The organism is Corynebacterium sp. LaCa_205 (assembly GCF_057458085.1).
In genome coordinates, this window is record NZ_CP190931.1 from 958,399 (window position 1) to 1,189,084 (window position 230,686).

General features: G+C 57.4%; 203 protein-coding genes, 5 tRNA genes, 3 rRNA genes and 4 pseudogenes (2 of these 215 running past the window's edge). 145 read left to right on the forward strand and 70 right to left on the reverse strand.

The window, feature by feature from the left end:
* From ACP8J1_RS04720 to ACP8J1_RS04750, 7 genes are all read left to right on the forward strand, one after another.
* Positions 1-2,565 carry the 3' portion of a DEAD/DEAH box helicase gene (locus ACP8J1_RS04720; RefSeq protein WP_023021793.1) on the forward strand. 471 nt of this gene lie to the left of the window's left edge, so only the last 2,565 of its 3,036 coding nucleotides appear in the window; its start codon lies beyond the left edge, outside the window; the stop codon is at positions 2,563-2,565.
* Between the two features lie 3 nt (positions 2,566-2,568).
* Positions 2,569-3,390 (forward strand): SWIM zinc finger family protein, encoded by an 822-nt coding sequence (locus tag ACP8J1_RS04725; RefSeq protein ID WP_023021792.1) that lies wholly within the window; start codon positions 2,569-2,571, stop codon positions 3,388-3,390.
* Positions 3,390-4,508 carry a metallophosphoesterase family protein gene (locus ACP8J1_RS04730; protein WP_023027841.1) on the forward strand — a complete coding sequence of 373 codons (1,119 nt, stop codon included), beginning with the start codon at positions 3,390-3,392 and terminating at the stop codon, positions 4,506-4,508. Before ACP8J1_RS04725 ends, ACP8J1_RS04730 begins: the two co-directional genes overlap by 1 nt.
* Positions 4,508-7,093: an AAA family ATPase gene (locus ACP8J1_RS04735; protein WP_023021790.1), complete on the forward strand. Its 2,586-nt coding sequence runs from the start codon at positions 4,508-4,510 to the stop codon at positions 7,091-7,093. Before ACP8J1_RS04730 ends, ACP8J1_RS04735 begins: the two co-directional genes overlap by 1 nt.
* Before the next feature lie 4 nt (positions 7,094-7,097).
* The gene (locus ACP8J1_RS04740; RefSeq protein WP_023021789.1) at positions 7,098-7,604 is read left to right on the forward strand and encodes a MarR family winged helix-turn-helix transcriptional regulator; all 507 of its coding nucleotides are present in this window, start codon (positions 7,098-7,100) and stop codon (positions 7,602-7,604) included.
* A gap of 5 nt (positions 7,605-7,609) precedes the next feature.
* On the forward strand, positions 7,610-7,909 hold the full coding sequence (locus tag ACP8J1_RS04745; RefSeq protein ID WP_023021788.1) for a hypothetical protein: 300 nt from the start codon (positions 7,610-7,612) through the stop codon (positions 7,907-7,909).
* 108 nt (positions 7,910-8,017) lie between these two features.
* Positions 8,018-8,221, forward strand: a complete 204-nt coding sequence (locus ACP8J1_RS04750; protein ID WP_023021787.1) for a hypothetical protein — start codon at positions 8,018-8,020, stop codon at positions 8,219-8,221.
* Positions 8,222-8,280: 59 nt separating this feature from the next.
* On the opposite strand, the gene ACP8J1_RS04755 is transcribed toward ACP8J1_RS04750, so the two are convergent.
* From ACP8J1_RS04755 to ACP8J1_RS04765, 3 genes and pseudogenes are all read right to left on the reverse strand, one after another.
* On the reverse strand, positions 8,281-9,447 hold the full coding sequence (locus tag ACP8J1_RS04755) for an ABC transporter permease (RefSeq protein WP_023021786.1): 1,167 nt from the start codon (positions 9,445-9,447) through the stop codon (positions 8,281-8,283).
* 3 nt (positions 9,448-9,450) lie between these two features.
* A pseudogene (locus tag ACP8J1_RS04760) lies at positions 9,451-10,349 on the reverse strand (ABC transporter ATP-binding protein).
* Between the two features lies 1 nt (position 10,350).
* Positions 10,351-10,857: a hypothetical protein gene (locus ACP8J1_RS04765; protein ID WP_232212588.1), complete on the reverse strand. Its 507-nt coding sequence runs from the start codon at positions 10,855-10,857 to the stop codon at positions 10,351-10,353.
* 97 nt (positions 10,858-10,954) lie between these two features.
* Between ACP8J1_RS04765 and ACP8J1_RS04770 the strand changes: the two genes are divergently transcribed.
* Entirely contained in the window at positions 10,955-11,752 is a 798-nt protein-coding gene (locus ACP8J1_RS04770; protein WP_023021782.1) for a MerR family transcriptional regulator, read from the forward strand.
* Positions 11,753-11,816: 64 nt separating this feature from the next.
* Here ACP8J1_RS04770 and ACP8J1_RS04775 read toward each other — a convergent pair.
* The 5 genes from ACP8J1_RS04775 to ACP8J1_RS04795 all read right to left on the reverse strand — a co-directional run bounded on the left by ACP8J1_RS04775 (position 11,817) and on the right by ACP8J1_RS04795 (position 16,555).
* Positions 11,817-11,890, reverse strand: a tRNA-Arg gene (locus ACP8J1_RS04775).
* 53 nt (positions 11,891-11,943) lie between these two features.
* Positions 11,944-13,530: an alpha/beta fold hydrolase gene (locus ACP8J1_RS04780; RefSeq protein WP_023021781.1), complete on the reverse strand. Its 1,587-nt coding sequence runs from the start codon at positions 13,528-13,530 to the stop codon at positions 11,944-11,946.
* A 117-nt stretch (positions 13,531-13,647) separates the two neighbouring features.
* Positions 13,648-14,268 (reverse strand): LutC/YkgG family protein, encoded by a 621-nt coding sequence (locus ACP8J1_RS04785; RefSeq protein ID WP_023021780.1) that lies wholly within the window; start codon positions 14,266-14,268, stop codon positions 13,648-13,650.
* A complete protein-coding gene (locus ACP8J1_RS04790) occupies positions 14,265-15,770 on the reverse strand; it encodes a lactate utilization protein B (protein WP_034656446.1) in 1,506 nt (501 codons plus the stop codon). The genes ACP8J1_RS04785 and ACP8J1_RS04790 overlap by 4 nt, the downstream gene beginning before the upstream one ends.
* A complete protein-coding gene (locus tag ACP8J1_RS04795) occupies positions 15,770-16,555 on the reverse strand; it encodes a (Fe-S)-binding protein (protein WP_023021778.1) in 786 nt (261 codons plus the stop codon). Before ACP8J1_RS04795 ends, ACP8J1_RS04790 begins: the two co-directional genes overlap by 1 nt.
* A 210-nt stretch (positions 16,556-16,765) precedes the next feature.
* Here ACP8J1_RS04795 and argS point away from each other — a divergent pair, with 210 nt between their 5' ends.
* The 4 genes from argS to thrB all read left to right on the forward strand — a co-directional run bounded on the left by argS (position 16,766) and on the right by thrB (position 22,226).
* Positions 16,766-18,418: an arginine--tRNA ligase gene (gene argS / locus ACP8J1_RS04800; protein ID WP_023021777.1), complete on the forward strand. Its 1,653-nt coding sequence runs from the start codon at positions 16,766-16,768 to the stop codon at positions 18,416-18,418.
* Positions 18,419-19,756, forward strand: coding sequence for a diaminopimelate decarboxylase (gene lysA, locus ACP8J1_RS04805; protein WP_023021776.1), 1,338 nt, complete (start codon positions 18,419-18,421; stop codon positions 19,754-19,756). It begins immediately after the preceding gene.
* 172 nt (positions 19,757-19,928) lie between these two features.
* Positions 19,929-21,272, forward strand: coding sequence for a homoserine dehydrogenase (locus ACP8J1_RS04810; RefSeq protein WP_023021774.1), 1,344 nt, complete (start codon positions 19,929-19,931; stop codon positions 21,270-21,272).
* A 24-nt stretch (positions 21,273-21,296) separates the two neighbouring features.
* The gene (gene thrB / locus ACP8J1_RS04815; protein ID WP_023021773.1) at positions 21,297-22,226 is read left to right on the forward strand and encodes a homoserine kinase; all 930 of its coding nucleotides are present in this window, start codon (positions 21,297-21,299) and stop codon (positions 22,224-22,226) included.
* On the opposite strand, the gene ACP8J1_RS04820 is transcribed toward thrB, so the two are convergent.
* From ACP8J1_RS04820 to ACP8J1_RS04845, 6 genes and pseudogenes are all read right to left on the reverse strand, one after another.
* Entirely contained in the window at positions 22,213-22,872 is a 660-nt protein-coding gene (locus ACP8J1_RS04820) for a helix-turn-helix transcriptional regulator (protein WP_023021772.1), read from the reverse strand. The genes thrB and ACP8J1_RS04820 overlap by 14 nt on opposite strands.
* Positions 22,873-22,910: 38 nt before the next feature.
* Positions 22,911-23,366 (reverse strand): TOBE domain-containing protein, encoded by a 456-nt coding sequence (locus ACP8J1_RS04825; protein ID WP_369707473.1) that lies wholly within the window; start codon positions 23,364-23,366, stop codon positions 22,911-22,913.
* A gap of 129 nt (positions 23,367-23,495) precedes the next feature.
* A pseudogene (locus tag ACP8J1_RS04830) lies at positions 23,496-23,912 on the reverse strand (ATP-binding cassette domain-containing protein); the annotation flags it as partial.
* Between the two features lie 75 nt (positions 23,913-23,987).
* Positions 23,988-24,743: pseudogene (locus tag ACP8J1_RS04835) on the reverse strand (ABC transporter permease); the annotation flags it as partial.
* A gap of 3 nt (positions 24,744-24,746) precedes the next feature.
* On the reverse strand, positions 24,747-25,511 hold the full coding sequence (modA, locus tag ACP8J1_RS04840; protein WP_023021770.1) for a molybdate ABC transporter substrate-binding protein: 765 nt from the start codon (positions 25,509-25,511) through the stop codon (positions 24,747-24,749).
* Between the two features lie 75 nt (positions 25,512-25,586).
* Positions 25,587-25,847, reverse strand: coding sequence for a DUF2249 domain-containing protein (locus tag ACP8J1_RS04845; RefSeq protein WP_023021769.1), 261 nt, complete (start codon positions 25,845-25,847; stop codon positions 25,587-25,589).
* Between the two features lie 66 nt (positions 25,848-25,913).
* On the opposite strand from ACP8J1_RS04845, the gene ACP8J1_RS04850 reads away from it, so the two are divergent.
* From ACP8J1_RS04850 to ACP8J1_RS04860, 3 genes are read left to right on the forward strand one after another with little or no spacing between them, the layout of a single operon-like run.
* Complete coding sequence (locus tag ACP8J1_RS04850) at positions 25,914-26,993, forward strand: hypothetical protein (protein ID WP_486697229.1); 1,080 nt, start codon at positions 25,914-25,916, stop codon at positions 26,991-26,993.
* The gene (locus ACP8J1_RS04855; RefSeq protein WP_023021767.1) at positions 26,980-28,158 is read left to right on the forward strand and encodes a hypothetical protein; all 1,179 of its coding nucleotides are present in this window, start codon (positions 26,980-26,982) and stop codon (positions 28,156-28,158) included. Before ACP8J1_RS04850 ends, ACP8J1_RS04855 begins: the two co-directional genes overlap by 14 nt.
* Positions 28,159-29,526: a multicopper oxidase domain-containing protein gene (locus tag ACP8J1_RS04860; RefSeq protein ID WP_023021766.1), complete on the forward strand. Its 1,368-nt coding sequence runs from the start codon at positions 28,159-28,161 to the stop codon at positions 29,524-29,526.
* A 214-nt stretch (positions 29,527-29,740) separates the two neighbouring features.
* Here ACP8J1_RS04860 and mobA read toward each other — a convergent pair whose 3' ends face one another.
* From mobA to ACP8J1_RS04885, 5 genes are all read right to left on the reverse strand, one after another.
* The gene (mobA, locus tag ACP8J1_RS04865; RefSeq protein ID WP_023021765.1) at positions 29,741-30,337 is read right to left on the reverse strand and encodes a molybdenum cofactor guanylyltransferase; all 597 of its coding nucleotides are present in this window, start codon (positions 30,335-30,337) and stop codon (positions 29,741-29,743) included.
* Positions 30,337-30,816 (reverse strand): cyclic pyranopterin monophosphate synthase MoaC, encoded by a 480-nt coding sequence (moaC, locus tag ACP8J1_RS04870; protein WP_023021764.1) that lies wholly within the window; start codon positions 30,814-30,816, stop codon positions 30,337-30,339. The genes mobA and moaC overlap by 1 nt, the downstream gene beginning before the upstream one ends.
* Before the next feature lie 9 nt (positions 30,817-30,825).
* Positions 30,826-32,025, reverse strand: coding sequence for a molybdopterin molybdotransferase MoeA (locus tag ACP8J1_RS04875; protein ID WP_023021763.1), 1,200 nt, complete (start codon positions 32,023-32,025; stop codon positions 30,826-30,828).
* A 10-nt stretch (positions 32,026-32,035) separates the two neighbouring features.
* On the reverse strand, positions 32,036-33,148 hold the full coding sequence (moaA, locus tag ACP8J1_RS04880; protein WP_034656447.1) for a GTP 3',8-cyclase MoaA: 1,113 nt from the start codon (positions 33,146-33,148) through the stop codon (positions 32,036-32,038).
* Positions 33,149-33,214: 66 nt separating this feature from the next.
* Positions 33,215-34,996 (reverse strand): long-chain fatty-acid--CoA ligase, encoded by a 1,782-nt coding sequence (locus tag ACP8J1_RS04885; RefSeq protein ID WP_023021761.1) that lies wholly within the window; start codon positions 34,994-34,996, stop codon positions 33,215-33,217.
* Positions 34,997-35,347: 351 nt separating this feature from the next.
* On the opposite strand from ACP8J1_RS04885, the gene rho reads away from it, so the two are divergent.
* The 20 genes from rho (at position 35,348) to ACP8J1_RS04985 (ending at position 52,355) form a co-directional block, all read left to right on the forward strand.
* On the forward strand, positions 35,348-37,195 hold the full coding sequence (gene rho / locus ACP8J1_RS04890) for a transcription termination factor Rho (RefSeq protein ID WP_023021760.1): 1,848 nt from the start codon (positions 35,348-35,350) through the stop codon (positions 37,193-37,195).
* Positions 37,188-38,264, forward strand: coding sequence for a peptide chain release factor 1 (gene prfA / locus ACP8J1_RS04895; protein ID WP_023021759.1), 1,077 nt, complete (start codon positions 37,188-37,190; stop codon positions 38,262-38,264). Before rho ends, prfA begins: the two co-directional genes overlap by 8 nt.
* Positions 38,265-38,270: 6 nt before the next feature.
* Positions 38,271-39,107: a peptide chain release factor N(5)-glutamine methyltransferase gene (gene prmC, locus ACP8J1_RS04900; RefSeq protein WP_023021758.1), complete on the forward strand. Its 837-nt coding sequence runs from the start codon at positions 38,271-38,273 to the stop codon at positions 39,105-39,107.
* Between the two features lie 31 nt (positions 39,108-39,138).
* A complete protein-coding gene (locus tag ACP8J1_RS04905) occupies positions 39,139-39,807 on the forward strand; it encodes an L-threonylcarbamoyladenylate synthase (RefSeq protein WP_023027842.1) in 669 nt (222 codons plus the stop codon).
* A gap of 12 nt (positions 39,808-39,819) precedes the next feature.
* Positions 39,820-40,995: a glycosyltransferase family 4 protein gene (locus tag ACP8J1_RS04910; RefSeq protein ID WP_023021756.1), complete on the forward strand. Its 1,176-nt coding sequence runs from the start codon at positions 39,820-39,822 to the stop codon at positions 40,993-40,995.
* Between the two features lie 16 nt (positions 40,996-41,011).
* Positions 41,012-41,437, forward strand: coding sequence for a Cg1360 family ATP-synthase-associated protein (locus ACP8J1_RS04915; protein WP_023021755.1), 426 nt, complete (start codon positions 41,012-41,014; stop codon positions 41,435-41,437).
* Positions 41,438-41,892: 455 nt separating this feature from the next.
* On the forward strand, positions 41,893-42,693 hold the full coding sequence (gene atpB, locus ACP8J1_RS04920) for a F0F1 ATP synthase subunit A (protein WP_023021754.1): 801 nt from the start codon (positions 41,893-41,895) through the stop codon (positions 42,691-42,693).
* 102 nt (positions 42,694-42,795) lie between these two features.
* On the forward strand, positions 42,796-43,035 hold the full coding sequence (locus ACP8J1_RS04925) for an ATP synthase F0 subunit C (protein WP_023021753.1): 240 nt from the start codon (positions 42,796-42,798) through the stop codon (positions 43,033-43,035).
* 42 nt (positions 43,036-43,077) lie between these two features.
* On the forward strand, positions 43,078-43,647 hold the full coding sequence (locus tag ACP8J1_RS04930) for a F0F1 ATP synthase subunit B (protein WP_023021752.1): 570 nt from the start codon (positions 43,078-43,080) through the stop codon (positions 43,645-43,647).
* A gap of 6 nt (positions 43,648-43,653) precedes the next feature.
* Positions 43,654-44,469, forward strand: a complete 816-nt coding sequence (locus ACP8J1_RS04935) for a F0F1 ATP synthase subunit delta (RefSeq protein ID WP_023021751.1) — start codon at positions 43,654-43,656, stop codon at positions 44,467-44,469.
* Between the two features lie 60 nt (positions 44,470-44,529).
* Positions 44,530-46,170 (forward strand): F0F1 ATP synthase subunit alpha, encoded by a 1,641-nt coding sequence (atpA, locus tag ACP8J1_RS04940; protein WP_023021750.1) that lies wholly within the window; start codon positions 44,530-44,532, stop codon positions 46,168-46,170.
* 50 nt (positions 46,171-46,220) lie between these two features.
* The gene (locus ACP8J1_RS04945; RefSeq protein ID WP_023021749.1) at positions 46,221-47,210 is read left to right on the forward strand and encodes a F0F1 ATP synthase subunit gamma; all 990 of its coding nucleotides are present in this window, start codon (positions 46,221-46,223) and stop codon (positions 47,208-47,210) included.
* Between the two features lie 3 nt (positions 47,211-47,213).
* Positions 47,214-48,659, forward strand: a complete 1,446-nt coding sequence (gene atpD, locus ACP8J1_RS04950) for a F0F1 ATP synthase subunit beta (protein ID WP_023021748.1) — start codon at positions 47,214-47,216, stop codon at positions 48,657-48,659.
* 10 nt (positions 48,660-48,669) lie between these two features.
* Positions 48,670-49,038, forward strand: coding sequence for a F0F1 ATP synthase subunit epsilon (locus ACP8J1_RS04955; RefSeq protein WP_023021747.1), 369 nt, complete (start codon positions 48,670-48,672; stop codon positions 49,036-49,038).
* 181 nt (positions 49,039-49,219) lie between these two features.
* On the forward strand, positions 49,220-49,696 hold the full coding sequence (locus ACP8J1_RS04960) for a DUF2550 domain-containing protein (protein ID WP_023021746.1): 477 nt from the start codon (positions 49,220-49,222) through the stop codon (positions 49,694-49,696).
* Positions 49,697-49,719: 23 nt separating this feature from the next.
* Positions 49,720-50,412 carry an endonuclease NucS gene (gene nucS / locus ACP8J1_RS04965; protein ID WP_023021745.1) on the forward strand — a complete coding sequence of 231 codons (693 nt, stop codon included), beginning with the start codon at positions 49,720-49,722 and terminating at the stop codon, positions 50,410-50,412.
* Positions 50,412-50,696, forward strand: coding sequence for a hypothetical protein (locus ACP8J1_RS04970; RefSeq protein ID WP_080971253.1), 285 nt, complete (start codon positions 50,412-50,414; stop codon positions 50,694-50,696). The genes nucS and ACP8J1_RS04970 overlap by 1 nt, the downstream gene beginning before the upstream one ends.
* A 10-nt stretch (positions 50,697-50,706) precedes the next feature.
* Positions 50,707-51,015 (forward strand): thiamine-binding protein, encoded by a 309-nt coding sequence (locus tag ACP8J1_RS04975; RefSeq protein WP_034656448.1) that lies wholly within the window; start codon positions 50,707-50,709, stop codon positions 51,013-51,015.
* A complete protein-coding gene (locus tag ACP8J1_RS04980) occupies positions 51,016-51,942 on the forward strand; it encodes a tetratricopeptide repeat protein (protein ID WP_023021743.1) in 927 nt (308 codons plus the stop codon).
* Between the two features lie 20 nt (positions 51,943-51,962).
* Entirely contained in the window at positions 51,963-52,355 is a 393-nt protein-coding gene (locus tag ACP8J1_RS04985) for an arsenate reductase/protein-tyrosine-phosphatase family protein (RefSeq protein WP_023021742.1), read from the forward strand.
* A 5-nt stretch (positions 52,356-52,360) separates the two neighbouring features.
* Here the strand turns inward: ACP8J1_RS04985 and glgB are convergent, their stop codons facing one another.
* Both glgB and ACP8J1_RS04995 read right to left on the reverse strand, forming a co-directional pair.
* Positions 52,361-54,478 carry a 1,4-alpha-glucan branching protein GlgB gene (gene glgB, locus ACP8J1_RS04990; RefSeq protein WP_486697245.1) on the reverse strand — a complete coding sequence of 706 codons (2,118 nt, stop codon included), beginning with the start codon at positions 54,476-54,478 and terminating at the stop codon, positions 52,361-52,363.
* Between the two features lie 44 nt (positions 54,479-54,522).
* Positions 54,523-56,532: a maltotransferase domain-containing protein gene (locus ACP8J1_RS04995; RefSeq protein WP_034656479.1), complete on the reverse strand. Its 2,010-nt coding sequence runs from the start codon at positions 56,530-56,532 to the stop codon at positions 54,523-54,525.
* 58 nt (positions 56,533-56,590) lie between these two features.
* Here ACP8J1_RS04995 and ACP8J1_RS05000 point away from each other — a divergent pair, with 58 nt between their 5' ends.
* Genes ACP8J1_RS05000 through ACP8J1_RS05025 form a run of 6 tightly spaced genes read left to right on the forward strand, consistent with a single transcriptional unit; the run spans position 56,591 to position 62,238 of the window.
* Complete coding sequence (locus ACP8J1_RS05000) at positions 56,591-57,412, forward strand: ABC transporter ATP-binding protein (protein WP_023021739.1); 822 nt, start codon at positions 56,591-56,593, stop codon at positions 57,410-57,412.
* Positions 57,409-58,236 carry an NUDIX hydrolase gene (locus ACP8J1_RS05005; protein WP_023021738.1) on the forward strand — a complete coding sequence of 276 codons (828 nt, stop codon included), beginning with the start codon at positions 57,409-57,411 and terminating at the stop codon, positions 58,234-58,236. Before ACP8J1_RS05000 ends, ACP8J1_RS05005 begins: the two co-directional genes overlap by 4 nt.
* Positions 58,233-59,366, forward strand: a complete 1,134-nt coding sequence (locus ACP8J1_RS05010) for a THUMP-like domain-containing protein (RefSeq protein ID WP_023021737.1) — start codon at positions 58,233-58,235, stop codon at positions 59,364-59,366. Before ACP8J1_RS05005 ends, ACP8J1_RS05010 begins: the two co-directional genes overlap by 4 nt.
* A gap of 24 nt (positions 59,367-59,390) precedes the next feature.
* Positions 59,391-60,173, forward strand: a complete 783-nt coding sequence (locus tag ACP8J1_RS05015) for an electron transfer flavoprotein subunit beta/FixA family protein (RefSeq protein WP_023021736.1) — start codon at positions 59,391-59,393, stop codon at positions 60,171-60,173.
* An 8-nt stretch (positions 60,174-60,181) separates the two neighbouring features.
* On the forward strand, positions 60,182-61,123 hold the full coding sequence (locus tag ACP8J1_RS05020; protein ID WP_023021735.1) for an electron transfer flavoprotein subunit alpha/FixB family protein: 942 nt from the start codon (positions 60,182-60,184) through the stop codon (positions 61,121-61,123).
* Complete coding sequence (locus ACP8J1_RS05025) at positions 61,123-62,238, forward strand: cysteine desulfurase family protein (RefSeq protein WP_023021734.1); 1,116 nt, start codon at positions 61,123-61,125, stop codon at positions 62,236-62,238. Before ACP8J1_RS05020 ends, ACP8J1_RS05025 begins: the two co-directional genes overlap by 1 nt.
* Here the strand turns inward: ACP8J1_RS05025 and ACP8J1_RS05030 are convergent.
* Positions 62,235-63,182: an HNH endonuclease signature motif containing protein gene (locus ACP8J1_RS05030; protein ID WP_232212589.1), complete on the reverse strand. Its 948-nt coding sequence runs from the start codon at positions 63,180-63,182 to the stop codon at positions 62,235-62,237. The two genes, ACP8J1_RS05025 and ACP8J1_RS05030, sit on opposite strands and share 4 nt — an antisense overlap.
* Positions 63,183-63,613: 431 nt before the next feature.
* On the opposite strand from ACP8J1_RS05030, the gene ACP8J1_RS05035 reads away from it, so the two are divergent.
* Positions 63,614-64,774, forward strand: coding sequence for a glycoside hydrolase family 25 protein (locus ACP8J1_RS05035; RefSeq protein WP_023021732.1), 1,161 nt, complete (start codon positions 63,614-63,616; stop codon positions 64,772-64,774).
* Here the strand turns inward: ACP8J1_RS05035 and ACP8J1_RS05040 are convergent.
* Complete coding sequence (locus ACP8J1_RS05040; protein ID WP_023021731.1) at positions 64,755-65,591, reverse strand: spermidine synthase; 837 nt, start codon at positions 65,589-65,591, stop codon at positions 64,755-64,757. The genes ACP8J1_RS05035 and ACP8J1_RS05040 overlap by 20 nt on opposite strands.
* 94 nt (positions 65,592-65,685) lie before the next feature.
* Here ACP8J1_RS05040 and mnmA point away from each other — a divergent pair, with 94 nt between their 5' ends.
* Positions 65,686-66,771, forward strand: coding sequence for a tRNA 2-thiouridine(34) synthase MnmA (gene mnmA, locus ACP8J1_RS05045; RefSeq protein ID WP_023021730.1), 1,086 nt, complete (start codon positions 65,686-65,688; stop codon positions 66,769-66,771).
* A gap of 24 nt (positions 66,772-66,795) precedes the next feature.
* Positions 66,796-67,689, forward strand: a complete 894-nt coding sequence (locus ACP8J1_RS05050) for a uroporphyrinogen decarboxylase/cobalamine-independent methonine synthase family protein (RefSeq protein ID WP_369707470.1) — start codon at positions 66,796-66,798, stop codon at positions 67,687-67,689.
* Here ACP8J1_RS05050 and ACP8J1_RS05055 read toward each other — a convergent pair.
* On the reverse strand, positions 67,686-68,807 hold the full coding sequence (locus ACP8J1_RS05055; RefSeq protein WP_023021728.1) for an ATP-binding protein: 1,122 nt from the start codon (positions 68,805-68,807) through the stop codon (positions 67,686-67,688). The two genes, ACP8J1_RS05050 and ACP8J1_RS05055, sit on opposite strands and share 4 nt — an antisense overlap.
* 78 nt (positions 68,808-68,885) lie before the next feature.
* On the reverse strand, positions 68,886-69,557 hold the full coding sequence (locus tag ACP8J1_RS05060) for a 3'-5' exonuclease (RefSeq protein ID WP_023021727.1): 672 nt from the start codon (positions 69,555-69,557) through the stop codon (positions 68,886-68,888).
* A 45-nt stretch (positions 69,558-69,602) separates the two neighbouring features.
* Here ACP8J1_RS05060 and ligA point away from each other — a divergent pair, with 45 nt between their 5' ends.
* Positions 69,603-71,672 carry an NAD-dependent DNA ligase LigA gene (gene ligA, locus ACP8J1_RS05065; protein WP_084538702.1) on the forward strand — a complete coding sequence of 690 codons (2,070 nt, stop codon included), beginning with the start codon at positions 69,603-69,605 and terminating at the stop codon, positions 71,670-71,672.
* 10 nt (positions 71,673-71,682) lie between these two features.
* On the opposite strand, the gene ACP8J1_RS05070 is transcribed toward ligA, so the two are convergent.
* Complete coding sequence (locus tag ACP8J1_RS05070; RefSeq protein ID WP_023021725.1) at positions 71,683-72,342, reverse strand: ACT domain-containing protein; 660 nt, start codon at positions 72,340-72,342, stop codon at positions 71,683-71,685.
* Positions 72,343-72,546: 204 nt separating this feature from the next.
* On the opposite strand from ACP8J1_RS05070, the gene gatC reads away from it, so the two are divergent.
* The 3 genes from gatC to ACP8J1_RS05085 all read left to right on the forward strand — a co-directional run bounded on the left by gatC (position 72,547) and on the right by ACP8J1_RS05085 (position 74,912).
* Positions 72,547-72,843 (forward strand): Asp-tRNA(Asn)/Glu-tRNA(Gln) amidotransferase subunit GatC, encoded by a 297-nt coding sequence (gene gatC / locus ACP8J1_RS05075; protein WP_034656449.1) that lies wholly within the window; start codon positions 72,547-72,549, stop codon positions 72,841-72,843.
* Positions 72,844-74,331 (forward strand): Asp-tRNA(Asn)/Glu-tRNA(Gln) amidotransferase subunit GatA, encoded by a 1,488-nt coding sequence (gene gatA / locus ACP8J1_RS05080; RefSeq protein WP_023021723.1) that lies wholly within the window; start codon positions 72,844-72,846, stop codon positions 74,329-74,331.
* Between the two features lie 86 nt (positions 74,332-74,417).
* Positions 74,418-74,912: an META domain-containing protein gene (locus ACP8J1_RS05085; RefSeq protein ID WP_023021722.1), complete on the forward strand. Its 495-nt coding sequence runs from the start codon at positions 74,418-74,420 to the stop codon at positions 74,910-74,912.
* 78 nt (positions 74,913-74,990) lie between these two features.
* On the opposite strand, the gene ACP8J1_RS05090 is transcribed toward ACP8J1_RS05085, so the two are convergent.
* Positions 74,991-75,314, reverse strand: a complete 324-nt coding sequence (locus ACP8J1_RS05090) for a hypothetical protein (RefSeq protein WP_023021721.1) — start codon at positions 75,312-75,314, stop codon at positions 74,991-74,993.
* 47 nt (positions 75,315-75,361) lie between these two features.
* Between ACP8J1_RS05090 and ACP8J1_RS05095 the strand changes: the two genes are divergently transcribed.
* The 3 genes from ACP8J1_RS05095 to ACP8J1_RS05105 all read left to right on the forward strand — a co-directional run bounded on the left by ACP8J1_RS05095 (position 75,362) and on the right by ACP8J1_RS05105 (position 78,857).
* The gene (locus tag ACP8J1_RS05095; RefSeq protein WP_034656450.1) at positions 75,362-76,738 is read left to right on the forward strand and encodes a DHA2 family efflux MFS transporter permease subunit; all 1,377 of its coding nucleotides are present in this window, start codon (positions 75,362-75,364) and stop codon (positions 76,736-76,738) included.
* 24 nt (positions 76,739-76,762) lie between these two features.
* Positions 76,763-77,794 carry an ATP-dependent 6-phosphofructokinase gene (locus ACP8J1_RS05100; RefSeq protein WP_023021719.1) on the forward strand — a complete coding sequence of 344 codons (1,032 nt, stop codon included), beginning with the start codon at positions 76,763-76,765 and terminating at the stop codon, positions 77,792-77,794.
* 79 nt (positions 77,795-77,873) lie between these two features.
* Entirely contained in the window at positions 77,874-78,857 is a 984-nt protein-coding gene (locus ACP8J1_RS05105; RefSeq protein WP_023021718.1) for a bile acid:sodium symporter family protein, read from the forward strand.
* Here the strand turns inward: ACP8J1_RS05105 and ACP8J1_RS05110 are convergent.
* Positions 78,854-79,639, reverse strand: a complete 786-nt coding sequence (locus ACP8J1_RS05110; protein WP_034656452.1) for a DUF4261 domain-containing protein — start codon at positions 79,637-79,639, stop codon at positions 78,854-78,856. The two genes, ACP8J1_RS05105 and ACP8J1_RS05110, sit on opposite strands and share 4 nt — an antisense overlap.
* 57 nt (positions 79,640-79,696) lie before the next feature.
* Between ACP8J1_RS05110 and gatB the strand changes: the two genes are divergently transcribed.
* From gatB to ACP8J1_RS05130, 4 genes are all read left to right on the forward strand, one after another.
* Complete coding sequence (gene gatB / locus ACP8J1_RS05115; protein WP_034656480.1) at positions 79,697-81,202, forward strand: Asp-tRNA(Asn)/Glu-tRNA(Gln) amidotransferase subunit GatB; 1,506 nt, start codon at positions 79,697-79,699, stop codon at positions 81,200-81,202.
* Between the two features lie 138 nt (positions 81,203-81,340).
* Positions 81,341-82,393 (forward strand): NAD(P)-dependent alcohol dehydrogenase, encoded by a 1,053-nt coding sequence (locus ACP8J1_RS05120; protein ID WP_023021715.1) that lies wholly within the window; start codon positions 81,341-81,343, stop codon positions 82,391-82,393.
* 203 nt (positions 82,394-82,596) lie between these two features.
* Positions 82,597-84,024 carry a YkvI family membrane protein gene (locus ACP8J1_RS05125; protein WP_023021714.1) on the forward strand — a complete coding sequence of 476 codons (1,428 nt, stop codon included), beginning with the start codon at positions 82,597-82,599 and terminating at the stop codon, positions 84,022-84,024.
* 7 nt (positions 84,025-84,031) lie between these two features.
* Entirely contained in the window at positions 84,032-85,111 is a 1,080-nt protein-coding gene (locus ACP8J1_RS05130) for an aldo/keto reductase (RefSeq protein ID WP_034656453.1), read from the forward strand.
* A gap of 21 nt (positions 85,112-85,132) precedes the next feature.
* Here the strand turns inward: ACP8J1_RS05130 and ACP8J1_RS05135 are convergent, their stop codons facing one another.
* Positions 85,133-85,825, reverse strand: a complete 693-nt coding sequence (locus ACP8J1_RS05135; protein WP_034656454.1) for a LysE/ArgO family amino acid transporter — start codon at positions 85,823-85,825, stop codon at positions 85,133-85,135.
* Positions 85,826-85,895: 70 nt separating this feature from the next.
* On the opposite strand from ACP8J1_RS05135, the gene ACP8J1_RS05140 reads away from it, so the two are divergent.
* The 4 genes from ACP8J1_RS05140 to ACP8J1_RS05155 all read left to right on the forward strand — a co-directional run bounded on the left by ACP8J1_RS05140 (position 85,896) and on the right by ACP8J1_RS05155 (position 88,682).
* Entirely contained in the window at positions 85,896-86,768 is an 873-nt protein-coding gene (locus ACP8J1_RS05140; protein WP_023021711.1) for a LysR family transcriptional regulator ArgP, read from the forward strand.
* Between the two features lie 69 nt (positions 86,769-86,837).
* Positions 86,838-87,785, forward strand: coding sequence for a DoxX family membrane protein (locus tag ACP8J1_RS05145; RefSeq protein ID WP_023021710.1), 948 nt, complete (start codon positions 86,838-86,840; stop codon positions 87,783-87,785).
* Between the two features lie 125 nt (positions 87,786-87,910).
* The gene (locus ACP8J1_RS05150) at positions 87,911-88,375 is read left to right on the forward strand and encodes a hypothetical protein (RefSeq protein WP_023021709.1); all 465 of its coding nucleotides are present in this window, start codon (positions 87,911-87,913) and stop codon (positions 88,373-88,375) included.
* Positions 88,368-88,682, forward strand: a complete 315-nt coding sequence (locus ACP8J1_RS05155) for a transcriptional regulator (protein WP_023021708.1) — start codon at positions 88,368-88,370, stop codon at positions 88,680-88,682. Before ACP8J1_RS05150 ends, ACP8J1_RS05155 begins: the two co-directional genes overlap by 8 nt.
* Here ACP8J1_RS05155 and ACP8J1_RS05160 read toward each other — a convergent pair.
* The 3 genes from ACP8J1_RS05160 to ACP8J1_RS05170 form a co-directional block, all read right to left on the reverse strand.
* Complete coding sequence (locus ACP8J1_RS05160) at positions 88,657-89,931, reverse strand: glycosyltransferase family 87 protein (protein WP_023021707.1); 1,275 nt, start codon at positions 89,929-89,931, stop codon at positions 88,657-88,659. The two genes, ACP8J1_RS05155 and ACP8J1_RS05160, sit on opposite strands and share 26 nt — an antisense overlap.
* Positions 89,932-90,008: 77 nt before the next feature.
* Positions 90,009-91,862: a dihydroxy-acid dehydratase gene (gene ilvD, locus ACP8J1_RS05165; RefSeq protein ID WP_023021706.1), complete on the reverse strand. Its 1,854-nt coding sequence runs from the start codon at positions 91,860-91,862 to the stop codon at positions 90,009-90,011.
* A gap of 54 nt (positions 91,863-91,916) precedes the next feature.
* A complete protein-coding gene (locus ACP8J1_RS05170) occupies positions 91,917-92,459 on the reverse strand; it encodes a PH domain-containing protein (protein WP_023021705.1) in 543 nt (180 codons plus the stop codon).
* Positions 92,460-92,765: 306 nt separating this feature from the next.
* On the opposite strand from ACP8J1_RS05170, the gene ACP8J1_RS05175 reads away from it, so the two are divergent.
* The 9 genes from ACP8J1_RS05175 (at position 92,766) to ACP8J1_RS05215 (ending at position 103,398) form a co-directional block, all read left to right on the forward strand.
* Complete coding sequence (locus tag ACP8J1_RS05175) at positions 92,766-94,616, forward strand: acetolactate synthase large subunit (RefSeq protein WP_023021704.1); 1,851 nt, start codon at positions 92,766-92,768, stop codon at positions 94,614-94,616.
* 2 nt (positions 94,617-94,618) lie between these two features.
* Positions 94,619-95,137 (forward strand): acetolactate synthase small subunit, encoded by a 519-nt coding sequence (gene ilvN, locus ACP8J1_RS05180; protein WP_023021703.1) that lies wholly within the window; start codon positions 94,619-94,621, stop codon positions 95,135-95,137.
* Positions 95,138-95,237: 100 nt separating this feature from the next.
* The gene (gene ilvC / locus ACP8J1_RS05185; protein WP_023021702.1) at positions 95,238-96,251 is read left to right on the forward strand and encodes a ketol-acid reductoisomerase; all 1,014 of its coding nucleotides are present in this window, start codon (positions 95,238-95,240) and stop codon (positions 96,249-96,251) included.
* 112 nt (positions 96,252-96,363) lie between these two features.
* Positions 96,364-98,154, forward strand: coding sequence for a GmrSD restriction endonuclease domain-containing protein (locus ACP8J1_RS05190; RefSeq protein WP_023021701.1), 1,791 nt, complete (start codon positions 96,364-96,366; stop codon positions 98,152-98,154).
* 94 nt (positions 98,155-98,248) lie between these two features.
* Positions 98,249-99,049, forward strand: a complete 801-nt coding sequence (locus ACP8J1_RS05195; RefSeq protein ID WP_232212590.1) for a hypothetical protein — start codon at positions 98,249-98,251, stop codon at positions 99,047-99,049.
* 63 nt (positions 99,050-99,112) lie between these two features.
* Entirely contained in the window at positions 99,113-100,699 is a 1,587-nt protein-coding gene (serA, locus tag ACP8J1_RS05200; RefSeq protein ID WP_023021699.1) for a phosphoglycerate dehydrogenase, read from the forward strand.
* 120 nt (positions 100,700-100,819) lie between these two features.
* The gene (locus tag ACP8J1_RS05205) at positions 100,820-101,839 is read left to right on the forward strand and encodes a 3-isopropylmalate dehydrogenase (protein ID WP_023021698.1); all 1,020 of its coding nucleotides are present in this window, start codon (positions 100,820-100,822) and stop codon (positions 101,837-101,839) included.
* 181 nt (positions 101,840-102,020) lie between these two features.
* Positions 102,021-102,830 carry a fumarylacetoacetate hydrolase family protein gene (locus tag ACP8J1_RS05210; RefSeq protein ID WP_023021697.1) on the forward strand — a complete coding sequence of 270 codons (810 nt, stop codon included), beginning with the start codon at positions 102,021-102,023 and terminating at the stop codon, positions 102,828-102,830.
* A gap of 46 nt (positions 102,831-102,876) precedes the next feature.
* Complete coding sequence (locus tag ACP8J1_RS05215; protein WP_051138344.1) at positions 102,877-103,398, forward strand: class I SAM-dependent methyltransferase; 522 nt, start codon at positions 102,877-102,879, stop codon at positions 103,396-103,398.
* On the opposite strand, the gene ACP8J1_RS05220 is transcribed toward ACP8J1_RS05215, so the two are convergent.
* A complete protein-coding gene (locus ACP8J1_RS05220; protein ID WP_023021695.1) occupies positions 103,395-104,498 on the reverse strand; it encodes an isochorismate synthase in 1,104 nt (367 codons plus the stop codon). The genes ACP8J1_RS05215 and ACP8J1_RS05220 overlap by 4 nt on opposite strands.
* A 100-nt stretch (positions 104,499-104,598) precedes the next feature.
* Here ACP8J1_RS05220 and ACP8J1_RS05225 point away from each other — a divergent pair, with 100 nt between their 5' ends.
* Positions 104,599-105,738 (forward strand): CE1 family esterase, encoded by a 1,140-nt coding sequence (locus ACP8J1_RS05225; protein ID WP_232212591.1) that lies wholly within the window; start codon positions 104,599-104,601, stop codon positions 105,736-105,738.
* A gap of 84 nt (positions 105,739-105,822) precedes the next feature.
* Here the strand turns inward: ACP8J1_RS05225 and ACP8J1_RS05230 are convergent, their stop codons facing one another.
* From ACP8J1_RS05230 to ACP8J1_RS05260, 7 genes are read right to left on the reverse strand one after another with little or no spacing between them, the layout of a single operon-like run.
* Positions 105,823-107,304: a choice-of-anchor M domain-containing protein gene (locus ACP8J1_RS05230; RefSeq protein ID WP_302517416.1), complete on the reverse strand. Its 1,482-nt coding sequence runs from the start codon at positions 107,302-107,304 to the stop codon at positions 105,823-105,825.
* The gene (locus ACP8J1_RS05235; protein ID WP_023021692.1) at positions 107,301-108,209 is read right to left on the reverse strand and encodes an anchored repeat-type ABC transporter permease subunit; all 909 of its coding nucleotides are present in this window, start codon (positions 108,207-108,209) and stop codon (positions 107,301-107,303) included. The genes ACP8J1_RS05230 and ACP8J1_RS05235 overlap by 4 nt, the downstream gene beginning before the upstream one ends.
* Positions 108,206-108,934: an anchored repeat-type ABC transporter ATP-binding subunit gene (locus ACP8J1_RS05240; protein WP_023021691.1), complete on the reverse strand. Its 729-nt coding sequence runs from the start codon at positions 108,932-108,934 to the stop codon at positions 108,206-108,208. The genes ACP8J1_RS05235 and ACP8J1_RS05240 overlap by 4 nt, the downstream gene beginning before the upstream one ends.
* A complete protein-coding gene (locus ACP8J1_RS05245) occupies positions 108,927-109,805 on the reverse strand; it encodes a choice-of-anchor M domain-containing protein (RefSeq protein ID WP_023021690.1) in 879 nt (292 codons plus the stop codon). The genes ACP8J1_RS05240 and ACP8J1_RS05245 overlap by 8 nt, the downstream gene beginning before the upstream one ends.
* On the reverse strand, positions 109,798-111,309 hold the full coding sequence (locus tag ACP8J1_RS05250; RefSeq protein ID WP_023021689.1) for an anchored repeat ABC transporter, substrate-binding protein: 1,512 nt from the start codon (positions 111,307-111,309) through the stop codon (positions 109,798-109,800). Before ACP8J1_RS05250 ends, ACP8J1_RS05245 begins: the two co-directional genes overlap by 8 nt.
* Complete coding sequence (locus ACP8J1_RS05255; RefSeq protein ID WP_023021688.1) at positions 111,309-112,910, reverse strand: choice-of-anchor M domain-containing protein; 1,602 nt, start codon at positions 112,908-112,910, stop codon at positions 111,309-111,311. The genes ACP8J1_RS05250 and ACP8J1_RS05255 overlap by 1 nt, the downstream gene beginning before the upstream one ends.
* Positions 112,911-112,946: 36 nt before the next feature.
* Positions 112,947-115,388 (reverse strand): choice-of-anchor M domain-containing protein, encoded by a 2,442-nt coding sequence (locus tag ACP8J1_RS05260; RefSeq protein WP_023021687.1) that lies wholly within the window; start codon positions 115,386-115,388, stop codon positions 112,947-112,949.
* Between the two features lie 232 nt (positions 115,389-115,620).
* Between ACP8J1_RS05260 and gltX the strand changes: the two genes are divergently transcribed.
* The 4 genes from gltX (at position 115,621) to ACP8J1_RS05280 (ending at position 118,308) form a co-directional block, all read left to right on the forward strand.
* Positions 115,621-117,114, forward strand: a complete 1,494-nt coding sequence (gltX, locus tag ACP8J1_RS05265) for a glutamate--tRNA ligase (RefSeq protein WP_023021686.1) — start codon at positions 115,621-115,623, stop codon at positions 117,112-117,114.
* A gap of 245 nt (positions 117,115-117,359) precedes the next feature.
* Positions 117,360-117,431: transfer RNA gene (locus ACP8J1_RS05270), tRNA-Gln, on the forward strand.
* Positions 117,432-117,470: 39 nt separating this feature from the next.
* Positions 117,471-117,543 (forward strand) — tRNA-Glu (locus ACP8J1_RS05275).
* A 689-nt stretch (positions 117,544-118,232) separates the two neighbouring features.
* Positions 118,233-118,308: transfer RNA gene (locus tag ACP8J1_RS05280), tRNA-Glu, on the forward strand.
* A 293-nt stretch (positions 118,309-118,601) separates the two neighbouring features.
* Here the strand turns inward: ACP8J1_RS05280 and ACP8J1_RS05285 are convergent.
* From ACP8J1_RS05285 to ACP8J1_RS05300, 4 genes are all read right to left on the reverse strand, one after another.
* Positions 118,602-120,809 (reverse strand): YhgE/Pip domain-containing protein, encoded by a 2,208-nt coding sequence (locus ACP8J1_RS05285; protein WP_023021685.1) that lies wholly within the window; start codon positions 120,807-120,809, stop codon positions 118,602-118,604.
* 3 nt (positions 120,810-120,812) lie between these two features.
* Positions 120,813-123,464 carry a YhgE/Pip domain-containing protein gene (locus ACP8J1_RS05290; RefSeq protein ID WP_486697272.1) on the reverse strand — a complete coding sequence of 884 codons (2,652 nt, stop codon included), beginning with the start codon at positions 123,462-123,464 and terminating at the stop codon, positions 120,813-120,815.
* A gap of 216 nt (positions 123,465-123,680) precedes the next feature.
* Positions 123,681-123,974, reverse strand: coding sequence for a hypothetical protein (locus tag ACP8J1_RS05295; RefSeq protein ID WP_023021683.1), 294 nt, complete (start codon positions 123,972-123,974; stop codon positions 123,681-123,683).
* A gap of 190 nt (positions 123,975-124,164) precedes the next feature.
* On the reverse strand, positions 124,165-124,848 hold the full coding sequence (locus ACP8J1_RS05300) for an IclR family transcriptional regulator (RefSeq protein WP_034656457.1): 684 nt from the start codon (positions 124,846-124,848) through the stop codon (positions 124,165-124,167).
* 52 nt (positions 124,849-124,900) lie between these two features.
* Between ACP8J1_RS05300 and leuC the strand changes: the two genes are divergently transcribed.
* The 3 genes from leuC to ACP8J1_RS05315 all read left to right on the forward strand — a co-directional run bounded on the left by leuC (position 124,901) and on the right by ACP8J1_RS05315 (position 128,014).
* Complete coding sequence (leuC, locus tag ACP8J1_RS05305) at positions 124,901-126,322, forward strand: 3-isopropylmalate dehydratase large subunit (protein ID WP_023021681.1); 1,422 nt, start codon at positions 124,901-124,903, stop codon at positions 126,320-126,322.
* A 21-nt stretch (positions 126,323-126,343) separates the two neighbouring features.
* A complete protein-coding gene (gene leuD / locus ACP8J1_RS05310; RefSeq protein ID WP_023021680.1) occupies positions 126,344-126,934 on the forward strand; it encodes a 3-isopropylmalate dehydratase small subunit in 591 nt (196 codons plus the stop codon).
* Between the two features lie 201 nt (positions 126,935-127,135).
* Positions 127,136-128,014, forward strand: coding sequence for a hypothetical protein (locus ACP8J1_RS05315; protein ID WP_023021679.1), 879 nt, complete (start codon positions 127,136-127,138; stop codon positions 128,012-128,014).
* Positions 128,015-128,118: 104 nt separating this feature from the next.
* On the opposite strand, the gene ACP8J1_RS05320 is transcribed toward ACP8J1_RS05315, so the two are convergent.
* Positions 128,119-129,117: an NUDIX hydrolase gene (locus ACP8J1_RS05320; protein WP_023021678.1), complete on the reverse strand. Its 999-nt coding sequence runs from the start codon at positions 129,115-129,117 to the stop codon at positions 128,119-128,121.
* A gap of 162 nt (positions 129,118-129,279) precedes the next feature.
* Here ACP8J1_RS05320 and ACP8J1_RS05325 point away from each other — a divergent pair, with 162 nt between their 5' ends.
* Together ACP8J1_RS05325 and ACP8J1_RS05330 are read left to right on the forward strand one after the other, a co-directional pair.
* Positions 129,280-130,278 (forward strand): NAD(P)H-dependent glycerol-3-phosphate dehydrogenase, encoded by a 999-nt coding sequence (locus tag ACP8J1_RS05325; RefSeq protein ID WP_023021677.1) that lies wholly within the window; start codon positions 129,280-129,282, stop codon positions 130,276-130,278.
* 22 nt (positions 130,279-130,300) lie between these two features.
* Positions 130,301-131,362: a D-alanine--D-alanine ligase family protein gene (locus ACP8J1_RS05330; RefSeq protein ID WP_023021676.1), complete on the forward strand. Its 1,062-nt coding sequence runs from the start codon at positions 130,301-130,303 to the stop codon at positions 131,360-131,362.
* Between the two features lie 14 nt (positions 131,363-131,376).
* Here the strand turns inward: ACP8J1_RS05330 and ACP8J1_RS05335 are convergent, their stop codons facing one another.
* Positions 131,377-132,276: a DUF3515 domain-containing protein gene (locus ACP8J1_RS05335; protein WP_023021675.1), complete on the reverse strand. Its 900-nt coding sequence runs from the start codon at positions 132,274-132,276 to the stop codon at positions 131,377-131,379.
* On the opposite strand from ACP8J1_RS05335, the gene ACP8J1_RS05340 reads away from it, so the two are divergent.
* Genes ACP8J1_RS05340 through ACP8J1_RS05375 form a run of 8 tightly spaced genes read left to right on the forward strand, consistent with a single transcriptional unit; the run spans position 132,224 to position 139,448 of the window.
* Positions 132,224-133,261 (forward strand): thiamine-phosphate kinase, encoded by a 1,038-nt coding sequence (locus ACP8J1_RS05340; protein ID WP_084279120.1) that lies wholly within the window; start codon positions 132,224-132,226, stop codon positions 133,259-133,261. The two genes, ACP8J1_RS05335 and ACP8J1_RS05340, sit on opposite strands and share 53 nt — an antisense overlap.
* A 2-nt stretch (positions 133,262-133,263) precedes the next feature.
* Complete coding sequence (locus ACP8J1_RS05345; protein ID WP_023021673.1) at positions 133,264-133,902, forward strand: uracil-DNA glycosylase; 639 nt, start codon at positions 133,264-133,266, stop codon at positions 133,900-133,902.
* A 10-nt stretch (positions 133,903-133,912) separates the two neighbouring features.
* Complete coding sequence (locus tag ACP8J1_RS05350; protein ID WP_023021672.1) at positions 133,913-135,256, forward strand: DAK2 domain-containing protein; 1,344 nt, start codon at positions 133,913-133,915, stop codon at positions 135,254-135,256.
* 2 nt (positions 135,257-135,258) lie between these two features.
* Positions 135,259-137,391 carry an ATP-dependent DNA helicase RecG gene (locus tag ACP8J1_RS05355; protein ID WP_023021671.1) on the forward strand — a complete coding sequence of 711 codons (2,133 nt, stop codon included), beginning with the start codon at positions 135,259-135,261 and terminating at the stop codon, positions 137,389-137,391.
* Between the two features lie 19 nt (positions 137,392-137,410).
* Entirely contained in the window at positions 137,411-137,623 is a 213-nt protein-coding gene (locus ACP8J1_RS05360; RefSeq protein WP_023021670.1) for a hypothetical protein, read from the forward strand.
* Complete coding sequence (rsmD, locus tag ACP8J1_RS05365; RefSeq protein WP_023021669.1) at positions 137,624-138,205, forward strand: 16S rRNA (guanine(966)-N(2))-methyltransferase RsmD; 582 nt, start codon at positions 137,624-137,626, stop codon at positions 138,203-138,205. It begins immediately after the preceding gene.
* A 29-nt stretch (positions 138,206-138,234) separates the two neighbouring features.
* Positions 138,235-138,708 carry a pantetheine-phosphate adenylyltransferase gene (coaD, locus tag ACP8J1_RS05370; RefSeq protein WP_023021668.1) on the forward strand — a complete coding sequence of 158 codons (474 nt, stop codon included), beginning with the start codon at positions 138,235-138,237 and terminating at the stop codon, positions 138,706-138,708.
* Positions 138,705-139,448, forward strand: coding sequence for a sulfite exporter TauE/SafE family protein (locus ACP8J1_RS05375; protein WP_023021667.1), 744 nt, complete (start codon positions 138,705-138,707; stop codon positions 139,446-139,448). The genes coaD and ACP8J1_RS05375 overlap by 4 nt, the downstream gene beginning before the upstream one ends.
* An 84-nt stretch (positions 139,449-139,532) precedes the next feature.
* On the opposite strand, the gene ACP8J1_RS05380 is transcribed toward ACP8J1_RS05375, so the two are convergent.
* From ACP8J1_RS05380 to ACP8J1_RS05395, 4 genes are read right to left on the reverse strand one after another with little or no spacing between them, the layout of a single operon-like run.
* The gene (locus tag ACP8J1_RS05380; protein WP_023021666.1) at positions 139,533-140,297 is read right to left on the reverse strand and encodes an amino acid ABC transporter ATP-binding protein; all 765 of its coding nucleotides are present in this window, start codon (positions 140,295-140,297) and stop codon (positions 139,533-139,535) included.
* On the reverse strand, positions 140,297-141,250 hold the full coding sequence (locus ACP8J1_RS05385) for an amino acid ABC transporter permease (protein WP_302517410.1): 954 nt from the start codon (positions 141,248-141,250) through the stop codon (positions 140,297-140,299). Before ACP8J1_RS05385 ends, ACP8J1_RS05380 begins: the two co-directional genes overlap by 1 nt.
* Positions 141,243-142,130, reverse strand: a complete 888-nt coding sequence (locus tag ACP8J1_RS05390) for an ABC transporter substrate-binding protein (protein WP_023021664.1) — start codon at positions 142,128-142,130, stop codon at positions 141,243-141,245. Before ACP8J1_RS05390 ends, ACP8J1_RS05385 begins: the two co-directional genes overlap by 8 nt.
* The gene (locus tag ACP8J1_RS05395) at positions 142,130-142,966 is read right to left on the reverse strand and encodes a DUF368 domain-containing protein (RefSeq protein WP_034656484.1); all 837 of its coding nucleotides are present in this window, start codon (positions 142,964-142,966) and stop codon (positions 142,130-142,132) included. The genes ACP8J1_RS05390 and ACP8J1_RS05395 overlap by 1 nt, the downstream gene beginning before the upstream one ends.
* Before the next feature lie 443 nt (positions 142,967-143,409).
* On the opposite strand from ACP8J1_RS05395, the gene ACP8J1_RS05400 reads away from it, so the two are divergent.
* Entirely contained in the window at positions 143,410-145,593 is a 2,184-nt protein-coding gene (locus ACP8J1_RS05400; protein WP_023021662.1) for a metallophosphoesterase, read from the forward strand.
* A 106-nt stretch (positions 145,594-145,699) separates the two neighbouring features.
* On the opposite strand, the gene ACP8J1_RS05405 is transcribed toward ACP8J1_RS05400, so the two are convergent.
* Together ACP8J1_RS05405 and ACP8J1_RS05410 are read right to left on the reverse strand one after the other, a co-directional pair.
* Positions 145,700-145,882 (reverse strand): hypothetical protein, encoded by a 183-nt coding sequence (locus tag ACP8J1_RS05405; protein WP_023021661.1) that lies wholly within the window; start codon positions 145,880-145,882, stop codon positions 145,700-145,702.
* A gap of 758 nt (positions 145,883-146,640) precedes the next feature.
* Positions 146,641-146,714: transfer RNA gene (locus ACP8J1_RS05410), tRNA-Leu, on the reverse strand.
* A gap of 149 nt (positions 146,715-146,863) precedes the next feature.
* Here ACP8J1_RS05410 and polA point away from each other — a divergent pair.
* The 3 genes from polA (at position 146,864) to ACP8J1_RS05425 (ending at position 150,904) form a co-directional block, all read left to right on the forward strand.
* Positions 146,864-149,512: a DNA polymerase I gene (gene polA, locus ACP8J1_RS05415; protein ID WP_034656458.1), complete on the forward strand. Its 2,649-nt coding sequence runs from the start codon at positions 146,864-146,866 to the stop codon at positions 149,510-149,512.
* Positions 149,496-150,455: a DNA glycosylase AlkZ-like family protein gene (locus ACP8J1_RS05420; RefSeq protein ID WP_023021658.1), complete on the forward strand. Its 960-nt coding sequence runs from the start codon at positions 149,496-149,498 to the stop codon at positions 150,453-150,455. The genes polA and ACP8J1_RS05420 overlap by 17 nt, the downstream gene beginning before the upstream one ends.
* A 92-nt stretch (positions 150,456-150,547) precedes the next feature.
* Complete coding sequence (locus ACP8J1_RS05425; protein ID WP_023021657.1) at positions 150,548-150,904, forward strand: hypothetical protein; 357 nt, start codon at positions 150,548-150,550, stop codon at positions 150,902-150,904.
* On the opposite strand, the gene ACP8J1_RS05430 is transcribed toward ACP8J1_RS05425, so the two are convergent.
* Positions 150,868-151,338, reverse strand: coding sequence for an RDD family protein (locus ACP8J1_RS05430; RefSeq protein ID WP_034656459.1), 471 nt, complete (start codon positions 151,336-151,338; stop codon positions 150,868-150,870). The two genes, ACP8J1_RS05425 and ACP8J1_RS05430, sit on opposite strands and share 37 nt — an antisense overlap.
* Positions 151,339-151,347: 9 nt before the next feature.
* The gene (locus ACP8J1_RS05435; protein WP_023021655.1) at positions 151,348-152,079 is read right to left on the reverse strand and encodes a class I SAM-dependent methyltransferase; all 732 of its coding nucleotides are present in this window, start codon (positions 152,077-152,079) and stop codon (positions 151,348-151,350) included.
* Between the two features lie 250 nt (positions 152,080-152,329).
* On the opposite strand from ACP8J1_RS05435, the gene rpsA reads away from it, so the two are divergent.
* From rpsA to ACP8J1_RS05470, 7 genes are all read left to right on the forward strand, one after another.
* On the forward strand, positions 152,330-153,790 hold the full coding sequence (gene rpsA / locus ACP8J1_RS05440) for a 30S ribosomal protein S1 (RefSeq protein ID WP_023021654.1): 1,461 nt from the start codon (positions 152,330-152,332) through the stop codon (positions 153,788-153,790).
* Between the two features lie 298 nt (positions 153,791-154,088).
* Positions 154,089-156,137, forward strand: coding sequence for a glucose PTS transporter subunit IIA (locus ACP8J1_RS05445; RefSeq protein WP_023021653.1), 2,049 nt, complete (start codon positions 154,089-154,091; stop codon positions 156,135-156,137).
* Between the two features lie 81 nt (positions 156,138-156,218).
* A complete protein-coding gene (gene coaE / locus ACP8J1_RS05450; protein WP_023021652.1) occupies positions 156,219-156,827 on the forward strand; it encodes a dephospho-CoA kinase in 609 nt (202 codons plus the stop codon).
* A gap of 67 nt (positions 156,828-156,894) precedes the next feature.
* A complete protein-coding gene (locus ACP8J1_RS05455; protein ID WP_051138343.1) occupies positions 156,895-157,257 on the forward strand; it encodes a DUF4259 domain-containing protein in 363 nt (120 codons plus the stop codon).
* Positions 157,258-157,297: 40 nt separating this feature from the next.
* On the forward strand, positions 157,298-159,391 hold the full coding sequence (gene uvrB, locus ACP8J1_RS05460) for an excinuclease ABC subunit UvrB (protein WP_023021650.1): 2,094 nt from the start codon (positions 157,298-157,300) through the stop codon (positions 159,389-159,391).
* Between the two features lie 131 nt (positions 159,392-159,522).
* Positions 159,523-159,975 (forward strand): universal stress protein, encoded by a 453-nt coding sequence (locus ACP8J1_RS05465; RefSeq protein ID WP_023021649.1) that lies wholly within the window; start codon positions 159,523-159,525, stop codon positions 159,973-159,975.
* A gap of 83 nt (positions 159,976-160,058) precedes the next feature.
* Complete coding sequence (locus tag ACP8J1_RS05470; RefSeq protein WP_005323273.1) at positions 160,059-160,499, forward strand: universal stress protein; 441 nt, start codon at positions 160,059-160,061, stop codon at positions 160,497-160,499.
* 67 nt (positions 160,500-160,566) lie between these two features.
* Here ACP8J1_RS05470 and ACP8J1_RS05475 read toward each other — a convergent pair whose 3' ends face one another.
* From ACP8J1_RS05475 to ACP8J1_RS05490, 4 genes are all read right to left on the reverse strand, one after another.
* The gene (locus ACP8J1_RS05475; protein WP_023021648.1) at positions 160,567-161,583 is read right to left on the reverse strand and encodes an App1 family protein phosphatidate phosphatase; all 1,017 of its coding nucleotides are present in this window, start codon (positions 161,581-161,583) and stop codon (positions 160,567-160,569) included.
* 20 nt (positions 161,584-161,603) lie between these two features.
* Positions 161,604-163,829: a HelD family protein gene (locus ACP8J1_RS05480; protein ID WP_486697285.1), complete on the reverse strand. Its 2,226-nt coding sequence runs from the start codon at positions 163,827-163,829 to the stop codon at positions 161,604-161,606.
* A gap of 157 nt (positions 163,830-163,986) precedes the next feature.
* Positions 163,987-165,003 (reverse strand): DoxX family protein, encoded by a 1,017-nt coding sequence (locus ACP8J1_RS05485; RefSeq protein ID WP_023021646.1) that lies wholly within the window; start codon positions 165,001-165,003, stop codon positions 163,987-163,989.
* A gap of 77 nt (positions 165,004-165,080) precedes the next feature.
* Positions 165,081-165,683, reverse strand: coding sequence for an MBL fold metallo-hydrolase (locus ACP8J1_RS05490; RefSeq protein WP_023021645.1), 603 nt, complete (start codon positions 165,681-165,683; stop codon positions 165,081-165,083).
* Between the two features lie 65 nt (positions 165,684-165,748).
* On the opposite strand from ACP8J1_RS05490, the gene uvrA reads away from it, so the two are divergent.
* The 20 genes and pseudogenes from uvrA to ACP8J1_RS05590 all read left to right on the forward strand — a co-directional run bounded on the left by uvrA (position 165,749) and on the right by ACP8J1_RS05590 (position 187,775).
* Entirely contained in the window at positions 165,749-168,589 is a 2,841-nt protein-coding gene (gene uvrA, locus ACP8J1_RS05495) for an excinuclease ABC subunit UvrA (protein ID WP_023021644.1), read from the forward strand.
* An 8-nt stretch (positions 168,590-168,597) separates the two neighbouring features.
* Complete coding sequence (locus tag ACP8J1_RS05500) at positions 168,598-169,446, forward strand: hypothetical protein (protein WP_023021643.1); 849 nt, start codon at positions 168,598-168,600, stop codon at positions 169,444-169,446.
* 270 nt (positions 169,447-169,716) lie between these two features.
* On the forward strand, positions 169,717-170,238 hold the full coding sequence (infC, locus tag ACP8J1_RS05505; protein ID WP_080970442.1) for a translation initiation factor IF-3: 522 nt from the start codon (positions 169,717-169,719) through the stop codon (positions 170,236-170,238).
* A 36-nt stretch (positions 170,239-170,274) separates the two neighbouring features.
* Positions 170,275-170,469 (forward strand): 50S ribosomal protein L35, encoded by a 195-nt coding sequence (gene rpmI / locus ACP8J1_RS05510; protein ID WP_023021641.1) that lies wholly within the window; start codon positions 170,275-170,277, stop codon positions 170,467-170,469.
* 55 nt (positions 170,470-170,524) lie between these two features.
* Positions 170,525-170,908 carry a 50S ribosomal protein L20 gene (rplT, locus tag ACP8J1_RS05515; RefSeq protein WP_005323264.1) on the forward strand — a complete coding sequence of 128 codons (384 nt, stop codon included), beginning with the start codon at positions 170,525-170,527 and terminating at the stop codon, positions 170,906-170,908.
* 155 nt (positions 170,909-171,063) lie between these two features.
* Complete coding sequence (locus ACP8J1_RS05520; protein ID WP_023027848.1) at positions 171,064-171,516, forward strand: TM2 domain-containing protein; 453 nt, start codon at positions 171,064-171,066, stop codon at positions 171,514-171,516.
* A gap of 107 nt (positions 171,517-171,623) precedes the next feature.
* Complete coding sequence (locus tag ACP8J1_RS05525) at positions 171,624-172,427, forward strand: TrmH family RNA methyltransferase (protein ID WP_034656460.1); 804 nt, start codon at positions 171,624-171,626, stop codon at positions 172,425-172,427.
* A gap of 101 nt (positions 172,428-172,528) precedes the next feature.
* Entirely contained in the window at positions 172,529-173,575 is a 1,047-nt protein-coding gene (gene pheS / locus ACP8J1_RS05530) for a phenylalanine--tRNA ligase subunit alpha (protein WP_023021638.1), read from the forward strand.
* A gap of 23 nt (positions 173,576-173,598) precedes the next feature.
* Positions 173,599-176,112, forward strand: coding sequence for a phenylalanine--tRNA ligase subunit beta (gene pheT, locus ACP8J1_RS05535; RefSeq protein WP_023021637.1), 2,514 nt, complete (start codon positions 173,599-173,601; stop codon positions 176,110-176,112).
* A 150-nt stretch (positions 176,113-176,262) separates the two neighbouring features.
* Positions 176,263-177,306 carry an N-acetyl-gamma-glutamyl-phosphate reductase gene (argC, locus tag ACP8J1_RS05540; RefSeq protein ID WP_023021636.1) on the forward strand — a complete coding sequence of 348 codons (1,044 nt, stop codon included), beginning with the start codon at positions 176,263-176,265 and terminating at the stop codon, positions 177,304-177,306.
* A gap of 16 nt (positions 177,307-177,322) precedes the next feature.
* Complete coding sequence (gene argJ / locus ACP8J1_RS05545; RefSeq protein WP_023021635.1) at positions 177,323-178,492, forward strand: bifunctional glutamate N-acetyltransferase/amino-acid acetyltransferase ArgJ; 1,170 nt, start codon at positions 177,323-177,325, stop codon at positions 178,490-178,492.
* Positions 178,493-178,505: 13 nt separating this feature from the next.
* The gene (gene argB / locus ACP8J1_RS05550) at positions 178,506-179,441 is read left to right on the forward strand and encodes an acetylglutamate kinase (protein WP_302518603.1); all 936 of its coding nucleotides are present in this window, start codon (positions 178,506-178,508) and stop codon (positions 179,439-179,441) included.
* A complete protein-coding gene (locus ACP8J1_RS05555) occupies positions 179,438-180,616 on the forward strand; it encodes an acetylornithine transaminase (RefSeq protein WP_023021633.1) in 1,179 nt (392 codons plus the stop codon). The genes argB and ACP8J1_RS05555 overlap by 4 nt, the downstream gene beginning before the upstream one ends.
* Positions 180,613-181,533 (forward strand): ornithine carbamoyltransferase, encoded by a 921-nt coding sequence (gene argF, locus ACP8J1_RS05560; protein ID WP_023021632.1) that lies wholly within the window; start codon positions 180,613-180,615, stop codon positions 181,531-181,533. The genes ACP8J1_RS05555 and argF overlap by 4 nt, the downstream gene beginning before the upstream one ends.
* A gap of 3 nt (positions 181,534-181,536) precedes the next feature.
* Positions 181,537-182,019: an arginine repressor gene (locus ACP8J1_RS05565; protein ID WP_023021631.1), complete on the forward strand. Its 483-nt coding sequence runs from the start codon at positions 181,537-181,539 to the stop codon at positions 182,017-182,019.
* An 80-nt stretch (positions 182,020-182,099) separates the two neighbouring features.
* On the forward strand, positions 182,100-183,320 hold the full coding sequence (locus tag ACP8J1_RS05570; RefSeq protein WP_023021630.1) for an argininosuccinate synthase: 1,221 nt from the start codon (positions 182,100-182,102) through the stop codon (positions 183,318-183,320).
* Positions 183,321-183,326: 6 nt separating this feature from the next.
* On the forward strand, positions 183,327-184,757 hold the full coding sequence (gene argH / locus ACP8J1_RS05575) for an argininosuccinate lyase (RefSeq protein ID WP_023021629.1): 1,431 nt from the start codon (positions 183,327-183,329) through the stop codon (positions 184,755-184,757).
* Between the two features lie 219 nt (positions 184,758-184,976).
* The gene (locus ACP8J1_RS05580; protein ID WP_023021628.1) at positions 184,977-186,494 is read left to right on the forward strand and encodes an amino acid permease; all 1,518 of its coding nucleotides are present in this window, start codon (positions 184,977-184,979) and stop codon (positions 186,492-186,494) included.
* A 12-nt stretch (positions 186,495-186,506) separates the two neighbouring features.
* Positions 186,507-187,544, forward strand: a complete 1,038-nt coding sequence (locus ACP8J1_RS05585; protein WP_005323253.1) for an ornithine cyclodeaminase — start codon at positions 186,507-186,509, stop codon at positions 187,542-187,544.
* Between the two features lie 71 nt (positions 187,545-187,615).
* Positions 187,616-187,775, forward strand: a pseudogene (locus ACP8J1_RS05590) (Trm112 family protein).
* Positions 187,776-187,912: 137 nt separating this feature from the next.
* On the opposite strand, the gene ACP8J1_RS05595 reads toward ACP8J1_RS05590, so the two are convergent.
* Genes ACP8J1_RS05595 through thiC form a run of 6 tightly spaced genes read right to left on the reverse strand, consistent with a single transcriptional unit; the run spans position 187,913 to position 193,935 of the window.
* Positions 187,913-189,082 carry a ThiF family adenylyltransferase gene (locus ACP8J1_RS05595; protein ID WP_023021626.1) on the reverse strand — a complete coding sequence of 390 codons (1,170 nt, stop codon included), beginning with the start codon at positions 189,080-189,082 and terminating at the stop codon, positions 187,913-187,915.
* Positions 189,082-189,870 carry a thiazole synthase gene (locus ACP8J1_RS05600; RefSeq protein ID WP_023021625.1) on the reverse strand — a complete coding sequence of 263 codons (789 nt, stop codon included), beginning with the start codon at positions 189,868-189,870 and terminating at the stop codon, positions 189,082-189,084. Before ACP8J1_RS05600 ends, ACP8J1_RS05595 begins: the two co-directional genes overlap by 1 nt.
* A 10-nt stretch (positions 189,871-189,880) precedes the next feature.
* Entirely contained in the window at positions 189,881-190,084 is a 204-nt protein-coding gene (thiS, locus tag ACP8J1_RS05605) for a sulfur carrier protein ThiS (RefSeq protein WP_023021624.1), read from the reverse strand.
* A gap of 24 nt (positions 190,085-190,108) precedes the next feature.
* The gene (gene thiO / locus ACP8J1_RS05610; protein ID WP_486697298.1) at positions 190,109-191,317 is read right to left on the reverse strand and encodes a glycine oxidase ThiO; all 1,209 of its coding nucleotides are present in this window, start codon (positions 191,315-191,317) and stop codon (positions 190,109-190,111) included.
* A complete protein-coding gene (locus ACP8J1_RS05615; protein ID WP_034656487.1) occupies positions 191,310-191,975 on the reverse strand; it encodes a thiamine phosphate synthase in 666 nt (221 codons plus the stop codon). Before ACP8J1_RS05615 ends, thiO begins: the two co-directional genes overlap by 8 nt.
* A 28-nt stretch (positions 191,976-192,003) precedes the next feature.
* Positions 192,004-193,935 (reverse strand): phosphomethylpyrimidine synthase ThiC, encoded by a 1,932-nt coding sequence (thiC, locus tag ACP8J1_RS05620; RefSeq protein WP_023021621.1) that lies wholly within the window; start codon positions 193,933-193,935, stop codon positions 192,004-192,006.
* A gap of 264 nt (positions 193,936-194,199) precedes the next feature.
* Between thiC and ACP8J1_RS05625 the strand changes: the two genes are divergently transcribed.
* The 18 genes from ACP8J1_RS05625 (at position 194,200) to ACP8J1_RS05710 (ending at position 213,848) form a co-directional block, all read left to right on the forward strand.
* Positions 194,200-194,373: a Trm112 family protein gene (locus ACP8J1_RS05625; protein ID WP_034656461.1), complete on the forward strand. Its 174-nt coding sequence runs from the start codon at positions 194,200-194,202 to the stop codon at positions 194,371-194,373.
* 64 nt (positions 194,374-194,437) lie between these two features.
* On the forward strand, positions 194,438-195,724 hold the full coding sequence (gene tyrS / locus ACP8J1_RS05630; RefSeq protein WP_023021619.1) for a tyrosine--tRNA ligase: 1,287 nt from the start codon (positions 194,438-194,440) through the stop codon (positions 195,722-195,724).
* Positions 195,725-196,360: 636 nt separating this feature from the next.
* Positions 196,361-197,877, forward strand: a 16S ribosomal RNA gene (locus tag ACP8J1_RS05635).
* 468 nt (positions 197,878-198,345) lie between these two features.
* A 23S ribosomal RNA gene (locus tag ACP8J1_RS05640) occupies positions 198,346-201,413 on the forward strand.
* Positions 201,414-201,547: 134 nt separating this feature from the next.
* Positions 201,548-201,665 (forward strand): 5S ribosomal RNA (gene rrf / locus ACP8J1_RS05645).
* Together the 16S, 23S and 5S rRNA genes form the textbook arrangement of a ribosomal RNA operon.
* Positions 201,666-202,128: 463 nt before the next feature.
* Positions 202,129-202,938, forward strand: coding sequence for a tetratricopeptide repeat protein (locus ACP8J1_RS05650; RefSeq protein WP_023021618.1), 810 nt, complete (start codon positions 202,129-202,131; stop codon positions 202,936-202,938).
* Entirely contained in the window at positions 202,938-203,921 is a 984-nt protein-coding gene (locus ACP8J1_RS05655; RefSeq protein WP_023021617.1) for an HAD-IIA family hydrolase, read from the forward strand. Before ACP8J1_RS05650 ends, ACP8J1_RS05655 begins: the two co-directional genes overlap by 1 nt.
* A complete protein-coding gene (locus ACP8J1_RS05660) occupies positions 203,912-204,073 on the forward strand; it encodes a hypothetical protein (protein ID WP_023021616.1) in 162 nt (53 codons plus the stop codon). The genes ACP8J1_RS05655 and ACP8J1_RS05660 overlap by 10 nt, the downstream gene beginning before the upstream one ends.
* Positions 204,073-204,879, forward strand: coding sequence for a TlyA family RNA methyltransferase (locus ACP8J1_RS05665; RefSeq protein ID WP_023021615.1), 807 nt, complete (start codon positions 204,073-204,075; stop codon positions 204,877-204,879). The genes ACP8J1_RS05660 and ACP8J1_RS05665 overlap by 1 nt, the downstream gene beginning before the upstream one ends.
* On the forward strand, positions 204,876-205,760 hold the full coding sequence (locus tag ACP8J1_RS05670; protein ID WP_023021614.1) for an NAD kinase: 885 nt from the start codon (positions 204,876-204,878) through the stop codon (positions 205,758-205,760). The genes ACP8J1_RS05665 and ACP8J1_RS05670 overlap by 4 nt, the downstream gene beginning before the upstream one ends.
* Positions 205,760-207,421 carry a DNA repair protein RecN gene (gene recN / locus ACP8J1_RS05675; RefSeq protein ID WP_023021613.1) on the forward strand — a complete coding sequence of 554 codons (1,662 nt, stop codon included), beginning with the start codon at positions 205,760-205,762 and terminating at the stop codon, positions 207,419-207,421. The genes ACP8J1_RS05670 and recN overlap by 1 nt, the downstream gene beginning before the upstream one ends.
* A gap of 28 nt (positions 207,422-207,449) precedes the next feature.
* Positions 207,450-208,601, forward strand: a complete 1,152-nt coding sequence (gene steA / locus ACP8J1_RS05680; RefSeq protein WP_023021612.1) for a putative cytokinetic ring protein SteA — start codon at positions 207,450-207,452, stop codon at positions 208,599-208,601.
* Positions 208,602-208,604: 3 nt separating this feature from the next.
* Positions 208,605-209,507: a copper transporter gene (locus tag ACP8J1_RS05685; protein ID WP_023021611.1), complete on the forward strand. Its 903-nt coding sequence runs from the start codon at positions 208,605-208,607 to the stop codon at positions 209,505-209,507.
* A 3-nt stretch (positions 209,508-209,510) separates the two neighbouring features.
* Positions 209,511-210,149, forward strand: a complete 639-nt coding sequence (locus ACP8J1_RS05690; protein ID WP_023021610.1) for an NUDIX domain-containing protein — start codon at positions 209,511-209,513, stop codon at positions 210,147-210,149.
* Positions 210,146-211,036, forward strand: coding sequence for a site-specific tyrosine recombinase XerD (xerD, locus tag ACP8J1_RS05695; RefSeq protein ID WP_023021609.1), 891 nt, complete (start codon positions 210,146-210,148; stop codon positions 211,034-211,036). Before ACP8J1_RS05690 ends, xerD begins: the two co-directional genes overlap by 4 nt.
* A 12-nt stretch (positions 211,037-211,048) precedes the next feature.
* Positions 211,049-212,044 carry a hypothetical protein gene (locus tag ACP8J1_RS05700; protein WP_023021608.1) on the forward strand — a complete coding sequence of 332 codons (996 nt, stop codon included), beginning with the start codon at positions 211,049-211,051 and terminating at the stop codon, positions 212,042-212,044.
* Between the two features lie 127 nt (positions 212,045-212,171).
* Positions 212,172-213,044 (forward strand): ParA family protein, encoded by an 873-nt coding sequence (locus ACP8J1_RS05705; RefSeq protein WP_034655814.1) that lies wholly within the window; start codon positions 212,172-212,174, stop codon positions 213,042-213,044.
* 6 nt (positions 213,045-213,050) lie between these two features.
* Entirely contained in the window at positions 213,051-213,848 is a 798-nt protein-coding gene (locus ACP8J1_RS05710) for a segregation and condensation protein A (protein ID WP_023021606.1), read from the forward strand.
* On the opposite strand, the gene ACP8J1_RS05715 is transcribed toward ACP8J1_RS05710, so the two are convergent.
* Positions 213,845-214,411, reverse strand: coding sequence for a GNAT family N-acetyltransferase (locus ACP8J1_RS05715; protein WP_023021605.1), 567 nt, complete (start codon positions 214,409-214,411; stop codon positions 213,845-213,847). The genes ACP8J1_RS05710 and ACP8J1_RS05715 overlap by 4 nt on opposite strands.
* Positions 214,412-214,499: 88 nt before the next feature.
* On the opposite strand from ACP8J1_RS05715, the gene scpB reads away from it, so the two are divergent.
* The 5 genes from scpB to ACP8J1_RS05740 all read left to right on the forward strand — a co-directional run bounded on the left by scpB (position 214,500) and on the right by ACP8J1_RS05740 (position 219,831).
* The gene (gene scpB / locus ACP8J1_RS05720) at positions 214,500-215,054 is read left to right on the forward strand and encodes an SMC-Scp complex subunit ScpB (protein ID WP_023021604.1); all 555 of its coding nucleotides are present in this window, start codon (positions 214,500-214,502) and stop codon (positions 215,052-215,054) included.
* 55 nt (positions 215,055-215,109) lie between these two features.
* Positions 215,110-216,021 (forward strand): pseudouridine synthase, encoded by a 912-nt coding sequence (locus ACP8J1_RS05725; RefSeq protein ID WP_023021603.1) that lies wholly within the window; start codon positions 215,110-215,112, stop codon positions 216,019-216,021.
* Positions 216,021-216,716: a (d)CMP kinase gene (gene cmk / locus ACP8J1_RS05730; RefSeq protein WP_023021602.1), complete on the forward strand. Its 696-nt coding sequence runs from the start codon at positions 216,021-216,023 to the stop codon at positions 216,714-216,716. The genes ACP8J1_RS05725 and cmk overlap by 1 nt, the downstream gene beginning before the upstream one ends.
* Positions 216,709-218,289, forward strand: coding sequence for a ribosome biogenesis GTPase Der (gene der, locus ACP8J1_RS05735; RefSeq protein WP_023021601.1), 1,581 nt, complete (start codon positions 216,709-216,711; stop codon positions 218,287-218,289). The genes cmk and der overlap by 8 nt, the downstream gene beginning before the upstream one ends.
* Positions 218,290-218,445: 156 nt before the next feature.
* Positions 218,446-219,831 carry an anaerobic C4-dicarboxylate transporter gene (locus tag ACP8J1_RS05740; protein WP_023021600.1) on the forward strand — a complete coding sequence of 462 codons (1,386 nt, stop codon included), beginning with the start codon at positions 218,446-218,448 and terminating at the stop codon, positions 219,829-219,831.
* On the opposite strand, the gene ACP8J1_RS05745 is transcribed toward ACP8J1_RS05740, so the two are convergent.
* On the reverse strand, positions 219,828-220,634 hold the full coding sequence (locus tag ACP8J1_RS05745) for a class I SAM-dependent methyltransferase (protein WP_023021599.1): 807 nt from the start codon (positions 220,632-220,634) through the stop codon (positions 219,828-219,830). The two genes, ACP8J1_RS05740 and ACP8J1_RS05745, sit on opposite strands and share 4 nt — an antisense overlap.
* A gap of 37 nt (positions 220,635-220,671) precedes the next feature.
* Here ACP8J1_RS05745 and ACP8J1_RS05750 point away from each other — a divergent pair, with 37 nt between their 5' ends.
* Genes ACP8J1_RS05750 through ACP8J1_RS05760 form a run of 3 tightly spaced genes read left to right on the forward strand, consistent with a single transcriptional unit; the run spans position 220,672 to position 224,800 of the window.
* Complete coding sequence (locus tag ACP8J1_RS05750) at positions 220,672-222,102, forward strand: ABC transporter transmembrane domain-containing protein (protein WP_023021598.1); 1,431 nt, start codon at positions 220,672-220,674, stop codon at positions 222,100-222,102.
* On the forward strand, positions 222,102-223,844 hold the full coding sequence (locus ACP8J1_RS05755; protein WP_023021597.1) for an ABC transporter ATP-binding protein: 1,743 nt from the start codon (positions 222,102-222,104) through the stop codon (positions 223,842-223,844). Before ACP8J1_RS05750 ends, ACP8J1_RS05755 begins: the two co-directional genes overlap by 1 nt.
* Positions 223,841-224,800 carry a CE1 family esterase gene (locus ACP8J1_RS05760; RefSeq protein ID WP_023021596.1) on the forward strand — a complete coding sequence of 320 codons (960 nt, stop codon included), beginning with the start codon at positions 223,841-223,843 and terminating at the stop codon, positions 224,798-224,800. Before ACP8J1_RS05755 ends, ACP8J1_RS05760 begins: the two co-directional genes overlap by 4 nt.
* Here ACP8J1_RS05760 and ACP8J1_RS05765 read toward each other — a convergent pair.
* Positions 224,797-226,056 (reverse strand): site-specific DNA-methyltransferase, encoded by a 1,260-nt coding sequence (locus tag ACP8J1_RS05765; RefSeq protein ID WP_023021595.1) that lies wholly within the window; start codon positions 226,054-226,056, stop codon positions 224,797-224,799. The genes ACP8J1_RS05760 and ACP8J1_RS05765 overlap by 4 nt on opposite strands.
* Positions 226,057-226,413: 357 nt before the next feature.
* Here ACP8J1_RS05765 and ACP8J1_RS05770 point away from each other — a divergent pair, with 357 nt between their 5' ends.
* On the forward strand, positions 226,414-226,587 hold the full coding sequence (locus ACP8J1_RS05770) for an antitoxin (protein WP_023021594.1): 174 nt from the start codon (positions 226,414-226,416) through the stop codon (positions 226,585-226,587).
* Positions 226,588-226,792: 205 nt separating this feature from the next.
* Positions 226,793-228,175, forward strand: a complete 1,383-nt coding sequence (locus tag ACP8J1_RS05775; protein ID WP_005329528.1) for a hypothetical protein — start codon at positions 226,793-226,795, stop codon at positions 228,173-228,175.
* Positions 228,176-228,221: 46 nt separating this feature from the next.
* Here ACP8J1_RS05775 and ACP8J1_RS05780 read toward each other — a convergent pair whose 3' ends face one another.
* From ACP8J1_RS05780 to ACP8J1_RS05790, 3 genes are all read right to left on the reverse strand, one after another.
* Positions 228,222-228,830 (reverse strand): response regulator transcription factor, encoded by a 609-nt coding sequence (locus ACP8J1_RS05780; RefSeq protein WP_005329531.1) that lies wholly within the window; start codon positions 228,828-228,830, stop codon positions 228,222-228,224.
* Positions 228,823-229,812: a sensor histidine kinase gene (locus ACP8J1_RS05785; RefSeq protein ID WP_232212593.1), complete on the reverse strand. Its 990-nt coding sequence runs from the start codon at positions 229,810-229,812 to the stop codon at positions 228,823-228,825. The genes ACP8J1_RS05780 and ACP8J1_RS05785 overlap by 8 nt, the downstream gene beginning before the upstream one ends.
* Before the next feature lie 155 nt (positions 229,813-229,967).
* Positions 229,968-230,686 carry the 3' portion of a hypothetical protein gene (locus ACP8J1_RS05790; RefSeq protein ID WP_005329537.1) on the reverse strand. Its footprint extends 73 nt past the window's final position, so 719 of the gene's 792 nt are visible here — the last part of the coding sequence; the start codon falls outside the window, past its right edge — the gene reads right to left on this strand; the stop codon is at positions 229,968-229,970.

Here is a 230,686-nt window from a genome sequence, read left to right on the forward strand (position 1 = left end):
ATGGCAGCCGCGCCCGGCATCTTGCATGTTAATAACCGGGCACTGTCGGATGATATGGCCGATGAGCTCACGCACTGGATCGCGTTTCGAGAGCTGCGGCCCGTGGCGGAAGCACCGCGGCCGATGCCGTGGCACGAGTTCGCCCGCGCCCTGCTCGATACGCGGTCGATCCGGCGTGGGCGCGCACAACTTTTGCGCGGGCTCAATGAGTGGAAGAATTCCATCTACGAGGTGGAACTCCAATTGGTCTACATCGTGGAAGAACCGGCAGAAGATGACCCGGATGCGGCCAAGTGGCCGGTGCGCGTGCGGGTGCGCTCGGGCACGGATGCTCCGCGGCCGGTGTCAGCGCAGAGTCTGGATAGGGCGAGCGTCGAAAAGCTGAGGGAAGCCCACCGCAAGGCCGTGCGCATCGCTCCCACGCTGGGGGAGACCGCACAACTGCCGCAACCTGGCGATGGTGACTGGGATGTCTACTTAGAAACCCACCAGCTCACCCATTTTGTCACTCACGAGGTGGACAAGCTCAAGGCCAGTGGCGTGACTGTCATGCTGCCCAAGGCCTGGGCGCAGATGGAAACGAAGGCCAAGCTGGAAACCCACGAGGCCCGCGATCCGGCCGAGGCCGCCACTAAAAAGCACATTGGCATGAATAAGCTGGTGGACTATAACTGGCGCATGTCCGTGGGCGATGTGGAGTTGACCGAGGAAGAGATGGAGGACTTGGTCAATTCCAAGTCCGGACTTATCCAGTTACGCGGCAAGTGGGTCATGGCCGATAAGCAGGTTGTCTCCCAGGTCTCCGGATACATGGATGCGCTGCGGGAGAAGTCCCTGGCGCGCAAGAAGAAGGAACTTGAGCAGCTGGCCGCTACCGCGGAGATAGCCAAGCAGCTCGGCGAACCCGGTTGGGAAGCCTTAATGGCGGACGTGGAGCGGCGCCGCCAAGAGTTCAACGAGGGTGGCGAAGAACACGAGCAGGTTACCGTGGCTGAGCTGCGCGAGCTGGCGCTCGAGTCCATGACCCAAGAACCCATCGAGTTCACTGGCAGTACCTGGCATACGGCCCTGCTCGGCGGGGTGGACAAGGTCGCCCCAGAGCGCGTGGACATTCCCAAAACTGTCCATGCGGAGCTGCGCGAGTACCAGCGTCGCGGCGTCGACTGGCTGTATTGGATGTCTCGCAATGGCATAGGCGCCGTGCTTGCCGACGACATGGGGCTCGGCAAAACCCTCCAACTACTGTCCCTTCTCGCGGTGGAAAAGGAGCGCGGTGAGCAGACTGGCCCCACGCTCGTCGTGGCGCCAACCTCCGTGGTAGGAAACTGGGCGCGCGAGGCGCAGCGCTTCGTCCCGGATTTCAAGGTTATGGTGCAACATGGTCCAAGCCGCCCGCGGGGCGAAGACTTCGCTCAAGCCGCTACTGAGTGCGACCTGGTTATCACCACATATGGCACCGTGGGCCGCGATTTTAAGGACATGGGCGAGGTAGGCTGGCAGCGCGTTGTTCTAGATGAGGCCCAGGCCATCAAGAACTCCGCGACGCGATCATCCAAGGCCGTGCGCTCGCTGCCCTCGGAGCACCGCGTGGCGCTGACCGGTACCCCGGTGGAAAATCGCCTCTCGGAGATGCGCTCCATCCTGGACTTTTGTAATCCCGGAGTATTGGGCTCCGCCTCGTTCTTCCGCAATCACTTTGCTAAGGCCATCGAGCGCAATGATGACGAAGAGATGTCTGAACGCCTGCGCCAGCTCACCGCGCCGTTTATCCTTCGCCGTGTGAAGACGGATCCGAATATTATCGACGATCTGCCTGAAAAGTCCGAGCAAATCCTTACCGTGTCCATGACCACCGAGCAGGCCGCCCTGTATAAAGCACTGGTCAACCAGGTGAAAAAAGACCTGCAGGAAGCTACGGGAATGAATAAGCGTGGGCTGGTGTTGTCCTCGCTCACCCGTATCAAGCAGATTTGTAATCACCCCGCGCATTACCTGGGCGATAGCTCGCCGGTGACGCTCAAGGGCAAGCATCGCTCCGGCAAGGTTAAAGAACTCATGCGCATCGTGGACGAGGCCACTGAATCCGGCGAGCGCCTCTTGGTCTTTACCCAATACAAGGCCTTTGGCGATATCCTGCAGCCATACCTTAGCGATCAGCTCGGCCGGGAGATCCCCTTCCTCCACGGCGGGGTGAGCAAAAATAAGCGCGACCAGATGGTGGAAGACTTCCAGTCCGAGGATGGTCCGCCGGCGATGATCCTTTCGCTCAAGGCCGGCGGTACCGGCCTGAACCTGACGGCTGCTTCCATCGTCGTCCACATGGACCGCTGGTGGAACCCGGCGGTGGAAAACCAGGCGACGGACCGCGCCTTCCGCATTGGCCAGCGCCGCAATGTGCAGGTATATAAGATGATCACCGCGGGTACGCTGGAGGAATCTATCCAGGACATTTTGGATGGTAAGACGCAGCTGGCCGGCGCCGTCGTGGGCGAGGGCGAGGGTTGGCTCACCGAGCTGGACCCAGATCAGCTGGCCGCACTCATGAGCTACCGGGGGAGGGAGTAATCCATGGCTGTTAAAGGCGATGACAACGTTATCTATGCCAATTTTGGTACCCGCAAGCGGGTAAGCACCCCGGCTGAGGTCAATCACGTCGACCGCAGCGGGCGCATCCTGTCCACGACGGCCTCGCGTATCGCGGCCTTTACCTCCCACGGTGCGGATCGCGGCCGGATTACCCGCGGCCGCCAGTATGCCGAGGGCGGCCACGTCGTGGGACTGGAGGTGCGCAACGGCGCCATCCACGGCCGCGTGGCCGGCTCCCAGAATGAGCCCTTCGCGGTGCTCATCCAGTTGCCCTACCGCAATAATGACGATATTGCCCAGCTGGCCACCGAATTCGCCCGCACCCCCAACTCCATTGCCAATGCACGCAAAGGCCTGCTTGCCGACGCCGCCCTAGACACCCTTTTCGCCCCCGAGGCCGAAGACCTGCGCCTGACCTGTGACTGCCCGGACGGCGAGTACGTGTGCAAGCACATCGTGGCGGTGGGCGATAAGCTCGCCACCCGGGCGGATGCGGACCCGGCTGTCATTTTTAATATGCGTGGCTTGGACTTTGCCCGCCTGGAGCGCATGGTCCTCGAACAGGCTAAGACAGTCAGCCGCGAAAGCTTTACCCCAAGCGGGCTGTCCGAGGAAGAAAAGAATGAGATCTTCTGGAACGGCCGCGAGCTGCCGAAGCTGCCGCAGCCCAAGGTCGCCCCGGCCATCGATGACTCCGATCCGGACCTCTTGCGCAAGGCCATGCGTTCGGTTTCTCATACCAACCTGGATCTCTTGCGCGCGGTATCCGATATTGAAGACCTCTACTACCACCTCACGCACTAATGACTGCTACCACGTTTATCCATACCTCCGATTTTCAGCTGGGCATGACCCGCTGGTTCTTGAAGGGCGAGGCCCAGGGCCGATTTAATGATGACCGCGAGGCCGCGATCATGCGGCTGGGCGAGCTGGCCGAGGACACCGGGGCGGATTTCATCGTCGTAGCCGGCGATGTCTTTGAGCACAATTCCCTCTCCCGCGAAATCCTCGCCCGCGCCACGGAAATGTTTAAGCGCCTACCTGTACCGGTCTACGTCCTGCCCGGCAATCATGACCCGCTGGTGGCGGACTCGGTCTTTTATAAGACCAGCGCCGATAATGTTCACGTTATTGCGGACTCCCAGCCGATTGAGGTGGCCCCCGGCGTGGAGCTGGTTGGCGCGCCTTATCTGTCCAAGCGCGCGAACCACGACTTAGTCCGCCACGCTCTCGAGCCGCTGGAGCCGGCCGAGGGCATTCGCATCGCCGTTGGTCACGGGCAGGTGGATTCCCGCTCTGGCGAGGATGACGCCGATACCATCGATCTAGCCTTCGTTGAAGACTGCCTGGATCGCGGGGTGATTGATTACCTGGCGCTCGGCGATACCCACTCCACCGAAAGCCTCGGCACCACCGGCCGAGTGTGGTTCTCCGGCAGTCCAGAAACCACGGATTTTAAGGAAACGAGCACCGGCGGCGGCGAGTCGGATTCTGGCAATGCGCTGGTGGTGCGCGTGGGGGATGAGGTGGACGTCGAGAAGCGGCGCATCGGCCGCTGGACTTTTGAGGCCGTCGATGCCGCCGTGGATTCCGCCGAAGACGTGGACCTGTTCTTGGCACGCTTGGGCGAGTACCCGGACAAGGTGCGCACGGCCGTGAAATATAGCCTGCGCGGCACGCTCGGCATCGAGGCCCACGCCCGCCTGCAGCGCGGACTAGATGAGTACGAGGCCGTATTTGCCTCCCTGCGCCCGCGCGAGCGCACCATGGATCTCTACCTTGAGCCCAGCGATGAAGAACTAGCTAGCCTTGATATTTCCGGCTACGCGGCCGAGGCCCTGCAGGAGCTTCTGGATAACCGCGAGGATCCCGTCGCCCGCGACGCTGCCAACTTGCTATTCCGCCTGGAGGGACAGTCCTAATGCGCATTCACCGCCTAGAACTTAATAACGTCCGCGGCATTGAGCACCTGGTCCTGGATGAGTTGCCAGAAACCGGCGTCGTGGTCATCCATGGTGAGAACGAGGCCGGTAAGTCCACCATCGTGGAGGCGCTCGACGTGGTGCTTACCGAAAAGCACAACGGCCGGTCCAAACGCATTCGTGCCTTGCAACCGGTGGGCAAAGACGTGGCCCCGGAAATCACGGCTGAACTTAGCGTAGGCGACTACCGCTTTAGCATTGCCAAGCGCTGGCTTTCCAAGAAATCCTGCGAGCTACACATTTCTTCGCCGCGGCCGGCGCAATTTACCGGCAGTCAGGCCGATGATGAGTTGGAGCGTATTCTCTCGGAGCACTTGGACCGCTCGCTTGTCGACGCCCTCTTTATGCGCCAAGACGACACCGGCGAGGCCATCTCGGCCGTCGGCATTCCTAGCCTCACCCGCGCCTTGGAGCGCGAATCTGGCCTGGCCGAGGAAGAGGTCTCCGGCGATGATTCCGCGCTCCTTGCCCGCGTGGACAAGGAATATCAGCGCTACTTCACCGCGGCGAAGGGTAATCCGGCCGGCGAGTACAAGGAGTCCGCTGCAGCTCTAGCGCGCGCCGAAGAAGAATACGCAGAGGCCACCCGCGTGCTGCGGGAGCTGGACTCCGTGGTTGAGCGTTACGAGCAACTCCAGCGCGACCAATCCGCCGCCGAAGCCGAGCTTCCCGCCGCCCGAGCCGATCTCACTGAAAAGCAGAACCAGGCGGAGGAAGCCGCAACCGCGCAGGCCACACTGGATTCCCACAAAGCTACGCTCGAGCGCGCCATCGAGGATCTTGCCCGCGCCCAAGCAGCGGTTACCGAGCGCGCCGGGCTCGTCGCCACAGCCGATGAATCTGCCACGGCTGCCAAGGACGCCGAGAAGAAGCTCACCGGCGCGCAAGAAAAAGCTCAAGAAGAAGCTGCGGAAAAAGAGTCACTGGACAAGCGCCTGGCAGAGGCAAAAGAAGACTATGCCGCGGCCCGCAGCACTCTCAAACAGGCTCGCCGCCTGCAAGATAGGCAGAGATTTGAACAGTTAAGCGCCCGGTTGGAATCACTCGACGCCCTCGCCGCCGAGGTAGACCAAGCCCGCGCGGCCATTGCCCAGCGTGGACGCGAGATCACCGCGGCCGATATCAGCAGCCTGCATAAGGCGGACTCGGCGCTGTCTGTGGCCACGCGCCTGCACGAGGCTGCGGCCGCCAAGGTGCACTTTTCGGGTCCGGATGGTTCTAGGATCCGTGTTGATGGGGAGGACGTCGAGATAGGCGAGGACACCGCCATCGAGCTTGTCGACGCCCGAGTTATCACCATCGGAAAAATTACCGCTCGCTTCTCCGCTGGGGCCTACTCAGCCGAAGACACCCTGCGCGATGTGGAACAGGCTCGCATACGACTGCAGGACCTGCTCGATACCCTTGGCGTGGATTCTGTCGAAGCGGCCGAAAAGACCCATGAGGAGCACCGCGCGCTCAACGACACTCTGGATGCCGCCACCCGGGCTCTTGCCGTGGAACTGGGGCCGGATGATTTAGGTGACCTCCGCGCCCAGCATTCCGCTTTGTCCGAGAAGGTGGCGGACCTTGAAGATGCGGGTGAGGTCGATCTCGCTGCCGCCGAAGCCGCGGAAGAAGCAGCCAGCGAAAAAGTCAATGCGCTCGACCGCAAGCTTGTGCCGTATCGCGAAAGCCGTCTTGCCCACGAGGTAGTGCGCTTAAACGCCGAGCTGACCGCCGCCCGCGAGAATGCACAGCGCGTGACCAGGGAGCTCTCCTCCGCGCGAGAGCATGCCGCCGACGAGGCGCTCCATGCCGAGGTCACCCGTTTGGAGACCGTCGTGGCGGAGCTGCGCGGGCAGCTGGAGCAGATGGAAGCGGTTGATCTTGATACCGCCAATTCGCTGGTAGAAGGCGCGAAGTCCCACCTGGAATACCTCACTGGACGCATCCAGCGTTGTGAGGTGGACCTTGGCAGGCTGTCGAGCGAAATCAACTTCCACTCTGGTGCCGCCGAGCGCGCCCAGCAGGCCACCGCAGCGGTAGAGATGGCTCGCGCGGTGTACGAGAGCGTAGACAAGCGCGCGCAAGCAGCTCGCTATCTGCGCGAACTTTTACTCAAGCACCGCGATGCCGCCCGCCAGCGTTACGCCGCGCCCTTCGTGGACGCACTCTCACAGCTGGCTCGCACCGTTTATGGTGGCGATATCACCTTCGAACTCGATGAAGATCTCCGCGTGACCGCCCGTACCCAGGATAAAGAGACGGTGAACCTGGCCAGCTTGTCCGGCGGTGCTCGCGAGCAGTTGGCCATCCTCACCCGCTTTGCCATTGCGCAATTGGTAGGGGCGGAGTCGGTGCCGGTCATCGTGGACGATGCGCTGGGTTCTACCGACGCGCACCGCCTGCAACTCATGGCTACGCTCTTTTCCCACGTGGGACGGGATAACCAGGTATTGGTCTTTACCTGCATGCCGGAGCGCTATTCTCGCGTGCCGGGGCGCAGCGAGCGCGCCATTGCTTCCCTCAAAGGGGTAATCTAGTGCCATGCCTTCTCAAACTCGCTGGTTAGACGACGAGGAGCAGGAACTATGGCGCCTGCTCCTTGGCGCTGTGCGCAAGATTAATAGGGGAATGGATGAAACGCTCAAGGCCGGCGGCGAGGTATCTGCCTCCGAGTTTGCTGTCCTCGTTGCCTTGTCTGAGGCACCGGAGCAGCACCTGCGCCTGCACGAGTTGTGCACGCAGCTAGAGTGGGATCGCTCCCGCGCCTCCCACCAAGTAACCCGCATGGAAAAGCGCGGCCTGCTTTATAAAGAACCAGACGCGGTAGATGCCCGTGGGATCAATGTGTGCGTTACTCACGTGGGCATAGAACACTTGCGGCGCGCCGCCCCCGAACATGTGGAATCAGTCCGCCGCATGGTTTTTGACCACCTGCAGCCCGAGGACGTGCCTGCGCTGCGGCGCTTTTTTAACGGCGTTTTGCAGGCCAAAAACCTCCCAGGCTATGAGGGATACGTGCCAGATTCGCTACTACACGGAAGGGATTAAGCTCCATGATGGGACAAGAGCTCTTTGAGCACCCAAAGAAACAATATAAGACCTACGGAATCACCGCGTTGGAGGAGCTTAGTCCACGCATCGGTGACCCCGAAGCGCACCTGGATGATGCCGCCAGCGAGGAACAAGTCTCCGCTATGGAAGAGGCCCTAGAGGCCTACCCAGACTCCGTGTTGACCTATGACCAAGACACCGAGCTATGGATTGTCGGCGCGGAAGAGGACATCGAGCGCATGCTCGCGGACCGCGAGTCTTTCGTAGAGGCACTGCTCAATAACGAGGACCCCGGAATCTAAGGGCGAAATTTCGGCGTCAATCAAAAGTGCGAGGAATGCGGCCTTATAAGCACTTAACTGTTAAGATATCCGTAGTTAATCCTCGGTGGATCGAAAGGTTTTATCATTATGAACGAGCGTGAGGCTCAGGAACAGCGCGAAGCAGCAGCTCGCGATAAGGGCAAGGGCTGGGTTCCCGTATTCCTTCAGTGGATTCCTTCCATGCTGCTAGCCGTAGTGATGCTGGCAGCCATGTTCTTCGGTATGTACTACATCGAGCACGGCACCTTGGACATCACCCAGCCGATCACCAACGAGTTCATTACTCAGTAGCTTCGGCTCATAGAAGAATCCGGCTCCCCCTTGCACACGGCAGGGGAGCCGGATTATTTTTATTTGCCCACCGCCTGGCGCCAGGTCATCTTGCGTCCATTATTCAAAATGGCGCGGCGGTAGATGCGACCGACTAGCACGATAATCAGTGCGGTCACCACAGCCATGAGCACGTAGCTAGCCAGCAAGCCTAGCCAGCTGAGGTTTCCTCCGGCCACCTGCATCGGAGCGACCAGCATGGAAACCGGCGGCAACCAGGTCATGACCTGCATCCACGTGGCATCCAGATGCATCCAGCCGAACATTGGTACATACATGGTGGCAAAGACAAGGAATAAAATAGGTGCCTGCGTGGACTGGAGATCCTCGGTGCGCTGCACCATGGAGCCGGCTGCAGCGTAAAGGCTGCCAAAGAAAAGCAGGCCTAGAATCTCGCCCACAAGGAGGACGGCTACCAAGCCATAATCTAGCTCGAAATCACTAGCCAGGCCGGATGCAGTAAGCGAGATTGCGCCACCGCCCAGAATGAGGAGGGTAGCCAAGAAACCGATGATGGTATTGCCCAAAATCTTGCCGGCCAGGAAGTCTACTGGGCGCACGGAGGACAAGATAATTTCCACCACGCGGGAGGACTTTTCCTCCGTGACGCGGCCGCCAATCAGGCCAGCGAAAGTCATGATGGAAAAGACCACCGCCATTGCGCCAATGAGGACCGTGGCCACGCCGGCCATCTTTTGTTCAGTGCCATCCTCTTCTTCTAGGTTCACCTGATTTACAGCGGTAGAAGGGGTAGCCTTTTCTAGCTCTTGCGGGTCAATATTGAGCTTATCCAGCGCCGTTGCTTGTGCTTGAGAAGAAACGATTTGGTTGACGGTGGTCGTTACCGTGGCAGGCGTATCACCCTTGCTCAAAAGATCCCAGCCGTCGTTTTCTGCCGGAACGAGCGCGGCATCGGCCTCGTCATTTTCTACCAATTGCTGGGCTTCCGCGCGGTCTTTCGCCGCGGTGGCATCGATGCCGGAATCTTTGAAGGCAGTTGCTTCCATCCCCACGACGGCTACGGAATCAGGTTCATCATCGCCGCTGAAGAAGCTGATAGCAATCGGGGCGATAATGGCGCCGAGAATGAGCAGCAGCATTGTGCCCACTACCATCTTCGACTTCAGTGCGACTGCCATTTCGCGCTTGGCTACAACTCCGATGGTCTTCATTGCGGAATACTGCATGGCTTAGGCCTCCTCATTCTGGTTGCTGGTGACGACGTCCTGGAAAAGCTCGGTCAGGTCTGGGATCTTGCGGCCGAAGGAGTGGACTGGGCCAGCGGCTAGGGCAGCCTGCAGGATCGTCTGGTCATCAACGCTGGGATCTGCTTGGACTACCACGGCGTCGGGAGTTTCGGCCACCAGCTCCGTGCCCTCCGGGTACCAGCCGCGTGCTGGGGTAGCGACCTCAAAGCGCGGCGGGCCCTGGCTGCGCAGCTTATCGACGCCCCCTTCGGCCACCATGTGCCCCTTCGTCACAATGCCCACGCGGTCACATAAGCGCTGCACCAAGTCCAACTGGTGCGAAGAAAATATAACCGGTACGCCGCGGGCGGCGCGTTCACGCAGCATGTCAGACATCACGTTGACCGCTACCGGGTCGAGTCCAGAGAAAGGCTCATCCAAAATCAGCATGTCCGGATCGTGGATGAGGGAGGCGGCCAGCTGCACTCGCTGCTGGTTGCCTAGGGAGAGATCATCGAGCTTATCGTCCATGCGCTCACCGAGCCCAGCTGTTCTAGGAGTTCAGTGCCGGCCCGCTTAGCAGCCGACTTATCCATGCCATGCAGCGTGCCGAGGAAGACCAGCTGGCTCAGCAGGGGCTCTTTGCCGTAGAGTCCGCGCTCTTCTGGCATATAGCCAATGCGGCGGCGATTATCGTCATTAATTGGGGCGTTATCAAAGTAGACTTCGCCGGAGTCTTTAGACAGCACGCCAAGCGCGATACGCATGGTGGTGGACTTTCCGGCGCCGTTGGAGCCGACAAACCCGAAGATTTCGCCCTCGCCAACGCTAAAGGTCATATCCCGCAGGGCTTGCGTCTCCCCGAAGGATTTATTGAGGTGGTCAATGGTCAAGGTGGGCATATTAGTGCTCCGTGTTCTGGTTGAAGGTTAGTGCGTAGCCGACGGCGGGCAGGGTGGTAGAGATGAAGAAGCTAAAAAGCAGAAAATAGCCGGCCCCAAGTAAGTATTTGGTACCAATAGTGCCGGTAATCCCTCCTCCGAGGAACCAATTTCCCACGAGGAGCGTGGCGAAACCGCCGACAAATAGCAGGAAAGTAGACAGCTTGAAGGCCCTGCGGCGCCACTCATCCAGGACCTGGGCTTCATATTCATCGAGAAAAGACAGCGGCTTGCTGTCCTTGGAATCGATGGTTATGCGCAGAATGGTCCACGGGACGCACGAGAGGACCATTGCTACAGACATGGCCAAGAGAGACCAGTAGGAGGAAAACGCTAGTGCGCAGATGAGGGAAATCGCGGAAATGGCTACGCACAGATACATAGACGCGATTAATCCACGGGTGGGGCCTGGTCGGCGGAACCGCTCGGCACGGACCTTTGTAGAAACAGGGTTGTCGTTTGCTGTCATGCACCCAAGTGTTGCATAAACCCAACACTCTGGCAAGAGATTCTGCAGATTTTCTCTGGGTTGACCCTGACGTAGCGTAAGGCGCGACAATAAAATCATGGACGACATCGATGAAGTTCTTTATACCGTTGGCGAGGTAGCTGCGCTCTTCCGTATTACGGTGCGCACGCTGCATCACTGGGAGGCGCAAGGTTTGCTGTCACCCACGTGGCGCAGCTGGTCCAACTACCGGCTATATACCGAGGAGGACTGTGCCCGGGTGCAGAAGATTCTGATCTACCGCGCTACTGGTATGAAATTGACCGATATTAAACAGCTGCTAGATGGCGCTGCCTCCGATATAGAACATTTGCAGAGGCAGAGGGAAAGCTTGCTTGCCCAGCGCGACAACCTCACTGAAATGCTGGCAGCGATTGACACCTTGATGGAGGATGCAATGAATAAACGAAAGCTCACTGTGGAAGAAATTGGACAAATTGTAGGTGATGGAAATTTCGCCGCATATCAGCAAGAGGCGGAAGAGGCCTATGGATCGAGCGAGGACTGGGCAATGTATCAGCAACGCACTGCCGACTGGTCGAAGCAGAACTGGAGCGAAGCTCAGGCGGCAGTTGCTGAGGTGGAAAAGGAGCTGGCCCAGGCTGTAGCCAGTGGAGTGGCACCGGACTCGGAGGAGGCCCAGGGGCTCGTCGAAAAGCACCGCGCAGCACTCAGCGCCTTCTTTCCTGTAACGCCGGCAAAGCACTTCTTAATCTCCCGCGGCTACGTTGCCGATGAGCGCTTCCGTGCGCACTATGAGGCGCAGCAGGAAGGGCTGGCCCAGTGGTTGGCGGACGCGATTGAGCATGCGGCTAAGGCACAAGGGGTGGATACCGCCAATCCGGAGTGGAAATAGCTAGCGGGCCGGAAGATAAATAAACCGCTGGCCACCGGAAAGTACTGGTGGCCAGCGGTAACCGTGTCCCCGACAGGGATCGAACCTGCGACCTTCGGTACCGGAAACCGATGCTCTAATCCGCTGAGCTACGGAGACATCGCTGGGAAAATTCCCAACGATGTGATTTTAGCGCATGGGGTAGTGGGGGACTAAATCAACCCGGGGGCGTCGGTGGTAGTGACTTCACCGGTGCGCAAGTAGTGCACGCCGATGTCATCGACAACCTTATTCCCAGAGGCAAAGTGCGCATGGCCGGGGCCATGGACGGTGACCACACGGGACTGCATCGGCTTGGAGAGGCTCGTGTGGTATTGGTACGGCGTTTGTGGGTCGCCGGTTGCTTGAATCTGGAGGGGCTTGGTGGCGAGCTTGGAGCCGTCGAGAGGCGCCTGGCCCGTGACCGGCGCACGTCCACCACAGCCTGCGCCGGAGCCGTAGAGAGAGTTGACTTGGGTGAAGGGATCAAAGCTGACGAAGTTGGACCACAGGTAGCTCGGGTACAGCAGCGGATTTCCGGGCACGGTGTTTTCATTGCAAACGATGAGGTTTTGCATATTTATTGCTTGCGCGAAGGACTCCTGTTGTTTCTGCACGGCGTCCGGATCGGCCTGCTCCGCATCGATAGGTTCGCTACCGTTGAGGTGCTTGGCAAAGGCATCCCATCGTGAAGGGGTCGGTACAACAAGGAGGCGCGTCATGTTCAGTAACGGGGAGGCTGCCTGCACGGCGTTGGGGTTGTGAATCTTCTGGCTGAGGAACTCCGCCTGCACGCGCAATGGGCCGGTGGCAGTCATGATGTTCGCACCAGGCTGACCGGCAAACTCGAGTCCTGGAGGTAGGTCACCAATCTTGGCGTTCGGTGGCAATACGGTAGGGCGTACACCTGCCTCACGAGCTACCTTTTGAGACCACTTTTCATAGACCTGCAGCGGGGTGGTGCCGAGGTGGTACTTGGCATCATTTTTGGCAATGAACCCGAAGAGATCGTGCAGTGCCTTTTCATAGCCGCGTTGTTGCGAAGCAAAGATGCCATTCCACGCCAGCTTGGGGCTCATTCCGGAATCCAACAAGACCTTGCCGGTGTGCTCCGGATATTTGGTGGCATAAGCGGAACCGAGGTAGGTGCCATAAGAAGTACCAGCGATGTCAATCTTGTCCTCGCCCAAGGCGCGGCGAACCATCTCCCAATCTTCCAAGGTATTGGCGGTGGTTAAAGAATTGGTATAGCCCGGGGTGTTCTTCTCGCAAGCATCGCGAGTGAGTTTTCCTATCTGCAGGCTATCTCGGAGTGGGTCACTAGCAGCCGAAGCATCGCACTTGACTGGAGTGGAGCCAGGCAGGCCACGCGGTTGCACACCAATGGTGTCCCACTCATCGCGTACGGCCTGTGGCCATGGAACGGCGGTATTGCCGGCCCATCCATAGGCATCGCCACTTGGGCCACCAGGGTTGGTAAACAACGCGCCACGGCGGGCGCCTGGGTTGGCGGCGGGAACGCGCACGAAGCCGACGCTAATGGTGCCGGCCTCTGGGTTGTCGTAGTACGTAGGAACCTCGATGCGTCCGCATTCGGCGTTGTCGATGTCTACCTGTTCAGGGCAGTCTTCCCAGGAAATGGTGGGCTTGGCTGCCTGTGGTGCAGGTGCAGGCGCGGCCGTGGCAATCGGTGCAGTGATGCCCATGGTCAGTGCGGCAGCACCAAGCGTGGCCGCCAGCTTCGAAGAAAAAGAAAGCATAGGTTAGGTCTCCAGAATAAGAATTATTGGTAGACCTAGCCTATGCTTTTTTGATGCTTTTGGCATCATATTCACAGTAGGTGGGTGCCCTCACCGGCCGGGGCGAGGGCTATGCACCTACTTGACGATGAGGACGATGAGATCGCGCGGGCCGTGTACGCCCTCGACACGAGTGAGCTCGATATCAGAGGTGGCGGAAGGGCCGGAAATCCAGGTTGCAGGCTTCTCTGGATCCATGCGGGAAATGACCTCGGGGATGCCGTAGACGATCTCATCTTGGTGGACGATGCACAGGTGGCGATCCGGAACCAGGGTGAGCGCGCGACGACCGCAACGTTCATCAGACTCGAGCACGATGGTGCCGGTCTGGGCGGAGGTGACGTGGGAATAAGTGACCACTGCGTCGGTCTCATTGAGGGTGCGCGGATCGACACTCTTATCGTCCGGCTTCGCGTCGAAGCCTTCGAATAGGCTGGCATCCATGCCCTCGGCATAGCGGATGTCGTTGCACTTGCGGTCCTTGAGGATCTTGGCGATGGCCTGCTTGAGCTCGCCTTCCTCGGTGACGTGTACCTCGGCCTTGTAGTCCTCGAGTCGGTCAATGAGCATATCGCGCAGTTCGTCCGCGTTCAGGGTGCCTTCGCGCTGGTAGTCGCGCGGGGCATCAACGTGGTCGGGAAGACCAGCCTGCTTTTGGGCGGAGCGGATGCGGCTTAGGATTTCCTGCTTTGCGTTCACTTTTTGGACTCCTCACGGGCCTCGGCAAGAAGTTCCTTGCCTTCTTCGGATTCAAACCACTGGCGGAAGGACTTCTTCGGCGGAACCGCGGTATCGCGGCCCTCAGACCAACCGGACATAAACAGTGGCAGGGATTCGATGGTCTTGTTGGTGCCACCCAAAATGCGGCCCAAGGCGACCATGTGTGTTGCCTTGTTCCACAGCTTCGGGTTGCTCCACAGCAGCTGGATGGTCTTGAAGAGCTTCGGCTCGATTGGTGGGGTGGCGTGGGTGACCTTCTGGTGACGGTTTTCCAAAATGACGTCAGAAAGCGGAATCTTAACCGGGCAAACCTCGTCGCAGCGGCCACACAGCGAGCAAGCATAAGGCAGGCTGGCGGAAGGATCGTTGTGGTCCTTCATGCCGGTGAGCTGCGGCGTCAGGGAAATACCAATTGGGCCAGGGTAGACCGAGCCGTAGGCGTGGCCGCCGGCGCGCTCGTAGACTGGGCAAACATTCAAGCAAGCCGAGCAACGGATGCACTTGAGGGCCTGGTGGCCAATCGGGGAGGACAGGGCCGCGGTACGGCCGTTATCCAGCAGCACCAAGTGGAAGTTCTGTGGGCCATCGCCCTCAGTAACGCCGGACCACATGGAGGTGTACGGGTTCATACGCTCCGCGGTGGAAGAACGCGGCAGCAGCTGGAGGAAGACCTCCAGGTCCTGGAAGGTAGGAACCAGCTTTTCAATACCCATCACGGTAATGAGGGTTTCTGGCAGGGTCAGGCACATGCGGCCATTGCCCTCGGATTCCACGATGTTGATGGTGCCGCTTTCTGCCACGCCGAAGTTGGCGCCAGAGATAGCAACCTTGGCCTTCATGAATTGCTCACGCAGGAACTGGCGGGATGCCTCTGCCAGCTCGGCCGGCTCGGCCTGCAGGGAGTCATCGGTATTCGGCATCTTGTTGACGAAGATATCGCGAATCTCGGCGCGGTTGCGGTGGATAGCCGGAACCAGAATGTGGGATGGCTTATCTTCACCCAGCTGCACGATGAGCTCCGCGAGGTCGGTCTCGCGAGCGTTGATGCCGGCCGCCTCTAGGTGCTCGTTCATGCCGATTTCCTGCGTGGCCATGGACTTAACCTTGACCACATCGGTCTCGCCGGTGGCGCGAATCAGACCCTCGATGATCTGGTTAGCTTCCTTGGCATCGCGTGCCCAGTGGACAGTGCCACCGCGCGCCTTAACTGCCTCTTCGAACTGCTCGAGCAGTTCTGGCATGCGGGCGGCGACATCTTCCTTAATTGCGGAACCAGCGGCGCGCAGCTCCTGCCAATCATCCAGCTCTTCTACAGCGCCAGAGCGCTTCTCACGAATGGAGGTAGTGGCATGCTGCAGGTTGTGGCGCTGGGTGGCGTTGTTTAGGCCAACGTGTGCGAGGGGAACAAAGGCCTTGCTGCCGCGCAGGTTACCGTAACCTTCCGGCGCACGCGGTGGGGTGGTATCGAGGAAAGAGGTCATTAGAGCATCGTCTCCTTGGAGTAGGCGGCGGAGGTAGGAGTCCATGGGTGCTCCTTGGTGGAAGCCAAGATCTCAGCCATGTGAACGGCGCGGACACCGGAACGCTGGCGGCTCAGGGCACCACCGATGTTCATCAGGCAGGAGGAGTCACCGCCGGTGACGAATTCTGCTTCGGTCTCCTTAACGTGGCGGGTCTTATCCGTGACCATCGCGCGGGATACTTCCGCATTCTTGATTGCGAAGGTACCGCCGAAGCCACAGCATTCTTCCTTATTAGGAAGGGTGACCAAGTCGATGCCCTCTACTTCTTGGAGCAGCTGCAGCGGGCGGTCGCCCAGTTTCAGGAAGCGCAAGCCGTGGCAGGAGGGGTGGTAGGTCACGCGGTGCGGGAAGAATGCGCCCACATTGGTCACGCCGGCAACGTCGACCAAGAATTCGGGTAGATCCAGGGTCTTTTGGGTGGTCTTGCGGGCGCCGTCGACGTCGGCGGAGTTGCCGAAACGGTCGGCGATGCGCTCGTGCTGTTCACGAACGACGCCCACGCAGGAACCGGAGGCCGCAACTACGTAGTCAATAGAGGGATCTGCGAAGGCATCCGCATAAGAGCGGATCATGCCCAACGTTTCCTTTTGGTAGCCGGTATTGATGTGCATCTGGCCGCAGCAGGTCTGTTCTTCCGGGAAGACCACCTCGTGGCCCAAGCGGGAGAGAACCAGTGCCGTTGCCTTTTGTACGTCCGGGAAAAGGGCGTCACCAATGCAAGTGGAAAATAGCGCAATGCGCATACGGTGCTCCTCGTTGATTTTTGACATGGGGTAGCCACAACCTTACTCCCTTTAAGCAGTACGTGCGTAATGCGTCTCCTCGTTGACCAGCGATTATTTTGCAATATTAGTGTTGCAGAAAGTCTCTATCAGCCGTTTGTGCAGTAAAGGGGACTTTTAGGGCACGGCCCTTTTCACACTTGACTTTTCAGTCCACTAGAATCGTGCGACATGACACCAGCTGATTTGGCCACACTGATTAAAGAAACTGCCACCAAGGTCATGGAAAGCCATGACCTTGACTCCTCCGTCTTGCCCGAAACGGTAACCGTCGAACGCCCTCGCAATCCTGAACACGGCGATTATGCCACCAACGTGGCACTGCAGGTGGCCAAAAAGGCCGGAGCTAACCCGCGCGAGCTAGGAGGCTGGTTGGCAGAGTCCCTGGCGGAAAATGACGCCATTGCGGAGGCCGACATTGCCGGTCCTGGTTTCCTTAATATTCGCCTTGCTGCCGATGCCCAGGGGGAGATCGTCGCGCAGATTCTCCGCGCCGGCAAGGAGTATGGCTCTAATGATTCCTTTGCAGGCAAGAAGGTCAATCTAGAATTCGTCTCCGCTAACCCCACCGGTCCGATCCACCTCGGCGGTACTCGTTGGGCCGCAGTAGGAGATTCCTTGGGTCGCGTGCTGGAGGCATCCGGCGCGGAGGTTACCCGCGAGTATTACTTCAATGACCATGGCGGCCAGATTGACCGTTTCTCCCGCTCCCTCGTGGCGGCCGCGAAGGGTGAGCCAACTCCGGAGGATGGCTATGGCGGAGCCTATATCCAAGACATCGCTGCGGCCGTGGTAGAGAAGAATCCATCCGCCTTGGAGGGCAGCGATGAAGAAGTGCAGGAAGCCTTCCGTGCAGACGGTGTAGAGATGATGTTTGCGCAGATTAAGCAATCTCTGCATGAGTTTGGCGTGGACTTTGATGTCTACTTCCACGAGAACTCCCTCTTTGAGTCCGGTGCGGTCGACGCTGCGCTGGACAAGCTCAAGGCTGAAGGCAATATGTATGAGGCCGAGAATGCGTGGTGGCTCAAATCCACCGACTACGGCGATTCGAAGGACCGCGTGGTGGTTAAGTCCGATGGCAATGCGGCCTATATCGCAGGCGATATCGCATACGTGGCTGATAAGTTCGACCGCGGCCATGATCTGAATATCTACATGCTGGGTGCGGACCACCACGGCTATGTGCCGCGCTTGAAGGCGGCAGCTGCCGCCTTGGGCTACGATGCCGATGCTGTCGAGGTACTAATTGGCCAGCTAGTCAACCTTTTGCGCGATGGCAAGCCGGTGCGCATGTCCAAGCGTGCGGGCACAGTTATCACCATGGAGGACCTCGTGGCCGCCATCGGCGTGGACGCCTCCCGTTACTCCCTGGTGCGTTCCTCTGTGGACCAGAGCATCGATATCGACCTCGGTCTGTGGGAATCCCAGTCCTCCGATAACCCGGTCTATTACGTGCAGTACGGCCACGCCCGCCTGTGCTCTATCGGCCGCAAGGCAGCCGAGCTGGGCGTTGATGCCGAAGGTGCGGACCTTTCCCTGCTCACCCATGAACGCGAGGGAGATCTCATCCGTACGCTGGGTGAATTCCCGGCCGTAGTGGAAGAGGCAGCGCAGTTGCGCGAACCGCACCGCATTGCCCGCTACGCCGAGGACCTCGCTGCGGTATTCCACCGTTTCTATGACTCTTGCCAGGTCCTGCCCAAGGCCGGCGAGGAAAAGGCTCCTATCCATGGCGCCCGCCTGGCATTGGCGCAGGCAGCCCGCGTGGTCCTGGCTAATGCCTTGACCATGGTGGGCGTAAGCACCCCGGAGAAGATGTAAATGGCGGATTTTAATGAGTTGCCCGCCCATGTCTGGCCGCGCAATGCGCAGCGCGAGGAAGACGGCGTAGTTACCATCGCCGGCGTTCCGTTGCCGGACTTGGCGGAGGAATTCCACACCCCGCTCTACGTTTTCGATGAAGATGACTTCCGGTCCCGCTGCCAGGACATGGCGCGTGCCTTTGGCGGCCCGGAGCATGTGCACTATGCCTCCAAGGCATTCATTTCCAAGAAGATTGTCAATTGGGTCAATGAGGAAGGCCTGTGCTTGGATGCGGCCTCCCTCAACGAGCTCAAGATTGCACTGGCGGCAGAATTCCCGGCCGAGCGCATTACCACGCATGGCAATAATAAGGACGAAGAGTACCTGCGGCTGTGTGTAGATGCCGGCGTGGGTCACGTCGTCATCGATAATGAGCACGAACTCGAAGAACTCAATCGCATCGCTGGGGAAGCGGGCAAGGTGCAGCCGGTCATGATCCGCGTCAAGCCGGGCGTGGATGCGCATACGCATGAATTCATCGCGACAGCGCATGAGGATCAAAAGTTCGGCATTTCGCTAGCCACCGGTGCCGCCTTCGCCGCGGCCAAGCGATGTTTGGAGGCAGAGAACCTGCACTTGAGCGGCCTGCACTGCCATGTGGGCTCCCAGGTCTTTAATGCGGAGGGCTTTAAGCTTGCTGCCGAGCGCGTCATGGGCCTGTACCGTCAGATCTACACCGAACTGAACGTGACTCTGGCAGAGCTCGATTTGGGCGGTGGCTTCGGCATTCCCTATATGCCCTATGAGGAGGCACTGGATATCGAGCGCGTGGCCAGCGATATGCTCGGTGCGGTCAAGCACACCGCAGAGGAGTTGGGCATCGAGGCGCCCTTCCTCCTAGTCGAGCCTGGCCGTTCCTTGGTCGCCGGCTCTGCGGTGACCGTCTACCGAGTGGGTACCGTCAAGGATGTAGAAACCGGCAAGTCCGATCTGCCCCTGCGCCGCTATATCTCTGTCGATGGCGGAATGTCGGACAATATACGTCCGGCCCTTTACGGCTCGGCGTATGACGTACGCGTGGTCAACCGCTTTAGCGATGGGGAAGAGGTGCCCTCGCGCGTGGTGGGTTTCCACTGCGAATCCGGAGATATCCTACTTGAGGATGGCGAGCTACCCAATGATATCCAGCCGGGAGACTTGATCGCCTTTGCGGCTACCGGCGGCTACCAGTACATGATGTCCTCACGCTATAACGGTGCGGTGCGCCCAGCGGTCGTCGCCACGCGCGTGGGACATACCAAGCCAATGCTGCGGCGCGAGACCATCGAGGATCTTCTCTCCCTCGAAGTGGACTAGCTGGCACGCGAGCCCCGCCACAAAACCTATTTTAATTCAGGCCTTGTGGCGGGGCTTTTTCTATCTATGGGTCTATTTAGGGCGAAAGTAGACAGCTTGTTCTGTATAGTGTCCTGTATCCGCACTGAGCGGGAACGACACGTTAACCCCAACTTCAATATGGAGACGGACTATGGCTGCATCGACTAGCGAGCTTCAGGCACAAAAGCATTCCGGCAAGGGCGAGGGTGAGACCGTTGGTATCGCGCTGCTGGGCTTTGGCACCGTTGGTGCTGAGGTCTTCCGCTTGCTGGGAGAGAATGCTGATGCCTTTGCTCACCGCATTGGCGGCCCAGCCGAGATTCGCGGCATCGCCATCCAGAATAAGAATAAGCTGCGCCCAGGGGTACCCCAGGAGCTATTGACCGATGATGCCAAGGCACTTGTCGCCCGCGACGATATCGACCTTGTAGTCGAGGTTATCGGCGGCATTGATTTTCCGCGCGAGCTGGTCCTCGCCGCTCTCAATTCCGGCAAGTCCGTGGTTACTGCTAATAAGGCGTTGGTAGCCGCGCATGCGGATGAGCTGGCAGAAGCCGCCGACCGCGCCGGAGTGGACCTTTACTTTGAGGCTGCCGTGGCCGCCGCCATCCCAGTGGTAGGTATGCTGCGCCGCTCTCTGGCCGGTGATCAGGTAGAGCGCATCTCCGGCATCGTCAACGGCACCACAAACTTCATCTTGGATGCCATGGAGTCCACGGGTGCCTCTTATGATGAGGCACTGGCCGAGGCCACCCGCCTGGGCTATGCCGAGGCTGATCCCACCGCGGATGTTGAGGGCCACGACGCCGCTTCCAAGGCCGCTATTATGGCATCTTTGGGATTTCACACCCGCGTGAAGTTTGAAGACGTGCACTGCGAGGGCATTACCAAGGTCACGGCCGCGGATATCGCGGCGGCCAATGATGCCGGCTATTCCATCAAGCTGTTGGCCATCTGCGAACGCCTTCAGCGGGAGGACGGATCCGAAGCCGTCAACGCCCGCGTACACCCCACTTTGGTGCCCAAGGAGCACCCGTTGGCCTCTGTCAGCGAGTCCTATAATGCCATCTTCGTCGAAGCCGAGGCCGCAGGTTCCCTGATGTTCTACGGCAATGGCGCAGGTGGTAATCCTACTGCTTCTGCCGTGCTTGGCGACGTCGTCGGTGCAGCCCGCAATATCGTCCACGGCGGCCGCGCACCGGGTGAAAATACCTACGCCAATCTACCTATCGCCGACTTTGGTGAGGTGGAAACCCGCTATCACATCGATATGGAGGTCCAAGACCGCACCGGTGTGCTCGCGGCCATCTCTGCGGCCTTTGCAAATAATGGCGTATCCCTGCGCACGGTACGCCAAGAGGACGGCGAAGATACTGCTCGCCTCATCGTGGTCACCCATGCTGCCAAGGAAGCCACCCTGGACAAGATCGTGGCTGACTTGGATGAGCTAGATGAGGTCAAGGCCGTCCATTCCGTAATCCGCCTCGGCAGCTAGCCCGACGCAATAGACTGAATAGCTATGAGTATCGAAGTTGAAGTCGGCACCAAAGCAATCGTGACCGTTCCCGCTTCTACGGCGAATCTTGGCCCCGGTTACGACACCTTGGGCATGGCGCTAAGCCTTTATGACACCGTCGAGGTAGAGGTCACCACCTCTGGGCTGGAGGTAGAGATTTTTGGTGAGGGCGCAGAGGACCTGCCGCGCGATGGCTCCCACCTAGTGGTTAAGGCGATTCGCTCCGCGCTTTCGACAGCCGATGCTACCGTGCCGGGCCTGCGGGTGGTTTCGCATAATAATATTCCGCAGTCGCGGGGCTTAGGCTCTTCCGCCTCTGCCGCTGTGGCGGGCGTGGCCGCTGGCAATGCACTGGCGGGAAGCCCCCTCACCCAAGACCAGGTGGTGCAGCTTTCTTCCGCTTTTGAAGGGCACCCCGATAATGCGGCCGCCTCCGTGCTGGGTGATGCCGTGGTGTCGTGGACCAATGTCCCCGTCGATGGTCACTCCTTGCCGGACTATCGCGCTGCTTCCATCAAGGTGCATAAAGATATTCGTGCCACCGCGCTCGTGCCGGATTTCCACGCGTCTACCCAGGCGGTGCGTCGCGTATTGCCGTCGCACGTGACTCATTCGGATGCGGCGTTTAACGTCTCGCGCACCGCGGTGCAAGTGGCTGCATTGCAAAACTATCCGGACCTTTTATGGGAAGGCACCCGAGATCGCCTGCACCAGCCGTACCGAGCGGATGTGCTTCCTGTGACCGCGGAGTGGGTCAACCGTCTGCGCAACCGAGGATACGCAGCCTACCTCTCCGGCGCCGGTCCGACCGTAATGGTGCTGCACACCGAGGACATCGATGAGAGCATTCTTGCCGACGCCCGCGAGCAAAACCTCCGCGTCATCGACCTCGCCATCGCCGGCCCAGTCAGCGTGGAGCTTACGCAGGCTTAATTTCCAGCCTGCAGACGTTGTGCGGCTGGCGCGGCACCAGGTTAATGGTGGTGCCTTCATCGGTAGTTTCTTGCAGGAAGCCAGCGTGTACCGCGCAGAGGAATGGTGAAGGCTGGAGTCCCGAAGACACAAACGGGCAGGCACGGAGCTCCATGTCGGTAGAGTCCGGCTGCATGGCGGGGTCAAAGCCCATATCGCGCAGCGTGGAAAAGAGCGTATCGAGCGCGCGGTGGGGGCCCTCCGCGCCTGCGGCGCGTGCCCAGCGGCGCCCGATCTCGATGGCCTTGGCAGACGCGGCGTCGTCAAGCTCTTCCTTGCCCGCCAGCATGGTGGTCAGCACTTCTACCAGGGTGATGTATTCCTCTGCCACGGTCTTATTGTCTGGGACGCGGACTTGGAAAATCAGGGAAGGGCGTCCCCGGCCCTTACTCGGCGCGGATAGCACGTTTATAGCTCCGGCGTTGACCAGCTCATCGATGTGGCCACGGGCGGTGTTGACGTGCATGCCAAGCTCCTCGGCCACGGTGCCAGCTTTGGCGCCATTGGGGTGGCGTTGTAAGGCTGCGAGTACCTCGCGTTGCTTTGGCGAGAGATTGAGGGCCTCGGGGAAGAGTTCGGTGGTGGGCCGGGGTAGTGAGTCAGGCATGGTAGGAAATCCGCCTTGGGGTCTGCATAACAGAGATTTTATTTGGGGTGGACAAAAACGTTTGCTGTAGATATTGCCAAGGATACGGTGCTACCCACCGCAAAACCTAAAGCAGACTCGCGGTCTACCGGTACGGTGGCCTCGTAACCGCCCAGATCCACGCGCAGCTGAGCGGCTGCGAGGCTGGTGGCCTCGACCGCTAGGACTCGCACAGCCCACTGGTTGCAGGCTTCCGGCACGGCACCGATGGTGACCGCATGCGGATCGAATGTCACCGCCACCTCCTGCCCGGGCTGAACAGGCGCGTATTCCGTCGTTGCCAAAATAGTAATCTCCCCGCAGGCGACCTCCACAGTGGAGGCATCTGTGGCGGTCACCGTTCCTTCAATGCGGTTAAGCCCCGCGAGTGCCGCAACGAAGCCAGTCGGCGGGGCATCAAGGAGCCGCGCGGTAGCGCCGTGCGCTCGCACCTGTCCGGCTTCCATGACCAGCATGTCTTGCGCCAGGTTCGCAATGTCGAGCGCGTTATGGGTAACGAGCAGGGTGGTCCTATCCTCGCGGGCAGCGTGCAGAAAGTGGCGCCACCTCTCAGCCGATTTCACGTCGACTGCGGCAAGTGGCTCGTCCAATATGAGAACGGCTGGTCGTGCGGCTAGCGCGCGCACCAGGGCCACGTGGGCGGCCTGGCCGCCGGAGAGGGCTGTTACTGGGACGTCGGCAAGCTCGTGCAATCCTGCTGCCGCGAGAAGCTCATGCGCACGGGTCCTATCGCGGGTAACCATGGCGACCGCTTGCTGGGCCGTCGAGCGCGGCGGCAAGCCCGGCCGCTGGGTGAGTAAGACGATGCCGGTTCCGTCTGGAGAAACCTCACCGCCGCTCAGGCGCCCAGCAATGCGTCCCATAAAAGTGGTCTTGCCGGAGCCGTTCGGGCCCACCACGGCCGTAATGGCTCGCGGAGACAAAGCCGTGCGCACGCCATCGACCGTCACGGATACCGCCTGCGCATTCGTGGGCTGGGTGAGCTCGCGGAGCTTGTCCACGTCCAGTGAATGCAGCCGCCTTGCCTGCGGCTGGTAGCGCCGCCTGCGCAGGGCCGGCAAGCCCGCAACCGCCAGGCAGACCAAGGCCAGCCCGATAAGCAGGGCGGAGAGCACGTAGGCGCCGTCCGCGTCGACCTCGCGCTCTAAGTAGATGCCCAGCGGCATCGTGCGGGTAACCCCTGGCTGAGAGCCGGCAAAGGTCAGTGTCGTGCCAAATTCGCCCAATGAGCGCGCGAAGGCCAGTGCCGCGCCGGTAGCTACAGCCGGCGCGATAGAAGGAAGGGTGATCTTGCCGAGTATCTCCCAACGCCCGAGGCCCACGCTCCGCGCAGAAGCGAGGATTTCCTGGTCTAGTTGGCGCAGCGCCGAATCAACCGCTACCACCACAAAGGGCAGTGCCACGAAGGTTTGCGCCACCACGACTCCGGGGAAGGCGAAGGCGAGGTGGATGCCCAGGGCGTCGAGAAGCGGGGAGAGGTAGCCCTTGCGCCCTAAGGCTGCGGTGAGGGCCAAACCGCCGACCACCGGTGGCATAGCCAGAGGAAGGTAGACCAAAAGACGGATAATGGTGCTGCCGCGACCGAGCTGCTGGACCCATAATGCCAGGCCCAAGCCCATTACGAGCGCGAGCAGCATGGATTGGAAAGCCGCCGCCACGGAGATGAGCAGCATGTCTCGAATCTCTTCGCGGCCAAGGTAATCGCTGATGCGCGCCCACGGCACCCGCAGCCCGAGAGCTGCCACGGGAACAATGATGGTAGCTACCGCAATGAGACCAATGAGGCCGATAAGCAGCGGGGCCTTGGGGCGGACAGGCTGAGGGGCGGACATAGACTACTTCGCTGGGCTGAAGCCAAGGTGGTGCCAGGTGGAATCAAAGTCGCTGGCCAACAAATTGAGCACCGCCCGGGCCTGGTCGGGATGAGAGGCGTCCGTGGCAACGGCGCCCAGGATCTGATTAGAGAATTTCTCCGCCCCAGGAATATCAATCACCTCAACATCATTGCCGGCCGCGGCGGCATCGGTGGAGTAGACCCATCCAGCATCGGCTTCACCCGAGGCCACCTTTCCTAAAACATCCGCTACCTGGCGCTCCTGGGAGGAGGGGTGCACGTCCAAATGCTGGTCATCGATGATCTGGGAGGAAATATCGCCGCAGGGTACTTGCGGATCGCAGAGTACGAAGTGATGGGAGTGGGATAGATCTTGCACGGAATGGATTCCCGCCGGGTTTCCTTTAGGTACCACCATGACCATGACATTCGTGGCGAGCACCTCGGGGGCGGTCACGGTTCCATCCTGGACCGCCTTATCCATGGTCTTTTTGGAAGCCGTGAGGAGAAGATCGGCCGGAGCGCCCTCGCGCAGCTTGCTCACCAGATCGGAAGAGCCGCCATTTTCAAAGCTCAAATTCACCGGAGATTCGAGCTGGCCGGCGCGTTCGGTAAGTTCATCATTGATAACGCGGGTGGATGAGGCCGCCAGTACAGTGAGCGTGGTATCCGCCGTATCCTGTGACGACGTTACTGACGTGTGTGGAGCGCAGCCTGAAAGAGCGATTCCCAAGGCAACGAGGAGTGCGGTGACGCGTCTGTGCATCTGCGGAGAGCTCCTTTTCGGCTTCTTTGGCGGTGAGTATGACCTACCTAGAATAGCCCTCCACCGAACAAAGGTTTAGCTCACGCGGGTGAACTTGATGTGGAAGTCGTTTTCTTTCTCCTGGAGGTAGTCGAGCTCGAACTTCTCCTCGCGGGACTCGACTTCTTTGAGCAGCGGAATGGGGTTGTGCGGGGCGATGAGGATCATAGACTCTCCCACGTTAAGGGTGCCCAATGCGCCATGGATGGCACCGTGGCGGACGGCGTGCGGAATTTCTGAGGCGTTGAGGGTGGGGATGGAATGCGGCTTATTGGCGTCGGAAATGGGCAGCTGCATGGCAAGTAGTCCTTTCTGCTGGGGTGCGAGTTTCGCTCTGACCCCAATATTAGTACGATAAAACTCGTGCAAAATAATAGCGTGGCGCATCGCCTTATTTTTCTCGCCTGTGCAGGGGTATCCCTGCTGGTTGGGCTGGGTGCGGGCGCCTCCCTCCTGGGTTTGAACGCCACCCCGGGAGCATCCTTTGCTGCCGACCAAGGGCCGCTAATGGTCTTTGGTTTCGTAGGCGGAGCCATAGGCCTCGAACGCGCCGTCGCCGCGCGCACCACGTGGGCCTGGGCGGGGCCCGTGTGCCACGTCGCTGGCGTGCTCAGCATTCTCGCCGGCCTACCGCGTGGGGTCGCAGCCATGTTCTTTGCCGCCGGATTCCTTTGCCTTGGCTGCATCTATGCCACTATCTACCGCCGTCAGGCGAGCCTCGCGATTCTGGTGCAAGCAGCCGGCGTCATTGGGGGAGTAACTGCCGCAGCCCTCTGGGCCATTGGGCCGGGCTTTGCTACCGCGATGCCATTGTGCGCGCTTTATGCCGTGGCCACCATCATCGGCGAGCGCATGGAATTAGCGCGCATAACCATGGCCGGAACGCGCGCCGAAAATCAGCTCACCCTCTTAGTGCTGGGGCTGGCGGCAGTAAGCGTTATCTATATGCTTTCCCCGGCGGTGGGCTATCGCGCTATGGGGCTGGTGCTGATCGCTATCGCCGCGGCCACCGCGCGGGTGGATGTGGCCAAGAACTTGGTGCGCTCACAAGGATTGCCGCGCTATTCGGCGGCATGCATGCTGGCCGGTTACGCCTGGCTCGCGTTCGGCGGGTACTTGTGGCTGATCTATGGCGAGGCCACCGGCTTTGTCTATGATGCCTCGGTGCACACCATCTTCCTGGGCTTTGTCATGTCCATGATTTTCGCGCACGCGCCCATCATCTTCACCTCTGTTATTCGCCGCCGCCTGCCATACCACAAAGTGCTCTACGTACCTGTGGGGCTCTTGCATGGTGGCCTTGCGCTGCGAGTCCTTGCAGATTGTGCCCAGCACACCACAGCGCTCCAAAGCGGCGGGGTGGTTACCATTATTGCGGTAATAGGCTTTCTTGCCTGCGGCATTACCTTGACCAGCAAGGAGGCGCGACGTGCGCATTCATGACATTTCCCTGGCCGCACGCGGCCGTTGGCATACCCTTAGCGCTGCCATTATCGCCGGGTGGATCCTTGTCGGCCTCGGCCTGCTCATCGCTAGTTCCTTGGGCGCACCCGTGGTGTGGTGGGATATCATCCACCCCTTCACAATTGGCGCGCTGACCACAGCGATCATCGTCTTTTCCACCCACTTCACCGAGGCCTTGACTAGGACTGCGGGTGGGGACTACCGGGGCGTCGGCAGTCGCGTGGCACTAGTCCAGATCGGGCTTATCTTGTTGCTCATCGATAGGGCGGGGTATGACTGGGGCCCGCTTGCCGACGTCGCCTCAACCCTCATCATCGCCGCCCTCGCCTGGCATCTGTGGTTCGTCGCGCGGCGCCTACGCGGCTCATTGTCTGGTTCTTTTGCCGTGACCGTGCCCTTTTATATCGCCGCTAGCGTGTTCATGATTGTCTCCGTAGTACTCGTCATCCTCAGCGGCAACAGGGTAGGCGAGTACTCCCTCCTCATCGGCGCGCACTCGCGCGGTATGGTCTGGGGATTTGCCTGGCTGACCGTCATCGGCACGGTGGTCACGCTGCTTCCCACGTTGTCTGCCACTGCGATTTCCTCCACCGCCCGTGCAAGATGTACCCGTGCGCTCATCGTGCATTGCGTGGGGCTGGGATGTGCGATGGCACTATACGCGGTAGGCCTCACCCGAGCTGCAGGCGTGGCCCAGCTGCTCGTGGTCTTGGCAGTCCTGCTCATCATCCAGCCGGTACTCGCTACCGTCATGGGGCGCTCACCACGGCTGACCACCGCCACCGTTGCCGTCATCGCCGGCCTGCTGTGGATGCTGGCGTTGTGCGCCGGTGATGCCATCTCCGCAGCCGTCGGAGCCTACCCGCGCACCATCACCTTGGTTGTGCTTCCCGCCTTCCTCGGTGCTGGCCTTTTGCAGCTGGTGACCGGTGTCCTACACCACCTGCTGCCCATACTTACCGGGGCGCGCCCCAATACCGCGGACCGCACCGGTTACGCTCGTCTGCTGCTCATCAACCTGGGCGGACTACTTAGCTTGCTGGATGCTATTGCGGCCGGGCTTATCATGATGGGGATAGGTCTTGCCGCCAATATCTTCGCCGTTGGCCGAGCCCTTTACTTACAGAAAAGACTGGAGAACTAAATGCTGAGCGTTTCTTCCTCACAACCCGCGGACAAGCCCGCCTCCAAGGACTCATCTTGGGCTTCGTGGCTACTCATCGGTATCGCGTTAGCGGCAGTTATCGCACTCGCGGTGGTCAATTCCACCGGCAAGAGCTCTCAGTCCGCTACGCCTGTAGCCTCTGGTGAAACGCAGACCATTGACGTTGGTGTGGATGGCATGGCCTTTACGCCCTCGTCTATCGATATCGACCCTGGAACCCATCTGGTGGTCAACTTCACCAACTCGGGTGACCAAGTCCATGACCTGAAGATAGGTGATGCCGAGACCGGCCGCGTCGATCCCGGCGAGACCGTCCAACTTGATGCCGGAGTCATCGACTCCTCCGAGGAAGGCTATTGCACCATCGCCGGCCACAAGATGCAGGGCATGACTTTTAAGGTCAACGTCGGAGATGGCGCCGCTGCAGGGCATGACCACACGGTGGCTTCTGCAAGCAACCCCCACGTGGACGTGCCTACCGCCGCTGAACTCGGCACCCAGCGCGAAGGCTTTTCCGCCTTTGACGCCACCTTGCAGCCTGCCGCCGAAACGAAGACGCACAAAGAGACCTGGACGATGACCGAGAAGGTCGTAGAGGTCGCCCCCGGCATCAAGCAAATGCGTTGGCTCTTCAACGGCCAAGCCCCAGGCCCGACCCTGCGCGGAAAAGTGGGCGATAAATTCGAAATCACCATCAAAAACGAGGGCTCCATGGCCCACTCCATCGACTTCCACGCCGGCGAGGTCAACCCTGATGAGACCATGAAATCCATCCGACCGGGTGAGGAATTGACCTATAAATTCACCGCGCATCGCTCCGGCATTTGGATGTATCACTGCTCTACGATGCCCATGTCCCTCCACATCGCTAATGGCATGGCCGGCAACGTCATCATCGATCCGCCGAACCTGAAGCCCGTGGACGCGGAATACAACTTCATGGCGACCGACGTCTTCCTCGGTGAGGAAAACACTGGTGCCGATGCCCAGCGCGTAGCCGACGGCCGCTTCGACCTCATGGCCTTTAACTATTATCCCGGCCAGTACGACGCAGAACCCATCAAGGCCAAGGTGGGCGATACCGTTCGCCTGTGGCTGACTAATCTAGGCCCCGACCAGCCGCTGAGCTTCCACGTTGTGGGCGAACAATTCGATACCGCCTACAAAGAAGGCGCTTACCTCATCAAGAATGAGGACTCGACCGGCTCGCAAGCCCTGGACCTCCTCCCGGCGCAAGGCGGATTCGTCGAGATGACCTTCAACGAGCCCGGTACTTATTCCTTTGTCAATCACATCATGACTAACGCCGAGAAGGGGCAGCACGGCAAGTTCATCGTCACGGAGTAGGCCAGCCTCGCTCGATACACCCTTCGCGCTCACCATGAAACAAGTTTCATAAATCCGCGGCTTCACGGTGATCGCGAAGAGCGGGGTAGTTCTGCAGCTTCCCCTTCGCGCTCACCGGGACGGTGATTTCGTGCTACCCGCGGCTGCTAGTGAGCGCGAAGGGTGGTGGGAAGAAGACCCTTACCCTTGCCGCTCACCAGTGCGGTGCCGTGGCCTAGTTCAGCGAGCTGCGGTGAGCGCGAAGGGGGAGGGCAGGGTCCGGGAAGCGGAGCAGGGGGAGCTCGCGCAATTCCGCGTGTGTGTCGTAGTCGCGTTCGGCGCCGGTGCCAGGGACCTCGACAAAATTCACACCGCGGATGAGGCGGCGGACGGAGACGTTCCTAGCCGTAGGAAGGGATTCGAGCTGAGTGTGGAGCGCGGGGGCGTGCCAGAGGGAACACAGCGGCTGGAGGTAGCCGTCGGCGGCGCGGGTGAGTACGGCATCGGCTGTGGAGGAGGCGAGGGTCGAGCGCAGACGGGGAAGCAGTAGCGGCGAATCGGGGGCATCCACGGCGAAGAGGGCAAGTTCGGTGCAGTGGGATAACGCTTGTGCGCCGGCCGCGATGCCAGCGACGGGACCACCGTAGAGCGGGGACTCGCACACCTGGGGTAGGCCGAGATAATGCGGTGAGACGGCCACGGCCGGGGTGCCGTAGGGGAGCTGGGCGAGCAGGCGGTCTATAAAACGTGTTCCGTGGGCGGAAAGAGAGGCTTTATCTGTGCCACCCATGCGTCGGCCGTGGCCACCGGCGAGGATTATCGCGCCGAGCATTAGGCCTCCGGCAGGGTGCGGGACCAGTCTCCGGAGCGGCCGCCGGATTTCGCCACGATGCCGCAACGGCGGATATAGGCGGAGCGGTCCACGCCCTTGACCATGTCGATGATGGCGAGCGCGGAAACATTCACGGCCGTAAGCGCTTCCATCTCCACGCCAGTGCGGTCGGCGGTGCGGACGGTGGCGGAGATGAATACGTGGTCGTCGTCAAGCGTGAGCTCCACAGCGCAGCCGTGCACGCCGATGGTATGCGCTAGTGGAAGCAGTTCGGGGACCTTCTTGGCAGCGGAAATGCCGGCGATGCGGGCTACAGCTAGGACATCGCCCTTGGGCACCGTGCCGTCGCGCAAAGCGGTCATGACCTCGGGAGAGCAAGCGACTTCGCCCTCGGCCGTGGCGGAGCGCACGGTCGGTTGCTTCTCGGTGACATCGACCATGTAGGCGGCGCCGTCAGAGTCAAGGTGGGTAAATTTCATGGCTGCTCCTTAATACAGATAAACGGTGATGTCCTCGCCCACGGCGGGCGGTTCGGAGTAGATGAGACAAAAGCCATTGGTACCGGCGAGCGATACAACGCGATGGCTGCCGTGGGGCAGGTGCGAAGTAATGGCGGGCTCCGGCTGAAAGTCTACGGTCACGGGGACAATGGTCGGCCGGCCGCGGGAGGCAGGAAGAGGCGAGTCTACACGGGCGCGCAGGTTGACCCGCTCCCGTGGCGCAGGGTGCCCGGAAAGTGCGGCGATGAGGGGACGAGCATAAAGCTGGAAATCCACGAAGGCAGCCACGGGGTTGCCAGGCAAGCATAGTACCGGGGTGCCTTTCCAATTGGAGTAGCCCTGTGGGGCGCCCGGGCGCTGGTCGACGTGCCCGAACCACGCGGAATCCGTGCGCCCCAGCACAGTGTGGACCACATCGAAGGCGCCGGCTGACACGCCACCGGAGGTGATGATGAGGTCGTGGGAGGAGGCAAGCTCATCCAGTGCAGAGGCCAAGTCTGCGGGGGAATCGCCAACATGGAGGCGCGTGTGTGCGCCCGCGAGCGCGGCGAGCATGGGGCCGTTGGAATCCGGCAGCTGGCCGGGAGCGAGTTCTGTTGGGGAAGAGACGAGTTCTTCGCCAGAAGAAATGATCGCTATGCGCGGGCGGCGGTGGACCGAGACGGAATAAACGCCAGCGGAGGTGAGAGCGGCGATTACGGCGGCGTCGACAAGCGTGCCTGCTGTGGCCACTGGCGCGCCGGACTGGATATCCTCCCCGGCGGCGCGGATATGTGACTTGGTGGGAGCATCGGTGATGGTCACCTCGTCTGGAAGCGCTACGGGGCCGGCCGGGGTGGTGGTATTTTCCACGGGCACGACAAGCATTCCTGCGGTATCAGCTACCGGTGCGCCGGTCATGATGCGCACCGCGTGTCCCGCGGGGACCTCGGTAGGGGCGGCACCGGCTGGTACATCGCCGGCGACGGGGAGGGTCCATGGGCCGGGGGAGGGAAGATCCGCGGCGTGGACGAGGAAGCCATCCATCGCCGAGTTGGCGTGGGGCGGCACGGGAAAGCGCGCGGTGGCATCGGCGGCGAGGACGCGGCCGATGAGGGAGGCATCGACGGCGGCTGACTCGGCCGGCAGGGGGGATGCCAGGGTGAGGACGGCATCGAGGTGCGCGGAGATGCTGCGGGGCGTGGACATAAAAATAAGGTTAGCCGCCGATGGCAGACATCGGACGGTCCGGTTGCAGAAAGCCTTCGTCATCGATGCCATGGCCAGGCTTTTTGCTCCACATTTCCTCAGCCCAGGCCTCCATGATCTCCTCATCGCTGGCCCCAGAGCGCAATAGTTCCCGCAGCGGGGTTTCGGAATTGCCAAAGAGGCAGTTGCGCACGGCGCCGTCGGTAGTCAGCCGCGTACGATCGCAGTCGCCGCAGAAGGGGTGGGTGACCGAGGCAATGATGCCCAGTGTGCCGCGCGTTCCATCCGGAGCAGTGGCCTCCCACAGGGCGGCGGGGGCAGATCCCCGCGGTTCGTGGGCGGGCTCCATGGAGAAGTGGGTGCGCAGGCGGCCAAGGATATCTTCGGCCGTTACCATGTCCTCGCGGCGCCATTGCTCGCGGGGCCCAAGCGGCATCTGTTCGATGAAGCGCAGCTGAGCACCGTGGCGGACGGCATAGTCCGCTAGCGGGACGATGTCTTCTTCGTTGACCCCGGGCATGACCACGGCGTTGATTTTGATGGGGTGGAGGCCTGCGGCATCCGCAGCGGCGATGGCCTGGAGCACGTGATCAAGGCGGTCGCGGCGGGTGAGCGCGGCGTAGCGCTCGCGGTCGATGGTATCGAGCGAGATATTGATGCGATCGAGTCCGGCTGCGGCGAGGGCGCCGGCGCGCTTTTCTAGGCCAAGCCCGTTGGTGGTTAGCGCGGTGGACGGGGATCTCCCCTGGTCGGTGCGCAGCTCTTTAGTGGCGGCAATAATCTTTTCCAGCGACTTACGCAGCAAGGGTTCGCCGCCGGTAAAACGCACTTGGCGGATGCCCAGCTTGCCGACGCCAATTCGAATCAGTCGGATGGTTTCCTCATCGCTCAAGGTCTTCTCTGTGGGCATCCACTCTAAGCCTTCGGCCGGCATGCAATAGGTGCAGCGCAAGTTGCAGCGATCCGTGAGGGAGACGCGCAGGTCGCGGGCTTGGCGGCCATAGCGATCCAGCAGTGCGCGCGTGCCATCAGCAGCCGGGGCGGGCAGATCCGCTGGCGACTGCGCCCGGACCACGGTGGGCAGGGGCAGGGAAACTACGGGTCGCTGCGTGGAAGAGGTCATCGGTGCCAGTCTAAGAGAGGGGATGAGGTACACCAAGCTGCAACGGCTTAGAGAAGGATATTATTCCTAGTTTTCCCGGCTTAAATCGGTGGCTTCGGTGGCAGCGAGGCGCTGCGATTCGCCTGGACCCTTGAGCCGGATGATGTTGTACTCGCCTTCTGCCAGGTGGGTGCGCAAATCCTTCTTATCGAATTTGCCCACGGAAGTTTTATCGATGGACTTTACAAAGGTCCAGTACTCCGGCAGCATCCAACTCGGCAGCTCCTTGCGCATGCTGGCGCGCAGGCGCTCTGCGGTTTCGATGGTGGGAGAAGCACCTTCTGCCAAGACGGTAACGGCCAGTGGGCGCTCGACCCATTGCTTATCGGGATAGCCGATAACGGCGGCTTCGACGACGAGTGGGTCAGACATGATGAGGTTTTCGAGCTGGACGGAATAGATCCACTCGCCGCCGGAGCGGATGACGTCTCGGGCGCGGTCCTCTACGGTAAGGAAGCCGTCCTTGGTGACCGAGCCGACATCGCCAGTGCGCAGCCAGCCATCCGCGGTGAACTTGCCCTCTGCAGCCTCGACCTGCTTGCCGCGAAATTCGGAGGCGATTTCGCCCGGCTCAGCGGTAGGCGAGTGGTAGTAAGAACCGGTGACCAGGTTGCCGCGTACCTGCAGCTCGCCCGCGTTGCGGTCGGTTCGGGCCACAACTTGGCCGTCATTGACCACGCGGTATTCCAGCGAGGCGGGGATGCGACCTTGAGAAATGCGGTAGGCCCACCGGGTATCGCCCGAAGCGCCCTGAGGAGGGCGGGCGACGCTGCCGACGGTGGAGGTTTCTACCATGCCCCACACGTGAACAACGTCGACACCGTAGCGTTCCTCCCACATCTTGATAAGAGTTGGGGGAACAGGGGAGCCGCCGGCATAGATCTCCGTGAGGGTCATGCGCTCCGGCGGGTGGTGCATGTAGTGCACAAAGAGTTGGATCCAGATGGTGGGAACGCCGTGGGCCACGCGCGGAGAAGTAGCGGCAATGGCCTTGGCAAGGGTGGGGGCGGATACGTCGGCGTCGGGAAGCACGAGCGGGGTGCCCGTCATGAAGCAGGTAAAGGGAACGCCCCAGCTCAGCACGTGGCAGATGGGAATGCAGCACAGGAAGGTCTCGCCGTGGGTGATGCACAGCGAGTCCGAGGAGCGCAGCTGCATGGCCTCCAGATACAGCGAACGGTGCGAATACAGCACACCCTTGGGGGCACCCGTGGTGCCTGTGGAGTAGCACAGTGCTGCGGCCGTGCGCTCATCGAGCTCCGGCCAGTCATAGACGGTGGAGCGGCCATCAATTAAAGCTTCATAGGAATACACTTCGATCCCGCGAGGGAAGAGATGGGCAAACTGCTGCGCAGGCTGCGCGCCGGTAATGATGACGCTTTTCACGGAGTCGGTACCCACAAGCACCTTGCCTAATTGCTGCGCCAGCCGGGGATCGCACACGATGGCAGATATTTCCGCGTGATTAATAATATGGCGAATCTGGTCATTCATCAGCTGCTTATTGAGCGGCGCAAAAATCGCGCCCTTGCAAGCAGTGCCAAACATGACCTCGAGGTGTTCGGCGCAATTCCACATAAAACTGCCCACGCGCTCATCGCCGGTAATGCCCAAATCATCATGAATAGCGTGGGCGAAGGCGGCTGCGCGAGCGGCGATATCGCGGAAGGTAACTTCTTCGGCCGGATCAAATTCAGAGCCGGTGCCCTCACCGTGCCAGGTTGTCACCGTGGTGCTGCCGTGCACCGAGGCGCCGTATTCCAAAATGCGGGTCAGGGAGAGGGGGATATCCATCATCGTGGAAAGCATGCCTCTACTGTAGCGGTGTCATGGTGCGGGCGTTGCGGTCTATGCGTTATACTTGTTCGCGACTGGTAGGAAACCGGAATTTTTAGCTCCCCTTTCCTATGGATTCGGGCCCAGAGAAGTTTTGCCCGCAGTCGTTTCTTGATTTCTTCCGGTTCGTGCACCCGCTGTGCGAATTCTCCTTGAGAACATGGAAGAGGCCTCATACTTATTGCCCGGCAGGACGCGCATGCGCCTTGGCACGAGGGCGAGAAGTCCTAGAAAAATACAAATTGGCTTCCAGTGCAACGCCGTGAGCCTAGGCTACGGCGGCTCCCGCATCATCGGACCTGGTCAAGCAACGAAAGGATATCCGTGAGCGAAACGGACAACACCGCAGCACAGGATCTTGCATCCCTGAAGCTGCCGGAATTGCGCAAAATGGCCGCAGAGCGCGGCCTACGTGGTGTCTCTGCCCTGCGCAAGGGGGATCTCATCACCGCCATCAAGACTGGTCAAGTTCCGCCAAAGGCCAAGGCCAAGGTGGAAAAGGCCGCTCGGGTAGAAAAGGCGGAAAAGGCAGAGAAATCTGATAAACCAGAAAAGCCACGCGCGCAGGCGCAGGACGATGCGCCGCAGAAGGCGGAAAAGCAGGAAGAATCCGGCGAGAAGCAGGATAACCGCCAGCAGAACTCTGGCGACGAGCAGCGCTATGAGTCGCGTTCTCAGGCACGCCGCGCTCGCCGCAACCGCGCCCGCCGGCAAGAACGCCAGGAGCGGCAGGAACGTCAAGAGCGCGAGGAACGCAGCCACAACGAGGAGCAGGGCGGCAATAAAGACAACCGCGAGAATAACTCCCAGGATGGCTCCGATAATCAGGGCGATAAGAATGACCGCGGCGATAATAAGCAGCGCGGCAATCGCCACGATGACAACAATAATCACGAGCGCGGCAACCGTCGTGGGCGCCGCAATCGCCGCAACCGCCGTGGCCGCGGAAACAATAATGACAATAACGGCGGCAACGATTTGCAGGTCCGCGAGGGCGATGAGCTGCAGGCCGTCGGTGGCATTTTGGACGTGGTAGACAATAACGTCGCCTTCCTGCGCACCACCGGTTACCGCGCCGCGGCTTCCGACGTCTTTGTCAACAACGGCATTGTCCGCCGCCTGGGCCTGCGCTCCGGCGACGCCATTACCGGCCAGGTTAAGGTCTCCGGCCCGACGCATACGCATGGCAACGGTCGTAACCGCCGCAAGTACAACCAGCTGGTTCAGGTCGATACCGTCAATGGCATCGATCCGGAAAACGCAAAGCAGCGTCCACACTTTAATAAGCTGACCCCGCTGTATCCGAATAAGCGCCTGCGTTTGGAAACGGACCCGAAGATCCTCACCACCCGCGTGATTGACCTCATCATGCCCATTGGTAAGGGCCAGCGCGCGCTTATCGTCTCCCCGCCAAAGGCCGGTAAGACGACGATTTTGCAGAATATCGCCAATGCGATTTCTACCAATAACCCGGAGTGCTACCTCATGGTTGTCCTCGTAGATGAGCGCCCTGAGGAAGTTACGGATATGCAGCGTTCCGTCAACGGTGAGGTTATTGCTTCCACCTTTGATCGCCCGCCATCAGAGCACACCTCCGTAGCCGAGCTGGCTATCGAGCGTGCCAAGCGCCTTGTGGAGCAGGGCAAGGACGTCGTTGTTTTGCTCGACTCCATTACCCGCCTGGGCCGCGCCTACAATAATTCCTCCCCGGCATCCGGCCGCATCCTCTCTGGCGGTGTGGACTCCAACGCGCTCTACCCGCCAAAGCGCTTCCTCGGCGCCGCCCGCAATATCGAAGAGGGCGGCTCGCTGACAATCATCGCCACCGCCATGGTGGAGACCGGTTCTACCGGCGATACCGTCATCTTCGAGGAATTCAAGGGCACCGGCAATGCCGAGCTGAAATTGGACCGTGGCATTTCCGAGCGCCGTGTATTCCCGGCCGTGGACGTTAACCCGTCCGGCACCCGTAAGGATGAATTGCTGCTCGTACCAGAGGAGGCGCGCATCATGACCAAGCTGCGTCGCATCCTTTCTGCCCTGGATTCCCACCAGGCCATTGACCTGCTCATTAAGCAGCTAAAGAAGACCCGCTCCAATGGCGAGTTCTTGATGCAGGTGGCCTCCTCGGCCCCGATGGCTGCGGATAAGGATGAAGAAGATTATGTCTAATCAGGTTTCCCTCGTTGATGACATTGTGTCCGAATACCAGGGCATTGAGATGCAGATGGGCGATCCGGAGGTGGCCGGCGACCAGAAGCAATTCCGCAAGCTCTCCAAGCGCTATGCGGAACTGCGCCCCATCATCATGGTTAATGATGAATTAACCCAGGCCCGCGAGGATCTCGCGGACGCCAAGGAGATGGCCTACGAGGACCATGACTTCCAAGAAGAAGCGGACCGCCTCGAAAAGTCCGTGGAGAGCTTGGAAGAAAAGCTCGCTGATCTGCTCGCGCCGCGCGATGAGCAGGACTCCGAGGACATCATTATGGAAATCAAGGCCGGCGCGGGAGGCGAGGAGGCGGCCCTCTTCGCCGGTGACTTGGCCCGGATGTACGAGCGCTACGCGGATAAGACCGGCTTTAACTGGGAGGTCCTGGGCCTCAACGAGTCGGATCTGGGAGGTGTGAAGGATATGACCATTTCCTTCCGCTCCAAGTCTCCTTCGCGCGATGGTGCCTGGTCCGTCTTCAAGTTCGAGGGCGGTGTGCACCGCGTGCAACGTGTCCCGGTCACCGAGTCCCAGGGCCGTATTCAGACTTCTGCCGCCGGCGTGCTGGTCTACCCAGAGCCAGAAGAGGTGGAGTCCGTCAATATTGATGACAAGGATATTCGCGTTGACGTTTACCGTTCTTCGGGTAAGGGCGGCCAGGGCGTGAATACCACCGACTCCGCGGTGCGCATTACCCACCTGCCAACTGGGCTTATCGTTACCTGTCAGAAGGAACGTTCCCAGATTCAGAACAAGGCGCGTGCACTGCAGGTCTTGCAGGCCCGCTTGGACCAGATGGAGCGTGAAGCTCGCGAGGCTGAGGCCGGCGAGCAGCGCGCCTCCCAGGTGCGCACCATGGACCGTTCGGAGCGCATCCGCACCTATAACTGGCCGGAGAACCGCATCACGGATCACCGCATTGGCTACAAGGCTAATAACCTGGACTCTGTTTTGAACGGCGATATGCATGACCTTATTAAGGCCCTGCAGGACCAGGAGCGTGCCGAGCGCCTCGAGGCTGAGGGCTAAACGGGCGTGGATAACACGTATGGACAGGCGCTGCGCCGTGGGGTGCAGCGCCTTCGTGCTGCCGGGGTACCAAGCCCCGAGTGGGATGCGCGCATCATTGCCACGCACCTTATTCATTGCGGCCACATGGATATCCCGCTGGACCAAGCTCCTATGCCCGGTTTCGATATGGCCTATGATGCGCTGCTACGTCGCCGCGAGTCCCGCGAGCCCCTACAGTACGTGCTAGGCAGCGCCTGGTTCGGTCCGCTGGAGCTCAAGGTGGGCCCTGGCGTATTTATCCCGCGGCCGGAAACCGAGGTGTTGGCGGACTGGGCGGTGCGCAATGCGGACGGCCCGCGGCTGGTGGACTTGTGCACTGGCACAGGGGCGTTGGCACTATATCTGCACCACTACTTACCTGAGGCGCAGGTGCGGGCAGTTGAGCTTGCCGACGCCGCCTTGGCCTACACCACTGCCAATACCCGCGGCAGCGGGGTAGAGGTCATTCAGGCCGATGCTACGGATGCCACTACCTTGGCGGAGTGGAACGGGACCGTGGACCTTATCGTGACCAACCCGCCGTATGTACCGGAGACGCCGAACCTCGATCCGGAGGTCTACCATGATCCACACGACGCGGTCTTTGCCGGTGAGGATGGGATGGGCGTCATCACCGGCCTCATCCCGACGTTCGCCCGCCTTTTGCGCCCGGACGGCAAGGTGGCCATCGAGCACGATGACTCCACGAGCGAAGCCGTACAAGCCGCAATGGCCCGCCACGGCGGCTTTGAAAGAATTTCGGCGCTGCAGGACATGACGGGAACGCCCCGCTTTGTCACTGCGGTGCGCGCGGTAGACTAAGACACCACTTAGGGCAAGAAGGGGAAAGACTATGCAAGGAAAGATTTTTAACTGTGCCGATGAGGCCGAGCGCGAAGAGGGCCTGAACATTGCGGTCAAGGCTGCACAATCCGGTCGCCTCGTGGTCATGCCCACCGATACGCTGTATGGCCTTGGCTGCGATGCCTTTGATAATGATGCCGTAGCCAATCTCTTGGCTACCAAGCAGCGCGGTCCGGATATGCCGGTACCGGTTTTGGTTGGTTCCTGGGATACCGTTCGCGGTCTCGTGGCTTCCTATACCGATACTGCGCGTGATTTGGTCGAGGCCTTTTGGCCGGGTGGCCTGTCTATCGTTGTTCCTCAGGCGCCATCCTTGCCGTGGAACCTCGGTGATACCCGCGGCACGGTAATGCTGCGCATGCCGCTGCACCCCATTGCAATTGAGCTTTTGCGCGAGGTTGGTCCGATGGCTGTGTCTTCCGCCAATATTTCTGGCCACCAGCCACCAACCACCGCGCTTATGGCTAAACAACAGCTGGGTAAAGCCGTAACGGTTTACTTGGATGGGGGAGAGACGGCCGTCGGTAAGCCTTCCACCATCATCGATCTCTCCGGTGAGCGCCCGTATCTACTCCGTGAAGGCGCGCTCTCGGCCGAGGAAATCGGCAAGGTCATCGGCCTCGATGCCCAAACCCTGCGCACCCGCCCCCAGGCTTAAGGAGGTATTCGCGTGAGCGGCAGTGGTGTCCCGCTGCGCGAGTTGGCCCTTGTCATCCTCGTCGCAGCAGCATTTACGTATCTGACCACCGGTGTGGTGCGCTCCTTTTTAGTGCGCACCGGCCGGGTGGCGGAAATTCGCCTGCGCGACGCCCACACTCAGCCCACTCCCCGCATGGGTGGTGTGGCCATGTTTACTGGCTTCGCGGCGGCAATATTCCTCGCAGCCCAGCTTCCAGCCTTGACTCGCGGCTTTATGCCCGTCACTCCGGAAATGAATGCGGTGCTATGGGCGGCCTTGGCGCTGGTGCTCGTTGGCGTGGTCGATGACCTAGTAGAACTCAGCGCCGTCGTGAAGCTTTTTGGCCAGCTTTTCGCTGCCACGCTCATGAGTGGGTTGGGCCTTACCTGGACACTACTTTTCATTCCGTTTGGCGGCGGCACCACCGTTGTGCTGGACCAATTGCAAAGCACCCTGCTCACCGCATTCTTTACCGTCTTGCTTATCAATGCCATCAACTTTGTAGACGGGCTTGATGGCCTGGCAGCAGGCCTTGGAATGATTGCAGGAGGGGCAATTTTAGTTTTTTCCTTGACCGTCCTCCATGACCAGGGCGGCGCTGTATCGGCCTATCCGCCAGCCATTATTAGTGCCGCACTGGTGGGAATGTGCGCCGGCTTCTTACCCCATAACTTCGAACCATCCCGCATTTTTATGGGCGACTCCGGCTCCATGCTTATCGGCCTTTTGCTCGCTGCGGCCTCAACTTCTGCGTCCGGCAAGATCAACATGTCTCTGTATGGCACGGTGGATATTGTCGCGTTGATGTCACCCATTATCGTGGTCGCCGCAGCGGTATTTATTCCAGTCCTCGACCTTGTCTGGGCTGTTATTCGCCGCCTATCGCACGGCCGTTCACCGTTTTCTGCGGACAAGGCGCACATTCATCACCGCCTCCTCAAGCTTGGGCATACTCATAGGCGTACCGTGCTAGTGCTCTACTTGTGGGTTTCCGCAGTGGCATTTGGTGCGGTGTCCTTTTCCATCGTTCCCGCGCCGGAGGCCATTGGCGTGACTATTGTGGCCCTGCTTCTCGCGTTTGCAGCTACTCTCGTGCCCTTGCGGCAAGGAAAGATTGGCCCTGCTGCTCGAGAGACCGTCGTGGTGGCGGAAACCGAGCCCTCGTGAGGTAGGCTCGGTCTCCGTGAATGATCCTAAAGTAAACTCTGATTTTGATGATCCGCGTCTGCCCCTCAAACGCGCCGTGCAGCTAGGTGTCAAAGCGTTGCTTGTCATTATGTTGGTATCACTTGCCATTTGGGGGGGATTGAAAGGCCTTCCCGGAATTTGGGGCGTCTTAATTGGTGCAGCTCTAGGCGGAGGATTCGTATTGTGCACGGCTCTTTCAGTCCTATTTACAGCCAAGTCAACCCCCTCGACAACAATTGCAGTGGTGCTCGGTGGGTGGCTGCTTAAGCTAGTTTTGCTCTTGGGGGTTTTGGCAGTAATTAGGGAAATGGATTTCTATGACACGTGGGCCTTGTTTCTTAGCGTAGTTGCAGCTCTTGTTGTAACCCTCGGAACCGAAGTCTGGGGGATAGTTACTTCTAAAGTGACGTACGTGGCTTAATCGGCGTTCAAAGAATGCTGCCAAAAGCTTGGGGCAGCTCAGCATCATGGGGGATACCGAGCAGCTCTATTTCATCTGTTACTTGCGGTTATGAGAGATTTATACCCCCGACGAGGGGCGGGTGAGATGTGGTGTGATGAATTCCACGCTTATGAGTTTGGCCAGCAAATCGCAGGTTTATAGCTTAATTACTTACTTTGGAATTGAAGAGTAGCTTCTATGGGGCCCCCACGTGCAAAAACTCAGGATCCAGCTGATACGATTCACTTCGGGTTACCGTGGAAGTAGGCACGTGCTCTCTTCCGGTATTGGTAAATCCCTGTCTTGTTCATGCTGATGTGCGACGGAGTCCGTGAACAGGACAGAAAGTTTGAGACGTCCATCGCACCACAAAAGCTTTTACAAGCTGTGTGGCCCGAACACGGGAGAGAACGCTGAGCGTTACAACATTGGCTATGAAAGGGCACTTCCACACGCCCGATCTAGGTGAAGAATTCTTCCCGGGGCAAATTGATGCCGACCATCTTTTTTTCGGTGACTTCGCCGGCGGATGGTTCGCGCTTGATCGCCTGATGCTGATTCGAATCTTGATGACGCTAATTGTGGTGATCCTTTTCTGGGCCGCCTTTAAGAACCCTAAGTTGGTTCCTTCTGGCATTCAGAATGTGGGCGAGAATGCGGTCGACTTTGTCCGTATTCATATCGCTGAGGACATTTTGGGTAAGAAGGAGGGAAAGCGATTTCTGCCAATTATCGCTAGCATCTTCTTCGCGGTTCTATTCATGAACGTTGCGACCGTTATTCCGGGGCTTAATGTCTCGCCGAACGGACGTATTGGTATGCCAATTGTCTTGGCCGCGGTTTCGTACATTGTGATGATTTACGCGGGTGCCAAGAGGTATGGCCTTGGTAAGTTCATTCGCTCCTCGGTAGTGATTCCGAACTTGCCACCGCTATTGCATCTTTTGGTGGTACCGATTGAGTTTTTCTCTACGTTCATCTTGCGGCCGGTTACCCTTGCTATTCGTCTCATGGCGAACTTCCTTGCTGGACACATCATTCTGGTTCTTCTCTTCTCTGCTACGAACTTCTTCTTCTGGCAGCTGAATGGTTGGACCGCACTGTCTGGATTAACCATTATTCTGGGCTTGGCTATGAGCCTGTTCGAGATTCTGGTTATCTTCCTACAGGCGTACATCTTCGCTCTTTTGACGGCGGTGTACATTGAGCTGTCCTTGCACGCTGATTCGCACTAAGGACGAGGTCGACGAGCGCGACCGAGTAAACCACCTAATTTAAACCATCGACATTCAGTCTTGAGACAGACTGAAATTCTACGAAAGGGAACGACTTTCACCATGAACGAAATCATTCTGGCAGCGGATGCCGCTTCGAAGTTTGAAGGACTGGGCACCATTGGTTATGGCCTGGCGGCTATCGGTCCAGGCATCGGTATCGGTATCGTTGCCGGCAAGACCGTTGAAGCTATGGCCCGTCAGCCAGAAATGGCTGGTCAGCTGCGTACCACCATGTTCCTGGGTATCGCCTTTACTGAGGCCTTGGCACTTATCGGTCTCGTTGCCGGCTTCCTGTTCTAAGAGCTCGAGTTTTCACACCGAATCTTTTAAGACGGGAGACCAATGAATAACGTCGTTTACTTGCTTGCAGCAGAGGGCGGAGATAACCCAGGTTCGGGTAGTTTCTCTGTTCTTCTGCCCAAGAACTATGACATTTTCTGGTCTTTGCTGTGCTTCATCGTAATTCTGTTGCTGTTCTGGAAGTTTGTAATTCCTATGTACAGCAAGATGTTGGCAGAGCGTGAAGACCGGATCGAGGGCGGCTTGAAGCGTGCCAAGGCTCAGCAGGCCGAGGCCAAGGCTGCTCTGGAAAAGTACAATGCTCAGCTGGCTGATGCCCGTGCAGAGGCAGCCGAGATCCGCGAGCAGGCGCGCGAGCGCGGCAAGCAGATCGAGGCCGAGGCCAAGACCAACGCGGAAGAAGAGTCCCGCCGCATCGTCGCCAATGGCGAGAAGCAGCTGGAGGCTTCCCGTTCGCAGGTTGTTACTGAGCTGCGTTCCGAAATGGGCCAGAACTCCATCAACCTGGCGGAGAAGATTCTGGGCGGCGAGCTTTCCGACGCCTCTAAGAAGTCCTCCACCATTGATGGCTTCTTGTCCGAGCTCGACTCTGTGGCACCGGCCGGAAAGTAGGCAACTATGAAGGCAGCTAGCCGCGAAGCACTCGCAACCTCGCAATCTCGCTTGGATGAAATCCTTGCTGGCGAGAATAACGTCGCCACCGCCGCACAGGCGGGCTTGGACATCTTTGAGGTTGTCGATGTCTTGGATGATGACCGCGAACTGCGCGTTGCATTCACCGATATCGCCGCCCCGAGCGGGGCACGTAAGTCCCTAGCGGAGAACCTTTTTGGCTCCAAGATTTCTGGTGGTGCGCTGCGCATCATTCAGGAAGCTGCGGCCGTACAGTGGTCCACTCCGAAGGACTTTGTCAAGGGATTGGTTTCCTTGGGCCGCCGCGCACTGCTGCGTGGCGCTGAGGCGCAGGGCCAGCTGGGCCAGGTAGAAGACGAACTCTTCCGCCTTTCCCAGATCCTTGACCGCGAGGGCGAGCTCACCCAGCTGCTTTCCGACCGAACTGCTGATTCCGCCCGCAAGCGCGGATTGCTGGCAAACGTGCTCTATGGCAAGGTCACGATGTTTACTGAGGCACTGGTGCTTCAGGCCATCTCCCGCCCAGAGCAGAACCCGATCGATGATGTGGCCGCTTTGGCTGATTCTGCAGCAGACCTGCAGGACCGCACCATTGCGCGTGTTACCGCAGCGGGTGAACTAAACGAAGGCCAGCAAGCAGTACTCGCTGAGAAGCTGGGCAAAATTTATGGTCGTGCGATGTCCATTCACTCTGAGGTTGACACCAGCCTCCTCGGTGGCATGCGCATCCGCGTCGGCGATGAAGTCATTGACGGTTCTACGGCAGGCAAGATTGCTCGCCTGCGTGCCCAGATGGCGTAGCCGAAACGACAGAAACGATTTAAGTAAGTGCTGGAAGATACTACCGAGAGCAGGAAGAACATGGCGGAGCTGACGATCTCCTCCGACGAGATCCGTAGTGCGATTGCGAACTACACCTCGAGCTACTCCGCGGAGGCCTCCCGTGAGGAGGTCGGCGTGGTCATTTCGGCAGCTGACGGTATTGCGCAGGTTTCTGGCCTGCCGTCCGTTATGGCGAATGAGCTGCTCGAGTTCCCAGGCGGCGTGATTGGCGTCGCACAGAACCTTGACACTAACTCCATCGGTGTCGTGGTCCTGGGCAACTTCGAGTCCCTCAAGGAGGGCGACGAGGTTAAGAGGACCGGCGAGGTTCTCTCCATCCCAGTGGGCGAGGAATTCCTCGGCCGCGTAATTAACCCTTTGGGTCAGCCGATTGACGGCATGGGCCCAATCAACGCTGAAGAGGAACGCGTCCTCGAGCTGCAGGCACCGTCCGTGCTGCAGCGCCAGCCGGTTGAAGAGCCAATGCAGACCGGCATCAAGGCTATCGATGCAATGACCCCGATCGGCCGTGGCCAGCGTCAGCTGGTCATCGGTGACCGTAAGACCGGTAAGACCGCGGTGTGCATCGATACCATTTTGAACCAGAAGGCTAACTGGGAGTCCGGCGACAAGGATAAGCAGGTACGCTGCATCTACGTCGCAATTGGCCAGAAGGGCTCGACCATCGCTGGTGTGCGCCGCACCCTTGAGGAGCACGGCGCACTCGATTACACCACCATCGTGGCCGCACCGGCTTCCGATTCCGCCGGTTTCAAGTGGTTGGCACCGTTCTCCGGTGCAGCGCTGGGCCAGCACTGGATGTACCAGGGCAACCACGTCCTGGTTATCTACGATGATCTGACCAAGCAGGCTGAGGCCTACCGTGCCATTTCCTTGCTGCTGCGCCGTCCCCCGGGACGCGAGGCGTACCCGGGCGATGTGTTCTACCTGCACTCCCGCCTGCTGGAGCGTGCTGCCAAGCTTTCCGACGACATGGGTGCTGGCTCCATGACCGCACTGCCGATCATCGAGACCAAGGCAAACGACGTCGGCGCCTTCATTCCGACCAACGTCATTTCTATTACTGACGGCCAGGTCTTCCTGGAGTCCGACCTGTTCAACCAGGGTGTTCGTCCGGCTATTAACGTCGGTGTTTCCGTCTCCCGTGTCGGTGGCGCTGCACAGACCAAGGGCATGAAGAAGGTTGCCGGTAACCTGCGTCTGGACCTGGCCTCCTACCGTGATCTGCAGGCCTTCGCGGCATTCGCATCTGATCTGGATGCTGCCTCCAAGGCTCAGCTGGAGCGCGGTTCCCGTCTGGTTGAGCTGCTGAAGCAGTCCGAGTCCTCCCCGCAGCCGGTGGAGTACCAGATGGTATCCATCTACCTCGCCGAGGCTGGCATCTTCGACGTCGTTCCCGTTGAAGACGTCCGCCGCTTCGAGGACGAGGTACACGAATACCTCAACGCCAACACCCCAGAGGTCTTTGAGCAGATTTCCGGCGGCAAGCCGCTAACCGATGAGTCCAAGGACGCATTGGTTGCGGCAGCTAAGGATTTCCAGCCGACCTTCCGCACCTCCGAAGGCCATAACTTGGGCTCTGAGGCACCGGTAGAGCCTTTGGATGAAAGCGACGTAAAGAACACCGAGCTCAACGTCTCCCGCAAGACGGCTAAGTAGAGTTCAGAACTCATAACTAACCGTCTAGATTAAAGAAGGGAGGAGAAACGATGGCTAATCTTCGCGAACTACGTGACCGCATCCGGTCCGTTAATTCGACTAAGAAGATCACCAAGGCCCAGGAGCTTATTGCTACCTCGCGCATTACCAAGGCGCAGGCCAGGGTAGAAGCATCTCAGCCTTATGCGACTGAGATGACCAGCATCATGAATAAGCTGGCTTCCGCCTCTACGTTGGAGCATGACATGCTGCGTGAGCGCGAAGACGGAAACGTCGCAGCCATTCTCGTGGTCACTTCTGACCGCGGTATGTGTGGCGGCTACAACAACAACGTCTTCAAGAAGGCCGCACAGCTGCAAGCTCTCCTGGAAAGCAAGGGCTACGAGGTAGTTCGGTACGTTACCGGCAACAAGGGCATCGGCCACTACAAGTTCCGCGAGGACGAGGTAGTTGGCAGCTGGGGCGGTTTCTCTCAGGACCCAACCTGGGAGGCCACCCACGATGTGCGCCGTCACCTGATTGATGGCTTTATTGCTGGTTCCAACGGCACTACCAAGGGCCGCGACGGCCTGCATGCGCAGGGTGAGGGCGTAGGTGTACGTGGCTTTGACCAGGTACACGTTGTCTACACCGAGTTTGAGTCCATGTTGACCCAGACTGCGCGCGCACAGCAGCTGTTGCCAGTTGAGCCGGTTATTCAGGATGAGGAGTACCACCTCGGTGACTCCGCTCTGTCCGACGCCGAATCTGCGGAGGATGTTGCCGCCGGATTCGAATTCGAGCCGGACGCAGATACGCTGATGGAAGCTCTGCTTCCGCAGTACGTCTCGCGTATCCTGTTTGCTATGTTCTTGGAGGCTTCTGCCTCCGAGTCCGCTGCACGCCGTACAGCTATGAAGTCTGCTACTGACAACGCAACCGAGATGGTCGAAGACCTCTCCCGCGTGGCTAACCAGGCCCGTCAGGCACAGATTACCCAGGAAATTTCAGAGATCGTCGGTGGCGCTGGCGCGCTATCTGACAGCGCAGAAAGTGACTAGATTATGACTACAGCTCTGCAAGAGCAGAATGCACAGTCTTCGGCAGTCGCCGGTCGTGTCGTGCGCGTCATCGGTCCGGTTGTGGACGTGGAGTTCCCACGTGAGGCACTGCCGGCCCTGTACAACGCACTGCACGTCGACATCAAGCTCGAAGCTGTTGCAAAGACCGTCACCCTCGAGGTCGCTCAGCACCTCGGTGACAACCTTGTCCGTACCGTGTCTATGGCACCGACCGACGGCCTCGTCCGCGGTGCCGAGGTCATCGACTCCGGAAAGCCAATTTCCGTGCCGGTCGGCGACGTCGTCAAGGGCCACGTCTTCAACGCCCTCGGTGATTGCCTCGATGAGCCGGGTCTCGGCCGCGATGGCGAGCAGTGGGGAATCCACCGCGAGCCGCCAGCGTTCGACCAGCTCCAGGGTAAGACCGAGATTCTGGAGACCGGCATTAAGGTCATCGACCTGCTGACCCCGTACGTCAAGGGCGGCAAGATCGGCTTGTTCGGCGGTGCAGGTGTGGGTAAGACCGTTCTGATTCAGGAGATGATTACCCGTATCGCCCGCGAGTTCTCCGGTACCTCTGTCTTCGCCGGCGTCGGCGAGCGTACCCGTGAGGGCACCGACCTCTTCCTGGAAATGGAAGAAATGGGCGTGCTGCAAGATACCGCCCTTGTCTTCGGCCAGATGGATGAGCCGCCAGGAGTCCGTATGCGTGTGGCTCTGTCCGGCCTGACCATGGCGGAGTACTTCCGCGATGTGCAGAACCAGGACGTGCTGCTGTTCATTGACAACATCTTCCGCTTCACTCAGGCTGGCTCTGAGGTTTCGACCCTGCTGGGTCGTATGCCTTCCGCCGTGGGCTACCAGCCCACCTTGGCTGATGAGATGGGTGTTCTGCAGGAGCGCATTACCTCGACCAAGGGCCGTTCCATTACGTCCCTGCAGGCCGTTTACGTTCCTGCCGATGACTACACCGACCCGGCTCCGGCTACGACGTTCGCTCACTTGGACGCCACCACCGAGCTGGACCGTGCTATTGCTTCCAAGGGTATTTACCCTGCAGTGAACCCGCTGACTTCTACCTCTCGTATTCTCGAGCCAGGTATCGTCGGCGAGAAGCACTACGAGGTTGCACAGCGCGTCATCGGTATTCTGCAGAAGAACAAGGAACTCCAGGACATCATCGCCATCCTTGGTATGGACGAGCTGTCTGAGGAAGACAAGGTCACCGTTCAGCGTGCCCGTCGTATCGAGCGCTTCTTGGGCCAGAACTTCTTCGTTGCGCAGAAGTTCACCGGCCTGCCGGGCTCCTACGTACCGCTGTCCGAGACCATCGACGCCTTCGAGCGCATCTGCGATGGCGAGTTTGACCACTACCCAGAGCAGGCTTTCAACGGCTTGGGCGGCCTTGACGACGTCGAGGCTGCATACAAGAAGTTGAACGAGAAGTAGGGAGAGGCACATGGCTGACATCACCGCCGAATTGGTTTCCGTCGAGCGCCTGCTGTGGTCTGGACAGGCCTCCATGGTCACGGCTGAGACCACCGAGGGTGAGATCGGCGTGCTTCCCGGTCACGAGCCAATGATCGGTCAGTTGATCGATAATGGCGTGGTGACCATCCACCCAGTGGACGGCGAGCGCCGCGTCGCCGCCGTGCAGGGTGGTTTCCTCTCCGTTACCCAGGACAAGATCACCGTCCTCGCTGATTGGGCCATCTGGTCCAATGAGGTGGATGAGGAGAAGGCTCAGAAGGACTTTGCTTCTGAGCACGAGCTCGCCAAGTCCCGTGGCGAGGCCGCACAGCGTGCTGTCCGCCGCGCCAAGGCTTAGTACCTTGGATTGATAGGAGAGGGCAGCAATAGCCGCCCTTCCTGCTCTCTAAAGGCGCCCCGGTTTAAACCGGGGCGCCTTTTTGCGTTTTCTTTGCCTTTTCTTATTGGCGTATAGGTCCTGCCAAGCGCTACAATTCAAGAATCAGTTTCTCCACAAAGCGAGGATGGCGTGAAGGCCCATGAATTCAACGGTGGTTACAGTGCTTCTGTGGGCCCTTGGCGTGGCCCTATTGCTGGTTATTTTTCTGGCTGCGCTTCGCTTTTTTACCGTGCGTGCACGCGGCACTGCCGTCTTGCTACGCCGAGTACCCGCTAGAAATTCCCTTTCTTGGCGCCATGGTTCGCTGCGTTATGAAGGCGAATTTGTGGAGTATTTCAAGCTCCGCTCCGTTTCTCCGCGCTGCGATCTGCGTATCAACCGCCTCGACATCGAAGTAGTAAGCACCCGCTCGCTCGATGATGCCGAGGCTTCTTTTATGTCTGCCGCCACCGAGGTTGTTCGCTTTCGGGTCAAGGGCCGGGAATATGAGTTGGCATCTGATGCCCACGGCATTATGGCCTTCGGGGCGTGGGTAGAGGCCGCACCATCCAAACGTCAGCAGCGCTTCGACTTCCGGCAACTTCGCCAGCGCGCTACCCGTCAATCCAAGCGATAAGGTTACCCGCTAGGGTAGAGGGCATGCGTTTAGTAATCGCCCGATGCTCCGTAGATTACGTGGGCCGTTTGGATGCCCACCTTCCCATGGCAGACCGTCTACTCATCGTCAAGGCTGACGGCTCTGTATCCGTGCATGCTGATGACCGCGCGTATAAGCCGCTTAATTGGATGACCCCTCCGTGCACGTTAAAAGAATCCGCCATTGAGGACCTAGACGGTGACGATACCGGCGAGGTTTTGTGGCTGGTGGAAAATCCTAAAGGCGAGCAGTTGCGCATTACAATTGCTGAGATCCATGAGGAAATCTCCTATGACATGGGTGAAGACCCAGGCCTAGTCAAAGACGGCGTGGAGGCTCACTTGCAAGAGCTTTTGGCAGACCAGATCGATACCTTGGGCGATAGCTATACGCTGGTACGCCGCGAATACCCAACGGCGATAGGCCCGGTAGACATTATGGCGAAAGATGAAAACAACAAAAATGTTGCCATCGAGGTGAAGCGCCGTGGTGGGATTGATGGCGTGGAGCAGCTGACGAGGTATCTGGAGTTGCTTAACCGTGATGAGCTTCTGGCCCCAGTATCTGGTGTATTCGCGGCCCAGGAAATCAAACCGCAGGCCCGCACGCTAGCAGAGGACCGAGGCATTCGGTGCGTCGTACTGGACTATCAGGAACTCCGCGGACTTGAGTCGAACGAATTGCGATTGTTCTAATGCCACGGCGGAATAGACGCAAACCGCTCGAGCTTCGATCCTTGCCTAAAGATGGTTCGACTTTTCTCGGCTCGCAGACGGTCGAGGGGCCTAGCTGGACGCACGGTGAACCCTATGTTATGCGGCATATCGGTTCTGCGCGTGCCCAAAAGTACTATGTGTGCCCAGGGTGTAATCAAAATATTCCTCCCGGGGTGGCTCATATCGTGGCGTGGCCGCGCGACGTGGGCCGCCAGGGCGATGATCGTCGGCACTGGCACCGCCACTGCTGGGAGCGTAGGTAGACTAGCGGGCATGATTGTTGCATTCTCTGTAGCCCCTGCAGTAGTTAATAATGATTCCCAAGAAATGGCTGACGCCGTCGCTGAGGCCGTGCGCGTAGTCCGCGAATCCGGCCTTCCTAACGAGACCAATGCCATGTTCACCCTGCTTGAAGGCGAGTGGGACGAGGTCTTTGGAACTATTAAGAAGGCCACTGACGCGGTGCGTGCGGTATCCCCGCGCACATCTTTGGTGGTCAAGGCTGATATTCGCGAGGGCGTAACCAATCAACTGACTGACAAGGTAGATGCGGTTAACCGCCGCCTTGCAAAGGAGGACTAGATGACTTCAGCAAATAATGCTTATGTAGGAGGCGCGCTCGACCTCAGCCAAGTAAAGGCGCGGGCCGAGGCACGGCAGAAGGCACAGGAATCTCCGCAGACCACTGCTGGCGGGATCCAACCCTTCTTCACTGTGACGGAAGCTAACTTCGACCAGGACGTGGTGCGCCGTTCTACGGAAGTTCCGGTGATTGTTCTCATTGGCACCGCCCGTTCCACGCAGTCGGAGCAGCTAAAGACCGACCTACAGGGGTTGGCCGCGCAAGGAAACCGCAGCTTCCTAGTTGCCTACGTGGATGCAGATACTACCCCACAGGTTGCGCAGGCCTTTGGCGTGAAGAACCTCCCCACTGTGGTGGCCCTGGGCGCTGGGCGGCCGCTGACGAATCTCGAGGGTGCACAACCACTAGATGCGCTAAAACAATGGGTAGATGCCTTGGTGCAGAATGTTGGCCCACAGTTGAAGGGCCTACAGAGCGATGCGGGAGAGCCCCAGATCCAAGAGGAAGAAGAGGATCCGCGCCTCCAAGAAGCAGAGGGCTTCTTAAATGCTGGCGATTTTGATGGTGCTCTTAAGGTCTATAACTCCATCTTGGAGGCTGAGCCCGAAAACGTGCAGATTAAGCAGGCCCGCGATACAACCGTACTGCTCAAGCGCCTTGATCCTGCCAACCAGACCGAGGATCCGATTGCGGCTGCGGAAGGGGACAAGGGGGACGTCGATAAGCAGATGCGTGCTGCCGACGCCGAAGTGGTTGCCGGCGCCCCAGAAAAGGCCTTTGATCGCCTCATCGAGACGATGAAGGCAACGGCCGGTGATGAGAAAGCTCGCGTGCGCGAGCGCTTGCTGGAGCTCTTCGGGCTCTTTGAGGGCAATGACCCGCGCGTGATGGAAGCTCGCACCAAGCTGGCGAGTGCCCTGTACTAGCTTGGGTAGGATGGGAAAGCATGACTTCAGTGCTTTTCCTGTGCAATACAAATCGCGGCAAGTCGCAGATGGCTGCGGCGCTTGCCGCCAAGCATGCGCCTGAGTGGGATATTTACTCGGCTGGGGTGCAAACTACCCCGGAACATATCCAGCAGGGCATCAATCAAGAGGCCAAAGCTTCCCTCGCGAAGGTGGGGGCAGAAATGACTGGTACTCCTGCTCTAGTGGATCCCCACCTTGCTGCCGCTGTCGACCACGTCATCGTGGTAGGTGATGCGGAATATGACGGGCCAGCGCAGAGGTGGGCCATCGAGGATCCCTCGTTGCGTGGTCTGGAAGGTGAAGAGCGCATGGATGCGCTTCGCGATGATATCGAAGCGCGCGTGGTGGAGTTCCTACGCACGCAGCGATAGGCGTTTTATTGCTCCAGTACGTACCACTGCACCGAGTTGGCCGGTAGGTGAAGCGTGGCGGAATTATCCGCCACGTGAATATGCTGAGGAAGCGGGTTCCCAGCGCCCTCATAAACGGCATCATCGGTGTTAAGTACCATTTTCCAAGCACCATCACGTGGAACCCAGAGGCCGTAGTTGGGAATGGAAGAACCCGACAGGTTGCACACAGCGAGCAAGGCAGACCCGTCCGCGCCATAGCGGACGTAACCCAGCACGTTATTGCTCGAGTCATCGGCCTTGACCCATTGGAAGCCGTCTTGGCTAAAATCCTGGCTCCACAAAGCTGGGGTGTCGCGGTAAATGAGGTTGATATCGCGCACGAGGCGCTTAATGCCCCGGTGCCACTCATTGCCCCAACCATCGAGGTTGCCCCAATCCACGGAATGCTCCTCGGACCACTCGGTGGTTTGTCCAAATTCCTGGCCCATGAAGAGCAGATTCTTGCCAGGGTGGGAGAACATGTAGCCATACAAAGCGCGCAATCCGGCGGCCTTATTCCAGTCGTCGCCAGGCATGCGCTGCCACAGTGAACCCTTGCCGTGGACTACTTCGTCGTGGCTAAACGGCAACACGTAGCGCTCAGAATAGGCATACACCATGGAGAAGGTGAGCTCGCCATGGTGATAGGAGCGGTGGATGGGCTCGTGCTTGAAGTACTCCAGGGTGTCATTCATCCATCCCATATTCCACTTCAGGGAAAAGCCCAGCCCGTTCTCGGAAGTAGGAGCGGTAACGCCCGGCCAGGAGGTGGATTCCTCGGCGATGGTGAGTACGCCAGGATGGGTGCGGTTGAGGGTGGCGTTGGTTTCCTGCAGGAATTGGACGGCTTCTAAATTCTCGCGCCCGCCAAACTGATTGGGTAGCCATTCATCGCGGGAGTAGTCCAGGTAAAGCATGGAAGCGACGGCGTCTACGCGCAGGCCGTCAATGTGGAATTCTTCAGCCCAATACAGGGCGTTGGCTACGAGGAAATTGCGCACCTCATTGCGGCCAAAGTCAAAAACATAGGTACCCCAGTCGGCTTGCTCGCCGCGGCGGGGATCGGGGTGCTCATAAAGCGCTTGACCATCGAAGCGGCCTAAGGCCCAGTCATCTTTGGGGAAGTGGGCTGGCACCCAGTCCACGATGACCCCGATGCCGTTTTCGTGCAGTGCATTGACTAATGCGCGGAACTCATCCGGCGAGCCCCACCGCGCTGAAGGCGAGTAATAGCCAGAGACTTGGTAGCCCCAAGAGCCGCCGAAGGGGTGCTCGGCCACGGGCAAGAGCTCGACGTGGGTAAAACCATGCTCCTTGAGATAAGGGATGAGCTCCTCGCGAAGTCGGTTATAATTCGCCCCGACCTTCCACGAGCCAACGTGGACCTCATAGATGCTCATCGGGACATCGAGGTTGCCGGTGCGCTTGTCCATCCACGCGGAATCAGACCAGCCGAAGCTGGTGGAATCCACGATCGAGTCCGTTTCCGGCGGACAGGTGGTGCGCTTGGCCAATGGGTCGGCCTTGTCTTGGCGGCCTTCCTGGCTAAAGATGGCGAACTTATAGTGCTCGCCAGCACCGATGCCTGGGACAAAGACCTCCCATACGCCGGTAGAACCGAGCGAACGCATGGGGTACTGGGTAGGATTCCAGCCGCAGAAATCGCCCACGACGGCAACACCTTGGGCATAGGGGGCCCATACGGCAAAGGACACACCGCTTACGGGGCCCATCTCTGTGTCATAAGAGCGTAGGTTGGCGCCGAGGACATCCCAAAGGCGCTCGTGGCGACCTTCGCCGATAAGGTGCAGATCTAGAGAGCCGATGGTGGGCAGGAAATGATATCCGTCTGCCACGGTGCGGGTAGGGGCGCCGGGGTAGGAGATTTCGAGGCGGTAGTCGCAGTTCTCGCCTACTTCCGCTTCCCAGATATCGTCGCCCACCAAATTCATAGACAAGGATTGTGTGGGGGTATGAAGTTGTACCGCGGTGGCGCCAGGCTGGCGGGTACGGACGGTACCTTCATGCCAGCCGTAGAATCCGTGTGGGTCATGGTGGCGGCAGTCATTGAGACGAGCGAGGTCAGCGGCCGGGATGTTCATATAATCAGGGTACCTAGATTGGGTGCGTTCCGGTGGACAAATGTTTACGGGCGATAGTCGGTGACCTCGCGCCAGGTGAGCTGCTCCTGAAGGGCATGGTCGGCAGGGGGAAGGACGAAGACATGGGCGACGTCGCGAAGCGGCTCTAAGCGCACAAAATTGCGCTCGGACCAGTGATAGGCAGAGCCGGTAATCGTGTCTTGGACGGAATAGGACTCGCCGGGATGGCGGCCGATAGCGCGCATATCTACCGTAACGGTCGCTTCTTGCGCATTGCGCGGATCCAGGTTGACCACGACGAGAACCACATTGCCGGTGGCTGGATCGGCCTTGGAATAGGCAATGATGGCGTCATTGTCGGTGTCATGGAAGCGGAGGGTACGCAGTTGTTGCAATGCGGGGTTATCGCGGCGAATCTGATTGAGCAGCCGGATATAGGACTCTAAAGAGTCTCCTGACGCAACCGCAGCAGCAAAGTCGCGTGGCCGCAGTTCGTACTTCTCCGAGTCGAGGTATTCCTCGGACCCTGGGGCTACCGGGGTGTGCTCATAGAGCTCAAAACCGGAGTACACGCCCCATAGCGGAGACATGGTGGCAGCGAGGACAGCGCGTATGGCGAACATGGCGCGCCCCCCGGTTTGTAAAGATTCATGCAGGATATCCGGGGTATTGACAAAAAGATTAGGCCGGCAAATATCCGCCTGCTCTACGTGCATCTGGCCAAATTGGGTGAGCTCATGCTTCGTGGTCTGCCAAGTGAAGTAGGTATAGGACTGGGAAAACCCTGCTTTTGCTAGCCCGAAAAGGCGAGGGGCGCGGGTAAAGGCCTCTGCCAAGAAGATGACGTCTGGGTGGGTGGCGTGTACGCGGGTAATCAGCCAATCCCAGAAGTTGGCGGGCTTGGTGTGTGGGTTATCTACGCGGAAAGTGCTCACTCCGGCTTCGACCCAAATCATGAGCGTTTCATAGATTTCGTGATAGATGGCATCCTGCGCGTTATCGAAGTTGAGTGGATAGATATCCTGATACTTCTTCGGTGGGTTCTCAGCGTAGGCGATGGTGCCATCTGGAAGGACAGTGAAAAATTCTGGGTGGCTGGTGGCCCACGGGTGATCGGGCGATGCCTGCAGCGCGAAATCAAGCGCTACTTCCAGGCCAAGTTCCTGGGCGCGAGAGACCAGCTTCTTGAAGTCTTCTATTGTGCCCAATTCGGGGTGGGTGGTGGAGTGGTCCTGGATGGCCCACGGACTTCCCACATCACCGGGCTCAGCAACGACCGAGTTATTTTTTCCCTTCCGATGCACCTTGCCAATGGGATGAATGGGTGGAAAATACACCGTATCGAAGCCCATATCGGCCACGCGCTCTAGTGCTTGGGCAGTAGTGTCGAAGGTGCCGTGCACAGGATTTCCCTCTTTGTCCCAGTCACCCGTGGAACGGGGGAAGAGCTCATACCACGAGTTATAAAGCGCGGCCGGGCGCTCCACGTAGACCTCGTGAATGGCGCCTTCTACTAGGAGATCACGCAGGGGATGGGAGTGCAGGATGTCTGCGGCCTCGTCCGAGAGCGCCACCTGCACGCGCTTATCGACGTCCAAAGACTCATCCTCCAAGTCCCGTGCAGCAGCAAAGAGGGGCGCCACAATATCCGAGGGGGTTTGCAAGGCCGCCCGAGAAAATAGATCCGCACCATGCTGGAGGTCATTGGCCAACTCGGCAGCGGATTGCCCAGCCGCCATCTTTTTAGTAACCGCGTTCTTCCACGTAGCAATGGGATCGGACCAGGCATCGACGCGGAAGTACCAAGTGCCTTGGGTACCTGGGGTAAAGACGCCGTGCACTCGATCTTGGTCTTTGGGGTCTACCTGCATGGTGACAGAGGACGTAGCCGTGGACCGCGCCGCCCAGGCAGACAAAGTGGCTGAGACCGCGTCGTGGCCTTCGCGCCAGACCAGTGCGGTGACGGGAATTACCTCGCCCACAACGGCTTTAGAAGCTACAGAACCGGCGGAGATAAGCGGGCGGACATCGTCAATACCAAGGCGAGTAGTCATGCCCATAAGACTAATGCAGCTGTGTCAATTTCACCGGGCAAAGAATAAATCAGTCACAATGGAGGGCGTGAACGACGTAACTCCTACAGATCAAGATTGGCTCGTAGATTTTCGCGGCGTCGAGTTGCGCCGCGGCGGCAAGACCCTCGTTGGTCCTGTGGACTGGCAGGTGGAACTCGATGAGCGCTGGGTCATTATTGGCCCCAATGGCGCGGGTAAGACCTCGCTAGTGCGCATGGCCGCGGCCGAAGAATTCCCTTCAAAGGGCACCGCCTTTCTGATGGGGGAGCAGATCGGCAAAACTGATATGCGCGATCTGCGCGCGCTCATCGGCATCTCCTCCGCTGCAGTGCAATCGCGAATCCCCGAAAATGAGCGCGTGGACGATCTCGTCGTCTCCGCAGGCTATGCAGTGCTGGGCCGCTGGCGGGAGGAATATCAGGACATGGACTTCTCCCGCGCTGATGAGATTTTGGCCCAGGTAGGTGCAACCCACCTGAAAGAGCGCACCTGGGGAACATTATCAGAGGGCGAAAAGAAGCGCGTCGTCCTCGCCCGCGCACTCATGACTAACCCAGAGCTGCTCATCCTAGACGAGCCTTCCGCCGGAATGGACCTGGGAGGCCGCGAAGACCTGGTGGGATACCTCGGCGATCTAGCCATGGATCCAGATGCCCCAGCCATCATCATGATCACCCACCACGTGGAGGAGATCCCATACGGATTTACCCACGCCATGCTGCTGGATGAGGGTAAGGTAGTGGCAAAAGGTCTGATTAATTCAGTCCTCACCTCAGAAAACCTGACTCGCGCCTTCCACCAGCCCATTCAGGTGGACCGCATTGGACAGCGATACTTCGCCCGCCGAGCTTCTCTATGACCAACCCTTTTCATGACCGTATCGATGCCGTTGACGCCAGCGATACCACCGGCTTTAACGGTGGGCGCTTGGCGGCAACCGTCCTGCTCCTACGGGACGGCGTCGATGGTCTTGAAGTATGGGTACAAGAGCGCGTGCACACCATGCACAATTACCCGGGGCATTCGGTCTTTCCCGGCGGCGGCGTAGACCCACGCGACTTTCCACCGCGTTCCTGGGACTCGGGCGAGCTATGGGCCGGAAAATCCGTCATCTCCATGGCCCGACGGATGGGCGTAACAAAGTACAAAGCGCACGCCCTAGTATTCGCCGCTGCCCGAGAGCTCTTTGAGGAAGCCGGCACCCTCTTTGCCATCCGCGAAGACGGAATTGTCTCCAATGCACGGCGGTATCACAAGGAGCGAAAACTACTCGAGAGCCACACCATTTCCTTTACCGAATTCCTCAGCAATAACGGCATGCGTGTCGACGCCGATATGCTCCTTCCCTGGGCCCGGTGGGTAGGAAAGGGAAAAAGCCACTGGTTCGACACTTTCTTTTTCGTCGGGGTGCTGCCTTCTGGCCAAGAACCCGATGGGGATACCGACGAGGCGGACGATGCCGGATGGTTTTCTCCCCAGCTCATCTTGGACGGCTGGCGCGCCGGGCTGGTGCGCCTAGTCATTCCTACTTGGGCGCAGATGCAAAGGCTGAGCAGATACTCCTCGGTTCAAGAAGTCCTCGATGATGCGTCCTTTTCTGACCTGCGCCCTGTTATCGGGGATCCGCGCGAGGACCCTCGTTACCGCGAATTCTTTTCCACCACCCCTTTAGACCGCATATGAGTTATACCCCCGCAGAAGTCAGCTTCTTGATTGAGCACCACGAGGAAATTGCTCACCTCGATCTCGCCTTGACCAAGGCTTCTCGGCTTAAAGACACCGAAGTCTTGAAAGAGAAGTTCGGCGACTATGGACGCGCAGTCATGGAACTGGTGACCGCACGTAGTTCGGGCAAGCTTCCCAGTGATTGGCTGATGGACGCCGACTCAGCCCAACAAGCAACCCCCGTCGAGGTTGCGGCATACCGGGCGGAGTTTCTTGCAGAGCAGGGGGTGAGCAGCGTCCACGACATCACCTGCTCCATCGGTACGGAAGGTCTAGATTCTCCGCTCGACTACTTTGGCTCAGACTTGGACGAGTCGCGCGTGAGAATGGCGAGGCACAATCTTTCTTCGACCAAGATCTTTCGCGCTGATGCGCTCACCACTACAACGACTGCCGATGTCCTCCTTGCAGATCCCGCCCGTCGCGCCGGAGGTAGAAGAATCACCCGGCCGGAGGATCTCGTGCCACCGCTTCCAGAGGTCGTCGACAAGCATCGCGGCAAGGAATTGGCCATTAAGTGTGCACCCGGCCTTGATTTCAGCGAATGGAACGGCCTTGTTACCGTCGCAAGCGTCGACGGCGGAGTAAAAGAAGCCTGCCTTTATACCCCAGGCCTAGGAACCGGCCGAAGGGCAGTAATGATTCGTGGACACAAGCTAGACGTCCTCGATGATAAAGAAACAAACCTGCCCGAGGCCGGAGAGATTGGTAGCTACCTCATTGACCCGGACGGTGCCATTGTGCGCTCCGGCTTGGTGCGGCATTACGCGGCACGGGAAGGGTTGCACCAAATCGATGAGCGCATCGCGTACCTTACAGGGGAGAGGATTCCGGAGGGAACCTCGGGTTTTCCATTCATAGAAAAAGTACCCCTAAAGAGATTAAAATCCGTACTTAAATCCTATGACGCGGGGAGCTTGGAAATCCTCGTGCGCGGGGTAGAAGTGGACCCTGACCAGCTGCGGAAGAAGATGAAGCTCAAGGGGAAGAAGCCTTTTGCGGTAATCATTACGCGAATTGGCGCACAAGGAATCGCCTTGCTGTGCAAACCCCGAGTATCATCGTCCGAGGATAATTACGCAACATAAATATATCGGAAAGGTGAGTGCCCAATGCCAACTATCGTGGCTCTGGTCAAACACGTGCCGGATACGTGGTCTACCAAGTCTTTGGAAGATGACCACACCCTGGATCGCACCTCCGTGGATAACGTCATTGATGAGGTTAATGAGTATTCCGTGGAACAAGCCCTGCGCCTGCGCGACGACAACCCGGATGCGGGTTATAAGGTAGTAGCGCTGACCATGGGGCCGGCCCAGGCAGACGAAGCATTGCGCAAGGCACTGGCTATGGGTGCCGATGACGCGGTGCTTGTCTCCGATGATTCGCTGGCGGGAGCGGATGCGCTGTCGACCGCATGGACTCTCAACGCTGCGCTGAACAAGCTTGACGACGTCCAATTGATCACCGCTGGCACCGAGGCCTCCGATGCCTCGACCGGCCTACTTACTGGATTGCTCGCCGAATACCGCCAGCTGCCTGCCCTTACCGGGCTGCACAAGGTAGAGCTGGCGGGCGGCACGCTGCGTGGCACGCGAGATGATGCGCGTGGCACCTGGGAACTAGAAGCGCCGCTGCCTGCAATTGTTTCTGTGAACGATAAGAGCGACAAGCCGCGCTTCCCTAACTTCAAGGGATTGATGGCCGCTAAGAAGGCGGAAATCACTACTTTCTCCTTAGCTGATTTGGGAATTGAGGCAATTGCGCCCACTACCTCCGTTTCGGCCGCCGAAAAGCGCCCACCGCGCACCGCTGGCGAGGTTATTTCTGAGCCCAACCCGCAAGACGCAGCGAAGAAGATCGCTGACTTCCTAGCCGCAAAGAACTTGATTTAGGAGTCGATATGTCTCACGTTTACGTATTAGTTGAGCACGATGCGGAAAAAGTCCTTCCCGTTACCGGAGAACTGATTACGGCCGCGCGCGAATTGGGTACGGTGTCTGCAGTGGTCGTCGGCAAGCAGGCAGATAAGTTCGATGCTGACCTTGCCGCCCTTGGCGCCGCGCAGGTGGTCCAAGCAACGGCCGAAGACTATGACCAGCGCCTCCTGATTCCAGAAGTCGATGCCTTGCATGCTCTCGGCGCCGCGAACCCCGCACCTATCGTGCTGGCCGCAACTCCCGCCAATAACGAGATTGCCGGCCGCCTAGCTGCCCGCCTCGCTTCCGGCGCACTGGTCAATGTCAGCGGCATCGCCGCTGATGGTTCCGCCCAGATGACCATTTTTGGTGGCTCCTATGAGACTACCTCTACCGCTACCGGCCAGTGCCCGATCTATACGCTGCGCCCAGGCGCGGTAGAGGCCGCACCACAGCAGGTGGAAGCGCAACCAGCCCCGATGCCGTTGCCGGCCGCTACTGGCAAAGATGTCAAGGTAACTTCCTTTACCCCTGCCCGGAAATCTGCACGTCCGGAAATTACCGAAGCCAAGGTGGTCGTCGCTGGCGGCCGGGGCGTGGGTGATGAATTCGGTGATGTTGTCGAGCCGCTTGCCGACGCCCTCGGCGCCGCAGTCGGCGCTACCCGCGATGCGGTAGACGAAGGCTTCTATGACGCTGCCTATCAGATCGGCCAGACTGGCGTTACCGTTTCGCCTGAGCTCTACATCGGTTTGGGCATCTCCGGCGCTATCCAACACACCTCCGGCATGCAGACCTCTGGCACTATTGTGGTGGTCAACCAGGACCAGGATGAGCCATTTTTCCAGATCGCGGACCTTGGCGTTGTGGGCGACCTCCATGAAATCGCCCCAGCCTTGACCGAGGAACTGAAGGCACGTCAGTAATGCCGCATTATTTTGACTACGCTGCTACCCAGCCGATGCGCCAGAGCGCGATTGACGCGTGGGTAGCTGCGGCTGGCTCCCTGAACTCCGGCGCGCAGTATGGTTCCGGCCGCAAGGCTCGGTCTGTGCTCGATGATGCCCGCGAGAAGGTTGCTTCACTCCTCGGCTGCGAGCCAATCGAGGTGATTTTCACTTCTTCTGGCACAGAGGCAGACAATATCGCCATTCAGGGACTTTATGCGGCCGGTAAAACAAACCGCATAGTTTCCACCGATATTGAGCATCCCGCCGTGCGCGCTACCGTGGCTAAGCTGCACAATTCGGGTGCTGCCGTCGAGATTCTTCCTGTCGATCGCTCCGGACACATAGCAGACCTGTCGGCTCTAGACACGCTTGCCGACGTCGCTACCTGCATGTGGGCCAATAACGAAACCGGCGCCATTCAACCCATCGAAGATATTGCCGCCCGAGCCAGCGCAGTGGGTACACCGGTACACGTTGATGCCGTGCAAGCGGTAGGAAAGGTTCCCATCGACTTTTCCCACCTAGGGATCACCAGCCTTGCAGCTAGCGCCCACAAGTTCGGCGGTCCCCGCGGCATTGGCCTACTTCTAGCCAAGCGGAGTCCCTCACCCCAACCCATTGCCTATGGCGGTGGGCAGGAGCGCGGAATTCGTCCTGGAACTGTCGACGTCGCTGGTGCTTCCGGTCTAGCAGCGGCTTTGGAGGAATCCGTCGCGGAAATTTCTACTCAAGGTGAGCGGATTTCCGCGCTTCGCAATAAGCTCCGCGATGGAATTCTCGCCACCATTGACAATGCAGTCATCAATTCCACTGAACCGTGTTTGCCTTCTCACTTGCACTTCTCTTTCCCTGGTGCAGATGGCGATAGCCTCATCATGCTGCTAGATTCCCTGCAGATTGAGGCCTCAACCGGCAGCGCCTGTAGCGCAGGTGTAAACCGCATGTCTCACGTTCTGGAAGCGATGGGAGTAAGCGAGGCTGAAGGAATCGGTTCCTTGCGCTTTACGCTAGGCCGGCTTACTTCGGAAGAAGATGTCGATTACGTGTTGGCTCATCTTCCCGAGGTAATCTCCCGAGCCCGATCCGTCTAGCTTTCATTCCTTTCCTTCGCCGCTGCCCGTCGGGCGGCGATAGCTTGGCCCACCGTTAGCGCCCAGTTCTTGTTCTTGGGTGCTAGCGGTCCTTGGGGCTCGTCATATTCCCAGCGCCCATCATCAAACAGCCACACAATGTCCCCAGTGTGCGGATCCATGATATAAAAAGCACCGCCGTCAGTCTTGACGTTATGGTGGTGCTGGCATAGTGAAGCCAAATTGCTCCCTGCAGTTTTCCCTCCCCGAGCATGGTCAATGCGGTGGTCTTTCTGGCAGCTTTCCGCAGGGCGGTAGCACCCCGGCCAGCGGCACACCCCATCGCGGCCTTCCACATAGGCGCCTATGAGCGGGGGAGTAACGTAGCTTTCGCTTTCCATTTCTTTGGCTAAGTCCATGTCTCGCGTCTGAGCGGGGCGCAGGTTATCCGCGGTCTCTGGGCTTACCCATCCGAATCCCCGGATAAACGCGGGTGCAGACTCCTGATCATGGGCGCGATACATATGCAGAACTACCTTAATCCGAGACTCAATTTCACCCAGAATCAATTTGGCCAGTGCTTCTGCCTTGGAAAGGCCATGTTCCTCGGCGGCTTTGCTGATGTGTTCGTCGATAGCTATAAGGGTAGTTTCGTCAAATTCAACTGCTAGCCCGGCTTTGCCACCGAAGCTGGAGTAGGTGAAATAGGTGTTATTCTTCGTGGGAGCCTCTTTGTTTTCTTCGGTGGATGGGTTTTCAATAGCAATGAGGCCATTGAGTTTTCGCCGTAAATTCGTGTTGGAGGGTAGTACCTGTCCCGGCTTCGAGGGGGTCAAATAACGAGATAGTTCTTGGTCTATCCTCTCGAGGGTTTCCGCAGGGACATCACCGAGCTTGCTAAGTACGGCGTCGATAGTAATGAGGCGAGAGAAATCCAGGAAGTAGTAGGTTTCCTGCAGGGCCATTGTTAGAGGTAACTCAGCCAGCCGGTAGAGCGCCATGGTTATATCGCGCGTGCGCCGCTCACTCAATCCCGTACGGGTGGCAAGGGTATGGCAAGTAATGTCGAAATCGTCTTCTAAGTCTGGTTTGGCGTCTTTCCAGAAAAGGTAATCTTGCTTTCTGATTTCGGTAGCTTTAACTGCTAATGGATCTTTAGGATCATTGACTATGTAATAGGCTTCCAAAATTATTTCCCCCGAATATTAGAACTGCTGAACTAATCTTCAGGGTGTCTATCTTACGCTGTGGGTGCGCCCGCCACAAGAGGGGAGGCAAAAATATGTTCTAAATGGTGAAATTGCCTACGGTGACAGGAATAGAAGAAAAGAAAATTATCTCAAGTGGCGCGTGTTAAAGATGTTGATAGAGTGAAACCATTGTTAGACTCACGCGCATGACTTCAAAGAAGGCACTCCGAAAGAGTATTACTGCGGTAGTTACCGTGGCTGCACTAGCTATTAGTGGTACCGCTGTTGCCCAGGCGGTGAGCTTTGGCGCCCCTAAGGGCGTGGACGTTGCGGCACACCAGCACCCGGGCGGCACGCCCATCGATTGGTCTAAGGTACGTACTGACGGTCAGTCTTTTGCATTTGTAAAAGCAACTGAGGGTGGGGATTGGGTAAATCCGCACTACGTCGAAGATGTTCAGGCCGCCCACGCTGCCGGCCTTAAGACAGGCGCATATCACTACGCTCGTCCATCGACTGACGCCAAAACGCAAGCGGCGAACTTTGCCGCGCAGATTGCGCTGGCGCCAGATCAGACATTGCCTCCCGCACTCGATATCGAGGTGGATGAAGGTAAATCCGCGGCCCAGTTGGAGCAGTGGATCGAAGAATTTACCAGCGAGCTCAAGCGCCTTACCGGCCGCACTCCCATGATCTACACCTACAAGTACTTCTGGATGGGGCAGATGAATAACTCCCAGAAGTTCTCGGATATGCCGTTGTGGCTTGCGGCCTATCAGGATCAGGCGCCCGAGGCCGTGGGTGGCTGGAAGAAGCTATCCTTCTGGCAGCGTTCTGGCTCCGGCAAAGTGGCAGGAATTCCTACCGACGTTGATATGAACCTTTTTAATGGTTCCAAGCAGCAGCTGCAGTCCTTTAGCGATGGAAATTATGTGGATGTCGGCGGCGCGCTCGAACAGCTCGTGGTGGGCGATGGCGTTGACCTAAGCTCGGACAGCACGCCGCTTATCGGCGCTATCCTAGCCCTCGCAGCAGGACTGATTGCGATACCACAGCTTGTCGACGCCGCCGAAAAGTCCGGCCTTGACCCCCAAGCAGCGCAAGGTCTAGCAGGCTTCGTGAAGACCTTGCAGGACAAGGATGCCCTCCCAGTAGAAGATCTGGGTGATATGGCAAAGGGGAACTTCTCTGTCAGTGACCTAGCAATCCTGTTGGACAATGCCGGTCACGTGAACAACGTTAAGTCTGGCAATGTCTCCGAGTCCGAAGTTTCGGAGGCTAAGAACGCGGCCAAGAAGGCTGGCGCTGATGTTCCCGATTTCGATGCGGGCCAAGTAGCCACGCTACTTAATCGCGTGCTGCAGTAGCACCAGCGAAAAACGCGCGGGTCCACGCCTCGTCCTTGTAGTGGGCAGGCACCGCCCCGCCAAGGAGTGCCTTAGCCAGCTGAGCGGCTTCAATGGAGCCCTCGGCTGGCATTTCTGTATCCGAGGCTATAAGGATGATGTTTCCGTAGCGCCGGCCTTTAAGCATTGGTGGGTCCGCGATGACCGCGAGGTGGTCAAAAACCTTGCTTAGTCCGGCCAGTTCGCTTTTTGCTAGCTGCAGATCAGAATGGTCTCCGCAATTGGCAATATAGAGTCCACCTGGCTCTAGTGCCTGCTTTGCAGCCTGGAAGAACTCCACGGTGGTGAGGCTAGCCGGAGTCTTATCGCCAGCAAATACATCACGGATGATGATGTCGCGGCTGGCGGGCAGGAACCCCTCGGTTTCTTTGCGTGCTTCGCCGGCGCGGATCTTCACGGTAGGGGAACGGGGGACGTCGAAAAGCGTACGCACCAATTCCCCCAGTTTGGCGTCGAGTTCGACCACCGTGTGGCGGCTACCCGGGAGCTTGCTGGCAAAATAGCGTGGAAGGGAGCAGCCTGCGCCACCTAGGTGGGTGACACGCAGCTTATTCGCTGGCCGAGTATTGAGGTGTTCGACGGCCGCTGCAATCCAACGCATGTATTCGAACTCCAATTCTTCTGGCTCGCCCAGCACGATGTGGCTACTCGGCACGCCGTTAACGTTGAGGATATAGGCTCCATCGCGGAACTCATCCGCCACAACCTCGGCTGTTCCGGTCGAGATTTCGTAGGTGCCGATGATTCCTTGTTCGGTGGAGGCTCGCTTTCTTCCCATGTGACACAAGCTTAGGGAATGGATTCGATTTAAACCGCGTTGGGGCTAGGGAGTAGACTTTCGGGCCTGTAGTCAAGGTGAATTGGGGAGCGAGATGCGAGTATTGGTTGCCATGTCCGGCGGCGTGGACTCATCTGTTGCCGCCGCCCGGGCGGTAGAAGCTGGCCATGAGGTGATTGGCGTTCACCTCGCCCTGCACAAGGACGCGCAGCAAACCAGAGAGAAAGCGCGCGGTTGCTGCTCGCTGGAGGATTCAGCCGATGCTCGCCGCATCTGCGATAAGTTGGGCATCCCCTTCTATGTGTGGGATTTTTCGGAGGAATTTAGAGAAGAAGTCATCACGGACTTCGTGGATTCCTATGCTCGCGGCGAGACACCTAATCCTTGCTTGCGCTGCAACGAGAAGATTAAGTTCCGAGCACTGCTACAAAAGGGCATGGCGCTTGGCTTCGATGCTGTGGCGACGGGTCACTATGCCACCATTGACGAAAACGGCTACATGCGCCGTTCTTTGGATGAGAATAAGGATCAGTCTTATGTCCTGGGCGTCATCTCGGCCGAAGAGCTGGAGCACTGCTTTTTCCCGATTGGAGATACCCCGAAGCCGCAGATCCGTGAAGAGGCCGCGGCGCATGGCTTTTCCACCGCGAAGAAGCCGGATTCCTATGATATTTGCTTCATTCCCGACGGCAACACTCAGGCATTTTTGGGCGCTCGCATCGGGCTTCGCCCTGGCCTGATCGTGGATCAGGAGGGCACGGAGCTTAAAGAGCACGATGGTGCATGGAACTACACCATCGGTCAGCGAAAGGGCCTAGACATCAAGGCGCCGGCTGCCGACGGCCGTCCCCGCTACGTCACCGACATCGATGCTTCTACGGGCACGGTGACCGTCGGTGCCCGCGAGGACTTGGCCGTGACCTCAATTCAAGCTGACCGCCTGAAGTACCTTCACCCAGCCATGGATGGGGACTTCGAGTGCGAGGTTCAGGTGCGTGCGCATGGTTCCGTGGTGCCTTGTGTCGCGCACGTCGACCGCGATGCGGATGAGATGCGCCTTGAGCTTAAGGAACCGCTTTCCGGCGTGGCTCGTGGCCAGGCGGCGGTGCTGTATTTGCCGTCGCCAGACGAGCTTGGCGATATCGTTATCGGGTCCGGCACCATTTGCGGGACGGCCTAGATGGCCGGCTTTGCACTTGGCCCCATGCCCGGCACTTCCGTAGCGGAGGCGGCGGACATCATAATCAGTGAGACTGACCTTCCCGCTATCCCGCAGCTTCCTGATAGGGGACTCGGCTCCGATGCGGTTGGGCGTACGGCCAGCATGCTCGAAGCCATCAATATCGATCGTGGTCCGCGGTCGTGGCGCATGACTGCGCGTCCGCAGCTTTTGACGCGGCGGACCTGGGATCGCTTAGAACGCGACCTCGATGAGGTTCAGGGGGTCTGGGGCGAGACGGTTTCCCACATTAAGGTGCAAGCCTTGGGGCCCTGGTCTTTGGCGGCGAGCATCGAGCTCTCCGATGGCCACCGCGTGTTCACTGACTCTAGCGCTTTCGCAGAGCTTTCCGACGCCCTCTTACACGGCCTCCACACCCATGCCCACGATGTGGCAAGCCGTTTCCACGGCGAGGTGCACGTACAACTCGATGAACCGCTACTGGCAGATATCATTGCTGGCCGGATTCCCGGGACTACTGATTTTGACTCGATACCAGCGGTCCCAGAGGAAGTCGTCCTAGAAAGCCTTTTAGCGTTTGAGGCCGACTATGTGCATGCTGCGCCTATTTGGTCGGTGGCGCGCGCAGCGAAGACTTTTTTGGTTGATTCGCGCTTTCGCCAGCAGCTTTCCACCCCACAGCACTATGACGGATTGGGCGAGCACCTCAGTGCGGGCTACCGCATCGGCTTGGGCATTCTCGGCAAAGATGCGAGGGAGGAAGCAATCGCCCTAGCTTCCCACCTTGATCGCATAGGTATGCCGCGCGAGCTATTGGTCGACCACTTCGATGTTTTTCCCAGTGCGGCTTCGGCTAGTTCGCTTCGTTCTGTCACTGAGACCGCCGACATCCTCGTCCGGGACGCCGGCGATCTTTAATCGACACGCCCGCGGCTATCCGTGGCGGTGAAGTATTCGCCCATATAAGGGATGACGTAGCGCAGTTTGCCGTGTGCGGTGGGTTCGATCAGGTCGGCGTCGATAAGCCGCTGGCGAGTGGCGGACAAGGATCGTACAGTGCGGTCCATGTGTCCTGCTATGTCGGCGATGGTGGCCACGCCGTCTAGCTCCACTGCGGCCATTGCTTCCAAAAACTCCCGCTGTGCCGGTGGCAAGGTCAACGTCGCAGGCTGGTGTACCTGCGCGCCCATAATTGAAATCGCATCTGGAGCTATCGAGGCAATCGTCTCCTGAGAAATGCCACTTTCTTGGTTCTGGCGACTGCGCTCCCATGCCAGCGAGCCAACCAATTGCACGAGGTACGGGTAGCCGCGCGTAAGCGCTGCGGCGTCCCTAGTCGCCTCGGGGCTAAACTCTAACCCCGAGCCAGACGCTGTGTGCTCTAGAGCCTGCTGCGAATTGGCCGGAGACAGCGGTCCTAAGACGAACTTCTGGGCCCGGCGCAGAAACGTCACCCCGGGCAAATCCAATAGGTGGTTGACCCCTTGGGGAAGGCCGGCGGCTACCAAAGCGATATCAATTTCATCGCGCACCAGGTCTTGGTAGGCCACGGCGATGGTGGTGAGTTCATCGACATCGGCGTCTTGCACCTCGTCGATGGTAAGCAGGATTCCGGTGCCTTTTAGCTCTGTGGAAAGCTCACGCAGGCGAGTATTCAGCGTGGGGGTGAAGCGATCTTCCTTTTGATGGTCGAAGCCGATTGATCCCACGCCGCCGATGCCGATGCGGCTGACCTTCTTTTTGTCGCTCGGAGAGAGTTGTTCAAGCAGCCTGGGGATGGTGGTATTGACCAGTTCCTCGACCATGGTGGAGCGCCCTGAGGCGCGTAGCGTTACCCACCCTCGGGCCTCGGCGATGTCCTCCAACTCGTTGATGAGAACAGTCTTGCCGATGCCCCTTGCACCGCTGAGCACCATGGAGCGGGAAGCATTGCCTGCCGAGCCATCGAGCGCAGTTCGGAAGCTATCGAGCACGATACCGCGCCCGACCCAGAACAGGGGAGGAGCGCCGAATGTAGGGCGGAACGGATTTTCCATAACGCTAGTGTAACCCTTGTTATCGGAGATTTGGGAGACTTTTAGCCGTACTTGGAGATCTAGGAGATTTGGGAGACTTTATCCGATGAGGGGCCATGCAGTCGAGACATCCGAGGCATCGCGGCCCTTGCCCTCTAGGTATTTCTTAAATGCAGTCCGATCCTCGTACCACTTGACCGCCTGGAATTCCATGAGCTCGTTTTCATCCATCTGCGCCAAGTTGGGGTAGTGCTGGCGTACCTGTTTCCAAGCGACGCGGGCGGCTGCGAGGGCGTCGGCAGTAGCTTCGTGGGCGTTGCCCAACTCGACGCCGTAGTGCTCGCACACGGCGCCAAGGGTGCGCTTGCCCTTGCGCCACTTATCACTGACGCGGTCGATTACATAGGGGTCATAGACTGGGCCGGTGACCGTGAAATCGCCGGTGAGGCTCCGCAGCACGGTGAGATCAAAAGCAGCGTTGTAGACAATGAGCGTTAGACCATCCTCCCAGGCGGCCTTGATGGCCTCGACTGTATCCTTCAGAACCTCTTCGTGCGGTCGGCCCTCGGCGCGGGCCTTTTCGGTAGTGATGCCATGCACGTTGGTCGCTTCCTCCGGGATCTCGATTCCGGGATCGGCGAGGTGCTCCACCTTTTGTACATCGCGGCCATCAATGCGGACTAAGGCAGAGGTGACGATGCGGGCTTCTTTGGGATTGGCCGAGGTGGTCTCAAGGTCGAAGGCGAGCATGTGGGAGGCGTCGAAAGTCATGATCAATACCTTAGTAGCTAGCCCCGACACGAGGGATAGCTACACTTGAGCAGCGTGACTAATCCAGTTGATCTGCACCGTGAATGGAATGACCTTGCGCAGGAAGTGCGCCGCCACCGCAACCTGTACTACAACGGTGAGCCGGCTATTCCCGACGCCGACTTTGATGCCCTCTTCCAACGCCTTCTTGCACTCGAAGAAGAACATCCTGAGCTTGCCGTGCCTGATTCACCTACCCAGCAGGTGGGTGCTGCACCGAGCGCCGGTGAGGATATTGAACACCTTGAGCGCATGATGAGCTTGGACAATGTCTTTAGCGCTGGCGAGATGCAGGATTGGCTCGAAAGAACCCCAGCAAAGACTTATCTCACTGAGCTCAAGATTGATGGCTTGTCTATCGATTTGGTCTATCGCAATGGGCGCCTGACCACCGCCGCGACCCGTGGCGATGGCACGGTGGGCGAAGACATCACTGCTAATGCACGCGTGATTGAAGACATTCCGCATGAGCTCAAGGGGACAGATGAATACCCGGTCCCAGAGCTGATCGAGATTCGCGGCGAAGTCTATATGCGCCCCGAGGATTTTGAAGAAATCAATGAGGAGCGCGCGGCCGATGGCAAGGAAAAGTTTGCTAATCCGCGCAATGCCGCGGCAGGTGGACTGCGCATGAAGGATCCCGCCGAGGTGAAAAAGCGCCGCCTGAAAATGGTGTGTCACGGCCTAGGCGCGCGCGAGGGATTTTCACCCACCTCCCAACATGATGCCTATAAGGCAATTGCGGCTTGGGGGCTGCCCGTTTCCCCATATACCAAGCAGGTTTACTCGGCTGAGCAGGTCCAGGACGAGGTGGCACATTGGGCAGAACACCGCCACGATGCCATCTTTGAGATGGATGGACTCGTCGTCAAGGTAGATGATTTGGGCTCGCAGCGCGCACTGGGTGCGACTTCCCGCGCCCCGCGCTGGGCCATTGCCTATAAGTATCCACCGGAAGAGGTGACTACAAAGCTTAAGGGCATTGAGGTGGGTGTTGGGCGTACCGGGCGAGTGACCCCGTTTGCCATTATGGAGCCGGTCTTTGTCTCCGGTTCCACAGTGTCCATGGCTACCTTGCATAATCAGTCCGAGGTAAAGCGCAAGGGCGTGCTTATCGGGGATACCGTCATCATTCGCAAGGCGGGCGAGATTATCCCGGAGGTGCTCGGACCAGTGCGCGAGCAGCGCGATGGTAGCGAGTATGAGTGGGCATTCCCGGAGAACTGCCCGGCATGCGGCACGAAGTTGGCCCCACAAAAAGACGGCGACGCGGATTGGCGGTGCCCCAATACCCAATCGTGCCCAGCACAGCTTTCCGCGCGCTTGGAGTATTTGGCCTCGCGCAAGGCACTGGACATTGAGGCCCTGGGCGAGAAGGGGGCAATGGACTTAATTGAAAATGGCATTCTCGTCGACGAATCAGAGCTTTTCGAGCTCACCGAGGAAAAGCTCCTGGCCTCGGACGTCTACACGGCGAAGAAGGATACAAAGGACAAGCGCACCAAAAAAGAAGGAAATGTCAAGGTCAATACGGCCGGACAGAACTTGTTAAAGAATCTGGATGAGGTCAAAGGCCGTGACTTCTGGCGCGTCCTGGTCGCGCTGTCTATTCGCCACGTGGGGCCAATTGCCGCTCGGGCGCTGGCCTCCCGCTATGGATCCATGGAAAAGCTACGCGCAGCCAAAACGGAGGAGCTGGCAGAAGTCGATGGCGTGGGTATGACCATCGCACAATCTTTCCATGATTGGTTCGAAGTGGACTGGCACCGCACTATCGTGGACAAATGGGCTGCCGCAGGGGTGGCTATGGAGGTAGCGGTGGAAGACCACAAGGAGCAGACTCTAGAGGGTCTGACCATCGTGGTGACCGGCAGCTTGGAGAACTTCACCCGTGATTCCGCGAAAGAAGCTATTGTTTCTCGCGGGGGAAAGGCTACCGGTTCGGTCTCGAAGAAGACCTCCTATGTGGTGGCCGGTGAGAACGCGGGCTCCAAGGAGGACAAGGCCCGTGAGCTGGAAATCCCGATTCTCAATGAAGCGGAATTCCAGCAGCTACTAGAAACAGGTGAAGCCTAAATCGGTCCGGCTACTTGAGGAAGCTGCCCAAGATGGTGCCGATGTGACCTAGGTGCTCCACCTCGGAGGCTAGGTAGTCAGGGCCGCCGGTGCGGCCCATGGCTATAACTAGGCCGGTATCGCCGAGCGGGGCGGCGGCCAAGGCGGAATCGAGTAGCGACCAACTTTCCGGGATCCATTCATCACGATCAGGGCTGAGCACGCGGGCGCTTTCCACCTCAATATCGTGAGGTACGGTTCCATCATCTTCGGGGGCGGCATTGGAAGAAGCTACGCGGTGGATGGGCTCGTTATTGTCGATGACGATGCACCACGTGGAGGTTAGAGCCCTTGGGATCGCGGCTACTACCTCTTCCATAGCGGCAGTGACATTCGTGGCATGGGCAACTCGTGCAAGGAGCTCGATTTGCCCGCGGCGGTCTACGCGGCCGCTGAATGGGCGGATGGAGTCGACCTCCACGCCCTCGACGGAGGAGGCGGCGGTGATGAGGACATCGGCCATGGTGCCTTGCGGCAACTCAATGACAATGTCATCCATGACTGTTCCATCGGGAAAGTTTTCTACGATATCGACCGATTGGATATTGCCATCGACGAGTCCAAAGGCGTCGGCAAGCTGGCCCAAGCTGCCAGGAGCATCGGGGAGCAGTACGCGGATCAAAAAGGACATGGTCTTGCACGCTTTCGGTAGTTTGTAGTCCCAGACATGATACGTGCGTCACAGTGCGGGCTTCAAGCAACGCAAATTTGGGGTGACGCGGCAACCGTCGTGGTCGGTGCAGTACCATGGGTCGTTAGCAATTCACATAGTACATGCTGATGGTGAATATTTTTCACCCGCGTGTCAATTATGCAGAAAAAGGATGGAGTTCGCGTGTCTGAGATTTCGCGTGATGAGGTAGCCCACCTCGCCAAGCTTTCCCGCCTGGCCCTGAGTGAGGAAGAGCTAGCCCAGTTCGCAACGCAGATTGATGAAATTGTTGATTCGGTTTCCGCGGTGGGAAACGTTGATACCGAGGGCGTGGAGCCGATGAGCCACCCGCACTCCGTGGACGCCCCGATGCGCGAGGACGTTATTGTGCGCACCCTTACTGCAGAACAGGCCTTGGACCAAGCACCGGCCGTAGAAGAAGAGCGCTTCGTTGTGCCACAGATCCTGGGAGGAGAATAAATGTCTAACCTGACCGTTCCCGCGGAGGGCCTGACCTCCCTGACTGCTGCCGAGCTGGCGGAGAAGATTCACGCCCGTGAAATTACTTCCCGCGAGGTAACCCAGGCATTCCTAGACCGTATTGCGGCGACCAACGAGGAGCTTAACTCCTTCCTGCATGTGGGCGCGGAAGAAGCCCTCGCGGCTGCCGACGCCGTGGATAAGGCACTCGATGCCGGTGAAGAGCCTGCTTCTGGTCTGGCCGGCGTGCCGCTGGCGCTTAAGGACCTGCTGGTTACCACCGATGCGCCGACAACCGCTGCTTCCAAGATGCTGGAGGGCTACGTTTCTCCCTATGACGCTACCGTGACCAAGCGCCTGCGCGAGGCTGGAATCCCCATCCTGGGCAAGACCAACCTGGATGAGTTTGCTATGGGTTCTTCCAATGAGAACTCTGCTTTTGGCCCAGCGCATAACCCTTATGACACGGAGCGCACCCCAGGCGGCTCCGGCGGTGGCACCGCTGCCGCACTCGCCTCTGGTCAGGCGCCGCTTGGCATTGGTACCGATACCGGCGGTTCCATCCGCCAGCCAGCTGCGCTGACCAATACCGTAGGCGTAAAGCCGACCTACGGCACCGTGTCCCGCTACGGTCTTATCGCTGCTGCCTCGTCCCTCGACCAAGCGGGCCCGTGCGGCCGCACTGTCCTCGATACCGCGCTCCTGCACGAGGTCATCGCTGGCCACGATGCTTTCGATGCCACTTCTGTTGATAAGCCGGTAGCGCCGGTTGTCGCCGCTGCACGCGAGGGTGCTAAGGGTGACCTCTCTGGAGTCAAGGTCGGCCTGATTAAGCAATTTGAGCGCGATGGCTGGCAGGAAGGCGTGATGGAGAACTACCACGCCGCCGTTGAGCAGTTGCGCGAGCAGGGTGCGGAAATTGTCGAGGTAGATTGCCCGCACTTCGATGACGCACTGGCTGCGTACTACCTGATCATGCCGTGCGAGGTGTCCTCTAACCTGGCGCGTTTCGATGGCATGCGCTACGGCCTGCGCGCCGGCGATGACGGCTCCCACTCTGCCGAGCAGGTCATGTCCCAGTCTCGTGCAGAAGGCTTTGGCCCGGAGGTCAAGCGCCGCATCATGCTGGGCACTTATGCGCTGTCCGTGGGCTACTACGATGCCTACTATCTGCAGGCGCAGCGCGTGCGTACGCTCATTGCCCAGGACTTTGCTCGCGCCTTCGAGCAGGTTGACGTACTTGTTTCCCCGACCACCCCGACTACCGCGTTCAAGCTGGGGGAGAAGGCCGAGGATCCGATGGCCATGTACAACTTTGACCTGTGCACTCTGCCGCTGAACCTGGCTGGACTGTGCGGCATGTCTGTGCCATCCGGTCTGGCCAGCGATACCAATTTGCCCACCGGTCTGCAGATCATGGCGCCAGCCTTCGAAGATGACCGCCTCTACAAGGTCGGCGCTGCCTATGAAGCTGGCCGCAATAAATAAGCGACTTCCTGTGGGGTCCCTGGCGATTCCATAAAGGTTTATCTACCCCCGTTGAATTTATATTCGGCGGGGGTAAATTATTGGGTATGCATTTCAAGAAGACCGCAATTTTTTCGCTGTCCGCTGTTGCACTCATGGGCGTGGGCGTTGCCAATGCCGCGCAGGTGCCCTCCATTGATCCGGGGTTCAGCATGACCGCGCCGACCAACTCTGGGCTTATTGCCCCGCTGCCGAAGGGCGCGGAGAAGCTGGAGCCTCACATCGAGGGGCAGACCATCACTGGAACTCTCCACTCCATTAAGGAAGAAGGAAAGTTTAGCGTCGAATTTGCCAAGGACCACTCCTTGGTGATGAATGATGGCTGCAATACTTACACCACCACCTACAAGGTGGCTGCGGATGGCACCATCAGCGTCGGCGAGTTTAACTCCACCCGCGCGGCGTGCGATGAGCATACGCAGCAGCTTTCCGACGCCCTGCTCGGCCTCCTTGAGTCCAAGCCTTCCTTCTTTAACCTCCCTGGCGGCACCGTCGCCTTGGGCAGCGAGGAAGCTGCGGCCGAGTTTAGTGTTGCCAAGTAAAAACTCGCAGCACACTAAAACTAAAAATGCGCACCATGTCTTCGGGCATGGTGCGCATTTTGTGTGTGTGGGGGGGGATTACTTGGCGTCGGAAAGCGCATAGGCTGCGCCCGCCGAGGCCGTGGTCACGCTAAGGACGGCTGGCCAGGCGCCAATCTTCTTCGCCAACGGGTGGGAGGCGCCGAATGCGCCCACGTAGAGTGCACACAGGCCAGCAGTGGTAGCCGGAGTGGTTTTCTTTGCCCAAGAGCGGCCTGCCCACACGCCAGCGGCGGCGAGGATAACGCCGCCGAGCGGGCGGATTCCGGTCTCGCGGGCGGTCACCCACCCGCCGATAAGGCCGAGGGTGACAGTAGTGGCGGTAGATACGTCTTGGGGCTTTTTGATATCAATCATGGACATGCGGCCAGTCTAGGCCGATAATTCTGGCCCCGCTAGACTTTATGGCTATGACTGTGGAGACGCACTTGCCGCCTGAGCGCCAAGCATGGCGCGCCATGTTTGCACTGTCCCTGGGATTCTTTGTGTCTCTTCTGGACCAATCCATGGTGGCGGTCGCGCTGCCGAACCTGCAACGTGATCTAGACGCGGGTGTAAACCAGGCCATGTGGGTATCCGCGTCCTATTTATTGGCTGCAGTGGTGCCGTTGCTCTTCGCCGGCCGTCTGGGCGACGTTTTGGGCCAACGCCGGATGTTTTGTCTGGGCGTGGCTATCTTCGGGGTCGGTGCGATGGTTTGTGCCATAGCTCCCCAAGTAGAAGTACTCATTGCCGCGCGTGCCGTGCAAGGCGTAGGGGCATCTCTCCAGATGCCGCAAAGTATGTCCGTCATCAACCGAATCTTCGCACGCGAGCGCCGTGGACGTGCGTTGGGCGTGTGGGGTGTAATCGGCTCGATTGCAGCACTTGTCGGTCCACTCGCCGGAGGCTTCTTAGTGGGAAACTTCGGTTGGCAGGCCGCCTTTTGGGTACACATTCCTTTCGTGGTGCTGGCCATCGTGCTGGCGCTGTTGTGGGTGCCCGAGTTGCCTACTACCGCGCAGTCCATCGATGCGCCATCGGCCGTTGTTTCTCTGATCGCGTTGGCGGCGATTGTCTTTGGCATCCAACAGGGACCAGTACTGGGGTGGGGCTGGACCATTTGGCTTATTCTGCTCGCCGGAGCAATCGCTAGCGCAGGTTTTATTCGGTTGCAGGCTACCGCCGATGCCCGCGGGGCGAGCCCGCTGGTGCCGCTGACGCTCTTTCGCGACCGCAATTACCTTGCCGGCTCGGTGGGCATTATTGCCATGGGGTTTATGGCGGCTGCAGTGATGCTACCCATCATGTTGTGGCTGCAGACCATGCAGGGCATTCCGGCAGGCGAGGCTGGCATTATCGTGGCGCCAATGGCTCTGGTTTCTCTACTGATATCTCCGCTCGCGGGAATTATGGCGGATTATGTGAATCCTCGAATTCTTGGAGTGGTGGGATTTTCCCTCCTTATTCTTTCTCTGCTTGCGGCATGGTGGGTGATGCATGTAGACGCCTTGCCGTGGGTGCTCGGGCTGCCCATTGCAGGCCTTGGCGTGGGGCAGTCCTTCATCTGGGGTTCCAACGCAGCTACCACCTTGCGCGATATTTCGCCGGAGCTCATGGGTGCTGCATCCGGTGTGTATAACACCTCCCGCCAAGTGGGATCCGTAGTGGGCGTCGCCTTAGTGTCTGCCGTTATGCAAACAGGTGACCCAGCAGTGGCACTTATTAATTCGCTCCTTGTCATCGTAGTTGCGCTGGTGGTGGGCTTGGTTTCTGCTCTCTGCTTTCGGGACACTCTGCAGGGCTAAAAATAGCGCGCTAGATTGGTAGGTATGCGTCTAGGTGTTTTAACGTCCGGTGGCGATTGCCCCGGCCTCAATGCTGTAATTCGTGCGGTTGTGCGTACCGCATCCAATGAATTTGGAGATACCGTCGTAGGTTATGAAGACGGTTGGGTGGGCTTGATGGAGGACCGCCGTCGCGATCTCTATGATGATGCAGAAATCGACCGCATTTTGTTGCGCGGCGGCACCATCCTAGGCACTGGCCGTCTGCATCCGGATAAGTTTAAGGCGGGCCTTGATCAGATTAAATCCAATATGGCCGACGCCGAAGTGGATGCCCTCATTGCCATCGGAGGCGAGGGCACCCTCAAGGGGGCAAAGTGGCTATCCGATAATGGGGTGCCGGTAGTAGGTGTTCCAAAGACCATTGACAACGACGTCAATGCCACCGACTACACCTTTGGTTTTGATACCGCAGTATCTGTAGCTACCGATGCTATTGACCGCTTACATACCACCGCGGAATCTCATAACCGTATTCTGATTGTGGAGGTAATGGGCCGCCATGTGGGGTGGATTGCCTTGCACGCGGGCATGGCTGGTGGCGCGCATTACACGGTGGTGCCCGAGGAGCCCTTCGATATCGCAGAAATCACCAAGGCGATGGAGCGCCGCTTCCAAATGGGTGAAAAATACGGCATTATTTGCGTTGCAGAAGGCGCCCTCCCTAAGGAGGGGACGATGGACTTCGAAGCCGGCGGCGTGGATCAATTCGGACACCAGACTTTCAACGGTATTGGCCAGGTTATTGGCGATGAGATCAAGGCGCGCACTGGATATGACGTGCGAACGACGGTGCTGGGACACATCCAGCGCGGCGGTACACCGACTGCCTATGACCGCGTTCTGGCAACTCGATACGGCGTGCACGCAGCCCGTGCTACCCATGAAGGCAAGTCAGGTATGTGTGTAGCTCTCCATGGCGAGGATATTGATCTAGTTCCGTTGGAGGAGGCCGTGGGAACCCTTAAGACAGTGCCGGAATCGCGTTACCGCAATGCACAAGCGCTCTTTGGGTAGAGACCACGCACATTTCGAATATTAGGATAGCGCTCCCACTGGGTGGGAGCGTATTCTTTTGTCTATGAGTATCGATAGCATGACAGATAATCGGATGGCGGCGGCTACTGTGCCCTCCGCAGCTCAAGACCGCCAAGCATTTATCGCAGCGCTAGGCTTTCCGGTGCTCGTGATTATCGGCGGCGTGATTGGATACTTTGCACCGAATACCGCGGCATCCTTTGCCCCGCAGGTCACCCCGCTGCTGGGCATTGTCATGTTTGGCATGGGCCTTACCCTCAAGCCGGTGGACTTTGCCTTGGTGGCCCGCCGGCCGCTTCCCGTGCTCATCGGAGTAGTTGCGCAGTTTGTCATCATGCCGATGGTGGCATTGGCGGTGGTAGCAATCATGGACCTCCCAGAAGCGGTAGCGGCCGGGGGCATTCTTGTAGGCTGCGCTCCCGGTGGAACGAGCTCTAATGTGGTGTCCTATTTAGCGCGTGGCGATGTAGCCCTGTCGGTGACCATGACCTCGATTTCCACCCTATTGGCACCGGTGTTTACCCCGTTGCTGACCTTGTGGCTGGCAGGGGAGTATATGCCGGTTTCCGCTTCGTCTATGGCATGGTCCATTGTGAAGGTGGTGCTCATTCCTGTCGTCGCCGGCATCCTCATAGGCATGCTGGCGCCGCGGGTGGTGGCAAGGATTAACTCGGCATTGCCTTGGATTTCGGTTGCGGCGATTTCCGCCATCGTGTGCATCGTGGTGGGCGGAGCGCACGACACCATCGCCAGCGCCGGTGCGCTGGTCTTTGCCGCTGTGATTATCCACAACGGGTGTGGCTACGGTCTGGGCTACCTAGCCGGATTGATAACCAAGCAGCCAGTCGCTGCTCGGCGCACGATGGCCGTCGAGGTGGGCATGCAAAACTCCGGCTTGGCCACCTCCTTGGCATCGACGTATATGAACCCATTGGCTGCTCTGCCAGGAGCCGTCTTTTCCGTGTGGCACAACCTTTCCGGTGCGGTGCTGGCTGCCATCTGCCGCTATGTGGATTCCCGTAGGAAGGAGAGTACTAGCTAGAAACCAATCGTGACCGCTGGAAGAGACTCGTCTACAAACCAGGGTTCTTCCTGTGCGGTCAGGGGCGGCTGACCTTCTTCGAAGCTTAAGGTGTCGCCGTCCTTGACGGTGGCGCCTTGGAGAACGTGGTCTGCGATATTAGCCAGCTTGTAATAGAGATCGGTGGGATCCATCGATTCGGTGGCCGCCTGGACTTCGGGGTGACCTGCTTGGACTAGCCCCACGGTATAACCCAGAATCTTGTTTCCCTTTTGGGTGAGCCATACTGGCGCAATGTGCATCGGGGCAAGGTTGTCCCGAACGGCCTCGAGGAACGTATTCGGAGCGATAGATACGTTGCCTCTGGGGTTGTGGACGATGAGGCATTCTGGGTGTTCGGCTACCACAGCGGTGGCTTTAGAGAGCAGCTCTAGGTGCTCGCGGCGAGCCTCACGAAACTGCTTGGCACGGTTGCCTTCTGCATCCCGGGGAAGTACGGAGACGAGGATTTGTGCGGTGGCAGAATCGAGACCGCGTGCGTCCGCGCTCAAAATGGGGTGGAGACCATAACTATCGCGGGTGGGAGGGGTATCGATGGCTTGGTAGTGCAATAAGAATGAATCATCGAGCTCGGCCATGAGGCTACCGGGATTCTTGCCCGGAGTGATGTCTCCCAAGCGATCGGCAAAAGTGGTGGTCAAACGCTCGCTTACCTCCTCGGGCGTGGGGGCAGTGCGAAAGACTGCGATGTTGATCAAAGGGGCATCGATAAGCTGAGCATCAACGCTATGTGGTGTAGTCATAATATTCAGCTTAGGGGCGTGAGCGCGCGGGTGCATGGACGTATTAAGATGGCACGCATGACTGCTGCGATGTATGACCTGATGGACTTTGATGAGGTCCTAGAAAAGTTCGAGCCGGTAATGGGCATGGAAGTCCACGTAGAGCTGGATACGGAAACCAAGATGTTTTCTACCTCTCCTACGAACTTCAACGCAGCGCCTAACTCCAACGTTGACCCGGTTTCACTGGGTCTGCCCGGTGCGCTGCCGGTAGTAAATTCCAAGGGCGTGGAGGGCGCCATCAAGATTGGCTTGGCGCTTAATTGCTCCATTGCCGAGTCCTCTCGCTTTGCCCGCAAGAATTATTTTTACCCGGACCAGCCAAAGAACTACCAGATTTCCCAGTATGACGAGCCGATTGCCTACGACGGCTACCTGGACGTAGTTCTGGAGGACGGCACCGAGTGGCGGGTGGAAATTGAGCGCGCGCACATGGAGGAAGACACCGGCAAGCTGACCCACTTGGGCGGCGTGGACGGCCGTATTCACGGTGCTACGGCTTCCTTGGTGGATTGCAACCGCGCGGGCATTCCTCTCATTGAAATTGTCACCAAGCCGATCGTCGGTGCCGGCGAGCGTGCACCGGAGGTGGCTAAGGCCTATGTTTCCGCTCTGCGTGAGCTTGTGGCAGCCCTAGGCGTTTCCGATGCCCGTATGGATCAGGGCTCGATGCGTGTGGACTCCAACCTGTCTCTGCGCCCAGTGGGGCAGGAAGAATTCGGCACCCGTACCGAGACCAAGAACATCAACTCCCTGCGTTCTGTGGAACAGGCGGTTCGCTTCGAGATGCAGCGCCAGGCACAGGTACTTGAAGATGGCGGCACCATCGATCAGGAAACCCGCCACTACCAAGAGACCGACGGCACTACCTCCAAGGGGCGTCCGAAGGAGACCGCGGAGGATTACCGTTACTTCAATGACCCGGATCTTCCACCGGTCATCGCCCCACGCGAGTGGGTAGAAGAACTGCGCCAGACCCTTCCGGAGCTGCCTTGGGTTCGCCGTGCGCGCATTCAGGAAGAGTGGGGCATCAAGGATGAAGAGATGCGCGACTTGGTCAACGCCGGCGCACTCGACCTCATCGTGGATACCGTTGAGGCCGGCGCGAAGCCGGACGAGGCGCGCTCTTGGTGGGTTTCCTATCTGGCCGGCAAGGCCAACGAGGAGGAAACCGACCTTGCAGGTTTGTCCATTACCCCGCAGCAGGTGGCGCGCGTTATCGCGCTCGTCAATGAAGGGAAGCTGACTACCAAGCTGGCGCGTAAGGCGGTAGATGGCGTGTTGGCGGGCGAAGGCGACGTCGATGAGGTCGTCGAAAAGCGCGGCTTGGAGGTCGTGCGCGACGATGGAGCCATTGAAAAGGCCGTGGATGATGCGCTGGCAGCTAACCCGGACATCGTGGAGAAGTACCGTGCCGGCAATAAGAAGGTAACCGGTGCCATTGTGGGTGCGGTCATGAAGGCCACCCAGGGTAAGGCCGATCCTGGTCAGGTCAATAAGCTCATCGCAGAGAAGCTGAACTAAGCACCACATTAAGCCAGCCGCGCTCGCACTTCCTCGAACATGACGCGTGGCTGGCTTTTTTGTGCCCTCATTTCCTGTCAAAATTGGTGATTATTTTCGTTAGGCGAGGTCAGTAGGGGTGGGCGTAGGGTTGTGGGCATGTCAATTAAGAGCAAAGTATTGCAAAAGGAAAGCCCTGAAGCTCCCTTTAAGGTCGTAGAAATCGAGCGCCGCGATCCGCGCGAGGATGACGTAGTTATTGATATCAAAGCTGCGGGCATTTGCCACTCCGATATCCACACCATTCAAAACGAGTGGGGCGAAGCCCACTTCCCACTGACGGTGGGCCATGAAATCGCCGGTGTTGTAGAAGCCGTGGGCGATAAGGTCACTAAGTTCAAGGTCGGCGACCGCGTTGGCGTGGGATGCTTAGTAAATTCCTGTGGCGAGTGCGAGCAATGCCGCAATGGACAGGAGCAGAACTGCCTTAACGGCAATGTAGGAACCTATAACTCCGAGGACGTGGACGGCACCATTACCCAAGGTGGCTACGCTCAGAAGGTAGTCGTCAACGAAGGATTCGTAAGCACCATCCCAGAGGGCATCGATTTTGACGAAGCGGCCCCGCTGCTGTGCGCGGGAATTACCACCTATTCGCCGCTGGCACGCTGGCAGGTCAAGGAAGGTGACAAGGTCGCTGTAGTGGGCCTAGGCGGATTGGGCCACATGGGTGTCCAAATCGCGGCGGCCAAGGGAGCAGAAGTGACCGTGATTTCCCGCTCCTTGCGCAAGGAGAAGGAGGCCTACGAGCTTGGTGCGAAGCACATTCTGGCCACCGGTGAGGACGAGGACTTCTTTGCCAACCACCGCGGCGAATTCGATGTCATCCTGTCCACCATTTCTGCACAGTACTCCCTCGATGACTACCTGCAGCTGCTCAAGCCGCGCGGCATCATGTCCGTGGTCGGCCTTCCGCCAGAGGAACTGGGAATCCATATGGGCAGCCTCGTCGGCGGCGGTAAGGTGCTTACGGGCAATAATATCGGCGGTATCGCCGAGACCCAGGAGATGCTGGACTTTTGTGCCGAGCACGGCATTGGTGCCGTCATTGAGAAGATCGGCGTCAACGATGTCGATGCTGCCTATGAGCGCGTGGTTGCCGGCGATGTGAAATTCCGCTTTGTGATTGATACCGCAACCTTCGAAGACTAAGGCGTTTGGTTGATTTCACTGAATCTCCATATGTGATTTAGCACAACATCGGTATGCGTCAGTAGGTGTTTGGCGGGTCACTTACGTACCATTCTTTAAGGAACGCATATCGGTGTTGCGTAGCCCACGTGCTGGGGAGCGGGGGACAAAGGGGCCGCGCGCACCAGTATGCGAGAGATATTCGCTACAAAAGTTAGGCAACTGTGTCTTCTAAAAACATTATCGCCATTGCAATGTCCTTCGTGGGCTTGTTGGTCGGCGCAGGCTTTGCCACGGGACAAGAGGTGGTGCAGTACTTCACTGCCTTTGGTACCTGGGGTATTCCTGGCATCATTATCGCCGCACTCATCATGACCCTCGCAGGCACAGTGTTCTTGCAGTTGGGAAGCTATTTCCACGCCTCGGAACACAATACTGTTTTCCGCAATGTTACCCACCCGATCGTCTCCAAATTGCTGGATGTGGCGGTCATCATCACCCTCTTTGCCATTGGCTTTGTGATGTTGGCTGGTGCTGGCTCTAATATGCAGCAGCAATTTGGCTGGAAGACGTGGATCGGTTCCACGCTCATGCTGGTCTTGGTCCTGATCGTTGGCATGCTCGACGTGGATAAGGTGTCCAAGGTTATTGGTGCGGTAACACCGACCATCATCATTGCGGTCATTGGCGTAGCCATCTACACCGGCCTTAACATGCCGGACGATATCGGTGCTGCCATGGACGCCTCCAGCCAAATCGATACTCCGATTGGCAACTGGCTGATTTCCGCACTGAACTACAACGGCCTTGCTCTGATGCTAGCCGTATCTATGTCCCTGGTTATCGGCGGCGATAATATTAGCCCGCGCGAGGCCGGCTGGGGCGGCGTTGTGGGCGGCGTTATCTACTCCGTCATGATGGGGCTTGCCGGTTTCTCCCTGTTGATGAACTCGGATAAGGCACAAGGCTCAGATATTCCGATGTTGTCTCTGGTCGATGACGTCAATCCCACATTGGGCGCTGTCATGGCGGTCATCATTTACTTGATGATCTTTAATACCGCCATCGGCATGTTCTACGCGCTGGGTAAGCGCCTGTCTGCCGGCCATGAGAAGCGCTACCCGGTCATCTTCGTCATCGGCTGCTTGGCTGGTTTCGCTGTTTCCTTTGCCGGTTTTAAGACCTTGATGAACTACATCTACCCAATCATTGGCTACATGGGAATCCTCATGGTCGCCATCTTGGTTTTTGCGTGGTTCCGTAGCCAGTCCCAGATCCAGGACGAGGCAGTGCGTCGCGAGCGCGTACGTGCCCTCATGCACCTGAAGCTGCACCCGGACAAGGAATATGACGCCGAGCGCTACGATGATGAAATTGGCCAGCACATCGAGGACTCCAATATGGATAACGAGGCCCTTTATGATGAGCTGGTGGAGGAAGTCACCGAGAAACTCGACAGCGACGATGACGTGGACTTTGACAAGGAAAAGTACGAAGAAAAGCGCCACGATTACTCTTACTACACCGAGCGTGATGCGGTAGAAACCGACCGTACCCCGGAAGAAATTGAAAAGTGGGTCGAAGAAACCGGTGCATCCGGCGATCCCGAGGAAGATGAGCAGCAGCCGAAGGCTGACAAACCGAAGAATTAAGCGGACAATGGGTGTCATGAGTATCTATGCACCCGCATCTGACCGTTATGATTCGATGGAGTACCGCCGAGTAGGTAACTCTGGTCTGAAGTTGCCGGCCATTTCCCTTGGTCTATGGCAGAACTTTGGATACGATCGTCCCCTGGCCACGCAGCGCGAGATTTTGCGCGCGGCGTATGACCGGGGGATTACTCATTTCGATTTGGCTAATAACTATGGCCCGGAACCTGGCGCCGCCGAAGCCAACTTCGGCCGCATCTTCGCTCGCGATTTCCGTCCCTTCCGTGATGAAATGATCATCTCTTCCAAGGCCGGCTGGGTGATGAATGATTCCCCCTACGGCTTTGGTGGCTCCCGCAAGTACCTGGTGAGCTCCTTGGACGCGTCTCTCGAGCGCATGGGCTTGGATTACGTGGATATCTTCTATCACCACCGCCCGGATCCAGATACCCCGCTGGAAGAAACCCTTTATGCACTGCGTGATATCGTAGCTTCCGGCAAGGCCCTCTACGTGGGCATTTCCTCTTACGGGCCGGAGCTTACCGCGGAGGCCGTGCAATTTATGGAAGAGGAAGGCTGCCCATTGCTGATTCATCAGCCAAGCTATTCCATTCTCAACCGCTGGATTGAACGTCCCGGCGAAGACGGCGAGTCGCTGCTTGACGTCACTGGGCGTAGCGGATTGGGAGTCATCGGCTTCGGGCCGCTGGCACAGGGCATGCTGACGGATCGCTATATTGATGGCATTCCCGCCGATTCCCGCGCAGCAAAAGATAAGACCTTGGAAAAGGATTGGCTTAATGAGGAGAACCTGTCCATGATTCGCGCTCTTAACGATATTGCGCGCAAGCGTGGGCAGTCTTTGGCTCAGATGGCTATTTCGTGGGTACTGCGCGACCAAGGCGACCGCACGCTAACCTCGGCGCTATTGGGCGCCTCTTCGGTGGAGCAGCTCGAGCACAACCTGGGGGCACTGGATAACCTCGACTTCAGTGCGGAGGAGCTGGGCGCGATTGACGACGTCGCCCATGACGCCGGGATCAACCGGTGGGCCGGTGCGACCGCGTCGCGCGTTCGCGGCAATTAGGCGGCCCTTTGAACCCGGCCCCTAGAGCAGGAGCAACTTGAGCGTTAGGCCAATCATGATGACGCCGATACCGAAGTTGATCCAGCGCCATACCGTGGGTCGGGACAACACGTGGGAAAAGCGTGCGGCGCCAAAGCCGATGAAGGGGAACCAAGTGAAGCTGGCGCAGATAGCACCCACGGCGAAGAGCCAGCGCCCTGATTCGCCGTATTGGTTGGCGATGCTGCCAAGCATGACCACCACGTCTACGTAGGCGCCTGGGTTCAGCCACGTTAAGGCCAGGGCGGTCAATAGTGGCTTAACCCAGGAGGGGGAGCGCTTTATCTCCACCCGAGTTTTAGTCTTCGTCGTGCTGTGTGCGGTGGAACCATCGAAGGTGGCTACTTCCTGCGGGACCTTAGGCTGTGTGGATTCGACCTCAATGGCCTCGCCCTTGGTCTTTAACGCATCGCGGAAGCAGGTAAAAGTAAAATAGGCCAGGTAAGCCGCGCCAACGTATTTCAGGACTTGCAGGGCGTTGGGAAACTTTTCTACCAGGTAGCCCACGCCGGCTGTGCCGGAGGTAATCAGGATGACGTCGGAAAGCGCGCAGACGGCAATGATTAAACCGATGTGATCACGGCGGATGCCGAATTTAAGCAGCATGGCATTTTGCGGGCCGACGGCCACGATGAGCGATAATCCCAGAAAGAAACCAGCAAGCACGATGGACATGCCTTCTAGTGTGAATTCTTAGGTTGGATTAGTCCAGTTAATGCTTCTTCAGTTGGTTTAGAATAGCTTCATGAACCCGGTGCACCTAGAAACCTTGCTTGCGATCGTGGACGAAGGCAGCTTTGACGTTGCCGCGGCCGTGCTCGGTATATCGCCGTCTGCGGTGAGCCAGCGTATCAAGGCCTTGGAGTCGAGCACCGGACGAGTACTCCTTCGCCGTGCCACCCCGGTAACCGCCACGGAAGCGGGCGAGATCCTTGTGCAGTCCGCGCGCCGCATGGCGTTGGTGCAAGCAGAAACGGATGCCCGCCTAGTCCAGCGCTTAGCCCGAGTACCGTTATCTGTCGCTGTAAATTCAGATTCTTTGGCGACGTGGTTTAGGAGGGTTCTTAACGATACCGCGCGGCGGGGCGACGTCGCGTTGCGTATCCGGATTGAGGATGAAGCGCGCACCCTGGCAATGTTGCGCCGTGGCGATGTGCTGGGCGCAGTAACGAGAGAGGCCACACCAGTTTCGGGCTGCGAGTCGAGCTTTTTGGGCACCATGCGATACTTTCCAGTCGCGGCACCGCATATTGCAGAAAGTTTCCATAGCGGTCGGCTGACCTGGGAAACCATGCCCTTGGTGGGATACGGCCCCAACGATCAGGTATTGGATGATGCGATGCGCGAGCGCTTTATTGATTCCGCCGTAGTCCGTGCACGAGTGTCGCAGATACCTTCTTCCGAGGGCTACCTAGAGGCGGTTCGCGTTGGCTTGGGGTGGGGATTGCTGCCCCAAGCCCAGGCACTGCCGCTTTTGGAGGCGAAAGAGCTGGTGCTTCTTGATGACTCCCCGCTCGATATCGACTTATATTGGCAACGTTGGCGTTTGGAATCGGAGGTTTTGGGTGAGCTCACGCGTTCGGTGATTGAGGCCGCAAGCGGCTTGGAGGCACTCTAGCCAGTTTGCTGCAACGGCGCGCCGTGGCGGGTACCACAAAAGCGCAGGCCCGTGCCTTAAATTGGAGCTATGAGCGATAAACAGCCGGATAAAGCCACACCGTTAGATGAAGACATGGGCGTGCCTACCTATAACGCCAAGCCCGCCAGCAAAGATTCCGTTTCCAGCGAGAAGAACTCGAAGCCTGGCCTCTTCGAGCGCGCCGGCCGCGCTGAGCCGCAGGAGATCAAGCCTTCCCAGGCGCGGCAAGACCGCCCTGAAACTGAGGTAATGTCCTACTCCAGCGCGAATGAAGCCGCGCGTCAGCAAAGCGGCGCCAGTGAGGAAACTGTAGCGTTTGCGCAACCGGAGTCGGCCACGCCGGTTAGTGCCGAGGAGGAATCGGCACTTGCTACTGCCGACGCCCCTGAAGAAGGTGCCGCCAGCGCAGAAACCGCAGAGGAGCGCGAGGCCCGCTTGCAGGCGGAACAGGAAGAAAAAGAAGGCTACCACCGCTATGGGCGCCGCGGCACTATCGACTTTGGTCTGCTATTCATTCGCATCGCACTGAGCGCCTACCTAATCATTGCCGGTGCAAAAACCTTCTTCGAGCTCGGCGATAGCCAGGGCTTGTCCGGTCTAGAGGGTGATTTTGCCAACTATGCTTGGGATACCGCGCTGTCGATTGCGGTTCCGACCATGCAGCTTATCGCTGGTGTATTCCTGTTGCTGGGACTCATTACGCCTCTGGCTGCCATGCTGGGCTTGGTAGTGACCGGCTTTAGCGCTGTCCACGAGCTAGCGCAGACCGATGCCGGTTTGGACGTCTTTAGCTGGCCAGATTCCGTCTGGCTTTCTTTGGTCCTCTTCGTTATCGCTGTGGGACTGCAGTTTACTGGCCCGGGCTTTATCTCCCTAGACTTCAAGCGCTCCTGGGCACGCCGCCCGCTGGGCACCTCCTGGGTCTTTGTGCTTATCGGCGTAGCGATTCTCGTAGCACTGTGGTTCTTCGGTGCGGGAGTTAATCCGCTGAAATAATCGCCAAAAAATAATCCGTCGCGCACGCGGCGGATTTTCTTTTACCCCTTGCTTTCCAGGAGGGAAAGTATGATACTTTCTAAAGTGGAAAACAACGAAATTCGAGGGTGAAAGGGATAGAGACGATGGAAGACAGCGTGCACGAGGCACTGGCATTTAATGAAGAAATGGAGCAAGACCAGGGCGCAGGGCGGAAGACCGCGCTTAATGCATTGTTTGCTGCGGCGTTAGCAGGACTGTGGTTTGGCCTGAGCCAATTTGGGGAAGGTATGCCGCTATGGTTATCTCTCGGAGTCATAATTGCCTGCGTGGGTGTAGGCCTTTGGGTAGGCGCTAAAAAGCGTGACGTACGTGCAGGCTATAGACAAAATCCTTTTGACCAGCCGCAGCCGGACTGGAAATACTATCTCGGATTTTTTCTAATGTTTGCCCCTACGTTTTTCCAGACCTTTCTCGAAGGGCACATGGTGATTGCGGCCATCGTATTCACGCTGTGGGGCTTGGGTGTGTTTTGGGCTCTCAATTCGGGAGCAATGGATATGTCCACGCGTGGCCAAAGAGACGACAAGCAGGCGAGCGGTGATGAGTGAGCTTGATCCAGTAATCCACCCGCTTAACCGGTTTAAGATTTGTGCGGTACTTAATGCTGCCGGGGCAGTGGAAGGCGCCATCAACAAAGAGATGCGCTTTGCCGCGATTCGAGACAAGGTGAATCAATCCGATGCCACGCTGTCTAAGCAGCTAAGCGCACTGGAAAAAGAGGGGTATGTCAGTCGCTTTCGTGAGTATGGATCCTCACGTGGCAAGGACACGGTATGGGTAATGCTCACGGCCAAAGGTAAGACGGCATTCGATTCGCACCTTGCAGCGCTTAAGACGCTAGCGGGGCAGGAGTAGCGGTATTTGCGTTCCGGTTATTGCGCTGGGAGGCATAGAAAGCGGCTGCGAAAAGTGCGACGGTCAGTATGGTTAGCCATACGAAGTCATCCACCCAGAACTTCTGGTAGCGCTCCATGGCGTGGACATCGACTTGATCGCCCCACCACCACTTGGGCGGGACGGTCAGCAGCATGCCTGACCAGGCGACGAGGACGGTAAGAAGGCTGCCCGCGGCCCATCCCGTAGAAAGCCAGCTCCAGGCGCGGTAAAGAAAGACTGGGATGATGAGCGTGAGCCAGACCCAGTGGTGTGACCAGGAAACGGGGGAGATGAGCAGGAGGGTGAGGGCGGTGACCAACTGGGCGTCGACAAGCAAATGCTCTTCGCACAGGCGCTTAATAAGCCACGCCGCGAATGCAATGACCACGAGGGAGGCGGTGATCCAAGCAATGTTGATAGCCAGACCATTAGCGTCCATGGCCTCCGAAGAAGAATACATGCGCTGAATGGCGCCCTTGATAGAACTATTGGACTGGTAATCAGTCCCCACGCCGAAGTCGCCGCCAGAGCCCATATCGAGCAATTTGGAACTGAAGAACTCCACGAACGCGTCCCAGCGGAAGGCTGCGGCAAGGAGGGTGGCCGCAACAGCGGAAAGGAGCGCTGTGGCAATCTGCTTCCACTCCTTGCGCACGAGGAAGTAAAGCAGCATGGCCAGAGGGGTTATTTTGATGGCGGCCGCCAGACCGATCAGGATTCCTTGCGGTAGGAAGCGCCGGCGCGGAACGAGGTCGAGGACAACGAGCGTCATGACCACGATATTGATTTGGGCAAAGCCGTTATTGAGGTCAACCGGCTCAAAGCGCAATACAATTGCCCAAGTAATGGCGGCGACGGGCAGGAGGAACTCCGGCTTTTTCAGCACTGCCTTGAATACAAGGTAGAGGCAGAGGAGCACGAGAAGATCAGAGAGGACGACCACGATGTCGCCTGCCGTGTCGTGGTCAATACCGTCGAAGGCCGTTAGCGGAACCATGACCAACGCGCCAAAGGGCGGATAAATAAAGGGCAATTGAATATCGCCAGCCAGCATGGGTTCGCTGTAGACAGAGCGGTGTTCAAGGAAGGCCTTGACGCCTTCGCGGTAGACCACCATATCGATGGGGAAGTCCGTAATGTGGATATCTTGGACGATCTTCCGAGCGCCAAGAATGAGCCCCAGTAAGGCCAGGGCATAGCGGAATAACGGGGTACGCGCGAATTTCATCGCAGGATATCTTATGTGATTTGCAGGCAAAAGGCGCGCACCCCACCGAAGCACAGCAATTTAGCAGCTATCTCCTGCTAATTCACATAACCGTCAACCACGCGAACCGCGCCGCGGTCAGCTGAGGTTGCCATTGCCGCATATGCACGCAGTGCCTTAGTGATCGGGCGGTTGCGGCTTACTGGGGTCCAAGGGGATTCGCGCTGTTCTTGGGCGGCGCGGCGGCGCTTCAGTACTTCCTCATCCACGTCTAGGGTGAGCTCGCGCTCGTGGATATTAATAGAGATGGTGTCGCCGTTTTCGATGAGCCCGATAAGTCCTTGGTGAGCAGCCTCGGGGGAGATGTGGCCAATGGATAGGCCGGAAGTACCGCCGGAGAAGCGGCCGTCGGTAATCAAGGCACATGCCTTGCCCAAACCGGCGCCCTTGAGGAAGGAAGTCGGGTGGAGCATCTCTTGCATGCCAGGGCCACCGGCCGGGCCTTCATAGCGGATGACCACGACATCGCCCGGCTGAACCTCCTTATTGAGGATGATAGATACCGCTTCCTCCTGGGACTCCACGACTCGTGCAGGGCCGGAGAAGGTCCACAGCTCCTCTTCGACGCCCGCTGCCTTGACGATGGCCCCGTCGGGAGCGAGGTTGCCGCGCAGTACAACGAGGCCACCGTCGGAAGAAAAGGCATGCTCGGCGTCGTGGATGCAGCCATTGGCGGCGTCGGTATCGAGCTCGTCCCAGCGGTTGGATTGGGAGAAGGGCTCCGTGGTGCGCACGCCGCCGGGGGCGGCGTAGTAGAGTTCGCGGGCCTCATCGGTGGCGTGAGGGTTGCGGATATCCCAGTCATCGAGCCACTGTTCGGCGTTGTCATATAGCGCTGTATGTACCTTGAGATTGAGGTGCCCGGCGCGGCGAAGCTCGCCCAAGATTGCGGGAATGCCGCCGGCGCGGTGAACATCTTCAATGTGGTAGGTCCCGTTGGGCGCTACCTTGGACAAACACGGCACGCGGTAGGAGATGTCGTTGATGTCATTCAGGGTGAAATCAACCTCGCCTTCCTGCGCGGCCGCCAAGGTGTGCAGGATGGTATTGGTGGAGCCGCCCATGGCCATGTCTAGGGCCATGGCGTTAGTGAAAGCTTCCTTGGTAGCGATGTTGCGCGGAAGGACCGATTCGTCTTCTTCGCCGTAATAGCGACGGCACATATCGACGATGGTGGTGCCGGCCTTTTCGAATAGGCCGCGGCGGGCCGTGTGGGTGGCCAAGGTGGTACCGTTGCCGGGCAGTGCAAGGCCGAGGGCCTCGGTCAGGCAGTTCATAGAGTTGGCGGTAAACATGCCGGAGCAGGAACCACAGGTGGGGCAGGCAGATGCTTCGACCTGGGTTAGTCCTTCATCCGAGACCTCATCATTGGCGGAGGCCGTAATGGCCGTAATGAGGTCGGTTGGGGCGTGGGCTACGCCATCTACAACGACCGCCTTTCCTGCCTCCATTGGCCCACCAGAGACAAAGATGGTGGGGATATTCAAGCGCAGGGCAGCATTGAGCATGCCGGGGGTGATTTTATCGCAGTTGGAGATGCATACCAGGGCGTCGGCAGTGTGGGCATTGGCCATGTACTCGATGGAATCGGAGATGATTTCGCGGGAGGGAAGCGAGTATAGCATGCCGCTATGGCCCATGGCAATGCCATCATCGACTGCGATGGTGTTGAATTCCTTGGGCACTCCGCCGGCCTCACGTACGGCATCGGCGACAATATCGCCGACGTTTTTGAGGTGCACGTGGCCGGGGACGAATTGGGTATAGGAGTTGGCGATGGCCACGATCGGTTTACCAAAGTCATTTTCCTTGGTGCCGGTTGCGCGCCACAGGGCCCGGGCGCCAGAGGCCTGGCGGCCGACGGTAGTTACTTTTGAGCGCAGCGGGAACATGGTTTAAAGTCACCATTCCTTCAAGGGATGTGGGGGAGAGCGTCGGTGGCGTATTTAGTTTTCGGCCGAGGGCTTGAGCTCGGGGTGGCGCTCAAGGTAGTCCGCATACTCTTCTTTGCTGAGGAGGACTTGCTGGCCGTCGCGGTGGACGATAACCACCTTTTCATCTGCCGCTTCACGGCCCTGGGTAAGGGCGTCCGGGATGCGGCCGCGGGAGGCCTCCGAAAGGCGTGGGAGCGAGTTAAAGGTGATACCAGGCAGGTTGTGCTCCACGCCGCTTCTCGTACGAGCAAAGGCGCGGGAGCGTTGGAACCCGATACCGGCAAAATCGTCCCAAGGGATCTGTACCTTTTTCCGGAAAGCATAGGAAATGTCGATCCCGGATTCTGAGACCTTGGTGCGGGATTTTATGACCCACCACAATCCGAGGATGGGGATGATGAACAGCCATGCGAGGTATTTGGGGGCCCACCCAATGCTCAATAGCGCAATGGTGGACAGGATAAGGATGCCCAAGATGTGGTCACGGGATGGCTTGAAAACCTCTGCCTGGGTGGTGGACTGATGAGGTTTATTGTCCTTAGGTGGTGGAGTCATAGTGTGCAAGCCTAATTCACAGGGGTGGGTGAGGGCTAACCTATTTTCAGGTATGTCTCACCATGTGGGAAACCGATCCCAAATGGGGGTAATAGCCAGAAGTGTAATACCTATCGGTGTATAGTCATGCTCATGATCATTATTCGACTTCAGGTAGTACCAATGCGGCGGTGACCGCGGCGCTCATGACGTCGACGCTTTTCGCCCCCGCAGACACACCAGCCCGCGGGGGCTTTGTTCATATCTAAAGGCGTTAACGATGATGATCACGACCAGTATTAGAGCAATCCAAGGAGCACATTAACCGTGGTTACGACAACTTCGCCCACGCCTGCTTCGGTGGCTGCAGCCTCACGCGCCCACGCTCCGGAGCGGATGAGTGGTGCCCACGCCATTGTCCGCACTCTTGAAGATTTGGGAACCGATCTTGTCTTCGGCATTCCAGGCGGTGCCGTGCTTCCGCTCTACGATGCTTTGCATACCTCGACCAAGCTGCGGCATGTGCTCACCCGTCATGAACAGGGAGCTGGACATGCTGCGGAAGGCTATGCGCAGGCTTCTGGCAAGGTGGGGGTGTGCATTGCCACCTCGGGGCCGGGTGCGACTAACTTGGTGACAGCGCTTGCCGACGCCAACCTGGACTCCGTCCCCATCGTCGCTATCACCGGCCAAGTGGGAAGCAATCTTTTGGGAACCGATGCCTTCCAGGAGGCTGATATCCGTGGTGTGACAATGCCGATCACCAAGCACAACTACATCGTGACGGAGCCTAGGCAGATTCCCGCTGCTATTGCTGCAGCATTCCATTTGGCTTCTACAGGGCGCCCAGGACCGGTCCTAGTGGATATTCCGAAAGACGTTCAAAATGGCCACTTGGACTACTCTTTCCCAACCGAATTCGATTTGCCTGGATATAAGCCAACGACCAAGCCACACCACCGTCAAATCGCGCAAGCGGTTGAACTCATCGCGCAAGCAGAAAAGCCGGTTATTTATGCCGGAGGTGGTGTCATCAAGGCGGAGGCGGCACGGGAGCTGCGTGCGTTTGCGGAATTTACCGGAATTCCAGTCGTGACCACACTCACGGCCTTGGGGTCCTTTCCGGAGTCTCATCCGTTGCATATGGGCATGCCGGGCATGCATGGCACCGTTCCGGCGGTCGCGGCGATGCAACGTGCGGATCTGCTTATTGCCATCGGCGCGCGCTTCGATGATCGAGTAACTGGGGATACCTCAACCTTTGCTCCTGAGGCCCAGGTGATTCATGCGGATATCGATCCTGCTGAAATCGGCAAAATCCGTGAGGTGGACGTGCCTATCGTGGGTGATGCGCAAAAAGTACTAGCGGGACTTTTAAAGGAATACCGTAAAAACTCCTCTCTGGATCTGCCGCAGACAGGTCCATGGCGGGACTACCTTGACGGACTCAAAGAGCGGTTTCCCCGTGGTTATGATCCCACTCCGGATGGGCAGCTAAATCCTCAATTTGTCTTGGAGAAGCTCAGTGAAACCGTAGGCCCCGAGGCAATTTATTGTGCCGGAGTGGGGCAGCACCAGATGTGGTCGGCACAGTTTATTGACTTTGAACAGCCGCGTTCCTGGATTAACTCCGGCGGGGCTGGAACCATGGGCTACGCGGTACCAGCAGCCCTTGGCGCCAAAGCAGCATGCCCAGATAAAGAGGTATGGGCGATTGACGGTGATGGCTGCTTCCAGATGACCAACCAGGAGCTAACCACCGCAGCTTTGGAGGGCTTCCCATTCAAGGTTGCCGTTATTAATAACGGCAACCTAGGTATGGTCCGCCAGTGGCAAACCCTGTTCTTTAATGAGAACTACTCCCATACCAAGCTGCGAGAGCGCGATGTCTATACCCCGGACTTTGTCCGCTTGGCAGAAGCACTGGGGTGTGAAGCCATCCGGGTCACCTGCGAGGAAGAAGTGGTGCCAGCGATTGAACGGGCCCGTGCAATCAATGACCGCCCTGTGGTTATTGACTTCATCGTTGGAGAAGATGCCCAGGTGTGGCCGATGATTGGCGGTGGGGCGTCTAACGAAGAGATTCAATACGCCCGCGGTTTGCGCCCGCTATTCGATGAAACTGAATCGGCAGCAGAAAGTCCTGCCGATATCGACGAGACCATCCAGGAGGTATAGGCATGGCACCCACTGACGTTTCCCGGCATACCTTGTCGGTCCTGGTGGAAGACGTAGAGGGAATCCTGTCGCGGGTGACCGGAATGTTTTCGCGGCGCGGTTATAGCATCATTTCCCTGGTTTCCGCCCAAACGGAAAATCCGGGTATCAACCGGCTGACTATCGTGGTTGATGCATCCGAGACAATTATGGAGCAGGTAACTAAGCAGCTCAATAAAATTGTTCCGGTCATCAAGATAGTTGAGCTTGAGGCTGACGCAACCGTGGCGCGAGCTCTGATGATGGTCAAGGTGTCTGCAAATAATACCAACCGACCCCAGGTTGTCGATGCCGTCAATATCTTCCGCGCTCGCGTGGTAGATGTGGCGCAAGAATCCGTGGTAGTAGAAGCGACTGGTACCCCGGGAAAGCTGGCGGCGCTACTTGATGTATTAGAACCTTTTGGTGTACTCGAGCTGGTGCAGTCGGGTGACGTGGCCTTAGGGCGTGGGCCCAAAGCATTGGCTCCACCCCGAAATTAATGTCTCACTAGGTGGGCATTAAATCCCACACGCTGATACAATAGTGGGTGGGACGTTGATTCATTGAACTTTCAATCACTACAGAATTGAGGATTAGGACATGGCAATTGAGACCTTTTATGACGATGATGCGGATCTGTCCATCATTCAAAACCGCAAGGTAGCCGTCATCGGCTACGGTTCCCAAGGTCATGCACACTCGCAAAACCTGCGTGACTCCGGCGTTGAGGTTGTTATCGGCCTGCGCGAGGGTTCCAAGTCGGCGGACAAGGCTGAGGAAGCAGGCTTTGAGGTTAAGACCGTGGCAGAGTCTGCTAAGTGGGCAGACGTCATTATGCTGCTGGCGCCAGATACCTCTCAGAAGCAGATCTTTGAAGAGGAAATCGCCCCTAACCTGGAAGATGGCAATGCACTGCTGTTTGGTCACGGTTTGAATATTCACTTCAAGCTGATTGAGCCGCAGGCCAATGTCACCGTCGGAATGGTTGCTCCTAAGGGACCTGGTCACTTGGTTCGCCGACAGTTTGTAGATGGCAAGGGAGTTCCGTGCCTCATCGCTACTGAGCAGGATCCGAAGGGTGAAGGACATGATTTGACCTTGTCCTATGCCGCAGCCATCGGTGGCGCGCGTGCCGGCGTTATCCCGACCACCTTCGAGGCAGAGACGGTTACTGACCTCTTCGGTGAGCAGGCTGTCTTGTGCGGCGGTGTGGAATACCTGATTCGTACCGGCTTTGAGGTTCTGACTGAGGCTGGCTACGAGCCAGAAATGGCCTACTTTGAGGTTCTGCACGAGATGAAGCTGATTGTGGACCTGATGTTTGAAGGTGGCGTCGCCAATATGAACTACTCGGTATCTGATACCGCAGAGTTTGGCGGCTACATTTCCGGTCCCCGCGTTATCAATGCCGATACCAAGCAGCACATGAAAGACATCTTGTCTGATATTCAGGATGGCACCTTCACCAAGCGCCTGCTGGCCAATATTGAGGGCGGCAACAAGGAATTGGAGGACCTGCGCGAGGAATTTGCACAGCACGAGATTGAAAAGACCGGCGCTAAGCTGCGCGATTTGATGAGCTGGGTCAAGAACCCACTGGATGCTACGGCCTAGCACATAAGGCCGCGCGAATAGCGCCAAACCCACGGTGAATTAGGGGTGTTCACCGGGGGTTTTCTGAATTATCGGCAGGAAAGAATTAATCCTTGGGGGTAGGATGTCGGGCATGGGCTTTACGACGCCAAGTTATGATCTCAAAGACCTCTTTGCACGGATTAATCGCGGGGACATCCAGCTACCTGATTTCCAACGCAGCTATGCCTGGGACGAAGATCGCATCCGTTCACTCATTGTTTCTGTGCTGCGCGGCTATCCCATCGGGGCGCTTATGGCACTTGATACTCGAAACGAAAAGATGCGCTTTCGCCCCCGCGCCCTCGCCGGCGCGCCGGATACCGGCGTCGACCCCGGCTTGCTCCTTTTAGATGGACAGCAGCGTTTGACCACGCTGTATCACTGCTTCAACGGCGAGGGCTTTGTAGACACAACTGACTTCCGCAAGAAGAAAATTCATCGCCGTTTCTTCATTGATATTCGAGCTGCCGTGCGGGGCGAGATTATGCCGGATGACGCCATCTTTGCAGTCGATCACAAAGGAAAAATTCGATCGCACTTCGCACCGACGATTGAGGGGGACATTCTTTCGCGGGAAGACGCCCTAGAGAATATGTGCATTCCTGTTGCTTCACTATTGAGTGAAGATGGCGTTGGCATGCTCTTTGAGCTTGCAGCGACCAAACAGGAATACAGCGCGGAGCTAGCAGCGTTTAATAACCGCATCGTTAGACCATTGTCCGGCTATGACCTGCCGATGATTCGGCTTTCCCGAGAAACAGAGCGAGCCGGCATCGGGTCGATTTTCGCGCAGGCAAATTCGGCAGGCCTGCAAATGGACGTATTCGATTTACTCACCGCAGTATTTGCTTCCGAGGATCCCACGTTCCACCTGGCCACTGATTGGCAAGAAGTGGAAAAGGATCTGCGTACGTCCCCAGCTTTGGACGGAATTGGGCGCACAGAATTTCTTTCTGCAGTATCGCTTTTAGTCTCCGGAGAAAAGGGCCGTGCTGGTGGGCAGCGCGAGGACATCTTAAAGCTGTCCCTAACGGAGTATAAGGCGGCGGCCAAAGATTTACGCATTACTTTCCGTGAGGTATCTGAGTTTTTGGCGGAACGATGCATCCTTAATACGGATCAGGTTCCGTTTAATGAACAGATTGTTCCTCTAGCCGTCATCATTGCCCGCCTGGCTAAACGCGGGGGAGCGCTGTCTACCCAGCAATCGTGGGACCGCATGAACCAATGGTTCTGGTGCGGCGTCTTCGGCGAGCTTTATGGCTCGTCTGCCGTGCAGCTGCGCGCCGCTCGCGACGTGGATGAGGTCACCGAGTGGGTAGCGGGCGCAACGGATGAAGCCCCGAAAACTGTCACCGATGCCACCTTCCGGGAATCCCGTTTGCTCTCTGTGGATGATAAGGACGGTGTATGGCATGGTCTCTATGCCCTCCTTATGGCGCGCGGCGCAAAGGATTGGCGCACAGGAAAGGCGTTTAATAGGCGCACATTTGAAGAGCTCAAGCCGGGCTTTTTCCCGGTTTTCCCGCTGAATTGGTGCAAGCGCCACGGAGTGGACCCCGTTTTGGCGGAGTCCGTGATGAACTACACCCCAATGGGCAAGCGAACTGAGGTAGTACTCGATGGCTTCGCTCCCGATCGCTACCTGCCGCGCGTTCAGTCCAAGTCCATCATGGAAGACAGGCAATTTGATGAGGTACTAGCGTCCCACGATATGAATTTGAATTACCTGCGGGCGTCACAGCCGCGAGAATTCCTAGCAGACCGTCGTCAACGGTTCCTTGACATCGTGGAATATGCTTTAGGTAAACCTGTCATCCGTGATGTGGATGAAGCAAACCTGTTTGGTGGAGAGGAAGGCCCGCAAGCTTTTGATCGCTAATTCTGTGCGCCTGACTGCCACAGTGCTTGTCGCATCGCTTGCATTAGCTGCCTGTGGCACGCCAGTTACTGAAACCAAACTGGTCAGGCGGGGATTGTCTGATTTGGATGAGTCTGAAATTGACCTCAATAAGGCCAAAGCGGAGAACCAAAACCGGCTGATTGACCCGAAATTTGACGGCAGATTCGTCATTGTCAATGACCCCATAGGCATCGAGGCTAGCCGCCTATTTTTTGAAGATTCCGATTCGCTCGTCCTCTTTACCGCGGATGATAAATCTATTCTGCGTGCAGCAACGTTGGCGGTAAACCAGCATTTGCCTGCGGTGCAGTATGACGACGCTAGGCGTTTGGAAATCCATAAGCTACTCACGGACCTGGGAGTACGACGCTTGGTGATTGTCGGCGATGTGCCGTGGACACAAACATCTGGGGACTTCGAGGTGATTAAGGATCCAGGTACGCACAAAGCGCTGGGAGAGTTTACGGCCTTCCAATACGGCTCCAAGGTGGTAGCTTCCCCTGAGCAAATGGTCAAAGATATTGCGCGATTGGACAAGACTCCCCAAGTGGAGCTGCGGCCCGCATGGGTGCCGTATGAAGGCGAACCTGAGGCTGATGGGAAAAAGAAGAAACCTGTCCCAGCACAGTCCCGCAGGGATGCCCAGATGGCGCCGAATATCATCGCGACAAAAGACAGTCCCATCGCGAACGTCATTACGGCTGCAGCCTATGGCGGCAAGGTGTTGGTGGTGCCGACTGTTGATCCATTGGAGGATAAGCACAGCATGGCCGCTGTTGCTGGCCTTACAGACGGTTCCTTAGTAGCCCTTGGACCGGAATTCGGTCGAGTGAAAGAATTTAAGGCAAAAATCAAGCAAGGCACTCCTTCCTGAACTACACTTCCTTGACACGCGGGAATTCCGCGTGCACCGCATCACACTTAAGCGAAGGAAGATATGTCGAAGCCGGTAGTCCTTATTGCCGATAAATTAGCTCAATCCACAGTTACGGCCTTGGGGGATTCAGTTGAGGTTCGTTGGGTGGACGGTCCAAACCGTGCGGAGTTGCTCGCCGCAGTTCCGGATGCAGAGGCTTTGCTGGTGCGTTCTGCAACTACTGTTGATGCAGAGGTTTTAGAAGCAGCTCCAAAGCTAAAAATTGTGGGCCGCGCAGGAGTAGGCCTAGATAACGTTGATATTCCGGCGGCAACGGAAAAGGGCGTCATGGTGGTAAATGCACCTACGTCTAATATTCACTCGGCGTGCGAACAGGCCATTGCATTGCTCTTGGCGACGGCGCGTCAGGTACCAGCAGCCGACCAGTCGCTGCGCGAGGGGGAATGGAAGCGTTCTTCTTTCAAGGGCGTGGAGGTATATGGAAAGACCATCGGTATTGTTGGTTTTGGACACATTGGTCAGCTCTTCGCACAGCGTCTGAAGTCTTTTGAAACGACCATCATTGCCCACGACCCCTATGCCAACCCGGCTCGTGCGGCGGCACTGGGCGTGGAACTGGTCGAATTGGAAGAGCTCATGTCTCGTTCCGATTTTGTGACCATTCACCTTCCGAAGACCCCAGAGACTGCCGGAATGTTTGATAAGGAGCTTTTGGTTAAGGCGAAGAAGGGGCAGATTCTCATTAATGCGGCTCGCGGCGGATTGGTGGATGAGGAGGCCTTGGCCGAGTCTATCGAACAGGGGCATCACCGAGGTGCGGGATTCGATGTTTTTGCTACGGAACCATGCACTGATTCTCCGCTCTTTAAGCTGCCGCAGGTCACCGTTTCCCCACACTTGGGAGCCTCCACTGTAGAGGCCCAGGACCGAGCAGGAACCGATGTGGCGGCTTCGGTGCTCAAAGCTCTCGCCGGTGAGTTTGTCCCAGATGCGGTAAACGTCTCCGGTGGGGCTGTAGGAGAAGAAGTTGCTGGCTGGCTGGATCTCGCACGCAAGCTAGGACTTACAGCTGGACGTCTGCTGGGGCAGGCACCCGTTGCCGTTGAAGTAGAAGCTTGCGGTGAGCTGTCTACCGAGGATGTAGAAGTTTTAGGTCTTTCTGCTGTCCGGGGTCTGTTTAGCGGCGTGACTTCGGAACCGGTGACATTTGTCAATGCCATGCAGATTGCGCAGAGCCGTGGGGTAGAGGTGGAGGTATCTACCAACGCGGAATCCAAGGGGCACCGCTCCTCCTTGCAGGTGAAAGTTATCGGTGCTGATGGAGAAACTTCCTCGCTGACCGGTGCGCTTATCGGCATCGATGGAACCGAAAAGTTTATCCGCATCAACGGCCGCGGCGTCGATATGCGCGCTACTGGCCGCAATCTCTTCTTCCGTTATGCGGATGCTCCGGGCGCGTTGGGAACGGTGGGCACCAAGCTAGGTGCTGCTGGAATTAATATCGTGGCGGCGGCGCTTACTCACGCTAAGCAAGAGTCTGACGCTGTCCTTATTTTGCGCGTGGATACCGAGGTGCCGGAGTCTCTCATTGCTGAGATTAATGCGGCATTGGGTGCAGAGTGCGAACAGTTAGATATGGACGCATAAAGCTGCTGGTGCAGAATCCGTGGAGCATATCCCGCGTAGTGTCAGGTAACTTCCTGCGCTGCGCGGGTCCTTTTTGATAGAGTTGGTTAAATCCACTCTATGAGAAGGGAATCCTACATAATGAAACTTGCGGTAATTGGTGGGGATGGTATTGGGCCCGAGGTAACGGCTGAGGCTCTCAAGGTGCTGCATGCCGTTCGCTCCGATATTGACACCACCGAGTATGACCTTGGTGCCCGGCGCTACCTACGCAACGGGGAGCTTCTCACGGATGCGGATTTAGCTAGTCTCTGCGAACACGATGCCATCTTATTGGGGGCTATTGGTGCCCCGGGTAAAGTGCCTCCAGGCGTATTGGAGCGAGGGCTATTGCTCAAGATGCGATTTGCGCTGGATCATTACGTAAACCTCCGTCCTTCCAAGCTGTATCCCACTGCTTCTTCGCCGTTGGCCGATCCTGGAGACATTGATTTTGTGGTGGTGCGCGAGGGCACCGAGGGGCTGTACTGCGGAAACGGTGGTACCTTGCGCGAGGGCACTGAGCGTGAGGTGGCAAGTGAGGTATCACAAAACACCCGCTTTGGCGTGGAGCGCGTAGTGCGCGATGCCTTTGCGCGGGCTGAGCAGCGCCGCAAGCACCTGACCTTGGTGCACAAAAACAATGTATTGGTCAATGCGGGTGGGCTGTGGCAGCGCACTGTCGATGACATCGCCGCTGAGTTTCCAGAGGTTCAGGTGGATTACCAACATATTGATGCTGCGACCATTTATATGGTTACGGATCCGGCGCGATATGACGTAATAGTCACCGATAACCTTTTTGGAGACATTCTTACCGATCTTGCCGGTGCCGTAGTGGGTGGCATTGGCCTTGCTGCCTCCGGAAATATTGATGCTTCAGGAGCGAATCCCTCGATGTTCGAGCCGGTCCATGGTTCTGCGCCGGATATCGCTGGGAAGGGGATTGCGGATCCGACGGCTGCTATTTTGTCGGCGGCCATGCTCCTTAGACACGTAGGCGATGAAGCCAATGCGCAACGGATAGAGGATGCGGTGGCGCAAGACGTTGCCCAACGCGGCGATGGGCCGGTGAATACCACTGACGTCGGCGACCGAATTTCGCGCGCCCTAGCTACATAGGAGCAAACCTGCCCTGCACGATGCGCTTGCCGACGCCCCCGGATCCGAACGGTTGCTTTCATCCCCTCTTCCAGGGGCTTGCAATGGCGTTTGAAAGAACACCGCAATTTACTCAAATTAACTAATTAACACCGTAACCTTTGCACACATGTAAAGGGAGCGATTGAGTAGGATTACCGCTATGCGTTTAGGACGAATTGCACACCCAGAAGGAATCTGTTTCGCCATTATCGATGGGCCGAAAGACGCCCCGATGCAAGAGCTAGTAGCAAAAGAAATTGCTGGCACGCCTTTCACTCCGCCGGAGCCAACCGGGCGCGAGTGGAAGCTTAACGAGGTTCGCCTCTTGGCACCGACCCTGCCTACCAAGGTTGTGGCGCTGGGCCGCAACTATGCGGACCACGTTGCGGAAGTCTTCAAGAAGTCTGCCGATAGCTTGCCGCCCACCATCTTCATTAAGCCGTCCACCGCGGTCATCGGCCCGGATGCCGCGATCAAGATCCCAGACTATGCCACCAATGTAGAGTTTGAGGGCGAGCTTGCCGTAGTCATTTCCAAACCGTCGAAGAATATCAAGGCCGAGAACTGGCAAGACCACGTACTGGGCTACACCATTTGCAATGATGTTTCCTCCCGTGACCTGCAGTTCAAGGACGGACAATGGGCTCGTGCCAAGGGGATCGACACTTTCTGTCCGCTCGGCCCATGGATTGAGACGGATCTGGACAGCTTGAATCTGGATGACCAGAAGATTAATGCCTACCTGACACATGAGGGCTCTCGTGAGCAAAAGCAGGATTCCAATACGGACCAGATGATTGTGAAGATGGGCGGCATCTTAGAAGAGATTTCCGCCGCCTATACCTTGCTTCCCGGCGATGTCATTACTACTGGTTCACCGGCGGGCACCGCTCCGATGATGCCGGGGGATACCATCGAAATCGAGATCCCAGGCCTGGGAACCCTACGCAATTCCATCGACCGTGCATAACTCCCACCAGAGCGAGCATCGCCCCTACGTTCCCACTCCCGCGGAAATGGAGGAGCGGTACCGCAGCACTGATCAAGTATGGTCGGGAAAACCGAACTCCACCCTTGTCGATTATGCTGCGGAGCTCGCGCCTGGCACGGCCCTCGATGTTGGGTGTGGAGAAGGTGCGGACGCGCTCTGGCTTAAAAACCACGGCTGGGATGTGTTGGGCATTGACTTCGCCCCGACGGCCGTAGCCCGCACTCGCGCCCTCGGCGTTGCCGCACAGGTTGCTATGTTTAGTGGCTTTAGCCATGAGCCCTTTGACTTGGTAAGCGTCCACTACGGTGGGATACGCGCAACGTCGGAAGAGGTCGAAAAGCTTGAGCACTTGGTAGCTCCAGGGGGAACACTGCTTTTTGTTCACCACGATATGGAGTCCACAGAACTGGCGATGCCGGAATGGTTGGCGCACAACCTGCGCGAATTGGAAACTGTCACCCTAGCCCGCCGGGAGCGCCACTTGGCTGAAAGTGCAGGTGCGCACCACCGCACCGACGTCGTGCTCGTCGCCAAGCGCGTGGGCTAGAGGCTTAGCGCCTTCAAAATGGTGCGCAGCTTAGCGGTGGTTTCTTCCAACTCCGCTTGGGCATCAGAATCGCCGACGATGCCTCCACCAGCCCAAGCGCGTGCGGAGAGTCCATCGCCGGCAACCTCTGCGCAGCGAATGGCTACCATATATTCGCCGTCACCTGAACTATCGCACCAGCCGACCGCGCCGGCATAGAAACCACGGTCAGTCTCCGCAGTCTCAATAAGGGCTTGGGCGGCTTCGGCCGGGGTGCCACAGATAGCCGGTGTGGGATGGACCGCTAGGGCAAGCTCGAGCGCAGTCAAGTCTTTATCCTTGAGCGTTCCGGAAATCGGCGTGCCAAGGTGCCACATTTCATTTGTGCTTATCAGTTGTGGGACGTCCGGAATATCTAGTCGCTCGCACAATGGGGTGAGCGCCCGGCGCAGGTGGTCGACCACAAAAGCGTGTTCGTGGAGATCCTTGGAAGAATGCAAGAGGTCCTGTCCTGCGAGGTGATCCTCGGCCGCCAAGGCGCGGCGCGGAGACGAACCCGCCAAGGGAAAGGCTGACACAGTCGAGCCTTGACGCTTGACTAGAACCTCCGGGGAGGAGCCGACAAGCATCGCGCCCGGCCTTCCAGCGGGAGAGAGATCAGCAATGAACCCGTCACGGTTGGCGGAGAGATCGATAAGGCGCGCCGCCACGAGGCGCGGATCGATGGCTTCAGGGAATTCGATGTCTACCGCGCGGGCTAGAACTACCTTTTCTAGTTTGGAGGTTTCAATCGTGCCGATGGCTGCCTCCACGCGGCGAAGGTGTTCCTCAGGCTCTGGATCGAAGCCAACTACGCGGGAGCTTAAACTCTGGTTGCGATAATAAGCGTGCGGTTCCAGCGGGCCCTCTTCGCGGATGATGGCCTCCGGTACGGTTAGTGCCGCGGGGGTGTCCGAATCGAAGGGGATCGCACCGACGACCATCTCTACATCCTTGCTGCGGAGAGCAGAAATTGCCGCATCGGCGTCATTAAAAGTGTGGCGCGCCCCTTGGGTACGGACAGACCCCGTTGCCCGTGAGAGCAAAAAATCGGGGGCGGTGCTTGGTCTGTCTTCGTGCATGAAAATATAGCTTAATGCCTTGGGCTTTTCTTACAGAATTGAGTGTGCACTGGGCGTGTAAACAGTGTCTCTAGTGAAAAATGTGGTTAGTTTTAACCTTGTGGCTAATGTTACTAATTTTCTTCGCTATTTCCTTTACCTGATTGTTGTTGGTGTGCTGGCTAGCGGGGCGCTGCTGAGCGTGTCTCCTGCCCACGCGCAAGAAGCGCCTGCACCTGCGCCGGCCCCAGCAAACGCACCACAGCCAGCACCGGCACCAGCACCGGGCCCGGCACCCGAAAACGCGAAGCCAGTTATTCCGCAGCCAGATGGATCCCACCTCGTTCCAGAAGGCGTGAAAGAATCCACCCCGGCACCAGCAGATAAAGGTGCTGACCAAAACAACCCGGCACCTGCTCCTGAGGGATCATCACTTCCGGAGCCGGCACCGCGGCCAGCGATGGTAGATACCAGCATCAACCCCAACCCGCCATTTAAGCCGGGCTCCATACAGTCGCTCACTATGGAGCACGAGGGAAAGACCCGCAGGTATCTATTGCGCATTCCCAATAACTATTCGCCGGAAAAGGCTGCGCCTGTACTTTTCGGCTTCGGTGGATGGGGAGATTCCCCGGAAAACTATTCCAGCTACGCACGCATGCAGACCACTGAAGCCAATAACGAGGCAATCATCGTCTACCCGGAGGGTTTTGAGCGTGCTTGGGAGGCAGCACCTTATGCCAAGACGCGCGATGGTGAGGACATCCGCTTCATCAAACGCATTCTTGACTCTGTGGACAAAGACTACCACGTTGACCGCAACCGCGTGTACGCCATGGGTATGTCCAATGGCGGCGGCTTTACCTCAGTGCTGGGCTGCCACGCCCAAGATACCTTCGCCGCTGTAGCCATGGTCTCGGGTGCTTTTTATAACCCGGTCGAGGTTAACTGTGCCGATGCGCCGATGAATACCCTCATCATGCATGGCGTCAATGACAAGATGATGACCTATGAAGGCGGTGACCGGCACGAGGCTGGCTACTTACCGGTGCGCACGGTGCTTGGCGGCTACCTGAAACGCAATCGATGCGACATGACCTTCCAGGCGACTCCAGAGGCTGGCGGTTCCGAACGCCTGAACTTCAATGGTTGCCAGAAGGACGTACAGCTGGTCAAGGTTCCGCAGGACCACACCTGGTTCTGGCAGCCAGATACTCCAAAGGTGGTCTGGGACTTCCTCTCGTCCAAGACCAGGGTATAAAACAGCGGCTCTTAGCCACGGATGAGGCCCAGAGGAGAGATCCTCTGGGCCTCGTTCTATGGTTGGCCGATAACTAGCACTGCGCTAGTCGACGCGCGGCAAGTGGGCCGTGGCATCATCGGCCGGCTGCTGCGCTGGGGCCTTCTTCTTGCGGAAGAACCGGACATAGACCAGCAGGCCGATTCCGAGCACCAGAGCGAATGCGCCTAGTCCGGCTAAAAGGCCCGCCCAGAAGCTGCTTTTAGCCAGGGTGGCGGTATACGCAGCGGCATTAGTCAGTACATTTCCAGTGTTTTTGCCTTCCGCAGCGCCGGCATCCGGCACCCTCTCTGCACCAGCGGTGCCTGCGGCCTTGCCCTTGGTACGCTTTGCGGACTTTGCGTCCCGAGAGCCGGTGGACTTTTTGGCCGTCGAGTGGGAAGAACCGCTGGTGGAAGCAGAACGGTGTGAGCCCGTGCCAGCGCCTCCGCTTTTTCCGGATTTCGCAGTGGAGGCAGAATCATTGACACGGCTAGCCGAATGGTGGGTCGTAGCCCCAGAACCAGCACCAGACTTTCGCGTAGTACCAGAGGCGTGAGCCGAACCCGTGGACGGCGTCTTATGTGGCGCTCCATCCTTCCCAGCGTCTTTTTCCTTGGTGCGGGAGGGCTGCTGGCGCTTGCCCGCGCTGTCCTCGTCAGAACCCTTCTTGTCTTCTTGTGGCTTGCCACCGTCTAGGAATTTCTGGCCCTTCTGCAGGGTATTGTCGAGTTCTTTGTCTAGCCCGGCGATGGCTTTGTCTACGTCTTTGACGTCTTTTTCCAGTTGCTTGGGGCGGCTATTTGAGTCGCCACCGTTGCCGGTAGCAGCGTCCGCATCGGTATAGTCCACGCCGCATAGATCTTTCGCATCTGCCTGCTCTCCGACGAGGAAGCCAGCATGCAAGTGGTGTCGGGTGCCGTCGGGAAGCTCGAAGGTAAAACTCACCGCGTAAGTACCCGGCTCGGTAAAGGCAAAGGCCGGGTGGGAATGGGAGTTGCCGGGGTAGTCCCAGGCAGAGCCATCGGCAGTGTCCATAAGCACCTTGGGGTCACCAAGATTCACCTGGTAGGCCAGGATGCGGCCATCCTCGGGGCCCTGTGCGATAGCCATGCTCAAGTTAGCGGTATCTCCAGTGGCGAGGAGATCCTGAGACAGCTCTTGGGTATTAAAACCTAGCCAAGGAGCATCGGGGTCTTGCGTTTGCGGCAGAATCCAACCTTCATCGGGCAGGGAAGAATCACCGAGCTCCGATAGCGGTTGTTTAAGGTCATCAGATACCTCAATGGCGAAGGACTCAGAGTCATGCTCGATGCCCTTGTCATCATCTTTCACCGTGAAGCTGAGATCACCGGAATCGCCGCTGAGCGCCATGTCCTGGTGGCCCTTGGTGATGAGGTCGAAGTCGTTGGAAGAGCATTCCTCGGTGGATTCTTCGGCATATGCGGTGGCGGGCTCGAAGGGTTCTACTCCCGCTCCCGGAAGGGCGCCGAGGCTAATAAGTCCGGCGGCGCCAAGGGCCACCGCGGTGCGGCAGACAGGTTTCATGAGGAGACGGATTCCTTTCGTGGGGTGGGGTGTGGGGCGTCGGAAAGCGAGGCACCTGCGTGCTTGCGGGCGCCGAGCAGTGGGTGGATAGCCCAAACGCCCAAGAAAATGACGGTGAGGGTGAGCACGATGGTGGCGCCGGCCGGTAAATCAATGGCCCATGCTAGGTAGATACCGAGGAAGCTAGATAGCGCGCCAATGAGGGCGGATAGCCACATCATGGTCGTGAGGTTTGCGCTAAGTAGGCGTGCCGTCGCGGCCGGAGTGATAAGCAGTGCGAGGACCAAGATATTGCCGATCGTGCTTACGGAAATGACCACTGCGGCCGTGACACACAGGTACAAAATGATATCCAGCACAAAGACGGGCAAGCCCATTGCGCGGGCAGTTTCCCGGTCCAAGCACGTGGCGTTGAGTTGGGGGCCAAAGGCTATAACGATGGCGATAACCACGGCACATACGCAGGCCGCGATGATGATATCGGTGCGGGATACGCCGGTGAGTGAGCCGAAGAGGAAGCTTGTCAACGAGGCACTATAACCATCGGTGCGCGAGATGATCACCATGCCCAAGGCGAAGGCCGCGGCGAAGAAGATACCGATGATGGAATCCGCTCGTACGTGGCGACGCTGCGAAAAGGCGGCGATGAGCAAGGCCACAACCGCACCGGCGACTGCGCCACCCACGAGCACCGAGGCTTGCAGGGCGAAGGCAATGGCTAGGCCAGGAAATACCGCGTGGGAGACGGCATCGCCAATAAAGGCCATGCCGCGCAGCACGACATAGCAGCCGATGACGCCGCACACGATGGCCGCCAGCAAGGAGATGCCTACCGCGCGAGCGAGGAAGTCAAGGTGGGGATTAACCAGGTCGCGCAGGAAATCGAGGAAGGAAATTTCTATCATGCGGAGACTCCAATGGAAGAAAGCAAAGGCGAACCGGCACGCACGCCAAAGGTGTGCGTCCACGGATCCGTCTGGCGAAGAAGGCGCGAAGCGGAATCATCGGCTACCACGGTGCCGTTAAAAAGAATGAGGCGGTGGCAGGAATGTGCGGCTTCAGAAAGGTTATGAGTGGACATAATGATGGAGGTGCCGCGGTGGGAAAGCTCTTCAAAAAGCTCGAGGAGCGATTCGGTATTTGGCGCATCTAGCCCGGTAAAGGGCTCATCGAGCAGCAGCACGTGTGGTTGTGTGGCGAGTGCCCGGGCGATGAGCACGCGCTGGCGTTGACCACCGGAGAGTTCTTCGATGGGACGGGTAGAAAACTCTTCCATGTGAACCAAACGAAGCGCCTCTGCCGCCGCGGCGTGGTCCGTGGCGCGCGGTCGCTTGAGCCAGCCGATAAGGCCGGTGCGGCCGCTGAGAACGGTGCGATAGACATTGATGGGAAAGCCCCATTCCACCTCGTGGCGCTGGGGAACATACCCCACAGTGCCGGAGATGCTGCGAGTTCCGGAGGAAGGAATGAGCCCTAAAATCGCGCGCATGAGGGTGGTCTTACCAGCACCATTGGGCCCGAGGAGCCCGATGAATTCGCTCGGGCAGACAGTGAGGTTGGCATCGGTGATGACGCTGCGGTGCGAGAGCGAGACGTTGAGATCAGCAACGGAAATAAGCGGTTTAGCCACGGTTATCGCCCCGCTTGGCTGAACGCAGGGCGAGTCCCAGGGCCAGTAGCAGTACTACGGCGCCGACACCGGCGAGGACAAAGACCCAGGTGGGAATAGAGGAGCCCGCGGTCTGGGCATCGTCTGGATTCCAGGTGGTGTCCTGGGCCGCTTGGACGTCGGCATCATCGCCCACGGCGAAGGTGAGTACGCCATCGGTGCTGAAATCGGCACCGTCCTTGGTCTTGCCCTTTACCCTGATGCCTACCTGATGGGTGCCTGGCTCCGTAAACGTCCAGTTGGCGTGGGTGTGGGTATTGAGGTCTACCCAGAAGTCCTCGTCGCTCTTCTGCGCGGTGGACCACAAGAGCTGTGGCGCTTCGAAGCCGCCGTTTTGCAGGAAGAGGGAGAAATCGCCTGGCCCGGAATGGCCGAGAAATTCCATGGTGACTCCACGATCGGCGGCGTCGACAAGTGAGGGCGCCTGGGTATTCCACCCCAGCCAGGGAACACCGACTTGTTCGGTTTGGGGAACTACCCAGACCTTATCGCCGGATTCAGCGCCAACGAAGCCAAAGTCATCTGTATCGGGAAGGGTTTGTTGTGCCTTATCGCCCACGGAAAACACGAGGTCATCCAGGTGACGCCAGACTGGCTTATCGCCGGCATCATCGCGGGCCATAAGCTCAGAATCCGTGCCATCAAGCAGGGCACCAACGTCTACGTGACCGGTATCGATGACCTTTTCCTGGCCTTGTGGGGCAACGTGTTCATCGGCACCGACTACCTGGGCGAGGTCGCCCGCCCAAGCAGGACTGGTAGAAAATGCCAGGCCTGCAGTAAGGACGCAGGCGGCGGTGCGGGTGGCGGTACGAGTAGCGAATTTAAGCATTTTTATCTCCATCGGTGGGGGTGGGGGTGAGGCAGCGCTGAAGGGAATCAGCGTTAAATTTCATAAGTTCGATGTAGGAGCTGACGGTGTCATCGAACGTGTCGCCGTAGATGGGGCACAGCTCCACGCCTTGCTCCGCGGCAGCCTGCTTCAATGTCTCGGCGCTTGCCTGCTGCACGGGTTCTACAAACACCGCTGGCAGATGTAGGTTCTCCAGCGTGCGGCGCAAGGAAATGACTTCGCGTGGGGAAGGCTCGATGGCCGGATTGGGAGTGACGAAGCCGGCCACCGACATGTCATATCCTTGCTCCAGATAGGCGTAGCCGTGGTGGGTCGTCACGAGGTGCCGGTTTTCTTTAGGGATAGAAGAAATGGCGCGGTCAACATAGGTATCCGTATTCCGCAAGCGCTGGGTGTAGGCCTCCGCCCGTTGGCGGTAGGACGCCCCGTGGGAAGGATCTGCTTGCGCCATTTCCTCGGCAATGACATCGACGTAGGCGATGGCGTTGTCCACGTTGTGCCATAGGTGCGGGTCCACCTCGCCGTGGATGTGCTTACCTAGGACCGCCTGCGGCAATAGGTAGGTATCCGCGCCCGGCCTGCCCAGGAAGCGGTAGGCAGGATCAGGCGGAATGGGCTGCAGCACTGAAGAGGGGATGGACACCACGGTGGTGGCAGGGTCGAAACGCTTGTCCTGATCGCGCAAGTCAATGCTGTGCTTGGCTAGGTCACCTGCAATATCCAGGTGTCCGGAATCTATCACTTGCATGCCTTTAGGTGGGTTTACTCCCACGGCCACAGTGAGGTGTTGGACGTCGGTGCCCTCTGCTTGGAACCCGAGGTGATAGATGCCTGGCTGGGAAAACCCCCAAGAGACGTGCGTGTGGGCGTTGGCCGGCAGGGTCACTGAGTCTTCTTTTTCATCGATGCCATCGGCCGAGTTAAAAAGGACCTCCGGGGTGCCGAAGGTAGAGACCACATAGGCCGCGACGTTACCTGGTCCGTCGGCAGAGACCATGCGGAAATCCACTCCAGAAGAGCGCTGTTGTGCGCCGCTGATACGCAGGCCCAGCCAAATTGCCTCGAGCGAGACATCTTCTACCAGCGGCACGAGAGTGGCACCGCGGGTGGAGGCAGCATCGGCCACTTCCACCACGGGGGCATCGGTGGATTCGTGCAGCGTATCGATGAGAGACTGCGGCTCCAGCAAGTAGCCATTGCTCAGCGCCAAATCGGCATTGGCAACATCGCGTACCGTGCGCAGCGTTGGCTCAAAGGTATGCGGATCTTTTCCACTGGGAATAAGGCTTTGTACGCGGGCATCTTCTCCCGCAATGTTGCGCGCGAGATCCGCGAGGATCGGGGTGGTGGCCACCACGGTGAATCTCTCTCCGTCTCCAGCATCCAACGCGGCCGAGGGGGCACAACCAGTGGCCAGCAGGCAGGAGCCCAGCAGCGCGCCAATGGTCCGAAGCCTGCGTCTATGGGAAAGCGCACGCGCCATTAGTCCGCTGCCTTAGCTACAGCTAGGCGGGCAATGCCCAGGCCGAGGAAAAGCATGCCCAAGCCCAGTGCTCCGATGCCAAAGGGAACAATGGGAGTCCCCGTATTGGCTAAAGAACCGCCCTTGCTGGGGGCCTGCGCGGCCTGGCCAGTGCTTGTTCCGGTACTTGTGGAAGAGCCACCAGCGCTTGCCGACGCCCCACCTGCCGCAGCACCATCCCCGCAGTCTCCGCCCTCCGGATTTACCGCAGCGCCTAAGTCGAAGTGCCCGTTGTCAAAGGCTTCCGCCGGCTTGTCGCCGCCGACCACGAAGTGAAGTGTCGCTTCGCCGGCGACTTGCTTGCCCTCATCGGTCTTGGCCACCTGGCGGATGGTGACGTCATAGGTGCCCTGCGCACCAAAGACCCAGTTGGGGTGCACGTGCGTATTGGGGGCAATCGAATAGGTGCCCTCCGCCGCATCGGCATTGCCTCGGAACCACTCATCGCCCACAATCTTTCCCAGTCCGCCCTGGGAGTAGACCATCATCGGGCCAGGGCCCTTGAAGCCTGCTAACTCCCAGGTGACATCGCCAGGGATATTCTCGCGCATGGTCGGACTTTGGGTATTAGCACCGAGCCACGGCACGCCATCGACCTGGGTAGAACCAATCATCCACGCCTGACCAGCTGGCACTGGGCCTACCTCTTGGGGCAGATCGACGCTGGATTTATCGGAGAGATAAAAGGTAGCGCCATCAGCATCGCGCCACTGGGAAGGAGAGACAGTATCGTCCTTGATTTGCGGCGTCATACCCGGGGTGCACTCTTTATCCGTAGCTGCACCGGATTTATCTGCGGCTGCAGCGCCGCCCTTGTCTGCTGAACGCGGGGTGCTCGTAGCTTCTTGGTCATTGCTAACCTCGCCGGTATCAGCCGATCGATCGGCTGCGGATGCTTCGCCGCCGTCGCCCACCTCCCAGGTGTAGGTCACAGCATTGCTGGATTCGCCGTTGGAATGGGCTTGCACCGTCATGGTGTACGTGCCGGCCTCGCTAAAGGCCCAGTTGACGTGCCGGTGAGCAGGATTGGGCTGGTTGATGACCTCGCCGCTGGTGAGCTCCATTGAGCCGGAATCGGTCACCGTCTTCACATCGCCAAAGCCGCTGGTCTCAAAGACATAAACAGAACCCGGGCCGGAAACTTCGGCGAATTCTAGGTCAACGTTGTCAAAGCCGCCATCGCGTGCAGGCTGGGTATCCCAGCCCGGCCAAATGATGCGTTGATCCTGGGTCTGCGGCAGGAAATAGGTGGGCTGGCCGATCTCCGGCACGGCCTCGGTGGCATCGGACCAAGCGTCCTCCACAACCTTGAGCACCACATCATCGCCGGAGCGTGGAACGCTCGATCCAGTGATGTCTTCCTTCATCGATAGGTGTAGCTGACCATCTGGGGCCGTGACATAAAAGGCGTCTACGTGGCCAGAGTCGAAGACCTCATCAAAGGCAAGTGCCGAGGCGGGGGAGAAGAAGGCCAGTGCTGTGGCAAAGACGGCGGCGAATACGTGAATGAATCGGCGCCGCAGCGGGACGCGCCGAGGGGCAAAGGAGGGTGAATGATGCATTGTGGTTTCCCGTCTAGTTGGTGGGGTAGAAGAGGCTTAGAAGTTGAGACCGAAGCGTTTGCGGATGAGGTCCTCGTTATCGCGGAAGAAGTTATAAAAGGCCTTGAAAACCACCACGAGAACCGCTGGGAGGACCAGGCTCCACGGGCTAAATGAGGAACCTGTCGGCTCTTCTGGCCTACCGGGGTGAGCTGGCTTGTCCGGCGTATCTGGGGTGGATGGTTGGGTGGAAGGCTTCTGGGAAGGCTCCGCGGAAGGCCTATCCGTCGGACTTTCGCTGGGCTCTCCGCTCCCAGAGGTGCCCGGCGCGCGGAAGGAACAGGAATCCAACGTCTTATCGCCCACGGCAAAGGTGAGGGTTTGGGGCGCGGACTTTAGCTCCTTGCCGTCTGTGCCCGTGGCCGTATAGGTGGCCTCAAAGGTGTACAAGCCAGGCTTGGAAAAGGCCCAGTGCGTATGGGTATGGGCCGGAAAGTTGGTTTCGATGGTGTAGTCTTTAGCCGCAGAATTGGCGAGGACCGAAAAGCCCTTACCATGGGTGCCATCGATGAATGCGCCCCACTCGGCGCCGTCCGGCGTGGAGGTGGGCTTCAAGTTGAGGTTGACGGCATTGTCCTTGGTTAAGGAATAGTCCAGATCCTGGGTGTTATAGCCTGGCCAAATGATGTTTTGGTCCTGGGTTTGCGGCAGGTGATAGAAGCGCTCACCGGGCTTTCCTAGAAAATCAAACTCCTTGCCCGCGAGCTTCTTATTGCGTGGGGTAAGAGCATTATCGTGTACACCGAGTACAACATCATCGAGTTTGCGGTCAACAGATTTCTTGTCTACCTGCGCCGTGTCATCGCGCAGAACGGTTGCAAAGCCTCCCTCGGCAGGCTGGGCCTTGATATCTACATGCCCACGGTCTAATAGGTACTTGTCGCTGCATTGTGCATTGCCGGTTTGCGGTTTTTCGGTGCCTGGCTGCGGCGCTGAAGACGGAGTACCTTGCTCGCCGGGAGTAGTCTCCGGTTCGTCAGTGGAAGTAGAAAACTTCCCATTGACTTCATAATTTTCGCCGAAAGCAAAGGACTCGGTGATTACGCTGCTGGCATGTCCGGCCTTCAGAGTGGAATGGGGGAAGAGGTCAACCTTGGCAAAATAGCCCTTGAAGTACTCGCCCTCATCAAAGGAGACCTCGCCGTGGCCATTAGTAATAGGGGTTTCCAGATCCACGGTGGGGTATTTCGCCCCTTTGGTGTCATAGAGCCCGCCGGTGAGTAGGCCGTTGAAGTTTTTATCTTCGGTATCCACCACGATCTTGGTGCCGCCATCGCCCTGCTTGCGCATGCGGATGGTGTAGCCCAGTTCCTTTAGCTCGGTTTCCTGGGTGGGGGCAAGCTGGCGCGGCTGGGAGGTTTCCTGCCACGAATCAGCGGCGGCAGAAGAATCGGTGTGGCTGGATTTACCGGGTTGGAAGTCAAGAGGTTGGGATATCCAGCGTGGGGCATCACCCTCTGAGGTAAATACAGCCTGCACCTGGGAAGGGTCGGGGCCCATGTATTCGTCCCACTGAGCATGCCCATCCTTAACGGGAAGGTCGGTGAGGAAGTAGCCGTCGATAAGCAGCGTAAGGGTGCCTTGCGCCTTGTTCTTGGCATCGAAAGAGATGGTGGTGAGCTTGTCATCACCGTCTTTTTCGGGATTGGACTTCGGCGCCATGCGCAGGCTGTAGCCTGCAGCAGCGGCGTTACCGGCTGCGGATTGTGCGAAGCGTTCCTTGAGGCTCGGCGTCTTTTCTTCTTTGGGTTTCTGCCCGCCCACTTGGATGGTGGTGGTCTGTGGCTCATTGGCTATGAGCTGGCCGTCCCTTCCGCGCGCACTAGTGCGGTAGGTCAGGCGGTATCGTCCGGGCTTGGTAAACAGCGTGGAGTTGTGCGTATGCGTGCCGGCAACAAGGTAAGCAGAGTGCGGCGAATCCGGGAAGGAACCGAGCATGCGGTGCAGCTGGGTGCCGGCCTCATCATCTTTATTGGTAAAAAGCTCTACCTCGCCGGGGCCATCGACGCTGAGCAAATCAAGGAACGCGACCCCGTCACGGAATTTGTCCGTGGGCAAGGAGGTATCGGCGCCAAAGCCCAGCCAAATGGGCGAAGTATTGCCGGATACTTGGTGCGGCGCTGTGTAGTAGGTCGTACCAGGTGCCCCAATGTAGTCTTGGGTCCCGTTTGCCGGAAGCGTATAGAGATACTGGTTGCTGTTATCCGTGGCGCTGTAGCCCTTGCCCACCCAGGCAACGGTGTCGGCTATCGGGGGCTCTTGACCGCCAAACTCGGATTTCAGGACGAAATCGTTGTTCTCCCAGAAAGACTTGGGGGAGTCAACGTGGGTATTGGTAGCGATGTGCTTGCCATCATCCGGGCCCGCGACAGCCGTGGCGGGAGTGATTAGCGCCAACGTGCTCAGCGTGGCAAGGAAACGGGTGTGTGGGGAAGCCACAGTTGGGAAGGCCTTTCTACAGTTCTCACAAGTTCACCAGAAACTATAGAAAATGATTCCCATAACCTGTTAGCCCTAATGGAAGTCAGTTTCATTGACCTGTGGTTTTGTAGTGAAACCTGTTTCCAATTACCCCAATTTGCGTGTAGGAATAAACTGCAAACCGCTACGCGCCGGGCAGGTTTCAGGGGCGCCTGGGCTGGTGCGGACTGGAATCGGCGGCTCCACTACGATGGTGGGCATGACTGAAGTACGCGTTAGATTCTGTCCATCCCCAACCGGCACACCGCACGTAGGCATGGTGCGCACCGCACTATTCAACTGGGCCTACGCCCGTCATACCGGCGGAAAGCTGGTATTTCGCATCGAGGACACCGATGCCGCCCGTGACTCTGAAGAGTCCTACCAGGCCATCATTGATTCCCTGACCTGGCTCGGGCTGGGCTGGGATGAGGGCATCAATGTCGGTGGCCCGCACGAGCCTTACCGTCAGTCCCAGCGCATGGACATCTACAAGGAAGTCCTAGACAAGCTCATCGAAGGTGGCTTTGTCTACCCGGCATATTCCACCGCCCAAGAGGTAGAGGAGCGCCACAAGGCGGCTGGCCGTGACCCGAAGTTGGGCTATGACAACTTTGACCGTGATCTCACCCAGGAGCAGATCGACGCTTTTGAGGCCGAAGGCCGCAAGCCGGTGTGGCGCCTACGCATGCCGGATCAGGACTGGACCTGGACTGACTTGGTCCGCGGGGAAATGACCTTCAAGTCTGAAACCCAGCCGGATTACGTGGTTGCTCGTTCCAACGGTGCGCCGCTCTACACCCTGGTTAACCCGGTGGATGATGCCCTAATGCGCATCACCCATGTGCTGCGCGGTGAAGATCTGCTGTCTTCTACTCCGCGGCAGCTCGCGCTTTACGACGCCCTGCAGAAGATCGGCATTGCCGAGTTTACTCCAGAGTTTGGTCACCTACCGTTCGTGATGGGCGAGGGTAATAAGAAGCTCTCTAAGCGTGATCCGCAGTCCAACCTGTTCAACCACCGTGATAATGGCATTATCCCGGAGGGCATGCTTAACTATCTCTCCCTGCTAGGGTGGTCGCTGTCTGCAGACCAGGATATTTTCAGCATGGAAGATTTGGTGAAGAACTTTGATGTCCACGATGTGCTGGGGAATCCGGCCCGCTTTGATCAGAAGAAGCTCGAGGCTATCAATGCCGACCATATCCGCCAGCTGGAACCAGAAGAGTTTGCCTTCCGTCTGCGCAACTACCTGACGGAATACACCGACTTTCCGGCCGACTATGACGGCGAGAAATTTGCCTTCGCGGCAGATCTGGTACAGACCCGTATCAAGACGCTTTCCGATGCTTATGGCCTCATGAGCTTCTTGGTTACCCCAGATGCGGAACTTCAACTCGATGAGAAGGCAGCGAAGAAGAACCTCAAGGAAGAGGCCGTGCAGCCTCTGGAGGTAGGTATTGAAACCCTCGAAGGCGTTGCCGAGTGGAAGACCGAGAATATCGAGGCGGCCCTTTCCCAGGCGCTTATTGAAGACCTAGAGCTGAAGCCTCGTAAGGCTTATGGTGCGCTGCGCGTAGCTATTTCTGGTGCCCAGGTTTCCCCACCGCTCTTTGAGTCCATGGAGCTGCTGGGTAAGGAATCTACCTTGGCCCGCCTGCGTGCCGCACGCGAGGTGACTCCCTACGTCCCGGCGGCGCAGTAGGTAACGCTGCGGCAAGCGCTGCAGTCAACGCTGGGATTAAGAACTCCTCTCGCGTTAGCGCGGTGGATGACGGCTGAACTACAGCACTGTCATTCACCGCATTTTTAATGCCGCCTTTATGGGCTGAAAAGCGTTATGCGCTGGCGATTTGGCAGTTTACGCGAAGATCATTATAGTTATTACACGTTGCAGCGAGCAAGGGAGAACGGCTGAAAGGCAGTTAGCTTCCCTAGCGAGTTAGCAAATGGCCTATGGTGTAATTGGCAACACAGCGGTTTCTGGTACCGCCATTCTAGGTTCGAGTCCTGGTAGGCCAGCAGTGAAAATGCTTTAAACGGCAGGCTCACTAGTTCTATGCCCCGTTCGTCTAGCGGCCTAGGACGCCGGCCTCTCACGCCGGTAACACGGGTTCAAATCCCGTACGGGGTACAAAGACCTCCAGCTTAGCGCTGGAGGATTTTTCATATCCGAGTCGGTATCCTTTCGGGGCTTAAAGGGGAAGGTATCGATTGTGAGGTGCCGTCTAAAGGCCACGTGGAGATGTGGTCAAGCATGGGGGACTGGTTATAACCTAACCCCGGACCATTGGTAGCTTTCGCGCAGGCAGCGACGCGTCGCCGATAAGACCAGGGTTAAGACCACCGCGAAGTTGTGCAAACCCCTTCCAGTCCTGCAAGTACAGGCATAGACTGCAAGTACAGCAGAAAACAGACAGAAAGGAGAGCGGGTGACAGAAATCGAAACGCACCACAGCGAAGGCGCACAGGCCGAAAGCATAGCCAGGTAGTAACGCTATAATCCACAACTTCCTTCCCACCAACATTTGTACGAAGTATAGGAGCCTGCAGTATATGCACTTCGACGCACAGCGCCATCCCGAGTCCTACTAGCACAGCGTTCTCGGCCACGGACTATCCACAGATTGCTTGCGGAATAACCACTGATTCGATCCGCACCCCGGCCACGAAGAACCCTCACTGCAGTAAAGACTCGGGACCCTTTTCGTTTTCCTAGCCTCCGCCCTCAAAACCGCCCCTAAGCGTGCGATTTGTGCTCGGTTAACCCATCGTTTACTCTTAACAAGTCCGCAACGCACAGTGTGTGATTGCTGCGAACGCGCCCCGTTCGTCTAGCGGCCTAGGACGCCGGCCTCTCACGCCGGTAACACGGGTTCAAATCCCGTACGGGGTACCAATACCAAACTGCGAGCCTCATGGCTCGCAGCTTTTTGTTTTCCCTAGCTCCCCCAAAAGCGCATTCCTTGAGACTGTTGGGGCATATAAGTCGGCCTTTCAGGCGCCTGTATTCTTCAATTCTCGCTCGATTCTCGTCGAACGCCCTAACAGTGCAGCAAGCGGCGTTGCACCTCCCTACAGTGAGTTCTGAGTGGTCAGCTGCGCCCTGCGCTAGACCGCAGCAAGAAAGAAGCCCAACGGGCCGTGAAACGGCTCGCTGGGCTGTGTAAGGAGGGCGTCGCCAAGCGCTGGCTATGCCATCACCTTTGTCTTCTTAATCGCCTTTTGTAGGCGCTTATGATAGGCGTCCATGGCGCGGCGGATAAGGAGTCCGACGACCAATGCCGGGATGGTAAACAACAGCAGCATGCCCAGCTCACGCCAAATATCGCCATGGTAGATGCCCGCGATGGCGCTGCGGAAGGCATCGATAGCATAAGTAGCTGGCAACCAAGGGCTCACGTTCTGGAACCATTCAGGCAGCAATGGCAACGGGTAGGCGCCGCCGGAACCAGACACTTGTATCACAAGCAGCAATACCGCCAAGGCCTTGCCGGCACTATCGAGTGTGATGACCAGTGAGTAAATGATCAACATGAATACCAGCGAAACTACCCATGCTGCGAACATGAGCATGAATGGATGTGCAGGCTCGATTTGGACGAAGAAAATGAGGCTAAGCACCACCAAGGTGGCTTGAGCCAGACCGACCAACGCAAGCGTGGCAAAGCGACCGAAGAATGCCTGGCCACGGGTGAAATCGCTTTCGTCGTACTTTCCGTTCTCGTCTTTTCGCAAGTACTTGCGCTCGGCGTTGGTATGGACCAGCACGCACGCCAAGAGGGCACCTACCCACAGCGACAAGGTGAGGTAGAACGGTGTCATGCCTACGCCGAAGGCGGCCACAGGATAGACCGGTTCACGGTCCACAGCCACAGGAGCAGCAATGCGGGAGGCGAGCAGCTCTGGGTCAGAGCCAACGATATCGGCCAGTTTGCTTAGGTCGCCGCCATGGCGAACCTCGTCGATCTTGCGTCCCATGTCCGCGAAACGGCCGCTTTGCTCCCGCAGGGTGTCAGCGAGGCCAGCAGTAGTATCGCGGGCGCGGGCCAGGCTTTGTTGTGGTGACTCGTTATTGCGAGAAACCGAGTCGCGAATACCAGCTATGTCCTGCTTAACAGCATCAATATCGCCGGCCACCACAGAGACGCTTTGGTTGAGCTGATCCAGCTGGGGCTTGAGGTTCTCGTTATAGGAAGTGCGCGCCTTCTCTGCGGCGTGCTTCGCATTGGCGATGGCATCCTTGGTGCGCTGGCGCGATTCTTGCGAGGTACCACGGCCCTGCTCAATATCATCGGCGGTCGAAACCAACGAATCATGTAGCGCGTTGCTCTGGGCGATAGAAGCATCAATCTGGCCCATCAACGCCTTATAGCCGCCAGCGACTGGAGCCGGCAGCGCCGCTTTATCGGCTTGCTCCTTGATGGAAGCGCGTACGCCCTCAAAGGCGCTCGTTTGCTCATCTACACGCTCAGCTGCGGTGCGGTAGGTCTGCGCCGTTTGTGCGGTGGCGTTACTTGCGTTATTGAGCAACTCATCCACCTGGGCAGAAAGCGCATCGTAGCTTTGCGTAGTAGCCGCTAAGGAAGCGTCTAATGAACCTGCAGAGTCATTGAGGGTGGAGCGCAGAATGTCGATGGGGTTTTCGCCTTGGGCATTGTCCGTCTCCGTGGCCTGGCGGCCGGCCTCGGCGAGGATATTATCCGCTGCCTGCGTAAGCGGCAGGGTGGAATCGACAAGATTGCTTAGTGCACCTACGGTTCCTGAAGCCGCATCGAGGCGAGTGCTGACATTATTGATGCGGTTGTGAAGGTTATTGAGTGCCGTCTGGGTGTCGTCTTCGTTGAGGTATTTATCTAAATCGGATACGACGCCGAGGCCAACATTGGACACCACGCGGGTGAAGGACTCGTCGATTTTTTGAATGACGCCGTCCGCACTCTTTTGCGTGATGGTGGTAGACAGCGCGTTCTTCTTCTCATTGGTATAGAGATTGAGCTTGCTGGGCTCGGTTCCTTCTACATAAAAGGTAAGCAGATCCGCGCTGAAATCCTTTGGCAGGACGATGCCGGCATAGTATTCACCGGATTTTGTTCCCTCGACCGCATCGGCGCTGTCGGTAATGACCCAATCAATATCGTGATTGCGGCTGAGCTGCGAGAGTACTTCATCGCCCAAATTAAGCTTCAATGAGGCTAGGTCGCTTTCGTGTCCCTCATCTTCGCTGGCAACAGCAATCTTGAGCTGGTTGGTATTGGAAAAAGGATCCCAGCTGGCGAGCACGTTGAAGGAGGTAAAAAGCAATGGAATGATAGCAAGACCGAAGATAATGACTGCCGTCATGACATTGGTGCGAATGGCGTGGAGGTCATCGCGGAGAATGGTCAGAACGTTTTTCATGACTTACTCGCCGCCCTTTCCGGAGTCATCGCCTTCAACGGCGGGTATTTCTTTGGTCTCGGTGGTATCAGCAGGTGCGGATTCCTCGTCCAAATCTTCCAGGAGGTAGCGGTTTGGATGTTCCTGCTGGTGCTCGAGGTGCTCCTGGATTTCCTCGTCGCTAAGATCCGCCAGGCGGTTATCATGTGCGATGCTCTGCTTGACGTACTCGAGGGAACAGATAACACCCACCGCGATGAGCGTAGCCAGGCAGGCCAGGCCGAAGATGATGGCCTTTTCTCCAGGGTTAATGCGTGAGTAGATACCCAAAGCGACAACCAGCGCCAGGCCCACCGCCACGGTGATTTTCATCAACTGAGAGTAGTTCCTGCGCGCCATGCCCCACTTATTCTCAAGGCTTTGTTGATAAGCCTCGCGGTCGTTCAAGGCATAGAGGAGATCGGTGAAACGGTAGCGGCTTCCTACAAGGTGGACCTGTTCATTGATAACCAATCCACCCTTGCGCAGTTCGTCGTTGACCAACATATTGACGTTGGACAAGCCACGGCGCATCACCGAACCGATGAGGTAAGCAATCGCCGCCATGCCGATGAGGGCGCAGAGATCACGCGCGTAATGGTTACCGTAGAAACCTCCGACGGTTTCTCGCATGGCGTCAATGCCGTATGTAAAGGGGAGGAACGGGTGTACCGCACGGAAGAAATCTGGCGTCATCTCAATCGGGTAGAGGCCGGAAGCGCCAGGAATCTGGATGAAGGCAAAGACCACCGCGATGCCTCGGCCCACGTGGCCAAACGTAGACACCAAGCTATAGGTAATGCTCAGATAGCACAGGCCGATGATGACTGCGGTACCGACATAAGCCACTGCATTGGCATGCTCTACTCCAATGGCAAGGTTGCCGATGGACACGATGAGCGCCTGGGCGATGGCAAAGAAGGAGAGTAGAAGGAAGCGGGCAAAGTACGCCTTGGTGATGGTGAGGTTCTTGCGGCCCTGCGGGTCTACCTCAGCGCGGAAGATGATGAGCAGCATGAAAGCGCCGATCCACAACGTGAGGTTGATAAATAGGGAGGACATGCCGGAGCCATAGTGCTTCACCGGGAAGACGGCGTGGCTTTCCATCTCCGCAGGGGAGGCAAGGAAGGAGGAAACCTCGTCGGTATTGAGGCCCTTGACTGACTGCAGGATGGAATTGTTATTGGCGGTATTACTCAACGCCAGCACGTCGCTGCGGGAGGCCCGGAGTCCCTGTTCAATGCCATCGAGGTCTACAGAAAAGCGCTCGACCACCTGTTGGGCTTGGTTGAGCTGCTTGTCGACGCCGCCTAAGAGCCCATCGGTCTGGCCCACCAGTGCCTTTTGGCTTTCGAGCGAGGCGGAAAGTTTTCCGGTGGTAGCTGTGACGTCGGAAAGCGCGGCATTGAGCTTGGGCATGCCCTCGGCCACATTATCGCGCAGCGCGTGGGAGTCATCGCGCGTTTGGGCAGCCATCTTATCCAGCAGGCTCGTTGTCTTATTGAGCGAATCGATGGTGTCGTTGGTATCGCTGTTGAGAGAGTCCAGGTCACCGAGGACTGCGCGGTTATGATTATTGCGTTCACGCAAATCTCCCACCTGATCCTTAATCTGCTGGGAAACCTGCGGGGGCAGGGCTGGAGATGAGGCGAGCTTATCGAGCTGGTCAATAGCCCGATCCGCTTCACCAACGATGCCTGCTGCGCCAGCAGAAGCAGCATCGACGCGAGTGAGGGCACCGCGTAGCTTGCCAGATACCGAGCCCACGGTAGCGTTGGCAGAAGCAGTGCCGTCTGCCAACGCGGTCGTTCCTTCCACATAAGCGGCCGTGGCGTCATCGGAGAAGGAAGTGACCTCGCGCTGGACCTCAGCGGTAATGGAATTAACTTCGTTCAACGCGGTCTGCGCGTCATCGACGGTCTGTTGGACCGTGCCGAGTGATTCGCGGGCTTGCGCGATAGTCGGGCGTGCGTCATCGATGGTGGCGTGAACGTCGGCCAACTGGCTGCGCGAGTTGGCTACAGTGTCTGCGGTTTCCGAAAAAGAATCCGCGGTATCGCCCGCGGTACGGTTAATCTTCTGGCTTAAATCACCACCGGAATTTTTAAGCTCCGTCGCCACTGAATCTGCCACTTGCTCATTGAAAGTAGTGCTAATAGTGGTATCCAGAGTCGAAGCACCGGTATCAGTAATCTTCGGCGCGATTGCATTGAGCTTTTCGTTAACGTGGTATTCGAGCGTGGGCTGAGAATACGTACCTTTAAACAGGCTGACGAAATCGGCCGAGAAGTCCTCGGGCACTATTACCGAGGCGAATACGTCGCCCTTCTTAACGGCGTCCTCGGCTTCTTGCCTGTCCATGAATTGCCAGCCAAGCCTGTCGTTATCATGCAGCTTGTCAATCATTTGTCCGCCGACGTCTAAGTGGCCGGTCATCTCCGAGGTGGCGCCCTTGTCCTCATTTACAACGGCGACCTTGAGGTGTTCTGTGTTTCCGTAGGGATCCCAGAAACCGGAGATGTTTACCCAGGAATACAGGGCTGGGGTGATCATCAAACCAATAAGGATCACCCAGACCTGCGGGGTCCGCCACAAGCGGACAAAATCTTGGAGAAAAATCTTCCAACTAGTAATCACTCGAAGAACCGTAGCACCCAACCGGAAAGAACTAATAGTCTGACTGTCAGTTTTAACAGAAATGAGAGAGTGTGTCCTGTCGAGCTCGCAGATATGTTTCTGGTGTGAATTTCGGGGCGCTCTTTAGCGGAAGGGTAGACATAGAAATGGCCGCCGGGACCCACAAGGTGAAGGGCCGAGGCGGCGCATAATGAGGGGCTAAGCCCCGAGCTGCAACTAGTGCTCGTCGTAGTGATCGCCGTGTGCGGCGTGGCGGTGGCCGTCGTGCAGATAGTCCACATGGTCGCCGTGCGGGATAGCTACGTGGCCGCAGCCTTCACCATGAGTGTGGTCGGTGTGAGCCTCGGCTTCTACGTGCTCGGTGGTCTCGCACTCGTCCCAGTGGCCATCGTGCTCACGGTGGATATGACCTTCGTGGAGGTAGTCGGTGTGGTCGCCGTGTGGGAAGGATACGTGGCCGCAATCGGTGCCGTGGGTGTGGGTGTGGTTCTCGTGGGTGGTGTGGGTCATGATGACTGGTCCTTTCTGGCGGGGATTAGTCCCCGTTGTTTTCAACGTATTTTCATTAAATCGTATTTTCAGTTTGGTTTCAATAGCTGGCGGCGAGTTTCCTCAAATTTTTTTAAATGAGTAGAAAAAGGCAATGCCCGTCTCTGCAAGGATTGGGCAGAGACGGGCATGGTGGGGGGCGAGGGGAAGCTTAAAGCTGGCTGCTCAATTCGCGAGCGGCTGCCGTGAGGGTATCCGCGTACTTTTGGGCGGGTGATGGCTGGAAGCGCTCGACAGATCCGGAAATGGACAAGACTGCCAGGAAAGTTCCGGCTTCGTCGAAAACCGGTGCAGAAATAGAGGCTAGCCCGGCTTCGCGTTCTTCAATGGACTCCGAATACCCTTGGCTCCTTGCCGCTTCGATGTCCTGGAGAGTAAACGAGGCGTCTTCGATATTGACCTCTACATAGGCGGCAATGATGCGCGCTGCGGATCCGGAGCTAAGTGGTAGCTGGCGTCCGACGGGGACGACATTATGAAGGCCAGACTCGGGTTCCCTAGTGGCAATACAGGTGCGGGTATTTCCAGTGACCTCGTAAAGCTGGATGGACTCGCCGGTGTCTTCGCGCAGCTTCTCCATAATTGGACCCGCCACTTCCAGTAGGTGGTCACGGTTGCCAGGGAGGGCTGGACCGGCCTTCCACTTTCCTTCGGGGGTGCGAACGAGGATGCGGTGCGCTTCCAGTGCGGTGGCTAGCCGGTGTGCCGTCGCCCGAGGTAGGCCCGTGGTTTCACATAGTTCGTTGAGGGTGGAGGGGTGGTTGGCGGCGGCCATCATGATGGCCATTGCTCGATCCAACACTTTAATTCCGGAAACTGCGCTATACTCTCCCATACAATGAAATCTACGTCCCAAATTATGAGATTTCAAGTGTGGAGAGATGTTTATGAACCAGAAGCTGACATTGGCGGAAAAAGTGTGGCGCGATCACGTCGTCCAACCCGGTGATGCTGGGGCACCAGACCTCATCTTTATTGACTTTCAGCTACTACATGAAGTTACCAGTCCACAGGCCTTTGATGGTCTGCGGCTGGCTGGGCGCACACTGCGCCACCCTGAACTGCACTTGGCAACCGAGGACCATAACGTTCCCACGCAAGGCATTAAGTCTGGCAACCTCTTGGAAATCAAGGATGAGGTTTCTCGCACCCAGGTATCGACCCTGCGTAAGAACTGCGAGGAATTTGGTGTGCGCTTGCATTCCATGGGAGATGCACAGCAAGGCATTGTCCATACAGTTGGCCCACAATTGGGTATCACCCAGCCAGGTATGACCATTGTCTGCGGCGACTCGCATACCTCCACCCATGGTGCCTTTGGCTCAATCGCAATGGGCATCGGCACCTCTGAGGTGGAGCACGTCATGGCCACGCAGACGCTTTCCTTGAAGCCTTTTAAAACGATGGCGATTGAGGTGACGGGCGAATTACAAGAGGGAGTCTCCGCCAAAGATCTCATCCTGGCCATAATCGCCAAAATCGGTACCGGCGGCGGACAAGGTCACATCATTGAGTACCGTGGTGAGGCGATCCGCAGGATGTCCATGGAAGAGCGCATGACTATCTGCAATATGTCTATTGAGGCAGGAGCCCGCGCCGGCATGGTCGCCCCAGATGAGACCACCTTTGAATATGTGAAGGGACGCGAGTTTGCTCCCAGCGGGGCGGACTGGGACGCTGCGGTTGACTATTGGAAGACGCTTCCCACCGACGAGGGGGCGGAATTCGATACCGTCGTTGAGATTGATGGTTCTGCCTTGACCCCGTTTGTTACGTGGGGAACCAATCCTGGACAAGGTCTGCCATTAGGGGAGAGTGTTCCAGATCCAGAAGACTGCGGTGACGACAATGAAAAGGCCACTGTAGAAAAGGCCCTCCAATATATGGACCTGCAGCCGGGGACTCCGCTGCGCGATATCAAAATAGATACCGTATTCGTCGGCTCATGCACCAACGCTCGCATTGAAGATTTGCGCGCCGCTGCCGGTGTGGTCAAGGGCCGCACCATCGCCGAAGATACGCGGATGCTGGTAGTGCCGTCTTCAGCAGCTGTCAAGGCCCAAGCAGAGGAAGAAGGCTTAGATGAGATCTTCCGCCAGTTTGGAGCCGAATGGCGTACCGCTGGTTGCTCGATGTGCCTAGGAATGAATCCAGACCAACTAGCGGCGGGAGAGCGCTCAGCTTCAACCTCTAACCGCAACTTCGAAGGCCGACAAGGCCCAGGTGGGCGCACACACCTAGTCTCGCCCCAGGTGGCTGCCGCTACAGCCGTGACCGGATACCTGTCTAGTCCTGCTGACCTGAATTAAGCGCTTAGAAAGGCATTGATAATGGAGAAATTTATAACCCATACCGGAACTGGCGTACCGCTGCGCGTTACTAACGTGGATACTGATCAAATCATTCCGGCGCGCTACCTGAAGTCGGTTAAGCGTACAGGCTTTTCTGAAGGGCTGTTTTCTAATTGGCGCCCCGAAGAAAGCTTCGTGCTTAACCAAGAGCAATTTAAAAATGGGTCGGTGCTTTTTGCAGGAAGAGACTTTGGCACCGGTTCCTCCCGGGAACATGCAGTATGGGCGTTGAGTGAATACGGGTTCCGTGCCGTGTTTTCTTCCCGCTTTGCAGATATCTTCCGCGGTAACGCAGGAAAGTCCGGCCTTCTTACCGGTTTGATGGAACAAGAGGACATCGAGCTTATCTGGAAGCAGCTGGAGTCAGGAGAAACCCAGGTCACCGTTGACTTGGAGGCGCGAACGGTCACGGTGGGAGAAAATACCTACCGCTTTGATATCGATGACTACACCCGTTGGCGGTTGATGGAGGGACTCGATGACATTGGTATCACCCTCCGTAACGAGGACGATATTGCTGACTATGAAAAGCGACGCCCCGGCTTTAAGCCCTCTGTTATCGCCCCATAAATGGGAGCGCGGTTGGGGATGAACTTGCGCCAACACCCCTACAGTCCTTTTTAAAGAAGGGGCGGTGGGGGTGCCGTGCGTTTGGGTATGAGTCTTGAGTACAAACCTTGGGGGAGCCGTGGGGGTACAGATTGGTAACGTAAGGGTAACAATCGCCAGCTCCAGTTTCCTGTAACAGGGTATGCCCCTAGCTTTAGAACTATGAGCAATCCCTATTCGAATAATGATTCCTTTAATTCAGGAAACAATGGTCCAGGTACTCCCGGACCTGCCAGTGAATCTGCGCCGTACGGAAACGGCGCGAACGGCCAACCAGGCTACGGGCAGCAGTACGGTCAGCAACAGTTCGGGCAACCCGGATACGCCGGAAGCACCGACCACGGAGAAGATTCCCTTTTTGGTCGTGACGTAGACGCCATTCAGGTACTCGCGGATAGCTTCCGCTACTTCGGCCGCGGTTGGGCGCAGTGGATTTTCGGTCCACTGGTGCAGATCGTAATTGTCTCCATTCTCTATTTGCTGTTGACCCTCGTCCTAGCAGGCAGCGGTACATCCATTGATGCCCTAGCCAATAGAGGCTCGGGTTCCGATGCCGCACTTACTGGTGGGTTAATTGCGGTAATGCTCTTAGCTATTATCGCCATGTTCCTAGTGTTTATTTGGTCCATTAGCACCTGGTACAAGGCTGCTAATAAACAGGTTGATACCGGGATGCTGGAGATAAAGGACTTTCTGAGCTTTAAAAATGTCGCCGGTCTCATGGCGGTGAATGTGCTTTCGTGGCTGGTTATTTCCCTGGGCTTCGTTCTCCTGATTATTCCGGGACTCTTCGCCGCCTTCTTCTTTACTTGGATGCCGGCTGTTAAGGCCGTACGTCCTGAGCTATCCGTTGGCGAGACCTTTGGGGCTTCCATCGAGGTAGCGAAGAAGAATGTCGGAGTGACCATCTTGGTAGTCGTCCTGAGTGCCGTCCTGTACGCAGTGTTGAGCTTTACCCTAGTCGGCATGTTTGTGTACCCAGCACTGAACACCCTCATTTTGGTCCTCTTCGTCCGTCGCACGCTCGGCTTGCGCGGTTAGAAAACCCCGCAGCCGCACGATAGTTGCGCAAATAAGGCCCTGCTCGTCCACCGCATGAGATGGAAGGCAGGGCCTTAATTGTTGGTCGGCGAGGAACCAGGAAACTAGCGCACCGGCAGTGGGCTAGCCAGATAATCGGCGCCGGTGAGCTCGCCATTGTTGAAAGACAAGACCCACACAGAAGCCTTCTTAAACTTCAGCTTGTCCACCGGCTTTTTCAGGAACTTTGGGGCGAGGTCCTCGATGATGCCGGGGATGGTGCCGCCTTGGCTGACAATAACGGGCACCCCGCCTTCGTTTACCACGCGGTGGAAGGCTTTCTTGGCCGCTTCTGGGTCGTTTTCCCAAGCCTCGTCGCCAAAGTTCTTATTGATGGAGATGTCCTTGCCCAGTTCGTCGGCAAGCGGGGCAGCTGTCTGCTGGCAACGTTGGGGCAGCGCAGAGTAAATGGCAGTGGGCTGATAAGCGCTGAGCATCGGGACCAGCATTTCCGCTTGGCGACGCCCCTTCTTATCAAGCGGCCGCAGGTTATCATCGCCTTCCCAGCTGCCGCTTTCATGCGCGCGTGCGTGGCGCACATAAAGCACGCGGGTAGCGGGCGCGATGCGTAGGCGCTTAGCCGCCTTGGCCACTACCGCGGTATCAACGTCGTAGGACAAAAGGTCTTGCGCCTCGTCGATGGGCAGCCACCGTAGCTCATCGGTTTCACTATTGGCGGAATAGGTTCCGCCCAGGTACTTGGCCACCCAGTAGTAGACCACCTTAGTGCGGCCCTGGACTGGGTACGTTACCTTGCCGATGAGCTTGCCTAGCCGGACGCTGAATCCGGTCTCTTCCAGGATTTCCCTGGCTGCGGTGGTAGGAAGAGACTCGCCGGGATCCACCTTGCCCTTGGGCAGGGACCAATCATCGTAATGGGGGCGGTGGATGAGCGCGATTTCTGGGTCCTGCGGGGACCCGCGCCAGATTACGGCGCCGGCGGCAAGGGTAGTTCGGTGGAATTCCTTGGCAGGGTCCACCGGGATTTCTTGATGGCGACCGGAGATAAATTCCTCGTGCTGTTGATCCTTGTCGGTTTCGTGCATCTTTTTAATATTGGGCATCGTCTGCCTCCACGGGGCCTTTCCACAGTAATCGGGTTTATAGGAACAACGTCTAAGGGACCATTGTCCCACGGGTTAGGCGCGGTGTGCATCCCTGCCACACGGTCGGACAGACATGCTTTAAGGTTGGGGTTATAGATTCGCACATTTGGAGGAAACACCATGGTTAACGTTGCTGTGATGGGTGCTGGTTCTTGGGGAACTACCTTGGCTAAGGTCTTTGCGGATGCCGGAAATGATGTCCGCCTGTGGGCGCGCCGCGCGGAATTGGCGCAGGCCATCAACGAGACCCACACCAATCCGGACTACTTGCCGGATACCCGCCTACCGGCGGCTGTGCGGGCGACTCATGATGAAGTGGAAGCATTGTCATGTGCCGAGGTCGTCGTATTCGGCGTTCCCTCCCAAACCTTGCGCGGCAACGTGGAAAAGTGGGCCCCGCATCTGCCTCAAAACGCGACCTTGGTCTCCATTTCCAAGGGTGTGGAGACCACCACGCTCAAGCGCATGAGCGAGGTCATCATGGATGCGGCGGGAGTGCCAGCAGACCGCGTGGCGGTACTTTCTGGCCCGAACCTGGCTAAAGAGATTGCCGCAGGCCAAGTGGCCGCCACAGTAATCGCCTGCCCAGATGAGGAACGCGCAAAGCGCGTCCAGGCGGCGGTGGCCGCGCCGTACTTGCGCCCGTATACCAACACCGATGTTATTGGTGCGGAAATCGGCGGCGCCTGCAAAAACGTCATCGCATTAGCCTGCGGTATAGCCTCTGGCAAGGGATTAGGCAATAACACCATGGCCACCATCATTACCCGCGGTTTGGCAGAAATTACCCGCCTCGGAGTGGAGTTGGGGGCGGATCCATTTACCTTCTCCGGCTTGGCTGGCTTGGGTGACTTGGTGGCAACATGTACCTCGACATTGTCGCGCAATCGTACTTTTGGCTATCGCCTGGGCCAAGGCGGCACCATTGAAGAGGCCAAGGCCGCCACCAACGGGCAGGTTGCGGAGGGCGTCTACTCCTGTGATTCTATCTACCGCCTAGCCCAGCAGGCAGACGTAGAGATGCCGATTACCCACGCGGTTTATGGTGTCTGCTACGAGGGCATGGCGGTGGAAGATATGATCATCGCTCTGATGGGTCGGTCCAAGAAGTCGGAGTAGGTCAAGGGTAAAATCTGCGGGCATGACTGAAAAGACCCGCGTGGCCGTTATCTATGGCGGCCGTAGCACCGAGCACTCCGTATCCTGCGTCTCTGCAGGTGCGATCATGAATCACCTCGATCCTGAAAAATTCGAGGTGGTGCCTATCGGCATCACCCGCGAGGGCACGTGGACGCCCGGCACCACTGAGGGACTAGAGATTGTCAATGGTGTCATGCCAGAAGTCAGGCGAGGGGCGGAACTAACGCTTTCCCTGGATCCTAATGCCAGGGGCCAGTTCCATAACGTCACCGATGGCACGCTCTTTGCTGAGGTTGATGTGGTATTTCCCATCCTGCACGGGCCCTTTGGTGAAGACGGCACCGTCCAAGGTCTCTTTGAGCTCTCCGGCCTGCCCTATGTCGGGCCGGGCGTATTGGCTTCCTCGGTGGGCATGGATAAGGAATTTACCAAAAAGGTGCTGGCAGCGGCAGGCCTGCCCGTAGCGCCCGAGGTCATTCTGAAGGGTCGTACCGAGCTCAGCGAGGAAGAAAAGCAGCATCTAGGGTTGCCCGTCTTTGTAAAGCCCGCCCGGGGCGGATCATCAATCGGCGTATCCAAAGTGAATAGCTGGGAAGAATTCCCCGCAGCCGTTGACCTTGCTCTAGAAGACGACGAGAAAATCCTGGTGGAGCCAGAAATCGTAGGCCAAGAGGTAGAAATCGGTGTTTTGCACTATGCCGACGGCACACTGTTGGCGTCTGTTCCAGCACTGCTGGCGGGCATTGATGATTCTGACGAGGGCTTTTATGGCTTTGACACAAAGTACCTCGATAATGTGGTTACCGCGGAAATCCCTGCGCCTTTCACGCCTGAGTTGACCGAGAAGCTGCGCGACATGGCTGTTCGCGCATTCGAGGCCCTAAATTGTGAGGGCCTATCCCGGGTGGATTTCTTCGTTACCGAAGATTCCGTGTACATCAATGAAATCAATACTCTGCCGGGCTTTACCCCGATTTCGATGTATCCCCAGGTGCTCGCCGCTTCGGGTGTGGAGTACCCCGCTTTGCTTGAGGCTCTCATTGAGCAGGCGCTAGCAAAGTAGGGACGGAGTACTTTCTACTTTTCAGCGGTGTGCTTGGCAAGCACACCGCCAATCTCCACCAGTGCCGCTTGCGCGGCATCCTGTGGGGCGTGCAGTGCTAGGTAGTTGTCGCGGCCCAGGGCGAACCACGTGCCGGCTGTGGTGCCATGGGCCAAGGTGGTGTCCTCGAACCACGGAATCTCGTTGACTTGCTGCAGCTTGACCCCAGCACGATAGTTTTCGGGCTTGGCCACACCGCAACGGGCCACGATGTCTTCGCGGCCATCGGCGCTCCACACAAAGGTATTCTTCTCCGCAACCTCGCGGCGGTGGTAGCCTTCGGCCACCGAATCAGGCAGGGCCTTTTCTATATCGGCGCACCTTTGGTCATCGCCCGCCTTGAGCTCCTTGAGCGGAGCCTTATGAGCGGGGGCAGGCTTTTCTTTGAGTGCTGAGAGGGCGTCGTTAAGCTCGCCCGGCTCGGCGTCGGTGGGGGCAGTAACGGCGACGATAGGGAAGCGCTGCGCCGCATACCAGGTGGTTAGGTTGGATCCCGGCGTGGCATCGCGCACCTTGTACCACTTTTCTCCCTCTAGGTCTTGGGTCTGGGCATACTCGGTGTACTGGAAAGGCATGTCCACGCCGCAGCGCACGGTGACCTTATCCTCAGAGTTAGCTGCCCATGCAGCGACACCGGAGGGCACAGGCTCGGCAATGTCTGCGCGCGGCTTATCCATGACCTTATCCGGCAGGGAGTCGATAAAGCTATGGCAGGCTTGTGAATCTGCTTCCTTGGATTCCACGGGGGAGACCGCCACGGGTGCTTTGGCGATGTTATTGAATACGTACTTTGCGCCGAAGAGGACCGCCAGAACCATCACTATGGACAACCCAAGTGAAATGAAGATCGCGGTGCGGTTAAATTGGGATGTCATAAGGGCTCATAGTATCGAAAGGACGCTGGTGAACTTAACTCAGACTCTCGCAGAGGTGGGAGAACGCAACGCCATTCGGGAAATTACCTCTGTGGCCTCGAGCAGGCTCAACGGAGATGACGCGGCGGTATTGCCTAGCGCACCACCGAATTCCCGCACCGTGGCAGCCACGGATTTGATGGTGGAGGGGCGTCATTTCCTGCGCGAGTGGTCTACCCCGCGCGAGATTGGTAAGAAAGCCATCTTGCGCAACTTCGCCGATGTTGAAGCCATGGGGGCGCGGCCCGTTGCTGCCCTTTTAGCCATCGCCGCGCCCGGTGATACCCCAGTGTCCTTTGTGCGGGGCATCGCTGAGGGCATTGCGGAGCATAGCTCTTTCTATAATGCCGAGTTGGTGGGCGGTGACCTCACGAAGTCTGATCTTTTGGTCATCAACATTTCGGCCGTGGGTTTCCTCGGCGGCAGCCTTCCTGCCCTGACCTTGGACGGTGCGCGGGCAGGCCAGCACGTGGTAGCGCACGGCAAGATCGGCCACTCGGCCGCCGGCCTGGCCTTGTTAGAGCGCTTCGGCCGACAGCTCCCCGCTGGGTACGAGCACCTCCAGCCGCTTATTGACGCCCATTGCGCACCCTGGCTCAATCCTGGCCGCGGTGTCATTGCCCGCGCCGCTGGGGTTACCGCCATGACGGATAACTCCGACGGCTTGATCCAAGACTGCACCACGATGTCTGAACACTCTTGCGTGCATATGGATTTGGATCCGCAGGCTGTGCAGCCGGAAGATTTGCTGTGCCAGGCCGCAGACCTTGTGGACCGTGACCCGTGGGAATGGGTGCTAAGCGGCGGTGAAGACCACACATTAATAGGCACGACCGCGAAAGACACCCCCTCCGGATTCCGGAAAATTGGCACCGTAACTCGGGGCTGCGGGGTTACGGTGGGAGGAAAGACACCGAGCTATCAGAAAGGCTGGCGAAGCTTTTAAATATGCACCCCACCTATCACCCTTCATGGGAGCCGGTGCTGGCGCCGGTAATAGAAGAGCAATGGCCACGGATTTCTCACGCCCTTGAGGGCCAGGAATATCTGCCCCCAGCTGAGGATGTTTGTCGCGCGCTGCGCATGCCACTGGATGAGGTCCGTGTGCTCATCGTGGGCCAAGACCCGTATCCCACCCCAGGGCATGCCATGGGCATGGCCTTTTCTACTCGCCCCGGCGTGAAGCCCCCGCGTTCTTTGGTCAATATTTACCGTGAACTTCACGATGATGTGGGGATCAACGGCCGAGAGGACGGCGATTTGAGTGCTTGGGCTGACCAAGGCGTATTGCTACTTAACAGGGTGCTGACCGTAGCCCCAGGCCAAGCAGGCTCGCACCGTCGCATCGGATGGGAAGAAATCACCGAGGCTGCCATCCGCGCGCTCAACCGCAGCCCCATGGTGGCGATCCTCTGGGGCCGCGATGCGCAAGCGTGTGAGCGCTTTCTTCCCGACGTCCCGTGCATCAAGTCTCCACACCCCTCACCGCTTTCTGCCAGCCGTGGCTTTTTCGGTTCTAGGCCTTTTTCCCGGGCAAACGCCCTTTTGCGGGACCAAGGCGCGCAGGAAATAGACTGGCGCTTGTAAACTATTGCGCATGTCATATCCCAGCACGCTGGATTCCTGCGGTCTGCGCAATTGGGCTACCCGCGCCGTGGGGGAATTAGCCCATCGCCGCGAGGAAATTAACGCCCTCAATGTGTTTCCCGTACCGGATTCGGATACTGGTTCAAATATGGCGCACACCATGGAAGCAGCGGTTGCGGAGCTCGACAAAGGTGGCGATGTAGCTGATTCCCTCGCGCGTGGGGCGGTGCGTGGGGCACGCGGAAATTCGGGCATGGTGTTGTCTCAGGTTCTGCGCGGCGTAGCGGAGTCCACGGTGGACTCAGTTATTGACGGCTCCGTTTTTGCCCGTTCTTTGCAGCAGGCCGTGGAGTTGGTGGACCTAGCCATCGCCGAGCCAGTGGAAGGCACGGTTATTACGGTTTTGCGTGCAGCAGCGGAAGCCGCCGACGACTCCGCGGTGCGTCCTGGCGCGACCTTGCACGGCATCGTCAGCGGCGCAATCTCGGCCGCTCGGACTGCTCTAGAGCGCACCCCATCGCAATTGCCAGCCCTGCAGGAGGCTGGAGTAGTGGATGCTGGCGGAGCCGGCCTCGTGATTCTCTTAGAGTCCCTTCTCGCGGAGATTGAGGGCTCTACTGGGCATGCAGGTCTACCCGCCCCAGAGGAGGTCACCGTGCTGGAAGTGGTCTTTTTCTATGAAGGAGATATCGACGCGCTGCAGGCGGCAATTGCACCGATGGGAGATAGCTTGGTCATCGCTCGCGCTACCGAGGACAGCGCTAATGTGCATATCCACTCTCCGCAGGCGGGCGCCGTCATTGAAACCGCCTTTGCTAAAGGAAAGGTGACCAACTTGCACCTTGAGGTGCTGCCGGCTCCCACCGAACCCGCCGCCGAAGAATCAGTTGCTCGCCGAGTATACGCAGCCGCGCCGGCCGGGCCTATTACCGATCTTTTGGAATCTGCGGGCGTTACCGTTGTGCCACCGGAGAAACCCATTGCGGCCGAAGATGAGGACATTGTCCTAGTTACGGGGCTGAGTTCGCAGACTGGTGCCGGGCGAGTAGTGCCTGCACAGTCGCTAGTTGCTGCCTTGGCCGCTATCTCTGTCAATGAACCTAATAACCCAGATACGGGTGCTGTGGTCGCTGCTATGCGCGATGCAGCCAATTCCATGCGCGTAGCTCATCCCAGCCAGGAAACCCTTGCGTCAATCAGCGCCACCTGTCGCGATCTCTTGGCAGAAGGCGGGGAGCAGGTCACCATCTTAAGTGCCCTTGACGTAGATGAGGAGGATTTGGGCCAACAGCTACATGTGGATGTGGTGGCGCTTAACGTTCCGGATATTGCAACCGAAATCGGAGTGGAGTAGCAATGCTCGGCTGGCAGGACAACCGACCGTTGACGGAGGTTCTTGCGGCGAAAGACGCCGCGAAGATTACCAAGGCGTTGGGGTATGAGACCTGCGGTGAGCTTTTGGCTCACTATCCGCGAGACTATATTCGCCACAACAAGGACGTTGGCCTAGGAAACGCTGCGGAGGGCGATATCGTCACCGTTACCGGGACTATTACCGGCTTCAACCGGCATGACAGGGGCAAGACCACCATCATCAATGTGCAGCTCGATGACAGCATTATGGCGACTTTTTTCAATGCCAATTACGTCATGCGCATGCTGCATCGCGGACAGCGCGTCATGATGAGCGGCAAGCTCAAATTCTTCCGCAACCAACCGCAGCTGCAACAGCCAGACTTTGTGGAAATCGATGCGTTCGGACGTCCCGATGGTGAAGTGGATGGCTACCGCCAGCCGGCGGCCGAATCTGGAAAGAAGAATCGGCCCAAGGCCACCGGCTCATTGCGGAACCTCTCACAGTTTGGGAGGCTCGACCAGCTCCTTTTGGAACGAGAATGGATCCCGGTGTACCCAGCCACGTCCAAGGTGACCTCCTGGTACATCATGGGGGCTATTCACTACGTCCTATCAAAGACCCCGCCCATCGAAGAGCCACTGGATTATCAAATGATAATCAGCCTGGATAAAGCGGTGCGGGAAATTCACGAGCCTGGTAAGGCAGGGCCTTATCGTGCTATCCAAAGGCTTAAATATAACGAGGCTTTGTCAATTGGCTTGGTGATGGCATTGCGCCAGCGCGATGCGGAAGCTCGAACCGCTCCGACCATGCCGGCAACCTTAGGCGGCTTCCGCGAAGAACTGCTAAGCCATTTGCCTTTCGAGCTCACCCAAGGGCAGCGGCGTGTTATCAGTGAGATTGAAGATGACCTAGCCCGCCCATTGCCCATGATGCGTTTGCTGCAAGGCGAGGTCGGCTCGGGCAAAACCATGGTGGCTACCTGCGCTATGCTGCAGGCTGTTGACGCGGGAACTCAAGCGGCGTTGCTAGCGCCTACTGAGGTGCTGGCTTCCCAGCACGCTGCCTCCATCGGAACCGCAGTTCCTGAAGGCGTCACGGTGGTACTTCTCACCGGCTCGATGCGCACTGCGGATAAACGGCAGGCATTGCTGGATATCGTTTCCGGAGATGCGGACATCATTATTGGAACCCATGCCATCATCCAAGACACAGTGGAGTTCTTCAACCTTGGACTAGTGGTAGTAGATGAGCAGCACCGGTTCGGCGTAGAGCAGCGCGATAGCCTGAGACTGAAGGCTAACGAGGGACTAAGTCCCCACGTACTGGTGATGACGGCTACGCCGATTCCTCGCACCATCGCGATGACCGTCTTCGGCGACCTTGCCGTATCGACCCTTACTGAGCTGCCTGGTGGCCGCAAACCTATTCAGTCAGCGGTGGTAGCTGAGTGGCGCCCTACCTGGGTATTACGCGCCCTCGAGCGGATTCGCGAGGAAGTGGCCCACGGCCACCAAGCCTATATCGTCTGCCCGCGCATTGAGGGAAAAGGCGGAGTGCTAGAGCTTGCGGAGCAGCTAGAAAACGGGCCGTTTAAGGGGCTGCGCATAGCAATCTTGCATGGAAAGATGCCTAATAAAGACGAGGTTATGACGTCATTTGCTAGGGGAGAAATCGATGTCTTGGTCTCTACCACGGTCATCGAGGTGGGTGTGGATGTTCCCAATGCCACGGTGATGCTCATCCGTGAGGCCGAGCATTTCGGCGTCTCCCAGTTGCACCAGCTGCGTGGGCGTGTGGGACGAGGCGGCAATGCCTCTATCTGTCTTCTGCACACTATGGCAGGCGATAACACTCCGTCCTTCCGCCGCATCAATCAGATTGCCCAAACCTCGTCCGGATTTGAGCTGGCCGAGCTCGACTTGCGTCAGCGCCAAGAGGGAGACATTTTGGGCACCATGCAGTCCGGAACACACCGTACGCTGCGGCTATTAAATCTGGCGGATGACCAAGACATTGTGGAACGCACCCATACGGATGCCCGCGCAATGGTGATGCGCAATCCCGAGTTGGCCGAGGAACTCACGCGCAACTTGAGTGAAAGCGAACAGGAATACTTGGAGAAGAACTAAGACAGGTTAACCTAGAAGCATGAACGTCCTTGCCCCCTTTGCAGGCATCTTCCGCTGCCAGGTGAATGGGGGAGGCACCGTTGGTATCGGCGTCGCGCCCGCGATCGTCGACGCCACGGAACTAGTTGCTTCCGTAGCGAGCCCAGGACTAAGCAAGGCATACCGCATTGTGGTCGCTGGCTTGAGGGACGTGGTAGCCGGAGACCTTTTGATGGAGATTGGAGAAAAATAAATGACGCGCATTATTGCCGGCGAGGCCCGCGGCCGCACCATTAAGGTGCCCACCGAAGGAACCCGGCCTACTGCAGACCGTGCCCGTGAAGGGCTTTTTTCATCCCTCGCGGCACGTTGGGGCTTTGCCGGTTCTTCGGTTCTTGACCTATTTGCTGGTTCCGGCGCACTAGGCCTTGAGGCAGCTAGCCGTGGAGCAGAAGAAATTGTACTAGTGGAATCTTCGGCGGATGCGGTGAAGATCATTCGGCATAACATGGGCGTCGTCAAGCACCCCGGCGTGCGCGTGCAAGAGATGAAGGTAGGCACCTACCTGGGAAGTGCCCCGCGGCGGCACTTCGATCTGGTGTTGGCGGACCCGCCCTATGCTTTTGATGAGGTAGATGAGCTCATCGCCGCTATTGAACCGGTGCTCTGCGATCACGCCATGGTAGTCATTGAGCGCCACGTTGATTCCGCGGCAACTGCGTGGCCTGCAGGTTTTGAGCCCACTGGTCAGAAACTGAAGAAGCGTACCTTTGGCATCGCGCGCATGGATATGGCGGTCTATACCCGCCCTGGCAGCGAGGAACCCGAAGACTAAACCCCTGAAGAAAAGGAAGCGACAAAAGCATGACTAAGGCCGTGTGCCCAGGATCATTCGACCCCGTGACCTTAGGTCACGTCGACATCATTAACCGCGCTAAGCAAATGTTTGATGAGGTCACCGTATTGGTAACCGGTAATCCTGACAAACCCTCCGGGCTCTTTAGCGTGGATGAGCGTATGGAACTAATTCGCCAGAGCGTGGATTCTTCCATCAAGGTGGACTACTGCTCTGGGCTTTTGGTGGACTACACCACTGAGCATGGGGTGGATGTTTTGGTGAAAGGGCTGCGCAGCTCCCTAGATTATGAATATGAGCTGCCTATGGCGCAGATGAATCGGCGCCTTTCCGGCATTGATACCGTCTTTTTGCTCACGGACGAAAAATACGGCTATATCAGTTCCTCACTGTGTAAGCAGGTGGCGAAGTTTGGCGGGGACGTGACCGGCATGTTTCCTGAAGCCGTAGGCCGTGCGGTAAAGGAGAAATACCGAAAGTGAGCCTAGCACTGGTCATTTTTCTCGTTGTGGTCGTAGGCTCGACCCTCCAGCGAGTATCTGGAATGGGCCTCGGTCTCATCGGCGGTCCTATTCTCATGCTGATTATGGGCCCGGTAGAAGGAATCTTGGTCATCAACGTTTTAGCCTGCATTAATGCGGTGCTGACCACTTATTCCGTGCGCGAGAATGTCAGCTGGAAGAAATTTGGACTCATAGCCCCGGTCATGGTGATTGGTTCCTTGGCCGCGGCGCTGCTCATTAGGCGCATGGATACAGCAGGTCTTATGGTCGTTGTGGGCCTTGCGCTTTTGGCCGCGCTGACGGTAGTGACCTTTGGCAAGAAGTTTGTCCCGGCAATGGAAGGCAAAGGCCCAGCTATTTCCGCGGGCATCCTCGGCGGCTTTACCAATACCTTGGCCGGTGTGGCAGGCCCAGTTATTACCGTCTACGCGCAAGCGGCAAAGTGGCCTCAGCAAGTGTACGCAGCTACGCTGCAACCCATTTTTGTCGTAGGCGGATTCTTTTCTGTCATGACAAAGACGCTTACGGGGGCGGCACACTTTGATGGTTTGCCCTGGGTAATGTGGCCCGCCGGAGTTATGGGAATGTTCGTCGGGATTTGGGCCGGCACCCGCATCGCGCAGCGTGTGCCCCGGGAGAAAGCCCGCGTGCTCTCGCTTAGTGTTGCCGGACTGGGCGCAGCGAGCGCATTGGTTCGCGGCCTGGTGAGCCTCGGTTAAACACCTCCACCATGAACAAGGCCCGTCGCCTCTGCAGAGACAGAAGCTGACGGGTCTTTGCACAGTCAATCATGTGCTATGGGCTTAGAGTAGATTGGCCAAAAAGTCCTTGGTACGTGGCTGTTGCGGATTATCCAGCACTTCAGCGGGGCTACCAGACTCGATGACCACGCCGCCGTCCATGAAGAAGACTTTATCTGCCACCTCGCGGGCAAAACCCATCTCATGGGTGACTACGAGCATGGTCATGCCCTCGGCCGCGAGATCCTTCATTACGCGTAGTACTTCGCCGACAAGCTCTGGGTCAAGGGCTGACGTGGGTTCGTCGAAAAGCATGAGCTTAGGATCCATGGCTACCGCACGAGCGATGGCAACGCGCTGCTGCTGGCCGCCGGAGAGCTGTACGGGGTAATTATTGGCCTTGGAGGCTAAACCAACATCCTCGAGCAACTCCATGGCGCGGGCGCGGGCGGTTTCCTCTGGGATTTTCTTCACCTGCACCGGTGCCTCAATGATGTTTTCAATCACCGTTCGGTGGGGGAAGAGATTGAAGGATTGAAAGACCATGCCGATATCGGAGCGCTGCTCGGCGGCTTCCTTTTCGCTGATCTCATAGAGGGTGCCGTTTTTCTCGCGGTAGCCAATCAGCTCGCCGTCGACGTATAAGCGCCCGGCCGTTGCTTTGTCCAAGTGGTTAACGCAGCGCAGGAAGGTAGACTTGCCGGACCCCGAAGGTCCTAAAAGGCAGGCCACCTCGCCGGCTTGGACCTCGAGGTTAATGCCTTTGAGGACTTCAAGCTGCCCGAAGGACTTGTGGACGTTCTGGGCAGAAATCATGGGAGTAGCCATTATTTTTGAGTCTCCGAAATCACGGATACGTTGCGGGGAATGGTTCCTTCAGCATCTGCAAGAGCAGCTAGCTGGCGGCCGGTGAGTTCGCGGGTTGCACCGCGCTCAAAGCGGCGCTCCAAGAAGTACTGACCCACCATAAGTAGGGAAGTAACCACGAGGTACCAAGAAGCCGCGACTAATAGTAGTGGGATGGGCTGGAAAAGGGCGGCGGAAATATCCGTGGTACGGCCGAAGATTTCCTCTGTATAAGGAATGGCCACCACGAGGGAAGAGGTCTTGAGCAAGGAAATAAACTCATTGCCCGTAGGGGGAATGATAATGCGCATGGCCTGCGGAAGGACGGTTCGGCGCATGGTCATCCACCACGACATGCCGAGTGCCTTGGAGGCCTCCTTTTGGCCCTCTGGAACGGAAGTGATGCCCGAGCGCACAATCTCAGCCATATAGGCCGCTTCATTAAGTCCTAGGCCCATCACCGCAAGGAAGAAGGCGTTGGTGAGGATGGTCTGCAAAGACACCTCGGTAAAGCCTAGGTTGATGGACTGGTAGATGGCAGAGAGCAGACCCCAAAACACCAGCTGGACATAAATCGGCGTGCCACGGAATACCCAGAGGAAAATCCAGGAGACGGCGCGCAGCACCGGGTTAGGTGACATGCGCATGACCGCAAGCACGGCACCACCGATAACGCCGATGATCATCGACAAAATAGTGATGGCGATGGTGTGCAGGGAAGCGAGCGCGATGCGCTTATCAAAGAGGTACTGGAAATAGGTTCCCCAGCCAAAAGCCTCGTTGCGGGCGGAGGCAATGATGAACCACACTCCCAGCACGATGAGTAGACCAGCGAAGACCCAGCGCCATGGATGGCGCAGCGGGCGGGCCTCGATCTGCGCGGGTTCTTCTTTAGGCTTGGCCGTAGCCGGCGTCGCCGCATTCTCATTAACCATTGATCGGCCTTTCATTAATCATTGCCTGGTCTATTAATCCATCCTCGATGCCCCAGCGGGACAAAATTTCTGCATACTCGCCGGTTTCGATGAGGTGCTGCAGCGCTGCGGCCGATGCCTTGCCCAAATCGGAATCTTTAGGAACTGCGAAGCCATACGGCGAGGCTTGGAACATATCGCCTACCTGCTGCATTTTTCCCTCAGAGCGATTGACCGCCCACGCTGTGACCGGGGAGTCCGCAGACAGGGCATCCGCGCGCCCCATCAGGACGGCCAGTGCGGCGTTATCCCCGGTGTCATAAGACAAGACGGTGAGATCGCCATTACAAGCTTCTTGCTTAGGGCGAACATCATCGGTTTCGGAGACCGTTGTGCGCTGCACTGCGACTGTCAATCCGCAGGGGTTATCGGGGTCGACCTTCCTAGGCCCGTCCACGCGCTCGGCCCACTGGATACCGGCGTAGAGGTGGTCTACAAAGTCGAATTCATTCCGGCGGTCTGGGTTATCCGTAAAACCGGAGACACCCATATCGATCTGGCCCGATTGCACGGCCGGCAAGATCATGGAGAAGTCCTGCTCCAAGGGCTGGAAATCGAGGCCCAAGACACCTGCTACAGCGCGGGCTAGGTCAAGCTCGACGCCTTGGAGGGCTCCGTGGGAATCCTTAAGCTGAAATGGCGCGTAGGGCGGGTTAGTGCCAGCGGTGAGGACGCCATCATTGTCGTCATACATGGCGGCAATCTCCGGTACTACAGAGGTGTGGGGTTCTTCCCAGCCCTCTGGAGTGGAATCTTCCTCGTTGGTGACGCAAGCGCTTAAACCCAAAGTTGGGATAAGGACCGCGGCAATTGTAGCGCGGCGAGAAAACGTGCGCGGCATTATTTCTGCGCCGTCCTTTCATCTATGGCGCGTGCTTTCTTCAGGTCAATGAAAATGAACGCGGAAACGATAAGAGCGCCGATGATGAACATGCCGATGATAATGCCGCTGGAGGCATCCTGGTCAGCACCCCACGGCCACAGTGCACGCAAAGAACCGAGCATGAAACCTGCCATGGCCATCAGCGTAGGGGCTCGGTGATGATCCAGTAAGAAGTTCAAGACCTTGATAAACGCGGCGAGGCCGCACAAGGCACCCAGCGCAAAGACGGCTATGGTGCCAAGATCTCGATCCGATACAGCGCCGATGATGGGTTGGTACAGCCCCATGGTCAACAAGATGAGCGAGCCGGAAATGCCCGGCAGGATGAGTGCGCACACAGCAATGGCGGCGGCAAAGAAAACCACGATAAGGCTGGGGTTCTCATGCGGCTCGGAAGTAAAGCCGGTGATAAAGAAGATGGCAATAGTGGCGATCACAAACGCAATGATGGAAGAAGGGCGCAACCGCTCCTGCTTGGACAGCATAGACAGTGGTACGAAAATAGACACGGCAACCATGCCCAAAAATAGTGCCCCGGACGCGGATACGTGATTTTCCACGAAGTTAGATAGCACGGTGGACATTGCGAAGACTGCGATAAACATGCCGACTGCTACGGAGACAAGGAAGCTCCACTCGACTCTCTTGAAGCGACCAGAGATGAGGTCATTGGCATTGTGGACTGCGCGTTCATAAATACCCACGATGAGCGCCACGGTGCCACCGGAGATTCCGGGCACAAGTTCGGCCATGCCGATGAGGGCACCGCGGATAGCGTTCAAAATGTATTGCATAAATTTAAAATCTACCTGGGAGAGGGCTGGAGTGGCGGGCGACTGGCCTAGGCGGGCGGGGAGAAAGTGCTTCCCGGTGGTGGCCATGTGGACCGCTGTTAATAGTGATGCATATCTTTCATTGAAAGGCGATTGGTTATCCGTCACGGAAAGGGACGTGATTTCTCTAACCGTAGAGGTGAAACAATCATTGAGGCGAATCCTCGTTCATGAATATTCTGTCAGAATAATACACTTCAGTGCAACTATGCAGTTTGGGGCATGGTAGGCGCAGCCTCCTGCAGTCAGGGCTGTTCTATATGGAAGAAACTATAAGTTTCCCATTATTCAGTCTGGTGTTTACGTAGGCGTCAACTAACTGAAAGATTGACTGCCTACTATTTCCTGCGTATTCCCGTCTTTCTCCCGTGCAAATATTCCTTTTCAGTGACCAAGGACTCTCTATGAAGAATCGTTTTGTCCTGCCCGCGGTGACTGTCACCGCGGTGGTGGGAAACCTCATTTTTGTGCCGGCAGCAAGTGCTGCGGAGGGGGCGCCCGAGGGGGCGTCGCCAAGCGAAGGCTCTCGTTTTAGCATCGGTGTACTGCCGGATACCCAGTTCTATTCGCGCTATTCCACCCCAGAGACCGGCAACCTGGCCCAAGCTCGCTACGGCAGCGAACCCTACTTGGCGCAAACCCAATGGTTAGTGGACCATCAAGACGAGTTGAACATGGACTTCGTCACTCACCTGGGTGATGTTGTAGACCAGTGGAACGTGGAGGGCGAATGGCAGGTAGCTGATAAGGCCATGCAGGTCCTCGACGATTCGGACTTGAACTATTCGATCCTGCCAGGCAACCACGATATGGACCTGGAAGGTGCGGCAGCCCACCCGTATGACAAGTGGTTTAGCGCCGACCGCGCTAAAGCCGCCAACCCGGAGACTTTTCAAGAGCGCTACACCGCGGTCAATAATGATTCCGAGGCACATATCTTTGAAGCTGAAGGCCAGAAATATCTCAATCTAGCCCTGGGCTGGCGCGCTGATGAGAAGGCTATTGCCTGGGCGCAAGGCATCATTGATAAGCATCCAGACCTTCCGGTCATTGTGACCACTCATGAGGCGCTCAATATCGATGGTGAAGGAAACGTCTTCTATTCCGATGACTATGGCAAGGGATTGTGGGATAAGTTCATCAAGAGCAATGATCAGATCTTTCTCGTGATGGGCGGCCACCACCACGGTGCCGGATACCGCGTGGACAAGAACGATGCCGGACATGACGTCGTTTCCATCTTGCAGGACTATCAAATGGCCTACCAGGGTGGCAATGGCTTATTGGGCGTGCTCGAGTTTGACCTTACGGGCAAGCAGCTGGAGATGACCGCGCTTTCGCCGTGGGTGGCGCAAAAGCCGCATGAGGAGCTCACGCAGTTCGATAAGCTCACCTTGGATGATAAGGGCGATAGCTATAGCATTCCGTTCGATTTTGAACAGCGTTTTTCCTCCTTCGCCCCGGAATTCACCGTGGGCGAGGGCCACCAGCCGGACCTAGCGCAGCGCGCCCGCGACATCGCCGCTGAGGGTTATAGGCCATACACCATTGCGGAGGACGAGCTTCCTAAGGGCGCGGACGATTTTGCCAAAAACGACCACACGGTATTCCACTGGCGCCCGGGCGAAGCGCGAGACAAGGATGGGCATGCGCTTGTCGATGGCGCCCCTGCCGGCCGTGGCACCACCATCCCCGACATTGCCAGCGATTCTGGCAGCGACCTGCATCGCGCTGGCGCCATGCTCGGAGACAGGGTGACCTATAGCACCGACCATCACCCGTTGTCCTCTGATGCCGGCTCCCTCTTCTGGTCTGACCCTGCCGGCAAAGTTGGCAATGCCGAGTTCCGTACCGATAAGGGCGCGGCTGCCAATAGCGTCGATATCACCAAGGGATATACCTTCGAATCCTTTGTCAAGATTCCGGAGGATTTCAACGGCGCACAGCATGGTTGGGGAAGTGCGCTCAGCCGTGACTCTGCCATCAATAAACTGGTAGACGGCTCCGAGGACACGGACCCAACCGTCATGTTCGGCATCTCCAACCTTCGTGAGCTGCGCTGGTGGGCGGAGCCGAAGCAGGGAAGCGGCATTACCGTGTGGTCCCACGAGGTTCCCAAAGACGAGTGGATGCATATCGCCGTGGTCAATGAGCCCGAACGCGATAGCGTCGAAATGTTCATCAACGGCGCGCCCATCCTGCGCAATGCCGTAGGCGCCGAGGGACTCCTCCCGCGCGACCTGCAGTGGGTCATGGGTGGTGGCTTTGACAACCAGCGCCCACAAGACCCGTGGTATGGCTGGATCGGCGAGACCCGCCTGACTCAGGGCGTCCTGGGCAAGGACCAGTGGCTTACCGCCCGTGCACACAACGATGGCAAGCCGGCCGATACCGCGCAACCTGCCACGGATGGCTCCGCGTTGAGCTCTAGTACGAGTTCGAAGCCTGCCATCTTAGGAGCAATCCTTGGTATTGCCGGGGTGGCTGGCCTCATTGGACTAGCACTGCCGCAGCTGAAGGCTTCCATCCCGCAGATTAACGCGCTCCTGCGCAAGTACCACCTGCCGACTCTGCCCGAGTTGGGCTAAAGCACTGGGTAGAGGGATTTTGCAGTATCAGGCTTTAAAGCTTTAGCTGCACCAAAGCGCTTAGGTTCTTCGCCATAAGGGGAGAGAACCTAAGCGCGTTTTGGTTTTAATCTTCGCCCTGCTTGGAGAGATAATCCACCTTCCACCAAAACCAAGCGGAGGCTGCACCCAACACGACGGGTATCCGGGCTAGGGAAGGGGATTGCACGGCCATCATTGCCAACAATGTAATGAGCGTCAATGCAGTGAAAACTATCGCTTTAATTCTTTCCACTCGCAATCGGTTCATGAAATCTCCTCAATGTGGAAGGTATGCCAAATTTACACAGCCCAAAATAGGAGACTCTTGTCAGAGTGTCAATGATAGTTTACGGTATGTAACGTGAAATGTGCTTAAATTTTGGAATCGATGTCCTAGATTGTTTCGCTGGCGGCTGAAAGGCGCCTCGAGCACAAGGCGGCGAGATGTGAGGTTTGGGAAATGTCTAGTGATCAAACACAGAAGTCCGGGGACAACCTAGGGGATAAGGTCGAAGGAATGTTCCTGGCGGTTGTTGCGTTCGTTCTCATGCTTTCCGTACTTGGCTTAGTTCTGTGCATAGTTCGGTTCGACGATTATGTCGACGCTTTTGTCGTTATTCACCGCAGTTCATTCGACGGAATCGAGGATGCACGCGTGAGGCGGTGGATAATGGGTGTACTTCTACTTATTCGCTCCCTAGCAGCCCTTTCGTGGGTTACATCCTTTTTCCACCTTAAAAAGACGTTAGCTAAGGCGACTAGAAAGAGATTTCTGTTAATGGGGGTGTACTCCATCGCCTCTGCCTGCGGCTTTGGCTATCTCGCGTTGAGGGCGGAGCTGGCGAGCTTGGAAGCCATACGGGTCACACAGGCTAGTATTTGCGGCTTTTTGACGGCCTATCTATGCTTCCAGAGCTTGAAATCCTGGCAAGCTTCTACCCGTTCAACTACACCTCGGTAGGAGGGGCGAACATGAAAAAGACCCCGCATTCCGATTTACCGTACATGCGAGGTCTTTTCTATCTGTGCCCCTGGTGAGACTCGAACTCACACTGGACGGGTTTTGAATCCGTTGCCTCTGCCAATTGGGCTACAGGGGCGCACAGTGCCAAGGCTTGCTGCCTTTGACTGTGAAAATAGTAGCGCAGGGACTAGGGGAATTCCTAATTGGGTAGGGGAAGCGGGGGAATGCCCACGTCATCCAATAAATGTGCACCGGGGTGTTCGTATGTCGGCTCGCTTCTCTAGGATGGGGCAGGTGACTACTAAACAGCCTCGAATTCTGCTCATTGACGGCCACTCTATGGCCTTTCGTGCCTTCTACGCCCTGCCGGTGGATAACTTTTCTACCTCGGGCGGCCAGCACACCAATGCCGTATATGGCTTTTTATCGATGCTTTCCAATATCGTGGCGGAGGAGAAGCCCGATGCCATCGCGGTGGCATTCGACGTAGGGCGAAAGACCTTCCGCACCGAAATGTTCCCGGACTACAAGGCGCAGCGTGAAGCCGCGCCGGAGGAATTTAAGGGCCAAGTTGACATCATCCGCGAGGTGCTCGAGGTGCTGGGGATTACCACCCTCTCCCGCGAGAACTTCGAGGCCGACGACATCCTCGCCACGCTGGCGACCGAGGCGCAGGCTTATGAGACCCTCATCGTCACCGGTGACCGCGATTACCTGCAATTGGTAAACGATTCCACGACGGTGCTTTATCCCATGAAGGGCGTATCCACTCTCCACCGCTTTACGCCCGCCGCGGTGGAGGAGAAGTATGGTCTCACGCCTGCGCAGTACCCAGATTTCGCTGCCCTGCGCGGCGATCCGTCCGATAATTTGCCGGGCATCCCCAAGGTGGGCGAGAAGACGGCTACTAAGTGGATTGTCAAATACGGGGACTTGGCATCACTGGTTGAGCACGCCGAAGAAATCAAGGGCGTGGTGGGCAATAATTTCCGCGAGCGCATCGATCAGGTGCAGATGAATCGCAAGCTCACCCAAATGATCACGGATATGGACCTAGAGGTAGGCCCGGACGATCTGGCTTTCAAGGAGGCTAAGGTTGCTGACGTTGCTGCTAAATTCGATGACCTCGAGTTTGGCACCAACCTGCGCGATCGCGTCCTGGCTGCCATTCCCAATGACGGCGCTGAGCCAGCGGAGCAGACCGAGGAGGTCCAAGAGTTAGAGACAGTCATCGATGATGAGCCATTGTCCCAGTGGCTGCCTGGTCGAGAGCATGTTGCGGTCTATGTCGAAGGCGAGGGAAACCCTGGACAGGGTGATGCATCGGCGATTGCCTTCGTAGACCAGGAACGCCACGGCCTGCAAGTGGAGCTGGGCGACCTTTCTGTCGAGGACGATAAGGCCCTAGCGCAGTGGTTGGCCTCCGATGCGCCGAAGTATTTCCACGAGGCCAAGGCCGCGTTCCATATGCTCGCCGGCCGCGGCATTGAGCTGGCGGGTATTGCCCATGACACGGCCATTGCCGCCTACTTGCTGCGCCCTGGTCAGCGCACTTACGCGCTTGCCGACGTCTACCAGCGCCACCTCCAAAAGACCCTCGGCGCCGCCACGGAGCAGCTTTCCTTGCTGGATGATTCCACCTTGGTAGATCAAGCCGCAGCAATTATGGAGTTGGCGGAAAGGCTCACTGCAGAGCTCCAAGAGATTGATTCTTTCGAACTTTATACCGACTTGGAGCTGCCCCTGGTGACCATTTTGGCGCGCATGGAAGCTACCGGCATTGCTGTTGACGTAGACATTCTCGAAACACAAAAGGATGCCTTCGTAGAGCAGGTCGCCGAACAAGAGCGTGCCGCCCGCGAGCTTGCCGGTGACGATAAGCTCAACCTCAACTCACCCAAGCAGCTACAAACCGTACTCTTTGAGACTTTTGATCTGCCCAAGACCAAGAAGACAAAGACCGGCTATTCTACCGCGGCTAAGGAGATTGAACAGCTCGCGGTTAAGAATCCCCACCCATTCTTAGACCACCTTTTGGCTCACCGTGAGTACCAAAAGATGAAGACCACCCTCGAAGGTCTAATCAAGACCGTGCAGCCGGACGGTCGCATCCACACCACGTTTAATCAGACAGTGACGTCGACTGGCCGCTTGTCCTCGACGGAGCCAAATCTGCAGAATATTCCGGTGCGGACCGAGGCTGGGCGACAGATTCGCTCCGCGTTTGTCGTAGGCGAGGGCTACGAAGAACTCATGACCGCCGACTATTCGCAGATTGAGATGCGTGTGATGGCGCACCTTTCGGCAGATCCCGGGCTTATCGAGGCCTATAAGGACGGCGAAGACCTGCACAACTACGTCGGCTCCCGAGTCTTCGACGTCCCCGTCGACCAAGTCACGCCGGAGCTGCGCCGCCGCGTCAAGGCAATGTCTTATGGTTTGGTCTATGGCCTGTCCGCATTCGGCCTATCCCAGCAATTGGGCATCCCGGCTGGGGAAGCGAAGTCCATCATGGAAAGCTATTTCGAGCGTTTTGGCGGGGTAAAGAAATACCTCGATGAAGTTGTGGTCCAGGCACGTAAGGATGGGTATACAGCCACCCTCTTCGGCCGCCGCCGCTACTTGCCAGAGCTCAACTCTGATAACCGCTTAGCCCGCGAGAATGCAGAGCGAGCCGCATTAAATGCACCGATTCAAGGTACCGCGGCAGACATTATCAAGGTGGCAATGATTCGCGTGGACCGCGCATTGCAGGGCATGAAGTCCCGCGTGCTGCTACAGGTCCACGATGAATTGGTAGTTGAGGTCGCCCGTGGCGAGGCTGACCAGATCCGTGACATTCTCGAGCGGGAGATGGACTCTGCTATCGAGCTCAACGTGCCGCTGGAGGTCTCCGCTGGTGCCGGCAAGGATTGGGATGCCGCAGCCCACTAGCGCGGCTTCTTTCTCTCGCCGAGAAAAGGCGCGCCTTAGGCTCGCCTCGCAAGGCTTAACCGTTCAGCGGTGGCAGAGCGCGGAAGAGGTGGCCCGCGCTTTCGGCGTTATGCAAGGCCAAGACCTGCACTCTGTGTGCCGATCGCTGGCCTTGCGGGCGCAAGACCACTCGGATGCCGGAAATATTGTGCGTGGATATCCCATGCGTCATACGCTTTTTGCGGCTTCTATCAAGGACATAGGCTGGATAACTGAACTCTGTGCTAAACGGCGAAAGGGTGACGCAGAGTTAGTGGCAAAGGTAAACAAGCTTATTGATCGTCCGCTTTCGCGTGCCGAGCTTAAGGAGCGGGCTGCCACAACGTTGCCCGAGGTGCCCTTCTGGCATGTTGTGCGTGTAGCAATGGAAAGCGGACACGCCGTCTACTCCGGAGTCGAACAACTCATCACACCGGTTGAGTTGCCGGGATTAGACGAAGCCTTCAATGGAGACCAGGTCGCAGCTACCGCTGACCTAATGGTCCGATATTTCCGCACTCACGGCCCAGCGACGCTGCGGGACTTTGCGTGGTGGACAAAGCTACCGCAAAGACTAATTAGGCCAGCAGCTGACAGCCTTCCGCCGGACATCGAGCGGTGTGGAGAAGAGTCCCAGGACTTTGTCTCGAAAGTTGTAATGGATATGGCCGAGGCGCGAAGAAAGCGTTCGGTGCTCTTATTGGGAGCTTTCGACGAGTACATCCTGGGATACCGAGATCGGTCATTTGCAATGACTTCAGAAGTTCACGAGATACTTGCCCCTGGAAACCGTGGTGTATTTCGCCGCGCTGTTGTGGTGGACGGCCAAGTTCGTGGGACGTGGAATAAACAAGCTATCGAGGATCTGGGTATACCCGGCTACGCAGAGCGGAAGGTTCAGAAACTTTGGCGGAATGCGCGTTAAGTTTTTTAGATAGCCTGTTCATTGTAGAAAAGTTATGGATATACGGTTCTTAGAACACCGATAGACATTCAGACAGAAAGGAAAAGCGCACAGTGACTCCGGAAGAGAAAATAAATAAATGGAATCTCCGCACTTTTGAAAGCCTGTGGGCAATTCAAGTGAATCTTCCTGCAGCCGATATTAATGAACTCGGGCTAGCCCAATTCCTTGAAGAATATAAGGTTTCTGCAATTTCGTACCCGGTTTTAGCCGGGTGTTACTTTTTGATGGCCATGATCATGGCGCGCGTGGCGCCAAACCCTAAGGTCAGGCGATTGACGGCCGTTGGGGTGATGGTCGTATCCACGGCGCTTGCGTTTCTCTTTCCGTCCGGGTGGATGTTTGCTGCGTTGGTTATTTTCGCACTTGCTTATTACCTCTGGCCACGAAAAGAAGGCGTGTCTATCTGAGGTCGGCGCTCCACTAGGCAATTGGCGAGCATGTCGAAAGGGGTTTGACCAAAAGCGAGCATGCTTATGCTGAGAATTGCTAAAAGTAGCGGCATTACTCCGGGCCAGCCTGTCAACGTAAGCAGTGTCAGCAATAGCCAGGAGTTTCGCAGGCAAGCGGTGAAAAATCCTGGGTGGGTGGCAATGATTTCTAGCTGGAGGGACCACTTACCTAGCGAGGTGGATTTCGTGGCTTCCACCCATACTCGATAGACGTAAAAGACCACGGCGGCGGCAATGGCATTATAGAGTTCTAAGGTCTCTCCAGTAAGCGGTTGGTCGGCTGCCGCATTCACTACCCACCGCACCACCATGACGATGGCAGCGGCTAGGAAACTGTCAATCCACCAGGCAATGCCACGTCGTATCAATAAGCCAATCCGGTCCAAAACCATGCCCATAGGTTAGCGGGAATTGCTGCAGACGAAAATAATCGTGCCGGGAAAGATTTCGCCGCGCTCCGGAGACCATTGGCCCCAGGTGATCCTAAGGTCTTGCGGCCACTCGGGTTCAATTATGTCCTCGATAAGGAACGGGCCTTTACTCTGCAGGGCTTGGAACCAATCGGCGATGGTGCGATGGAACTCCGCATACGTGAGGTTGCCATCGCGGTCTTGTTCCAGATAGGCGCGGTCGAAGTAGCTAATATCAGCCGTTAAATCGGTAGGATCATCGGGGAAGATCCAGCGCATGGGATGGGTGACTGAGAGGACAAAACGACCGCCTGGTTTAAGAACCCGGGAGACCTCCTGTAGCGCTAAGTCGAGATTAGCGAGGAAGGGAAAAGCGCCGAACGCAGAGAAAGCAGCGTCGAAGGACTCTGTAGCATAGGGTAGCGACAGCGCATCGGCTTGCGTCAAGGGAAGTGCACCAGCAGCGTGGTTGAGCATGCCGCGAGAGATATCGAAGCCAGTGGCAAAGCGGGCACGCGTTTGGAGCCACTCGGTGCACGGTGCGGACCCGCAGCCAATTTCGAGGACGGAAGAATCCGAGACGTCGCCAAGCAGGTGCACTTGGTCCTCATGGAGCATCTCTGGGCACCAATAGAAGGAAGAAAGATAGTCGGGGTGCTCGGCATGGTAGCTAGCGGCGTCGCCATCCCAGTAGACCTGATTTGCTTGTGATGGGGAAATCACGGTGGGGGAAGAACTCCTTGGAGAAAAAGTTACGTCTTGTATTTGCCCTTTAAGCTGGACAGATGTAGGGTTGAACGGGCGTGTCTATGCCACGGGTTGTTCTAAGCCGTTGTAGGAAGGCTTTAAGCAATCACGAGGCGGGATCGAATATTTTTCTTTTGCTGCTTTTGGGCAGCTTAGCAAGCTTTTTTCGAGAGACGCGCAGTTGTCCAATTTCGATTTCCTACATTTATTCGGAGCATTTCTTAATATGCCATCTTCTAACACCCCGCAGGTTGCGATCAACGATATCGGAACCGCAGAGGACTTCCTCGCAGCTGTAGATGCCACCATCAAGTACTTCAACGATGGTGACATTGTCGAGGGTACCGTCGTCAAGGTTGACCACGACGAGGTACTGCTGGACATTGGATACAAGACCGAAGGCGTTATCCCTTCTCGCGAGCTGTCCATCAAGCACGACGTCAACCCAGATGAGGTTGTCGAGGTCGGCGATGAGGTTGACGCACTTGTTCTCACCAAGGAGGACAAGGAAGGTCGCTTGATCCTGTCCAAGAAGCGTGCGCAGTACGAGCGCGCTTGGGGCGCCATCGAGGAGCTGCAGGCCAAGGAAGAGCCTGTCACCGGTACCGTTATCGAGGTTGTCAAGGGCGGCCTCATTCTGGACATCGGCCTGCGTGGCTTCCTGCCTGCATCTCTGGTTGAGATGCGTCGCGTCCGCGACCTGGAGCCGTACATCGGCCAGGAGCTGGAAGCAAAGATCATCGAGCTGGACAAGCAGCGCAACAACGTTGTCCTGTCCCGCCGTGCATACCTGGAGCAGACCCAGTCCGAGGTTCGTTCCGAGTTCCTGCACCAGCTGCAGAAGGGTCAGGTCCGCAAGGGCGTTGTTTCTTCCATCGTCAACTTCGGTGCCTTCGTCGATCTCGGCGGAGTCGACGGCCTGGTTCACGTTTCCGAGCTGTCCTGGAAGCACATCGATCACCCATCTGAGGTTGTCACCGTTGGTGACGAGGTAACCGTTGAGGTTCTCGACGTTGATCTGGATCGTGAGCGCGTTTCCCTGTCCCTGAAGGCTACCCAGGAAGATCCGTGGCGCGTATTCGCCCGCACCCACGCTGTGGGCCAGATCGTTCCGGGCAAGGTCACCAAGCTCGTTCCATTCGGCGCCTTTGTTCGCGTCGAGGAGGGCATTGAGGGTCTGGTTCACATTTCCGAGCTGGCTCAGCGCCACGTTGAGGTTCCGGACCAGGTTGTCACCGTTGGCCAGGAAGTCATGGTCAAGGTCATCGACATCGACCTCGAGCGTCGTCGTATCTCCCTGTCTGTTAAGCAGGCAGACGAGGACTACACCGAAGAGTTCGATCCGTCCAAGTACGGCATGGCTGACTCCTATGATGAGCAGGGCAACTATGTCTTCCCTGAGGGCTTCGACCCTGAGACCAACGAGTGGAAGGAAGGCTTCGACGAGCAGCGTCAGGCTTGGGAGGCACGTTACGCAGAGTCCGAGCGTCGCTTCAACCTGCACACTGCTCAGATCGAGCGCAACCGCGCCGCAGCCGCTGAGGCTGCTGAGTCTGCAGAGTCCTCCAACTACTCCTCTGATTCCTCTGATGCAGCTCCGGCATCCGAGACTCAGGCAGAGGTTGGCGGCTCCCTGGCTTCCGACGAGCAGCTCGCCGCACTGCGCGACAAACTCGCTGGCAACTAAAGCTTCCGCTTAGTTCCCTGCTGAGTTTAGAGCTAAGCTTCAAGGCCGCGTTCACTTCGTCATATAGACGGGGTGGGCGCGGCTTTTGTGATCTTTGAGACAGGCCCTGCAAACGTTTGCTGAGCCATTTGAGGTTTTTAAGTGGCTGACCAGCGCAGTTAAGAAGGGGGAGGCAAAAATCTCCTGGCAAGCCCACAAAACGGGCTTTTGTTCATGTGGGAATCCTCTTATACTCAACTATGACGTTATAGCCAGTGCTGCACTGGTTATAAGTGGTATTTGAACTGAGGAGTAAGAAGTGGCATCTACCAAGGACACTTCCGCCCACATCGTTGAAAGTATCGGCGGCGCTGACAATATTACGTCGCTGACGCACTGTGCGACGCGCTTGCGTTTCCAACTTGCTGATGCGGGGAAAGTTGATAAAGGAAAGCTCGACAGCGACCCAGCGGTGCTAGGCACCGTGCCACAAGGCGCCCACGGCTACCAAGTAGTCATGGGTGGCGGCGTTGCTGACTACTACAACGAAATCATCAAGCAGCCCGGTGTACACGCTTCCGGTGAGAAAACGGCGTCCTCCAAGAAGGAGTACGACGGCGTTCGTGGCAAGTACGACTGGGTAGATTACTGCTTCGAGTTTCTTTCTGATACCTTCCGCCCAGTTCTCTGGGCACTGTTGGGCGCCTCGCTCATCATCATGCTGCTGATCTTGGCGGACACCTTTGGTATTCAGGACTTCCGTGCGCCGCTGGATGAGCAGCCGGAAGGCTTCCGTTTGGCTCACGCCATGTTCCAGTCGGTCTTTTACTTCCTCCCGGTAATGGTGGGTGCGACCGCGGCTCAGAAGCTGGGTGCGAACATGTGGGTCTCCGCCGCTATCCCAGCGGCACTTCTTACCCCGGAGTTTTTGTCCCTGGGCGAAGCAGGAGATACCGCTAATGTCTTTGGCCTGCCGTTGGTTATTAACTCCTATGGCTCCCAGGTATTTCCCCCGATTCTGGCTGCAATCGGCCTGTACTGGGTGGAAAAGGGACTGAAGAAGATTATCCCAAGTGCGGTACAAATGGTTTTCGTACCATTTTTCTCCCTGCTAATTATGATTCCGGCAACGGCCTTCCTCCTTGGCCCGTTCGGCATTGGCGTGGGCAACGGCATTTCCTGGGTCCTTTATCAAATCAATGATTTCTCTCCATTCATCTTGGCTATAGTTGTTCCGCTGCTTTACCCGTTCCTCGTTCCCATGGGCTTGCACTGGCCGCTGAACGTCATCATGATCCAGAACATCGCCACCTACGGCTACGACTTCATTCAAGGACCGATGGGCGCATGGAACTTCGCCTGCTTCGGCGTCGTCGGCGCGGTCATGGTCATCTCCTTCAAGGAGAAGAACAATGCTATGCGCCAGGTTTCCATCGGTGCGTTTGCAGCGGGCATCCTAGGTGGCGTGTCGGAACCTTCCCTGTACGGCATCTTGTTGCGCTTCCGCCGCAGCTACTATCGGTTGCTGCCAGGTTGTGCCTTGGGTGGCGCAATCATCGGTCTTTTCGACGTCCGTGCAGAAGCCTTCGTCTTTACCTCGGCGTTGACCACCAGTGCCATGACCCCGCATTTGGGCTATGTCCTTGGTATTACGACTGCATTCCTTACTTCTTTCTTGCTCACCTTGTTCTTCGGCTACCGCACGGCAGAAGAAAAGCAAGCTGACTTGGAGCGCATTGCGCGCGAACAAGGCGAGACTGTTGACGATGCAGCTGCTCGCGCAGAGATGAAGTTCCTTAAGGGCAATGGTACAGACTCCGCGATCGAGGGCGGCGCCGTTCCCGCCAGCTCCGCAGGCGCTGCTGCTGCCGGCGTGGCCACTAAGCAGGCTGGGAAAGATGCTATTGCGCTGGAATCTCCCCTCGAGGGCGAGGCGGTCGCTCTATCGGAAGTTCCGGATCCCATTTTCGCCGCGGCAAAGCTGGGCCCGGGTATGGCGGTCCAGCCGGCGGGCAATGCGGTCTTTGCGCCTGCCGACGGCAAGGTGCTCACCGTTCAAAAGTCTGGCCATGCGGTAGGACTGAGCTTGGACAACGGCGTACAGCTACTCATTCACGTAGGTCTCGACACCGTGGAGCTGGGAGGCGAAGGTTTTGAAGTCCATGTGGAAAAGAAGCAACGCGTTTCCGCAGGCGATAAATTGATTTCCTTTGACCCGGAATTTATCCGCTCCAAAGGCTATAACCTGATTACCCCTGTGGTAGTTACTAACGCCACCAAGTTTGGAACTGTCACCGGCGAGCCTGGCCAGGTTTCCTCGAGCGATGTGTTGCTGCACATTTCTCCAAAGGCGGAGGACGCAGAGTAAAAGGGACGCTTTCTCCTGAATTGCAATGAAGAGCCCCACCATCGCGTATGGTGGGGCTCCTTTTCGCGTAGGGTGGCGACCATGAAACTCATTGGCCTTACAGGTGGCATTGGCAGCGGTAAGTCAACAGTTGCATCCTTGTGCCGTGAACGCGGGTGGCGAGTGGTCGACGCCGATGGCATTGCACGCGACGTTGTGAAGCCTGGGAAGCCTGCTTTATCCGAGTTGGCCGCAGCTTTCGGAGAGGAAATCCTGCTGTCGGATGGCAGCCTTAACCGCAAGGAATTGGCACGCCGGGCCTTTGCGGACAAAGAGCACACTGAGTTGCTGAACTCTATTACCCATCCATGCATCCAAGAGGAGACACAGCGGCAATTTGCGACGGCGCGTGGAGATGGCTGTGACTTCGCCGTTTATGATATGCCGCTGTTGGTGGATAATGGCCTGGACAAAGACATGGACTACGTCATTGTGGTCGATGTGGATCCTGAAGAGCGCGTTCGTCGGCTGGTGGCTTTTCGAGGGATAGAAGAGGAAGATGCGCGCCGTCGCATTGCGGCACAGGTACCGGATGAGGTGCGGCTTGCCGCGGCCACGCACGTCATTGATAATAACGGCACGCTTGACCAGCTACGTGTGCGAACGACTGAGGTCCTGGACCGCATTGAAGCGGAGTCACCGAAGGTTTAACCATTGGGTAGCTAAAGTTTACGCCATTTCGAAGTCTTGTTAACCTGGGCAGCTTAAGCTACCCGCCGTGGGAACGTGGGATACTGGGCCTTTTGATAATCACGCGGCGCGAGAACTACTCGCAAGCTTGCGGGATGGTTCCTTCGATCTCAAAAGCTTTCAGCAATCATGTTCCACAGAGCCTATCGACTCGGATGACGCAGAAACTATGATTGCACTCGGCGCCTTGTTGAAATTAAAGGCTGATGCACTGCCGGAAGGCATCGAGCGCGAGGATCTCGCGCCCCTGTACACGCCGCAGTCAAAGGCTTGGCTGCGCCGCCGCATCAATAGTGCGATGCGGCCCGAGACGTCTTCCGTTTATGCGCTGTGGGAGACCACTGGCGAGTTGGAAGAATGGCTTCGCACCGCGCAGAACTCCTTGCCCTGAACGTAGCTAGGCGCGCCACCTAAACAGTAGAGTAGTGGGTATGGCTTTTGCTGCTGAACATCCCCTTATTCCAAATTCCGAGCACCGCGTTGTCAGCGAGGTCGAGCGCACCCCGGGCGAGTTTCAGGTCGTTTCTGAATATGAACCGGCTGGTGACCAGCCCTCCGCCATCGCAGAGCTCAATGACAGACTCAACCGTGATGAGCGCGATGTTGTGCTGATGGGTGCTACCGGTACCGGTAAATCTGCCACCGCCGCGTGGCTCATCGAAAAGCAGCAGCGGCCCACGTTGGTGATGGCGCCCAATAAAACCCTGGCTGCGCAGCTAGCGAACGAGCTGCGCCAGCTCTTGCCGCATAACGCAGTAGAGTACTTCGTTTCTTATTACGACTACTACCAGCCAGAAGCATATATTGCGCAGACCGATACCTATATTGAAAAGGATTCCTCCATCAATGAGGACGTAGAGCGCCTGCGCCACTCGGCTACGTCGGCACTATTGTCTCGCAGGGACGTGGTCGTAGTCTCTTCCGTGTCCTGCATTTATGGCTTGGGCACTCCACAGTCTTACCTGGATCGCTCGGTAATCATTTCTGTTGATGAGGAGCTGGACCGCGATCGGTTCCTGCGACTGCTGGTGGATATCCAATATGAACGCAATGACGTGGGGTTTACCCGCGGCACCTTCCGCGCCAAGGGCGATACGGTAGATATCATTCCGGCCTACGAGGAACGTGCGGTGCGCATTGAATTCTTCGGCGACGATATCGATTCCCTGTATTACATTCACCCCGTGACTGGCGATGTCATAGAGGAAGTAGATGAGGTTCGCATCTTCCCGGCCACGCACTACGTGGCCGGGCCCGAACGCATGGAAAAGGCCGTGGCAGCGATTAAAGAGGAATTGGCTGAGCGCTTGGAGGATCTAGAAAACCGCGGCAAGCTGCTTGAAGCGCAACGTCTGCGCATGCGCACCGAATACGATCTGGAGATGATCGAGCAGGTAGGTTTCTGCTCCGGTATCGAGAACTACTCCCGTCACGTCGATGGTCGTCCGGCTGGCTCAGCGCCGGCTACGCTACTCGATTACTTCCCAGAGGATTTTCTCACCATCATCGATGAGTCACACGTTACAGTTCCACAGATTGGCGGCATGTTCGAGGGCGATATGTCGCGCAAGCGCAACTTGGTCGAATTCGGTTTCCGTTTGCCGTCCGCAGTGGATAACCGCCCGTTGACCTTTGATGAGTTTGAACAGCGGGTCGGACAAACCGTATACATGTCCGCCACCCCAGGCGATTTCGAGCTTACGTCCTCGGATGGCGAATACGTAGAGCAGGTAATTCGCCCGACTGGTCTGGTGGATCCGAAGGTTACTGTCAAGCCCACCAAAGGGCAGATTGATGACCTCATTGATGAGGTGCGCACTCGCATATCGAAGCGAGAGCGTGTGTTGGTGACCACGCTGACTAAGCGTATGGCAGAGGACCTTACTGACTATCTGTTGGAGCAGGGGATAAAGGTGCGCTACCTGCACTCGGATATCGATACCTTGCAGCGCGTCGAATTACTGCGGCAATTGCGCTTGGGAGAATTCGATGTTCTCGTGGGCATTAACCTTCTGCGCGAGGGCCTTGACCTTCCTGAGGTCTCGCTCGTTGCCATTTTGGATGCGGACAAAGAAGGCTTCCTGCGCTCTACAACTTCGCTCATTCAGACCATTGGCCGTGCTGCCCGTAACGTGTCTGGCGAGGTCATCATGTATGCCGATAAAATCACCGACTCTATGCAAGAGGCAATTGAGGAGACGGAACGGCGCCGTGAGAAGCAGATTGCCTATAACCGGGAACATGGCATTGATCCGCAGCCGTTGCGTAAAAAGATCGCGGATATCCTTGACCAGGTCTATGAAGACGGCGGAGACGAGGAGGCTAATTCCGATCCTTCCGCCATGGTGGAAAAGCGGGATATTTCTAGTATGGCTACCGATGAGGTGCAGGCGCTTATCGACGACCTCTCGGCCCAAATGGGTGCAGCCGCGCGTGAGCTCAAATTCGAGCTGGCCGGCCGCCTACGCGATGAGATTGCCGATTTGAAGAAGGAGTTGCGCGGCTTGAAAGAAGCGGGGATTTAGTTTTCTCCCCCTAAAAGTGTGCTGATTGATTCTGCGGGTGCTTCTCTAAACGGCTGCGCTAGTTATACTGAATAGGTGCCAGAAGCGCCGTTTAGTTGTCACTGTGAAATGGTTCAACTGCAAGGAGAATGATGCTTACCTATAAAAACATTGCCGTCGGCACCGATGGCTCTGAAACCTCCCTGCGCGCGGTTCGCGCAGCGGCGTCCATGGCACGGGCGTACGACGCCAAGCTGATTATTATCTCAGCCTTTTATAACCACGCTGGATCCATGCTTGGCGCTCCGAGGGGCGACGAAGCCGGTCTGCCCGTTGTAAGTGAGGACATGGCTGGGACCTATTTGACCAATGCCACCCGTATCGCCGAATCGGAAGGTGCGGAGCACATTGAAATCGTAGGAAAATCTGGAGACCCAGTAAAAGCCTTGTTAGAAGTAGGCCAGGACTATGATGTGGACCTGTTCGTTGTGGGCAACCGCGGCGTGAATTCCGTCCGTGGTCGAGTCTTCGGTTCTGTGCCAACGGAACTAACCCACAAGTCAACGGTAGACGTCGTCGTAGTTAATACCACCGAGGAACGTTAATCGTTTCTCGTTGTTACACTGGCAGTAATGCCCCTGTAGGCTAAATAAACACACCGGGTACATTCCCACAAAGAAAGGTCATCATGAGCGACTACAACTCGATCGTTGTCGGTACTGACGGTTCTAAGTCTTCCCTCCTCGCTGTAGAGCGAGCAGCAAAGATTGCCGCCGCATTCGATTCCAATCTGATCATCGGTTGTGCTTACTACGAGAACCAGGAGCAGGCTTCCAAGACCCTGCGCCAGGATTCCGTTACCATTTTGGGCGATGAGAAGGCCGAGGCTAACCTGAAGGACGCCAAGGCTCACGCCGAGAAGTTCGGTGCTTCTAAGGTCGAAACCGCTGTTCGCCCTGGTACTCCGGTGCAGGCCCTGATGTCCATCGTCAATGACAACGATGCTGACCTGCTCATCGTGGGTAACCGCGGCATCAACTCCCTGACCGGCCGCCTGCTGGGCTCCGTACCTGCAGACGTTGCTCGCCAGTCGGACTGCGACGTGATGATCGTTCACACTGTCAGCTAAATGTGGTGATTGAACCCGCCTTGGTCTTGTTAAAGAGGCCAAGGCGGGTTTCGTCGTTAAGCGCTGCTTACTCCGTGGGGTGCGCGGCGTTGAAGGCTGCGGCAAGGGCACTGCCGTTTGCGCCCTGAATCAGTGGGATTGTGAAATGGCCCTCTTCATTGGCATCTGCCAGGGGGCTCAGGGAGCCATGCGAGAGCAGCTGCTCCTGCGGGCTTAGATTGCGGATGATCACGGAGTGAATCCGGTCCGGGTGCTCGTTAGCCACATCGCCGTAAGTCAATGGATCGTGCTGTCCGTCATCGCCGATCAGGATCCATTGCATGTCCGGGTAAGCAATGAGTAGATTGCGTAGCTGAACCCGCTTATGTTCTTGTCCGCTGCGGAAAAGGCCCGTCTCGGTCGGACCCCAGTCCGTGAGCAGCATGGGGCCTGCGGGGAAATTATGATGGGACAGGAATTTTTTCAGCGAGCCAAAAGTATTCCATGCTCCCGTAGAAAGATAGAACACTGGGGCCTTTGGGAATCGCTGTTGCAGCTGAGCATAGAACTCGGCCATTCCAGCAACGGCCTGTCGCTTGCTGGGGCGCTTAGCCCAAGAGTTCCACGCCGCTGTCAACGCACGTGGCAGCCACGTAACTAAAACCGTGTCATCAATATCGCTGATGATGCCAATCTTGGCGCTCGGATCCACGATGAGCACCTGGACTTCCACGGCTTGCGCGTTGGCGGCCTCGATCGTTGCCGTATGCCAACCAGGTTCTAACCCATGTTCGTGAACGAGGATGTCAACGTACCCGTTGCTATTGGTTGTGCCCGCGACGGTCTTTTCACCAATAGTCACTGAAATGTCGTGGTTTCCCACCTGAATAGTAAGAAACTGCTGGTAGCCGCGTTCACCCCAGGAATCCTTTTTGCCTTCATCAGGATCGTGCATGAGTACGCGGCCAACAACCCTTACTTGCTCGGTGGTGCCATACCCGGTATAGCCCACAATCTGGGGCTTCCATCCCCGCCGTAGAGAACGCTTCAAAGTAAAGGTGTTCAGCGAGCTTTCAGTTTTGCGCGCAATGTCAGATAAGGCCATGGCCTAAAGCTTACGGGAGCCTAAAGAACTTCGCCGCAGTCACCGACGAGGGTAAGCGACTGGGTAGCACGAGTGATGCAGACATAGAGATTCTGCAAACCCTGCGGGGAGGCATCGACGATCCTCTGCGGATCGAGTACCACCACATGGTCAAACTCTAAGCCTTTAAAGCGTTCTGCCGTGGCGGCGTCAATAACTGCTGTGAGCCTGCCGTCTGCCTCCCTGTGTACACCAGGGGTGTAGCTGCCCTGTGCAAGTCGGCGCACCTGCACGCCATCACGGATGGCTGTAGCCGGGATGGCATCAGGGTTAATCATCTCTAATAGTCCATTAGCCAGCTCAGTGATGGGCTGCGGGGTGCGATAGTTGACGGTGAGAAAATGGTGGCGGAAGCGCTGCGCCACGAACGGCTCCAGAGCCTCGCCCCAATCATCAACACCCGCCGGTGAGCCGGTCTGGGAAGTATCGCCCACCAAGGTCATCCACCGTGAAGGGCAACGACGAAAGAGCATCCGCCACTCCATGGGAGTTAATTCCTGGGCTTCGTCCACGATGATATGACCATACGCCCACGTATGGTCTTCGCGGGCGCGTTGGGCAGTGGTGCGCTTATCGCGTACCTCCTGACGGTGTGCCAAGGTCTCGGCGTCGATGACATCATGGGCAGAAAGAATTTCCGCTTCAAACATGTCATCGTCATTATCTGTGGACTCGGAAGAAGACAAGATATCTAGGGCGTCTTCTGCTTCTGCCACTTGTTCGCGCCACGCAGCATCATCGGCTGCCTTCTTTTCCTCAGGGTTGGGCAGGCCGATGAGGACGGCTAGCTCATCTAGGAGGGCGGCATCCGAATCTGTCCATGCTCGCCCTTGTTCTCGGTAGAGCGCCTCTTGAGTTTCATCGTCGTACCCGCGGGCAGCAGAGGCAATGCGCTCAGGTGAGGAGAATAGGCCAGCAAGCACGTCGGTGGGGTGGAGCTCGGGCCAGAACTCATCGATCAATGCAGTAACGGCCGTATCTTCTGCAAGGTCATCGTGGAATTGATCGATATCGGCGCGCGAAAGGAGGTTCTTCCCGCCGAGCGGATCCGCCCCGACCTTTTCAGCCATCTGCAATGCAAGGTCTTCTACGAGGTGCTCAATAAAGGCACCGCGAGCCTCATTGTGTGGCTTTCGCGAGCGCCGGGCCCGAGTGCGGGCTCTTTTCACCATGCCGGGCGTAACGCTTAAGCTGAGGCCATCAATTGCCAGCTCGCATGGGGCGGCAGGAAGAAGCTGATAGTCCTTGACCGCGGTGGAGAGAATCTCCACCATGGCGGCACTACCTTTGATTTCGCGAGCGACGAGGTCTTCCTCGTGTTCTGGTTCGATTCCGGGGAAGAGCCCGCCGATGGTTGATAGCACCACGCCAGTCTCGCCCAGTTCTGGCAGCACCCGTGAAATATAGTCCAAAAAGCTGCTATTAGGGCCCACGATGAGGACACCCGTGGCAGAAAGTAGTTCGCGGTGGGTATAGAGCAGGTAAGCCACACGGTGCAGAGCAACAGCGGTCTTACCCGTACCTGGGCCGCCTTCTACTACCATGACGCCGCGGGTGTTATCGCGGATAATCTCGTCTTGCTCTCGCTGGATGGTCTCCACGATTGACGTCATGTGGCCGGTACGTGCCCGTTGCATGGCGTGGTAGAGCGCCGATTCGCTCGCGACTCCTGCTTCTTCTTCTCGCACACCGGGGCCGGAAAGAACCTCATCGTGTATTCCGGTGACGGTGCGTCCCTTGGTGCGAATCTGGCGACGGGTGTGGACGCCTTCCGGTTGGGCTGTGGTAGCGAGATAGAAAGGCCGCGCCATTGGGGCACGCCAATCTAAAAGCAGTGTGCGATAGTCATCTTCGCGTGCATCTAGTCCCATGCGGCCGATGTAGCGGCGGTCTAGGCCTTCGGGGGTGGGATTATCGCCGGGGGCGTCGATATCAATGCGGCCAAAGACCAAGCCCATTTGGGCCACATTGAGACGATCAAGCTTTGCCTGCAGCCCGTGGTATTCGGTTTCACGGCGCACCAAGGCGTCCGCGTCCGGCGTGGAAGGATCTACATCCGCCTGCACCTCATTAAGCCTTCTATTGGCTGCCGCCACCTCATCGTCGAGGCGCGAAAAAAGTCCGTCCACATAATCTTGCTCAGTAGCGATGGCTGGGCGCTCCGAGGAACCTGCAGCCGCCGCGTGCCTATTGGATGCTGAGTTCACGTGACTCCTTGGTAATTGGACGTTGATGGGGATGGGCCGGGCACGCTGTCCGGCAAGGGGAGAGATGAGTTTAGACCCTGCCGTGACAAAGAACAACGGCCCAGCATAAGGCTGGGCCGTGTGTCACTGCCGAGTTATTCGGCCGCAGAAGTTGTGGCTACTTAGAGCGCTTTTCCAGCTTCTTGATTGCTGCCTCAATCTTCTTATTTGCCTCTTTTTGCAGCTTCTCAGCATGCTTGGAAGCCTTCTTGCTTGCGCGCTTGGACTTCGCACCATCCAGCTTGGCGACGGCCTTATCTGCACGTGCCTGAGCCTTGGTAGCGGCCTTTACAGCACCGGTACGGGCGGTGTCGCGATTGGCTTGTGCGGACTCAAGCCAGTCACCCTTGTTGTCTTCAACATAGGTCTTGGCGTTATCGACAGAGTCCTCAATGAAGGACTTTGCGTTGCCCAGCAAATCGCGGCCAGACTCTTGCCAATCGTCCTTATTGTCTTCAACATAAGTCTTGGCATCGTCAACGTAAGACTTTGCGGTATCGAGCAACCCGCGGCCGGTGGACTGCCAGTCATCCTTGTTGTCATCTACATATGCCTGTGCCTTTGCAGAGGTTTCGTTGATCCAGTCGCCGGCCTTGGTGGAAAACTCGTTGGCACGGGCGGAGAGCTCTTCGCGCTTCTGCTCGGACTCAGACTTGGTAGGCAGCGCCTGCTGAATCTTCTTGTTCGTGCGCTGACCAGCCTTTTGTGCGCGCCAACGAAGGGAAGGCTTGCCCTCGGTGTCCTGGGTAGCGATAAACAAGGCGCCGAGCAAAGCGGTATTGGTAAGGAAGCCGTTGCGGCGAGTTTCCTTGTCTTCCTTGTTATCTGCAGCCCAGAAGTTGTTCTTAGCAATCAAGTTGGGCAGAGTTGCGGCGGCCAGAACCGCAGCGGAGGTGCGCGGTGCCTTGCCCAGAGCCAAGGTGGAGCCGGCGCCTACCTTAGCGCCGCCAATAGCGCGGGTAACCAGTTCCGGGTCATTGGGAATATAGCCCTGGTACTCAGAAGGAACGGCCTTGCGCACGGTCTTGAGGAAACCTTCGGTTTCCTTTACATGCTCGGACGCGTTGCGCAGGTTGTCTACGCCTTCCCATACAAATACAGATGCCAGCATGGGGCGGGCAAGCTTGCGAATCATAGTCCTTAAAGCTCCTTAGCTCGTTGTTTTAGACCTATCGTGTGCTAGACCATTGTACGCGGAAATTGGCCACTGGATCACCAGCGGCGCTCCCACCAGTCTTCCAGCTTGGGGCGCTCCTCGCCCAAGGTAGTGGACTTGCCGTGACCGGGGCGCACGATCGTATTGTCTGGGAACTCATCAAAGATGCGCGCGGTGACGTCCTTATACAGGCGTACGAAGTCACCTTCAGAGGTGGTCTTGCCCAAGCCGCCCGGGAAGAGTGAATCGCCCACGAAAAGATTAATTACGCCATCGATGTTTGTAACTAGTGCGGCGCCGCCTGGGGTGTGGCCGCGCAAGATGATGATGGGGAGGTCGAGGCCCGCGAACTTGATGGAGTCGCCTTCGCGGAGCTCAACGTCTACCTCGGCTGGGATAGCCGGAGAATCAAGGAAGGACGCGTAGTGGGTAGCGCCGGTCTCAGAGAGAACCTCTTTGAGTGCACGTACGTGGTCCCAGTGGCGGTGGGTGGTTAGTACCGCGGTGATTTTAACGCCGGCCTTCTGGGCCATGTCGAGGAGTGCGGGGGCGTCATCGGCGGCGTCGACAAGCAAGCCTTCTTCGCCCGCCTGCAAAAGGTAGCAGTTATTGTCCATCTCGGACACAGAAATCTGATGTAACTGAAGCTCGTTAGTCATGTGTCCCAGCCTACGGGTACATTCGAGGGAAGATTGCAATCCCTAGTACTGGAGGTCTGAGCACAGTGGCTGATCGTTTGGTGGTGCGCGGTGCCCGCGAGCACAACCTCAAGGGCGTGGATATCGATATCCCTCGCGATAAAATGGTTGTTTTTACTGGTCTTTCCGGATCTGGTAAATCTTCGCTGGCTTTTGACACCATCTTCGCAGAAGGCCAGCGCCGCTACGTAGAATCCTTGAGTTCTTATGCCCGCATGTTTTTGGGGCAGATGGACAAGCCTAATGTGGAGTTTATTGACGGTCTGTCACCCGCAGTGTCTATCGATCAAAAGTCCACCAACCATAATCCGCGTTCTACGGTGGGCACGATTACGGAGATCTATGATTACCTGCGTTTGCTCTTCTCCCGTGCCGGAACGCCACACTGCCCAAAGTGTGATGCCGTAATCGAGCGCCAAACGCCACAGCAAATCGTCGATGCCGTGCTGGCGCTGGAAGAGAAACTGAAGTTTCAGGTGCTCGCACCGGTGGTGCGCAAGCGCAAAGGCGAGTTTGTTGATCTCTTCCAGGATTTGTCCGCTCAGGGCTATTCCCGCGTCCGAGTGGACGGGGAGACCTATCAGCTAAGCGATCCGCCCAAGTTGAAGAAGCAGATCAAGCACAATATTGAGGTAGTGGTTGATCGCCTGCAGGTAAAGGCCTCACAAAAGCAACGCTTAACGGATTCGGTGGAAACAGCGCTGCGCTTGGCAGATGGTCTAGTCACCATTGAGTTCGTGGATAGGGAAGAACTCACCCATACCTATTCGGAGAAGGCGGCCTGTCCGAATGGCCACACATTGACCATTGAAGAATACGAGCCCCGTGCCTTTTCCTTCAATGCTCCGTTTGGCTCCTGCCCGGTGTGTGATGGCCTGGGTACCAAATTGGAAGTTGATGTTGATCTGCTCATTCCGGATCCAGATGCTCCAGCTGTAGATGCCATTCAACCGTGGCACTCCAGCCCCAATTCCCGCTACTTTGTCAAGCTAGTAGAGGGTTTAGGCAAGGCTATGGGGTTTGACCCCAAAACTCCGGTGAGTGAATTAACCGAGGAACAGCGCCACGCGCTGATCTATGGCACCGATGAGGAAGTCCAGGTTCGATATAAGAACCGTTACGGGCGCCAGCGTAATTGGACCGCCCCATTTGAAGGCGCTACCGGGTTTATTCACCGCAAGCTGGAAACTACCGATTCTCAATCCCAAAAGGATCGCCTGCTGCAATATACCCGCCGCGTGCCGTGTAGCACCTGTAAGGGCACCCGGCTGAAGCCGGAGATCTTGGCCGTCCGCTTGGCCTCTACGACTCACGGTGAGCAGTCCATTGCCGGGCTTTGTGCGCTCTCTATTGAAGACGCCTCTGAGTTCCTAGACTCCCTGGTGCTGGGGCACCGTGAGGAAATCATTGCCGGGGCAGTGCTTAAGGAGACTCAAGCCCGCCTGCGTTTCCTCCTGGACGTCGGTTTGAATTACCTCACGCTCGATCGCGGCGCGTCTACGCTTTCCGGCGGTGAGGCGCAACGTATCCGTCTGGCTACTCAGATTGGCTCCGGCTTGGCAGGGGTTCTGTACGTGCTCGATGAGCCATCCATTGGTCTGCACCAGCGTGATAACCAGCGACTCATCAAAACCCTGCAGCGGCTGCGCGATATCGGAAACACCCTCATTGTGGTCGAACATGATGAGGACACCATCCGTGAATCAGATTGGCTCGTCGATGTAGGCCCGCGTGCGGGCGAATATGGCGGCGAAGTGGTCTACCAAGGCGAACCATCCGGAATCGAACAGGTAGAAGAGTCCCTCACCGGACAATACCTTTCCGGCAAGAAGGTGCTCGCCGTACCGGACCAGCGCCGAGAGATTGATAAGGACCGCACCCTAAAGGTGGTTGGTGCTCGGGAGAATAATCTCAAGGGCATCAACGTGGAAATCCCGCTGGGAGTGCTGGTATGTATTACTGGTGTGTCTGGCTCGGGTAAATCCACCGTGGTCAATGAGATTTTGGCTAAGACTTTGGCCAATAAACTTAACCGCGCCCGCCAGGTTCCCGGCCGTGCCAAGCGCGTCGAAGGTGTGGAGCACCTAGATAAGCTGGTGCAAGTTGACCAAAGTCCGATTGGCCGTACCCCGCGTTCTAACCCGGCGACCTACACGGGTGTCTTTGACAAAATCCGTAACCTTTTTGCCGAAACCCAGGAAGCAAAAGTCCGCGGCTACAAGGCTGGACGCTTCTCCTTTAATGTCAAGGGCGGGCGCTGTGAGGCGTGCCAGGGCGATGGCACCATCAAGATCGAGATGAATTTCCTTCCAGATGTTTATGTGCCGTGTGAGGTGTGTGAAGGAGCACGCTATAACCGCGAAACCTTGGAGGTGCACTACAAGGGTAAAAACATTGCCGAGGTTCTAGACATGCCAATCTCTGAGGCAGCGGACTTCTTTGAACCCATCAACTCCATTCACCGCTACCTTGCCACGCTTGTCGACGTCGGCTTGGGTTATGTACGCCTCGGCCAAGCTGCTACTACGCTTTCCGGCGGCGAGGCGCAGCGCGTCAAGCTAGCTTCCGAGCTGCAAAAGCGTACCAACGGTAGGACGATTTACATTCTGGATGAGCCGACTACTGGACTGCACTTTGAGGATATTCGCAAGCTGATGCTGGTTATCCAAGGCTTGGTGGACAAGGGTAATTCGGTGCTTGTTATTGAACATAACCTTGATGTCATCAAGGCAGCGGACTGGATTGTTGATATGGGCCCGGAAGGCGGTGCGGGCGGCGGTACCGTTGTGGCGCAGGGAACCCCTGAAGACGTTGCGCAAGTAGATGGCTCCTATACCGGTGGCTACCTAAAGGGCATGTTGAAGTAGGGCAAAGCGTGAAAAATATCCGCCTTGTAGTTAGCCTGCTCGCAGCTCTCGGTCTGTGTACCATGAGTGCCTGCTCTAGCGACCCCAAGATAGAAGATGCCCCAGTGTCAACGACTACCTCTGCGGTGCCGGATCCAGCTGAGGTGCGTGCTCAGCTTGACCGTGCGGTGGACAAAACCGCAAAGAAGTATCATGCAAAGGTAGGGGTCGCCATTTCCGCAGGTGAAGACACTTTTGTGGCGGGCGATAAAGGTGAGGGGCCAGTGTGGTCCACCATCAAGGTGCCCATCGCCATTGCGGCGCTCAAAGACGGTGCGGATAAAAGCTTGGTGGACTTGGCTATCAAGGAATCTGATAATGATGCCGCTTTTGCCTTGTGGTCGCAGGTGCAATGGCGCGAGGGCTCGGCAGAAAATGCGGTCAAAGCTTTACTCGACGACTACGGATCACACGCAAAAATTCACGACTCCGCTTTTGGATATTCCACGTGGTCGTTAAAGGACCAAGCAGTATTTGGCGCTGAACTGCCGTGCATTCCAGAAGCGGACTACGTCCACAAGGTGCTCAAAGACATTGTGTCCTGGCAAAGGGTAGGTCTGTCTGCGCAGCCGCGAACCCGTGCGAAAAGTGGTTGGGGACTGGATGAGGAAGAAAACGAGTACACCTACCGTCAGTTTGGAGTTCATGAGGTGGATGGAAAGCGCGTGGGAGTAGCGCTATCTGTCGTGATGGACGGGGAGGACTACGCCGATGCCGAACCAGCGGTTAAGTACCTCGCCCATCAGCTGGTAGATATCGTGGATACTGGGGTAGATGCAGGGGCCATTAAAGCAGTCGCCCATTGTAAAACCCGCTAGGAACGTAGCAATTTGGTAGGAGGGGGAGGAGCTGCTATTGTCAAAGGCACTACCGCCCATGACGCCTTGTCGAGGTTCGTGGGTCACAAGCGGAGTTTCTCCCACCCGATGCCGCGAACACGCTTCGTAGGATAAAGGTAAAGGTAACCAAGCATTCATGCTTGGCACTGTGAGAACTCCCGGCTGTCTATGGCAGACCGGGTTTGCTTCGTTTGTGGTCCCGGTAGGTGAACTACTTACTCATACACCCCCTAATCGAGGAGAACCACAATCAGCGCTGAAGCTCGCATCAATGAGCGTATCCGAGTACCCGAGGTCCGTTTGGTAGGCCCCGGTGGTGAACAGGTGGGCATCGTCCGTACCGATGATGCTCGCAAGCTTGCATACGAGGCTGACCTTGACCTAGTCGAGGTAGCTCCGAAGGCAAAGCCCCCAGTGGCCAAGATCATGGACTACGGCAAGTTCAAGTACGAGCAGGCTCAGAAGGCTCGCGAGGCCCGTAAGAACCAGCAGCAAACCGTGGTGAAGGAACAGAAGTTCCGTCCAAAGATCGATGATCACGATTATGAGACCAAAAAGGGTAACGTAGTCCGCTTCCTCGAGAAGGGATCCAAGGTCAAGGTGACCATCATGTTCCGCGGTCGTGAGCAATCGCGCCCGGAGCTCGGTTTCCGCCTCTTGGAGCGTTTGGCTGATGACGTTGCTGAAGTTGGCGTCGTTGAGTCGCGCCCCAAGCAGGATGGTCGCAATATGACCATGGTCTTGGGTCCGGTTCGCAAGGGCAAGAAGTAGACCAGATTCCACGTAGGATTTAAGGACTTAATACTCATGAAGCAGAAGACCCACAAGGGCACCGCCAAGCGTATCAAGGTGACCGGTTCCGGCAAGCTGCGCCGTGAGCAGGCTGGCCGCCGCCACCTGCTGGAAGGCAAGCCGTCCAAGCGTACCCGCCGCCTGAAGGGCACCGAGGCAGTCGCAAAGCCTGACACCAAGCGCGTAAAGCGTCTGCTCGGCCGCGCTTAGTAGCGCCGAATCAACCCACATCCGCCATCACAATCTGAATTAAGGAAGTATCACTGTGGCACGAGTAAAGCGCTCAGTTAACGCCAAGAAGAAGCGTCGCGCGATTCTGAAGTCCGCTAAGGGCTACCGCGGCCAGCGTTCCCGCCTGTACCGTAAGGCGAAGGAGCAGTGGCTGCACTCCATGACTTACGCTTACCGCGATCGCCGCGCCCGTAAGTCTGAGTTCCGTAAGCTGTGGATCCAGCGCATCAACGCTGCTGCCCGCATGAACGACATCACCTACAACCGCCTTATCCACGGCCTGCGCCTGGCTGAGATCGAGGTTGACCGCAAGATCCTCGCTGAGCTTGCTGTTAATGACTTCGAGGCATTCTCCGCACTGTGCGAGGCTGCCAAGGCTGCTCTGCCTGAGGACGTAAACGCTCCTAAGGCTGCCTAATCATTAGAGCTTTCGTGCCCGCATTCTCCGGCCTTGTTAACCGGGGTATGCGGGCATTTTGGTTTTCGTTACCTTTGTTTAACTAGGGTGCTCGGCCTCACATGCTAGATTTATCCCAGACCCCGTGAAAGCCGAGACCCAGGAGAACATTTCCTATGACGAATCCAAACGGAGACTACCAACCTGATAATGGCGAGTACTCTGGCCCGTCCGATTACAATAACCAGGGTCAGCAGTACAACCCTTATAACCAGCAAGCTAACTACCAGCCGCAGTATGGCCAAGGCTATGCACCGCAACCCAATATGGGTGCTTACCCGGTGCAGCAACAGTATGTGGCTCCGGGCCAGCAGAAGTCGTGGATCGCCACCTTGCTATTGTGCTTTTTCCTAGGCTCTTTCGGCGCACACAACTTCTACACTGGCCGTACGACTTTCGGCGTGTCACAGTTGGTGCTCAATATCTTGGGCTGGGCTACCTTCTGGTTCTTGCTCGGATTCGCCTTCTGGACCATCCTCGGTCTTTGGGTGTTTATTGAGTTCATCATGATCATCGCCGGTGCCGGTGATTACGACAAGGACGCCCGCGGCGTCCCGCTCGCTAAGTAGAACTCGCCTATGCGATCCTGTTGCCGTGCGGCAGCAGGATTTTTCGTTCTTATAAGGGACTCATGGGTGAGTCTGAGAAGAGAGAATTGGCAGGTAGGGTAGTAGCCATGAATTTGGATTTTGACTCTGCCTTTACTGAACGCACCCCGCGCATTGTTAACGCAGCTAAGCTGCACCGTGCGGCTAACCGGAAGAAGGCGAAGCAATTCCTCATTGAGGGAGAAAATGCGGTAGACGCGGCGGTATCTACCGGTGCTGCAGTCGACGTTTTTGTTACTGAGAAGGCGGCAGAGCGTTTTGGTGACATCATCACTGCGTGCGGCTACATGGGAGTGTACGTCCATCCCATCACCGATAAGGCGGCTAAGCACCTTTCCGATACAGCCACGACTACGGGACTCTTTGCGCTTTGCAAGCCGGTGCTCTGGTCCGCGGGCAAAATCCTGAACGGCAAACCAAGCCTCGTTTCCGTTCCCGTGCTGACTTCTGAGCCGGGCAATGCCGGCACCTTGATTAGAACCTCGGATGCAATGGGCGCCGATGGTGTCATCTTCGCAGGTGAAACCGTTGATCCCCTTAGCTGCAAGGTAGCGCGCGCTTCGGCCGGCTCGCTGTTTCACGTACCTGTAGCGCGGGACCCCAATATTAAAGACGTGCTGGGTCAGCTGCGTAAGTCGGGCATGCAGATTGTGGCAACTGCTGCCGACGGTGAAGTGGACCTAGCGGAGGCAGACCTGTCCCAGCCAACAGCGTGGCTATTTGGCAATGAGGCACACGGGCTCGGCGAGCTGCTGGAGGAAGCAGACATGCGGGTGCGGATTCCACTGCGTGGACGCGCAGAATCTCTTAACCTCGCAACTGCCGCAAGCATTTGTCTTTATGAGTCGGCTAAGGCGCAAGCGGATAACTAGTGTGACCCGAATGAAAAGGGGGTCCCTGGCGCGGTCGCGCTAGCCGCAACAGAGTAAGATTGCACGCGTTAGTTTTCGCGCGAGAAGAAGGTACGAAATACGTGTCCGATACACCGCAGATCGAATTGACCGAAGAGGCTCTTGGGGCCGCGGCCGATAAGGCTATCGCAGCCTTCGACGCAGCCGAAACACTAGATGAGTTGGCTGCTGCCCGCCGTGAGCACCTAGGAGACGGCGGCTATATTCCGCAGGCTCGCCAATCGCTGGGGCAGCTGCCCAAGGACCAGCGCAAAAGCGCCGGCAAGGCCGTCAACATGGCCCGCGGCAAAATGGAAAAGCGCTTTGCTCAGGTCAAGGATGTCTTGGAACAACAAGCTCGCGAGGAGCAGTTGCGAGCCGAGACCGTAGATGTCACGATTCCTACCACCCGCACCCAGACCGGTGCCCTTCACCCGATTACCGCGTTGTCTGAGCGCATCGCTGATATTTTCGTCGGCATGGGATGGGAAATTGCGGACGGCCCAGAAATCGAGGCAGAGTACTTTAACTTCGATGCTCTGAACTTCAAGCCGGACCACCCAGCACGTACCTTGCAGGATACGTTCCACGTCTCGGGCGAGGGTTCTAGGCAGGTGCTGCGTACCCATACCTCCCCGGTACAGGTGCGCACCATGTTGGAGCGCGACGTGCCGCTTTATATTGCCTGCCCGGGGCGCGTATTCCGCACAGATGAGCTGGATGCCACCCATACCCCGGTTTTTCACCAGGTAGAAGGATTGGCCGTTGATAAAGGCCTGACCATGGCTCACCTGCGCGGCACACTAGAGCACTTGGCCAAAGTACTCTTTGGGCCGGAAACTACTACGCGTATGCGCGTGAACTACTTCCCATTTACTGAGCCCTCGGCCGAGGTCGATGTGTGGTTCCCCAATAAAAAGGGCGGCGCTGGCTGGATCGAGTGGGGCGGCTGCGGCATGGTCAACCCCAATGTTCTTCGCGCCGTAGGCGTAGATCCAGAGGAATACACGGGCTTTGCCTTTGGCATGGGCCTTGAACGCACACTGCAGTTCCGCAATGGATTGACCGATATGCGCGATATGGTCGAAGGCGATGTTCGCTTTACTCTACCGTTCGGCGTACAGGCCTAAACCCAGAAAGGATAGACACACTAATGCTTATTTCCCAAGACTGGGTTACCCGCATCCTCGGTGCTAAGAACCCCGGTTGGAGCGTTTCCGCTGCCGATATGGATTCTGGATTCGTGCGCGTAGGTTTTGAGACCGAGGGATACGCCGCTGTTCCAGAGAGCACGGGGCCGCTGGTTATTGGCCAGGTCGTAGAGATTGAAGAGCTCACTCAGTTTAAAAAGCCCATTCGCTACTGCCAGGTGAATGTAGGCCAGGCTAATGGCACAGGCGAACTGCAAGGCATCATTTGTGGCGCTCGCAATTTTCGCCTGAATGACTATGTTGTAGTTGCGCTTCCCGGCTCGGAGCTTCCTGGTGGCTTCAAGATCGCGGCACGCGAGACCTACGATCACATTTCTAATGGCATGATGTGCTCCGGCGCTGAACTCGGCTTGGGCGCGCAAGCCAACGGCATCATCGTCTTAGGCGATGAAGTCGCCGATAAAGTGGGTGAGGATGCGCGCTCGATTATCGGCTTGCACGATACCGACTTTGACGTCAACATCACCCCAGATCGTGGTTATGCACTTTCCGCACGCGGTTTGAGCCGCGAGATTGCCTCCGCTTTTGATCTGGAGTTTGCCGATATTGCTCAGGATCCTTCCGTGGCTGGCATAGATACCTCCGCTGTGCCGGAGGCGCAGGGCTCGCTTATCGACGTCACTGTGGCCCCCGAAACCAAGGCACAGCGCTTTGGCCTCCGCAAGGTCAGCGGCATTGACCCGCAGGCACGCACCCCGTTTTGGCTGGAACGCGAGCTAATGCTCTGCGGCCAACGCAGCGTGAATCTGCCTACGGACATTACTAATTATGTGATGTTGCTTTTGGGCGCACCAATGCATGCCTTTGACGCCAACGTGATTCAGGGGAACCTTGTTGTCCGTAACGCAGCGGAGGGGGAGAAGTTTGAGACTCTGGATCATGTAAAGCGAGAACTTTCTGCAGAAGACGTGGTCATCTGTGATGACAATGGCATCCAGTCCTTGGCCGGCGTGATGGGCGGGACTACCTCTGAAATCTCGGCGGAGACCACAGACGTTGTCTTCGAATCTGCTATTTGGGATCCGATTACCGTCGCGCGTACCTCTCGCCGCCATAAGTTGTCTTCCGAATCCTCTCGCCGGTTTGAGCGCGGCGTAGATCCGGCGATCGTAGAGGTCGCCCTAGACACCGCATGTGCGCTGCTCCAGCAGCTAGCAGGCGGCACCATTGAAAAGGGTCGTACGCTTATCGGGGACGTCGCCAAGCGCGAGCCCATTGCTCTGCGCACCGCAAAAGCCAGTGAATATGCCGGCGTTGACTACTCCCGTGAGACCGTTATTTCCCGTCTTGAAGAAGTCGGCTGCACCGTCGGGGATGAAGGTGAGCAACTGCAGGTAACACCAGCAACCTGGCGCACCGATACTGCAATGGATGTTGACCTCGTCGAGGAGATTCTGCGCCTTGAGGGCTTGGAGGATATTCCTGCCGTGCTGCCTACCCCGGCCGGCGGCCGCGGGCTAACCCCTGCGCAGAAGCGTCGTCGGGCTATCGGACATGGTCTTGCCTATGCCGGCTATGCCGAGGTATTGCCTGCACCGTTCGTGGCTAATAATACGTTTGATGTGTGGGGCCTCGACAAGGATGATGCTCGCCGCCGCACCGTAGAAGTGCAAAATCCGCTTGAGGCGGATAAGGCCATCTTGTCTACGACGCTGTTGCCGAACATGTTGGAGGCCATCGCCCGCAATGTGGCTCGTGGCCGCAGCGATCTCGCCCTGTATGGGCTGCAGCAGGTGGCGTTCAAGCGCGCTGTGGCATCCCCTATGCCTTCCGTAGAACAGCGACCTTCTGCAGAGGTGGTTTCTCAGCTCCTTGATACCCTGCCTGAGCAGCCGCTTCACGTTGCTACGGTGGCTACGGGCAATATTGAGCATGAAGGACCGTGGGGCGAGGGCCGTGCATATAGCTACGCCGATGCTATCGAATCCGCCCGTCAGGTCGCCCGCGCCGCTGGTGTGGATATTGAGCTGGAGGCAGCACAGGTTCTGCCGTGGCATCCTGGCCGCTGTGCAGCCGTGAAGGTGGCTGGCACCGACGTAGTACTGGGCCATGCTGGTGAGCTGCACCCGCAGGTCTTGGAGGCCCTGAACCTACCTGCGCGCACGTGCGCTATGGAGCTGGACATTAGCGCCATGCCGTTGGAAGAAAAGTTCCCCGCACCGGTGTTGTCCTCGTTCCCCGCATTGCACCAAGACATTGCCTTGGTAGTGGATGAAGACGTACCCGCCGAGCGTGTGCGCGCCATCGTGGAAGAGGGAGCAGGAGAGCTCATCGAGTCCGTCGAACTCTTCGATATTTTCCGTGGTGAGCAGCTAGGAGATGGCAAGAAGTCCTTGGCCTTCCAGCTTCTATTCCGCGCCGCGGACCGCACGTTGACGGATGACGAAGTCAACGAGCACCGCATGGCGGCGGCGGAATTGGCTAAGCAGCGCCTGGGCGCAGAAATGCGCGCGTAGTTAAACCCTGCTCAGGGGGCGGTGAGATTTAACTCACTGCCCCCTTTTTTCATACATTATTTTCATTACTCGACGTTCATTTACCTGCGGAATCGGACAATCTGACTGAATAACATACGGTTGGGTGTATTTATTGCTATAGTCTCTTCTATGACGATTTCAGTAGCAATAGCAGGTGCGACCGGGTACGCGGGAAGCGAAATCCTTCGCCTGCTGCTGTCGCACCCGGCGTATCTTGGCGGCGAACTACGCATTGGGGCGCTAACTGCCTATTCCACCGCAGGGAAGAAGGTCGCTGAGCTTATGCCGCACCTCCCGCAGCTGGCAGACCGTGCCATTGTGGGCACGACCGCTGAAAATCTTCGCGGGCACGACATTGTATTTTTGGGCCTTCCACACGGTCATTCTGCGGCGATTGCTCAGCACGTGGGGCCGCAGACCACAGTGATCGATTGTGCGGCCGATTTTCGCCTTCGCAATAAGAAGGACTGGGACGCCTTTTATGGCGGAGAGTACGCCGGGCATTGGCCTTATGGAATCCCCGAGATTCCAGGCAATAGGGAAGTGCTGCGCGATGCCAACCGGGTAGCTGTGCCGGGGTGTTTTCCCACGGCGGTAACCCTCGCAGGTTTGCCGACAGTTGCCCACGAACTCATTGAGCCGAGCCTCTCGGTGATTGCTATTACCGGTGTTTCCGGAGCCGGGAAGAAGGCCTCCGTGGCGCAACTCGGCGCGGAAACTATGGGAAACCTGAAGGCATATAAGCCCGGCGGCACGCACCGACATACCCCGGAAATCGTGCAAAATCTGCAGCCGTTTGCGCAGGAAAAGCTTGACGTCAGCTTCACTCCGGTTCTAGCTCCCTTAACCCGAGGCATCTTGGCGACCATAACGGCGGGGATGAAAGAGGGCGTCGGCAAGCGGGAAGTAGAGACTGCATTCGGTGAGTTTTATGCCCAAGAGCCCTTCTGTCACGTGCTTCCCGCCGGTCAGCAGCCCGAGACCCAAAACGTTGTAGGTACCAATATGGTTCACCTCCAAGCCCATGTGGATGAACGCGCCCGACGCCTCGTGGTTACCGCAGCACTGGACAACCTGTGCAAAGGAACAGCCGGCGCCGCCGTGCAATGTATGAACCTAATACTCGGCTGGGATGAAACTTTGGGCTTGCCGCAAGCGGCCGTAGCCCCATAAAAACTAGGAGAAGATTATGAATGCAGCAGGAATTACTGGCCCGGCCGGCTTTAGCGCCGGCGCTACCACAGCGGGGATTAAACCCTCAGGCAAACCCGATATGGCATTAGTTGTCAATAATGGACCACGCTTTGATGCGGCGGCGGTATTTACCCGTAATCGTGTTGTGGCCTCGCCGGTGAAACTCTCCCGCAAGGCGGTGGCCGATGGCCAGCTTGCCGCTATTGTCTTTAACTCTGGAAACGCCAATGCGTGCAATGGCCCGCGGGGTGATGCGGATGCCTCCGCGCTGGTAGCCGAGGTTGCCCACTCCTTGTCCCTTCCAGAAGGAAATATTGCCGCCTGTTCGACCGGGCTTATAGGCGAGCCTTTGCCTATGGAAAAAGCGTTGGCTGGTGCAGGCGCTGTGGCGAAGGCCCTAGGCGGCAGCGCGGACCATGCTCACGCAGCGGCCGAGGCTATTTTGACCACCGATACCGTAACTAAGGAAGCCGCCTATGTTGGGGCCGGCTGGTCCGTTGGGGCCATGGGCAAGGGGGTGGGCATGATGGCCCCCTCGCTGGCGACGATGTTGGTGTGCCTTACTACCGACGCCGCCGCAAGCGCCGCTGCCCTCCAGAGTGCCCTGGACAAGGCCGTGTCGCAGACCTTCAACACCCTCGACGTGGATGGATCAACTTCTACTAATGACACGGTGATCCTCATGGCCTCTGGGGCCTCGGGTGTTTCGCCCAGCCAAGAAGAATTTGAAACGGCGGTGCTGGCGGTTTGCTCAGACATTGCGGAGCAATTGCAAGCAGATGCAGAAGGTGTAACCAAGCGCGTCAAGATCACTGTGGAAGGCACTGCCACCGACTATCAGGCCCTCAACGCCGCGCGCACCTTGGGCCGCGACAACCTGTTCAAGTGCGCCATGTTCGGCTCTGATCCGAACTGGGGGCGCGTCCTTGCGGCGGTGGGGATGGCAGATGCAGAAATGGACCCGGAAAATATCTCGGTCTATTTCAATGGCCAGCCGGTGTGTCGTGCCTCGACGGGTGTACCCGGCGCGCGCGAGGTGGACCTTAGCGGGACTGATATCGATGTCTACGTGGACCTTGGAACGGGAGGTACTGGGTCTGCGTTCGTGCGGACCACGGATCTCTCTCACGCCTACGTGGAAATCAATTCGGCGTATAGCTCCTAGGGAGGAGATGAAAATGTTTAGTGGGCTTAGTGATCAAGAGCGCGCCACCGTCCTAGCGGATGCCCTCCCGTGGCTCCAACATTATCGGGACACCATCGTAGTGGTGAAATACGGCGGCAATGCCATGGTGGACGAAGAACTTAAAGCTGCCTTGGCTGCGGACATGGTCTTTTTGCGCACCGTGGGCGTTAAGCCGGTGGTGGTGCATGGTGGTGGGCCACAGATCAACTCCATGCTCCACAAGCTTGGTATAGAAGAGGAGTTTCGAGGCGGCTTTCGCGTGACCTCTCCGGAGATCGTGGAAGTAGTTCGCATGGTGCTTTTTGGGCAGGTAGGTCGCGGATTAGTCAACCTCATCAATTCGCACGGCCCATATGCGGTGGGGACCTCTGGCGAAGACGCGGGACTATTTCGGGCCACCAAAAGGTTGGTGGAAGTCGATGGAAAACCTACCGATATTGGGATGGTCGGAGACATCGTAGAGGTCAATCCAACGGCCGTGATGGACATTATCGACGCTGGGCGCATCCCAGTGGTCTCGACCATCGCACCGGGGGAGGAAGGCGCAATTTATAACATCAATGCCGATAGCGCGGCTGGGGCTTTGGCTAGCGCAATCGGGGCAGAGCGTTTGGTCATTCTCACCAATGTGGAAGGACTATACACAGACTGGCCGAACCGCGATTCCCTCGTGTCCAAGATCGAGCGTGGTCAACTTTCCAGACTTCTTCCCCGACTGGACTCTGGGATGATTCCCAAGATGGAATCTTGCCTCAAGGCAGTAGAAGGCGGGGTATCGGCCGCGCACGTTATCGACGGCCGGATTGGCCACTCAGTGCTCTTAGAGCTTTTAACTCCGGGTGGCGTCGGAACCATGGTGTTGCCAGATGATTATAAGCAACACGACTACCCCGAAGGGACCATCTTCAGGAAGGATGATGCAGCATGAATAAGCCACAGAGCTTGACACAGCGGTGGTCGGAGACGGTCGTTGATACCTATGGCATACCGTCTATAGGTCTCGTCTCCGGCCAAGGGGCAACGCTTAACGATGAGCAAGGTAAGTCTTATATTGATCTACTAGCAGGCATTGCGGTTAATTCCTTGGGATACGGCAATGAGCACGTAGCACAAGCGGTATCCCACCAGGCGCGCACTTTGGCGCATACCTCGAACCTCTTCGCCACTCAGCCAGTGTTGGATGCGGGAGCGAAGCTGATTGAGCGCGTGGGAGACGATAGCGCGCGAGTGTTCTTCTGTAACTCCGGCGCCGAATCCAATGAGGCTGCATTTAAGCTTGCTCGCTTGACCGGGCGCCGGCGAATCCTCGCTGCCGAGCACGGCTTTCATGGACGAACCATGGGGGCACTGGCCTTGACCGGTCAGCCCGATAAACAGCGCTCTTTCCGCCCGTTGCCGGGAGGAGTGGAGTTCTATCCGTTCGGGGATGTGGAGTATCTGCGTCAGCTGGTGGAGCAAGACCCCCAGGACACTGCGGCCATAATCCTGGAACCTATTCAGGGAGAAACTGGCGTCATTCCGGCCCCTGCGGGGTTCATGAAAAAGGTCAGCGAGCTGTGCGATGAATACGGAGTCCTATTAATCGTTGACGAGGTACAAACAGGCGTAGGCCGTACCGGGACCTTCTTTGCCCACGAGGTAGAAGGAATTCAACCGGACGTTATCACTATGGCGAAAGGCTTAGGTGCCGGACTACCCATCGGCGCAACGATTACCCGAGGGCGTGCCAAGGGTCTTTTTGGGCCTGGCTCTCATGGCACTACCTTTGGCGGGAACCCCGTGGCGTGCGCCGCGGCAAATGTTGTTCTTGACACCGTAAATGCCGAATTTCTCGCAGGGGTGACCCGCAAGGGGGACTATGTGCGGCAGGAATGTGAAAAATTATCAATTGTAGATCGCGTGCGCGGCCGAGGTCTTATGCTGGGCCTTGTATTAAGCGCACCGGTGGCTAAGCAGGCCGTGCGGGACGGGCTCGAACACGGGCTTATTCTCAACGCTCCCAACGAGAATGTTCTTCGACTAACCCCACCTTTGGTCATTTCCCAGCATGAACTCGACACAGCACTATCAACTCTCGGAACCATATTGGAGGAACTGGCATGAGCCTGCGGCACTTCCTAGCTGACGATGATCTCAGCCCACAAGAACAAGCGACGGTTTTAGATTTAGCTGAAAAGCTAAAGAAGGAGCCCTTTGCAGAGCGCCCCTTAGAAGGCCCCAAGACCGTGGCGGTTCTCTTTGATAAAACGTCTACGCGCACCCGCTTTTCCTTTGAAACCGCGGTAGCGAATATGGGCGGCAGGGGTATTACCGTCGATACTTCTACAACCCAAATGGGCAAGGGGGAATCTTTTCAAGATACGGCGGCGGTGCTTTCAAGGTACGTGGAGGCCATTGTGTGGCGTACGTTTGCGCACGACAATCTGCTCCAGATGGCCGAGACTGCTACCGTACCTTTGATTAATGCGCTTTCTGATGACCTACATCCCTGCCAGATCCTGGCTGATTTGCTGACCTGTCGCGAGAATCTAGGTGATCTGCCGGGTAAAAAGGCCGTCTACCTAGGCGATGGCGATAATAATATGGCCAACTCGTACATGATCGGTTTTGCTACGGCCGGTATGGACGTCTCCATCATTGCGCCAGAGGGATTTCAGCCTCGCCAGGAATTCGTCGACCGCGCGCGTCAGCGGGGCAATATCACCATTACTGATGATGTCAATGAAGTAGAAGGCGCAGACGTCGTGATTACGGATACCTGGGTTTCTATGGGACAGGAAAATGATGGTCGTGATAGGCGCACGCCGTTCCTGCCCTATCAGGTTGATTCGACCATAATGAGCAAAGCACATAAGGATGCAATATTCTTACATTGTTTGCCGGCGTACCGTGGAAACGAGGTCACGACTGAGGTGATCGATGGTCCGCAGTCGCGAGTCTTCGATGAAGCGGAAAATCGCCTGCATGCGCAGAAGGCGCTTCTCGTCTGGTTGCTCGAAATAAATAAGGAGATCAACTAAGTAATGAACACCCCGACCACCCGCAATGCTCGGCAGGCCAAGATTCTAGAGATTTTGGACCGCAATCGCGTCACCAGCCAGGTGCAACTATCCGAGCTGCTTCTTGCAGATGGCATTGACATCACGCAAGCTACTTTGTCCCGTGACTTGGATGAGTTGGGAGCGAAGAAGGTAAAGCGTGATGGCGGCCGTTCCTATTACATGGTCGGCGGTGAGCTGGAGCAATTTGAAGATCAGGTGGGCGGGCCCCGCGAAAAGCTGCGACGCATGCTCGATGAATTGGTGGTATCCCATGATTCTTCCGGCAATATTGCGATGCTGCGCACGCCAGCTGGCGCGGCCCAGTACCTGGCTAGTTTTATTGACAGGGTAGGGCTGCACGATGTCATTGGTTGTATCGCCGGTGATGACACCATTTTTGTCTTGGCGCGCGAGGGGGTTACGGGCGCAGATCTGGCTGTGACGCTCACCACGCGGAATATTTAAACGGTGAGAGTGGAAATTTATCACACGCTCGTATATTATGTACCTAAATGAATTCTTTTCAATAGATTAAGGAGATTTCCATGTCTGCACGCGTAGTCTTGGCCTACTCCGGTGGCCTTGATACTTCTGTTGCTATTCCGTATCTGGCAAAAATGACCGGCGGCGATGTTGTTGCCGTTTCCCTGGACTTGGGTCAAGGTGGCGAGGATATGGAATCGGTGCGCCAGCGTGCACTTGACTGCGGTGCCGTAGAGTCCATCGTTATCGATGCCAAGGATGAGTTCGCAGAGGAGTACTGCGTTCCCACCATTCAGGCAAACGGCATGTATATGAAGCAGTACCCGCTAGTATCGGCCATTTCCCGTCCGCTCATTACCAAGCACCTTGTTAAGGCTGCCCAGGAATTTGGCGGCACCCACGTCTCCCACGGTTGCACCGGCAAGGGCAATGACCAGGTACGCTTTGAGGTCTCTTTCCGTGCCCAGGATCCTTCTCTCGAAATTATCGCTCCTGCACGTGATTATGCTTGGACCCGCGATAAGGCCATCGCCTTTGCGGAGGAGATCAACCTGCCAATTGAGCAGTCCGCCTCCTCGCCATTTTCTATCGACCAGAATCTGTGGGGCCGCGCCGTCGAAACTGGATTCCTAGAGGATCTGTGGAATCCACCGACAAAGGACCTATACGCCTACACCGAGGACCCGGGTCTGGGCAATGCCCCGGATGAAATTATCCTCTCCTTTGAAAAGGGCATCCCCGTGGCGGTAGATGGCCAAAAGATGTCCCCGCTGCAGATCATTGAAGAGGTCAACCGCCGCGCAGGTGCACAGGGTATTGGTCGCCTAGATATGGTCGAGGACCGTTTGGTGGGCATTAAGTCCCGTGAGGTCTACGAAGCTCCGGGTGCAATGGTCCTTATCCAAGCGCACGAAGCGCTAGAGGATGTCACTGTGGAGCGCGAGTTGGCTCGCTACAAGCGCCTCACCGATGCTCGTTGGTCCGAGGAGGTCTACGACGGCCTCTGGCATTCGCCGCTGAAGCGTTCCCTGGACGCTTTCATTGCGGAATCTCAGGAAAACGTTACCGGCGATATTCGCCTAAGTATGCACGCCGGCACCGCCACGGTGACCGGGCGCCGCTCTGGCCAGTCGCTGTATTCCTTTGATCTTGCCACCTATGACACCGGCGATTCCTTCGACCAAACCGCCGCAAAGGGCTTTGTTCAGCTGCACGGCCTGTCTACCCAAATTTCCAATCAGCGCGACCGCGACGGCGGTTTCCCGACCAGCGCCCAGAAGTAGAAGCATATGGAACCACATAAGACTAATGAGGGTGCCCTGTGGGGCGGCCGCTTTTCCGGCGGACCCTCCGAGGCAATGTTTGCCCTCTCTGTATCCACCCACTTTGACTGGGTCCTCGCGCCTTATGACGTATTAGCCTCCAAGGCGCATGCGAAAGTGCTGCACAAGGCAGGCTTGCTATCCGACGCCGACCTGGAAACCATGCTCGCCGGTCTCACCGAGCTAGGGGAGAAGGTGGATTCTGGCGAATTCCGCCCGGCGCCGACAGATGAGGATGTCCACGGTGCGATGGAACGCGGGCTCATTGAGATTGTCGGGCCGGAAGTAGGCGGCCGCCTGCGTGCTGGCCGCTCGCGTAATGACCAGGTAGCGACGCTGTTTCGCATGTGGGTACGCGATGCCATTCGTGATACCGCCGCCCAGGTGAGTGACTTGGTGGATGCCTTGGCCGATCAAGCCGCATCCCATCCCGATGCCATCATGCCGGGCAAGACTCACTCGCAAGCCGCGCAACCAATTCTGCTAGCACACGAACTTTTGGGCCATGCGCAGCCGCTTCTGCGCGATATCGAGCGCCTGCAGGATTTGGACAAGCGCCTAGCCGTGTCTCCCTATGGCTCTGGCGCGCTTGCTGGTTCATCTTTGCAGCTCGACCCAGAGGCGATTGCAGAAGAGCTAGGGTTCGACTCCGCTGCTGAAAACTCCTTGGACGGCACTGCGGCTCGTGACTTCGCATCCGAGACTGCCTTCGTTTTGGCGCAGATCGCGGCGGATATGTCCCGGCTCTCGGAAGAAATCATCTATTGGTGCACACCGGAATATGGCTATGTCACGCTTGATGATGCTTGGTCGACGGGTTCGTCCATCATGCCGCAGAAGAAGAATCCGGACGTGCCGGAACTTACCCGCGGCAAGACTGGCCGCCTTATTGGCAATCTCACTGGGCTTTTGTCCACGCTGAAGGCTCAGCCGCTGGCCTATAATCGTGACCTGCAGGAAGACAAGGAGCCAATCGTTGACTCGGTGACACAGCTTAACCTGCTGCTGCCGGCGATGACCGGTCTTGTATCGACGCTGACGTTTCATGAGGACCGCATGCGCGAGTTGGCTCCGCGCGGGTTTACGCTGGCTACCGATTTGGCTGAATGGATGGTCCGCCAAGGTGTTCCTTTCCGTGAAGCGCACGAAGCCTCCGGCGCCTGCGTACGGATTGCTGAGGAACGTGGGGTGGACCTAATCGACCTCAGCGACGAGGACCTAGCGGGCGTCGACAAGCGGCTAAAGCCGGGCGTCCGCGAAGTGCTCACCATCGACGGAGCAGTGGCTTCTCGTGACACCAAGGGTGGCACGGCCGACGCTCGAGTGGCAGAGCAACGGGAAAAGGTACGGGAACGGGTCGCTGCGGCCCGCACGTGGGCGCAGACGCCACTGCGCTAATGAGTTCTTTTCCCTGAAAACCGCATGGTCTATGGCCATGCGGTTCTTTTATGCCTAGAAGCGGGGGTAGGGAAACGGCCCCTATTTCCAACTCTCCAACTGCATTGTTGAACACAATGGGGGTGCCGGTGACGTGGGTAACAGTATGGTGCGGTACTATCCTTGCAGAGAATGTGACCTAACAGACGCATTCCTGTCAATGAAAGGACGATCTCTCCCATGACAGTAAATTCGCCGCCGCCCACAGCGGGGCCGCACGAGAACGAGAAGGCGGTCTACGCTTCGGAAGACCACGGCCTGCAAAAGGGGATGGGCAATCGCCAGCTCCAGATGATCGCCATCGGTTCTGCCATTGGTACCGGTCTTCTTTTGGGTACCGGTAGCCGCTTGCAAGACGCCGGACCGTTCCTAGCGGTGCTGTACCTTATTTGTGGCTTCTTTGGCTATATCATCCTGCGTTCTCTTGGCGAGCTCATTGTCTATCGCCCCAGCTCCGGTTCCTTCGTCTCCTATGCCCGTGAGTTCTACGGTGAGAAGACCGCTTTTGTCACAGGCTGGTTGTACTGGGGAAACTGGGCGATGACCTTGGTGGCGGACGGCACAGCCGTAGCTATCTACATCAAGTGGTTTAGCCAGTACACGTCGTGGCTCGACGCCGTTCCGCAGTGGGCACTGGCCCTCGTTGTTATCTGCGGCATCCTTGTATTCAACATGCTCTCGGTGAAGATCTTCGGCGAGCTGGAGTACTGGTTCTCCCTCATCAAAATTGTCGCGTTGATCATCTTCATGTTGGTGGCCATCGGTGTCCTTATTCTTGGCCACCCGAGCGGCGATCCCACCGGCTTTAGCCTCATTTCTGATAACGGTGGCTGGCTGCCCAATGGCCTCATGCCTGCCGTCATCGTTGTCCAAGGTGTCGTCTTTGCCTACGCCGGCATCGAGCTTGTTGGAACCACCTCCGGTGAGACTAAAAATGTAGAAAAGCATATCCCGCGCGCAGTCAACAATGTGCTGCTCCGCATCTTGATTTTCTACTTCGGCTCCGTGCTATTGCTGACCTTGGTGTTGCCATACACTAACTATGTCGCAGATGTTTCGCCGTTCGTGACCTTCTTTGAGTCCCTGGGCGTTGGCGCGGCGGCTCCGATTTTCCAGCTTGTCGTTATCACCGCTGCGATTTCCTCGCTCAACGCTGGCCTGTATTCCACCGGCCGCATTATGTACAACATGTCCACCTCCGGCTCCGGCCCGAAGTTTGGCGCTCGCATGTCCAAGTCTGGTGTTCCCTACGGCGGCATCGTCATGGCGGCCATGGTGGGCTTGGTAGGCGTCTTCCTCAACTATGTGGTGCCGGAGATGGCGTTTGAAATCGTGCTCAACCTGGCAGCCTTGGGTACATTGGCGTCCTGGGCGGCAGTTGCGCTCTCGCACCTCAAGTTTGTGCGCCTAGCCAAGAGCGGAAGCTATACCCGACCGGGATACCGCTCGCCGTTTGGCGAAGGCGGAGACTGGGCAGTGCTCATCTTCATTGGCCTAGTCATTATCTTGATGGCCTTTGATTATCCAATCGGCACTTTTGCACTTGCATCGACCCTGCTCCTCGTTCCGATCTTTATGGCAATGTGGTACGCATGGCGCGACCGTATTCGTACAATCGCGGAAGAGAGGAAGGCCAAGCATCTGCCAACCTCCAGCTTCCCGGCCGCACCGCAAACAGACCTTCACCCAAAGAAATAGAAAGGAACTTTTATGAACCACGCAGTTAAGTTCGTAGACGTAGAAAATATGGCGCGCTGGATTCAGCGCGAGGGCGTTGAAAACATCATTACCGGAATGGTGGACTACCTCGAGGCTGACTACCGCGAGTGGGAGCGCTTTGACAAGATTCCGCGCGTTGCCTCCCACACCCCATTCGGTGTCATCGAGCTCATGCCGACCTCTAACGGTAAGGAGTACTCCTTCAAGTACGTCAACGGCCACCCGTCCAATCCGGCCCGTGGTTTCCAGACCGTTACCGCCTTTGGCGTGCTTGCCGACGTCGACAATGGCTACCCCACCTTCGAAGCCGAGATGACGCTGCTTACCGCACTGCGTACTGCCGCAACCTCCGCCATGGTGGCAAAGCACCTAGCACGCAAGGACTCCAAGCGCATGGCCATGGTCGGTGCCGGATCCCAGTCTGAATTCCAGGCCTTGGGCTTCCGTGGCGTGATGGGCATCGAGGACATCACTATTTATGACATTGACCCTGAGGCGGTAGAGAAGTTCAAGCGCAATCTGGAGCCACTGGGCTTTAATATCACTGCCTGCTCTAGCGTCGACGAGGCAGTTCTTGGCGCAGACATTATTACCACCTGCACTGCAGACAAGGCACAAAACCAGATTCTGGCCGAGCGCCACGTCGCCCCAGGTGTCCACCTCAACGCTGTTGGCGGTGACTGCCCAGGTAAGACCGAGCTGGAAAGCTCCATTCTGGACAAGTCCAAGGTCTTCGTGGAGTTCCCGGAGCAGACTCGCATCGAGGGCGAAATTCAGCAGAAGCCCGAAGACTTCCCGGTTGTCGAGTTCTACCAGGTGCTCACCGGCCAGGCCACCGGCCGCGATGACGATGAGCAGATCACCCTCTTCGATGATGTCGGATTCGCAATCAACGACTTCTCCGCGCTGCGTTACCTGCGTGATTCCGTCAAGGGAACCGACTTGGAGTCTGAGATCGACATCATTGCCAACCCGGACGATCCTAAGGATCTGTTCTCCTTGGTTGCTAACGTTCCGTCCTTGCTTTAAAGCAAAGGTGGGGTAGAGGGATTTTACTTCTCCCTCTACCCGCTGGGATTAGATGTAAGAGTCTTGACCCAATGTTGCTCGAGGTACTTGTCCGTCCGCAGGACAAGGGCCTGTTGATATATCCGGAAGATAAGCAAGTCCTTGTCAATGAGCGTTCCTAGCATTGCCTATCCCATTGAAGATGACGTTCCAGTAATTCTGGTAGGCCACGCGATGAAATGGCCCTCATGAATCTGGATTCTATGTAAAGTCTGGATACTCTGTGCTAAGCAGGTGACTCCCCAGCACCTTTTTATGAATCCAACGCGAAGTTCAAGGTGGACCTACCGGAAAACCCGAATCACCTTGTCATCGACATCATTGACTAGCTAGTGCTTAGGTATTCCGTGGAACGCTGCGGGCTGGCTTGTTATGCCGCCTGCGACGTTTAGCATATTAATACCACGCTGTTTTGCATCCGCGGCGAAGGTCGAGATGAAGTTGGCCGATCGCTTGCCGGAAGCACAGTATACCCACGCTTTGCGCTGCCCTTCGGCCTGCAGGGAATCGAGCAGGCAGCGCGCCACCTCTGGATCGTCCTGCCACACGGAGGTTGGTAAATGGTAATGCTCTGTGCCGGCAGCAAAAAAGAAATCATCTATGGCAGCCTCCCCGGCCTCGCGCACGTCGATGGCCGCGGCACCGTCGCGCAGATCTTCGAACATCTCGGGGGCAGTGGCAGCGGCAGCATCGGCATCCGGTACGGCACAAGCTGCGCTACCGTAGTCTTGCTGCAGCTGTGTGGTTAGCTCGCGTGCCGGGTCGTGGGGCACGCGGAAGTGAGTGATGGAGGCGGTCAGGGCATCGTAGATGCTCAACAAGCCCACCCGGTCGTGGTTCATGCCGGTTGCGAACTGGATTAGCTCGGTGGACATCAAGCCCGCGACCACGCTGGTGGTTACGCCCAGCACACCGGCGGTGGCGCAATCCGGCACGGAATCTGGGTCGGGTTGCAGGGGATAGAGGTCGCGCATTCCCACGCCGGACTCGGCGCCGGGCCCAGACCACCACACTGCGCAGTCGCCCCGGTAGCGAAGCACCGAGCCCCACACCAGCGGGGTGCCTGTGATCTCCGCAGCATCCGCTGCTAGGAACTTGGTGGCAAACGTGTCAGAACCATCCACTAGGATGTCCACCCCACGAAGGTAGCCCACGGCATTGTCGACGGTAAAACGGTCGCGAATCGCATGTACTACGATGCCGGTTTGCAGCTGCCGGAGCTTTTCGGCGGCGACGTCCACCTTGGGCCTTCCCACATCGTGGGTGCCGAACAGGATCTGGCGGTGGATGTTAGTGAGATCCACCGTGTCGTCATCGATCACAGAGATTTCGCCAACACCGGCGGCAGCTAGCTGCTGCATCAGGGGGCAGCCCAATCCGCCAGCGCCGATGACGAACACGTGGGTGCCGTGCAGCGCCTCTTGCTGGGGGATGCCGAAGCCAGGCAATAGGGTTTGGCGGGCTACTCTGTACAACTCTTCGCGGGGCAGTGGGCTCATTACAGGACTTTGTCTTCCCAGCTAGCCAACCCCTCGAATGATGACGAGGCCACGGCGTGCTGCCGTTTCGGAATGCGGCCAGCTTGCCGGGCCAACCGGCCACCTTCCACGGCGTATTTCATTGCAGTGGCCATCGCCATGGGGTCCTGGCAGCGGTTAATAGCACTCGCTAAAAGCACGCCATCGCAGCCCAGCTCCATGGCCAGTGCAGCATCGGAGGCCGTGCCCACACCGGCATCCAGCAGCACGGGAACATGGGTGCGCGAACAGATCAGCTCGATGTTGTGCGGGTTCAGGATGCCTAGGCCCGTGCCGATGGGCGAGCCTAAAGGCATCACCGCTTCCACGCCCACGTCTTCTAGACGCTTGGCGACGATCGGATCGTCGCTGGTATATGCCAGCACCACAAATCCTTCAGCAACCAGCATCTCGCAGGCATCCACGAGCTCTACCACGTCGGGCAGAAGCGTATGGTCATCCGCGATAACTTCCACCTTCACCCAATTGGTGCCCAGCGCCTCGCGGGCTAGCTTGGCGGTTGTTACTGCGTCCCGAGCGGTGCGGCACCCAGCAGTGTTGGGCAGCACGTCAATGCCCAATCGCTGCAAGAGCTCGAAGATGGATTCCCCACCGGTGCTAGCGCTCGTGGCACTGTGCCTACGCATGGCAACGGTGGTCAGCTGTGTACCGCTGGCAACTAAGGATTGTTCCAACATAGCCTGGCTACTTGCCCCGCCGGTTCCCATCACTAGGTGCGAATCGAATTGTTTATCTGCGATAGAAAGCATGAGTAAAGCCCTAACCGCCCTGCACGGCGATCAGGATATCCATTTCATCGCCGTCGGTAACTTTATAAGACCAGTCGCTGGCCGGAATCACGTCGCCATTGACGGCCACGGCGACGCCTTTCGGCGAGGCATCGCCGGTCTCTGCTTTTACGACGGCAGCCACGGTGATATGCCCCTCGCTGCTGCGGCGCTTTCCATTAAGCGTGTATTCCATGGTGCTTATTCCTTTCTTTTGTGGCTATCGGGGTGGGCTGTATCGGGCGTGGCGTAGTGGATCGCAGGCAGAGATGTCTATCTCCAACCCGTTGGCGGGGTAGGTGCCCAACCCTAACTGGGCACCTAACTTAGCCCCAAAGGCGGACAACAGGATTCCGTGGCGGAAGTAGCCGGTGGAGATCACCAGCCCGTCGCGCACCTTGCCAAGGTAGGGCAGATCATCTGGTGTGCCGGGCCGGGCGCCGACGATGGCTTCGATGAACTCGCAATCCTCTAGCCCAGGAACCACGCGGATGGCGTCTCGAAGAAGCGTGTGCACACCGTCTACAGAAGGACCTTTGCGGTTGTCTTCGCGGCTGGTTGCACCGACGGCTATGGTGCCATCGGTACGGGGGATGACATAAACCGGCCGGTCCTCCACGAATGCGCGCACCACTCGGGTAAGCGGTTCGCCACTGGTGTGCACCAGCGCGTCTGGGACCCGCAGCCGCAGCATGTCACCGTACACCGGCCGTAGCGCTAGGGGATTGACACCCTCGAACCAGCCGTCTACGTCTTTGGCACCTAGCCCGTTGCAGAGATAGACCGTGTCGCCGGTGGCCACTCGGCCATCGGTGAGCTGTACATCGTGCCCGTTGATGCGCGTTGCGGCCGTCGCCACGAAGCGAACTCCGGCTTGCTGCAGGTAGTCCAACAGGCACGCGCTGAACATGCGCGGGTTGATCTGATGGTCGCCCGGGATTTCCACTGCCGCCGCCAACTGGGGGCTTAGCCCCTGCTCTAGCCTTCGGGCTTGCCGTAGTGTCAGCGCCTGGGCATCCATACCGTGTCTTTGCTGCAGCGCCAGCAACTCGCGGATATGGACGCCATCGGCGCGGTCGGCACCCACCACCAGGGTGGATTCACTGCGGTGCCCGGTCGGTGCGGTAGTTTTCTTACCCAACCTGGCCAGCAGGTGGGGGAACATCTCGCCCGAAGCCACCATCAGCGGGTACAGCGGCTCTTGCCGGTATTGCACCTCCGCAACCGGCGCCAGCATGCCACCGGCCACGAACGTGGCACCGCTAATGGGCTGGGGATCGACCACGACAATTTCTTGTGGGGATACGCCCGCTTCCACCAATTCGAATGCCGTGGCCAGCCCGATGATTCCCGCGCCAATGATGGCGTGCTCCGCGCGTAGCTTCTGACTATCGGGGTGGTTGCCCGGGCTGAGAACAGTGTTATTCATGTGAACCGATTGCTGCATTACCGTTCACCCGATCGAAAGCTTGCACAACCGTGGTCGCCAAGGTAGTCGGATCATCGGAGTCCATGAAGGCGCGCACAATCGCCACACCAGACACACCGGTTTGGGCCAGTGCTGCGGCATCGGTGGCCTGTACATCACCGATTGCCACGACCGGAACGGCCGAGGCCGCCACGAGTGGGGGATAGCCTTCCAACCCCAGCGGAGTGCGGCCGGAGATTTTCGTCGGGGTGGGGCGGAACGGACCGGCACCGATGTAGTCGATCACATCTGCGTACTCGTTAGCGTCCTGCACTAGCTCTAGGGTTCCGGTGGTCAGCCCGATGATCGCATCCTCGCCAAGAATCTGCCGCGCCAGGTGCGGGTTCAAGTCGTCTTGGCCGATGTGTACGCCGTGGATGTGGTGATCATCCATTAGGGCGGCCGCTACATCCACTCGGTCATCGATAAGCACCTTCGTTGCCGGATTGGCTTCCTCGACTGCCGCGGCAACGTCGATAGCTAGGGCGGTCAGATCGCGCACGCTGATGGGCTTGCTGCGCACTTGAATCACGCCCGCACCACCGGCGGCCGCTGCCGCGGCAACCTGGACGACCTTTTCCTGCGGTGCTCCCGTAACGTGGTAGCACCGCAGATCCAGGTGGCTACCCTGCGCAGCAGGGCGAGGCTTAGCGCTCACTGGGGATCGCTGCTTCCTTCTCCAGATCCTCGGCCACTTCCTTGGCCTCATTGCGGTCTAGATACAGCTTGGATCCCGCACGGCGGAACTCCTCGGCCATTTCTTCTTCGCCTTCGGTATTAGTGACGCGTTCTCCGTCTACACTCTGGCGCCCGAAGCCTGGCAAGCCGAGGTCCTTGACTAGCGTTTGCTTCTGGTCGGTGGCCAGAGCCTCATCGATCTTGTCACCGAATGCGTCGCGGATGTCCTGGCTGATCCGCATGGAGCAGAACTTAGGTCCACACATCGAGCAGAAGTGAGCGGTCTTTGCCGGCTCCGCGGGCAGAGTTTCGTCGTGGTAGGACTGGGCAGTATCCGGGTCTAGGGACAGGGCAAATTGATCGTGCCAGCGGAACTCGAAGCGCGCCTTGCTCATTGCATCGTCCCACTCGTGGGCGCCAGGGTGGCCCTTGGCGACGTCGGCGGCGTGGGCGGAGACCTTGTAGGTAATTACACCGGTCTTCACGTCGTCCTTGTTCGGCAGGCCAAGGTGCTCCTTCGGGGTGACGTAGCACAGCATTGCGGTACCTCCCATGGCGATATTGGCCGCACCGATGGCGGAGGTAATGTGGTCGTAGCCAGGCGCAATATCGGTGACCAGCGGCCCCAGGGTATAAAACGGTGCGCCGCCGCACCATTCCTGCTCTTTTTCATTGTTAACCTGCACCATGTTAAGCGGCACGTGGCCTGGGCCTTCGACCATGACCTGAACGTCGTACTCCCAGGCGCGGTGGGTTAGCTCGCCGATGGTCTTCAGCTCAGCGAACTGGGCTGCGTCGTTGGCATCGGCGATGGAGCCTGGGCGCAGGCCGTCGCCCAGAGAGAACGCAACGTCGTACTTGGCGAAGATCTCGCACAGCTCGTCGAAGTTCTCGTACAGGAAGGACTCCTTGTGATGAGCCAAGCACCAGCCGGCCATGATGGAACCGCCGCGGGAAACGATGCCGGTTACGCGCTTGGTGGTCAGCGGCACGAAGGGCAGGCGTACGCCGGCGTGGATCGTCATGTAGTCCACACCTTGTTCGCATTGTTCGATCACGGTATCGCGGAAGATTTCCCAGGTCAGGTCCTCGGCCACGCCGTCGACTTTCTCGAGTGCCTGGTAAATCGGCACGGTACCGATCGGTACCGGGGAGTTGCGCATGATCCACTCGCGAGTGGTGTGAATGTCGTTACCGGTGGATAGGTCCATTACGGTGTCTGCACCCCAGCGGGTGGCCCAGCGCAGCTTGTCTACCTCTTCGCGGATGGACGAGCTCACCGCGGAGTTACCGATATTGGCGTTGATCTTCGTATTGAAGGCATTGCCGATGATCATCGGCTCAGATTCCGGGTGGTTGATGTTGTTCGGGATGATCGCCTTGCCGGAGGCAACCTGCTCGCGCACCTTTTCTACGTCGCAGTGTTCGCGCAGTGCGACGTATTCCATCTCCGGGGTGATAATACCCTGGCGGGCGTAGTGCATCTGGGTTACGCGCTTGCCCTCCTTGGCCCGCAGCGTCTGGCGGCTAGCGCCTTTCCATTCGTCACTGGCCTCGCCACGTTTGAGGGCGCGGTTACCGTCATCCAACAGGTTGCGGCGCCTGCCCTCGTAGGCTTCTACATCACCGCGGGCTTCGATCCACTCACTGCGCAAAGCCTCCAGGCCCTCGGTCGGTTCGGCCCAGGGGCCGCGAGTGCGGTAGAGCTTCTGCGGTGGATTCGGGCCCGTTGGGGAATCGTCCAGCTGAACTTCGGTTTCCGGCACCTGTAGGGTGAAGGTCTTGCCGAAGGATTCCACCTGCTTTTCGATGGGGGCGAAGCTGTGCTTCGGGTGGATTTCCGCACCATAGTCGTCATTCGGGATGGTAGTGCGGGTGTGCTGTGTAGACGGATCCGTCATAAAAGTCTCTCCTCATTCTTCCTTCGCTGGTTCTAACCAGGCAGGTTCTAGCGGTACTCGCGCGGGGATTACAGCGCGATCTCAGCTCGATACCTCGAGCGCCCGTGTTCGGTTGCACTTCCTACTGTAACGCACAGCACCCGCGTGTTAAGTCCTAGGGCGGACGGTTGATTGGACAGCCTCAATGAGCAAAGTAGAAAAGCGGTAAACAACTACAGAGAGTCACTCGGTGGGATGGCTGGGGCACGGGTTAGACTTAACAGCATGATTGATCAGAAGCTCCTAGAGATCCTCGCGTGCCCGATCGACAAGCAACCGCTGGAGGATCACGGCGACTATTTGGTTAACCCTAGGCTGAACAAGGCCTATCCGGTGCAGGACGGCATTCCGGTCCTGCTGGTGGACGAGGCTAAGGACTGGCCCATTGGGTCCAAGTAACTAAAGCCACACGCTCTGGAAAAGCAGACACTTAGATAATTAGGGAACAGGGGAGCACCTACGTATGACTAACAACACGAACATTGTTGACGAACTGGAATGGCGCGGGCTCATTAACCAGTCCACGGATTTGGAGGCTTTGAAAGAGGCCACAGAGAACCCGATCAGCTTGTACTGCGGTTTCGATCCGACGGGAAGCTCGCTGCACGCTGGGCACCTAGTACCACTGATTATGCTGAAACGCTTTCAGCAATTCGGCCACCGTCCAATCGCGCTGGCCGGCGGTGCGACGGGAATGATTGGTGACCCACGTGATGTTGGGGAGCGTTCTATGCTCACGGAAGAGCAGATCGCAGAGAATATGCAGATGATCAAGACACAACTTGAATCTTTCGTGGACTTCACCGATGAGAGTGACGTTTCAAGCCCAGCGGTGATGGTGAACAACGCGGACTGGATTAGCCAGATCAACGTCATCGAGTACCTGCGCGATATCGGTAAGAATTTCTCGCTGAATACCATGCTGGACCGCGATACGGTTAAGCGCCGCTTGGAGTCCGATGGCATTTCCTACACCGAGTTTTCCTACATGCTGCTGCAGGCTAACGACTTTGTGCACCTGCACAATGAGTACGACTGTGTCCTGCAGATTGGCGGTGGCGACCAGTGGGGCAACATCGTTTCCGGTGTGGATCTGAACCGGCGCGTGAATGGTGCGAAAGTCCACGGCCTGACGGTACCGCTGGTGACGGACGCCGAGGGTAATAAGTTCGGCAAATCCACCGGCGGCGGCAAGCTATGGTTGGATCCGCAGCTGACCAGCCCATACTCCTGGTACCAGTACTTTATTAATGCTGGAGACGCGGTGGTTATCGATTACCTGCGTTGGTTTACATTCTTGACTCAGGAGGAGATCGCGGATCTGGAGCGCAAGGTAGAGGAGGAACCCTACAAGCGTGAGGCGCAGCGAGTGTTGGCGCGAGAAATGACCACACTGGTCCACGGCGCACAAGCCACCGAAGCAGTGGAGCTGGCCTCTCAAGCTTTGTTCGGTAAGGCGGAGTTGCAGGATTTGGACGAGGCCACCCTGTCTTCTGCATTGCAGGAGACCGAGGTAGCGGAAGTCAGCTCGGATGCCACGATCCTGGATCTATTGGTAGGTGCGGGATTGGAGAAATCGAAGGGTGCCGCGCGCCGCACTGTGGGTGAAGGCGGTGCATACGTGAATAACCAGCGCATCGAGGACATCGAATGGTCTCCGTCTTCCCAAGACCTCCTGCATGGCTCGTGGCTGGTATTGCGCAAGGGCAAGAAGCGCTTCGCTGGGGCACGGGTTGTGAATCCTTCCTAATGCCGTCACGCTTCGTGTCAATAAGGTAGCTACATGATCCCTTGGTAACGGTTATTGGCCATTTACCAGGGGATTTGTGTGTTTCTAGGTGTGGGGTGTAGCTTTATCGAAGTCGCTGAGAGGTAGCCGGGAGGTTACTTGATGGTGACATTTTGTGCGGACTTTGTTTGATGATTTGATTTTGTTCTTTGAGTTGAGTAAGTTTGTACGGGCTGCCGATGAGAGGTTAACGGGAAGTTAATTTTTTGTTGGTTGGTGGTGATGTTTGAGAACTCAATAGTGTGCCAATGTACTTTCTATTTTTTGTGTGCATGGTTGTGTGTTGATTGGTTTGTCTGCCAGCAGGCTTAGTGGTTTGTTGGTTGGTGTGTGCCGGTTGGGTATGTGGAACACGTACCTTTTTGAATGCTGTTTGGTGTTTCGGCTGCATTGAGATGGATTGGTTGGCATGTGATTGTGTTTACCTTTTTTGGTTTCCTCTTTTTGACCCCGTCGGGTTGAGGGGACTGTTTATTTTTTCTTTGTAGTAATTTTTTGGACGCCAGCATGAGCTGCATTTTGTGTGGTTTGTGGTGGTTTGTTCTTTTGTTGGGTTTCGGGCTTTTCACGGCCTGTTTCGGATTTGTTCTGAAATTTTTTGTGGAGAGTTTGATCCTGGCTCAGGACGAACGCTGGCGGCGTGCTTAACACATGCAAGTCGAACGGAAAGGCCCTGCTTGCAGGGTACTCGAGTGGCGAACGGGTGAGTAACACGTGGGTGATCTGCCCTGCACTTCGGGATAAGCCTGGGAAACTGGGTCTAATACCGGATAGGAGCCATTTTTAGTGTGATGGTTGGAAAGTTTTTTCGGTGTAGGATGAGCTCGCGGCCTATCAGCTTGTTGGTGGGGTAATGGCCTACCAAGGCGGCGACGGGTAGCCGGCCTGAGAGGGTGGACGGCCACATTGGGACTGAGATACGGCCCAGACTCCTACGGGAGGCAGCAGTGGGGAATATTGCACAATGGGCGCAAGCCTGATGCAGCGACGCCGCGTGGGGGATGACGGCCTTCGGGTTGTAAACTCCTTTCGCTAGGGACGAAGCTTTTGTGACGGTACCTAGATAAGAAGCACCGGCTAACTACGTGCCAGCAGCCGCGGTAATACGTAGGGTGCGAGCGTTGTCCGGAATTACTGGGCGTAAAGGGCTCGTAGGTGGTTTGTCGCGTCGTCTGTGAAATTCCGGGGCTTAACTCCGGGCGTGCAGGCGATACGGGCATAACTTGAGTACTGTAGGGGTAACTGGAATTCCTGGTGTAGCGGTGAAATGCGCAGATATCAGGAGGAACACCGATGGCGAAGGCAGGTTACTGGGCAGTTACTGACGCTGAGGAGCGAAAGCATGGGTAGCGAACAGGATTAGATACCCTGGTAGTCCATGCCGTAAACGGTGGGCGCTAGGTGTGAGGGTCTTTTCACGACTTTCGTGCCGTAGCTAACGCATTAAGCGCCCCGCCTGGGGAGTACGGCCGCAAGGCTAAAACTCAAAGGAATTGACGGGGGCCCGCACAAGCGGCGGAGCATGTGGATTAATTCGATGCAACGCGAAGAACCTTACCTGGGCTTGACATACACCGGATCGGGCTAGAGATAGTCTTTCCCTTTGTGGCTGGTGTACAGGTGGTGCATGGTTGTCGTCAGCTCGTGTCGTGAGATGTTGGGTTAAGTCCCGCAACGAGCGCAACCCTTGTCTTATGTTGCCAGCATTTGGTTGGGGACTCATGAGAGACTGCCGGGGTCAACTCGGAGGAAGGTGGGGATGACGTCAAATCATCATGCCCCTTATGTCCAGGGCTTCACACATGCTACAATGGTCGGTACAACGCGCAGCGACACTGTGAGGTGGAGCGAATCGCTGAAAGCCGGCCTTAGTTCGGATTGGGGTCTGCAACTCGACCCCATGAAGTCGGAGTCGCTAGTAATCGCAGATCAGCAACGCTGCGGTGAATACGTTCCCGGGCCTTGTACACACCGCCCGTCACGTCATGAAAGTTGGTAACACCCGAAGCCGGTGGCCCAAACTTGTTAGGGAGCCGTCGAAGGTGGGATCGGCGATTGGGACGAAGTCGTAACAAGGTACCCGTACCGGAAGGTGCGGGTGGATCACCTCCTTTCTAAGGAGCTTTATTATTTGGGCACAGTTGTGCCTTGTCCTGCCACTTTGTGGTGGGTGTTGGTTGAGTGTGCGAGTGTCATGCTGCCAACGTTGTTTGTTTGAAAATTTCCGGGTGGAAGATACACCTTTAAGACAAAGACCGAGTGTTTGAATGGCGCTTTGTGACACACAGTGTCGTGCACAGTTTGAAAAAAGTATTTGTTTGTATGTTGGTGCATTGTTGGGTGTCTGGGGCATTATCCCCTTTTTGTGGTGCCTGACCATATGACTGGTGGACACAGTGTGTGTGCTGGTTTGTGGTTGGGGTGTTGTGTGAGAACTGTATAGTGGACGCGAGCATTAAACACGTATGGCAGGCTGCGCTTTTGTGTGGTGTGTTGTGTGTGTTTGTGTGATTTCTTTTTTGTGTTTATTTTGTCAAGTTCACTTGTGTGGCCGCCCGCGCTTTTTGTGTGTGGTGGTTTGTGTGTTCGTTATTAAGGGCGCATGGTGGATGCCTTGGCATGCTGAGCCGATGAAGGACGTGAAAGGCTGCGTTAAGCCTCGGGGAGTTGTCAATTAAGCGTTGATCCGAGGATGTCCGAATGGGGAAACCTGGCCCTGGTTATGTGGGGTTACCCTTCAGTGAATTCATAGCTGTTGTGGGGGTTTACGCGGGGAAGTGAAACATCTCAGTACCCGTAGGAGAAGAAAATAATAATGATTCTGCTAGTAGTGGCGAACGAACGTGGATGAGGCTAAACCGTGTGCATGTGATACCTGGTAGGGGTTGTGTGTGCGGTGTTGTGGGCCCTGATGTGCGGTGACTACCATTGCCGCGCCCTCGCATTGTTGTTAGGTGAAGTGGTTTGGAATGGCCTGCCGGAGTAGGTGAGAGTCCTGTAGCTGAAGATGATGATGTGTGGGTTGTTGGGTTGCCCGAGTAGCAGCGGGCTCGTGGAATCTGCTGTGAATCTGCCGGGACCACCCGGTAAGCCTAAATACTCAGTGTGACCGATAGTGTATGAGTACCGTGAGGGAATGGTGAAAAGTACCCCGGGAGGGGAGTGAAATAGTTCCTGAAACCATGTGCTTACAATCCGTCAGAGCACCGTGTGTGTGTGATGGCGTGCCTTTTGAAGAATGAGCCTGCGAGTCAGCGGCATGTCGCGAGGTTAACCCGTGTGGGGTAGCCGTAGGGAAACCGAATCCTAATGGGGTGTCAAGTGGCATGTCCTGGACCCGAAGCGGGGTGATCTACCCATGGCCAGTGTGAAGCAGCTGTAAGAGGTTGTGGAGGCGCGAACCCACGTAGGTTGAAAACTGCGGGGATGAGCTGTGGGTAGGGGTGAAAGGCCAATCAAACTCCGTGATAGCTGGTTCTCCCCGAAATGCATTTAGGTGCAGCGTCGTATTATAGCTTGGTGGAGGTAGAGCGACTGGTTGGTTGAGCGGGACTACAATCTTAGCAATGTCAGCCAAACTCCGAATGCCACTAATTGTGTTGTACGGCAGTGAGACTGTGGGGGATAAGCTTCATAGTCGAGAGGGAAACAGCCCAGATCGCCGGTTAAGGCCCCTAAGGGTGTACTAAGTGGAAAAGGATGTGGGATCGCGAAGACAGCCAGGAGGTTGGCTTAGAAGCAGCCATCCTTGAAAGAGTGCGTAATAGCTCACTGGTCGAGTGGTTCTGCGCCGACAATGTAGTGGGGCTCAAGTACACCGCCGAAGCCGCGGCAACAATTTTTTGTTGGGTAGGGGAGCGTCGTGCATGGGTTGAAGCGTTACCGTAAGGAGGCGTGGACTGTGTGCGAGTGAGAATGCAGGCATGAGTAACGAATTGATAGGTGAGAATCCTATCCGCCGGATGACTAAGGGTTCCTGGGTCAAGTTCGTCTTCCCAGGGTGAGTCGGGACCTAAGGCGAGGCCGACAGGCGTAGTCGATGGATAACCAGTTGATATTCTGGTACCCGTACATGCGCGCCCATGATAAAGCACTGATACTAACCACCGCGGATGCATTGCTGGTCTTCTTTGAAGTCTGGTGGTGTTGATGTCGTGGGGCCTGATGTGTGGTTCAAGTGATGGGGTGACGCAGTGAGGTAGCCACGCCACTTATTGGATTGGTGGTGTAAGCGTGCAGACCGTGTGGTAGGTAAATCCGCCGCACATTTTGGTTGAGGCGTGATGCGTAGACCCATTGGGGTTGATGGTGGTGATCCTGTACTGTCGAGAAAAGCCTCTAGCGATGTGTGTGTATGGCCCGTACCCTAAACCGACACAGGTGGTCAGGTTGAAAATACTAAGGCGTTCGGGTGAACTGTGGTTAAGGAATTCGGCAAAATGCCCCCGTAACTTCGGGAGAAGGGGGGCCCTACGATGTGAGCATCCTTGCGGTGTTAAGCGTTGTGGGGTCGCAGAGAATAGAGGGAAGCGACTGTTTATCAAAAACACAGGTCCATGCGAAGACGTTAAGTTGATGTATATGGACTGACGCCTGCCCGGTGCTGGAAGGTTAAGAGGACCGGTTAGTCAACGTTGTTGGCGAAGCTGAGAATTTAAGCCCCAGTAAACGGCGGTGGTAACTATAACCATCCTAAGGTAGCGAAATTCCTTGTCGGGTAAGTTCCGACCTGCACGAATGGCGTAACGACTTCTCTGCTGTCTCAACCACAGGCCCGGTGAAATTGCACTACGAGTAAAGATGCTCGTTACGCGCGGCAGGACGAAAAGACCCCGGGACCTTCACTATAGCTTGGTATTGGTGTTTGGTTCGGTTTGTGTAGGATAGGTGGGAGACTTGGAAGCTATCACGCTAGTGGTGGTGGAGTCGTTGTTGAAATACCACTCTGATCGGATTGAGCATCTAACCTTGGCCCATGATCTGGGTTGGGGACAGTGCCTGGTGGGTAGTTTAACTGGGGCGGTTGCCTCCCAAAATGTAACGGAGGCGCCCAAAGGTTCCCTCAGCCTGGTTGGCAATCAGGTGGTGAGTGTAAGTGCACAAGGGAGCTTGACTGTGAGACAGACATGTCGAGCAGGGACGAAAGTCGGGACTAGTGATCCGGCACCTACTTGTGGATGTGGTGTCGCTCAACGGATAAAAGGTACCCCGGGGATAACAGGCTGATCTTCCCCAAGAGTCCATATCGACGGGATGGTTTGGCACCTCGATGTCGGCTCGTCGCATCCTGGGGCTGGAGTAGGTCCCAAGGGTTGGGCTGTTCGCCCATTAAAGCGGCACGCGAGCTGGGTTCAGAACGTCGTGAGACAGTTCGGTCTCTATCCGCCGCGCGCGTTGAAACTTGAAGAAAGCTGTCCCTAGTACGAGAGGACCGGGACGGACGTACCTCTAGTGTGCCAGTTATCCCGCCAGGGGTATCGCTGGTTGGCTACGTACGGAAGGGATAACCGCTGAAAGCATCTAAGCGGGAAGCCTGTTTTAAGATGAGGTTTCGTTAAGGTCCCCTAAAGACGATAGGGTAGATAGGCCAGACCTGGACGCACTGTAAGGTGTGAAGGCTACTGGTACTAATTGACCACAACAAACACCAACACACACTATGTGTGCTGGCAAAACAACAAAAACAAGAAACAACAAATTTGTCACTGTCGTGACCGCGTCCACTATGCAGTATCTGACACAACACCCAGACACCCATGAAGAGGGTAGATGTTCTGAAGGTTTGTCGGTGGTCAATAGCTGCAGGGAAACGCCCGGTCCCATTCCGAACCCGGAAGCTAAGCCTGCACACGCTGATGGTACTGCAACCGGGAGGTTGTGGGAGAGTAAGTCACCGCCGACACCAAACAACAAAAACACAACAAAATACAACAAAGAAGAGGACGGTATACCACCGCCCTCTTCCTTGCGTTTTACCAGCCCTCCCGGCCGGTGGAAGGCCTCATCTGCAAAGCCAAGAGTACGGCACTAGGGCGTCCGCGGAGCGTTCAGTAACGCAATGAGCGATTAAGCCTCCTAGTGTCCGTTTGCACGCTCGTACAACTGCGCGGCCGGTCGGCGGTGAAGAGTTGTGGAGCGTTGCGGGGCGGAGTGGCTTTCCACTGTGGGTGGTCCTGGCAATTTATTTGCGTTCAGTAGGATCGAGCGCCGTCTCATTGAACCGGTCTGGGCGAGCGTTTGGCCTAGCGCTGTATGGCTCACGCTGCGGCAGCGCAAGAGGATCTAAATTCCGGCTTTTTCGCTTGGGGTTGTAGAATAGGGCCGGTATTTCTGTGCTAGTTCCAACCAAGAAAGGGTAGGGCTTAATGTCGGAGCGCAACCACAACGGGCGAGCTGGACGTGACCGCAAACCACGCAATAACAAGAGCCGTGATTTCAAGGGCGATTCCCGGAAAAAGAAGTCTTTTTCGCCGCAGCGCTCCGGTTACCGTGAGGAACGCATCAATCGTCGCATGAGTGACCCAGACATCCCGGCCGAGGTGGATGTTAACGATTTGGATCCCTTGGTTTTGCAGGACCTAAAATCGCTCTCGAAGGAGAACTCCGAGGCCGTCGCCAAGCATATGATCATGGCTGCGACCTGGATGGAAGACGATCCCAAGCTTGCCTTGCGCCACGCACGTGCTGCTAAGGACCGTGCCGGCCGCGTGGCTATCGCCCGAGAGGTCAATGGTATTGCCGCATATCGTGCTGGCGAGTGGAAGGAAGCGCTGGCTGAATTGCGTGCTTCCCGGCGTATTTCCGGCGGGCCTGGGCTGCTGGCCGTAATGGCTGACTGTGAGCGCGGCTTGGGACGCCCAGAAAAAGCGCTCGAGCTTGGACGCGCGGATGACGCGGCTGAGCTCGATGAGGAATCTAAAACCGAGCTAGCGATTGTTTTAGCCGGAGCCCGTCTAGATATGGGCCAAGCCGAGTCAGCCGTTGTAACTATCCAGCGCGCTCATCCTGATCGAGATGCACGCGGGATAAGCGCATGCCGCCTAGCATATGCCTACGCCAACGCACTGCTGGAAGCTGGCCGGAAAGACGAGGCCAAGGATTGGTTTGAACACGCAGTGTCGATTGATGAGGGCGACTGGACCGATGCAGCGGAGCGCTTAGAGGAGTGTAAGTAGTGACGGTTCTAAGCAAACACGATGCTCTTCTGCTCGATCTAGATGGCACCGTGTGGGAAGGCGGCCGCCCACTTTCTAACGTGGTGGACGTCATCAATACCTGTGGTGTGCCGGCGGTGTACGTGACCAACAATGCTTCACGCAGCCCAGAAGCCGTGTCGAAGATGCTGGCAGACATCGGGCTCGAGGCGACCACGCAGCAGATTGTTACCTCTGCCCAAGCAGTCCTTCAATTAGTGGCGGATGAGGTGCCAGCCGCCTCGAAACTCCTCATTATTGGTGCTGATTCCTTCCGTGATTTGGCCCGCGAGATGGGCTTTGAGGTGGTCTCCAGCGCTGATGACAAGCCTGCCGCTGTTGTGCAGGGTTTTGACCGTTCTGTTGGCTGGGAGCAATTGACTGAAGGGGCTCTGGCCATCCGCCAGGGAGCGAAGTTTTTCGCATCGAACCTAGATACTTCTCTGCCTATCGAGAGGGGATTTGCCGTGGGCAATGGTTCCCTCGTGGCCGCCATCCAGTCCGCCACCGGGGTAGAGCCGGTGTCTGCAGGAAAGCCCTCGCCAGCCATGTTTACTTTTGCGGCGAAGCAAATTGGTGCGAAAAAACCGCTTGCTGTAGGCGACCGTTTGGATACCGATATCGCCGGTGGTAATTCCGCTGCCATGAATACCTTCCATGTGCTTACCGGTGTTTCTGGGGAACTAGAACTTATTGAGGCACCTGTGGAGGCACGCCCCAACTTTATTGGTGCAGGTATGCATGAACTGGCTTTGCCGGTCTCTGTTGCCCGACCTGGAGCACAGGGTGGATTTACTGCTCGGTGTGATGGACATGATCTTCTGCTGGAAGGCGGCGACGAGAAGTCCACGTCAGTGCAGGCATTAAGAACTGTGTTGGAGGTGGCGTGGGCCATGCCGTCTCCTCCGCGCTATATTCAACCGCGAAGCGAGCGCGCGGAAAAGGTTGTTGCGCAATGGCGGTAAAGCCGCATGATTTTCGCGCCGTGAAGGAGCCGGCGGAGATCGATGCTGACGTAGCAAAGATTTTAGGAGAAAACGCAGCGGATTTGGCCGCTGAGGCGGAACAGCTGGACCGCGCCCACAATGTGTTGCGCGATGCTTTGCAGGAGAATTAATGCCCCCACAACGTCGTAGGTTAGACGCGGAGCTGGTGCGCCGGAAGATTGCGCGCTCTCGTGAGCAGGCCCGGGAAATGATCAAGTCCGGCCGTGTCACGGTCGGTGGTTTCAAGGCACAAAAGCCGGCGTCGATAGTAGAACCAGAGGTCTCCATCAAGGTGGAGGAGTCCGAGGAAGATAAGTGGGCCTCCCGCGGTGCGCACAAGCTTTTGGGAGCCTTAGCGGCGTTTGACGTCGATATGAATGGTCGCATTCTTGATGCCGGCGCGTCTACCGGTGGCTTTACTGATGTGTGCTTAGAATACGGCGCGCAGGAAGTTCTTTCTGTGGATGTCGGCTACGGACAGCTGCTCTGGCGCCTCCAAAACGACGATCGAGTAAAAGTTCTCGACCGTACCAATATCCGGAATCTGACGCTCGAGCTTACCGACGGCCCTTGTGACGGCATGGTTGGAGATCTGTCCTTTATCTCCCTCCGGCTCGTATTGCCAGCCATTGTGGAATGCCTAAAGGATGGTGCCTGGTTATTGCCCATGGTGAAGCCGCAGTTCGAGGTGGGCAAGGACCGCCTTGGCAGCGGTGGTGTCGTTCGATCACCGGAATTGCGCAAGGAAGTAACCAAGGAGGTCGCTCAGTTTGCCCTGTCGCTCGGGTTGAGCATGCACGGTGCTGTAGCGTCCCCGCTGCCTGGGCCAAGTGGCAACGTGGAGTATTTCCTGTGGCTGAAAAAGGACGGCGCGCCCACGGATCTGGCTAGAGTAGAAGAAATGATTGACCGTGCAGTCGAGGAAGGCCCGCAATGACCCGTGAGATCCTGTTGGTGCCTCATGCCAACCGCGAGCAGAACCTGCAGGCAACGTCGCGAGCAGCGGAGCTGCTACAAGATGCCGGGATTACTGTTCGAGTGTGCGCGGACGAGAAGGTCTTGCCTGGGCTAAAGCACGTCCCCCACACCGAAGACGCGGCTTCGGGGTGCGAATTAGTCCTGGTACTCGGTGGAGACGGAACCTTCCTCCGTGCAGCGGATATGGCACGTTCTGTGGATATTCCGGTGCTAGGAATCAACCTCGGGCATGTGGGATTTCTGGCTGAGTGGGAAGTCGAATCCCTAGATCAGGCCTTAGTGCGGGTCATAGACAAAAGGTACCGCATTGAGGATCGACTCACCATCGATGTCACTATCTTTGACGAGGAAGGAACCCTTCTCAATCGCAGCTGGGCTCTGAATGAGGCTTCGGTAGAAAACCAAAATCGCTCTGGAGTATTGGACGCAATTTTGGAAGTTGACCGCAGGCCGGTGTCTTCCTTCGGTTGTGATGGGGTGCTCATCTCCACGCCTACTGGGTCGACCGCCTATGCGTTTTCGGCTGGCGGGCCGGTGCTGTGGCCCTCGCTCGACGCGATTTTGGTAGTACCGAATAATGCGCACGCTTTGTTTACTAAGCCCCTAGTCGTCTCGCCCAATTCTTTAGTAGCCGTTGAATCAACCATGCGTACAACTCCGGCGACCGTGATTTTGGATGGTTTCCGTGAGCTCGCCATGCCTCCAGGAGCTCGCGTGGAGGTAGTGCGAGGCGCGCGTCCGGTGCGATGGGTACGCTTGGATGACCAACCTTTTACTGACCGTTTAGTCTCGAAGCTGCGCCTGCCCGTAGAAGGGTGGCGCGGGCCGAAGGAGAAGTAGTGCTCGTCGATATTTCCATTAATGACCTGGGCGTTATTAGCCAGAGCTCCGCGGAGCTCTCTACTGGTCTAACCGTGCTTACTGGTGAAACTGGTGCGGGCAAGACCATGGTGGTTACTGGATTGCGGCTTTTAGCAGGTGGACGCGCGGATGCCTCCCGGGTGCGGGATGGGGCGAAGAAAGCGGCAGTAGAGGGGCATTTTTCCTCGGGGAAAGATTCTATCCGCGAGTTGGTCGAATCAGTAGGTGGGGAGCCCGATGAAAATGGAGAATACATCGTCTCCCGGACGGTTTCTGCTGCAGGTAGATCGAGGGCCTATTTGGGTGGTCGGGCGGTGCCTGCGGCAACCTTAGGCGAATTTGCCCGCGAACTTATTACGGTCCATGGGCAAAATGATCAGCTGCGTTTGCTTGCTCCCGAGGAACAATTGGGTGCAGTAGACCGTGCGGATCCTACGTTGGCCGAGGTACGCCGTCGCTATACCGAGGCTTTTAAAGAATGGCGCCGTTTGGCAAAGGACTATAAGCGGCGTACAGAGCAGCGCCGCGAACTCGCGCAAGAGGTTGATCGCCTGCAGTTCGCGGTGGATGAGATCGACGGCGTTGCGCCGGAGCCGGGTGAGGATGAGGAGCTGGTGCAGCTGGTTCGCAAGCTGCAAGACGTCGACGGTCTTCGCGAATCCGCGGAAGTTGCACTGGCTTCCATCGACGGCACCGAGGAACTGGAAGAGGCTGCCTCGGCGTTGCTGGGCCGGGCGGTTTCGGCATTGGCGGGGACTACCGACAAGGAATTGGCCGCCTTGGGCGAACGGCTCAGTGAGATTTCTTCACAACTGGGCGATATTTCCGGCGAGCTGGGAGGGTATCTGGCTGGGTTGCCGGCGGATCCGCAGCTTTTAGAAAAGTCCTTGCAGCGCCAGCAGGAGCTTCGTACACTGACCCGCAAATATGCCGGGGATATTGACGGAGTTATAGCTTGGCGGGATGAAGCTGCGGCAAAGCTCGAATCCATGGATACCTCAACTGAAGCCCTAGAGGAATTGAAAAAGCAGGTCAAGGACGCTGAATCGGTGATGGTTGAGCGGGCTGGGGAGCTGACAAAGGGGCGTCGGCAAGCGGCGAAGGCTTTGGGGGAGCAGGTCACGCAAGAGCTGCACGGCCTAGCCATGCCGAATTCAACGTTGACGGTTGAGCTGACGCAGGCGAAATATTCTAAAACTGGCGCGGACGCGGCCGAGCTGCAGCTGAACGGAAAGCCGATCGCGTCTGCAGCTTCAGGCGGCGAACTTTCCCGTGTCATGTTGGCCTTGGAGGTGGTGCTAGCGGATGAGGACGGCGCCACCCTGGTCTTCGATGAGGTAGATGCCGGTGTGGGCGGACGCGCGGCGGTGGAAATTGGCCGCCGCCTGGCACGTTTGGCCGTGCACAACCAAGTCATCGTGGTAACACACTTGCCGCAGGTAGCAGCGTATGCCGATGCACACCTGCATGTTTCGAAGGAAAAATTCACTTCTGGTGTGGCCGAGCTTTCGCAGGACGAGCGCGTGGAGGAGTTGGCGCGCATGCTGGCAGGCCTGGATGATACGGAGACTGGTCGCGCGCACGCGCAGGAGCTTTTTGAGCGGGCACAGCAAGAAGCTTCCGCGCGCCTAACCCACTAGAAACAATAATCACGTCACAATAGGGGTCATGGCTCTGTTTTCCCGTAACCCCGAGCAGCCTGGTGCACTGCGAGATTGCACTCCAGGCGCTAAGGGGATGAAAAAATTTAGTGAAGGCGATGTCGCCGTAATTGATGCGGCTAATATCTCTCGCCACGAGGCCCAAACCCTCGTAGACCTTAAACCCTCCGCCGTGATTAACGTGGCGGAGTTTTCTACCGGTACGGTCCCCAATTATGGCCCGCACATTTTGCTTGACGCCGACATTGCCCTCGTTGAGGGCGTTGGCCAGTCCTTCGTGTCCGAGTTCAAGGATGGAAAGAAGGCGCGAATCGGGGAGGATGGCACCGTCTTTAGCGGTGATAAGGCACTTGGCACGGGCCGCGTGGTTACTCGCGAGCGAGCAGAAAAGAACTTCACCGCGGCACAGGGTGCGCTGATTGACCACATGGAATCCTTCTTTGGCAACTCCATTGATTTTATTAACTCTGAGGGGCCGCTGCTTATCGACGGCCTTGGGGTTCCCGCCTCTGGCTCTGAGATCGCAGGCCGCAAGGTCGTGCTGTTTTCGCCAACAGACAGACACCGCGAACAGCTCAAGCAGCTGCGGAACTTTATCCGCGAGTATGAGCCGCTGCTGATTGCGGTGGGAGAGGCTGCAGATTCGTTGCTAGCACAGGGGTATAAGCCAGATTTCATCATTGGTGATCCCAATAGCGTAAGCGATGAGGCCCTGCGTTGTGGCGCCCGTGTGGTTGTTCCTGCGGATCCAGAGGGCGAGGTAGAAGGCCTTGACCGCATCCACGACCTCGGCATCGGTGCCATGACTTTTCCCGCAGCGACGCATTCAGGTACCGATTTGGGTCTGCTTTTTGCTGATTATCACGGCGCAGACCTCATCGTGCAGGCAGGCGGTGGGGTAGACCTTGATGATATTTTTGCGGATCGCACCAACCCATCGGCGGTGCTTTCCCGGCTTAAGGCCGGCACCAAGGTGGTTGACGCGGATGCGGTGATTAACCTCTACAGTGCACCTTCGTCCAACCTTGGCTGGCTGTGGGCACTGCTGGGAATCCTGGTAGCCATTGCGGCGGTTATCCTCATCGTCGGTTTCGGCGGAAGTCAGGACTTTGCAAGTAACCTCAGCGAAACCTGGTCCAGGCTCTTTGGGGGCGCATAGAGCATGGCAAAGACTGAGCTAGTAGCAGGCTTGGGCTTCGGCGCCGCGGTAGGCGTGGCGCTGGGTGCCCTGGTCATTGCTCCCAATCTGACCACCGGCATGGCCGATGATGATCCGATCCGTGAGGAGCACCGCAAGGTCGTCCAGGACAATAAGATTTTGCAGACCCAAAATGAGGCGAGCGATAAAATCGTGGCTGATTCCGGGGCGGAACTAGTAAACGGGGCATTGTCTCAGCGGCCCGTGCTCATCGTCACCACCGATGATGCTAATGGCGGAGACGTGGACGCAATCCGGAAGCTCTTGGAAACTTCCGGTGCCACGGAGGCCGGCGAGATTAAGCTGACCAAGGACTTTTTGCGCCCCGAAACTAAAGACAAGCTTTTGCCCATCCTGAAAGACACTGCGCCTAAGAAGGCAGATACCAAGGATCTGGATTCTGCGGGAGCGCTCAGCGGTGAGGTGCTCGGCACTGCATTGTCTATGGATCCTGAGAGCACGAAGCCCATGGCATCAGTACAAGAGCGTGCGGATGTGCTCCATAAGCTGCGCGACGAAGGCTTCATTGACTACGAGGATGGGACCATCGTTCCTGCCCAGGCCATTATCGTCGTCTCTGGCAATGGCCTGCGCGGCTACCCTTCCGATGCTTTGGCGGAATTTGTTACCGGGTTGGATGATGTCAATGGTTCTGTAGTGTTTAGCGGGCGTACCAAACAAACTCAGGACGATAAGGCACTTGCCCAGGTGCGCGACCAAGATGCGAAGCTGTCCACGGTCGATGGCACCGAGCGTGCAGTCGAGCGCATTGCCGTTATTTTGGCCACCGAGGAGCAGCTCGATGGTGGTCAAGGCGATTATGGTGCCACAGAGACCGCGGATTCTGCCTTACCGGGAAAGGACTAGCTCATGGCGCATGATTTCAAGGTGCTTGACTCGCAATTGCTTGTCGACGCCCCCATTCTCGCTCTCCGCCGCGACGAGGTTGTCATGCCCGGCGATGTTTCTGCCTCCCGCGAGGTAGTAGAGCACCTAGGCGCGGTGGCAGTGGTGGCACTGGACTCGGACGAACGAATTGCCATGGTGTATCAGTATCGCCACAGCGTGGGCAAGCGCCTGTGGGAATTACCGGCAGGTTTGCTCGACGTACGCGGCGAAGATGAGCTAACCGGCGCGAAGAGGGAGTTACAGGAGGAAGCTGGTCTGAGCGCGCAGACGTGGTCAGTGCTGACGGATTTGGTAACTTCGCCGGGGTTCTGCGAAGAAGCGGTCCGTGTTTTCTTAGCCTCCGACCTTTCTGAGGTGCCGCGTATGGAGGCTACCGGGGATGAAGAAGCTGACATGGAGGTTGCTTGGGTCCGGCTCGAGGACGCCGTCGACAAGGTAATGCGAGGCGAAATCGTCAATTCCATCGCCTGCAGCGGCATTTTGGCGGCTTATGCAGTGCTGCGCGGTGGCAAGGCGACCCGCAGCGTGGATGAGCCTTTCACGTTGCGGCCGACGTCGATGAGTGCCCGGCGCACGGGCGCGGACCTGAAGCAGCTGTGAGCGCGGTCGAAGATATAGCACAGACGTGGCTTAATCATCTAGCGGTTGAGCGAGGCGTTTCTGCCAATACGTTGAGTAATTATCGCCGTGATGTTCGGCGCTATGTCACTTGGTTGGAGGACAACGGGGTAGAGGACCTGCGCGCGGTAACGCGGCCTATGGTGGAGGCTTATCTCAAGGATCTGCGGTCAAAAATGGCTGCGTCCTCGGCTAATCGTGCTCTCATCGTAGCCCGCGGGTTGCATAAATTTTCCGTGGCAGAAGGCGTTGTAGACGTCGATGTTGCGGTGGAGGTTACCCCTCCATCAACTGGACAGCATTTGCCTGAGACGTTATCGGTGGACGAGGTCAGCGGCCTTATTGAGGCAATTCCCACTGAAACCCCGGTGGATGTGCGCGACCGTGCCCTGCTGGAAATGCTCTACGGTACTGGCGCGCGAATTTCAGAAGTAATCTCCCTAAACGTTGATGACGTTTCCTCTGCGCAAGAGGTAATCTACCTGCACGGAAAGGGCGACAAAGAGCGGATTGTGCCCTTGGGGTCGCATGCCCGCCAGGCCATTGACGGCTATTTAGTGCGGGCTCGTCCGGTGCTGAGCAAAGGCACAACGCCGGCGTTGTTTCTCAATACCCGCGGCGGGGCTTTATCGCGCCAAAGCGCGTGGGCAGTGTTAAAGACAGCTGCACAGCGTGTAGATCTGGGAAAGTCCATTTCTCCCCACACCTTGCGGCATTCTTTTGCGACGCACCTGCTTGAAGGCGGCGCAGATGTGCGCACCGTGCAAGAATTGCTGGGACATTCATCCGTGACGACAACGCAAATATATACCCACGTCACTGCCGACTCCTTGCGTGAGGTGTGGCGCACTGCTCACCCCCGTGCCTAAGAAAGGACATATATGTTTTCTACTCGTGTAGCCGGCGCGGTACTTTCTACCGCGTTGCTTTTCCCCGCGGTGGCGCAGGCACAGCTGCCACCGGAGGTAGAAGCCGCTATTGCCGCGCCTATCCCGGTTCCGGCCGGCGAAACCACGACCGTGAGCCTGCCAGTGCCGGCCGAGGCGAGCTACTCGGGTGATGGGTGGAACGTTTCTGCCTCTGGTACCTCTGCTACCATCACCGCCCCACCAGAGGGCGGCCAAATCTCTGTTCCCGTCTCCGCCCAGGGTATGAATGCAACTCTCACGCTGGTAGCCGATGGTTCGGTGGAGCAGGAAGACATTCAGGAAGAAATCGACGGTGCAGAGGGTGCTCCAGCGCCGAGCCCGGTACCGAATAGGCCGGATGACGGCGGCAATCCGCCGGCAGACAAGGGGGCCGAAGGTGGGGCGGAAAAGCCCGCGTCGGCGAAAGAGAACGAAAATCTCCCGGTAGTCCCAGGCGAAAAACCGGAACGTAAGCCGGCAGGGGAAGCCAACCTTGAAGGTGCGGAATACGTCAACCTTGAATCTCATATCGAAGGCAATACGATTACCGCGAAGATGGGGCTCAAGCAGGCCTACGACCTCTACCAGCAGTTTAAGGACACGGAGGAAAACGACGTTAAGCTGCGCTACCTTGATGGTGAAGGCAATATTATCCAAGGCGTAAAGCGCGACGTGGATGCTTCATCACGTACCCTCACTCTGACGTATCCAGAGGGAGAAGCGCCTGATAATCCCTTCATTATGCAGTTGCTGCGCAACGATGGCTCTGGTGCCGCCCTCATCGTCACTTTGCAGGACCCTAGTTATCAATCTGCGTCAGAGAACCTCGATAAGCGGCAACAGGAAGAACCCAAAGATGATAATGAGAGCTCGCATATGGGCTGGATTATCGGAGGGGCAGCTGCGGCGATACTTATCGTTCTGATCGCTCTAGTGGCCGAACTCAAACGACGTTCTAGTCAACGCTAAAAGCTTGATATAAACTAAGTCTCGGTACTTTCTTGCTGTAGCGGGTACGCTTTAATGACAACGTTGTAATCAACCCTAAGCCAAGTGTCATGGTCCGGAACTTGGCGTCAAGGAAGCAGGTGTGACTGTGAGCGAAGAGGGTCTCTTTTCTGCCTCTGATGTAGAGGTGGGGCTGACTGGTCGTCCTATCCGCGAGTTGCCAGAACCCGCACCCTTGGAAAAGCATGGGCCGGCCACCATTATTTCGATGTGTAACCAAAAGGGCGGCGTGGGTAAGACCACCTCCACCATTAATATGGGAGCCTGCTTGGCTGAGTATGGCCGTAAAGTCCTCTTGGTTGACCTTGACCCGCAGGGTGCGCTTTCGGCAGGTTTAGGGCTCACACATGACGATATCGAGGACACTATCTATGACGTCATGCTCGATAACCATACCTCTATTCACTCCGCTATCCAGCACACTGGTGTAGCAGGCTTGGATTTGGTACCGGCGAATATTGACCTTTCTGCTGCGGAAATTCAGATGGTCAATGAAGTAGGCCGCGAACACACGCTAGCTCGGGCCCTGCGCCCAGTGCGGCGCGATTATGACTTCATCATCATCGACTGCCAGCCCTCGTTGGGGCTGCTTACCGTCAACGCGCTTGCCTGTTCCCAGGGCGTGATCATCCCAATGGAGTGCGAGTTCTTCTCCCTGCGTGGTTTAGCGCTATTGACTGACACGGTGGAAAAGGTCTCTGACCGTATCAACTTTGATCTTGAGGTCATGGGTATCTTGGTGACCATGTTTGATCGCCGCACGAAGCATGCTCGGGAAGTTATGTCCCGAGTGGTGGACTATTTTGGCGATAAAGTCTTTGACACCGTAATTACTCGGACCGTTCGTTTCCCGGAAACGTCAGTGGCCGGAGAGCCGATTACTACGTGGGCGCCAAACTCTCCTGCTACGCAGCAGTATCGCAACCTGGCCAAAGAGGTCATTGAGCGCTCGACCGTTTAAGGTATCGTGACCCAGCCGGAGATTACGGGCTTTCGCATTGCACTGCGAAATTTTGAGGGCCCATTTGACCTGCTTTTGCAGCTTATCCAGTCCAAAAAGATGGACGTGACTGATGTTGCGCTTTCAGAGGTAACGGACGAGTTTGTCGCCTATACGCGGCAGCTGGGCGAGTCTGCGGATTTGGATGAGACCACTGATTTCTTGCTGGTGGCAGCGACGCTTTTGGACTTAAAGGCGGCGCGGCTCCTGCCTCGCGGTGATGTCGACGAGATTGAAGACTTGGAACTGCTGGAGTCGCGCGACCTTCTTTTTGCTCGTCTTTTGCAATATAAGGCCTATAAACTAGTAGCGGACCGATTCGCGGAGTGGCAGCGCGAGGCCCAGCGGAGCTATCCGCGGGCGGTAGCTATCGAGGAGAAGTTTGCGGAGCTACTGCCTCCTGTCTCCCTCGGCCATACGCCAGCCAGTTTCGCAGAGCTCGCCGCGGGAGTCTTCCGCCCAAAGCCGCCGGAAGAAGTGGCCACCGGCCACGTGCACTCCGTGGCGGTATCGGTACCAGAGCAAGCCGGCAAGATCCTGGAAACCCTAAAGCTACTGGGCGCCGGTCAATGGATGAGTTTTGGTTCCCTGACCCGCGATTGCACGGTTTCTATGCAAGTTGTGGGCCGTTTCTTGGCTCTTTTGGAGTTGTACAAGGCCAAGGCGGTTGACGCACAACAGGAAGAAGCGCTGGGCCAGTTGGACCTTTCGTGGACGGGTTTGGACGTTGACCCAGCGGTAGTTGCCGCCGCGAACTGGGACTAAGGACGCTGCTGGATAAACTTCAGCGTCTCCGGGGCCAGCTCGCGATCAGAATAAACGCGTACGTCAGGCTCATCTGGGTTGTCCTCGGTGCCTACGCGGCGGCCTTCCCACACTTGTTGGAGTCCTTGCTTTTCAATGACCCGGATCGCTGCTGGGTGGTTGGTCGTCACTCGGGCGGTGATGGGGGATTCAGGATCAACCTGGTGAATGCTCTTTAGCGTCGCCGAAGTGATCTCTGTAGCAAATCCTGAGCCCCAGTGAGCAGGGCGGAGGCGGTATTTGATGTCCCAGAAATTTCCGTCTTCGACAAAAATGGCCCCACCAACTCCGACGAACTCAGAAGGATTATGGCGCATGTAGGCGGCCCATGGTCCAAAATGGTGGGCGTCCCACGATTGGGAGGATGATTGGGCGAGCGCACGGGTAGTGCGGACATCGGCAAAGCGCCCGTTGGGTCGGTGGCTCCAAATTCGCCCGTCGCTGTAGACCTTGTGGGTCTCTTCGATATTGGCAGCGGATAGTGGGATGAGAATGAGTCTGTCGGTGCGTGTAATAGTTTCCATGGCAATATGTTGTCCGCCTCACAATAGGAAGCGAAAGTGATTTAGGAAATTTCAGGCGTCGTTTTCCGCTACAGTAAGCTTGGCGTCTATGGACCTTCCCCTCATCTCGCAGCTCCGTTCCCGCCTTGAGTCAATCTTGCTCGTGCTCGATTCCCCAGCTTCGGTGGAGTCTTTGGCGCGTGCTTTGGGGGCGGAAAGGGACGTCGTCAGTGATTGCCTGCGCGCTGTCCAGCGCGAGCTGAATGATCGTGGTTCTGGTATCGAGTTGCGCGAGACCCAAGAGGGGTGGCGCTTTTATACGCGTTCCGAAAACGCAGGCGCGGTAGAAGAATTCCTATTGGATGGCGCCCAGACAAAGCTCTCGCGTGCGGCCCTGGAGACATTGGCGGTGGTAGCCTACCGCCAGCCCGTAACCCGCCAGCAGGTTGCCGCTGTTCGCGGCGTCAATGTCGATGGTGTTATGCGGACCCTAGGCCTGCGCGGATTGGTGCGGGAGCTGCCGCAGGATGATTTTGAAGGTGCCGCGCACCGCTATGAGACGACGGAATTGTTCCTCGAGTTATTAGGGATTGATTCTTTGGAGCGCTTGCCGGACTTGGCGCCGCTATTGCCTGACGTGGAGGCGATCGACGAGGAGTACTAGCGTGGGGTAAGATTGCCCAGGTAATTTCATATCTTCGAGAGAAAAGGACACGTACGTGACTCCTCCCGCTCGCCGTGACGGCACACCGGATAAGAAGCAGCGAGACAGTGACATCATTGTCTCTAATGCTAAGCCGGCCCGTCACCAGCATGTGTCAAAGAAAAAGCAGAAGGCTACTGCAGAATCCGTAGCCCGAGAACTGGGCGCCGATTGGCTGGTCGATGAAGACAAGCCTAAGGGGGAACGTCTCCAAAAGGTGCTCGCTAAGGCAGGCGTTGCTTCTCGTCGCCACGCTGAAATCCTCATCGATGCCGGCCGTGTTGAGGTCAACGGCAAGATCATTTCCAAGCAGGGCGTTAAGGTAAACCCCTCTGTTGACGTCATCCGAGTAGATGGTGTGCGCGTTAATGTCAACGAGGAGCACGAATATTTTGTGCTCAACAAGCCGCGCGGCATGCAGTCCACTATGTCTGATGACTTGGGCCGCCCGTGCGTAGGCGACGTGGTTTCGGAAAAGGTTGCTGCTGGCCAGCGTCTTTTTCACGTAGGCCGCCTCGACGCCGATACCGAAGGTCTGCTTATTCTCACCAATGACGGCGAGTTGGCTAACCGTTTGATGCACCCTAAGCATGAGGTGACGAAGACCTACCTCGCCACTGTTTTGGGTGAGGCCGACCGGAAGCTTGTGCGACAGCTCAAGGAAGGAATCGAGTTGGAGGATGGCCTGGCAAAGGCAGATTTTGCGCAGGTTGTAGATACCAACCAGGGATATTCTTTGGTTCGTCTTGAGCTGCACGAGGGGCGCAAGCACATTGTGCGCCGCATGTTGAAAGAGGCGGGCTTCCCCGTGCAGCGTTTGGTGCGTACCAAACTTCATACGGTGCAGTTGGGCGATATGAAGCCCGGCGGCCTACGTGCTCTCAATTCCAGCGAATTGACTAGTTTGTATAAGGCGGTGGAGATGTAATGATTTCTAATATGCCGAATCAGGGCCTCATCTTAGCTGTGGATGGCCCTTCTGGGACTGGTAAGTCGACCACGTGCCGCGCCCTAGCCAAACAACTCGATGCAAAGTACATCGACACTGGTGCCATGTACCGTGTAGCAACTCTTGCAGTGTTGCGTAAGGGAGTGGACCCTGCGGATACGTCCGCGGTGATTGCCGCTACAGCCGATCTGCCATTGGAAGTTTCCGATGATCCAGATTCCACCGAGGTTCTTCTCGGCGGCGAGGATGTCGCGCGCGTTATTCGGGAAGACGAAGTCACTCGCAATGTCTCCGCAGTATCTGCCATTCCGGAAGTTCGGGAAAACCTGGTAGCCCTGCAGCGCAAGCTAGCCCGCGAGGCACATCGCGCTATTGTAGAAGGGCGCGATATTGGCACTGTTGTGCTTGCTGATGCCCCTGCTAAAGCATTCATGACCGCCTCTGCTGAAGTCCGAGCCCGCCGACGTCAGGCGCAGAACGAAAGGGCAGGAATCGCTTCAGACTACGAGACGGTACTCGCAGACGTGCAGCGCCGCGATGCGGCAGATTCTTCACGCAAAACCTCGCCGTTGCGCCCAGCAGACGATGCAACCTTAGTTGATACCTCGGATATGAGCCCTGAGGATGTCATACAGACCCTGATTAACGTGGTAAAGGAGTCGGTCAATGACTAAGCATGATCCCCAGGAAGAGTCGGAGACTCAGTTCCATTACCCGGCCGGAAAGTTTGATGATGAGGTGGTAGAAGCCTCTCCTGGTTGGGCCGCTGATGACTTCAATGCCGAGGAATTTGACTATGAGTTCGATGACTCGGAATTCGGCGAGGCCGATTTTGGTGAAGAAACAGAAGGAGAAGAGCCGCTAAGCGAAGAGGAATGGGAGGAACTCTCCCGTGCTTTTGGTGTTGAGTCCGATGATCACACCGAAGAAGCTCTGTGCACGGTAGCCATTGTGGGTCGCCCTAATGTGGGCAAGTCTTCTTTGGTCAATCGTTTCCTTGGCCGCCGCGAAGCAGTGGTAGAAGACCACCCGGGCGTTACCCGTGACCGAATCTCCTATGTAGCGGACTGGAATGGGCAGCGCTTTTTGGTACAAGATACCGGCGGTTGGGATCCGAACGTCAAGGGCATCCATGGCGCAATCGCTCGCCAGGCAGAGGTGGCGATGGAAACTGCTGACGTCATCGTCATGGTGGTAGACACCAAGGTGGGAATTACTGCGACGGATGAGGTCATGGCCCGCCGCCTGCAAAAATCCCCCGTGCCGGTGATTCTGGTATCGAATAAGTTTGATTCCGATAATCAGTATGCGGATATGGCCGAGTTTTATGCGCTGGGCCTGGGCGATCCGTGGCCGGTATCTGCTCAGCACGGCCGCGGCGGCGCGGATGTGCTCGATGAGATTTTGCGGGTATTTCCGGAAGAGCCGCGGCAGACCGCGATTACTTCTGGTCCGCGCCGCGTCGCTTTGGTGGGCAAGCCTAATGTGGGTAAATCCTCCCTGCTCAATAAGCTGACCAGTGAAGAGCGCTCCGTGGTGGATAATGTCGCGGGCACCACCGTGGATCCGGTGGACTCTTTGGTACAGCTGGATGAGCAGCTGTGGAAGTTCATTGATACTGCCGGCCTGCGCAAGAAGGTCAAAAACGCGCAGGGACATGAGTACTATGCCTCCTTGCGTACGCGCGGCGTTATCGATGCTGCCGAGGTCTGCATTATGCTTATCGACGCCTCTGAGGAGATTTCTGAGCAGGATCAGCGCGTGCTTAATATGGTGCTAGAGGCAGGCAAAGCCCTCGTTATCGCATTCAATAAGTGGGACCTCATGGATGAGGACCGCCGCTACTACCTTAACCGCGAGATCGATCAGCAGCTGAGCCACCTACCGTGGGTTACGCGTGTGAATATTTCCGCCGAAACGGGCCGCGCCCTGCAGAAGCTGGAACCTGCCATGATCGAGGCGCTGGAAAGCTGGGACCAGCGCGTGTCTACGGGTCAGTTGAATAACTGGTTGCGTGAGGCCATCGCAGCTAATCCTCCGCCGATGAAAAATAACCGCCTGCCGCGCGTTTTGTTCGCCACGCAGGCATCCACGCAGCCGCCGACGATTGTCTTGTTCACGACAGGATTTTTGGATGCGGCCTATCGACGCTACCTCGAGCGCAAGTTCCGTGAGCGTTTTGGCTTTCATGGAACGCCCATCCGCATCGCAGTGCGAGTGCGGGAGAGGCGCGGCAAGAAGCGCTAGCAGTATGCCTGTTACGCTGGGATTATAGCATTCAGGCGAGCGATTTTTGCACTGAAAACGGTGTGAGAATTAGCTCGCCTGTCCGTTTATGTCCGTTCATGTGGGGATCGATAGGATATAACCAGTTATAGATCCTCTCGTGATGGAAGGCTTTGTATGTTAGCCAGCGTAATCGCGCCAGATTCAATTCTGGCCATCGTGCTCCAGATCATCATCATCCTTAGCGCCCTGCTCTTGGGCACTCGCTATGGTGGCATCGGGCTGGGACTAATCTCCGGCATCGGTCTGATGCTCATGGTCTTTGTTTTCGGCCTCGCCCCGGGCGAGCCTCCGGTGTCAGTGATGCTGACCATCATCGCAGTCATTGGTTGCGCGGCTACCTTGCAACAGGCCCGCGGGTTGGAAGTGATGATGCAATTTGCCGAAAAGTTCCTTCGCGCCCACCCAGAGCGCATCACCATCCTCGCGCCGCTTACTACCTGGTTCTTGACGGTCCTATGCGGTACGGGCCACGTGGTGTACACGATGTTTCCGATTGTTGAGGACATTGCGCTGAAAAAGGGCATCCGCCCTGAACGCCCGATGGCTGTCGCCTCGACGTCGGCGCAGATGGGTATTACGGCCTCTCCAGTGTCTGTGGCCACCGTGTCCTTGGCGTCTATCATCGCGGAAAATGCCGGCGCTATCGACCACGCCTATTCCATCCCGCAGATCCTGATGGTGGCTCTTCCAGCGTCACTTTCTGGCGTCATTCTTGCCGCACTGTGGTCGCTGCGCCGCGGCAAGGACTTGGACGAGGATCCGGCATTCCAGGAGCGAATGAAGGATCCGGAGTTTGCCGAAAGCATCAACCAATCCACTGGGTCGCTTATGGATGAGGAATTTTCGCCGGAAGCAAAGCGTGCGGTAGTTATCTTCCTCGTCGCTATCGCCAGCGTTGTCGCCCTCGGCGCCTTTGAATTCCTTCGCCCGCTTGTTCCGGGAGATGATGGCGAGCTAAGCCCGCTGTCTATGAACCTGGTTATCCAAATGGTCATGCTGGTAGCCGGCGCAATTATCTTGCTCAGCTGCAAGGCAGACCCAAAAAAGATCGCTTCCACCCCGGTGTTTAAAGCCGGCATGACCGCAGTATTCTCCGTGTTCGGTGTGGCCTGGATGGCGGATACCTTCTTCGAAGCCCATATCGACGCTTTGGAATCCAACCTGGGCTCCGTAGTGGAGGCCGCCCCATGGGCCTACGCCGTGGTGCTGGTCATCGTGTCTAAGCTGGTGAACTCGCAGGCCGCGGCCTTGGTTGCAATTGCTCCGATTGGCCTGCAGCTGGGCATCGACCCTGCCATCATCGTCGGTTTCTACGGCGCGGCCTACGGCTACTTCATCTTGCCCACCTACCCCTCGGACCTTGCCTGCATTGGCTTTGACCGCACGGGAACGACGCACATTGGCAAGTTCGTCATCAACCACTCCTTCCTGATTCCCGGCGCCATCTCGGTATTTACTTCCTGCGTCGTGGGCTCGCTCCTAGCGCAGATCCTGCTTTAATCCGACTCCCGTACCAGCACAAAGGCATCCGTGCGGTACGGGATGTGCAGTTTTTGTCCGGGCGTATATCCCAAGTGCTCGTAGAGGTACCAGTCCAGGTTGTGGGTCATGCGCTCATGGATGGCTTCGCCGTTGCGTAGCCAGTAAGACCGGGTATGCATTAGCTGGTGAAGTTGTTCCGGGGTAAGTTCGTGCTCCCAGGTCAGGCGGAGTTCTCGCTCTAAAGACCACGGCGCCGTATAGTCCGGGTAGAAACCCGGTTTATGTACATCGCCAGAGTGCATAATGCGAGAAAGCCGCAAAACCCATGGGTCGGCATTGACATCGAGCGTATTCCAGACCAAGAGGATTTTTCCGCCCGGCGCGAGGACGCGGTCAAGCTCTGCGCAGGCGGCTGCCACATCAACCCAGTGCCAGGTTTGGGCGAGGCAGGCTGCGTCTAAGGAGGCGTCGGCAAGCGCGGTGTTTTCGGCCGTAGCACGCAGGACCGGCAGGTGTAGACGGGAAGCGAGAACTCCCGCCATATCGGCGGAAGGCTCCAAGGCTATAACCCGCTCATTGGGAAGGGACTCAGTGAGCTTTCCGGTACCTGCACCTATATCAGCTACGGTGTGGGCAGGGGCGATAAGGGCAGTGACTTCGTCCGGATAGCCAGGGCGTACATCGTGGTACGTGCTAGCGCCGCGGCGGAAGGCTTGGGCGGAGGCGGTGCGTTGCGCGGCAGTGCGGAAACCGGGGCCTTGCTTCGTGGAGGCCTTGCGGTAGCTAGGAAAGTGACGGGGATCTGGGCGGCGAGTCGACATAGCTCATCTAACCTACCGCGAATTAGAATGGCTGCCTATGAGGACACTTCCCGCAGCATCAGATCCCAGGTGGCTGCTGAAGACGGTCTTTTCCCGCCCTGCTCTTACTGTGCCGGCAGCGCTATGCATGGTTGTGTCCTTTCTGCTTAACGCCACCACCCCAGTGATAGTGGGCCATGCCATCGATGAAGCCGTGGAGCAGGGATCCATCCACCGGCTGGGGCTATGGCTAGCGGTATTAGTAGCCGCATTCGGTCTTAATGCCCTAGCCGCCTGGTACGGGCGCGGGCTGAATGCCCGAGCCATGTTGGTAATTGGCCACGATGTCCGCATGGCCATCACGGATAGGATTCAAGACCCGCGTGGAATGGCGGGCAAGCCCCGCAGCGCCGGCGAGTTGCTGGCTATTGCCTCCACGGACGCTAGGCGGGTGCAGAATGCGGTGATGATGACGGTATTCCCCGTCGCAGAGATTAGCGCCATTGTGTATGTGGCTATCATGACCAGCCGCATCAATCTACCCTTGGGCATTGCCATTTTGTGTGGCGGCCCGCTCGTGGTGTCGGGCTCGGTGCGCGCGGCACAGCCACTGCGCGCCCGCTCAGGAATCCGCCAGGCGGCGTTGGCCAAAGCCAGTGCAATGGCCACCGATCTGGTGCACGGCCTTCGGATACTCAAAGGCTTGGGTGCGGTAGCAACGGTGAGTATGCGCTATGCCCAGGCCTCTGACACTGCCTATGAGCGAACGGTAGACGCCAATGCCTCCCAAGCGCGCCTCAATGCTGCTACGGAGATTTTGGGCTCGGTGTATGTCATTGCGATGGGCCTTGGGGCAGGTGCGCTGGCAATGCATTCCACTATCAGTGTGGGTGAGCTTATTACGGTTATTGGTCTGACGCAGTTCGTCATCACGCCGATGACGATGTTGGGACGAAATATTGCCTCGCGCTGGGCAGCCGCGCAGGCAAGTGCTGCCCGCATTACAGCCGTCCTTGCTGCTCCCAGCGTGGAAGGCAAGAAACCGCAGCTTCCGGCCCTCGCCCCTGGAGTGAGCGTGGTGGCCGAGCCTGTCCCAGGTGATCTAGTTTTTCTGCCGCGGGAGCGTTTCCTTGTTGCTCCGCACGATACGCTGCTTTTTGAGGGAACCGTGCAGGAGAATATTTCTTCCGATAGCGCGGTTGCCAAACGGGCGCTTTACACGGCCGCGGGGGAAGATATCCCGGGTGGTTTAGATCGCGAGGTGGGGGAGGGCGGCCGGAATCTTTCCGGGGGACAACAGCAGCGCGTGGCGCTAGCACGAGCAATTGCGGCGGACCCTGCGGTCCTTGTTTTAGCCGATCCCACTACCGCCGTGGACTCGGTGACTGAGCAAGTCATTGCGCAGCGGGTAGCACACCACCGCGGTATAAAGCCAACACTCGTTTATACCGCTTCGCCGGCATGGACTGCTATGGGATCGAGGCTATGATGCGGTTTCCTACGGCTTCTTGGCGCCAGGTGCGCGAAGAAATTAGCCGGCAACTTTCCGACGTCCCCGGTTCGCGGCTGCAGGCTGCCGTGGCCCTTGCCTTACTCACCGCGGGCGCAAGCGCCAATGTAGCGATCCCGATCCTGCTGGGAAAGATTGTTGATGCCGTCATCACCAAAAGCGCAATTTCTACTATTGGCCTTTCGTTGATAGTGGTAGCCGTCGTCTCCGCAGTGCTCTCCGCAGCGGGGTTCTTTCTTCTCTCCCGCCTTATAGAGCGGGTGATTTCGGCTTTGCGTGAAGACATGCTGTCTACCGCTTTGCGCTTGCCCACACATCGTGTGGAGGAAGCGGGCACCGGGGATTTGGTCTCTCGCTCTACCGATGATGTAGCAGAGCTCTCGGCAGCGGTCACCGAGACCGCACCAGTGTTGGCCAAATCTGCTTTTGCCATCACCACCACCGGGGTGGCGCTGCTTAGCCTCAATTGGCAATACATACTGGTAATAGTTGCAGTTACGCCGCTATATGTAGTCGCCGCTTGCAGGTACCTGCACCGAGCCCCTGGCCGCTATGCCGACGAGCGTGCGGCCATGGCTGAGCGCGCGCGCAGGCTTCTTGAGGCGATACGAGGGCGAAAGACCGTGCGCGCCTTTGGACTGGAAGGGCAGATGCATGCCGGCATCGAACGTGCCTCCGCGCAAGTGGTAAAGGATGGCTACGCAGCACGTAAAACCATGATGGTTCTACAGCTGTGGATGACTGGCATCGAGCTCACCATGCTGTGCTGTGGTCTTGGGGTGAGTTTTTGGGCGGTGCAAACGGGAGCACTCACGGTTGGCGCCGTAACCTCAGCCATGCTTCTGCTCATCCGTTTGCGGGGCCCACTCATGGGATTGATGCGGGTAATCGACACCGTACAATCCGGCTACGCCTCGCTGTCTCGCATAGTCGGGGTCGTCGTTGACCCGCCGCGGGCGGTGCCGGATTACGGCGCTCCAGCCCCATACGGAGAAGCCGAAATGCGAAATGTGAGTTTTAGCTACGGCAACGGTGGCTGGGCTGTACGAGACATCAGCCTCAATATTCCTGCCGGGCATACGGTGGCTTTAGTCGGAGCCTCCGGCGCGGGTAAGACTACCGTGGCCGCACTTTTGGCTGGCTTGCGGGTTCCTGAGGAAGGAAAGGTCTTGGTCGACGGGGTAGAGGTAGCACTTCTTTCGGACGCTGAGCGCGTGGCGCGATTAGCCATGATCTCCCAAGAGGTACACGTTTTTTCAGGCACCCTCCGCGAGGATCTTTCTTTGGCTGCCCCTCAGGCAAGCGACGCACAGATGCTTCAAGCACTCGACCGGGTGGGCGCACGCTGGTTTGCGCAACTAGACGAGGGCCTAGATACGGTTATCGGCTCACAGGGAGTCCAATTAGATCCTGTGGCGTCCCAACAACTCGCGCTAGCACGAATATTGCTTTTGGACCCGAAAATCGTCATTATGGATGAGGCCACTGCGGAGGCGGGTTCGGTGGGAGCCGAAGCCCTCGAAAAGGCCGCCATCGAAGTCACCCGTGGGCGTTCGGCGTTGGTCGTGGCGCATCGGCTCGACCAAGCAGCACGGGCGGATAGAATCATCGTGATGGATAATGGCCGCGTGGTTGAACAGGGAAGTCACCACGACCTGCTAGATTATGGTGGCCGTTATAAGCACTTATGGGACGCATGGCAGAAGGGAAGACAAGGATGAACGCGAGGTCACTTCGGGCCGTGCTCGGTGCGGTAACTGTGTGTTTCCTTGCCGCTGCTGGCACTTCGTGTTCTAGCGAATCAACAGAGTCCCCGCACGCGGCAGAGACCACCAACACCGTTAACCTAGGAATCCCTACCTCCGCACCCTTGAACGGCCCTGAGCCGGGCTCTTTTAGGACGATCAACCTGCCTTCCGGGCGTTCCTTTATCCTCAGTGTGCCCAAAGACTATTCTGGGGATAAAAAATGGCCTATCGTCCTCGCCTTTCACGGGTGGGGTCAGTCTGCCGAAAACCTCCGTGGTTATTCTCGTCTTGATGCTGCAGATGCCATCATGATTTTCCCAGAAGGCAAGAAAAAGGCGTGGAGCCCCGCTCCATATGCCAAGACCTCGACAACGGAAGATAAGAAGTTTGTGCGGGAAATAATTGATGCGGTCCGCGCTACTTACCATGTCGATGATGGTCGAATTTTTGCCACCGGTATGTCTAATGGCGGCGGATTTGCTGCCTATCTGGCCTGCCAGATGCCCGATACCTTCAAATCCGTTGCCACCGTTTCCGCTGCCTATTATGAAGACATTCTGAAAAACTGTGCGCACTCTCCCGTCGGGCGGCTGGATATGCACGGCACCGTAGACCCTGTGGTGGGCTATTACGGAGGCACTCGCCACAAGACCAAGTACTACTCCGTGGAGTCCGTGCTGGAACAAGACCGCAAACGCAATGGTTGTTCGACCAAGGTCGATACCACCCGCTTGGTCAATAATGCGCTCGATATGAGGTGGAGTGGTTGTACCGCACCGCTCGAACATATCCGTATCGCCGGGGGTTCGCACGTGTGGCCTGGAGGCACGGCGGACGCGCACAACGAGGTAGGTAGGTTCTTCGCTACCGATCGCGTCTTAGATTTCTTCGGAATTCCTGGTCGTCCATCCGGTACCGCACAAACCTAGAACTGCTTAAAGACCTGAAAGGTAGCACCTGGAACCTTGCGCACCCTTTCCATGCAAATATCTGCAACGGTAGAAAAACCAGCGCGGTGAGCCGTGCTACGCGGGGAGGTAGGCTCCGGAATTTGCGCTAGATGGAAAGTCCTGGACCCCCCATCTTCGGCGTTGAGCTCTATAACCGCCTGCGCTGTGGTGCCGGACCCAGCAAAGAAGTCTAAGACGCGAGCATCCTTGCCACCACCAATGGACAGAAGGTGTTTAATCAGGCGTACCGGCTTTGGAAAATCGAAGATGCCCTCTATACCCATTGCTTCCTCCGCATCGCGTCGGCCGGTGCGGGTCACTCCAAAGCGCTCGCCGTCCAGGATCGAACGTGGGCGTGCTCCTACCTTCTGGTAGTTCTTGGTGTAGACAAACCCTCGACGGAAAACCAGCTCATCGTAGAACTGTTCCACCTTGTCGAGGCTCCATCGCCAGCGAGCGACCTTTTTCTTTCCCACCGGTTGGTCTGGCCAATACTCCTTTCCATCGGGCCCTGAAATAGGAAAATCTAGAGAAGGAAGGTAACCAAGGGTTTTAGAATCTAGGCGTACCAAGGAGTATTTTCCCTTGTCATCCTCATGGTTATATTTAGTGGAGGTATGACCTCGGATATCGATATTGAAACCGGGGTTGTCTGGAGTTCGGGCATAACACAGGATGTATTCGTGCTCTACCACGGCGTATTTTGCATCATTTTTGCCAGTACCGGCCTTCTTCCAAATCAATTGGCCGGCAAAGCATCCCTCGCCAAAAACCTCATCGAGAACCTTGCGGGTATTGGCTACCTCGTCTTCGCCAATGGAGACGAAGATGAACCCCTCAGAAGACAGCACTTCTCGAGCCAAAATCAACCGGGGGAGCATCATCGATAGCCATTCCGAGTGCCATTCCGCATAACTTCCTGAACGCAGCTGGCGACGTAAACGGTAGTTATCGCGGTAGACAAAGTCTTTGCCCGTGTTATAAGGGGGATCGATATATATGACGTCAAAGACCTCTCGGCGGGCGGCTAGCTCTTGCAAAACTGGAAGATTATCTGCGGCAAAGATCCTATTGAGGGAGTCACCCGGTGTACTAAGAGCAGAATCGAGCGGGAAATTCCGCGCCAAGGGCGTATGTGCGGCTTCTCGGGCTGCGTCTTTGCCTGGCCAAACTAAGCCAAAAAATTCCCCGCCCGTATCCGGGTGTGATGGGCGCGGTGGGTTAGCAGTAGCCATGGTGCAAAGCCTTTGTCAGGGGAGGAAACGTCAATATCGTCTAACGCTAGCATTCGCAAGAATCTGGGCATTTGGTATTAGCCAAAATGCTGCCGCTGCCTAATAGCATGGGGCTTTGGAGTGCGGCTAAGCCAGTGGCCTGACATGGTCGTCAGGCTGTGGGGCCTCCATTTGTCATTCTGAGAAGAACTCCGTTACAGAGCGGAATTGCTTTTGGTTTAGCGGAAAAGAATATTTGGTCTAGTGACTCAATCGCTCGATTTGGTGGCATGGAGCTAGAAGTATCGGTACGTTGGGATGTGTTGCCGGACACGGCAATAATTAGACAAAGCTAGAACTAGAAGAAAGGATAACCACATGGGTATCTTCGATAAGGCCAAGGATGCACTGAACTCCGACAAGGGCGAAGAGTTCACCGATAAGGGCTTGGACAAGGCTGCTGACGCAGCTAAGGGCAAGCTGGGCGAGGACAAGGCAGACCAGATCGACAAGGCTCGCGACGCTGCTGATGGCAAGCTCGGCAACGAGTAAATAGCGTTCACCTGCTAGACGGGTGAACAGTTAGTTTTTATTTTGGCCCCCAACCCGTCAGGGTGGGGGCCAAAATGGTATCCCAGTTCAACCCAATGGGCTGCTAAAGGTCTATACCAGTGATATCACCTATTTGTGGGTGAAATGCGCTATAGAATGGGCGGATCCGCCTGAACTTTTGCAGGAAATCGCTAGGATTATTTGCGTGAACAATCTTGAAGGCACCGTCTCCCACGCGGGCTCCGCTAAGCAACGCTTGCTGGAGCAGAGTGCTCGTATCCTGGCCAAGGGTGGGCGCGACGCTTTACAGGTTTGTGCTGTCGCGGAACAAATCGATGTGCCAGTCGATGAAGCTAAGTCCTTTTTTGAAGACGACCACGACCTTTATATTCAAACCAGCCGGTTCTTGGACGAGCGTCTCCGAGTAGCTGCCTACGAGGCACTCGATAAATTGCCGGATGGTGTGACCGCGATTCAGAAACTTCGCGAGTCTGCCAAGGCTTACTTCAACTTAGCTGTTGATAATCCCACCTACTTCGCCGCTTATAACAACTGCGAGACGGCAACGAGTTTTCCCAACTTTGAGGAAGGCATCGAAGAGGCGAAAAGCTTTGATGCCTTTCCGCCCACTTTCCGCTGGATGCTTGAACAGATGCGGGAAGCAGCCATTGCAGCACGCGGCGATTTTGATCACCGTTTGGTAGTGACCCAAGCTCTTACTTTTTTGTCTGAGTTGCAAGGTATCACCCACTTAGCCACGTTCGGCATTATGCGGCATCTTTCGCCGACGGCGAAGAAGCAGACCTTTAATGCTTGCATTGAGACTTTGTTCTCTGGTTTGGAAGTTAGCTTGCGTGACGGGGAGATTGCGCCCTTTGAACCGCGAGCACTCGTTGGCGATCCAGCGGAACCGTTTACTACAGCAGCGAAGGACATGCCAAAGTCTACGATTGAGGAAAAGCGCGCAGCCGTCTTCCGTGGTGCGGCCGAAGAGATTGTCTATAACGGTCTTCCTAGCTTGCATCTCGGCTCTGCTGCCGCACGAGCAGGCGTAGATTTGGCAGATGCGGAGCATCTTTTCGACGGTAATTCTCACCTGCTGCGTTCTTTGGAAGAATCTTTGGATGAAGCCAATACGCTAGCAATCATGCGCCAGAACCAGGCCGTGCCAGAAGGTTCTCACGGACTGGATTATATTAAGGCAACCGGCTTTGGTTATTTGGAGTATGCGCTGGAAGATCCCGTCGGCTTTGTTGCCCTCATTGAGGTCTCTAGCCGCTCGATCGTCCCCGTTTCTTTCGACGAGACCGGCGATACTGAGCAACCATTTGATATGGGCAAGGCATTTACCTTCATCATGAATTTGGTGCGCGATGCCATTGCTGAGTCGAATGGACCACGTTCGCCGTGGATTCTTTTTACCCAGATTGCAGCTTTGTGGGCTTCTATCCACGGCCTTTCGCAGCTAAGTACCGTAGGTGCGTTGCGCTATCACTCGGCCAATTTTTACTTTGGCCTAGCTTCTAAGGTGATGGACATACTCCTTCAGGGCATGGTTAATGTACTTGAGCTTAAAAAGCCCGATTAAGCATCCACAAGCAGCAAGGGGATTTCGGCACCGGGCGTCGCGTTTTCTAAATCCATCCTTGCGTCTGCGCTATGGTTGCTGCCTCAAAGCGATTTCCAGCCGCAGTTTTGGCGATGAGCGAAGATATAATATTGCGCACCGTTCCATTGCTCAGGTGGATCTTGCGGGCGATCTGGTGAGTGCTACTACCTTTCAAGGCGAGAAGTGCGACTTCTTGTTCGCGTGCGTTCAGTGGATTTTCCCGAATGAAAATGGTCTCTTGGGCGAGTGCTGGGTCAATGACCTTAAGCCCGGAGTGCACCCGCCGAATGTCTTCGGCTAATTTTTCTGGCGGGGTATCTTTGACTACGAACCCGGAAACCCCGGTCTCCAGCGCCCGTTTCACGTAGCCACCGCGGCCGAAGGTAGTGACTATGAGGCTGCGGCAGCCCGTGCCTTGCAGCTCAACGGCGGCATCTAGCCCGTTCTTGCCGGGCATTTCAATATCCAGCAGAGCAACATCGACGCTATGCTTGGCGACGAGCCCCGCAACCTCCACACCCGTTGCGCACTGTGCTACAACGCTAATGTCTGGCTCTGTTTCCAAGAGAGCAACTAGCGCCCCTCGCACCAATGATTGATCCTCAGCAATGAGAACTCGAATGGTTTCAGGCATCGCCTACACCTCCGTCGGTGTTAAGAGGAAGAAAGTCGTTGTCTCCGTCCATAGTAACCAAGGCGAGCGTGCAGTCATTGCGGCGCGCAAAAAGCAGCTGCCCGCCAGCTTTTGTCACGCGGTTGCGCAGACCACTAAGCCCTCCTTGGGGACGGAACAGGCTTTCTTCTGCACCGAATCCGCAGCCATCGTCTGCTACCTGCAGTTGGTGGTCTGTCACTTGGACCCAGCAATGGGTGGCACCGGAGTGCCGGACCACGTTGGTGGTCAATTCGCGCAGAGCCCAGGAAAATTCGGCGTCATAAAGACCAGCGGCCTTGGTAGCCGAAGGCAAATAGGGCGCAATACCCGCGGTTTCGAGCGCCCTCCGGGCGGCGTGGATTTCGCCTTCAAAAGTGGGCATGCGCATCCGAGTCACTGTGGAGCGGACTTCCGCCAGACCTCGGCGAGAAAGCTCACTTACCTCTTGCAGTTCCTGCCTTGCCCGCTGTGGATCCGTATCTATTAGCCGGCGCGCCAGCTCGGACTTAAGATTAATCACGGTAAGAGAGTGCCCCAAGAGATCGTGAACATCGGTAGCAATATCCTCGCGCTGGCGTGCCAGCTCCAATCGGCGTTCTAGCTTTGCGCGACTATCTTGACGCTGGGAAAAGGTGCCGAGCAGCACTAAAAATATTGGCCAAGCGAAAAGGACGATGAGGACCCAGCCGATATTTTTGGGCGTAAGGTACCAAGTGGCAGCAGCCACCACAGCCCCTGTAAGAAGGGTGAACGCTAAGCTGTGGCGCAAAGGAAGGTTAAAGCCGAGCAATGCCGCCAAGTACGGCGCAAAAATGACGGCAATGCTCCCGAAGAAGACAGTCGACAATACCGCGATGGCTGCAAGTGCAAACCAATACAGCCCGATTCGCTGCTCTACCCGCCATCCGCGGGGGTAGTAGCCTCCAGCGCCGAAAGCGAAGAAATAGACAAGACCGAACACTAGAGCGCACGAAAGGGCCCCGATTTGATTAGTAAGGGTCATCCCCGGCGCGGCAAAAGTGGTCCCCAGTCCAGGAATGAGAAAGACTAACCACACACTGGCAAAAAGCGCTCTTTTGAGGCTGAACCCGCGGAATGGCTCTCGGAGAGATGACATCAGCGCCGAGCTTTGTCGCGGGAGCGTAGCAGGAGGCACGCGGTCAGGAAGATTGTCGTCCATACCGCGAAGTTTAGCCACGCCATCCACAACGGGTGCGTAATCGTGCCTTCATCCCCGTTGAGGAACTGGCTTCCTTCTGCCAGAGGCCACTGGGCTAGTACAACTGGACCGAAAAGGGGAGTGAAGCGGCCCCACTCCATTAGCGGCTTGGTCAGCGGTGTGAACACATTCGCCGCGAAAAGAAAAAGAACAACAGACGTCGAGGCGATTGCGACGGAGTTGTCGGTGGGCAACGCCATTGCCCACACCAAGCCATAAAAGCCCAAGGGAATGGAAACTAGGAGGCAGGAAATGAAGCTTAAGATCCACTGGTGTGGCTGCATTTCCGCATGTGTAGCGGCGCCAGTCAAATATACTGCCGTAATGGGTAGCAGGGCTTGAAAGCCGATGGATATGAGGTTTGCCCACAGCAGCTGGCGTGAGCGTAATGGAGTAAGCGCTAGTTGGCGTGCCCACCCAGTCTTGGCATCGGTGACGGCGGAGCCGGCGGCTGCAACGGAACCGGCGACGCCACCGTAGAGAGCCATACTGATCATTTCTAAGGCAGCAAAATTTCCTTCTTTAAAGGGGGTATCGCCAAAGTCCATCATGGCGCCGAAGAGGAGATAGAAAAGCACCGGCAAAATGGTGCTGAAAAATATCGGAGTGAAGTTTC

Coding starts and splice junctions, on each gene's coding strand:
- gatA (WP_023021723.1), top strand. CDS start 72,844: ATGTCTAACCTGACCGTTCCCGCGGAGGGCCTGACCTCCCTGACTGCT.
- ACP8J1_RS05245 (WP_023021690.1), bottom strand. CDS start 109,805: ATGCTTAAATTCGCTACTCGTACCGCCACCCGCACCGCCGCCTGCGTC.
- pheT (WP_023021637.1), top strand. CDS start 173,599: ATGCTTATTTCCCAAGACTGGGTTACCCGCATCCTCGGTGCTAAGAAC.
- argS (WP_023021777.1), top strand. CDS start 16,766: ATGACACCAGCTGATTTGGCCACACTGATTAAAGAAACTGCCACCAAG.
- ACP8J1_RS05400 (WP_023021662.1), top strand. CDS start 143,410: ATGAAGAATCGTTTTGTCCTGCCCGCGGTGACTGTCACCGCGGTGGTG.
- ACP8J1_RS05750 (WP_023021598.1), top strand. CDS start 220,672: ATGAGGACACTTCCCGCAGCATCAGATCCCAGGTGGCTGCTGAAGACG.
- ilvN (WP_023021703.1), top strand. CDS start 94,619: ATGGCACCCACTGACGTTTCCCGGCATACCTTGTCGGTCCTGGTGGAA.
- ACP8J1_RS04970 (WP_080971253.1), top strand. CDS start 50,412: ATGCCACGGCGGAATAGACGCAAACCGCTCGAGCTTCGATCCTTGCCT.
- thrB (WP_023021773.1), top strand. CDS start 21,297: ATGAGTATCGAAGTTGAAGTCGGCACCAAAGCAATCGTGACCGTTCCC.
- ACP8J1_RS05565 (WP_023021631.1), top strand. CDS start 181,537: ATGAACACCCCGACCACCCGCAATGCTCGGCAGGCCAAGATTCTAGAG.
- ACP8J1_RS05315 (WP_023021679.1), top strand. CDS start 127,136: ATGAGCAATCCCTATTCGAATAATGATTCCTTTAATTCAGGAAACAAT.
- rpsA (WP_023021654.1), top strand. CDS start 152,330: ATGCCATCTTCTAACACCCCGCAGGTTGCGATCAACGATATCGGAACC.
- ACP8J1_RS04955 (WP_023021747.1), top strand. CDS start 48,670: ATGGCTGACATCACCGCCGAATTGGTTTCCGTCGAGCGCCTGCTGTGG.
- ACP8J1_RS05765 (WP_023021595.1), bottom strand. CDS start 226,056: ATGGCTACTGCTAACCCACCGCGCCCATCACACCCGGATACGGGCGGG.
- ACP8J1_RS05140 (WP_023021711.1), top strand. CDS start 85,896: ATGAACCCGGTGCACCTAGAAACCTTGCTTGCGATCGTGGACGAAGGC.
- ACP8J1_RS05160 (WP_023021707.1), bottom strand. CDS start 89,931: ATGAAATTCGCGCGTACCCCGTTATTCCGCTATGCCCTGGCCTTACTG.
- ACP8J1_RS05760 (WP_023021596.1), top strand. CDS start 223,841: ATGAACGCGAGGTCACTTCGGGCCGTGCTCGGTGCGGTAACTGTGTGT.
- mobA (WP_023021765.1), bottom strand. CDS start 30,337: ATGCTCGGCGCGATAATCCTCGCCGGTGGCCACGGCCGACGCATGGGT.
- ACP8J1_RS05755 (WP_023021597.1), top strand. CDS start 222,102: ATGCGGTTTCCTACGGCTTCTTGGCGCCAGGTGCGCGAAGAAATTAGC.
- ACP8J1_RS04960 (WP_023021746.1), top strand. CDS start 49,220: ATGAATTCAACGGTGGTTACAGTGCTTCTGTGGGCCCTTGGCGTGGCC.
- ACP8J1_RS05035 (WP_023021732.1), top strand. CDS start 63,614: ATGACTTCAAAGAAGGCACTCCGAAAGAGTATTACTGCGGTAGTTACC.
- argF (WP_023021632.1), top strand. CDS start 180,613: ATGAGCCTGCGGCACTTCCTAGCTGACGATGATCTCAGCCCACAAGAA.
- ACP8J1_RS05090 (WP_023021721.1), bottom strand. CDS start 75,314: ATGTCCATGATTGATATCAAAAAGCCCCAAGACGTATCTACCGCCACT.
- ACP8J1_RS05570 (WP_023021630.1), top strand. CDS start 182,100: ATGTCTGCACGCGTAGTCTTGGCCTACTCCGGTGGCCTTGATACTTCT.
- atpA (WP_023021750.1), top strand. CDS start 44,530: ATGGCGGAGCTGACGATCTCCTCCGACGAGATCCGTAGTGCGATTGCG.
- atpD (WP_023021748.1), top strand. CDS start 47,214: ATGACTACAGCTCTGCAAGAGCAGAATGCACAGTCTTCGGCAGTCGCC.
- ACP8J1_RS05340 (WP_084279120.1), top strand. CDS start 132,224: ATGGACAACCCAAGTGAAATGAAGATCGCGGTGCGGTTAAATTGGGAT.
- ACP8J1_RS04845 (WP_023021769.1), bottom strand. CDS start 25,847: ATGCAGCTGCCCATTTCCGACGCCAATAAGCCGCATTCCATCCCCACC.
- ACP8J1_RS05485 (WP_023021646.1), bottom strand. CDS start 165,003: ATGATTCGCAAGCTTGCCCGCCCCATGCTGGCATCTGTATTTGTATGG.
- ACP8J1_RS05335 (WP_023021675.1), bottom strand. CDS start 132,276: ATGACATCCCAATTTAACCGCACCGCGATCTTCATTTCACTTGGGTTG.
- ACP8J1_RS05015 (WP_023021736.1), top strand. CDS start 59,391: ATGCCAACTATCGTGGCTCTGGTCAAACACGTGCCGGATACGTGGTCT.
- ACP8J1_RS05360 (WP_023021670.1), top strand. CDS start 137,411: ATGAACGTCCTTGCCCCCTTTGCAGGCATCTTCCGCTGCCAGGTGAAT.
- ACP8J1_RS05025 (WP_023021734.1), top strand. CDS start 61,123: ATGCCGCATTATTTTGACTACGCTGCTACCCAGCCGATGCGCCAGAGC.
- ACP8J1_RS05005 (WP_023021738.1), top strand. CDS start 57,409: ATGACCAACCCTTTTCATGACCGTATCGATGCCGTTGACGCCAGCGAT.
- ACP8J1_RS04725 (WP_023021792.1), top strand. CDS start 2,569: ATGGCTGTTAAAGGCGATGACAACGTTATCTATGCCAATTTTGGTACC.
- ACP8J1_RS05670 (WP_023021614.1), top strand. CDS start 204,876: ATGACCCGTGAGATCCTGTTGGTGCCTCATGCCAACCGCGAGCAGAAC.
- rpmI (WP_023021641.1), top strand. CDS start 170,275: ATGAAGCAGAAGACCCACAAGGGCACCGCCAAGCGTATCAAGGTGACC.
- argB (WP_302518603.1), top strand. CDS start 178,506: ATGTTTAGTGGGCTTAGTGATCAAGAGCGCGCCACCGTCCTAGCGGAT.
- ACP8J1_RS05395 (WP_034656484.1), bottom strand. CDS start 142,966: ATGCAATACATTTTGAACGCTATCCGCGGTGCCCTCATCGGCATGGCC.
- ACP8J1_RS05105 (WP_023021718.1), top strand. CDS start 77,874: ATGACAGATAATCGGATGGCGGCGGCTACTGTGCCCTCCGCAGCTCAA.
- ACP8J1_RS05385 (WP_302517410.1), bottom strand. CDS start 141,250: ATGGTTAATGAGAATGCGGCGACGCCGGCTACGGCCAAGCCTAAAGAA.
- ACP8J1_RS04930 (WP_023021752.1), top strand. CDS start 43,078: ATGAATAACGTCGTTTACTTGCTTGCAGCAGAGGGCGGAGATAACCCA.
- ACP8J1_RS04875 (WP_023021763.1), bottom strand. CDS start 32,025: ATGTCCACGCCCCGCAGCATCTCCGCGCACCTCGATGCCGTCCTCACC.
- ACP8J1_RS05070 (WP_023021725.1), bottom strand. CDS start 72,342: ATGTCCTTTTTGATCCGCGTACTGCTCCCCGATGCTCCTGGCAGCTTG.
- ACP8J1_RS05700 (WP_023021608.1), top strand. CDS start 211,049: ATGTTTTCTACTCGTGTAGCCGGCGCGGTACTTTCTACCGCGTTGCTT.
- ACP8J1_RS04755 (WP_023021786.1), bottom strand. CDS start 9,447: ATGCAGTATTCCGCAATGAAGACCATCGGAGTTGTAGCCAAGCGCGAA.
- ACP8J1_RS05190 (WP_023021701.1), top strand. CDS start 96,364: ATGGGCTTTACGACGCCAAGTTATGATCTCAAAGACCTCTTTGCACGG.
- der (WP_023021601.1), top strand. CDS start 216,709: ATGACTAAGCATGATCCCCAGGAAGAGTCGGAGACTCAGTTCCATTAC.
- scpB (WP_023021604.1), top strand. CDS start 214,500: ATGGACCTTCCCCTCATCTCGCAGCTCCGTTCCCGCCTTGAGTCAATC.
- ACP8J1_RS05210 (WP_023021697.1), top strand. CDS start 102,021: ATGCGTTTAGGACGAATTGCACACCCAGAAGGAATCTGTTTCGCCATT.
- ACP8J1_RS04770 (WP_023021782.1), top strand. CDS start 10,955: ATGGACGACATCGATGAAGTTCTTTATACCGTTGGCGAGGTAGCTGCG.
- ACP8J1_RS05490 (WP_023021645.1), bottom strand. CDS start 165,683: ATGACTAACGAGCTTCAGTTACATCAGATTTCTGTGTCCGAGATGGAC.
- coaD (WP_023021668.1), top strand. CDS start 138,235: ATGACTAAGGCCGTGTGCCCAGGATCATTCGACCCCGTGACCTTAGGT.
- ACP8J1_RS05050 (WP_369707470.1), top strand. CDS start 66,796: ATGCCCGGCACTTCCGTAGCGGAGGCGGCGGACATCATAATCAGTGAG.
- ACP8J1_RS04860 (WP_023021766.1), top strand. CDS start 28,159: ATGCTGAGCGTTTCTTCCTCACAACCCGCGGACAAGCCCGCCTCCAAG.
- ACP8J1_RS04730 (WP_023027841.1), top strand. CDS start 3,390: ATGACTGCTACCACGTTTATCCATACCTCCGATTTTCAGCTGGGCATG.
- ACP8J1_RS05055 (WP_023021728.1), bottom strand. CDS start 68,807: ATGGAAAATCCGTTCCGCCCTACATTCGGCGCTCCTCCCCTGTTCTGG.
- tyrS (WP_023021619.1), top strand. CDS start 194,438: ATGACTAACAACACGAACATTGTTGACGAACTGGAATGGCGCGGGCTC.
- ACP8J1_RS05320 (WP_023021678.1), bottom strand. CDS start 129,117: ATGCCCAATATTAAAAAGATGCACGAAACCGACAAGGATCAACAGCAC.
- ACP8J1_RS05020 (WP_023021735.1), top strand. CDS start 60,182: ATGTCTCACGTTTACGTATTAGTTGAGCACGATGCGGAAAAAGTCCTT.
- modA (WP_023021770.1), bottom strand. CDS start 25,511: ATGCACAGACGCGTCACCGCACTCCTCGTTGCCTTGGGAATCGCTCTT.
- ACP8J1_RS05430 (WP_034656459.1), bottom strand. CDS start 151,338: ATGGTTTTGGACCGGATTGGCTTATTGATACGACGTGGCATTGCCTGG.
- uvrB (WP_023021650.1), top strand. CDS start 157,298: ATGGCTTTTGCTGCTGAACATCCCCTTATTCCAAATTCCGAGCACCGC.
- gatB (WP_034656480.1), top strand. CDS start 79,697: ATGACTGCTGCGATGTATGACCTGATGGACTTTGATGAGGTCCTAGAA.
- ACP8J1_RS04795 (WP_023021778.1), bottom strand. CDS start 16,555: ATGCGCATTGCGCTATTTTCCACTTGCATTGGTGACGCCCTTTTCCCG.
- nucS (WP_023021745.1), top strand. CDS start 49,720: ATGCGTTTAGTAATCGCCCGATGCTCCGTAGATTACGTGGGCCGTTTG.
- ACP8J1_RS05030 (WP_232212589.1), bottom strand. CDS start 63,182: ATGGCCCTGCAGGAAACCTACTACTTCCTGGATTTCTCTCGCCTCATT.
- ilvC (WP_023021702.1), top strand. CDS start 95,238: ATGGCAATTGAGACCTTTTATGACGATGATGCGGATCTGTCCATCATT.
- ACP8J1_RS05625 (WP_034656461.1), top strand. CDS start 194,200: ATGATTGATCAGAAGCTCCTAGAGATCCTCGCGTGCCCGATCGACAAG.
- thiO (WP_486697298.1), bottom strand. CDS start 191,317: ATGAATAACACTGTTCTCAGCCCGGGCAACCACCCCGATAGTCAGAAG.
- argH (WP_023021629.1), top strand. CDS start 183,327: ATGGAACCACATAAGACTAATGAGGGTGCCCTGTGGGGCGGCCGCTTT.
- ACP8J1_RS05295 (WP_023021683.1), bottom strand. CDS start 123,974: ATGACCCACACCACCCACGAGAACCACACCCACACCCACGGCACCGAT.
- ACP8J1_RS05330 (WP_023021676.1), top strand. CDS start 130,301: ATGACTGAAAAGACCCGCGTGGCCGTTATCTATGGCGGCCGTAGCACC.
- ACP8J1_RS05390 (WP_023021664.1), bottom strand. CDS start 142,130: ATGCCGCGCACGTTTTCTCGCCGCGCTACAATTGCCGCGGTCCTTATC.
- ACP8J1_RS05580 (WP_023021628.1), top strand. CDS start 184,977: ATGACAGTAAATTCGCCGCCGCCCACAGCGGGGCCGCACGAGAACGAG.
- ACP8J1_RS05690 (WP_023021610.1), top strand. CDS start 209,511: ATGGCGCATGATTTCAAGGTGCTTGACTCGCAATTGCTTGTCGACGCC.
- argJ (WP_023021635.1), top strand. CDS start 177,323: ATGAATGCAGCAGGAATTACTGGCCCGGCCGGCTTTAGCGCCGGCGCT.
- ACP8J1_RS05130 (WP_034656453.1), top strand. CDS start 84,032: ATGGGTGTCATGAGTATCTATGCACCCGCATCTGACCGTTATGATTCG.
- ACP8J1_RS05010 (WP_023021737.1), top strand. CDS start 58,233: ATGAGTTATACCCCCGCAGAAGTCAGCTTCTTGATTGAGCACCACGAG.
- ACP8J1_RS05715 (WP_023021605.1), bottom strand. CDS start 214,411: ATGGAAACTATTACACGCACCGACAGACTCATTCTCATCCCACTATCC.
- ACP8J1_RS05665 (WP_023021615.1), top strand. CDS start 204,073: ATGCCCCCACAACGTCGTAGGTTAGACGCGGAGCTGGTGCGCCGGAAG.
- ACP8J1_RS04975 (WP_034656448.1), top strand. CDS start 50,707: ATGATTGTTGCATTCTCTGTAGCCCCTGCAGTAGTTAATAATGATTCC.
- ACP8J1_RS05040 (WP_023021731.1), bottom strand. CDS start 65,591: ATGGGAAGAAAGCGAGCCTCCACCGAACAAGGAATCATCGGCACCTAC.
- coaE (WP_023021652.1), top strand. CDS start 156,219: ATGAAACTCATTGGCCTTACAGGTGGCATTGGCAGCGGTAAGTCAACA.
- ACP8J1_RS04765 (WP_232212588.1), bottom strand. CDS start 10,857: ATGACAGCAAACGACAACCCTGTTTCTACAAAGGTCCGTGCCGAGCGG.
- gltX (WP_023021686.1), top strand. CDS start 115,621: ATGGTGGGCATGACTGAAGTACGCGTTAGATTCTGTCCATCCCCAACC.
- ACP8J1_RS05120 (WP_023021715.1), top strand. CDS start 81,341: ATGTCAATTAAGAGCAAAGTATTGCAAAAGGAAAGCCCTGAAGCTCCC.
- lysA (WP_023021776.1), top strand. CDS start 18,419: ATGGCGGATTTTAATGAGTTGCCCGCCCATGTCTGGCCGCGCAATGCG.
- ACP8J1_RS05380 (WP_023021666.1), bottom strand. CDS start 140,297: ATGGCTACTCCCATGATTTCTGCCCAGAACGTCCACAAGTCCTTCGGG.
- ACP8J1_RS05420 (WP_023021658.1), top strand. CDS start 149,496: ATGCCGCAGCCCACTAGCGCGGCTTCTTTCTCTCGCCGAGAAAAGGCG.
- argC (WP_023021636.1), top strand. CDS start 176,263: ATGACGATTTCAGTAGCAATAGCAGGTGCGACCGGGTACGCGGGAAGC.
- ACP8J1_RS05650 (WP_023021618.1), top strand. CDS start 202,129: ATGTCGGAGCGCAACCACAACGGGCGAGCTGGACGTGACCGCAAACCA.
- ACP8J1_RS05355 (WP_023021671.1), top strand. CDS start 135,259: ATGCTCGGCTGGCAGGACAACCGACCGTTGACGGAGGTTCTTGCGGCG.
- mnmA (WP_023021730.1), top strand. CDS start 65,686: ATGCGAGTATTGGTTGCCATGTCCGGCGGCGTGGACTCATCTGTTGCC.
- ACP8J1_RS05465 (WP_023021649.1), top strand. CDS start 159,523: ATGCTTACCTATAAAAACATTGCCGTCGGCACCGATGGCTCTGAAACC.
- ACP8J1_RS05770 (WP_023021594.1), top strand. CDS start 226,414: ATGGGTATCTTCGATAAGGCCAAGGATGCACTGAACTCCGACAAGGGC.
- ACP8J1_RS04810 (WP_023021774.1), top strand. CDS start 19,929: ATGGCTGCATCGACTAGCGAGCTTCAGGCACAAAAGCATTCCGGCAAG.
- rsmD (WP_023021669.1), top strand. CDS start 137,624: ATGACGCGCATTATTGCCGGCGAGGCCCGCGGCCGCACCATTAAGGTG.
- ACP8J1_RS04935 (WP_023021751.1), top strand. CDS start 43,654: ATGAAGGCAGCTAGCCGCGAAGCACTCGCAACCTCGCAATCTCGCTTG.
- ACP8J1_RS05150 (WP_023021709.1), top strand. CDS start 87,911: ATGGAAGACAGCGTGCACGAGGCACTGGCATTTAATGAAGAAATGGAG.
- ACP8J1_RS05230 (WP_302517416.1), bottom strand. CDS start 107,304: ATGAAACCTGTCTGCCGCACCGCGGTGGCCCTTGGCGCCGCCGGACTT.
- ACP8J1_RS05745 (WP_023021599.1), bottom strand. CDS start 220,634: ATGTCGACTCGCCGCCCAGATCCCCGTCACTTTCCTAGCTACCGCAAG.
- ACP8J1_RS04825 (WP_369707473.1), bottom strand. CDS start 23,366: ATGCTGGTCATGGAAGCCGGACAGGTGCGAGCGCACGGCGCTACCGCG.
- ACP8J1_RS05555 (WP_023021633.1), top strand. CDS start 179,438: ATGAATAAGCCACAGAGCTTGACACAGCGGTGGTCGGAGACGGTCGTT.
- ACP8J1_RS04740 (WP_023021789.1), top strand. CDS start 7,098: ATGCCTTCTCAAACTCGCTGGTTAGACGACGAGGAGCAGGAACTATGG.
- polA (WP_034656458.1), top strand. CDS start 146,864: ATGGGGCAGGTGACTACTAAACAGCCTCGAATTCTGCTCATTGACGGC.
- thiC (WP_023021621.1), bottom strand. CDS start 193,935: ATGACGGATCCGTCTACACAGCACACCCGCACTACCATCCCGAATGAC.
- ACP8J1_RS04905 (WP_023027842.1), top strand. CDS start 39,139: ATGCAAGGAAAGATTTTTAACTGTGCCGATGAGGCCGAGCGCGAAGAG.
- ACP8J1_RS05345 (WP_023021673.1), top strand. CDS start 133,264: ATGCACCCCACCTATCACCCTTCATGGGAGCCGGTGCTGGCGCCGGTA.
- steA (WP_023021612.1), top strand. CDS start 207,450: ATGGCTCTGTTTTCCCGTAACCCCGAGCAGCCTGGTGCACTGCGAGAT.
- ACP8J1_RS04750 (WP_023021787.1), top strand. CDS start 8,018: ATGAACGAGCGTGAGGCTCAGGAACAGCGCGAAGCAGCAGCTCGCGAT.
- moaC (WP_023021764.1), bottom strand. CDS start 30,816: ATGAAATTTACCCACCTTGACTCTGACGGCGCCGCCTACATGGTCGAT.
- ACP8J1_RS05520 (WP_023027848.1), top strand. CDS start 171,064: ATGACGAATCCAAACGGAGACTACCAACCTGATAATGGCGAGTACTCT.
- leuD (WP_023021680.1), top strand. CDS start 126,344: ATGGAGAAATTTATAACCCATACCGGAACTGGCGTACCGCTGCGCGTT.
- ACP8J1_RS05235 (WP_023021692.1), bottom strand. CDS start 108,209: ATGATAGAAATTTCCTTCCTCGATTTCCTGCGCGACCTGGTTAATCCC.
- ACP8J1_RS05300 (WP_034656457.1), bottom strand. CDS start 124,848: ATGGGAGAGTATAGCGCAGTTTCCGGAATTAAAGTGTTGGATCGAGCA.
- ACP8J1_RS05685 (WP_023021611.1), top strand. CDS start 208,605: ATGGCAAAGACTGAGCTAGTAGCAGGCTTGGGCTTCGGCGCCGCGGTA.
- serA (WP_023021699.1), top strand. CDS start 99,113: ATGTCGAAGCCGGTAGTCCTTATTGCCGATAAATTAGCTCAATCCACA.
- ACP8J1_RS05780 (WP_005329531.1), bottom strand. CDS start 228,830: ATGCCTGAAACCATTCGAGTTCTCATTGCTGAGGATCAATCATTGGTG.
- cmk (WP_023021602.1), top strand. CDS start 216,021: ATGATTTCTAATATGCCGAATCAGGGCCTCATCTTAGCTGTGGATGGC.
- ACP8J1_RS05405 (WP_023021661.1), bottom strand. CDS start 145,882: ATGAACCGATTGCGAGTGGAAAGAATTAAAGCGATAGTTTTCACTGCA.
- ACP8J1_RS05585 (WP_005323253.1), top strand. CDS start 186,507: ATGAACCACGCAGTTAAGTTCGTAGACGTAGAAAATATGGCGCGCTGG.
- ACP8J1_RS05145 (WP_023021710.1), top strand. CDS start 86,838: ATGAGCGATAAACAGCCGGATAAAGCCACACCGTTAGATGAAGACATG.
- ACP8J1_RS05350 (WP_023021672.1), top strand. CDS start 133,913: ATGTCATATCCCAGCACGCTGGATTCCTGCGGTCTGCGCAATTGGGCT.
- prfA (WP_023021759.1), top strand. CDS start 37,188: ATGTCTAATCAGGTTTCCCTCGTTGATGACATTGTGTCCGAATACCAG.
- ACP8J1_RS04995 (WP_034656479.1), bottom strand. CDS start 56,532: ATGACTACTCGCCTTGGTATTGACGATGTCCGCCCGCTTATCTCCGCC.
- ACP8J1_RS05110 (WP_034656452.1), bottom strand. CDS start 79,639: ATGACTACACCACATAGCGTTGATGCTCAGCTTATCGATGCCCCTTTG.
- ilvD (WP_023021706.1), bottom strand. CDS start 91,862: ATGTTCCCGCTGCGCTCAAAAGTAACTACCGTCGGCCGCCAGGCCTCT.
- ACP8J1_RS05215 (WP_051138344.1), top strand. CDS start 102,877: ATGGAGGAGCGGTACCGCAGCACTGATCAAGTATGGTCGGGAAAACCG.
- ACP8J1_RS05085 (WP_023021722.1), top strand. CDS start 74,418: ATGCATTTCAAGAAGACCGCAATTTTTTCGCTGTCCGCTGTTGCACTC.
- atpB (WP_023021754.1), top strand. CDS start 41,893: ATGAAAGGGCACTTCCACACGCCCGATCTAGGTGAAGAATTCTTCCCG.
- ACP8J1_RS05660 (WP_023021616.1), top strand. CDS start 203,912: ATGGCGGTAAAGCCGCATGATTTTCGCGCCGTGAAGGAGCCGGCGGAG.
- ACP8J1_RS05095 (WP_034656450.1), top strand. CDS start 75,362: ATGACTGTGGAGACGCACTTGCCGCCTGAGCGCCAAGCATGGCGCGCC.
- ACP8J1_RS04820 (WP_023021772.1), bottom strand. CDS start 22,872: ATGCCTGACTCACTACCCCGGCCCACCACCGAACTCTTCCCCGAGGCC.
- ACP8J1_RS05525 (WP_034656460.1), top strand. CDS start 171,624: ATGAATTTGGATTTTGACTCTGCCTTTACTGAACGCACCCCGCGCATT.
- ACP8J1_RS05250 (WP_023021689.1), bottom strand. CDS start 111,309: ATGGCGCGTGCGCTTTCCCATAGACGCAGGCTTCGGACCATTGGCGCG.
- ACP8J1_RS05255 (WP_023021688.1), bottom strand. CDS start 112,910: ATGCATCATTCACCCTCCTTTGCCCCTCGGCGCGTCCCGCTGCGGCGC.
- ACP8J1_RS05170 (WP_023021705.1), bottom strand. CDS start 92,459: ATGACTCCACCACCTAAGGACAATAAACCTCATCAGTCCACCACCCAG.
- ACP8J1_RS05740 (WP_023021600.1), top strand. CDS start 218,446: ATGTTAGCCAGCGTAATCGCGCCAGATTCAATTCTGGCCATCGTGCTC.
- ACP8J1_RS04885 (WP_023021761.1), bottom strand. CDS start 34,996: ATGCTTTCCACGATGATGGATATCCCCCTCTCCCTGACCCGCATTTTG.
- ACP8J1_RS04980 (WP_023021743.1), top strand. CDS start 51,016: ATGACTTCAGCAAATAATGCTTATGTAGGAGGCGCGCTCGACCTCAGC.
- ACP8J1_RS05595 (WP_023021626.1), bottom strand. CDS start 189,082: ATGAGCCCACTGCCCCGCGAAGAGTTGTACAGAGTAGCCCGCCAAACC.
- ACP8J1_RS04780 (WP_023021781.1), bottom strand. CDS start 13,530: ATGCTTTCTTTTTCTTCGAAGCTGGCGGCCACGCTTGGTGCTGCCGCA.
- ACP8J1_RS05470 (WP_005323273.1), top strand. CDS start 160,059: ATGAGCGACTACAACTCGATCGTTGTCGGTACTGACGGTTCTAAGTCT.
- ACP8J1_RS04745 (WP_023021788.1), top strand. CDS start 7,610: ATGATGGGACAAGAGCTCTTTGAGCACCCAAAGAAACAATATAAGACC.
- ACP8J1_RS05220 (WP_023021695.1), bottom strand. CDS start 104,498: ATGCACGAAGACAGACCAAGCACCGCCCCCGATTTTTTGCTCTCACGG.
- ACP8J1_RS04790 (WP_034656446.1), bottom strand. CDS start 15,770: ATGACCTCTTTCCTCGATACCACCCCACCGCGTGCGCCGGAAGGTTAC.
- ACP8J1_RS04925 (WP_023021753.1), top strand. CDS start 42,796: ATGAACGAAATCATTCTGGCAGCGGATGCCGCTTCGAAGTTTGAAGGA.
- leuC (WP_023021681.1), top strand. CDS start 124,901: ATGAACCAGAAGCTGACATTGGCGGAAAAAGTGTGGCGCGATCACGTC.
- ACP8J1_RS05135 (WP_034656454.1), bottom strand. CDS start 85,825: ATGTCCATCGTGCTTGCTGGTTTCTTTCTGGGATTATCGCTCATCGTG.
- ACP8J1_RS05600 (WP_023021625.1), bottom strand. CDS start 189,870: ATGCTTTCTATCGCAGATAAACAATTCGATTCGCACCTAGTGATGGGA.
- moaA (WP_034656447.1), bottom strand. CDS start 33,148: ATGACCTCTTCCACGCAGCGACCCGTAGTTTCCCTGCCCCTGCCCACC.
- ACP8J1_RS05060 (WP_023021727.1), bottom strand. CDS start 69,557: ATGACTTTCGACGCCTCCCACATGCTCGCCTTCGACCTTGAGACCACC.
- ACP8J1_RS05000 (WP_023021739.1), top strand. CDS start 56,591: ATGGAGGGCGTGAACGACGTAACTCCTACAGATCAAGATTGGCTCGTA.
- ACP8J1_RS04945 (WP_023021749.1), top strand. CDS start 46,221: ATGGCTAATCTTCGCGAACTACGTGACCGCATCCGGTCCGTTAATTCG.
- ACP8J1_RS05325 (WP_023021677.1), top strand. CDS start 129,280: ATGGTTAACGTTGCTGTGATGGGTGCTGGTTCTTGGGGAACTACCTTG.
- ACP8J1_RS05475 (WP_023021648.1), bottom strand. CDS start 161,583: ATGGCCTTATCTGACATTGCGCGCAAAACTGAAAGCTCGCTGAACACC.
- ACP8J1_RS04985 (WP_023021742.1), top strand. CDS start 51,963: ATGACTTCAGTGCTTTTCCTGTGCAATACAAATCGCGGCAAGTCGCAG.
- ACP8J1_RS05100 (WP_023021719.1), top strand. CDS start 76,763: ATGCGTCTAGGTGTTTTAACGTCCGGTGGCGATTGCCCCGGCCTCAAT.
- ACP8J1_RS04735 (WP_023021790.1), top strand. CDS start 4,508: ATGCGCATTCACCGCCTAGAACTTAATAACGTCCGCGGCATTGAGCAC.
- ACP8J1_RS05205 (WP_023021698.1), top strand. CDS start 100,820: ATGAAACTTGCGGTAATTGGTGGGGATGGTATTGGGCCCGAGGTAACG.
- glgB (WP_486697245.1), bottom strand. CDS start 54,478: ATGAACATCCCGGCCGCTGACCTCGCTCGTCTCAATGACTGCCGCCAC.
- thiS (WP_023021624.1), bottom strand. CDS start 190,084: ATGGAATACACGCTTAATGGAAAGCGCCGCAGCAGCGAGGGGCATATC.
- ACP8J1_RS05155 (WP_023021708.1), top strand. CDS start 88,368: ATGAGTGAGCTTGATCCAGTAATCCACCCGCTTAACCGGTTTAAGATT.
- ACP8J1_RS05285 (WP_023021685.1), bottom strand. CDS start 120,809: ATGAAAAACGTTCTGACCATTCTCCGCGATGACCTCCACGCCATTCGC.